General features: G+C 30.8%; 174 protein-coding genes, 2 tRNA genes and 36 pseudogenes (1 of these 212 only partly in view). 102 read left to right on the top strand and 110 right to left on the bottom strand.

Features of this window, described 5'->3' with window-relative positions:
- Both DK405_RS11640 and DK405_RS11645 read right to left on the bottom strand, forming a co-directional pair.
- Window positions 1-2,987: the 5' portion of a hypothetical protein gene (locus DK405_RS11640; RefSeq protein ID WP_045912453.1), read on the bottom strand. It extends 1,519 nt beyond the left edge of the window; the window shows 2,987 of its 4,506 coding nt (coding positions 1-2,987); it begins with the start codon at window positions 2,985-2,987; its stop codon lies beyond the left edge, outside the window.
- On the bottom strand, window positions 2,987-5,443 hold the full coding sequence (locus tag DK405_RS11645) for a VirB4 family type IV secretion/conjugal transfer ATPase (protein WP_045912452.1): 2,457 nt from the start codon (window positions 5,441-5,443) through the stop codon (window positions 2,987-2,989). The genes DK405_RS11640 and DK405_RS11645 overlap by 1 nt, the downstream gene beginning before the upstream one ends.
- A 274-nt stretch (window positions 5,444-5,717) precedes the next feature.
- Here DK405_RS11645 and gap point away from each other — a divergent pair, with 274 nt between their 5' ends.
- The 4 genes from gap to proS all read left to right on the top strand — a co-directional run bounded on the left by gap (window position 5,718) and on the right by proS (window position 9,657).
- Window positions 5,718-6,734 carry a type I glyceraldehyde-3-phosphate dehydrogenase gene (gene gap / locus DK405_RS11650; protein ID WP_045912451.1) on the top strand — a complete coding sequence of 339 codons (1,017 nt, stop codon included), beginning with the start codon at window positions 5,718-5,720 and terminating at the stop codon, window positions 6,732-6,734.
- 80 nt (window positions 6,735-6,814) lie between these two features.
- Window positions 6,815-8,035 (top strand): phosphoglycerate kinase, encoded by a 1,221-nt coding sequence (locus DK405_RS11655; RefSeq protein WP_045912450.1) that lies wholly within the window; start codon window positions 6,815-6,817, stop codon window positions 8,033-8,035.
- A gap of 13 nt (window positions 8,036-8,048) precedes the next feature.
- Window positions 8,049-8,342 carry a hypothetical protein gene (locus DK405_RS11660; protein WP_045912449.1) on the top strand — a complete coding sequence of 98 codons (294 nt, stop codon included), beginning with the start codon at window positions 8,049-8,051 and terminating at the stop codon, window positions 8,340-8,342.
- 13 nt (window positions 8,343-8,355) lie between these two features.
- Complete coding sequence (proS, locus tag DK405_RS11665; protein ID WP_045912448.1) at window positions 8,356-9,657, top strand: proline--tRNA ligase; 1,302 nt, start codon at window positions 8,356-8,358, stop codon at window positions 9,655-9,657.
- A 228-nt stretch (window positions 9,658-9,885) separates the two neighbouring features.
- Here proS and clpX read toward each other — a convergent pair whose 3' ends face one another.
- Entirely contained in the window at window positions 9,886-11,139 is a 1,254-nt protein-coding gene (gene clpX / locus DK405_RS11670; protein ID WP_045912447.1) for an ATP-dependent Clp protease ATP-binding subunit ClpX, read from the bottom strand.
- Between the two features lie 205 nt (window positions 11,140-11,344).
- On the opposite strand from clpX, the gene efp reads away from it, so the two are divergent.
- From efp to tsaB, 3 genes are read left to right on the top strand one after another with little or no spacing between them, the layout of a single operon-like run.
- Window positions 11,345-11,914: an elongation factor P gene (gene efp / locus DK405_RS11675; protein ID WP_011944714.1), complete on the top strand. Its 570-nt coding sequence runs from the start codon at window positions 11,345-11,347 to the stop codon at window positions 11,912-11,914.
- A complete protein-coding gene (locus DK405_RS11680) occupies window positions 11,911-12,696 on the top strand; it encodes an FIG domain-containing protein (RefSeq protein ID WP_045912446.1) in 786 nt (261 codons plus the stop codon). Before efp ends, DK405_RS11680 begins: the two co-directional genes overlap by 4 nt.
- Window positions 12,689-13,417, top strand: coding sequence for a tRNA (adenosine(37)-N6)-threonylcarbamoyltransferase complex dimerization subunit type 1 TsaB (tsaB, locus tag DK405_RS11685; protein ID WP_231967848.1), 729 nt, complete (start codon window positions 12,689-12,691; stop codon window positions 13,415-13,417). Before DK405_RS11680 ends, tsaB begins: the two co-directional genes overlap by 8 nt.
- A gap of 196 nt (window positions 13,418-13,613) precedes the next feature.
- Here the strand turns inward: tsaB and DK405_RS11690 are convergent.
- Both DK405_RS11690 and DK405_RS11695 read right to left on the bottom strand, forming a co-directional pair.
- Window positions 13,614-14,488: pseudogene (locus DK405_RS11690) on the bottom strand (IS982 family transposase).
- 529 nt (window positions 14,489-15,017) lie between these two features.
- Window positions 15,018-15,834 (bottom strand): annotated as a pseudogene (locus DK405_RS11695) (IS5 family transposase); the annotation flags it as partial.
- Window positions 15,835-16,138: 304 nt separating this feature from the next.
- On the opposite strand from DK405_RS11695, the gene prfA reads away from it, so the two are divergent.
- The 3 genes from prfA to era all read left to right on the top strand — a co-directional run bounded on the left by prfA (window position 16,139) and on the right by era (window position 19,362).
- Window positions 16,139-17,218, top strand: a complete 1,080-nt coding sequence (prfA, locus tag DK405_RS11700) for a peptide chain release factor 1 (RefSeq protein ID WP_045912405.1) — start codon at window positions 16,139-16,141, stop codon at window positions 17,216-17,218.
- A gap of 204 nt (window positions 17,219-17,422) precedes the next feature.
- Entirely contained in the window at window positions 17,423-18,445 is a 1,023-nt protein-coding gene (locus DK405_RS11705; protein WP_045912406.1) for an FKBP-type peptidyl-prolyl cis-trans isomerase, read from the top strand.
- On the top strand, window positions 18,442-19,362 hold the full coding sequence (gene era, locus DK405_RS11710; RefSeq protein WP_045912407.1) for a GTPase Era: 921 nt from the start codon (window positions 18,442-18,444) through the stop codon (window positions 19,360-19,362). The genes DK405_RS11705 and era overlap by 4 nt, the downstream gene beginning before the upstream one ends.
- A gap of 370 nt (window positions 19,363-19,732) precedes the next feature.
- Here the strand turns inward: era and bamE are convergent, their stop codons facing one another.
- Window positions 19,733-20,044: an outer membrane protein assembly factor BamE domain-containing protein gene (gene bamE / locus DK405_RS11715; RefSeq protein ID WP_230594925.1), complete on the bottom strand. Its 312-nt coding sequence runs from the start codon at window positions 20,042-20,044 to the stop codon at window positions 19,733-19,735.
- Window positions 20,045-20,194: 150 nt separating this feature from the next.
- Here bamE and rpmF point away from each other — a divergent pair, with 150 nt between their 5' ends.
- Window positions 20,195-20,401: a 50S ribosomal protein L32 gene (gene rpmF / locus DK405_RS11720; protein ID WP_045912408.1), complete on the top strand. Its 207-nt coding sequence runs from the start codon at window positions 20,195-20,197 to the stop codon at window positions 20,399-20,401.
- Between the two features lie 281 nt (window positions 20,402-20,682).
- On the opposite strand, the gene DK405_RS11725 is transcribed toward rpmF, so the two are convergent.
- Window positions 20,683-21,210, bottom strand: a complete 528-nt coding sequence (locus DK405_RS11725; RefSeq protein ID WP_012460741.1) for a cytochrome c oxidase assembly protein — start codon at window positions 21,208-21,210, stop codon at window positions 20,683-20,685.
- Between the two features lie 415 nt (window positions 21,211-21,625).
- On the opposite strand from DK405_RS11725, the gene DK405_RS11730 reads away from it, so the two are divergent.
- The 16 genes from DK405_RS11730 (at window position 21,626) to ykgO (ending at window position 40,177) form a co-directional block, all read left to right on the top strand.
- Window positions 21,626-22,444, top strand: a complete 819-nt coding sequence (locus tag DK405_RS11730; protein ID WP_231967852.1) for an ABC transporter substrate-binding protein — start codon at window positions 21,626-21,628, stop codon at window positions 22,442-22,444.
- Window positions 22,445-22,450: 6 nt separating this feature from the next.
- A complete protein-coding gene (locus DK405_RS11735; RefSeq protein ID WP_045912409.1) occupies window positions 22,451-23,302 on the top strand; it encodes a 4-hydroxy-tetrahydrodipicolinate reductase in 852 nt (283 codons plus the stop codon).
- A gap of 63 nt (window positions 23,303-23,365) precedes the next feature.
- Window positions 23,366-23,857, top strand: a complete 492-nt coding sequence (locus DK405_RS11740; protein WP_045912410.1) for a SixA phosphatase family protein — start codon at window positions 23,366-23,368, stop codon at window positions 23,855-23,857.
- Window positions 23,858-23,869: 12 nt separating this feature from the next.
- Window positions 23,870-27,337, top strand: a complete 3,468-nt coding sequence (locus DK405_RS11745; RefSeq protein ID WP_045912411.1) for a UvrD-helicase domain-containing protein — start codon at window positions 23,870-23,872, stop codon at window positions 27,335-27,337.
- Between the two features lie 177 nt (window positions 27,338-27,514).
- On the top strand, window positions 27,515-28,714 hold the full coding sequence (locus DK405_RS11750) for a dicarboxylate/amino acid:cation symporter (RefSeq protein WP_045912412.1): 1,200 nt from the start codon (window positions 27,515-27,517) through the stop codon (window positions 28,712-28,714).
- Window positions 28,715-28,766: 52 nt separating this feature from the next.
- Window positions 28,767-29,975, top strand: a complete 1,209-nt coding sequence (locus DK405_RS11755) for a CCA tRNA nucleotidyltransferase (protein WP_045912413.1) — start codon at window positions 28,767-28,769, stop codon at window positions 29,973-29,975.
- Window positions 29,972-30,868: a metal ABC transporter substrate-binding protein gene (locus DK405_RS11760; protein ID WP_045912414.1), complete on the top strand. Its 897-nt coding sequence runs from the start codon at window positions 29,972-29,974 to the stop codon at window positions 30,866-30,868. The genes DK405_RS11755 and DK405_RS11760 overlap by 4 nt, the downstream gene beginning before the upstream one ends.
- A gap of 108 nt (window positions 30,869-30,976) precedes the next feature.
- Window positions 30,977-31,053 (top strand) — tRNA-His (locus DK405_RS11765).
- A gap of 350 nt (window positions 31,054-31,403) precedes the next feature.
- Entirely contained in the window at window positions 31,404-31,712 is a 309-nt protein-coding gene (locus tag DK405_RS11770) for an HU family DNA-binding protein (protein ID WP_012460749.1), read from the top strand.
- A gap of 206 nt (window positions 31,713-31,918) precedes the next feature.
- The gene (locus DK405_RS11775) at window positions 31,919-32,770 is read left to right on the top strand and encodes a SurA N-terminal domain-containing protein (protein ID WP_231967854.1); all 852 of its coding nucleotides are present in this window, start codon (window positions 31,919-31,921) and stop codon (window positions 32,768-32,770) included.
- A 128-nt stretch (window positions 32,771-32,898) separates the two neighbouring features.
- Window positions 32,899-33,720 (top strand): 16S rRNA (adenine(1518)-N(6)/adenine(1519)-N(6))-dimethyltransferase RsmA, encoded by an 822-nt coding sequence (gene rsmA, locus DK405_RS11780; RefSeq protein WP_045912416.1) that lies wholly within the window; start codon window positions 32,899-32,901, stop codon window positions 33,718-33,720.
- 213 nt (window positions 33,721-33,933) lie between these two features.
- Window positions 33,934-35,130, top strand: coding sequence for a DNA recombination protein RmuC (locus DK405_RS11785; RefSeq protein ID WP_410522045.1), 1,197 nt, complete (start codon window positions 33,934-33,936; stop codon window positions 35,128-35,130).
- 109 nt (window positions 35,131-35,239) lie between these two features.
- Window positions 35,240-36,301 (top strand): M50 family metallopeptidase, encoded by a 1,062-nt coding sequence (locus DK405_RS11790; protein WP_045912417.1) that lies wholly within the window; start codon window positions 35,240-35,242, stop codon window positions 36,299-36,301.
- A 12-nt stretch (window positions 36,302-36,313) separates the two neighbouring features.
- Complete coding sequence (gene bamA, locus DK405_RS11795) at window positions 36,314-38,632, top strand: outer membrane protein assembly factor BamA (protein ID WP_045912418.1); 2,319 nt, start codon at window positions 36,314-36,316, stop codon at window positions 38,630-38,632.
- Between the two features lie 22 nt (window positions 38,633-38,654).
- Window positions 38,655-38,981 (top strand): thioredoxin, encoded by a 327-nt coding sequence (trxA, locus tag DK405_RS11800; protein ID WP_045912419.1) that lies wholly within the window; start codon window positions 38,655-38,657, stop codon window positions 38,979-38,981.
- Window positions 38,982-40,051: 1,070 nt separating this feature from the next.
- Entirely contained in the window at window positions 40,052-40,177 is a 126-nt protein-coding gene (ykgO, locus tag DK405_RS11815; RefSeq protein WP_011944475.1) for a type B 50S ribosomal protein L36, read from the top strand.
- A gap of 1,086 nt (window positions 40,178-41,263) precedes the next feature.
- On the opposite strand, the pseudogene DK405_RS11825 reads toward ykgO, so the two are convergent.
- The 4 pseudogenes from DK405_RS11825 to DK405_RS11840 all read right to left on the bottom strand — a co-directional run.
- Window positions 41,264-41,443: pseudogene (locus DK405_RS11825) on the bottom strand (IS5/IS1182 family transposase); the annotation flags it as partial.
- Window positions 41,444-41,554: 111 nt separating this feature from the next.
- Window positions 41,555-42,418: pseudogene (locus DK405_RS11830) on the bottom strand (IS982 family transposase).
- Window positions 42,419-42,535: 117 nt separating this feature from the next.
- Window positions 42,536-43,173: pseudogene (locus DK405_RS11835) on the bottom strand (IS5 family transposase); the annotation flags it as partial.
- A gap of 34 nt (window positions 43,174-43,207) precedes the next feature.
- Window positions 43,208-43,633: pseudogene (locus DK405_RS11840) on the bottom strand (transposase); the annotation flags it as partial.
- A 177-nt stretch (window positions 43,634-43,810) separates the two neighbouring features.
- On the opposite strand from DK405_RS11840, the gene DK405_RS11850 reads away from it, so the two are divergent.
- Window positions 43,811-45,526, top strand: a complete 1,716-nt coding sequence (locus DK405_RS11850; RefSeq protein ID WP_064612787.1) for a DnaA N-terminal domain-containing protein — start codon at window positions 43,811-43,813, stop codon at window positions 45,524-45,526.
- Window positions 45,527-45,534: 8 nt separating this feature from the next.
- On the top strand, window positions 45,535-46,866 hold the full coding sequence (locus DK405_RS11855; RefSeq protein WP_064612788.1) for a replicative DNA helicase: 1,332 nt from the start codon (window positions 45,535-45,537) through the stop codon (window positions 46,864-46,866).
- On the opposite strand, the gene DK405_RS11860 is transcribed toward DK405_RS11855, so the two are convergent.
- The 3 genes from DK405_RS11860 to DK405_RS11870 form a co-directional block, all read right to left on the bottom strand.
- Window positions 46,856-47,026: a hypothetical protein gene (locus DK405_RS11860; protein WP_231967548.1), complete on the bottom strand. Its 171-nt coding sequence runs from the start codon at window positions 47,024-47,026 to the stop codon at window positions 46,856-46,858. The two genes, DK405_RS11855 and DK405_RS11860, sit on opposite strands and share 11 nt — an antisense overlap.
- Window positions 47,004-47,456, bottom strand: coding sequence for a hypothetical protein (locus DK405_RS11865; RefSeq protein WP_231967546.1), 453 nt, complete (start codon window positions 47,454-47,456; stop codon window positions 47,004-47,006). The genes DK405_RS11860 and DK405_RS11865 overlap by 23 nt, the downstream gene beginning before the upstream one ends.
- A 453-nt stretch (window positions 47,457-47,909) precedes the next feature.
- Window positions 47,910-48,605 carry a DNA adenine methylase gene (locus DK405_RS11870; RefSeq protein WP_410522026.1) on the bottom strand — a complete coding sequence of 232 codons (696 nt, stop codon included), beginning with the start codon at window positions 48,603-48,605 and terminating at the stop codon, window positions 47,910-47,912.
- A 366-nt stretch (window positions 48,606-48,971) separates the two neighbouring features.
- On the opposite strand from DK405_RS11870, the gene DK405_RS11875 reads away from it, so the two are divergent.
- The 7 genes from DK405_RS11875 (at window position 48,972) to DK405_RS11905 (ending at window position 53,063) form a co-directional block, all read left to right on the top strand.
- Window positions 48,972-49,148: a hypothetical protein gene (locus DK405_RS11875; protein ID WP_231967622.1), complete on the top strand. Its 177-nt coding sequence runs from the start codon at window positions 48,972-48,974 to the stop codon at window positions 49,146-49,148.
- A 170-nt stretch (window positions 49,149-49,318) separates the two neighbouring features.
- Window positions 49,319-49,897 carry a sensor histidine kinase gene (locus DK405_RS11880; RefSeq protein WP_231967621.1) on the top strand — a complete coding sequence of 193 codons (579 nt, stop codon included), beginning with the start codon at window positions 49,319-49,321 and terminating at the stop codon, window positions 49,895-49,897.
- Between the two features lie 16 nt (window positions 49,898-49,913).
- A complete protein-coding gene (locus DK405_RS14775; RefSeq protein WP_064612919.1) occupies window positions 49,914-50,165 on the top strand; it encodes a hypothetical protein in 252 nt (83 codons plus the stop codon).
- On the top strand, window positions 50,166-50,849 hold the full coding sequence (locus tag DK405_RS11890; RefSeq protein ID WP_231967620.1) for a sensor histidine kinase: 684 nt from the start codon (window positions 50,166-50,168) through the stop codon (window positions 50,847-50,849).
- 18 nt (window positions 50,850-50,867) lie between these two features.
- Window positions 50,868-51,362, top strand: a complete 495-nt coding sequence (locus DK405_RS11895; RefSeq protein ID WP_064612918.1) for an ATP-binding protein — start codon at window positions 50,868-50,870, stop codon at window positions 51,360-51,362.
- Between the two features lie 41 nt (window positions 51,363-51,403).
- On the top strand, window positions 51,404-51,991 hold the full coding sequence (locus DK405_RS11900) for an HD domain-containing protein (protein ID WP_064612917.1): 588 nt from the start codon (window positions 51,404-51,406) through the stop codon (window positions 51,989-51,991).
- A gap of 121 nt (window positions 51,992-52,112) precedes the next feature.
- Window positions 52,113-53,063, top strand: coding sequence for an Rpn family recombination-promoting nuclease/putative transposase (locus DK405_RS11905; protein WP_109510726.1), 951 nt, complete (start codon window positions 52,113-52,115; stop codon window positions 53,061-53,063).
- Between the two features lie 568 nt (window positions 53,064-53,631).
- Here the strand turns inward: DK405_RS11905 and DK405_RS11910 are convergent.
- Both DK405_RS11910 and DK405_RS11915 read right to left on the bottom strand, forming a co-directional pair.
- Complete coding sequence (locus DK405_RS11910) at window positions 53,632-54,255, bottom strand: imm11 family protein (protein ID WP_045912997.1); 624 nt, start codon at window positions 54,253-54,255, stop codon at window positions 53,632-53,634.
- 26 nt (window positions 54,256-54,281) lie between these two features.
- Complete coding sequence (locus DK405_RS11915) at window positions 54,282-56,465, bottom strand: AHH domain-containing protein (protein ID WP_045912996.1); 2,184 nt, start codon at window positions 56,463-56,465, stop codon at window positions 54,282-54,284.
- A gap of 348 nt (window positions 56,466-56,813) precedes the next feature.
- On the opposite strand from DK405_RS11915, the pseudogene DK405_RS11920 reads away from it, so the two are divergent.
- Window positions 56,814-57,774 (top strand): annotated as a pseudogene (locus DK405_RS11920) (IS110-like element ISOt5 family transposase).
- A 15-nt stretch (window positions 57,775-57,789) separates the two neighbouring features.
- Here DK405_RS11920 and DK405_RS11925 read toward each other — a convergent pair.
- On the bottom strand, window positions 57,790-58,749 hold the full coding sequence (locus tag DK405_RS11925) for a hypothetical protein (protein WP_125330222.1): 960 nt from the start codon (window positions 58,747-58,749) through the stop codon (window positions 57,790-57,792).
- Window positions 58,750-59,046: 297 nt separating this feature from the next.
- On the opposite strand from DK405_RS11925, the gene DK405_RS11930 reads away from it, so the two are divergent.
- From DK405_RS11930 to DK405_RS11950, 5 genes are all read left to right on the top strand, one after another.
- Window positions 59,047-60,747, top strand: coding sequence for a DnaA N-terminal domain-containing protein (locus tag DK405_RS11930; protein ID WP_231967856.1), 1,701 nt, complete (start codon window positions 59,047-59,049; stop codon window positions 60,745-60,747).
- Between the two features lie 8 nt (window positions 60,748-60,755).
- Window positions 60,756-62,204 (top strand): replicative DNA helicase, encoded by a 1,449-nt coding sequence (locus tag DK405_RS11935; protein WP_109510728.1) that lies wholly within the window; start codon window positions 60,756-60,758, stop codon window positions 62,202-62,204.
- Between the two features lie 232 nt (window positions 62,205-62,436).
- Complete coding sequence (locus tag DK405_RS11940) at window positions 62,437-63,012, top strand: HD domain-containing protein (RefSeq protein ID WP_064612587.1); 576 nt, start codon at window positions 62,437-62,439, stop codon at window positions 63,010-63,012.
- Window positions 63,013-63,046: 34 nt separating this feature from the next.
- Window positions 63,047-63,691, top strand: a complete 645-nt coding sequence (locus DK405_RS11945) for an ankyrin repeat domain-containing protein (RefSeq protein WP_064612913.1) — start codon at window positions 63,047-63,049, stop codon at window positions 63,689-63,691.
- Between the two features lie 47 nt (window positions 63,692-63,738).
- Window positions 63,739-64,287 (top strand): hypothetical protein, encoded by a 549-nt coding sequence (locus tag DK405_RS11950; protein ID WP_064612912.1) that lies wholly within the window; start codon window positions 63,739-63,741, stop codon window positions 64,285-64,287.
- 3 nt (window positions 64,288-64,290) lie between these two features.
- On the opposite strand, the gene DK405_RS11955 is transcribed toward DK405_RS11950, so the two are convergent.
- Window positions 64,291-65,100, bottom strand: a complete 810-nt coding sequence (locus DK405_RS11955; protein WP_064612911.1) for a DNA adenine methylase — start codon at window positions 65,098-65,100, stop codon at window positions 64,291-64,293.
- Window positions 65,101-65,474: 374 nt separating this feature from the next.
- Between DK405_RS11955 and DK405_RS14780 the strand changes: the two genes are divergently transcribed.
- The 4 genes from DK405_RS14780 (at window position 65,475) to DK405_RS11975 (ending at window position 68,884) form a co-directional block, all read left to right on the top strand.
- Entirely contained in the window at window positions 65,475-66,251 is a 777-nt protein-coding gene (locus tag DK405_RS14780; protein ID WP_064612910.1) for an ATP-binding protein, read from the top strand.
- Window positions 66,226-67,083 carry a sensor histidine kinase gene (locus tag DK405_RS14785; RefSeq protein WP_064612909.1) on the top strand — a complete coding sequence of 286 codons (858 nt, stop codon included), beginning with the start codon at window positions 66,226-66,228 and terminating at the stop codon, window positions 67,081-67,083. Before DK405_RS14780 ends, DK405_RS14785 begins: the two co-directional genes overlap by 26 nt.
- Before the next feature lie 100 nt (window positions 67,084-67,183).
- Window positions 67,184-67,768 carry an HD domain-containing protein gene (locus DK405_RS11970; RefSeq protein WP_064612908.1) on the top strand — a complete coding sequence of 195 codons (585 nt, stop codon included), beginning with the start codon at window positions 67,184-67,186 and terminating at the stop codon, window positions 67,766-67,768.
- 105 nt (window positions 67,769-67,873) lie between these two features.
- Entirely contained in the window at window positions 67,874-68,884 is a 1,011-nt protein-coding gene (locus DK405_RS11975) for an Rpn family recombination-promoting nuclease/putative transposase (protein ID WP_064612907.1), read from the top strand.
- A 67-nt stretch (window positions 68,885-68,951) separates the two neighbouring features.
- On the opposite strand, the gene DK405_RS11980 is transcribed toward DK405_RS11975, so the two are convergent.
- From DK405_RS11980 to DK405_RS15250, 3 genes are all read right to left on the bottom strand, one after another.
- A complete protein-coding gene (locus DK405_RS11980) occupies window positions 68,952-69,407 on the bottom strand; it encodes a conjugal transfer protein TraD (RefSeq protein ID WP_064612906.1) in 456 nt (151 codons plus the stop codon).
- 209 nt (window positions 69,408-69,616) lie between these two features.
- A complete protein-coding gene (ltrA, locus tag DK405_RS11985; protein ID WP_109510571.1) occupies window positions 69,617-71,332 on the bottom strand; it encodes a group II intron reverse transcriptase/maturase in 1,716 nt (571 codons plus the stop codon).
- Window positions 71,333-71,567: 235 nt separating this feature from the next.
- A complete protein-coding gene (locus tag DK405_RS15250) occupies window positions 71,568-71,693 on the bottom strand; it encodes a hypothetical protein (protein ID WP_269459331.1) in 126 nt (41 codons plus the stop codon).
- A gap of 339 nt (window positions 71,694-72,032) precedes the next feature.
- Between DK405_RS15250 and DK405_RS16340 the strand changes: the two are divergent.
- From DK405_RS16340 to DK405_RS12005, 4 genes and pseudogenes are all read left to right on the top strand, one after another.
- Window positions 72,033-73,553: pseudogene (locus DK405_RS16340) on the top strand (AAA family ATPase); the annotation flags it as partial.
- 483 nt (window positions 73,554-74,036) lie between these two features.
- Window positions 74,037-74,834: a conjugal transfer protein TraA gene (locus tag DK405_RS16345; RefSeq protein WP_458692821.1), complete on the top strand. Its 798-nt coding sequence runs from the start codon at window positions 74,037-74,039 to the stop codon at window positions 74,832-74,834.
- Window positions 74,835-75,471: 637 nt separating this feature from the next.
- Window positions 75,472-78,141 carry a toprim domain-containing protein gene (locus tag DK405_RS14790; protein WP_231967882.1) on the top strand — a complete coding sequence of 890 codons (2,670 nt, stop codon included), beginning with the start codon at window positions 75,472-75,474 and terminating at the stop codon, window positions 78,139-78,141.
- 51 nt (window positions 78,142-78,192) lie between these two features.
- Window positions 78,193-79,236 carry an Rpn family recombination-promoting nuclease/putative transposase gene (locus DK405_RS12005; RefSeq protein WP_064612903.1) on the top strand — a complete coding sequence of 348 codons (1,044 nt, stop codon included), beginning with the start codon at window positions 78,193-78,195 and terminating at the stop codon, window positions 79,234-79,236.
- A 9-nt stretch (window positions 79,237-79,245) separates the two neighbouring features.
- Here DK405_RS12005 and DK405_RS12010 read toward each other — a convergent pair whose 3' ends face one another.
- The 26 genes and pseudogenes from DK405_RS12010 to DK405_RS15255 all read right to left on the bottom strand — a co-directional run bounded on the left by DK405_RS12010 (window position 79,246) and on the right by DK405_RS15255 (window position 105,531).
- A complete protein-coding gene (locus DK405_RS12010) occupies window positions 79,246-81,000 on the bottom strand; it encodes a type IV secretion system DNA-binding domain-containing protein (RefSeq protein WP_064612902.1) in 1,755 nt (584 codons plus the stop codon).
- Window positions 81,001-81,005: 5 nt separating this feature from the next.
- Window positions 81,006-82,145, bottom strand: coding sequence for a tetratricopeptide repeat protein (locus DK405_RS12015; RefSeq protein WP_064612901.1), 1,140 nt, complete (start codon window positions 82,143-82,145; stop codon window positions 81,006-81,008).
- Window positions 82,146-82,157: 12 nt separating this feature from the next.
- A complete protein-coding gene (locus DK405_RS12020) occupies window positions 82,158-84,791 on the bottom strand; it encodes a conjugal transfer protein TraG (RefSeq protein WP_064612900.1) in 2,634 nt (877 codons plus the stop codon).
- The gene (locus DK405_RS12025) at window positions 84,791-86,092 is read right to left on the bottom strand and encodes a conjugal transfer protein TraH (RefSeq protein ID WP_064612619.1); all 1,302 of its coding nucleotides are present in this window, start codon (window positions 86,090-86,092) and stop codon (window positions 84,791-84,793) included. Before DK405_RS12025 ends, DK405_RS12020 begins: the two co-directional genes overlap by 1 nt.
- The gene (locus DK405_RS12030) at window positions 86,089-86,787 is read right to left on the bottom strand and encodes a conjugal transfer protein TraF (RefSeq protein WP_064612899.1); all 699 of its coding nucleotides are present in this window, start codon (window positions 86,785-86,787) and stop codon (window positions 86,089-86,091) included. Before DK405_RS12030 ends, DK405_RS12025 begins: the two co-directional genes overlap by 4 nt.
- Window positions 86,784-88,478, bottom strand: a complete 1,695-nt coding sequence (traN, locus tag DK405_RS12035; RefSeq protein WP_064612624.1) for a conjugal transfer protein TraN — start codon at window positions 88,476-88,478, stop codon at window positions 86,784-86,786. Before traN ends, DK405_RS12030 begins: the two co-directional genes overlap by 4 nt.
- The gene (gene trbC, locus DK405_RS12040) at window positions 88,475-88,858 is read right to left on the bottom strand and encodes a type-F conjugative transfer system pilin assembly protein TrbC (RefSeq protein ID WP_045912829.1); all 384 of its coding nucleotides are present in this window, start codon (window positions 88,856-88,858) and stop codon (window positions 88,475-88,477) included. The genes traN and trbC overlap by 4 nt, the downstream gene beginning before the upstream one ends.
- Before the next feature lie 22 nt (window positions 88,859-88,880).
- On the bottom strand, window positions 88,881-89,858 hold the full coding sequence (traU, locus tag DK405_RS12045; RefSeq protein ID WP_174197603.1) for a conjugal transfer pilus assembly protein TraU: 978 nt from the start codon (window positions 89,856-89,858) through the stop codon (window positions 88,881-88,883).
- Window positions 89,859-90,032: a hypothetical protein gene (locus DK405_RS13225; RefSeq protein WP_174190469.1), complete on the bottom strand. Its 174-nt coding sequence runs from the start codon at window positions 90,030-90,032 to the stop codon at window positions 89,859-89,861.
- An 83-nt stretch (window positions 90,033-90,115) separates the two neighbouring features.
- Window positions 90,116-90,775 carry a type-F conjugative transfer system protein TraW gene (gene traW / locus DK405_RS12050; RefSeq protein ID WP_064612759.1) on the bottom strand — a complete coding sequence of 220 codons (660 nt, stop codon included), beginning with the start codon at window positions 90,773-90,775 and terminating at the stop codon, window positions 90,116-90,118.
- Window positions 90,772-93,261: a TraC family protein gene (locus DK405_RS12055; RefSeq protein WP_064612833.1), complete on the bottom strand. Its 2,490-nt coding sequence runs from the start codon at window positions 93,259-93,261 to the stop codon at window positions 90,772-90,774. The genes traW and DK405_RS12055 overlap by 4 nt, the downstream gene beginning before the upstream one ends.
- The gene (locus DK405_RS12060; RefSeq protein ID WP_045918856.1) at window positions 93,242-93,571 is read right to left on the bottom strand and encodes a hypothetical protein; all 330 of its coding nucleotides are present in this window, start codon (window positions 93,569-93,571) and stop codon (window positions 93,242-93,244) included. Before DK405_RS12060 ends, DK405_RS12055 begins: the two co-directional genes overlap by 20 nt.
- Entirely contained in the window at window positions 93,571-94,896 is a 1,326-nt protein-coding gene (locus DK405_RS12065; RefSeq protein ID WP_081420616.1) for a TraB/VirB10 family protein, read from the bottom strand. Before DK405_RS12065 ends, DK405_RS12060 begins: the two co-directional genes overlap by 1 nt.
- A gap of 38 nt (window positions 94,897-94,934) precedes the next feature.
- On the bottom strand, window positions 94,935-95,270 hold the full coding sequence (locus DK405_RS12070; RefSeq protein ID WP_081420583.1) for a hypothetical protein: 336 nt from the start codon (window positions 95,268-95,270) through the stop codon (window positions 94,935-94,937).
- A 133-nt stretch (window positions 95,271-95,403) separates the two neighbouring features.
- Window positions 95,404-95,626: pseudogene (locus tag DK405_RS12075) on the bottom strand (TraE/TraK family type IV conjugative transfer system protein); the annotation flags it as partial.
- Window positions 95,627-95,766: 140 nt separating this feature from the next.
- A complete protein-coding gene (locus tag DK405_RS12080; protein ID WP_064612632.1) occupies window positions 95,767-96,255 on the bottom strand; it encodes a hypothetical protein in 489 nt (162 codons plus the stop codon).
- The gene (locus tag DK405_RS12085; protein ID WP_064612831.1) at window positions 96,252-96,803 is read right to left on the bottom strand and encodes a TraE/TraK family type IV conjugative transfer system protein; all 552 of its coding nucleotides are present in this window, start codon (window positions 96,801-96,803) and stop codon (window positions 96,252-96,254) included. The genes DK405_RS12080 and DK405_RS12085 overlap by 4 nt, the downstream gene beginning before the upstream one ends.
- A complete protein-coding gene (locus tag DK405_RS12090) occupies window positions 96,803-97,138 on the bottom strand; it encodes a hypothetical protein (RefSeq protein ID WP_064612830.1) in 336 nt (111 codons plus the stop codon). The genes DK405_RS12085 and DK405_RS12090 overlap by 1 nt, the downstream gene beginning before the upstream one ends.
- Window positions 97,139-97,205: 67 nt before the next feature.
- Window positions 97,206-97,676, bottom strand: a complete 471-nt coding sequence (locus DK405_RS12095) for a peroxiredoxin (RefSeq protein ID WP_064612829.1) — start codon at window positions 97,674-97,676, stop codon at window positions 97,206-97,208.
- 2 nt (window positions 97,677-97,678) lie between these two features.
- Window positions 97,679-98,818: a tyrosine-type recombinase/integrase gene (locus DK405_RS12100; RefSeq protein WP_064612828.1), complete on the bottom strand. Its 1,140-nt coding sequence runs from the start codon at window positions 98,816-98,818 to the stop codon at window positions 97,679-97,681.
- 393 nt (window positions 98,819-99,211) lie between these two features.
- Window positions 99,212-100,927: a methyltransferase domain-containing protein gene (locus DK405_RS12105; RefSeq protein WP_064612827.1), complete on the bottom strand. Its 1,716-nt coding sequence runs from the start codon at window positions 100,925-100,927 to the stop codon at window positions 99,212-99,214.
- A gap of 49 nt (window positions 100,928-100,976) precedes the next feature.
- Window positions 100,977-102,371 carry a DEAD/DEAH box helicase gene (locus DK405_RS12110; RefSeq protein WP_045913028.1) on the bottom strand — a complete coding sequence of 465 codons (1,395 nt, stop codon included), beginning with the start codon at window positions 102,369-102,371 and terminating at the stop codon, window positions 100,977-100,979.
- A 418-nt stretch (window positions 102,372-102,789) separates the two neighbouring features.
- Window positions 102,790-103,245, bottom strand: a pseudogene (locus tag DK405_RS12115) (conjugal transfer protein TraD).
- 209 nt (window positions 103,246-103,454) lie between these two features.
- Window positions 103,455-103,832: an HNH endonuclease gene (locus DK405_RS13410; RefSeq protein ID WP_052691740.1), complete on the bottom strand. Its 378-nt coding sequence runs from the start codon at window positions 103,830-103,832 to the stop codon at window positions 103,455-103,457.
- A 102-nt stretch (window positions 103,833-103,934) separates the two neighbouring features.
- Window positions 103,935-105,170, bottom strand: a complete 1,236-nt coding sequence (ltrA, locus tag DK405_RS12120; protein ID WP_197709764.1) for a group II intron reverse transcriptase/maturase — start codon at window positions 105,168-105,170, stop codon at window positions 103,935-103,937.
- Between the two features lie 235 nt (window positions 105,171-105,405).
- Window positions 105,406-105,531 carry a hypothetical protein gene (locus DK405_RS15255; protein WP_269459331.1) on the bottom strand — a complete coding sequence of 42 codons (126 nt, stop codon included), beginning with the start codon at window positions 105,529-105,531 and terminating at the stop codon, window positions 105,406-105,408.
- Window positions 105,532-105,852: 321 nt separating this feature from the next.
- Here DK405_RS15255 and DK405_RS16350 point away from each other — a divergent pair.
- From DK405_RS16350 to DK405_RS12135, 5 genes and pseudogenes are all read left to right on the top strand, one after another.
- Window positions 105,853-107,391: pseudogene (locus tag DK405_RS16350) on the top strand (AAA family ATPase); the annotation flags it as partial.
- A 243-nt stretch (window positions 107,392-107,634) separates the two neighbouring features.
- Window positions 107,635-108,297, top strand: a pseudogene (locus DK405_RS16355) (conjugal transfer protein TraA); the annotation flags it as partial.
- 118 nt (window positions 108,298-108,415) lie between these two features.
- Window positions 108,416-109,927, top strand: coding sequence for a toprim domain-containing protein (locus tag DK405_RS15940; RefSeq protein WP_410522025.1), 1,512 nt, complete (start codon window positions 108,416-108,418; stop codon window positions 109,925-109,927).
- A 13-nt stretch (window positions 109,928-109,940) separates the two neighbouring features.
- Window positions 109,941-110,492 carry a hypothetical protein gene (locus tag DK405_RS15945; protein ID WP_410522038.1) on the top strand — a complete coding sequence of 184 codons (552 nt, stop codon included), beginning with the start codon at window positions 109,941-109,943 and terminating at the stop codon, window positions 110,490-110,492.
- 51 nt (window positions 110,493-110,543) lie between these two features.
- On the top strand, window positions 110,544-111,455 hold the full coding sequence (locus tag DK405_RS12135) for an Rpn family recombination-promoting nuclease/putative transposase (RefSeq protein ID WP_064612864.1): 912 nt from the start codon (window positions 110,544-110,546) through the stop codon (window positions 111,453-111,455).
- Window positions 111,456-111,464: 9 nt separating this feature from the next.
- On the opposite strand, the pseudogene DK405_RS12140 reads toward DK405_RS12135, so the two are convergent.
- The 5 genes and pseudogenes from DK405_RS12140 to DK405_RS12160 all read right to left on the bottom strand — a co-directional run.
- Window positions 111,465-113,217 (bottom strand): annotated as a pseudogene (locus DK405_RS12140) (type IV secretion system DNA-binding domain-containing protein).
- A 5-nt stretch (window positions 113,218-113,222) separates the two neighbouring features.
- Complete coding sequence (locus tag DK405_RS12145) at window positions 113,223-114,368, bottom strand: tetratricopeptide repeat protein (RefSeq protein WP_064612862.1); 1,146 nt, start codon at window positions 114,366-114,368, stop codon at window positions 113,223-113,225.
- A 15-nt stretch (window positions 114,369-114,383) separates the two neighbouring features.
- Window positions 114,384-116,369 (bottom strand): annotated as a pseudogene (locus DK405_RS12150) (conjugal transfer protein TraG N-terminal domain-containing protein); the annotation flags it as partial.
- A 72-nt stretch (window positions 116,370-116,441) separates the two neighbouring features.
- A pseudogene (locus DK405_RS12155) lies at window positions 116,442-117,402 on the bottom strand (IS110-like element ISOt5 family transposase).
- A gap of 206 nt (window positions 117,403-117,608) precedes the next feature.
- Window positions 117,609-117,983 (bottom strand): annotated as a pseudogene (locus DK405_RS12160) (transposase family protein); the annotation flags it as partial.
- 73 nt (window positions 117,984-118,056) lie between these two features.
- Here DK405_RS12160 and DK405_RS12165 point away from each other — a divergent pair.
- Window positions 118,057-119,046: pseudogene (locus tag DK405_RS12165) on the top strand (type IV secretion system DNA-binding domain-containing protein); the annotation flags it as partial.
- A gap of 9 nt (window positions 119,047-119,055) precedes the next feature.
- On the opposite strand, the gene DK405_RS12170 reads toward DK405_RS12165, so the two are convergent.
- From DK405_RS12170 to DK405_RS16365, 5 genes and pseudogenes are all read right to left on the bottom strand, one after another.
- Window positions 119,056-120,075, bottom strand: a complete 1,020-nt coding sequence (locus tag DK405_RS12170) for an Rpn family recombination-promoting nuclease/putative transposase (RefSeq protein ID WP_064612859.1) — start codon at window positions 120,073-120,075, stop codon at window positions 119,056-119,058.
- 51 nt (window positions 120,076-120,126) lie between these two features.
- Window positions 120,127-121,509 (bottom strand): toprim domain-containing protein, encoded by a 1,383-nt coding sequence (locus DK405_RS12175; RefSeq protein WP_458693007.1) that lies wholly within the window; start codon window positions 121,507-121,509, stop codon window positions 120,127-120,129.
- Complete coding sequence (locus tag DK405_RS12180) at window positions 121,506-122,276, bottom strand: hypothetical protein (RefSeq protein ID WP_064613365.1); 771 nt, start codon at window positions 122,274-122,276, stop codon at window positions 121,506-121,508. Before DK405_RS12180 ends, DK405_RS12175 begins: the two co-directional genes overlap by 4 nt.
- Window positions 122,277-122,542: 266 nt before the next feature.
- The gene (locus DK405_RS16360; protein ID WP_458693003.1) at window positions 122,543-123,379 is read right to left on the bottom strand and encodes a conjugal transfer protein TraA; all 837 of its coding nucleotides are present in this window, start codon (window positions 123,377-123,379) and stop codon (window positions 122,543-122,545) included.
- Window positions 123,380-123,862: 483 nt separating this feature from the next.
- Window positions 123,863-125,392: pseudogene (locus DK405_RS16365) on the bottom strand (AAA family ATPase); the annotation flags it as partial.
- A 296-nt stretch (window positions 125,393-125,688) separates the two neighbouring features.
- Here DK405_RS16365 and DK405_RS12190 point away from each other — a divergent pair.
- A pseudogene (locus tag DK405_RS12190) lies at window positions 125,689-126,149 on the top strand (conjugal transfer protein TraD).
- Between the two features lie 67 nt (window positions 126,150-126,216).
- Here the strand turns inward: DK405_RS12190 and DK405_RS12195 are convergent.
- The 5 genes from DK405_RS12195 to DK405_RS12215 form a co-directional block, all read right to left on the bottom strand.
- The gene (locus DK405_RS12195) at window positions 126,217-127,239 is read right to left on the bottom strand and encodes an Rpn family recombination-promoting nuclease/putative transposase (protein WP_064613335.1); all 1,023 of its coding nucleotides are present in this window, start codon (window positions 127,237-127,239) and stop codon (window positions 126,217-126,219) included.
- Between the two features lie 121 nt (window positions 127,240-127,360).
- Window positions 127,361-127,936 carry an HD domain-containing protein gene (locus DK405_RS12200; RefSeq protein WP_064613333.1) on the bottom strand — a complete coding sequence of 192 codons (576 nt, stop codon included), beginning with the start codon at window positions 127,934-127,936 and terminating at the stop codon, window positions 127,361-127,363.
- A gap of 100 nt (window positions 127,937-128,036) precedes the next feature.
- Window positions 128,037-128,894: a sensor histidine kinase gene (locus tag DK405_RS14795; protein ID WP_064613331.1), complete on the bottom strand. Its 858-nt coding sequence runs from the start codon at window positions 128,892-128,894 to the stop codon at window positions 128,037-128,039.
- On the bottom strand, window positions 128,869-129,645 hold the full coding sequence (locus tag DK405_RS14800; protein ID WP_045918870.1) for an ATP-binding protein: 777 nt from the start codon (window positions 129,643-129,645) through the stop codon (window positions 128,869-128,871). Before DK405_RS14800 ends, DK405_RS14795 begins: the two co-directional genes overlap by 26 nt.
- 352 nt (window positions 129,646-129,997) lie before the next feature.
- Window positions 129,998-130,282, bottom strand: a complete 285-nt coding sequence (locus tag DK405_RS12215; protein WP_231967891.1) for a hypothetical protein — start codon at window positions 130,280-130,282, stop codon at window positions 129,998-130,000.
- Between the two features lie 312 nt (window positions 130,283-130,594).
- On the opposite strand from DK405_RS12215, the gene DK405_RS12220 reads away from it, so the two are divergent.
- Together DK405_RS12220 and DK405_RS12225 are read left to right on the top strand one after the other, a co-directional pair.
- Window positions 130,595-132,580, top strand: coding sequence for an ankyrin repeat domain-containing protein (locus DK405_RS12220; protein WP_045912969.1), 1,986 nt, complete (start codon window positions 130,595-130,597; stop codon window positions 132,578-132,580).
- Window positions 132,581-133,192: 612 nt separating this feature from the next.
- Window positions 133,193-134,005, top strand: a pseudogene (locus tag DK405_RS12225) (DNA adenine methylase).
- A gap of 3 nt (window positions 134,006-134,008) precedes the next feature.
- Here the strand turns inward: DK405_RS12225 and DK405_RS12230 are convergent.
- From DK405_RS12230 to DK405_RS12250, 5 genes and pseudogenes are all read right to left on the bottom strand, one after another.
- Entirely contained in the window at window positions 134,009-134,512 is a 504-nt protein-coding gene (locus DK405_RS12230; protein WP_064613351.1) for a hypothetical protein, read from the bottom strand.
- Window positions 134,513-134,558: 46 nt separating this feature from the next.
- Window positions 134,559-135,204 (bottom strand): annotated as a pseudogene (locus tag DK405_RS12235) (ankyrin repeat domain-containing protein).
- A gap of 37 nt (window positions 135,205-135,241) precedes the next feature.
- On the bottom strand, window positions 135,242-135,817 hold the full coding sequence (locus tag DK405_RS12240; protein ID WP_064613326.1) for an HD domain-containing protein: 576 nt from the start codon (window positions 135,815-135,817) through the stop codon (window positions 135,242-135,244).
- Window positions 135,818-136,050: 233 nt separating this feature from the next.
- Window positions 136,051-137,487 carry a replicative DNA helicase gene (locus tag DK405_RS12245; RefSeq protein ID WP_064613323.1) on the bottom strand — a complete coding sequence of 479 codons (1,437 nt, stop codon included), beginning with the start codon at window positions 137,485-137,487 and terminating at the stop codon, window positions 136,051-136,053.
- An 8-nt stretch (window positions 137,488-137,495) separates the two neighbouring features.
- Complete coding sequence (locus DK405_RS12250) at window positions 137,496-139,211, bottom strand: DnaA N-terminal domain-containing protein (protein ID WP_064613320.1); 1,716 nt, start codon at window positions 139,209-139,211, stop codon at window positions 137,496-137,498.
- Window positions 139,212-139,449: 238 nt separating this feature from the next.
- Between DK405_RS12250 and DK405_RS12260 the strand changes: the two are divergent.
- Window positions 139,450-139,545, top strand: a pseudogene (locus DK405_RS12260) (IS5/IS1182 family transposase); the annotation flags it as partial.
- Between the two features lie 20 nt (window positions 139,546-139,565).
- Here the strand turns inward: DK405_RS12260 and DK405_RS12265 are convergent.
- The 5 genes and pseudogenes from DK405_RS12265 to DK405_RS15260 all read right to left on the bottom strand — a co-directional run bounded on the left by DK405_RS12265 (window position 139,566) and on the right by DK405_RS15260 (window position 140,906).
- The gene (locus DK405_RS12265; RefSeq protein ID WP_080946507.1) at window positions 139,566-139,748 is read right to left on the bottom strand and encodes a conjugal transfer protein TraB; all 183 of its coding nucleotides are present in this window, start codon (window positions 139,746-139,748) and stop codon (window positions 139,566-139,568) included.
- A gap of 56 nt (window positions 139,749-139,804) precedes the next feature.
- A pseudogene (locus tag DK405_RS12270) lies at window positions 139,805-140,095 on the bottom strand (TraE/TraK family type IV conjugative transfer system protein); the annotation flags it as partial.
- Window positions 140,095-140,352, bottom strand: a complete 258-nt coding sequence (locus tag DK405_RS12275; protein ID WP_410522046.1) for a hypothetical protein — start codon at window positions 140,350-140,352, stop codon at window positions 140,095-140,097. The gene DK405_RS12275 and the pseudogene DK405_RS12270, both read right to left, overlap by 1 nt.
- A gap of 213 nt (window positions 140,353-140,565) precedes the next feature.
- Window positions 140,566-140,799: a site-specific integrase gene (locus DK405_RS14805; protein ID WP_331828140.1), complete on the bottom strand. Its 234-nt coding sequence runs from the start codon at window positions 140,797-140,799 to the stop codon at window positions 140,566-140,568.
- Window positions 140,778-140,906, bottom strand: coding sequence for a hypothetical protein (locus DK405_RS15260; RefSeq protein WP_269459351.1), 129 nt, complete (start codon window positions 140,904-140,906; stop codon window positions 140,778-140,780). The genes DK405_RS14805 and DK405_RS15260 overlap by 22 nt, the downstream gene beginning before the upstream one ends.
- Window positions 140,907-141,054: 148 nt before the next feature.
- Between DK405_RS15260 and DK405_RS12285 the strand changes: the two are divergent.
- Window positions 141,055-141,877, top strand: a pseudogene (locus DK405_RS12285) (IS5 family transposase).
- Here DK405_RS12285 and DK405_RS12290 read toward each other — a convergent pair.
- The 3 genes and pseudogenes from DK405_RS12290 to DK405_RS12300 form a co-directional block, all read right to left on the bottom strand.
- Entirely contained in the window at window positions 141,837-142,277 is a 441-nt protein-coding gene (locus DK405_RS12290) for an Arm DNA-binding domain-containing protein (protein WP_064613311.1), read from the bottom strand. The pseudogene DK405_RS12285 and the gene DK405_RS12290 sit on opposite strands and share 41 nt — an antisense overlap.
- Window positions 142,278-142,673: 396 nt before the next feature.
- Window positions 142,674-143,136 (bottom strand): annotated as a pseudogene (locus DK405_RS12295) (transposase); the annotation flags it as partial.
- A 573-nt stretch (window positions 143,137-143,709) separates the two neighbouring features.
- Window positions 143,710-148,635, bottom strand: coding sequence for an NAD-glutamate dehydrogenase domain-containing protein (locus DK405_RS12300; RefSeq protein WP_045912212.1), 4,926 nt, complete (start codon window positions 148,633-148,635; stop codon window positions 143,710-143,712).
- Between the two features lie 81 nt (window positions 148,636-148,716).
- Here DK405_RS12300 and mnmE point away from each other — a divergent pair, with 81 nt between their 5' ends.
- From mnmE to DK405_RS15950, 7 genes are all read left to right on the top strand, one after another.
- Window positions 148,717-150,060 carry a tRNA uridine-5-carboxymethylaminomethyl(34) synthesis GTPase MnmE gene (gene mnmE, locus DK405_RS12305; protein WP_045912213.1) on the top strand — a complete coding sequence of 448 codons (1,344 nt, stop codon included), beginning with the start codon at window positions 148,717-148,719 and terminating at the stop codon, window positions 150,058-150,060.
- Between the two features lie 25 nt (window positions 150,061-150,085).
- Entirely contained in the window at window positions 150,086-151,024 is a 939-nt protein-coding gene (locus DK405_RS12310) for a tyrosine recombinase XerC (protein ID WP_045912214.1), read from the top strand.
- A gap of 34 nt (window positions 151,025-151,058) precedes the next feature.
- Complete coding sequence (gene dksA / locus DK405_RS12315) at window positions 151,059-151,490, top strand: RNA polymerase-binding protein DksA (protein ID WP_045912215.1); 432 nt, start codon at window positions 151,059-151,061, stop codon at window positions 151,488-151,490.
- 89 nt (window positions 151,491-151,579) lie between these two features.
- Complete coding sequence (ppa, locus tag DK405_RS12320; protein WP_012462271.1) at window positions 151,580-152,107, top strand: inorganic diphosphatase; 528 nt, start codon at window positions 151,580-151,582, stop codon at window positions 152,105-152,107.
- Between the two features lie 23 nt (window positions 152,108-152,130).
- Window positions 152,131-153,003 (top strand): DNA polymerase III subunit delta', encoded by an 873-nt coding sequence (locus DK405_RS12325; RefSeq protein WP_045912216.1) that lies wholly within the window; start codon window positions 152,131-152,133, stop codon window positions 153,001-153,003.
- On the top strand, window positions 152,987-153,928 hold the full coding sequence (locus DK405_RS12330; RefSeq protein WP_045912217.1) for an RluA family pseudouridine synthase: 942 nt from the start codon (window positions 152,987-152,989) through the stop codon (window positions 153,926-153,928). The genes DK405_RS12325 and DK405_RS12330 overlap by 17 nt, the downstream gene beginning before the upstream one ends.
- Before the next feature lie 795 nt (window positions 153,929-154,723).
- Window positions 154,724-155,017: a transposase gene (locus tag DK405_RS15950; RefSeq protein WP_050731371.1), complete on the top strand. Its 294-nt coding sequence runs from the start codon at window positions 154,724-154,726 to the stop codon at window positions 155,015-155,017.
- Between the two features lie 279 nt (window positions 155,018-155,296).
- Here DK405_RS15950 and DK405_RS12340 read toward each other — a convergent pair whose 3' ends face one another.
- Window positions 155,297-156,301 (bottom strand): hypothetical protein, encoded by a 1,005-nt coding sequence (locus tag DK405_RS12340; RefSeq protein WP_045912218.1) that lies wholly within the window; start codon window positions 156,299-156,301, stop codon window positions 155,297-155,299.
- Between the two features lie 188 nt (window positions 156,302-156,489).
- Complete coding sequence (locus DK405_RS12350) at window positions 156,490-157,869, bottom strand: hypothetical protein (RefSeq protein ID WP_045912220.1); 1,380 nt, start codon at window positions 157,867-157,869, stop codon at window positions 156,490-156,492.
- A gap of 605 nt (window positions 157,870-158,474) precedes the next feature.
- Between DK405_RS12350 and DK405_RS12930 the strand changes: the two genes are divergently transcribed.
- From DK405_RS12930 to DK405_RS12935, 5 genes are all read left to right on the top strand, one after another.
- The gene (locus DK405_RS12930; RefSeq protein ID WP_162563019.1) at window positions 158,475-158,633 is read left to right on the top strand and encodes a hypothetical protein; all 159 of its coding nucleotides are present in this window, start codon (window positions 158,475-158,477) and stop codon (window positions 158,631-158,633) included.
- A 4-nt stretch (window positions 158,634-158,637) separates the two neighbouring features.
- Window positions 158,638-158,826 carry an ankyrin repeat domain-containing protein gene (locus DK405_RS15955; RefSeq protein ID WP_045912221.1) on the top strand — a complete coding sequence of 63 codons (189 nt, stop codon included), beginning with the start codon at window positions 158,638-158,640 and terminating at the stop codon, window positions 158,824-158,826.
- A 455-nt stretch (window positions 158,827-159,281) separates the two neighbouring features.
- Window positions 159,282-159,509, top strand: coding sequence for a DUF4102 domain-containing protein (locus DK405_RS14810; protein ID WP_045912222.1), 228 nt, complete (start codon window positions 159,282-159,284; stop codon window positions 159,507-159,509).
- Between the two features lie 2 nt (window positions 159,510-159,511).
- A complete protein-coding gene (locus DK405_RS14815) occupies window positions 159,512-159,682 on the top strand; it encodes a hypothetical protein (protein WP_231967892.1) in 171 nt (56 codons plus the stop codon).
- A 439-nt stretch (window positions 159,683-160,121) separates the two neighbouring features.
- The gene (locus DK405_RS12935; RefSeq protein ID WP_162563020.1) at window positions 160,122-160,280 is read left to right on the top strand and encodes a hypothetical protein; all 159 of its coding nucleotides are present in this window, start codon (window positions 160,122-160,124) and stop codon (window positions 160,278-160,280) included.
- A gap of 14 nt (window positions 160,281-160,294) precedes the next feature.
- On the opposite strand, the pseudogene DK405_RS12370 reads toward DK405_RS12935, so the two are convergent.
- From DK405_RS12370 to DK405_RS12380, 4 genes and pseudogenes are all read right to left on the bottom strand, one after another.
- Window positions 160,295-160,540 (bottom strand): annotated as a pseudogene (locus DK405_RS12370) (transposase); the annotation flags it as partial.
- A gap of 5 nt (window positions 160,541-160,545) precedes the next feature.
- Window positions 160,546-161,082, bottom strand: a pseudogene (locus DK405_RS15960) (IS630 family transposase).
- A gap of 18 nt (window positions 161,083-161,100) precedes the next feature.
- On the bottom strand, window positions 161,101-161,412 hold the full coding sequence (locus DK405_RS14830) for an IS630 transposase-related protein (RefSeq protein ID WP_045913000.1): 312 nt from the start codon (window positions 161,410-161,412) through the stop codon (window positions 161,101-161,103).
- A 49-nt stretch (window positions 161,413-161,461) separates the two neighbouring features.
- Window positions 161,462-161,631: pseudogene (locus DK405_RS12380) on the bottom strand (transposase); the annotation flags it as partial.
- Window positions 161,632-161,806: 175 nt separating this feature from the next.
- Here DK405_RS12380 and DK405_RS14835 point away from each other — a divergent pair.
- From DK405_RS14835 to DK405_RS12405, 6 genes and pseudogenes are all read left to right on the top strand, one after another.
- Window positions 161,807-162,607, top strand: coding sequence for a hypothetical protein (locus DK405_RS14835; protein WP_231967680.1), 801 nt, complete (start codon window positions 161,807-161,809; stop codon window positions 162,605-162,607).
- Window positions 162,608-162,626: 19 nt separating this feature from the next.
- Window positions 162,627-163,367 (top strand): DnaA N-terminal domain-containing protein, encoded by a 741-nt coding sequence (locus tag DK405_RS14840; protein ID WP_231967698.1) that lies wholly within the window; start codon window positions 162,627-162,629, stop codon window positions 163,365-163,367.
- A gap of 8 nt (window positions 163,368-163,375) precedes the next feature.
- A pseudogene (locus DK405_RS12390) lies at window positions 163,376-164,824 on the top strand (replicative DNA helicase).
- Between the two features lie 234 nt (window positions 164,825-165,058).
- Window positions 165,059-165,631: an HD domain-containing protein gene (locus DK405_RS12395; protein ID WP_064612747.1), complete on the top strand. Its 573-nt coding sequence runs from the start codon at window positions 165,059-165,061 to the stop codon at window positions 165,629-165,631.
- A 34-nt stretch (window positions 165,632-165,665) separates the two neighbouring features.
- Complete coding sequence (locus DK405_RS12400) at window positions 165,666-166,310, top strand: ankyrin repeat domain-containing protein (protein ID WP_064613120.1); 645 nt, start codon at window positions 165,666-165,668, stop codon at window positions 166,308-166,310.
- A gap of 46 nt (window positions 166,311-166,356) precedes the next feature.
- Window positions 166,357-166,863 (top strand): hypothetical protein, encoded by a 507-nt coding sequence (locus DK405_RS12405; RefSeq protein WP_064613122.1) that lies wholly within the window; start codon window positions 166,357-166,359, stop codon window positions 166,861-166,863.
- 3 nt (window positions 166,864-166,866) lie between these two features.
- Here the strand turns inward: DK405_RS12405 and DK405_RS12410 are convergent, their stop codons facing one another.
- The gene (locus DK405_RS12410; protein WP_109510665.1) at window positions 166,867-167,676 is read right to left on the bottom strand and encodes a DNA adenine methylase; all 810 of its coding nucleotides are present in this window, start codon (window positions 167,674-167,676) and stop codon (window positions 166,867-166,869) included.
- Window positions 167,677-168,042: 366 nt separating this feature from the next.
- Between DK405_RS12410 and DK405_RS14845 the strand changes: the two genes are divergently transcribed.
- The 3 genes from DK405_RS14845 (at window position 168,043) to DK405_RS12425 (ending at window position 170,327) form a co-directional block, all read left to right on the top strand.
- A complete protein-coding gene (locus DK405_RS14845) occupies window positions 168,043-168,819 on the top strand; it encodes an ATP-binding protein (protein WP_064612910.1) in 777 nt (258 codons plus the stop codon).
- Window positions 168,794-169,651, top strand: a complete 858-nt coding sequence (locus tag DK405_RS14850; RefSeq protein ID WP_064613331.1) for a sensor histidine kinase — start codon at window positions 168,794-168,796, stop codon at window positions 169,649-169,651. Before DK405_RS14845 ends, DK405_RS14850 begins: the two co-directional genes overlap by 26 nt.
- A gap of 100 nt (window positions 169,652-169,751) precedes the next feature.
- A complete protein-coding gene (locus DK405_RS12425; RefSeq protein ID WP_109510698.1) occupies window positions 169,752-170,327 on the top strand; it encodes an HD domain-containing protein in 576 nt (191 codons plus the stop codon).
- Between the two features lie 5 nt (window positions 170,328-170,332).
- Here DK405_RS12425 and DK405_RS12430 read toward each other — a convergent pair whose 3' ends face one another.
- The 8 genes and pseudogenes from DK405_RS12430 to DK405_RS12460 all read right to left on the bottom strand — a co-directional run bounded on the left by DK405_RS12430 (window position 170,333) and on the right by DK405_RS12460 (window position 175,301).
- Window positions 170,333-170,860: a hypothetical protein gene (locus DK405_RS12430; RefSeq protein ID WP_064612929.1), complete on the bottom strand. Its 528-nt coding sequence runs from the start codon at window positions 170,858-170,860 to the stop codon at window positions 170,333-170,335.
- A gap of 151 nt (window positions 170,861-171,011) precedes the next feature.
- Window positions 171,012-171,254 carry a hypothetical protein gene (locus DK405_RS12435; protein WP_052691739.1) on the bottom strand — a complete coding sequence of 81 codons (243 nt, stop codon included), beginning with the start codon at window positions 171,252-171,254 and terminating at the stop codon, window positions 171,012-171,014.
- Between the two features lie 112 nt (window positions 171,255-171,366).
- Window positions 171,367-171,735, bottom strand: a complete 369-nt coding sequence (locus DK405_RS12440; RefSeq protein ID WP_045912927.1) for a hypothetical protein — start codon at window positions 171,733-171,735, stop codon at window positions 171,367-171,369.
- An 84-nt stretch (window positions 171,736-171,819) separates the two neighbouring features.
- Window positions 171,820-171,915: pseudogene (locus DK405_RS12445) on the bottom strand (IS5/IS1182 family transposase); the annotation flags it as partial.
- A gap of 379 nt (window positions 171,916-172,294) precedes the next feature.
- Entirely contained in the window at window positions 172,295-173,389 is a 1,095-nt protein-coding gene (locus DK405_RS13415; protein WP_064612928.1) for a hypothetical protein, read from the bottom strand.
- 203 nt (window positions 173,390-173,592) lie between these two features.
- Window positions 173,593-174,195 (bottom strand): DEAD/DEAH box helicase, encoded by a 603-nt coding sequence (locus DK405_RS12455; RefSeq protein ID WP_081420637.1) that lies wholly within the window; start codon window positions 174,193-174,195, stop codon window positions 173,593-173,595.
- A gap of 122 nt (window positions 174,196-174,317) precedes the next feature.
- Window positions 174,318-174,479, bottom strand: a complete 162-nt coding sequence (locus DK405_RS12940; RefSeq protein WP_162563012.1) for a hypothetical protein — start codon at window positions 174,477-174,479, stop codon at window positions 174,318-174,320.
- A gap of 418 nt (window positions 174,480-174,897) precedes the next feature.
- Window positions 174,898-175,301: pseudogene (locus DK405_RS12460) on the bottom strand (conjugal transfer protein TraD).
- Window positions 175,302-175,672: 371 nt separating this feature from the next.
- Here DK405_RS12460 and DK405_RS16370 point away from each other — a divergent pair.
- The 5 genes and pseudogenes from DK405_RS16370 to DK405_RS12480 form a co-directional block, all read left to right on the top strand.
- Window positions 175,673-177,181, top strand: a pseudogene (locus DK405_RS16370) (AAA family ATPase); the annotation flags it as partial.
- A gap of 483 nt (window positions 177,182-177,664) precedes the next feature.
- Window positions 177,665-178,501, top strand: coding sequence for a conjugal transfer protein TraA (locus DK405_RS16375; RefSeq protein WP_458693003.1), 837 nt, complete (start codon window positions 177,665-177,667; stop codon window positions 178,499-178,501).
- A 266-nt stretch (window positions 178,502-178,767) separates the two neighbouring features.
- Window positions 178,768-179,538, top strand: coding sequence for a hypothetical protein (locus DK405_RS12470; RefSeq protein WP_064613365.1), 771 nt, complete (start codon window positions 178,768-178,770; stop codon window positions 179,536-179,538).
- A 26-nt stretch (window positions 179,539-179,564) separates the two neighbouring features.
- Window positions 179,565-180,917 carry a toprim domain-containing protein gene (locus DK405_RS12475; protein ID WP_458692818.1) on the top strand — a complete coding sequence of 451 codons (1,353 nt, stop codon included), beginning with the start codon at window positions 179,565-179,567 and terminating at the stop codon, window positions 180,915-180,917.
- A gap of 51 nt (window positions 180,918-180,968) precedes the next feature.
- Window positions 180,969-181,952 carry an Rpn family recombination-promoting nuclease/putative transposase gene (locus DK405_RS12480; protein WP_109510731.1) on the top strand — a complete coding sequence of 328 codons (984 nt, stop codon included), beginning with the start codon at window positions 180,969-180,971 and terminating at the stop codon, window positions 181,950-181,952.
- A gap of 9 nt (window positions 181,953-181,961) precedes the next feature.
- On the opposite strand, the pseudogene DK405_RS12485 reads toward DK405_RS12480, so the two are convergent.
- The 15 genes and pseudogenes from DK405_RS12485 to dcd form a co-directional block, all read right to left on the bottom strand.
- A pseudogene (locus tag DK405_RS12485) lies at window positions 181,962-183,717 on the bottom strand (type IV secretion system DNA-binding domain-containing protein).
- A 5-nt stretch (window positions 183,718-183,722) separates the two neighbouring features.
- Window positions 183,723-183,857: a hypothetical protein gene (locus DK405_RS15265; RefSeq protein ID WP_269459330.1), complete on the bottom strand. Its 135-nt coding sequence runs from the start codon at window positions 183,855-183,857 to the stop codon at window positions 183,723-183,725.
- Window positions 183,853-185,740: pseudogene (locus DK405_RS12495) on the bottom strand (conjugal transfer protein TraG N-terminal domain-containing protein); the annotation flags it as partial. The gene DK405_RS15265 and the pseudogene DK405_RS12495, both read right to left, overlap by 5 nt.
- A complete protein-coding gene (locus tag DK405_RS15545) occupies window positions 185,740-186,195 on the bottom strand; it encodes a conjugal transfer protein TraH (protein ID WP_331828130.1) in 456 nt (151 codons plus the stop codon). The pseudogene DK405_RS12495 and the gene DK405_RS15545, both read right to left, overlap by 1 nt.
- Window positions 186,149-187,042 (bottom strand): conjugal transfer protein TraH, encoded by an 894-nt coding sequence (locus tag DK405_RS12500; protein ID WP_331828131.1) that lies wholly within the window; start codon window positions 187,040-187,042, stop codon window positions 186,149-186,151. The genes DK405_RS15545 and DK405_RS12500 overlap by 47 nt, the downstream gene beginning before the upstream one ends.
- Complete coding sequence (locus DK405_RS12505) at window positions 187,039-187,737, bottom strand: conjugal transfer protein TraF (RefSeq protein ID WP_064613179.1); 699 nt, start codon at window positions 187,735-187,737, stop codon at window positions 187,039-187,041. Before DK405_RS12505 ends, DK405_RS12500 begins: the two co-directional genes overlap by 4 nt.
- On the bottom strand, window positions 187,734-188,906 hold the full coding sequence (locus DK405_RS12510; RefSeq protein ID WP_081420666.1) for a conjugal transfer protein TraN: 1,173 nt from the start codon (window positions 188,904-188,906) through the stop codon (window positions 187,734-187,736). Before DK405_RS12510 ends, DK405_RS12505 begins: the two co-directional genes overlap by 4 nt.
- Before the next feature lie 38 nt (window positions 188,907-188,944).
- Window positions 188,945-189,275 (bottom strand): annotated as a pseudogene (locus tag DK405_RS12515) (hypothetical protein).
- 232 nt (window positions 189,276-189,507) lie between these two features.
- Complete coding sequence (locus tag DK405_RS12520; protein ID WP_064613177.1) at window positions 189,508-189,894, bottom strand: hypothetical protein; 387 nt, start codon at window positions 189,892-189,894, stop codon at window positions 189,508-189,510.
- A pseudogene (locus tag DK405_RS12525) lies at window positions 189,891-190,443 on the bottom strand (TraE/TraK family type IV conjugative transfer system protein). Before DK405_RS12525 ends, DK405_RS12520 begins: the two are co-directional and overlap by 4 nt.
- Window positions 190,443-190,778: a hypothetical protein gene (locus DK405_RS12530; protein ID WP_064612973.1), complete on the bottom strand. Its 336-nt coding sequence runs from the start codon at window positions 190,776-190,778 to the stop codon at window positions 190,443-190,445. The pseudogene DK405_RS12525 and the gene DK405_RS12530 overlap by 1 nt, the downstream one beginning before the upstream one ends.
- A 188-nt stretch (window positions 190,779-190,966) precedes the next feature.
- Window positions 190,967-191,224, bottom strand: a complete 258-nt coding sequence (locus DK405_RS15270; protein WP_269459329.1) for a tyrosine-type recombinase/integrase — start codon at window positions 191,222-191,224, stop codon at window positions 190,967-190,969.
- Between the two features lie 49 nt (window positions 191,225-191,273).
- A complete protein-coding gene (locus DK405_RS15275; protein ID WP_269459352.1) occupies window positions 191,274-191,930 on the bottom strand; it encodes a phage integrase central domain-containing protein in 657 nt (218 codons plus the stop codon).
- Window positions 191,931-192,915: 985 nt separating this feature from the next.
- Entirely contained in the window at window positions 192,916-193,398 is a 483-nt protein-coding gene (gene secB / locus DK405_RS12540; RefSeq protein ID WP_045912150.1) for a protein-export chaperone SecB, read from the bottom strand.
- A 41-nt stretch (window positions 193,399-193,439) separates the two neighbouring features.
- A complete protein-coding gene (gene dcd, locus DK405_RS12545) occupies window positions 193,440-194,006 on the bottom strand; it encodes a dCTP deaminase (RefSeq protein WP_045912151.1) in 567 nt (188 codons plus the stop codon).
- A gap of 601 nt (window positions 194,007-194,607) precedes the next feature.
- Here dcd and DK405_RS12550 point away from each other — a divergent pair.
- The gene (locus DK405_RS12550) at window positions 194,608-195,888 is read left to right on the top strand and encodes a porin (protein WP_045912152.1); all 1,281 of its coding nucleotides are present in this window, start codon (window positions 194,608-194,610) and stop codon (window positions 195,886-195,888) included.
- A gap of 178 nt (window positions 195,889-196,066) precedes the next feature.
- Here the strand turns inward: DK405_RS12550 and frr are convergent, their stop codons facing one another.
- Window positions 196,067-196,630 carry a ribosome recycling factor gene (frr, locus tag DK405_RS12555; RefSeq protein ID WP_011945174.1) on the bottom strand — a complete coding sequence of 188 codons (564 nt, stop codon included), beginning with the start codon at window positions 196,628-196,630 and terminating at the stop codon, window positions 196,067-196,069.
- Between the two features lie 279 nt (window positions 196,631-196,909).
- On the opposite strand from frr, the gene nuoG reads away from it, so the two are divergent.
- From nuoG to mrdA, 14 genes are all read left to right on the top strand, one after another.
- On the top strand, window positions 196,910-198,949 hold the full coding sequence (nuoG, locus tag DK405_RS12560) for an NADH-quinone oxidoreductase subunit NuoG (RefSeq protein WP_045912153.1): 2,040 nt from the start codon (window positions 196,910-196,912) through the stop codon (window positions 198,947-198,949).
- Between the two features lie 56 nt (window positions 198,950-199,005).
- The gene (gene nuoH / locus DK405_RS12565; RefSeq protein ID WP_012462049.1) at window positions 199,006-200,049 is read left to right on the top strand and encodes an NADH-quinone oxidoreductase subunit NuoH; all 1,044 of its coding nucleotides are present in this window, start codon (window positions 199,006-199,008) and stop codon (window positions 200,047-200,049) included.
- 57 nt (window positions 200,050-200,106) lie between these two features.
- Complete coding sequence (gene nuoI / locus DK405_RS12570; protein ID WP_041621568.1) at window positions 200,107-200,586, top strand: NADH-quinone oxidoreductase subunit NuoI; 480 nt, start codon at window positions 200,107-200,109, stop codon at window positions 200,584-200,586.
- 3 nt (window positions 200,587-200,589) lie between these two features.
- The gene (locus tag DK405_RS12575) at window positions 200,590-201,198 is read left to right on the top strand and encodes an NADH-quinone oxidoreductase subunit J (RefSeq protein WP_045912154.1); all 609 of its coding nucleotides are present in this window, start codon (window positions 200,590-200,592) and stop codon (window positions 201,196-201,198) included.
- Window positions 201,182-201,505 carry an NADH-quinone oxidoreductase subunit NuoK gene (gene nuoK / locus DK405_RS12580; protein ID WP_011945179.1) on the top strand — a complete coding sequence of 108 codons (324 nt, stop codon included), beginning with the start codon at window positions 201,182-201,184 and terminating at the stop codon, window positions 201,503-201,505. Before DK405_RS12575 ends, nuoK begins: the two co-directional genes overlap by 17 nt.
- Before the next feature lie 3 nt (window positions 201,506-201,508).
- A complete protein-coding gene (gene nuoL / locus DK405_RS12585; protein WP_045912155.1) occupies window positions 201,509-203,416 on the top strand; it encodes an NADH-quinone oxidoreductase subunit L in 1,908 nt (635 codons plus the stop codon).
- A complete protein-coding gene (locus DK405_RS12590) occupies window positions 203,417-204,916 on the top strand; it encodes an NADH-quinone oxidoreductase subunit M (RefSeq protein WP_045912156.1) in 1,500 nt (499 codons plus the stop codon). It begins immediately after the preceding gene.
- Between the two features lie 44 nt (window positions 204,917-204,960).
- Window positions 204,961-206,397 (top strand): NADH-quinone oxidoreductase subunit N, encoded by a 1,437-nt coding sequence (locus tag DK405_RS12595; protein ID WP_045912157.1) that lies wholly within the window; start codon window positions 204,961-204,963, stop codon window positions 206,395-206,397.
- 330 nt (window positions 206,398-206,727) lie between these two features.
- A complete protein-coding gene (tilS, locus tag DK405_RS12600) occupies window positions 206,728-208,053 on the top strand; it encodes a tRNA lysidine(34) synthetase TilS (protein ID WP_052691624.1) in 1,326 nt (441 codons plus the stop codon).
- Window positions 208,054-208,069: 16 nt separating this feature from the next.
- Window positions 208,070-209,953, top strand: a complete 1,884-nt coding sequence (gene ftsH / locus DK405_RS12605) for an ATP-dependent zinc metalloprotease FtsH (protein WP_045912159.1) — start codon at window positions 208,070-208,072, stop codon at window positions 209,951-209,953.
- Window positions 209,954-209,987: 34 nt separating this feature from the next.
- Window positions 209,988-210,524, top strand: coding sequence for a DNA-3-methyladenine glycosylase (locus DK405_RS12610; RefSeq protein ID WP_045912160.1), 537 nt, complete (start codon window positions 209,988-209,990; stop codon window positions 210,522-210,524).
- Window positions 210,525-210,539: 15 nt separating this feature from the next.
- Window positions 210,540-210,962 carry a tRNA (adenosine(37)-N6)-threonylcarbamoyltransferase complex ATPase subunit type 1 TsaE gene (gene tsaE / locus DK405_RS12615; RefSeq protein WP_012462041.1) on the top strand — a complete coding sequence of 141 codons (423 nt, stop codon included), beginning with the start codon at window positions 210,540-210,542 and terminating at the stop codon, window positions 210,960-210,962.
- 170 nt (window positions 210,963-211,132) lie between these two features.
- Window positions 211,133-212,266, top strand: a complete 1,134-nt coding sequence (gene rodA / locus DK405_RS12620) for a rod shape-determining protein RodA (protein ID WP_109510732.1) — start codon at window positions 211,133-211,135, stop codon at window positions 212,264-212,266.
- Window positions 212,267-212,746: 480 nt separating this feature from the next.
- Complete coding sequence (gene mrdA / locus DK405_RS12630) at window positions 212,747-214,498, top strand: penicillin-binding protein 2 (protein ID WP_045912162.1); 1,752 nt, start codon at window positions 212,747-212,749, stop codon at window positions 214,496-214,498.
- Between the two features lie 178 nt (window positions 214,499-214,676).
- Here mrdA and DK405_RS12635 read toward each other — a convergent pair whose 3' ends face one another.
- The 4 genes from DK405_RS12635 to DK405_RS12660 all read right to left on the bottom strand — a co-directional run bounded on the left by DK405_RS12635 (window position 214,677) and on the right by DK405_RS12660 (window position 220,256).
- A complete protein-coding gene (locus DK405_RS12635; protein WP_045912163.1) occupies window positions 214,677-216,170 on the bottom strand; it encodes a UbiD family decarboxylase in 1,494 nt (497 codons plus the stop codon).
- Window positions 216,171-217,415: 1,245 nt separating this feature from the next.
- Window positions 217,416-217,490: transfer RNA gene (locus DK405_RS12645), tRNA-Ala, on the bottom strand.
- A 577-nt stretch (window positions 217,491-218,067) separates the two neighbouring features.
- The gene (locus DK405_RS12655) at window positions 218,068-219,594 is read right to left on the bottom strand and encodes an ankyrin repeat domain-containing protein (RefSeq protein ID WP_045912165.1); all 1,527 of its coding nucleotides are present in this window, start codon (window positions 219,592-219,594) and stop codon (window positions 218,068-218,070) included.
- Window positions 219,595-220,028: 434 nt separating this feature from the next.
- Complete coding sequence (locus DK405_RS12660; RefSeq protein ID WP_231967898.1) at window positions 220,029-220,256, bottom strand: succinate dehydrogenase assembly factor 2; 228 nt, start codon at window positions 220,254-220,256, stop codon at window positions 220,029-220,031.
- Window positions 220,257-220,621: the final 365 nt, after the last annotated feature.

Below are 220,621 nucleotides of genomic sequence, written 5' to 3' on the forward strand. Positions count from 1 at the left end.
ACTTTATCAATTACACCGCTACAAATTAAATTATTAGTTGTTTTGAAAAGGCCGATTAATGCTGTTTCTGACTTTACAGCATCATTAGTTAGTTGAGTATTAGATCTATCCATTAATTCATCATTAGTACAGCTTCGCACATTAACTGTACATCTTGAATGATCTGTCTTACATTTTAAAACTTCCTGTACAGTATTAAATCTATAAATATATTTTCTAGGAGAATATGAAACACATTCTTTAGATTCCACTGTTTCGCTACTACAATTACCTATAGTCTGCATTATATCTTCCTCAGTTTTTATTGACCTATCAGATAATGACTTAGAATTGCCAAAGCCAGTTTTTGTTAATTGATAATGCTCATTAGTGCCTAGTTTAAAACAATTTGGGTAATTAGCACTTTCCTCATTACATAATGCAAATTCTCTAGGGTCTACTCTATCTTCAATTGATTGGCTAACTTCTTTACAAGTTTCTGGTCCAAAATTTTGTTGAGTATTATTATTTTTTTGAGCTTTTATACATTCTGGATTCTCTTTTACTTTAGCTAATACACACATCTTCTCATCCAAAGGACATTTAGGAATAGCATTGCTATTTTGGTTAACGCAAATAAGCTTACCTCCTACTACATACTCATTATTTATAAACTCTATTCCTTTAAGATAACGATACTTTGCATTATGTGATTGTACATCTTGAGCATCTTTAGGAGCTTCTGAATCATACTTGCCCCACTTAGTACCTACATCTGGTGATACAGAACCTTTATGATCAGTAACATAAGCATTGTAATCATATCCTGCTAAATTAATATTAAATTGATTATTATTTTCATCATCTTCAACATCATTAGTCCTATTTTGATGATGGCTATGCTTTGCTTCAATACAACCTTCAAGTGAATAGTTTGTTTCAGACTCTTTCACTTCAAGTTTAATACCAATGTCAGGCTTAAAATGATTATTTTTACTATTTCTACATTTGAAAGCAGTAGGCAAAGGCGGAGCAGCACGCTTTACACAACCAATTAATGGCTTTTTTGTGTTATTAATATTATATACACAGATATCATCTGAAGTTTGTTCATGAATAATTTGTGCATCATCGCATTTAATGTTGCTATCTGAACTCTGAAGCAACTCTTGACATATAGGCCGAGTAGTACGAGTTATTAATGCTATCAGATCTTTACCATTAAACTTAATGCTTTCTTTTACTACTCCATTCTTTCCTTCATTAACTTTATCTTGTTGAAACACTAACTTTATATCATAGAAATTACCAACGTCTACTCCATATACTTGTTGACATAATTGTGCCCCTTCACAGCAACTATCTGCTCCAGGACTGGCTGGAATTGGACATCTTGCACCTACACAATCTGGTAAACAATAATTAAATTTCTCAGATGGCTCTAATTGACTTATATCATCAACTACTTTTCCTTTGATATTAGTTGCATATAACACTCTGAATCCTCTTCCTTGGCAACCAGCTAGTTGCTTATCTGAATCTTCGCAACCATTATAATTAACACATGGCTCATCAGAATTACCATACTTACATAGTTTTAAAACATCATTATATTTTTTTCTGATTACTGAAGGGCCAAGCAGTTCAATATTTTGAATTTTAACGCACTGATTAGCTTTATAGCTTTTTTCTCCTTCTTCGCCATTCTGACAAAGAGGTAACTGATTACTATTACTAATTCTTACAGCATTACTAATAATATTATTATGAATATTAGAAACAGCACATTGACTACTAGCAACATTTATATTCTCCTTGTTTTCTAGATTAAGTTCTTCCTTACTACAAATAGGAATAATCTCAACTTTTCCAGAAGCTGTTTTTTGAAGCTCATTATAAAAAGGAGGTGGTAGCGGCCCAAGAGGCAATTCAACGCATCCTAGCACTTCAGGATTTACAACTCTATTTAGATCAAAAACATCCTTTAGTATATCTACAAATGCGCTACCTATAAATTGAATAACGTTACCAATAAATCGCACTACATCTTTTAAAAAACTTAAACCAATTTTGTCTACTACAATGCCAACTAATGCTACCAAAGCATCTGCTAAGCTAGTTCCAGCATTTACTAATTCAATTAATATTTTACCAACAGGAAAAATTTGACTTCCAGAATGTAAAGGTTGACTTACAGGATTGTAATCAAAAGGGTCTAATAATGATGATAATGATGTAAGTGAAGGATCAACATATAAGCATAATTTAGGAGCTATTATTCGAGCTTGACAATTATCATCTACACTATCATAAATTTTATCAAGCTCTTGTCTTCCTTGAAGATTCAAGTGATAACACCTAGTATAGCCAGGATCATCTTTAGCATTATATTGACATAAAGGATCATTTGTTATTGAATCAGAAGCGCAGATAGACTTTTCATTCTGATCAAATGATGTAGTATCTGGTATAGCTATTCTAGCACATATTCTTAATAGCGGAATACCTAAACTTGTTGCAAAAACAGCACAATCGCCGTGTGATAAGTTAGAATCATTATGCCAACAAGCAATAGCATTACAGCTTTGATGCCTTACTCTAATTTTAGGATTAAAATATGATGTTGCCATAGTTTTTTCACCACAATATCGTAAATATCCTGGAGCATAATACCAATCAGGAGTTTGGCTATTGTCCACTACTGTTGTCCAAAATTTTGAATCAAATATTGTTGCTGGTTCTTCAAATTTTAGTAAGCATCCTCTTCTACCTCCATACTTATTATATGGTGGGCAATTTTCTGTGCTTGTAAACTGTTTTTCCCTTTTTTGCCAGAATGATAAATGTTTTCTTCTTTTTATAATGCCTTGAAGAGCTTCATTATCTCCATTCCAAGCTTCAGTCCTACTTCCACGAAACCATGTGCAGATCGAAGCTGTAGCATTAGCAACGGTTATAAAATTAATTACAGCAACAATTATAACTAAAAAGATATGTTGTGGCTTCATTACTCACTGTTCTGAAACTGATCATAAACATCACTTAACCAAGCTGAAGGAGCATCATCGCCTATTTTTTGCATAATTTTATGAAAAAGATTCAAATCATCTTCTTCAGCTGATAGAAGCTTTCTAATTGCTGGAAACCCTTCCAAATTAAGTTCTACAATAACATAATTATTATCTTGTTTTACCATAAATAATCTAGAATTTGGTGAAATAGTATTAAATTTTTTAGCTTCTCTAGTACTTAGGTTACAGATTTCAGCAATAGGTAAATTTCTTATATTAGTTGGTAGTATAATTTTAGTATTATTAAACTTTAACCATTTCTTCCAGAAATCAGAATAATAAAATTGATCATTCTGATTTACTTGAACAACAGAAAGAATTATTCCATTATTTTCAGATAGTTGTTCAGTGATTTGTTTAATTAAGTTCATAAACACTTGCTCTACTATTAAATCAGGCATATTATCAACAACTAGTATTTTAGGCTCTGGAGAGGCTAGTAAGCTGAATTTTTTTATTAAAGAAAATATAATTCCAGACCTTAGACAGTGCAAAGTTTGTAATTTGTTATGATAAATTTCCGGCTTTTCTCCTACTTGAGGTGTATAAGATTGATTAAATTGATAATCAGTATAATCAGCTAAGTTTATAGCAGTTACATTATTATCTTGCAATTCTAAAGTAGAAGATTGATTAAAAATTTTACTGCATTTATCATCACTAATAAATAACTTAATACGCTTCTTTACACTAGCTCCAGCACTATAAGCCTTAAAATTAAAATCTTTGATAATTTTAATCAAAGAACGCGATTCAGGTGGCATATCCATAACTGCAATAGCTAACTCTGTAATGCATTCAATTTCACTATCAGTTAAATTATTAAAATAATTACCTGTTATTATCTTAAATAGTTCTAATAAGTCATCAGAGCTTTCTAAGTAGCTTAATGGATTAAATGGTAAATCACGCCCATTGTACCATGTTCCTTCTATTCCTTTTATAAAAACTTGAGCATTATTTCTATTAGTTAAATAAAGTATAGTCGGAGAATACTTTGATGCTTCAGACAATAAAAAATTAGCGATAGTAGCTCGACCAGATTGAGCTCCACCAATTATACAAGTATGCCCTTTTGCACTCTCATCATGAAAATTCATGAAATAAGGAGTACCGCATTCTGTTCGAAATATAGTGACAGATCTACCCCATCGACTATGCTGCATGCCAACCGGATAATGATGTAATGCCGCTAAAGCAGCTACATTATCAATAATATTATAAGAAACACGTCTAATGTAATTAAAATTACCTGGCAACTGAGACCAAAATGTTTGTGCTAGATTAATATCCTCTCGAACATGTATTATACCTTGTTTTACTAATCTTTGTGATATATAAGCTACTCTACTCTCAAGCAGATCAATGCTATCAGCCATAATCATTATGCTAATTTGTTGATGGCAAAACTGTGGTAATGTGTTATCAGAATTCACAATTGGCTCTATTCCTTTGAATAGAGCTAGTTCACTGTCACGACTTGCACTGATAATTTTACTTTGTTGAGAGTAACTATTAATAGCTTTTACTTGGTCAGCAAAATAAAAAATTTCTGTAGCAATAAATTCGACTGGAGCATGTAAGCACTTACTCACTAATTCATCTTTAATATCTTGATATTCCTTGATACCTAAAATAGATGCAAACTTTTTTTCTTGTTTATGTATAACCTCTATTTTGTCTCCTCCAAAAGAATATTTATGAGTGGCTAACTGTACAGCACAATCAACATCTTTTACTTCTATTAACCCAGTATTAAGTTGTATTATTTTTTTATAAAAATTTAAAAGGTCAGAATATACTTTATTATTATCAATTTTAATACTTAACTTGCATGGATTATAACGTTGCAGCTCAGTTATTATATTATTTATAGCCATGGATAAATTTTTTAATGCAGATGCTATGAACTTATCATAAAAACTATCCAATGTCTTAAACGATAAAGAGTTCAAAAAACTATCTAAGTTTCTAATATTTAAGTTACATCCATGATGCACAATTGAGATATATAATGTACTAACAAATTTATCTTGCCAGTAGTTTTTTTTGCTCCAAATGTTATGAATAAAATTTGGCAATGCTTGACTGTAAGGAGTAGAGTCATCAATATTATCACATCGTCTTACAACATGTATCCAAACTGCAAAGTTGCTATTATTAATATGATTTTTAATAGCATTACGTATTGCTGCTCTAATACCCAATAAATCCTTATTAGTATATTCAGAATTAATACCTTTTATTTGTAATATTTGAATCAATTCGCCATTTTTAGTTAATAAAGTTTCATCATTGTAGTGGCAAGTTATAGGAATAAAGTTCTGAGCATTGCTATCAAACTGTTTTGCATCTATTTTTCTACTATGTAAAAATTTATGTATAAACCCCATAAATTATAAGCTTATATTGTTATTAGCATACTATATTAATTTAATATGATATTTACTACATTTTCATTTCAAGAATTAAATAAAAAATGTAAATATTACAGCAATGTTACTACGTTACTACTATAAAACTATATTATTTATACCATTGTAACATATTATCTTTAGTAAATTAAAATCAATAAATATAACTTTAAGTAATTGTTTATCAGACACTAAATAATTATATTATAGTTTTTAGTGTAAAATTATTACTTATAAAAAGCAGAAGAAATTTATGAGAATTGCTGTTAACGGTCTTGGACGTATTGGAAGATTAGTAGTTAGGGCAATCACTTTGCTACAGGATAGTAGACTTGAATTAGTTGCTGCAAATAGCCTTGCAGAGTTAGATATCATTGCTCATCTTTTGAATTATGACTCAACTCATGGCAAATTAACAAACAGATTTCAATATAATAATAATTATCTATTTAATAGTACAAGCAAGATTAGCCTCTTTAGGCAAAGTAAACCAGAAACTATTCCATGGGAAAAAGAGAACATTGATATAGTTATAGAATGTTCTGGCAAATTTAATAGTAAAAGTGCTGCCATAGCTCATTTAACAGCTGGAGCAAAAAAAGTAATTATCTCTGCTCCATGTGAAAATGCTGACGCTACAGTTATAGTGGGAGTTAATGATCATTTACTCAATTCAAATCATAACATTATATCAGTTGGATCCTGCACTACTAATGCAGTTGCTCCTATAGTTAAAATTTTAAATGATAAATTTGGCATTCAATGTGGTCATATTACTACTGTTCATGCTTATACTAGCGATCAAAATATTTTGGATAATAGTCATAAAGATTTTAGACGAGCAAGATCATGTTTTACATCAATAATACCAACTAAGACAGGTGTTTCAACATCTTTGAAAGAGGTAATACCAGAATTAGCTAACTGTTTAGATGGCTCCTCAGTTAGAGTTCCAACATCTAATGTGTCATTAATTGATTTTACTTTTTTTAGTCATAAAACTCTTACTGTTCAATCTATCAATAATGAAATTAAAGAATCAGCTAAATTAGCTAATATGAAGGATATTCTTGATATAGCGCCAGCTCCACTAGTTTCAGTAGATTTTAATCATTCAAAATTTAGTGCTATATTTGATCCATATGAAACCAAGGTAGTAGGTAAAAATCTTGGTAGAATAGTAGCATGGTATGATAATGAGTGGGGGTTTGTGCATCGTATAATAGACATAGTTAAAACAGTTGAATTATGTTGCAGAGATAAGAAATGAAAGAAATAATATTACACTACTAGCACAGTAATTCAACTTCCTTGACTATATATGTAAACTGACACAAGTATGAAATATTTATGATACAGTTAAGACAACTTTCAGATGTTATAGTAAAAGATAAAGTAGTTTTACTAAGACTGGATCTTAATATACCTCAAGAAGGCGGTAAAATAACTGATAATACACGTATAGTTCGTACTATACCAACAATAAAATATCTAATTTTACATGGAGCAAAGGTAGTAATTATCTCACACCTTGGCAACCCAAAAGGTAGAATAGAATTAACATTATCGCTAAGATCAGTTGTGACTGAACTTGAAGCATTGTTAAATATTAAGGTGCAATTTTGTCCTGAATCAATTGGAGCAACTCCTAAAAACGCTATAATAAAGATGAAAGCCGGAGAAGTTTTATTGCTTGAAAATTTAAGATTTAATTCAGGAGAAGAGCTAAACGATGCTACTTTCATTAGCGAACTTAGTAGCTTAGGGGATATATATGTTAACGATGCCTTTTCTTGCTCTCATAGAAAACATGCATCTATTTGTGGTTTACCAGCTAAATTACCTTCAGCAGCTGGGTTTTTATTATTAAGCGAGCTAAAACATTTAACTTCAATTTTTAGTAACGCTAATAAGCCATTTACTGTAATTATAGGCGGAGCAAAAATGTCCACAAAATTAGATTTGTTGAATAGTTTGATTACTAAAGCAGATTATTTAATCGTTGCTGGTGCTATGGCTAATATTTTTCTAGCTATGAAGCGCTTTAATATTGGAGCATCATTATATAAACCAGAACTGGTAAATGTAGCTTCACTAATTTTAAAAAAAGCAACTTCGACAAATTGTAAAATAATACTTCCGTTCGATGCAGTAATACAAAATTTTAATAGTAACAACATAACTATAATAGAATTAAACTCCTCTTTAGTGATGCAATCTAATGCTAAAATTATGGATATTGGTCCTAAAACAATTGCTCAGATAATTAACATAATAAAAATATCTAAAACTATAGTATGGAATGGACCAGTTGGCGCATTTGAACAACCACCTTTTGATCATGGCTCAACCTACCTAAGTAAAGCAATAGCTGAAAAAACTAGAACTGGTAGCCTTTGTAGTGTTGCTGGTGGTGGAGATACCATATCAGCAATAAAAAAGTCTGGAGTTATTGACGATTTTAGCTATATCTCAACTGGAGGAGGCGCTTTTCTTGAATGGTTACAAGGTAAAACATTGCCAGGAGTTGAAGCTTTGATGCAAAAATTAGATACAGCTAAATACATATAATGTTATAGTAATTATGATCGTTATAGTCTATAATCTCGATGATGCTATAAAAGAACTAAATAGTATTCATGTTCCTGTTATTATCACTAATCCACCAGGTAGTATTAAGTACTTAGGAGCACTCACTATTGATTATTTGTTTAAAATATTAAAAAATAAATTTAATAATATCTCAAAAGTAATAATCAATGTTGAAGATGATATACCAGCATTGTTTACGCTATTAAAGTTAAATTACAGTAGATCAGAAATCTTTTATACAGGATCTTCTGAATCTGCTAAAAAACTATTGCAACTATATAATTAAGAAAATCAAGTTAATGCGCTTATCACAATATTTTTTACCACTACTTAAAGAAGATCCAGCTGGAGCTGAGATTATATCTCATAAACTAATGTTGCGTTCAGGTATGATTAAGCAAGCATGTGCAGGAATTTATAACTGGTTACCACTAGGAGTTAAAGTTTTACAGAACATTCAGGATATTGTTAGAAAAAATATGAATGCAGCTCAATGCATTGAGCTGCTAATGCCATGCATTCAACCTGCCGGCTTATGGAAAGAATCGTCTCGATATAATGCTTATGGAAAAGAAATGCTTAAAATCAAGGATAGACATGACAATGATCTCCTATTTGGACCTACTAATGAAGAACTAATAACAGATATTTTTAGAAGCTGTATTCAGTCATATAAAGATTTACCAAAGAATTTTTATCACATTCAGTGGAAATTTAGAGATGAAATTAGACCAAGATTTGGTGTAATGCGAAGCAGAGAATTTATAATGAAAGATGCTTACTCTTTCGATATAGATCAAACTTCTGCTATACAAAGTTATAATTTAATGTATCTCACTTACTTGAAAATTTTTAAGGATTTAGGTCTTAAAGTTATTCCAGTTCAGGCTGATAATGGAGCTATTGGTGGTAAATTAAGTCATGAGTTTCATATCATTACTGCTACAGGTGATAGCAAAATATATTATGATAGCACTAAATTTAACCCTTTTGACTACAACCAAGATTTATCTTTGAATAAATTAGAGCAATTATACATAGTTACAGAAGACAAGCATAAAACTGATCAAAATCAGATTTCAAATGATAAAATATCTACTATATCAGGAATAGAAGTTGGTCATATATTTTACTTTGGAACTAAATATAGTGAGTTAATGAAGGCTTGTATTCAAATGCAAAATGGAAAACTTACAGCTGTTGAAATGGGGTCATATGGCATTGGAATCTCTAGATTAATAGGTGCTATTATTGAAGCTAATCACGATGAGTACGGCATAATATGGCCACAAAATGTTGCACCATTTAAAGTTTCTGTTATTAACTTACTACCTAATAATGATAAGTGCAAACAAACATCAAATCAGCTATATCAAATCTTAACTCAGCAAAAAACAGATGCATTATTAGATGATACTTCAAGTTCTGCTGGCCATAAATTAGCTGCTCATGATTTAATAGGTATACCATATCAGATAATTATAGGCAAAAATTTTATTGAAACTGCAACTATAGAATTTAAATATCGTCATAATAACCAGCTTCAAAAATTAAGCATTGATGCTTTAATTAATCAATTAACTGAAATATCTAAGCATTAATATTATCTAACTAATTACTATAGTCATTTACAATGAAGTTTGCGTATAAAATATCTTGTTGGTAAATCTTATGATGCTATTGTCGCTTTTTTCTATGCTCAAACTTCATTGTAAATGACTATAATTCTTAATTCAGCTTTATTAAAAGCTATATCTTAAAAAAGCTTGCTTCTTACTTTGTAAAAATCATAAGAAAGAAATTGTCTTAACTAAATTGCACTGATTTGTTTAAGCTGTAACTTTTTTTTTCGCTGATTTTTTTTGCAGTTTAGGCTTTATAATAGGCTTTAGATTATTTTTGACAATATCAGCTGTGATTATTACTTGCATATTTTTAAGATTACTTAACTCAAACATTGTATCTAATAATACGCATTCTAAAATTGCACGTAACCCTCTAGCGCCAGTTTTTTTTGCTAACGCCTTTTGAGCAATTGCTACTAGCGCTTCTTCTTCAAAAATCAATTCTGCTCCATCAAGTTCAAAAAGTTTTTGATATTGCTTTACTAAAGCATTTTTAGGTTTTGTTAATATATCTACTAAAGACTCTTGATTTAGATCAGATAATGTAGCAATTACAGGTAATCTACCCAAAAATTCAGGAATTAATCCAAATTTAGTTAAATCATCAGCTTCAAGATTATTCAGAATTTGATTATAATCTTGATCATGTTTTGATTTCACTGTTGCTTCAAATCCTATAGTACTTTGTGAAGTCCTGGCTTCAATAATCTTTTCAATTCCAGTAAAAGCACCGCCGCATATGAATAACATATTAGTTGTATCTATTTGAATAAATTCTTGCTGAGGATGCTTTCTTCCTCCTTGAGGAGGCACTAATGCAATAGTTCCTTCCATAATTTTTAATAAAGCTTGCTGTACTCCTTCACCAGATACATCTCTTGTAATAGAAGGGTTTTCTGACTTACGAGCAATTTTATCTATTTCATCAATATATATGATTCCTTTTTGGGCTCTTTCAACATTAAAATCTGCTGCTTGTAATAGTCTTAGAATAATGTTCTCAACATCCTCACCTACATAACCCGCTTCAGTTAACGAAGTAGCATCAGCCATTGCAAATGGTACATTAATTATCTTTGCTAAAGTTTGTGCTATTAAAGTCTTACCGCAACCAGTAGGTCCAATAAGCAACACATTAGATTTTGCTACAAGATCAGCTAATTCTCGATGCTCAAACCTTATACACTGAATATAAACAGCTACAGCTAGAATTTTAGCAGCCTGCTGCTGCCCTACAACATGAGCATTAATTGCTTCATATATTTTTTTTGGTGGTAATTTTGAATAGTTAGATATAGCTAAATTAGATTTACGCTCTTCCTCAATTAGATGAATACATAGCTCAATGCATTCATCGCAAATAAAGCCTGAAAATCCAGCTATTAATTTTTTAACTTCATTTTGATTTTTACAACAAAATGAACAGGACAATGCTTTATTGTCAATTTTTTTAGCCATAACTTAATATTGTTATTTAGAAATTTATAGTGGTCTTATATTTTGATTTTTAATAAACTACCTTTTGATTACTATATATATATAAATCATAATTTTCAAGCCTATAAGAGATAATTACGATAATTCTATATGCTCTTGTGTTTTAGTAGTTTTAAGTTATACTATAGCTTTCATCATCTATTAACTTTTTTAAAATTCAGTTACTATGAAAATTTTGGCAAATGCTATTCGAGAGGGTAATATTCTAGAATATCAAAATAATTTATGGATAGTGAGTAAAAAACCAGACCATACTAAACCTGGAAAAGGTGGCGCATATATTCAGTTAGAGATGAAAAATCTAAAAACTGGCACTAAAATTTATGAGAGGTTTAGCTCATCTGATTATCTAGAGAAGGCAACTTTAGAGCAGAGAAATTACCAATATCTTTATCAAGAAAATAATCACTTAGTCCTGATGGATCTTGAAAGTTTTGAACAAATTCTAGTACAAAAAAGCATTATAGCTAGCAATAAGTTGCCATTCTTACTAGAAAATACAGTTGTCACTGTAGAAACTTATAAAGATGAGCCAATCAGGCTTGTTTTACCACATACTGTAGTAGTAGAGATACTAGAAACTAGTCCTAATATTAAGGGAGCAACTGTAACTGCTTCATATAAGCCTGCAATTTTATCAAATGGAGCTAAAATCATGGTTCCTCCTTATCTAAGCGCTGGAGAAAAAATCGTTGTTAAGCTAGAAGATATTTCATTTGTTGAGCGTGCTAAATGACATTACCTATTATTAATATACTTGAACAAATTATTAGAAAGGCAACAGTTTTTTTATTAAGAGATTTTAGCGAATTAGATGTAATACAAAACACTAAGTGTGACACAAGGTCATTTGTTATTCATTCTTGCATTCAAATTCAAAAACGCATAATTGAAGGAGTAAGTAAGTATTCGCAAAATGATATTGGAAAATTAATTTTTTACCACGAACAACAAATACAAAATTTACCAGATGGTAAGTACTTATTAGTAAATTTAATAGATAACTTAATTAATTTAGAAAAAGCATTACCATTTTTTTGTATTGAATTTTCTCTGCATGAAATAGTACATCAAAAAAGAAACATTCAATGTGGAATACAATATTTCCCAGCTATAGGAGAAATTTACTACATGGATAATAATGAAGTATGGGTTGATAAATTTAACCATCAGCAATCAAATCGTTTTAAGATACGAGTTCCAAGTTTAAAAACTAATAAATCTAAGTTATTGGCAATGGAATTTATGTTAGCTGATTCATGGCATAAGGCCATTCCAATGAAGATTAACGATACTATTATTAAAAGCGAACAAATTAGGTGTTTTGGTAGTTTGAGATATGCATGTACATTATTTTTAACAGGTAAACTTGATGTTATTATATATGATCACTTAGCAAAAAATTACGATTCAGATGATTTAATCAAATTAATTGTAACTAGAGCTGGAGGCATAATTAACAAGATTAGTTCTAATATTAATGTAATTTGTGCACCATCAATAAGAATAAGTGTATAATTATAATGAGTGTGATAAAATGAAAATTCTTGGCATTTGCACTTCCAATAATAGTTGTTCTGTAGCAATTAGCGATCATAACAATGTTTTAGCTGCTAATTACAATGTTGAACCTGCTATGCAAGCTCAATATCTTATTTCTATGATTAAAGAAACAATGATGCAAGCAAAAGTAACATTTGAAAACATTGATTACTTAGCTGTTACTCAAGGGCCAGGCAGCTTTACTGGAATAAGAGTAGGACTTGCTGCAGCATTAGGTATTATTACAGTATCCAAGATCGTTCCTATAGTTATCTCTGACTTTGAGGTATTAAAATTTCTTATTAAACAACAAATTAAAGGAGTAAATATAGCCTTCGCTATTATTAATGCATATAGAAATAAGGTATATCTACAAAAATTTGATTTTAATAGTAGCTCATCATTTCAAGCAGTATTAATTGATGCTACCGAAGCAGTAAACTTGATATTAAATACCAAATCTCTATCTGGTTGTGCAGGAAACGCAACTAAGATGATATATGAGTTATTAGTTACAACTGCTACAACTATTCCAAATAACATTTTCTTCTTACCACGATTTGCATATTATGATGCAAGACCAGTATGCAGATTAGCATATCAATTATTAGCATCAAAACAAAGTTATTCAACTGAACTTAGTCCATTATACATATGTAATAGAGATTTTAAGTATTGGAAACTAGCGTGTAGGTAAGCGTAAGAGGGATTTTTTTGGCAAAGAATAGTACGAGCAAATTAGTCCGCATACAGCTCAAGCAATATACCCTATAAATAGCCCTACGAAGATTATTAACTTTTTGTATAATTTCTTTCCAACTCTTGATATATCTTGCAAAAATTATCTATTAAATAGTAACGCCAATTTAGGATAAGGGATTATAAACGCCAGATTAGGATAAGGAGTTAGAAGAGAAAGAAGAGGAGATAAGGTTTGGGTTAAGTTTGGAGATAGAATAAGCAGCAGAGAAGAATTATATGAACAAAGAAATTAATAGGAGAGCAATGTTGAGTATGCTCTAAATGCATGTGTTTTTTTTAGTACATTAAAGACAGATTCAATTAATGAACGTTTATTTAATAAGAGCTTATCATCTATGTCTAATAAATATGTTTTCATATCTTTACGAAGATTAGTAAATAAACGTAGAGCATTGGACAACAGTTGATGAAATAACTTTTTAGATATGTAAGCTTTATCACCAAACAATTTACCAGATAAGCCTTTAGAAATAACTGAAGCCATAGATAGGTCGCTTTTATTGCCTTTAGTAATTTTAACTGACATTATTTCGCCTTTATTATTGATTATAAGATGAAGCTTAAAGCCTAAGAACCAGCCATAACTACTCTTGCCAATTTTAGAAAATCTGTTAAAAATTCTATTGCTGGAAGTACGTTTATTATGACAAATTGCTAACTTTGTAGAATCGATGTAATATATACCAGTCTCATCTCCTTTCAGATAATGCATTAATACTGCTAATGGTAGCAACATTCTAGGACACAGTTGTATTATTCTACTATAGCTTGGCAAACAGAAGTATCACTTATACTTATGACGCAAGTAATATAGATAATAATTTTTAAAATCCTTGCATGGATATAAATAAAAATATATCGTTATTGTTAATAACTCAGCTAAAGATAACTTTCTATCTCTGTTCCTTTGATTACTACTTTGTATTAATCTCTTTCTTTCCCACTCTTGATATATTTTGCAAAAATTATCTATTAAATAGTATACTGTTACAATACATTTTTTCATGTTGTGTTATTTTATTTTTATTTAAATTTTCTTTTTAACTCAACATTCTCTCTTTGTATACCTTTTATTCTCTACTTTTCATACTTTCTCTTATCCTAAACTGATGTTCTTATTCTATCTCCAAACTTAATCCCTATCTTATCTCCTCTTCTTTTTTTTCGCTCAACTTATCTTAATCTCGTGTTTATAGCCTATAGAACCAATTGATTGCCATAGAAAATGGCACTGGTTAGAAAAAGCAATCAATTAATCAGGGACGATCAAGATCATTAACCCATCTAATGTACTCTAGATGATCATAGCCATCTCTTAGCTTACTCGCAATCTTTGCTCTTTCTAGCATTTTATCTACTTCATTTAGGTAAATATTGCTTAAAAGAGGTAATAGTAGCTCACCTTGATATATGTCTCTTTTTCCACTTGATGTGATTATCAGTTTTAATACGCCAGATCAGGATAATGGGAAGCATGAAAAACATAATGCAAAAGGTTTACAAGAAAAAATAGACCTCTTTCGAAACTGGTTAGGTAGTTCAAAATTATAAATGGCAGAGATCAAATTAAATCTAAGACCGAATCTTTTACATCTATTTCGATATTTGTCAGCAATAATTTTGAACCGTTTTAGCATACCAATAATGTTTTCATTCACAACTCTTGCTCCTGCTAACCTATGATTATTCTTTTTATCATTTCTAGTTAAAGGATTTTTCTTGCTTTTTTTCTTTGGTAATTCAGAATTATTGTGAATTTTTTGTATACCTTGATATCCTGATCAGTAATCGCTTTAACCTTAGGATGGATAAGAATTTTGGATTTCTTAAATAATCTAAAGTCATGTTTTTTACCGTTAGAAAAATCTGTACATATTACTTGGCGTGTTTTCTTATCTACCACTATTTGAGTTTTTAGTGTATGCCTTTTCTTCTTTCCTGAATAATAGAATTTTTGTTTTTTTTAGGTCTTTCTATAGGACTCTCAGTATCATCAATCAAGACTACTTCATAATTCATATCACTCTTCATTAAAGCTTTACGGCCTGGAAGAGCAAAGTTTGCGTGTTTAACTAGGCTGTCTTCTACCCATTTTACAGCTTTATATGCTGAACTTTCACTAATTCCATAGTTCTGACCTATATGGAAATAAGTACGGTATTCTCTAAGGTATTCTAACACCATCAGCAACTGTTCCTCCAAATTGAGCTTATTTTTACGTCCACCTTTTGATTTCTTAAGACCATCAGCTTTCCTCAAAATATCCACCATCTTTGAAAATGTCCTCTTCCTTACTCCTGTTAATCAACGAAATTTTTCATCCTTTAACTCTTTAATCTGATCTAATTTCATTATTACTTCAAATTAGATTTTTATAACACCATTCTACATCATTCTCTAGTTTCGAAAGAAGTCTATTATATGAATATGCTGCTGCCATATTTTCTATCTCATTTTATTTTTTCTTTACAATACCTTCTTTCTCTCATGTTGTGACTTGCTTTCTATATCTTTCATTTAGCTGAAAAGATCTATTTTCATTTCTTGACTTTTGCATGAGTCATGATAATAATTCTTAATTAATAGGAAGTATTTGACTGATCTTAATTTTAGAAGTATGACTTTAATAATTTTGAGCAAATAAGTATCGAAAAGTATGAGTTTTACTGTTCACTTGAATAAAATTTTACAAAAATATCAAGATCTTGAAGCTGATTTAAATGGTGGTAAGCTAGACAATAAAGAGCTAGCTTTAATTTCTAAAGAATATTCTAATCTTAAGCCTATAATTGAAAAACTTAATCGCTATTTAAAAGCTCATGAAAATATAAAATACTTGCAACAAGTAATTGATACAGAACAGGATTTAGAATTAAAGTCAATAGCAGAAGTTGAATTATATGATACCTTAAATTATTTGCCAAAGTTAGAAGAAGAAGTTAAAATATCTCTCCTCCCTAAAGAGAGTGATGATCATAAAAATGCAATTATTGAAGTTAGAGCAGGCACTGGCGGAGATGAAGCGGCGTTATTTGCAGCATCTCTATTTCAGATGTACAATAAATATGCTGAACGTAAAAAGTGGAAGTTTGAACTTTTATCGATATCAGATACAGAAATTGGTGGATGTAAGGAAGCATCAGCTTTGATTAGTGGAAACGGTGTATTTGCTAATTTAAAATTTGAATCAGGAGTACATAGAGTCCAGAGAATACCTAAAACAGAATCAAATGGTAGAATACATACTTCTGCTGCAACTGTTGTAGTTCTTCCAGAAGCTGAAGAAGTTGATGTAAAAATTGATGCTAAAGATCTTAAAATAGATACATACCGCGCATCTGGGGCTGGAGGACAGCATGTTAATACAACTGATTCCGCAGTAAGAATTACTCATATTCCTACTGGTGTTGTAGTATCTCAACAAGATGAGAAATCACAACATAAAAATAAAGCTAAGGCAATGAAAATATTGTATGCTAGATTATATGACTTAGAAAAACAAAAAAGCCAGCAAGAGCAAGCAATGTCACGAAAAGTTCAAGTTGGAACTGGCGATCGTTCAGAACGTATTAGAACTTATAATTATCCTCAAGGTAGAGTAACTGATCATAGAATTAACCTTACTTTATATAAAATCGAAGAAATTATTCAAGAGGGTAAATTAGACGAAATCATTAATAATTTGATCTCGGAAAATGAGGCGAAAAAAATAGCTGATAGTAATATTCAATTTTGAGAATCCTTTTGTAGCATAGATAAAAGAATTAAATTTGAGTAATGCAATGGTTAGTTTATAGTATTACTGCATATTGTGGGAAAGATTTTATGCTATTATTTTAAAATTAAATTTCCAAATATATGTGTTTTACATAAAATTTACTTTTCTTAGATATCAAAACAGCATTTTAACTGAAAAAGTTCATTAAAAATAATATATATAATGCAAAAAATTATTAATCTTATTACAATTGGTGCTATTATCTATGTATTAGTTACTGGTAAGTTTATTGACTTTTTACAAACTACAAACAACAATAGTAATGACGTAGTTGATAGTTCTTCTGCTGCCACAGAAATAAACAGCAAAGAACCAGAGTTTAATGAGCTTGAAGGCAATTTTTTTGAAAAATCTCTTTCTAAGGTTTTAATCAATGTTTTGAAGACAGATACAGGAAAACAACTATTTAAAAATTTGGTTCATCCAGTTGAACAAAAGTCTAACTTAGCAGTTAGTAGCAATACTAAAATTAATAATATTGCGCTTATTAACTATATCTTTGATATCAAAGACATTACTAAGATACCAGAAGCTAAAGGGCCAGCTTATTGTGGGCAAACAGTAACTATTTCTTATCGTATTACTGATGAAAACGATGTTATTATTGAAGAAAAAGTGAAGACACTGAAGCTTGGCGATACAAGAAAAGCTGATAGTATTGATAATATAACAGTAGGTATGCGCGTTGGAGAAGTTAGAGAAGCGATAATTCCTCAGCAGTATATGAATCTTGATACAGTAACCAATCAATCTAATAGTAAAGCATATAAGATTCAAATTACATTACAAGATATTGCATCTTTAACTAGTATTAAACAAAACGAAATTAGAATTTGGGATGATGAAATAGTACCATATAAAGTACCATATTTATGCGGGCATTTTGCAACTTTTGATGCCAAAATCAGCAAGCTTGATGGAACAGTCATATATGATACTACTAGTGAAGATCAAAAAATAGAAATGCATTTAGGAGAAAATGATTATCCAATGATTTTTTCATATGCCCTTTTTGATAAAATTCCAGCTGGAAAGAGAACAGTGTTAACAAAAGGAAAATATTTTAGAAATAGTTTAGATAAAGAGCCAATTAAATTATCTTACGATCTACAATCAAAATTACTTACAGACGAGTTTTTTATTCTTGAGCTTTTTAACTTTCAGGAAGGAAGTAATATTCAATGATAGAGTCTAAAAATCGACTAGATAAACAACAAAAGACAATGGTTGTGAGCATATTGGGTATGCCAAACTCTGGTAAGTCAACCTTACTAAATAGATTAATAGGACAAAAAATCTCTATTGTGACTCCAAAAGTCCAAACTACTAGATCTGCTATTACAGGGATTGTAACTTACAACCTTACACAATTGATTTTTATTGATACTCCTGGAATATTCCAACCAAAAAAAACATTAGAAAAAGCAATGGTGCGCTGCGCATGGACAAGCGTTGTTGGGGCAGATATAGCATTGTTGATAATAGATATTACTAAAAAATTAAATGAACAAATTCAAATTATTTTAACTAGATTAATATCACAAAAAATTAAGTTTTGCATTATTTTAAACAAAATTGATATTTGCGTAAATAACTTGACTCAGTTAATGAATGATCTAAAACAATTATCTATTAATGCTAAAATTATAGCAATATCTGCATTAAATGGAAATGGAGTACAAGAATTGCTTCAATATATATCTACTATAGCTCCTATTAAGCCTTGGTTATATGATGAAGATGATATTACTACTGCTAGTATGAAGTTTTTAGCCCAAGAAATTACTAGAGAGCAACTATTTTTAGCGCTACATCAGGAATTACCATATAATATAACAGTTGAGCATGAAAGATGGGAACAACTAAATGATGGCAGTGTTAAAATTTATCAAGCAATTGTAGCTAATAAGGATAACTATAAGGCAATAATTCTTGGTAAAGCAGGCAGTAGAATCAAGAGTATTGGCCAAAAGGCTAGATTTGCTATGCAGAAAATTCTTAATCTTAAAGTATGCTTAATTTTATTTGTAAAAATAAGACCTACTTGGGACCAAGAATATAGCTTTTATGAAAAGATGGGATTAAAGTTAATAAAGTCATAATATAACATAAGTTTGATATAAGATATGTTAGAGAAGAATAAGAGTTATAGCTCTTTTGAGCTTATATTTATATAGTTTTAAACATATATTTTCATAATTCTTGATTAAAATATTTGCTAAAATTTTCTGTAAGAAATCATGATAGTTTTGTTTGTTTCTTTAGAAGACTTTAGCAAATACCTATAATATTTCTTATTTTTCTATTATTTAATTAAGGAAGCACCTTATCACTAGTTTTTTTACTAGCTTCATTACTGTTTTAATTACTTTATTTTCTAAATATAAATATAATGTAGCTGCATTGATTTTGAACTCTTTAATTTCTTGATTCATTGTCACACTTCTCTATGTATATTTTATTATAGCAAGATTAGTTATCAAAAACTAATATACGCATTAATTTGTCATTATCAGCATTAAAAGTTAGTATAACAATTCTTTGAGCCAGTAATTTATTAAACCAAAGATTATTTACTTTGGTGGTATAATGGATGTAATACCAGATATTTAAATTGTCTGCTGAGATAAAAGAAGGAGCGCCTATTAAATTAATAACATCAAGCTTAGACAAACTAACATCTTGGCGTAGTAATTTTTCTTGTAACTGTTCTATCTGCTCATCTCGAATGTACTTACCATGATAGTCAATAGTACTAGCACTTAATATTAATAATAGACTCAATAATAAAAATATTCTCTTAATAAAAACTCTGAAGTAAACCATATTATATCGCATTATTAATTAGCTGGATTTCATTGATAAAATATAATATATTAAGTTCTAATTTAATATATAAAAATTACAAATTATAAAATTTTATCGAGGACATATATGGCAGTACCTAAAAAAAGAACTTCTGCATCTAAGACAAGAATGCGCAGATCACACCATGCATTAGCTAAGGTAAATGTTATCACAGATGCAAAAACAGGAGAATATAGACTCTCGCACCATGTATGTATGACTCATGGAACTTATAATGGGAGGAAAGTTATTACGGATAATGTTAATACAAACGATAATAATAACAATCCTTAATATGATATTTAAGATGTTTGATTATAAGTTATAATCAAATGAAAGTTATAACAAGTTCATAAAAATCTAGTATGAAAAAAACATTAGGCAAAAAGTCTGCTAAGAAGATAAGTAGCTAGCTTTTTGAATAACTTAAATAACATGCTAGTATTATTAAAAAGCTTATATTTACCAATACAAAGATTATCTACCATACTTACCCTTCTCTTATTAAATCATAATTCTAATTAGTTTTGCCATTTTACAGACTGTCTATTGATTTTTAAGTTTCAAAAAAAAATCTATTGCTCTCTTATCTTAAAAAAAGTATATGATAGGGTAATAGTATTAACATCGTTCATATATGGATCATCTTCTATAGCTGGATCTATATAAAATGATACTGGCATTAAGATTTCTTCTTGTTTTTTTAATAATTGTTCCTCAAAACAAAAACAATAAATTTTGACAAAATATTTTCCTGCTTTATTTGGAGTCACATTATAAATTGCGGTTCCGACTATATCACGGTTTGTTAGATTACGTGAATAATAAAATACTAAATTATTTTCACCAGTAGTAACGGTAATACTTTTTTGTTTTGGAATAAATTGCCATTGTAAATTTTGTTCAATATTTGCGTCAAAGTTTATAGTTATTTGTTTCTTACCTTTTTTTTTAGAGCTTGCAATTTGCTGTCGTACGGTGCCTCCGAACCCTGTGACTTTACAAAATAAACTATAGATTGGTACTGAAGCAAAGCTTAAAATTAGCATACTAACTATCAGTGATATTAAAGTAAATATTATTTCATTATTTTTTGCTTTCACGGCTATTAATGAAGAAAAAATAATTTTTTCTTAAACATAGAAGATATAGTGAACTTACTATTAATGTTCATTGTCTCATTTGTAATATATAAAATTTTATGCTAACATGAACCTGCTTGTTAAACAATAATTACATAATTTTGAACAATTTATTACTTATTTATATGCTTTCTTCGATACACCTAGTTCTATACATCATAAATAGTATGCAATAATTTACGCATAGCAGCAATAAGGATAAGCATTGTGAATTTACCACATGCAATGTTGTTGAAGGTATACATATCTTAATTCAGAAAGGTAGTTACACATTATGAAGCGTAAAAGACAGCATCACAATATCAAGCTCGGGTTTTAAAGTAATTATTTTGATATTTTTGCGGAAGTTATGAATATTACATGTGCTTGTAATTTAATGGTGCGAGTATTATGTATGATGCTGATAAAGGTTCTAAAGTTAAGAGGAAATTTTTTTATGACTAAACGCTCATTTATGTGCATTGCTGTATTAATATTGATGTTGCTAAGCTATTTAGCCTATATAAAAATTCAATCGAAGAATCAGCATGTAAAAAGCAATGTATTATTGGTAGGAACAGCTGCTGATAATCCACCATATGAATTCTTTAAAGACGATGAAATTGTTGGTCTAGATATTGATATAGTTAAGCTAATTGGTCAAGATTTAGGAAAAGAAGTAGTAATTAAAAATTTTGATTTTCCTGGACTACTGCTTGCTTTATCTTTAAAGCAGCTAGATTTAGTTATAGCTGGTTTATCTAAGTCTGATCAAAGAAAAGAGTATGTAAATTTTAGCAATGTTTACCTAACATCAAAAGTTGCTGTGTTATTTAGAACTGATAGTAATTTTACTGATTGTCAAGATATTAAAGGTAAAATCATTGGTGCTCAGCTTGGTACAACTTGGCAGGAAATAGCTGAGAATATTAACAAAGATAGCGATAATTCAAAGTTACGGTTTCTTGATAATAATTTAATTTTAGTTGAAGAACTGAAGTCTAAAATTATTGATGCAGTTATTCTTGAAGATATACAAGCTGCTAAATTTGTTGCTGATAATCCTAAACTTAAAAAATTTATTATTGATGAAAGTATTTCTGAATTTGTTATTGCGTCTTCTAAAGGTAGTAACTTAATAGCTGAAGTTAATAAGTCGATATTAAAACTTCAAAATAATGGTATAATAACTAAGTTAAAACAAAAATGGTATTAATAGCTAATGATAGAAAATAGTGCTGTTATAAGAGTAGGTGTATGTGGTGCAAGTGGTAGAATGGGGCAAGAGGTTACTAAAATAATCAATAATCAGGCTCAATATCAATTGTCAGCAACTCATTCTAGTCAAGATGATGAGGGTAATTTATCGTTGTTATGTCAAAAATCTGATGTAGTTATTGATTTTTCAGCTATAGATGTACTACCGCAACTATTACATCATGCTAAGAAAAATACAGTGCCGTTGGTTATAGGAACCACTGGATTGTCAAAAGAGCATGAATATCTGATGAGAGAGACTAGTAATAGTGTGCCTATTTTTTATTCTCCAAATATGAGTTTGGCAGCTAATGTTATGAATATTATGATAGAAAAAATAGCTAGACTGCTGAATCCTGGCTACGATGTTGAAATTATTGAAATGCATCATAAAAGCAAGGTAGATATTCCTTCTGGAACTGCTATTATGCTTGGTAAAGCTGTTGCTAAAGGTAGAAATATCAAACTAAATCATGCTGCATACTTTGAGCAAAATGCTGAACTGCAACAGAATGAGAATGATAATGATTTTCAATTGACAGAGAATAGTGCGCATAACTTTACGATAGACAAGCAGAAGAAAAATTGTACTACAAAGAAAAATGATATTGGGTTTTCTTCTATAAGGGCTGGAGAAATGCCGTGCCGGCATGAAGTAATGTTTATTGGACAAGATGATATACTTTCAGTTCAGCATCAGTCTATGAATCGTTCTTTATTTGCTAAGGGAGCTCTGACAGCTGCAGAGTGGCTTTTAGGTAGAAATAAAATTGGTCTATATTCTTTTATAGATTTGTTAAATAGTAACTTAGAATGAAAATTATTCATATCTTAGAGTAAAGATGATTGAAGTGTTTTTTAAAATATAAATGGTGAATAAGTGAAACAGATATTGCTAATGAGACATGGTGATGCTAAGCATAATATTAATGATTTTGCTAGATCGCTTAGTGAATTAGGAAGGCAAGTAGTAACAAATGCATCTTATTTTCTAAATAAATTTAATATTGAAAAAGTATTATGTTCTCCCAGTGCTCGTACACTTGAAACATTAAATATTGTAAAAACAGTGAGTTCAATTAGCATTAATGATAATAATATTGATATAATAGACAAGATGTATCAAAGTAATGTAGAAAATATTATCGATATCATTCAACAGCAACCAGATGATATACAATCATTACTTATTATAGGCCATAATCCATACTTATATGAGTTTTATAGGTTAACAGTAGCACAACAGAAAAGAAATAACTTTAAGCTAGTTCCAGCTTGTGTGATAGTTATACAATATGCAGATGTTACTTCTTGGTCTAGCTCGTTGTTAGGATTAGGGATGGTATATGATATCTTTATGCCTAATTATTAATATCTTAGTATTGTGAACATTAATCAACTAATAGCTTCTGATCCGTATGTATCATGTTGGGTATCTGCCTCGGCAGGTACAGGGAAAACTAAAGTTTTAACTGATAGAGTATTAAGGTTATTATTATCAGGTGCTAAGCTGCAAAAAATATTATGCTTAACATTTACTAATGCAGCTGCTAATGAAATGCTAGATCGAGTGATTGCTCAGTTAAAGAGCTGGGCTTGTATGGATAATGCTATGCTAGTTGCTAGTATGCATAATATGTTAGGTATAAATCCAACAGATAGTCAAGTATTACGTGCCAGGTCTTTATGTAATGAATATTTGCAGGCAAAAGAAAATATCGCTATTCAAACTATTCATAGTTTTTGTCAAAATTTACTGCAAAAATTTTCAGTAGAAGCAGGTATTAATGCAAATTTTACTATTTTAGACGAGTTAAAAACAAAAGAAATAATTTATTTTATTCAGCAGAATTTAATTCATAGTAGCAGCGAGATACATGGATCTCTAGAATTTATTGCTAATTATAAGCATGAAAACAGTATCACTCAACTAATTGATAATATAATAGCTGATCAGCGAAAATTTTTGTCTTTATTAGAGCATTATTCAACTGCTGAAGATTATCAAACTTTTCTTTTGCAAAATTTTAGCATTACTGATAAGGAGTCAATTGTTAAGCAATTTTTTGTCAAATTTACTCAATGTCCTGTTTTTGATTATGAGTATCAAATTAGTAATAAAATAAGCAGTCAATTTGTAGCTAAATTTATTGAATATAAAAAATTAGATTATTCCTCTTTTATTCAGCGACTTGATGAAATAATGGCTTTGTTTTTAACAAATAATGGATTAAAAAGACGTAATTTAATTAGCCAGGATTTTAAAAATAAATATCCTGATTTAAGTGAATATTTTTCACTGTTACAAGAAGATATTTTGCAAGTGCATGATAGACTTAATACTTTAAAAATCATAGAGTCGACTTATCATTTATATAGAATTAGCACTGCAGTGCTTCATTTTTACCAACAGTATAAATTATCTCATAATTACCTTGATTATGATGATTTAATTCGTTACACGCATAAATTGTTAAGGAATACTTCAAGTAAAGATTGGATACTATACAAACTTGATCAGTCAATTGATCATATTCTAGTTGATGAAGCTCAGGATAATAGTTTAGAGCAGTGGAATATTGTTCTTACTTTGCTGAATGATTTACTTGCTGGAGGTAATAAGAATAATAACTCAACTTTTTTTGTTGTAGGAGATAAAAAACAAGCAATCTATAGCTTTCAGGGAGCTGATGTTGAGGTATTTAATACTCTTAGCAGAGAATTAAATAGTAGTTTTAATGTTGCTAAAAAACCATTTAAGTCTGTAAGTTTAGATGTATCTTATCGCTCTACTCAGGAGATATTAAATGTTGTTCATGCAGTATTTACAGATATTAGCTTACAAATGCCTGAGTTATTTAGCAGTGATGATTTAGTAAAATTGAAATGTAATAGGGCAGCAGATCATGGTTTGGTACAGTTATGGGATATAGTAGTTGAGAATAAGTCAAAAGATGGTAAAGAAGTTTTTTGGCCAATAGCAGATGCTTCAATAGCTAATGGTATTCAAGCTTCCATGCAGAGCTCCTATATTCTAGCTAAACAAATTGCACATTATGTTAATCTGCAAATCTCATCTAAAAGAGTTTTGCCTTCAACTAAGCAAGCAATACAATGCTCAGACTTTCTTATTTTAGTAAGACGTAGAAATGAGTTTGTTAAGCAGCTAGTTAGTGAGCTTAGAAAACTTAATTTAAAAGTATCTGGTATTGACAGAGTATCATTGCAAGACCATTTATCTATTATCGATTTAATTGCTCTTGCAAAGTTTGTGATTGCTTCAGATGATGATTTAAATTTAGCTTGTTTACTTAAATCTCCGTTTATTGATTGCACTGAAGAAGATATTTATTTTCTGTGTAGAAGCAAAAAACATAAAGATAGTATATGGCAATTTTTAACTACCATTGAAAAAGATAATTTATATTATCAAAGTGTTGTTAGTAAATTACATAAATTTATTGATTTGTATTGTTCTAGTACTCCTGATTACTTTTTTCATTTGGTAATAGAAGTATTGAATTATCGGCAAGTATTGATCAATGTTAATATTGATGATGGAAATGATATTATTGATGAATTTCTAAAAGTAGTAGAGTATTTTTTTAAGTCTTTTTCTAATAGTTTAAGAGAGTTTATTATTTGGTTTGATAGTAATAATATTGAGATAAAAAGAGATGTTGATACACAAGATTGTATAAACATTATGACAGTTCATGCTGCTAAGGGATTACAAGCCCCTATAGTAATTTTACCTGATACTACTACATTACCTATTAGTCCTTCTGGTATATTATGGAATAATGATGGTAATATGTTATGGCGAATACAATCTAAGCATTGCGATAATTATTTGAAGACTCAGGCAGAAATTGCAAAGCATACTGATTATCAAGAATATCTTAGGCTGCTTTATGTCGCTATGACAAGGGCAGAGGATGAATTGATTATTTGTGGCTATAATACTGCAGCTACTTTACCTCAAGGGTGCTGGTATAATATTATTCAAGAATCCATGTCTAAGATTCCTGGAATTAGTAGAAAAGAATGTAATTTAGACTTTACATGTATCAATAAAGTGGTATACAATAGGGTAGAGTTTTCTTCAGAATTATTAACACCGATAATAAATTCAGTTCAAGAAGAAGCTGCTTCTAAATACAGTAATCTATTAGAATGCAAGTCTCATATTCAAGATGTTGGTCAAGTTGAACATGATTATAAAAGTTTAGTAAAACAGATTTTTGATTTTAGATTTGATCTAAGTAGGATTCTAGAATTAAAGTTTTTAAGTGTTAATTTAATATCATTAAGTAGTTTTAGTCCATTAGAAGAGGAACATGGAATTAATTATGGAGTTGTTTGTCATAAAATTTTAGAAGAGGTAATAAAAAATAGAAGCATAAAACTTTTTTTAAATAATTCTTATGTAAAGTTATTAACTATTAAGCAAAAAAATAAAGTAGAGGAAATTTTTAATGCTCTAATTGCTAATCAAGAATTTAACTATTTATTAAATAGTTATGAATTAAAGAGCGAAGTAAACGTAGGAATTATGTGCTTGAGTAATAATTCTGATATCAGCAGTAATAATGATGCATTTTATATTGATGATACAAAAGTTTTTGTATTTAAAAGAATTGATCTCTTAGCAATTAAGAATAATCATGTTGTTATTGTTGATTACAAAACTGATTTTTTAGTACCAGAAACACAGCTTGAGGTTCAAAGCTCATATTTAAAGCAGTTAAAGTCTTATCATGATATAATAAAACTTATTTATCCTATGCATACTGTAAATACAAAAATTTTGTGGCTTGAAAATGTATGTTTTATGAATATAAAAATATAGCTTAAAAACCATATAGTTATTGTTAAAGCAGTTTTATTAGTTAGGCTTCAAATTACTATAATATAGCCTATAATTATGAATGCGACTTTGCTTAATGCTAGCGCAGGTAACTTTAACCTATAGTATTAGTTTAAGATTGCGTTAATCTTATATTTTTAACTAAAAATGTCTTGTTTTATGATGTTATGGCAAAAAGTAATATTAGGTCTTGTATTAGGAGTAATCACTGGAATCACATTTCCTGAATATGTTGATTATATTAAACCAATAGGTGATATATTTCTACGTTTAATAAAAATGATTATTGCTCCATTGATATTTTTTTCATTAGTATCTGGCATTGTTAGTGTAAATGATTCAGACTCTTTAGGTAGGCTTGGCATTAAAGCTACTATTGCTTTTACATTGACAACTTTATTTGCTGTATTGTTCGGCATTGGAATTGCTATTATTTTAAAGCCTGGTGTAGGTATAACTATTGATTTGCCTGTAAACCATACTAATTTAGAGAGAGCAAAATTTGATGTAGTTAACTTTTTAATAAATATTGTTCCTGATAATGCTTTAGGAGCTATTGTTTACAGCAACATACTACAAGTTGTCTTTTTAGCAATATTTACCGGCATAACTCTTAATAAGATGTCTAACTCATCTACATTACGTCAATTATTTAGTATTATTTCTAAAATGATTATGAAAATGATTTCGTTGATCATTTTATTGGCACCTTATGGAGCATTTGCACTAACTGCATGGGTTGTTGGTAATCATGGTATTGGTATATTATTTGGGTTGTCTAAACTGATGTTTGCAATAGTGTTAGCAATGATTATGCAATATTTAATTTTTGGTGTATTAATTATGGTGTTTTGTCGTATTTCTCCACTGCCGTTTTATAGAAAAAGTATAGAATACCAAATTCTAGCTTTATCTACTAGTAGTAGCAAGGCTAGTTTAGTGACAACTATGGATGTTTGTAAGAATAAATTGGGAGTGTCAAGTGCTACTACTAATTTTATTTTACCATTAGGAGCTTCTATTAATATGGATGGCTTTGCTATTAATCTAGCTTTAACTACAATTTTCTTTGCTCAACTTTTTGGCGTAACCTTACAGTTACATGATTATTTTGTCATAATATTAATGGTGACAATAGGTACTATTGGTGGAGCAGGTATACCAGGTGCTTCATTAATTATGTTGCCTATGGTTCTTTCTGCTGTTAATCTACCTATTGAAGGGGTGGCAATTTTGGTTGGAATTGATAGAATACTTGATATGCTTAGAACTGTAATTAATATTACAGGAGATGCAACTATTACACTGATTATTGATCAGTCAGAAGGAACTTTTGATGAAGAAACTTATTATTCTTAATAAAACATTAGCCTATTATATAGTGCTGATGTTTGTTGATATTTTGTAATACATGACAGAAATTCCTATCTGCATAATATTTCCATCACAAAATATTGAAAAGTTATTGCTTATGCTTGCCAGTTCTATAAAGTCTGCTCGCATTATAGGGGGGGCAATACGTAATATTATATTGGGTCATCCAGTTAATGATATTGACATTGCAACACCATTGCTTCCAGATCAAGTAATGGATTTACTCAAATTAAACAATATAAAGTGTTATGCCACTGGAATTAAGTTTGGTACAGTAACAGCTGTAATAAAGCAAGAAAAATTTGAAATTACAACTTTAAGACAAGATATGCAGTGCTATGGCAGGTATGCCAAGGTAGAATTTTCAAATGATTACTTTGAAGATGCAAAAAGGCGTGATTTTACTATTAATGCTCTTAGTTATTCATTTGAGCAGAGTTTATTATACGATTATTTTAATGGTTTGCAGGATTTAAAAGATAGAAGAGTGATATTTATTGGTGATTCTGATACTCGTATTCAAGAGGATGTTTTAAGAATTTTAAGGTTTTTTAGATTTTCATCATATTATGCCAGATCTATCGATCAAGAAGGATATCAATCGTGTGCTAAGTATGCTAAAAGCTTATCTATTCTGTCTAAGGAAAGGGTTGTTCAGGAGCTAAGTAAGATTATTATTTCTCCTAATGCATATGAAACTTTAGTAAAAATGGCTGAAATTAATATTACATATTATATAGGTCTTAGGTTAAAGTTAAATTTGTCAGTTTTTAAAAATGTAACAACAATTGCAAAAAAAAAATCCATTTTACTAAATGTTATAGTGCTTTATTCGGTATTGCTAAGCAGTAATGATGTACAGGATTTAAAAGAGATTCTTTCAAATTTACGGTTTAGTAAAGCAATGATTAGAAAGATAGTTAGGTTATGCCTTTTTTTATCTGAATGTCAAAGTAAAAATGCTATTTTTTTAATAAGAAAATATTGGTTAACCAGGGCAGATAATATTGATGATTATATTAATTTAGCTTTATTGTTAGGTTGTATTTCTGATGAAGAAGCAAATATGCTTAAGCAGCAAGTTTATGAATTAACACCTAAATTACCAGTTAGTGGTTCTGATCTTAAAGAACTTGGTTTTAAAAAGCAAGCTATTCAAGAAGTATTATTATATCTTAATCATGCTTGGATAAACAGTGATTTTACTCTTAATAAGCAAGAATTAATCGATTTATTAAAGTTATGATTTTTTTCAAACTTAAGTTATTTAGGTTAAGTGTAATAGCTTTTTTAATATTTAATTACTGTAGTATTAATATTATTTTTGCTCAAAAAAAGCTTCGAATTGTTACTTCTAATATTCCAATTGCAGCAATTGTAAAAGCTATAGTTAAAGATCTAGCAAAAGTAGAAAGTTTAGAATTTGGGCAAACAGGTTGTTCTCATGGTTATCAGTTAAGACCAGGTGATATTTATAAAGTTCAATCTGCAGATTTAATAATATATATAGACGATAGATTTGAGCATTATATGACTAAACTATCGTCGTTTTTTCAGTCGCAAGTAATCAGATTATCTGAAATTGAAGGGATAAGCTTAATTCATAACAGAGCAAGTACTAATTGGCATATTTGGTATGATATTAATAATGTTAAATTAATATCATTAGAGCTTTATAAGCTATTTGAAAAACAATTCGATTCTTATGCAAGGCAAATGCTGTTTGAAAATTATCAAAAACTTATTGTACAGTTAAATATAATTCAGGAGAAACAGATTGATCTGTTTAAAATTTTATCTACAGATATTATAGTGTTGGATAGTGCTATTGAGTATTTTTTTAACTGTAATAAAGCAAAAGTTGTAAAAGTACCTACTAATTGCCATGGAGCAGTTACTTTAAGTGCTATGCAACAAATTAAATCTTTATCTAAGGAAAGATCTTTATGTCTGATATTAGGACAGAGACATGAAATAACACATCTGAGTGTATTATTTAATAATAAAATTAAAGTTGTGAGATTAGAGAGTGAAATGTGTCCTACTAAGGAAGGTATTGATGATAAACTGATTTTATCTAAGTTATATGATATCATTGCTAAGTTACATGATTGTTTACCACATGGAAATGGAAGTTGAATGCTATAAAATGATGAAGGATTTACTTTAGGTATGAATATTACGTGATATATACTTGACTTTCAGTATTCAATGATAATAATATTACTTGAATGGAGGTTCTTTACGGCGAATATAGCTCAGTTGGTTAGAGCATCAGATTGTGGATCTGAGGGTCGCCGGTTCGAGGCCGGTTATTCGCCCCATGTTTTTATACTTAATTGCTGATAAAATAATAGCTGTAGGTGTTATTATTAACGCAATTTTTAATAAGTAGTTATTTTTTTAAAATAAATGTTATGAATTTAATATAATATAGTTAGTTTTTTGATATACTTAACACTAGTTATTGAATGTATTTATAATAAATATCTTAGTGTTAGAATGAGTAAATTTAGTGTGTAGCTGAGTACATTGTTGTAGAAAAATCATGTTAATGGTGAAATGCTTTAATTTATCATTAATAATGCAAACTATTTGTATAATTAGTTAGATGTTTAGTTATATTGGTACAATGTAACTTTTATTATTATTTTATTATTATTTAAGGAGATTTATGAGCACAAATAATCAAGAAAGAGAAGCGCTAAACAAAGCTGAATTTGTAAATTTTATACATAAAAATAATACAAATATGACTAAGGCTGATATAGAGCGAGCATTAAACTTAATATTGCGTGGCGTTGAAAAGGCTATTGAAAATGGTCATGATATAAATATTGTAGGCTTTGGAAGCTTTTGTGTAAGATTTAGAGCAGCAAGAGATGGACACAATCCTAAAACTGGGGCTAAAATTATTATTCCTGAAAGTTATCAGGTGGTTTTTAAGCCAGGTAAAACCTTAAAAGATGCATGCAATAATTAAATGCATTGCTGCTTGTTATTTGATGTTATAGCTTGTAAGTTATTGTATATAATTGCAGGTTATAGCAGGAATTGAAATGATAGTTAGGTAATAGTTTGCCTAGCTATTATTAAGATATACTTAACTGTTTTGAGCATTTATGTATTCTTCGTATTCTTTTTATAAGAACTAAATAAACAAATATGAATAAAATTCTAGCTTTTTTTTTGACTATAATAGTTGTATGTAATAGCTCTGGTGCTTTGGCTGCTACTAAGATAGTTGCTATTGTCGATGGCACTCCAATTACATCACACCAGTTAGATAAATTTAGGAAAGTAATTACATTTTTACATAGAAGCCAATCTCTTACTTCCATAAGTGAGAGTGAGTTAACAACTATAGCATTGGAAGCATTAATTGATAGAGTAATATTTCTAAATGAAGCGAAGAGGTATGGTATTGAGGCTTCTCAAGATGAGATTAATCAATTTATAGCTATGGAAGAAAAGGCAATTAATTTACCTGATCAGTATTTTAAATATGCTATAAAAGAATCTGAAGTTAGCTATGATACTTTTTTGATGTTTTATGAAGTGAGAGTAGTAATATCAAAAATTAATAGAATGCTAGCTAAGTCTACTAATCGTAATATAATTGATTTATTACTTTTGTCTACTAAGCCTACAGAGGTTAAATTCTTAGTAGCTAGTAATACTAATACTTCGAATAACTATCAAAAGATGTTGGTATTGCGATCAAAGATTAGTTGTAATGTTGATGCAAAAGAATATGCGAATTTAGCGGAAGTGAAATGCATAACTAAAGATTTAAATGATGTAAATACTCATGATCGAGTAATTTTAGAAAGTATGAAGGAAAATAGTAGTAGTAGAATTATTGAATCAGATAATAACATTCTTAAATTTTTTCATTTATGTAGCAGAGAAGTAAAAAATGTAACTGAGCAAGAACATAATGATTTAGTAAATAAAGTTTTTTCAAATCAGGTAAATATGGAATTAAATAAGTTCCGTAATAAGTTATTAGGACGAGCTTATATAAAGGTTTTTATTTAGTTTTGCTAAATTTATATTTTTTATATTAAGTTAATTACTTCGCTACAAACTGCTAAATATTCAAGGCTTTTTAGATTTTCTGTTAAACTTTGATATCTGATTGAATTTTAGTTTCTGTTGGTTAAATTATGATTGAATTGCCTACAGTATCACAGCATATGAAGCTTCATAAAATTACTGCCAATAAATCTTTGGGGCAGCATTTTCTTCTTGATTCTAATATATGTAATAAGATTGTTAGCGTTGCTCCTAACTCAATTACTGGAAAAGTTGTATTAGAAGTAGGACCTGGCCCTGGCGGGCTAACTAGAGCAATTTTAGCACATAACCCTAAGAAGCTAATTGTTATTGAAAAAGATGCTAGTTTTATTGAATTGCTGCATGAAATACCTACTATGCCTTCATCTAAACTTGAGGTTATTTGTGGTGATGCTTTGAATTTTGACTTATCTAATATTGAGTCAAATCGCATAATTATTATTTCAAATTTACCATATAACATTGGGACTCAACTGATTGTGCAGTGGTTACATCAAATATCATTTGTTGAATATATGATAATTATGCTTCAGGATGAAGTAGTAGAGCGTATAATATCTAATCATTGCAGCAAAACATATGGTCGAATTACAGTACTTGCACAAATTGTTTCTGATGTGCGAAAGTGTTTTAAGGTTTCTTCTAGGGCTTTTAATCCTCCACCAAAAGTAGATTCAAGTGTTATGCTAGTATCACCTAAAAAACATCAGTTAGATAGGAATACTATAGAGAATGTGCAAAAAATTACTAAATTAGCTTTTAGTACTAGGAGAAAAAAACTAAAAAATTGCTTAAGTCATTTGTTAAAGTCTATAAATATTACTGATGAGATACTTAATGCGCAATTGCATCAAAGGCCTGAGCAGTTAACTCCTGAGCAATATGTTCAGTTAAGTAGGATATTATTATAAGAGAGTATTATTAGTGTAAAGGCACTAAATATAACAACAACAGAATAGCTAACTAAGTAAGTGATTGGAATTGTGAGTTTTATTATTTATAGTGGAGTGGTTATTGCATTTATTATATTGGTAAGTGTAATTTGGATTTTAATTTATAAGAGTACTAGACTGAAATTAAAACTTATTTTCATTGAAGAAAATTATACTAAACTTTTAGAACAATTGAAGCAGCTGGAACATAATAGATTAAACTACGTACAAGAAATACAAGAATTAAAGACCAGAATTGAGTTTATTAAGTTAGATAATAGTAAAAAAGAAAAAATGAATGAAGAAGCTTTACAACTTGCTAAAGCTTCTTTGCTAGATTTAGGAAACGATTTATCTAAGCAATTAATTGCTTTACATAAGCAAGAAACAGAGCAGTCAAGAAAATTATCTGAAAATAATATTCATAATACTAACTTAAAATTTCAGCAAGAATTTCAAAAATTGTTAGAAATTATTGCAGTACTTAATAATAGAGTTGATGAGTCAACTAAGATTGTAGAAGTTATTAAGAGTTCACTATTATCTCCATCTGGAGTAGGGATGTTAGCTGAAATCACTTTGGAAAATATTTTAAAGGCATCAGGTTTAAGAGTTAAGTATGATTTTATTATGCAATGTAATTTAACTGATGAGAATAATATTCGGTTGCGTCCTGATGCATTAATTTTTTTACCTGGTGATAATTTGATGATTATTGATGCTAAGGCTTCTAAATTTCTAATAGATATGTGTAATAACAATAATAATGCTGCTATTCATACAGCTAAAGTTGAAAAATTAAGAAAGAGCATAAACCTTCATCTTAAAAATCTATCATCTAAAGAATATGCTCAGGCTATAGTTGATTCTTATCAATTTGAGGCGCGTAATTTTAATAATATTATTACGTTAATGTTTTTGCCTACTGAGACTGCGATAGAAAATTTATCAAATATCGATAGGGAATTTATTCATAAATCATGGGAGCTTAATATTTTTCCTGTTGGACCTTCTGGTTTGATGAATATGTTATCTTTTGCTAAATTTCAAATTAAAGAACAAATGCGATATGAAAATCAAAAATTAATATTAAATGAAGTAGAAAAAGTAATATTATCTATTAATCTATTGACAGAATATGCTCATAAACTGAGTAGTAATGTTCAAGGCATAGTAAGCAGCTATGATCAATTTGCAGCATCTTTTAATAGGAATTTTTTATCAAAAGCTAAAACAATTCAACAGCTTGGAATCGAGACTAAAAAAAGTAGGAATATTAGTAATAATAGGTTGATGTTGCCAAGATATCAATTAGTTTCATCTAAATCAGATATTGATATAGTCAGCGCTAAGATTAGTGATACAAAGGAGTTAGAAGACGATAAGTAAGATTAATTTAGAAATATATTGTAGTTGAATAATATGTTGTATTAACCTATACTATGTCATTGTTTAATTTCTGTTAAATTTACCATATAACTTGCATGTGTAAGAAATAATGTTTTTAGTAACAACAATATTATCGTTTGTCATTACTACAGGCTCGCTGGTTTTTGTGCATGAGCTTGGGCATTATCTTTGTGCTAGGGTATGTGGAGTTTATGTTCAAGAATTCTCAATAGGTTTTGGAAGAGAGATATTTGCATTTGTTGATAAGAATCTAACTAGGTGGAAGATATGCATATTTCCATTTGGAGGATTTGTTCGCATGGAACATCATTTACAAGATTCTACTAGTGATAGACGAAGTTATAATAATCAGCCGATTATCAATAGAATGCTGATAGTATTAGCTGGGCCAGCAGCGAATTTTATTTTTGCTATTGTAGCTCTTACGTTTTTAAATAGTTTTTACGGTAAATATATAGTTTCTTCTGTTGTGGATCATGTAATTTCAGAATCTGCAGCAGAAAAGGCTGGTATTATGAAGAGTGATATTATAACTGAGGTTGCTGGTGTTAAAGTTCATGATTTCTTAGATTTAGTACAGGTAGTATTTAACTATCCAGAAGTACCAATAGAATTGGTATTAGAAAGAGAGAATAAGTTAATGAAAATAAATGTAGTACCACATGCAAAATTATATAAATTGAATGATAGTGAGATTAGACTTGGAGATTTAGGAGTTAGAGGTAAATTGATACGTATTAAAAGTAGTTTTATTGATAGTATACTAGAGTCAGTTAATTATACTTTTGGAGTATCGAAATTAATATTGATAGCACTATGGCAAAAGTTAACTGGAAAAGATGCTATAGCAGAAATTGTAGGAGTAGTAGGTATAGCACATGAATCTAGTAAAGCAATGTGTCGAAGTATTGATAGCTTTTTGCTGTTTTTAGTGAATTTGTCGATAAGTTTAGGAGTGATGAATTTATTGCCTATTCTGCCGTTAGATGGTGGTAGATTTCTTTATCTTATATATGAGATGATTGTAGGTAAAGGATCCATAAATTTGATGGTTTATAATATTGCTATGAAAATAGGAGTTGCAATTATTATTTTTTTAATTGTAATTTCTATATCAAATGATATAAAGAATTTATTGTTAAAGTTTTAAGGTAAAAAAATTGTGAACAAATTTGTATGGTTTAGTTGGGCTGTAGTATTATTAGCTAATTTATCTTTTGGCAGCATAGCTGTAGCTGATAAGATTGAGTCTATAGAGGTAATAGGCAATCAAAGGATTGAAAAAGAAGCTATTATTAGTAAATTAGGAGTATCAACTGGTGATGAGTTAAATCCTGAAAAAGAAAATGATATTTTACTAACTCTGCATTATACAAAATTTTTTAAAGATGTAAGTTTAGATTTTATTGATGGTAAGCTTACAGTTAAGGTTCAGGAAGCTCCATTAGTAACAGAAGTGAAGCTAGTAAATGATTCAGGAGCTATAACTAAAAAAGTCTTGTTAACAATGATTACTATTAAAGCTGGTGACATGCTTATTGATTCAGATTTGCAAGAAAATATTACAAGGTTAACTGAAGAGTATAAATCAGCAGGGTTTTTTCTAGTGAAAGTTACATCTGAAATTGATAATGTTAATAATGGAGGAGTTGTCTTAACCTTTAAGATAACTGAAGGACCTAGAGTTTTTATAAAGAAAATCTTGTTTGTTGGCAATGATTATTATAGTGATAAAAAATTGAGTTCAGTTATTCTTTGTAAAGAAAAGAGCTGGAGTAACTTTGCTTCACCTTTAACATTGTATAATGTTATGTATATTGAAAATGATAAAGAATTGCTGCAGCAATTTTACCGGAATAGTGGATTTATGAATTGCAATATTTCATCTAGTGTTGAGCTTAGTCCTGCTAAAGATTCTGTGGTTATCACTTATATTATTGATGAGGATAAAAGATTTTACTTAGGAGAATTAAGTTTAGAAACCAGTATTTCGTCTATTAATAGTAAAGAACTTAGTAAATTTTTAAAAGTAGAGCCTAATACTTTATTTAACAGTGCAGACCTACATAGTATTAGTCAAAAGATTACAGATGTTTTACAAAAGCAAGGATTATATCAAGTTCGAGTTTATCCTAAGTTTAGATATCGAGCTGATAGCTCATCTGTTGTAGATGTAGTATTTGTTATCGATTTTGATAAAGAAATTTATATACGCAATATTAATATTTCAGGCAATACTATTACACAAGATCATGTTATTAGAAGAGAGATAGAACTAATTGAAGGGGATGCATTAAGTGAGCGTAAATTAGAAACTACTAAGAAAAATATTAGCAGGTTGAGTTTCATAGATGACGTTAGTATAAGCATGGTACCAGTTACTGATAGTGATTATTGTGATGTTTTAGTTAAGATTAAAGAAGGTAGAAACCTACGTAGTATTGGACTTAGCGGTGGATATAATAGTATAACTGGTTTAACTGGAAGCTTTAGCTTTAGCTGGGATAATATCATGGGAACAGGGCGGTTGATTAACGGAGAACTATCGGTTGCTAAAAAAAGTTCATCTCAAGCAATAAGCATAATAGATCCTAATTTTAATGGTAGCGGTTTTGTAGGTAAATTACATCTTTTTCACTTTGGAAAGGATCCAATTAATTCTGAAAGTACAACTAGGGCAAGTATAAAAAAATATAAAGGTGAATATTATTCTCATAATGTTTTTGGAGCAGGCTTTGAAGTAGATCGTAAGCTAACTGAGCATTTTATTGGTACATTAGGATATACTATTAAGTCTGATAAAGGAGAGACTATATCTGATGAAATTATTCAACAGATATATGGTGAGAAGCATGATTTTCTTTATTCAATAATTGATGGAGCTATTACGTATAATAGAACTGATAATTTTCGTAGACCTAAAAATGGATATCTTATGCGTTATGGAGTATCATTTTCTGGTTTAGGAGGAACAGTAAAATACCTCAAAAATACAGTAATGGCCAAATTTTTAAAGTCATTTCTTGATAATAAAGTAACTTTTATGTTTGTTACTAGATTTAATAATATTAGAGGAGCTTTAGGGGAAGAAGTTAAGGTTTATGACTTACTTAAAGTGAGTCAAGATCATCTTAGAGGATTTACTGGTATAGGTCCTAAGATACAAGCCATAGACCTGAGAATAGGTGGTACTAACAGCTACACAGCTAGTGCTGAGTTATTTGTTCCGATAGGCTTACCAGATGAGTTAAATGCCAGAGGGTCAATTTTTATGGATGTAGGTAGTGTATGGGGAGGTGATAATATAGGTATTATTAACCGTGTTACTGATAGTGAAAAATTTAATTTAAGGGCTTCTATTGGTATTGGACTAACTTTTGATATAATAGGACAGCCAATAAAGTTTTTCTATGCTGTGCCTATTAAGCGTGAGAATTACGATGAAGTTGAAAAATTGGGGTTTACGCTAGGATTTATATAGCTAATTAATATATGGAGTTATTATGACAAAAAATATTACAGAGATTAATGATGAAGAAAGTTTTAAGCAAGAAGTGCTTTTATCACCTAAGTTGGTGTTAGTAGATTTTTTTGCTGATTGGTGTGGTCCATGCCGTCAGCTTTCACCAATTTTAGAGCAAATATCTGAAGAATTATCTGATAAGGTAAAGATTGTTAAAGTTAACATAGAAAAAAATATTCAGGTAGCTACTGATTTTAAAATACAAAGTATTCCAACACTAATATTATTTAATAATGGAGAAGCGGTTTCTAGAGAAATAGGAGGTAAGAGCAAGCAAGATATTATAGATTGGATTAATAATTATTAAAGCTAATAATTGCAAATGAGTATACAAAGAGAAAATGTTGAGTTATAAAGAAAAATTTAAATAAAAATGAAATAACTCAATATGAAAAAATGTATTACAATATTGTACTGTTTGATACAATTTTTGCAAGATATAGCTTAAGTCTGAAAGGAAGTTAAACATTGTAAAATGGAAAAATACAGCATCAAAAAAAGTCGTTAAAATGGAGCTTCATCTATAAGTACGGCATGCATTATCTTCTATTAATTAAACACCCTGCTTTTGCTATTGTTTCTCCTTCTTCTATTAATTTTATTACTCTTTTTCTTAAATCATATGAACATTCTGCTACCATATTTCCTATCTTTTCTTATTTTTTCTTTATTGTACCTCTTTTTTTCTCATAATGTAATTTCATTTTTAATTTATGCCATGTGTAATAAAACTTTGTGTATAAATGTGGTAGGGCCTATATTTTCTTTCAAGTTGAAAGTATAGACTGACAAGAGTTAAACTCGAGGAAATTGAGATGAAATATATGAAGTAGGATGGATCATTGTAGTAAAGAAGTTGAGGAGAGTTTTTGGAGCTAAAAATCCTAAGTATAATCAATTTTTAGGGAAATATCATGAAAACATCAGATTTTCAAGTAAGTACAGGTATAAAACTAAATGGAATAGCGCTATTACCTGTTACAAACACAGTGTGAATGGTTATAGTCATCTACAGTGAGATTTGAGCATAGAAAGAAGCGATAAAAAATAGTTACTAGAAATCTTGTGGTTGTAAAGTTATTTTTCTGCTACCTTATTCTCTAGATTTAAATCCGATAGAAAAGTTTTGTGCTAATATGAAGATGTGGATTAGAAATCAAATTACTCCATTTGGTAAATTTTATGAACCTATTATCGCTTTTTTCTATGTTCAAACCTTATTGTAAATGACTATATAGCTAAAGTTAAAATGATTCAAACCTATAGTTCGCGCTATGTTGAACTAGCTCAAAAATATAAATCTTTATAACTACTGCATTGACTGATTCAATAAAAGAACATATATTGTATCCGATAGTTTGATGATATAGGAATAGTATGAAAGTAGTAAGTTCTCTAAAATCTTTAAAAAATAGGGATAAAAGTTGTCAGGTAGTAAAAAGACGTGGTAAAATTTTTGTTATTAATAAAAAAAATAAAAAATTCAAGGCAAGGCAAGGTTAATGTTAGTCAAATTGTTACAGATGTAAAATAAGATATAAGGCATGCAAAATATTTATTCTGTTCTTTCTTTGTTTATCACTAGTTTGTTTTGGATTGTTTTTTATACTAAAAAAAACTTTTAAGTTGGAATAAGTCTCTTTGTATTCTATAATTACTTTTCTTACTTTAAATATTTTTATATAGCGTAGTGCAACATGAGGTTACTCAAAGATAGAGTACAGAGATATAGTAAGGAGAGCATTTTACTGCTATTGATGTGCAAAATTTGCAACGATTTTGTACTAAGAGCGATATGAAGCATAACTAAAGTACTGATCTGGATAGGAAATAGTGGTAAGGTAAAGTTAAAAAATTTGTTAAACGAAAGTGAACCTTCGTATGGAAAATATTGTAAATGCAAAAGCAGATACTCAAGATAAAGGCTTTATAGTGATAAATCTGGAAAGCTTAGCTGTGTAAGATAAGAAGTGAGTTCTTGCATTCTTTAAAAGTCCCAGTTCTATGGTATACAGAATGTAACCAACTTAACGTATCTCTGATGAGTGAAACATAAGTAAGCCTATTATTTTTGTGATAGTAGCTAAGAGAGATCTTAGAAAGCTAATGGTACTGAGTTGAAAGACTACATGAATTAATAACGGTCGTATAAGCATTTATATGGTCTGATAACAAAAAAATGTTGCCATTTCTTCATCCACTGTATGGTAGTTTTCTATCATATTGCTTAAGCCTCCTTAAGCTCAATATTATTTAGAACTGATTTTACAAAAGAATGTGTAGGCAGACGTTGTAAAGCTTTCGTTTTGTTCAATCTGCTTTTATGTATTGCATTTACGATATGTATTTGATGACTTATAACAATTTTATTACATTTTTTCAGTTTATTATACTATGCAAATGTATTTTGTTGTTAGTAGATGTACTAGCTGTAAAATTTACAACCAACATTTGCTTTTTTTCTCCAAGTTTCATCAAATTTTCTCGTAATAAGAGACCATAACATAAGTCTGATCACTTTCATGTGAAGTGATGTTTCAACGCCTATATGGTTTATTACCAAATATATTAGACCTCTTTCGAAACTGGTTAAGGTAGTGCAAAATTATAAATGCCAGAGATCAAATTAAATCTAAGACCGAATCTTTTACGTCTATTTCGATATTTGTCAGCAATAATTTTGAACTGTTTTAGCATACCAATAACGTTTTCATTGACAACTCTTTCTCCTGCTAACCTACGATTATTCTTTTTATCATTTTTAGTTATAGTCATTTACAATGAGGTTTGAGCATAGAAAAAAGCAACAATAGCGTCATAAGATTTACCAACAGGATATTTTATATGCAAACTTCATTGTAAATGACTATAAACGCTAATTTAGGATAAGGGATTAGAAGAGAAAGAAGAAGAGATAAGATAGGAGATAGAATAACTAGCAAGAGAAGCAATTATATGAACAAAGAAGTTAATAGGAGAGCGATGTCGAGTATGCTCTAAAAGCATATGTTTTTTTAGTACATTAAAGACAGACTCAATTAAGGAATGTTTATTTAATAAAAGCTTATCATCTATGTCCAATAAATATGTTTTCATATCTTTATGAAGATTAGTAAATAAACGTAGACCATTGGTCAACAGTTGATGAAATAAGTCTTTAGATATGTAAGCTTTATCAGCAAACAATTTACCAGATAAGTCTTTAGAAATAACTGAAGCTACAGATAGATCGCTTTTATTGCCTTTAGTAATTTTAACTGACATTATTTCACCTTTATGATTAATTACAAGATGTAGCTTAAAGCCTAAGAACCAGTCATAACTACTCTTACCAATTTTAGAAAATCTGTTAAAAACTCTATTGCTGGAAATGCGTTTGTTATGACAAATTGCTAACTTGCTAGAATCGATGTAATATATACCAGTCTCTTCTCCTTTCAGATAATGCATTAATATGGCCAATGGTAGCAACATTCTAGGCCACAGTGGTATTATTCTACTATAGCTTGGTAAACAAAAGTATCCTTTATACTTATGACTCAAGTAATATAGATAATAATTTTTAAAATCCTTGCATTGAGATAAATAAAAATATATCACTATTGTTAATAACTCAGCTAAGGACAACTTTCCATCTCTGTTCCTTTAATTACTACTTGGTATTAATCTCTTTCTTTCCCAGTCTTGATATATCTTGCAAAAATTATCTATTAAATAGTATACTGTTATAATACATTTTTTCATGTTGGGTTATTTTATTTTTATTTAAATTTTCTTTTTAACTCAACATTCTCTCTTTGTATACCTTTTGTATTATGCCTTCCCTGCTTCCTCTTATCCTAAACTGGCGTTATAAAGGATTTTTCTTGTTTTTTTCTTTGGTAATGCAGAATTATTGTGAATTTTTTGTATGCCTTGATATCCTGTATCAGTAATCACTTTTACCTTAGGATGGATAAGAATTTTGGATTTCTTAAATAATCTAAAGTCATGTTTTTTACCGTTAGAAAAATCTGTACATATTACTTGGCGCGTTTTCTTATCTACCACTATTTGAGTTTTTAGTGTATGCCTTTTCTTCTTTCCTGAATAATAGAATTTTTGTTTTTTTTAGGTCTTTCTATAGGACTCTCAGTAGCATCAATCAAGACTACTTCATAATTCATATCACTCTTCATTAAAGCTTTACGGCCTGGAAGAGCAAAGTTTGGGTGTTTAACTAGGGTGTCTTCTACCCATTTTACAGCTTTATATGCTCAACTTTCACTAATCCCATAGTTCTGACCTATATGGAAATAAGTACAGTATTCTCTAAGGTATTCTAAGGCCATCAGCAACTGTTCCTCCAAATTAAGCTTATTTTTACGCCCACCTTTTGATTTCTTAAGACCGTTAGCTTTCCTCAAAATATTCACCATCTTTGAAAATGTTTCCTTACTTACTCCTGTTAATCGACTAAATTTTTCATCCTTTAACTCTTTAATCTGATCGAATTTCATTATTACTTCAAATCAGATATTTATAAACGCTAATTTAGGATAAGGGATTAGAAGAGAAAGAAGAAGAGATAAGATGGGGATTAAGTTTAGAGATAGAATAACTAGCAAGAGAAGCAATTATATGAATAAAGAAATTAAGAGGAGAACGGTGTCTAGTATGCTCTAAAAGCATATGTTTTTTTAGTACATTAAAGACAGACTCAATTAAAGAACGTTTATTTAATAACCGATTATCTTGTATGTCCAATAAATATGTTTTCATATCTTTACGAAGATTAGTAAATAAACGTAAACCATTGGTCAGCAGTTAATGAAATAATTCTTTAGATATGTAAGCTTTATCACTAAACAATTTACCAGATAAGCCTTTAGAAAAAAACGAAGATACAGATAGGTCGCTTTTATTGCTTTTAGTAATTTTAACTGACATTATTTCGCCTTTATTATTGATTATAAGATGTGCTATAGGAAAAATTGGTCTTCTAAGGCAGATAGTATAAGTATGAAGATTTATATAGGTTTGGCATAATGATTTTTGTCAACCTTTTGTCAACCTTTTGAACAAAAATTTGATGGTAATTTGTAAAAAAATTATTTTCAAAAACACCTACTATAGCTGTATTTTTGGAGATGAAAAATGCGACCTGTAGTATTCGACTTTTTAACCAATGGTTGTAATTTTGTTAAAAATAATAGTAACAATAATGACACAATATTTTATAACTTTATTGGAAATATCATTCCACCAGAATGGAGAAAGCTAACTGGAGATAATGGAAAAGCATTAAGTAAAACATCTAAACAGCTTTTATCATTGATGGTATATAGACTACAAATCTATTACAACAAAGATATAGATGAATTACAGGAAAGTTATTACTTTTTTGAAAAGGAGTTAAACCTTCGTTACCGCAGAGTTAGGCAATGCTTGGTTGAATTAAGAAATGCAGGTTTTATTAAAGTTGAAAATAGAACAATAATTAAAGGCAATCTCAAGTTACGTAATGTTCTTTGTGTAAAACTTCTAAAAAATTTTCAGCGTTTCACTGAAAAAGAAAAAAAAGAAGAAAAAATTGTCCTTCTGCAACAAAAAAATTTTCACATCAATTTGCAAGAATTTGCAGGTGAACCTGCAAAAAATTGCAGCTACATATATAGATATAATAATAATAAAAAAAATAATAATAGATCTAGATCTACTGAAGATAAGTTAATAGAGAATGATCAAAATAAAAATGAAGATCAACAGCAAAATTTGAAGTTTAAATATACGGAATCTGATGATTTTATAGAAATTGAGTTAGTAGGAAATGAAAAAAAAGATCAACAGCAACAACAGAATTTGAATTTCTATGAGCTTAGTGATTTTAGCAATAAAAAGCCATCAAACAAGGATTATGAGCAAAATAGTGAGTTAGCAACTCCAGCTATTACTAAGGATTCAGAGGTTGAAAAGAATAAATACTGCCACAAAAGAAAAAGACTAGCAGATTATTATCCACTAACACCAGAAGATGCAGTTATACTACAACGTATGTCTAGTAGAAGCTTCAACATATACTTCATAAATCAATTACTGTTGAAGTTATCAAATAAATATCCAAACCGTCATTTTGCAGATAAGATAGCAGTGCTAAGCTATACGGCAAAAGCCTTAGCAAATGAATTACTAACTACTGATCAGGCTAATAGTGGAAATTTTAGATTTAATGATGTAGGAAGATTTAAAGAACAGTATCTAGCAAATATTGAATCTGGTACAGATCGTAGTATGAAGGCTCAGTTGAAGCGTAAAATAGCTGGAGTCTTTGAAGCAGATATGGCTTATCAAATTTTAACATCTTGTGATTTTGGTGCAGCTGTTAAAAACAAATATTACATCAAGTTGATTAAGAATATTACACTGTCAGATCATATTAAATTCAAGATACTACAGGAGGTACGAGCTGTCCATGGCAACGATATTGAGCAGTTACAAGTTATACCATTTGATGAATCAAAACAAGTTACCAATAGCGCAACGGAGTATCAAAAAACAACAGTTTTACAGCAACAAATAAGTGATGAAGATTACCTTTCAGAACTTAGTAAAGAGCTAGGCCCCAACTCAACTTGGTACAAAGTACGAGAATCTTTAGTCACATGTTACGGTCAAGCTATCGATAAATCATGGTTTAGCAAATTAGAAGTTATAAATGAAGATAGTGTTAACAAAAAAATATTCATCAAAGCAAAAACAGAATTTGAAGATAGTTACATCAGAGAGAACTATCTGAAAGATCTTGAGTCCTCTTTTAAAGCTCAGGGATTTTCTTTCGAGTTAGTTAAGTTTAGTAATTTTAATAAAATTTAAAGAGTGATATGGAAAAAGATCTTGCAAAGATTGCTCCAAATAATATTCAAGCAGAGCAAATGATACTTGGAGCAATTCTGATTAACAATCGTGCGCTATATAACATTAACGAATTTTTACTGCCAGAACATTTTTATGAACCATTACATGGCAAAATATACAAGTCAATTAATCTCATTATTAGTAAAGGAATTAGCGCTACTGTAATTTCGCTCAAAAATATGCTAGGCAATGAACTCACATTTGATGAAATAGGTGGAGTAGATTATCTAGCTAAACTTACAACGTTAGCATTAAGTATAGTTAATGTTAATGAGTACGGCAAAATAGTATATGATCTTGCGCTGAGGTGTTATTTAATTGAAATTGGAGAAAAAATAGTAACAAATGCGTATTCTTCTACTTTAGCAGATTTAGCTATAACTCAGATCGAAACTGCTGAATCTCAATTATATGATCTAGGTTCAAGGGGAACTTTAAGTAAAGGATTTACAAAATTACAAACTTCAATTGAAGAATCATGGACATCAATTTCATCTGCTATTAAAAATAAAAACTCTATTAACGGTATTAGTAGTGGACTACTTGACCTTGATTCAAAGCTTGGAGGATTTAAAAATTCTGACCTAATAATATTAGCTGGCAGACCATCAATGGGTAAAACTGCTTTAGGAGTTAACTTAGCAATAAATGCTTGTAAATATTTTCTTACTAAAAAAAATACTAAAGATAATGTAGTGCCATCAGTTGGATTCTTTTCTTTAGAAATATCATCTCAGCAAATCTCTACTCGAATTCTTTCTATAGAATCAGAAATTAATAGCTCTGCATTATTTAACGGTAAAATAGGTGAACAAGATGTTGATAAGTTAAAGACTGTACAAGACGAAATACAAAAGTGGAATTTTTTTATAGATGATGCTCCAGCAATCTCGATATCTGCAATTAGATCTCGAGCTCGTAGACTTAAACGTACTCATAATTTAGCAATATTATTTATTGATTATTTACAGCTAATAAAAATTGATTCCAGAGGAAGTCAGTATAATCGAGTACAGGAGATTTCTGAAATTACTCAGAGCTTAAAAGCTCTTGCTAAAGAGCTCAATATTTCAATCATTGCGTTATCTCAATTGTCTAGAGCTGTAGAACAAAGGTCAGATAAAAAGCCTATTCTTTCAGATCTAAGAGAATCAGGCTCAATTGAACAAGATGCCGATATTGTAATGCTTATATATCGTGACGAATATTACTTGTCTAGATCAGAACCGAATCCAGATTCTAAGGACTACAAACTATGTGCCTCAAAATCAGAAGAACATATGTTATCTAATGCTTGATGTCATAAGATGAAGATTCATGTGTTAGTGGATCTGATGGAATATATTCGTATGCATCGTAAAATACATCATCTGGTTGTAATTCAGAATGATGTGCAATTTCGCTTGTTGATTGCTCTGGTGTACTCTCTTGTGCATCATAGAATATCTCCTCTAACATCTCTAATTGAGAAACAATTAGTAGCGTAATGTATCCAAGCCTGAATGAATGTATCTTGTGGCTGAATTCCTAACCGTCCTAATGCCCATATGGAATTAGCTAAATCTTGAGTATTAAATTTCTCAATACTTTTAGTAGCGTGATGTATCCAAGCCTGAATGAATGTATCTTGTGGCTGAATTCCTAACCAGCCTAATGCCAATAGTGAATTAGCTAAATTTTGAGAGTTAAATTCATCCATTAGATTTATAGCTTTATTTGCCCAGGCATCAATAAACTCATGACCTATAACATAGTTTAATTTTGCAAATTGATATAAAATTGTTGCTAAACCTCTAGCATCAAACTGCAATCTATTGTATCTTGTATCTTCAGTTTGCAGTAAAAACAAAGCTCTATTATAAATCTCTGTTATAATAGTTCCTGACAATACATCTCTATCTCTAAGGGTCTGGCATAATTGGATGCTGCCCATTGCTTGGATATTAAATTCTCTATTGCTCCTACGATGCATATTCTAAGCTCCTTATATAGGTTGACTGTGTAATACTAAATATATCTTTTGACTAAAGAGTATAATATACATTAATCGAATAATATATATCATGCCATTCTTTTAGAATCAATCTGTAGTTAAGTCCTTCTTCAAAATCAGAACTTAAGCAAAAAATTAAAAATCACTTTTAATTTCAGTTTAGAATAAAAAAAAAGATGAAATATATAATGTAAAAGGTCTAAATTGACATCTTTTGATAAAAAGGTCAACAATTTAGAATATTAAAATTTTTAAAGAATAATGAAAGCACTTAAGCCTACCTTTGTAGTATTATCATTACAGGTTTAATAGTTAGTAATGATTAGCTAATTAACGAGATTTCGTTGTTCATTGATAGAGTATGTGACTCAATATGAGTGATGAAGAAGTCTTTGTATATGTCTCTAATGAAGGTAGTGCTATTATTTGAAAGCATATAACACTTGGAAGACTATTATAGAACTGTTCTCCAGATTTATGGTAAGGAGGATCGAAATAAACAAAGTCATTTTGTTGAGGCTCTATAAATGAAAAATCTGTAGCATAAATTGATACACCATGTAAAAGGTTGCTGCATTGGTTTATTCTAGATGCAATGTGGAGTTTAATGTAGCATTCACCAGAAAATGTTTGAGCAGATTGTCCGTTTTTGTAGACTCTATAAATTCCTCTAAAAGAATATTTATTAAGATATATAAATTTTGCGGTAATTTCATTCGGATTATTACTATATTTGTTTTTAACTTTATAATAATAATCCTTTGAATGATGTTTGTGATATAAACTCAGTAATCTATTGACCTCATTAGGATTATTTTTAACAGCATTATAGCTAGTAATTAAATCAAGATTGATGTCAGACAAAAAACATTGTTTAAAAAGATGCCTAACTTGAAAAAATAAAGCACCTCCACCAAGGAATGGTTCATAGTAATTATAGTGTGGACCTTGAGGAAGATGTTCTATTAATTTATTAACAATTCTTCGTTTACTACCAATCCAATGAAGAAAAGGCTTAGACTTATTAGCAACAGCTACTGACACCTGAAGTTTAATTAATCTCTGTTAGTTGAATCTCTATTGAGATTATACCAGAAAACAGCTTGTAGTGCTAGTAATAATAACGCTTACAAGGCTTTTTATGTATCCTTTTTGAATAAGATTTATTATAACCATAAGCAAGGAATGTGATAATTTCGCATCAACATTAGATTATTATGCAAAAATTTAACCTAAAAATTAAAAGATTTTAATAGACTAATAAAAATTACAATACTGCTCTATACCTTATATTATCTAGGTTTCAAAACTTTGATGATAATAGGCTGAAGATTAAATGCAATAAAGAGTTGAGCTTTTACTATTAATCTTCAGAAACCATTTTTCAAACAAAAACAGTAGGGGAATTCTATGTCTCTTGGAAACGAAGGTCAACAGAAAAATAAAAGTATATTTAATAAAAATATACAGTCAAAACTGTTACTAAGACATCTAGCAGCTGGTGATAAAGAGCTTTTAAAACTTACACATCAACTTAAAGCACTAAACTTAAACATAATAGATGTATTCAAACAGCTCAAAAGTTAGCCAGAAGAAGTTAGAACACTTCAGTCCGGAATAACAGAAAATAAAAAATCAACATTAAGATATGGAAGCCATATGTGATATACCAGTCAGCTTAGCTAATTGTTAGCTAAGCTTGCTATTTTAAATTTCTAAAAAAACAAAGTTAATAAACTTCACCATAGGAGAATAATGTGGAAAATAACAATAATGATCTAAATGATAAAATTTGTGTATTTAGAAAAACCATAAAATCAACGAATGTAGAACTAGCAAAATTTAGCCTACGAAAAATGCTAAATGGTACTATTGCAGCAATCAGATTAATTGCTGAAGATGAAAATATAGAGCTAAGGGAAAAAATAGGAAATGACATATACGATATTATTACTGGAGATAGGTTTCGAATAAGAGCTGTACTCACTCAGTTAGTTGGTAGTGCTATTATGCATAGTACAAATAGCAAAGTTAGAGTTAGCATTGATTTTTTGCCTCCTAAAAATGAACAATCGAATTCAAAAGATAGAATATTGAAATTTGTAGTGCATAGCGTAGGAGCTGGCATTTCAAAAAACAAATTACAAGAGATGAACTCTGAATTAAAAAATCCACACTTAATTAAGCATCAAGCATTAGATTCAGGGTTAGAATTTATCAAACATCTTACATATGAAATGAAAGGAAGCATTAAGATAGACAGTAAAGAAGGGCATTATACAAAGTTTTTAGTCAGCATTCCGATACAAATTAGTAATTTAAATTCACAACATTAGTCAAATGGAGAATATTATGAAAAATAAAAAAAAGAATATCAATACAACAAAAGACATTTCTCAAGATGTTTGGACAATTCATCTGCCACCTATTTCAATTAAGTTAGTATCTACAGCTAAGGAAAGAAATATTTATCTTTGTACCGAAAATATGAATGCAGATAACTATATTAAAATGAAAATAAAGCTACAACAAGCGGAAGATTATCTAGAGGAAGCTGAGTCAATGAAGAAATATTGTATAGATTTGATTCAAAAAATTAAATAGATGTTTGATCTTGCTACTGCTAAAATCAGACATCTAGCAGATGATCTACTATGTGGGCAAAATGATTTCAAAGAAGAGGAATATAAAACTACTAGCTTAGCAAGAATAGTTAATTGTGTTGCTAACCTACAAGACTACTGTAACAGAATAGTTTACTCACTTAGAGGCCAAATTGAGCTTCAAAACGTACATTTAAAAAAATTTAGCATACAAAAACTATTGAAGGATACAATTAGTTCGCTGAAAGAAATTGCTGAAGATAGAGAAATATCGCTCAGTTACAATGTTCAGGACAATATAAATGATATTGTTATTGGAGATAGTTGTCTATTGCAAACTATACTTAGTCAATTAATAAGTGGAGCTATTAGAGTTAATAAAAGCTGTCAGGTTGATGTTATAGTTAGGTTATTTACTTCGCCGTATCGAAAGGTAAATGAAAAAGACAGAATATTAAGATTCATAGTACGTGATAACGGAAAAGGTATTTCACAAGAAAAACTACAAGAAATAAATGCAAAATTTACTGATTTGCATTCAATTAGAGATCCAGAAATATTAGACTCGAGTCTAGGATTTACAAATTACATTGTTAACAAACTAAGTGGAAAATTAGAGATAAAGAGCGAGGCAAATAAGTGCACAGCTATTACTTGCGATATGCCAGTACAACTTTTTAATTAAAACATATGGAAGCATTTTATGAGTCATACTATAAAATCTGGAGATTTTGGTATTCAAGCAAAAGTAAATAGTAGTATTAGAGCACTGAAGCCATTCACAGAAAATAAAGGAATAAATCTTAGATGCAACTTTAAAAATGATATAAAAGATTTAATCATTGTAAATAGTTTTCAAATACAGGCAGTACTAATACTATTAATTGGCAATGCTACTAATAGTCAATGCAGAGAAATTAGCGTTGAAGTTGATTTGCTGCCTTCTGCAAATCAAAAGACAAATTATAGAATATTACAATTAATTGTTTTTGATAACAGAATTGGAATTTCAGCTGAGAAAGTGAAAAAGATAAATAATGAGCTCAGAAACTTACATATCAAAAGCTATGCAGTACTAAAATCTGAATTACAACTCGTTAAACGTTTTATACATGATATAACTGGAAAAATTAAACTAGAAAGTAAGCAAGATCAGTATACAGCTTTCACGTGTAGTATACCTATAGAAGTTCGTTGAGAAACTGAAAATTAGAATTATTAATGGAGATGGAGGAAATAATGTTAGCATTTTTAAATTGTGAACATATCAATAAACTACTTGATAAGCTGGACTTGATTAATCATAGTTTTAATAAACGCATTGATCTTGATAAAGTAAAAAAAGCTATATTTTATGCAAAAAAATATCATAGCAATCAAAAGCGAGATACAGGAGAACCTTATTATATGCATCCATTAAAAGTTGCATATATGGTAGTAGAGTATAGTTCTGAAACAGATACGATTATTACAGCAATATTACACGATGTAATTGAGGATACAAAATTAACTAAAGAAAAGATAGCAATGGAATTTAATGATAACATTGCCGAGCAAGTTCTAGCTCTTACAAGAAACATAGGTGGTAAGAAAACCAGTTCCATGAAAATGATTCAAACATTAGTGAATCAAGATAAAGTAGAGCTATTACTAATCAAACTATTGGACCGATTGGATAATATTAAAACTATATTCATAAAGCCAGCCAAAAGAAGACAAGAAATCATACTAGAAACGCAGCAAGAATTTATACCTCTTGCTGAATACCTTAAATTACCAGAGATTGCTATAAAGCTAAATAAATACTGTGAGCGTTATGCTACCTAATAAACTAAAGTTTAATAGGTGGTTAATGTAGTGAATTGCAGAAATTAAAATTCAATAAGAGAATGTTCATGTAAGTTATTTTATTGTATAATTTAAAAAGAATAGAAAATATGAAAAATATATGCATTTATCAAGATTTCTAGATCCAAAGAATGATGTAGCATTTAAAAAGATATTTGGATCAGAAAAAAACAAGGACATACTAATACATTTTCTGAACGATATATTGTTGTTTGAAGGGAATAGAGAAATAACAGAAGTAGAGTTTTTAGGAACGATATTAGATGCAGACATAGCGTCCAAAAAAGAATCAATAGTAGATGTTTTGTGTAAAGATAAAAACGGTGCGCAATATATAATAGAAATGCAAGTAGATCCTACACAAGGATTTGAAAAAAGAGCACAGTATTATGCAGCAAAGGCATATGGCAGGCAACCAAATAGAGGGAAAGAAGGAAAATACTCAGACCTAAAGGAAGTTATATTTATAGCTATAGCAGATTATAAATTGTTTCCAAACAAAGAAGACTATATATCAAGGCATGTAATATTGGATAAAAAGACATATGAGCATGATCTAAAGGACTTTTCATTTACCTTTATAGAATTACCAAAATTTAAAAAAAATAGAGTGGAAGAGTTAAGTGATATAACAGAGAAGTGGTGCTATTTTTTTAAACATGCAAAAGAAACAACATTAGATGGATATAATAAAATAATAGGTGAAGATTTAATAATAAAAAGAGCGTATGAGGCATTAGATCAGTTTAATTGGAGTGAAGACGAACTAATAACCTATGAACAAGAGTTAAAGCGTATATGGGATAATAAAGCAGTAGAAGATTATAAACTCGAACGCGCTAAAGCTGAAGGTAAAGCTGAAGGCATAAAGCTCGGTGAAGCTAAAGGTAAAGCTGAAGGTAAAGCTGAAGGTAAAGCCGAAGGTAAAGCTGAAGCAAAAAAAGATTTGGCAATAAAATTATTGAAATCTGAATTATCAGTTGAGACAATTGCTGAATATACGGATTTATCAATACAAGAAGTATTAAATTTAAAAAATAGCGTAAAATAATAAGAAATATACAACATACAAAATTTTACCTTAAATCTTTCATCATGCTTAAGTTCTTCTAATTCTTTTTGAATATCATAATTCAAAGCATTAAATACAATAGTTGCCCCTTTATTACCAAGTATAAAGCCTTTCCTACAGTTCAGTAATGCATATACTCTATTACTTGATGTTTCGTGTATGTCGTAAGGATGGTAAAATATTGAAATATATAAGTTATCTCTCTTAACTGTATGGGCTTTTATATTTGAATAATTATCACATCCATTAATAATATCAGAATATATATTTTCATCATATCCAACTAAGATTACGGTCTTATTATTCTCTTTTAAGAGAAACTCTATAGTTGGCTTAATTATTTTAGTTTGATTAACCATGCCAGATGTAGCTTGGCCAGAATTATCATTATACATAACCACCCTTAAGAAAATTAGATTGTATACTGATCTATAAAATATATTAGCTATGTTATCAAGTACTAATGATCTATTCTAGCTAAAGAATTAAAAATTGAACCTACCAATAACAACTTTTCTGAATCATTCTTGATATTTAGTTTTTAATATTATATGAAGAAATTGAGTTTCCAACTACAATCTTCTATATCTGAGTAAAACTCTATCCCCCTGCTGTAAGCAAACTCTCTTGCTAATTCTGGTGCAAATATATATATTCCTACGCTACGTCTAACTCTAGCCAATAAATGTTTTCCCATACAGTTTTCTTTAAAGATTAAATTTTTTATATTCCAGCTTTCTTCGTGTTCAACTTCTACCATAGTTTTATCCTTATCAATTGCATCTATCAATGGTATTACATGTAATACGTAATAGTCATGATTTTCAAAATCAGGATTCTTTTTCTTTATATTTTTTATTGTAGCTGGAAATGCTTGAAAATCATCTGGGCACATTGCCTGTAACTTATCCAATACTCTTTTATGTACTAAAAACCTTGCACCTCCATCAATTTGACTTAGAAAGTCATATTTTATTAAACTTTCTTGCAAAGCATTTGTTCCATAAATAAAATTATATTCTTTTTCTTCCATTCGTTTTCCTGGTCTTCCACGATATAAGCTGTATTCTCCTATTCTAAAAGGATGATCATAAAGATAAAGAGATCTGTCCATGCCTATTAAAGGCTTAGTTTCATAAAACTTATTTGGTAATTTTTTGGTTTTTTTCATTATTTTATATTCTTATATTATTTTTCTTAGTTAAGTTTAATACTTCCATTATTTATACCGTCTCTTAATTCATCCATCAAGTCATATATTGCTTTTGTACCTTCTTCTTTATTCAGTTTTCCTAGCTCTACATTTTCCCACAATCTATCAAGTTTTCTTTTAATTGTATCAACGTAAGGTTTATAATGCCGTCCAAGATGAGTTGATCTCTGATCATTTGGCAGTGGTACCTTACATTCAGAAATAATCTGAATCTCTGTTTGAGTAAGAGATGGATTTAATTGCTTTAATATTTTTGCATAGTGTTCTCTTACTCTATTTGCTCTTTCAGTTGCTAATTTTAATCCATTTGGAGTATATAATGTCATTATATTATTGGGGCAATCTATATTTATTTTATAACGCTTAAGTACGTTTGCTTCTTTTAATTGTTTAGGAATTATATGATGTCTTTGTGTGCATCCAACTTCACCTATCCATATTCCTATTTTTCCATTTCCATATTTAGATATTTTTAACGTAGGCGTATCTTTTGGTAAGTTAGCTACAAAATAAGGTGTATTTGGTCCAAAAATTTTCTTTTGTTCTAATTTTTGTATTAATAGTTGTAAATCTTTATCTCCAAACTTCGTCTTCAAAAGTTCATAGTTTTTTTGACTTATGTTGTTTAGACTTATTAGTTCATTAGGAATATTTGCATTAGCTATTGTTTTACCAACGCCTTTTTCAACATTGAAGACGCCTTTTTCAACATTGAAGATGGCAGTAACCTTATCCTCAGTTTTAACTATAAGAGCTCCAGTAATATGATTATTTGTAGCTGCTGATTTTTGATCAACCAGCACTTTTATAGGTGATATATTTTCAACTTTTAATTTAGTACCTGTTTTTAATATGTTAGATGCTGCTACTGCTCCTTCTACTGCTCCTCCTACTGCTCCTTTTACTACTCCTACTACTCTACCTGCCACTTCTCCTACTGCACATCCTAAAGTAAAATCTACCAGAGCTTTTTGACCTTCATATAAGTCTTCAGTGAGATTTAGGTATAGTGTTTTTGATTTTTCGTAAACAGCAAGGACAGAGTTTATAAATACTGATCTTGCTGGCTCTGGAAGCTGCTCCAGCATTGCTTTGGTTAATGAGACTGCTTTATCTACAGTTAAGCTTACAGCTGTTTCAATAAATGCTCTTGTTTTTGGAAAGTATTGAGCTGTTATTTGGTCTAATTGCTTAGTGGTCCATATTAAACATCGTCCTGACACCTCCAAGAAAATTGCTCCAATATTCGAATTCAGCAGTAATTCTAATGGCGTTTGCTTAATTATATCTGCCAAACTTATTACGTCACTTTTTCCTATTTGATTTATTCTTGCTAGAATATCAAAATATCTTCTTGCTATATCTCCTGCTCCAATCTTGTCTAATGACCATGACATCCACAATTCTAATTTTGTAACAGGGATTTTATTTCCTTTCCAAGTTACTAAATGTTGTTGATCATTTGATGGTGTAGCAGAGTTGTCATTTGCTATAGCAGAGTTCTTATTTGTAGAAGGATCTGCTATTAAAATCTTTGCTATTAAATTCTCCTGAGTTTTAACCAATGTTGCTATCAACTCACCATCTGGTGAAGCAGAGTTATAATTCGCAAAACCCTCTTTTAAAACTTCTTCTACTGAAATACTTGCTACAATGCTGTTAATGAGATCTTTATGCTGTTTCTCCAATAAAGCAACGGTATCATTTGCATTTTTTATATCTTTGATAACAACTTGTGCGACAGAAGCTTTTCTAATTCTTTCTTCTTTTTGTTTATTCAGCTCTTGTTTTATTTTTGATAGGCTATCAAATACATAATTTGACAGTTTTTGTGATGCTGCATGTGTTACATGACCAAATACTTCTGCTCTTACTTTATATAATATTTTTTGGGTTATATATTCCTGACAATTCTCTATTAATTCTGATTTTACACCGCTATAATCTGCATTAATTGCCTGTTCAATCTGATATAGCGCTTGCATAATGTAGTTTGTTGTATAGTAATCATACTTGTACTTCCAATTATTTTTATTTAGTTTCTCAATAACTGTGTATGTATTAAAACTTGCCTGATTTAAATTACCACTCCATGTTCCGGCAGCTTCTAAAGAATATGCAATAGATTGTGCTTCTCCTGGTAGCCCTAGTAGTTGTTGCAGCTTCATTTGAAGAACATATACTAAGGTTGTATTTCGTGTACGATATAGTGCGTCTATTTTATTACTTAATGTCTTTGAAAGATTATTGATTACTTTATCTATTTCGAACCATGCATGTGCTGAATCTGCGAATTTAGCAGCAATTCCTTGTATGATAAAAATAAGTGAAATTGCAATAAAATAAAAGATTATAGCAATAGCACAAAAGAAAGCTAGTATACAGTAGCGTTCCTAAGGCTAATAGCCTGTTCTATAGATAAGTAACTAGCTTTTTTAATTAAAAACCGGACGGTATTCTTAGGCAAAAAGCCTGTATTTACAAGGTTGGTTTTGAGATATTTAACATAAAATTTGGTGATTATGAATAGTATAATTGTAGGAATTGACGTTTCTAAAGAGACATTTGATGCAGCTGTGTTAATTAATAATAAAGTTCAAACAAGAAAATTTAATAATAATTCTGAAGGGTTTAACAAATTAGTAACATGGTTAAAAAGCAGAGGAACTGGACATGTTTGTATGGAAGCAACAGGTATCTACTGGAAAAATTTAGCTAAATATCTGTACGATTATGGTTATAAAGTAAGCGTAGTAAATCCTGCCCGTATTAAAGGTTTTGCAATGAGTAAACTTAGTCGTACAAAAACAGATAAAGCAGACAGTGTATTAATAGCAGATTTTTGCAAAGCAATGAAACCGGAAGCATGGTATCCACAGCCTCTTTATATTCAAGAACTACAGCAGCTAGTTAATCGCCTGAATGTTTTAATTAAGCATAAAACACAAGAAACAAATAGATTAGAAGGAGCTTCTAAAGCAATTGCTAATAATATTCAAATGCATATTGAATTTCTTGAAACGCAAATTAAAGAAATTGAACAACTAATCAATGACCATATTAAAAATAACACAGATCTTCATAATAAGGCTTGAGTCAATACCAGGCATAGGAGCAAAAACACAGGCTGTAGTTCTTGCTTTTTTAGCAGATATTGAGAAATTTAGTTCTGCTAAACAAGTTGTAGCTTTTGTAGGTCTTAATCCTAAGCATCGTCAATCTGGCAGTTCCGTGCGGGGTGCTAGTAGAATCTCTAGAACTGGTAATTCAGATCTACGTAAGTCTTTTTATATGCCTGCTATGTCTGCCTTAAGACATAATTGTATTATCAAGCAATTTTCTCAACGTTTGTCTGATACTGGCAAACCCAAAATGCTTATCCTTATTGCCGCTATGCGTAAGTTATTACATATCATTTATGGTGTTTTAAAGCATAATTCTCCTTTTAATCCTAATGTTTTAATCAATCAGAAATAATAATTTTATAAAAACTTACATCTTTTTTATAAAATTATTATTTCTTTTCTTGATTCTTATCACGGTATCTATAGCAGTAACAATATGATGTTGAGATTGAGAAAGAACTGTATCTATTCCAGCATTTATCATTTCCCTAAGTATATTGCGATTATCTTGAATTAAACTTGATATACATTCTAATATTCTTTTGTAATTAAATGTGTTGTAGTTTATTCTATCTAGTACTAACAACTGCCTCAATTGTGATGAAGTAGTTGAATCATCTAAACACTCTTTAAGTCCATTTATCACTCTTTTTTGAAAATCATCTTTAAAATTGTCTTCGATAACCTTTTGAGCTCCTTTGTCTATTAAATAATTTACTCCTGTACTGATTAGTGATTTTGCTGTTATTCTTCCAACTTCAACACATGTTTTTTCTAACAACAGTCCTGTACTTGCTGTACCAATGGCTTCTCCAGTACTAATAACTGGTTTTAGCATCTTAGCAGCAGTTGCAGAAGTTGCAGCCATTCTGCTTAGGAGTATCTGTACTCCTTTAATAGTCATGAATACTGCTAGAGTAGTGGCCTTCTCACTAATATATTCTTCCATGCTGAACTTTATTTCTCCTGATGCTATCTGCATTGATTTATATAAATCTTTTGCTCCTTCCACAATTAGCTGAGCACCAAGATTAATATTACCAACATATAAGGAACATACCATTCCTATGCCTATTTGTACTAGTCCTGCAACAAATGTAAAAACTGTACCAAATACTCTATTTGCTTTCTCTTGTATATCTTCAACATCAAAAAACCAACATATACCTTCATCTATTAATTCTCCAACCTCTGTCTTTATATTCCTATCTTTTAAATTTTCGCTCTTACTAAATACCTCCTCTATTGGAGTCATTTTTCCTATCTCTATATCGCCTTTACAATCAAATATTTTATCTTTTGTCTGCTCAATATGACCTCTTATCACTTTAAGTATTTCAATCTTATTAATTATTTGTTGTAATAGCTCAGTTTGTTTCTCACCGAGGAGTAGTAGATACATGCATTCTAGATTAGGAATTAATACTTGATCTATTAGTTCTAGATCTAAGCTTGATAGTAACTTGCTTAGATATCAGAATCTATCAAGCTTAGAAGCAATTAAATTTTCTGTGTAAAATATCGTGTTCTGTGTATGTTCAGTATTTGAATTACGTTTCTAGAGTAAAATTTGCTCTAAAACTCCTGCTATATCTGATATTTTGGAGTAAATATTGTGCAGTGTATGAGACGAATTTTTTCAACTAATGTTTGCAAAAGTATTACTAATAATAGTGTTAATAATACAATAATTTTTTATAAATTTGTTGGAAATTTTCCACCAGAAGAATGGAAATGGTTAACAGATGCTGATGGAAAAGCTTTAGGAAAAACTGAAAAGCAGTTGCTAGCAGTAATAGTTCGTCAACTACAAGTATATGATAATAAAAATATAGAAGAAATACAGGAAAATTACAACTTTTTTACAGAATTATTAGGAGTTGGACAGCCTAGAGTTAGGCAGTGTTTATCTAAATTACAAAAAGCTGGTTTTATTAAATATGAAAATAGAACTATAACTAAAGGTAAATATAAGCTGAATCATATTCTATGCATAAAACTTGTTAGAAATTTTCAACAGGTCAGTAACTTTGAAAAAGAAAAAACTGTTACACAAACTGAAAAAATTTTTCCTCTATACCCGAAAAAAATTTCGGGTGAACACGAAAAAAATTTCGGGTCCATATATAGATATAATAATAAAAAAATAATAAATGATAGATCTAGATTTATTGAAGATAAGTTAGTAGAGAATGATCAAAATAAAAATGAAGATCAACAGCAAAATTTGAAGTTTAAATATACGGAATCTGATGATTTTATAGAAATTGAGTTAGTAGGAAATGAAAAAGAAGATCAACATCAACAACAGAATTTGAATTTCTATGAGCTTAGTGATTTTAGCAATAAAAAGCCATCAAACAAGGATTATGAGCAAAATAGTGAGTTAGCAACTCCAGCTATTACTAAAGATTCAGAGGTTGAAAAGAATGAATGCTATCCCAAAAGAAAAAGACTAGCAGATTATTATCCACTAACACCAGAAGATGCAGTTATACTACAACGTATGTCTAGTAGAAGCTTCAACATATACTTCATAAATCAATTACTGTTGAAGTTATCAAATAAATATCCAAACCGTCATTTTGCAAATAAGACAGCAGTGCTAAACTATATGGCAAAAGCGTTAGCAAATGAATTACTAACTACTGAGCAGGCTAATAGCGGAAATTTTGGATTTAATGATGTAGGAAGATTTAAAGAACAGTATCTAGCAAACATTGAATCTAGTACAGATCGTAGTATGAAGGCTCAGTTGAAGCGTAAAATAGCTGGAGTCTTTGAAGCAGATATGGCTTATCAAATTTTAACATCTTGTGATTTTAGGCAAGCAGTTAAAAACAAATATTACATCAACTTGATTAAGAATATTACACTATCAGATCATATTAAATTCAAGATACTACAGGAGGTACGAGCTGTCCATGGCAACGATATTGAGCAGTTACAAGTTATACCATTTGACGAATCAAAACAAGTTACCAATAGCATAACTGAGTATCAAAAAACAACAGTTTTACAGCAACAAATAAGTGATGAAGATCACCTTTCAGAACTTAGTAAAGAGCTAGGCTCCAACTCAGTTTGGTACAAAGTACGAGAATCTTTGATTAAAAGTTACGGTCAAGCTATCGATAAATCATGGTTTAGCAAATTAGAAGTTATAAATGAAGATAATGTTAATAAAAAAATATTCATTAAAGCAAAAACAGAATTTGAAGACAGTTACATCAGAGAGAACTATCTGAAAGATCTTGAGCCCGCTTTTAAAGCTCAAGGATTTTCTTTTGAGTTAGTTAAGTTTAGTAATTTTAATAAAATTTAAAGGGTGATATGGAAAAAGATCTTGCAAAGATTGCTCCAAGTAATATTCAGGCAGAGCAAATGATACTTGGGGCAATTCTGATTAACAATCGTGCGCTATATAACATTAACGAATTTTTACTGCCGGAACATTTTTATGAACCATTACATGGTAAAATATACAAGTCAATTAATCTCATTATTAGTAAAGGAATTAGCGCTACTGTAATTTCGCTCAAAAATATGCTAGGCAATGAACTCGCATTTGAGGAAATAGGTGGAGTGGATTATCTAGCTAAACTTACAACGTTAGCATTAAGTATAGTTAATGTTAATGAGTACGGCAAAATAGTATATGATCTTGCGCTGAGGCGTTATTTAATTGAAATTGGAGAAAAAATAGTAACAAATGCATATTCTTCTACTTTAGCAGATTTAGCTATAACTCAGATCGAAACTGCTGAATCTCAATTATATGATCTAGGTTCAAGAGGAACTTTAAGTAAAGGATTTACAAAATTACAAACTTCAATTGAAGAATCATGGACATCAATTTCATCTGCTATTAAAAATAAAAACTCTATTAACGGTATTAGTAGTGGACTACTTGACCTTGATTCAAAGCTTGGAGGATTTAAAAATTCTGACCTAATAATATTAGCTGGCAGGCCTTCAATGGGTAAAACTGCTTTAGGAGTTAACTTAGCAATAAATGCTTGTAAATATTTTTTATCATCATCTACTCAACAAAATAGCAAAGTTTCTAATATAACACCATCAGTTGGATTCTTTTCTTTAGAAATGTCATCTCAGCAAATCTCAACTCGAATTCTTTCTATAGAATCTGAAATTAATAGCTCTGCATTATTTAACGGTAAAATAGGTGAACAAGATGTTGATAAGTTGAAGACTGTACAAGATGAAATACAAAAGTGGAATTTTTTTATAGATGATGCTCCGGCAATCTCAATATCTGCAATTAGATCTCGAGCTCGTAGACTTAAACGTACACATAATTTAGCAATATTATTTATTGATTATTTACAGCTAATAAAAATTGATTCCAGAGGAAGTCAGTATAATCGAGTACAGGAGATTTCTGAAATTACTCAGAGCTTAAAAGCTCTTGCAAAAGAACTTAATATTCCAGTAATTGCATTATCTCAATTGTCTAGAGCTGTAGAACAAAGGACAGATAAAAAGCCTATTCTCTCAGATCTACGAGAATCAGGTTCAATTGAACAGGATGCAGATATTGTAATGCTCATATATCGGGACGAATATTATCTATCTAGATCAGAACCAGATCCAGGTACTCGAGAACACATAGAATGGAAAGCTAGACAAAATAAATGTTATAACACTGCTGAAATAATTGTTGCTAAACACCGTAATGGTCCGGTTGGTACAGTGAAGTTGCACTATAATAGTAGGTATTCTAAATTTGGCAATATTGTTAAAAACTATCAGCAAGCTTAATAAACACTAGATTATGCATAAATGAAAAAATGCTTGTCCAAAAAAAAATTACAGCAAAATTTTACTCATTAACACCAGAGATATGCAACTTAAGGTTAATTTTAGCATCGTGATAACTGAATCCAAAAAATTATAATTTAATTTGCTTCTTTTCCAGTTTTTATCTGGGATTGGAGTATACAAAAAGTTTAAATTATGGTATAATTTATTAATAACCATTTGGAGGTGGCCAATGATAGATTTTTATAGTGAGAGCTTAATAAATAAGCTGTTCAGAACCAACATAAGATTTAACACCAAAATTGATCTTGATAAAGTTGAAAGAGCAATAAAATATGCTAAAAAATATCATGGTCAGCAAAAGAGAGATACTGGAGAACTATACTACACACATCCATTAGAAGTAGCCTACATGGTATCAGACTACAGCTCTGAAACAGATACAATTATTACTGCAATACTACATGATACCATCGAAGACACAACACTAACTAAAGAAAGAATAAGGTACGAATTTGGCGCTAATATTGCAGAACAGGTTTCAGACCTTACCAGAGTTAGGGATAATAAGAAAATCAGTGCTATGGAAATGATACAAATATTACGTAACCAAAATAAAACAGAACTATTACTGATCAAGCTTTTTGATAGATTCCATAATATTACAACTATATTCATCAAACCTCCTCACAAAAGGCAAGAAATAATATTTGAAACTCAGCAAGAATTTATAGCTCTTGCTGAATACCTTAAACTACCAGAGATTGGAGAACGCTTAAGCGAATATTGTAAACTTCATGCTAGCTAATGAGTAAATAATTGAGAATGAAAGGATTAAATATATGATATTAAAATCTAAGACTAAGTATACCTTACATAGCGCTATTCAAGATGGCGACATTAAAAAAGTGAAGCAGCTTATTAATAAGGATAGTACACTTGTCAATTCAAAATATAAAAACGGTACTACTGCTTTATCTGTGGCTTTGAAATATAAGAATCTACCTATTGCCGAGATTTTACTAAGCAATGGAGCTAACGTAAACGCACAAGATAATGATGGGCACACTGCTTTACATCTTGTTGTTGACACAATTCAAGTATATTATGAATTTTTCGAAAAATATCCTACCTATTGCAATGATCATATAGCATTACTGCTAAAATATAATGCTGATGTAAATATCGAGAATAATCAAGGTAATACACCTTTATCTGATGCTGTTGAATGCAGATGTGTAGAACCTTTAGCAATTATGCTAAAACATAATTCTACTGGTATTAATAAAAAATATGATGAAGGAGAAACACTACTACATATTGCTGTTCGTAATAAAATCATAGATATTATACAGCTTTTGATTGATTATGGAGCAGATATTGATGCAAAAGATGATAACGGCATGACTACTATAGATTATGCTGCTAAAAGCGGTAATGCAGATATATTCAACTTTCTAACGGAACAATGGGTTCCATGGTATTAGGTTTCAACAGATAGCTAATATGTTAATGCTAATAAAGAGAAGTTAATATGAATGTTTTGAAATCAATTTTACAACCGTGTTATGCTGTTATATTAGCATTCGTTGTATTATCTTCACCATCAATATGTACAGCAAATAATAATGTAAACTTCAATGCTTTCAAAGTTAGTGTTGATACTTCACAATTCTATATAAAATTTTCAACTGGTATTGCTACTAACTACGACACATTAGAAGCTGGAATTGGTTATAGATTAGATCGGCACAGAATGGATGTAAGATTAGGATTTATGTGTCATCACAACTGTAGAGATAACTTTGTTCAAGGAAATTATTATTACAATATAATTGAAGGTAACAAAGCATCAATTTTTGTTACAGGTGGCCTAGAATCAGCTTTCAATAGTGATAGCGGTACTGGTATAGACTTGGGAGTTGGTACAACAATAAACTTATCAAGAGATACATATTTAGACGGAGTTGGTACAACAATAAATTTATCAAGAGATACATATTTAGACATTGAATGCAGCACAATTGCTAACTATAGACCACTTCCTATTCATATACGATTTGGATTGCGGGTTCACATTTAATAACTAGCAAGTTTTATAGTTAGTAATGATTAGCTCATTAACAGGATTGCGTTGTTCATTGATTGAGTATACGACTGTAACGGTATTGATATTAAAATCTTTGTATAAGTCTCTAATAAAGGCAGTATTATTATTTGAGATCATAACCTTAACACCTTTATTTGTTAATTCTTGGACAAAATCTCGTAATCTAATTTGATCTTTTTCATCAAATGGAAGTCTAGTATAGAACCGTTCTCCAGATTTATGATAAGGAGGATCAAAATAAACAAAGTCATTTTGTTGAGGCTCTATAAATGAAAAATCTGTAGCATAAATTGATACACCATGTAGAAGGCTGCTGCATTGGTTTATTCTAGATGCAATGTGGAGTTTAATGTAGCATTCACCAGAAAATGTTTGAGCAGATTGTCCATTTTTGTAGACTCTATAAATTCCCCTAAAAGAATATTTATTAAGATATATAAATTTTGCGGTAATCTCATTCGGATTATTACTATATTTGTTTTTAACTTTATAATAATAATCCTTCGAATGATGTTTGTGATATAAACTTAGTAATCTATTGACCTCATTCGGATTATTTTTAACAGCATTATAGCTAGTAATTAAATCAAGATTGATGTCAGACAAAAAACATTGTTTAAAAAGATGCCTAACTTGAAAAAATAAAGCACCGCCACCAAGGAATGGTTCATAGTAATTATAGTGTGGACCTTGAGGAAGATGTTCTATTAATTTATTAACAATTCTTCGTTTACTACCAATCCAATGAAGAAAAGGCTTAGACTTATTAGCAACAGCTACTGACACATGAAGTTTAATTAATTTCTGTTAGTTGAATCTCTATTGAGATTATACCAGAAAACAGCTTGTAATGCTAGTAATAATAACGCTTACAAGACTTTTTATGTATCCTTTTTGAATAAGATTTATTATTGATTATAACCATAAGTAAGGAATGTAATAATTTTACATCAACATTAGATTATTATGCAAAAATTTAACCTAAAAATTAAAAGATTTTAATAGACTAATAAAAATTATAATGCTACTCTATACCTTATATTATCTAGGTTTCAAAACTTTGATGATAATGATCTGAAGATTAAATAAAACAAAGGGTTGAACTTTTAACTTTAATCTTCAGAAAGCATTTTTTTTTAAAAAAATAGCAGGGGAATTCTATGCCTATTCAAGACGAAGGTCAAAATAAAATCAATAAATTAACCGAAAAATTATCTACAGAGGGAATTAATAGCACAACAATAAAACAGATAGACGCTGAATTGCAAAAACTATACTTTCAGCTAGAGGAATCTGAGCAAGTAAGCATAAATTGCATAGAGTGGATACAATATTTTAGGCTAATAGTAAATAACTACGACAGAAAAAAAGTAAATATAATAGCTTCTCTAAATGGAATGATTTTTTTATTTAGACAATACATAGCATCAACGAATGTAAGAATTGAAACATTTAACATAGAATTGCTAATAAATAATACCGTTATCAGAATGAGGGAACATTTTGAAAATGAGAATATAAAGCTAAATGTTCAAAATGACATAAAGACGGTTCTGATTGGAGATAGTTTTCGAATAAAAGCAGTAATAAGTCAGTTAATTGGTAGTGCTATTATAAATAGCAGCAAAAATAGCAAGATTACTATTAACCTCAATCAGTATTCAGAAATATTACAATTTACAGTACAAAACATAGGACTAAGCACTTCTAAAGAAAAATTAGAAAGAATAAATGCTGAACTAGAGAATTTGAATTTGGTAACGTATCAAGAACTAGGAGAAGGATTAGCATTTATAAAACATCTTACAGATCAGCTAAAAGGAAGACTAAGAGCAAAAGAGGAAAATAATTACATAACTTTTTCATTTGAAGTGCCAATAACTAGTTTGAATTATTCTTTAGGAGAATGCTATGAAAGAAAAGAAGAAAACAATTAACAAATGGATGGTACAAATTCCTCCAATACCAATTACGTTGATGAATGGAGAGAGTGAGAATATCGATGAATATATGGAAATAATAACAAAGCTAAGAAAAGCGAAGTATCAGGTCGAGGTAGCTGAATCATTGAAAGAATATTGTACAGATTTAATACAGGAGATTAAATATAGATTTAATATTGCAACGAGTGAAATTGCAAGGCTAGCAAGCGAGATCATGTTAAATGATTCGGAAAATAAAGATAAGCTGAAAACAATATTAAATCGATCAACAAATCTTCAAGAGTACTGTAATGATGTAGTTTACACGCTTAGAAGCGAAATTGAGAATGAAAATTTATGTTTAAAAAAATTTAGCATACAAAAGCTAGTAAAGAATGCCGTTAGGCGACTAGAAGACATTGCAAAAGAGAAAGATATAAAAATCAATTACAATTTTCAGTACAAAATGAAGGATATTGTGATTGGAAATAGTGATCATTTACAGGCTATATTAAGTCAATTAATAGGAAGCGTCATTAGATTTAATCACAGCTGCCAGGTTATAATTACAGTTCATTTGTTTACTGTAAAAAATTATATAAAAAGCGATAACATACTACAATTTAGAATACACGATACAGGAAGCGGTATTTCAAAAGAAAAATTAGGGAATATAAAAGCTAAATTAGCTGATTTTGAGTTGGTACGAGACTATCCGCTAATGCTTGAATCAGGATTATGGTTTGTAAATTACCTTGTCAATCAACTTAATGGAGAAATGGAAATAGAAAGCGAAAAAGACAAGTTTACAACCATTACTTGCAATATTCCAGTACAACTTTTTTAATCAAATTAATTCGCTTTTTTCCCAGTTTTTATCTGGGATTGAAGTATATAAAAAGTTTAATTTATTGTATAATTTATTAAAGATTATTTAGAGATGAAAAATGATAGACTTTTATAGCGAAAGCTTACTAAATAAGCTGTTTGAAACCAACGTAAGATTTGACACTAAAATTGATCTTGATAAAGTTGAAAAAGCAATATTTTATGCTAAAAAATATCATGGTCAGCAAAAGAGAGATACAGGAGAACTATACTACACACATCCATTAGAAGTAGCTTATATGGTTGCATACTACAGCTTTGAAACAGATACGATTATTACAGCAATACTACATGATACTATCGAAGACACAACACTAACCAAAGAAAAGATTGTTAAGGTATTCGGTAGAAAAATTGCGGAACAGGTTTCAGATCTCACCAGGATTAAGGATAATAAAAAAATTAGTTCTAGAGAGATGATTCAAACATTATATAACCGAAATAAAACAGAACTATTATTAATTAAGCTTTTCGACCGATTCCATAATATTCAGACCGTATCAATAAAACCTTATGAAAAAAGACAAGAAATCATACTAGAAACGCAGCAAGAATTTATACCTCTTGCTAAGTACCTTAATCTACCAGAAATTGCTATAGAGCTAAATAAATACTGTGAGCTTTATGTTAAAACTAAAGTTTAATAGGTGGTTAATGTAGTGAATTGCAGAAATTAAAATTCAATAAGAGAATGTTCATGTAAGTTATTTTGTTGTATAATTAAAAAAGGTAGAAAAAATGAAAAACATATGCATTTATCAAGATTTCTAGATCCAAAGAATGATGTAGCATTTAAAAAGATATTTGGATCAGAAAAAAACAAGGACATACTAATACATTTTCTGAACGATATATTGTTGTTTGAAGGAAATAGAAAAATAATAGAAGTAGAGTTTTTAGGAACGATATTAGATGCAGACATAGCGTCCAAAAAAGAATCAATAGTAGATGTTTTGTGTAAAGATAAAAACGGTGCGCAATATATAATAGAAATGCAAGTAGATCCTACACAAGGATTTGAAAAAAGAGCACAGTATTATGCAGCAAAAGCATATGGCAGGCAACCAAATAGAGGAAAAGAAGGAAAATACTCAGACCTAAAGGAAGTTATATTTATAGCAATAGCAGATTATAAATTGTTTCCAAATAAAGAAGACTATATATCAAGGCATGTAATATTGGATAAAAAGACATATGAGCATGATCTAAAGGACTTTTCATTTACCTTTATAGAATTACCAAAATTTAAAAAAGATAAAGTGGAAGAGTTGAATAATATAACAGAGAAGTGGTGCTATTTTTTTAAACATGCAAAAGAAACAACATTAGATGGATATAATAAAATAATAGGCGAAGATTTAATAATAAAAAGAGCGTATGAGGCATTAGATCAGTTTAATTGGAGTGAAGACGAACTAATAACCTATGAACAAGAGTTAAAGCGTATATGGGATAATAAAGCAGTCGAAGATTATAAACTCGAACGCGCTAAAGCTGAAGGCATAAAGCTCGGTGAGGCTAAAGGTAAAGCTGAAGGTAAAGCTGAAGGCATAAAGCTCGGTGAAGCTAAAGGTAAAGCTGAAGGTAAAGCTGAAGGTAAAGCTGAAGGCATAAAGCTCGGTGAAGCTAAAGGTAAAGCTAAAGCAAAAAAAGATTTGGCAATAAAATTATTGAAATCTGAATTATCAGTTGAGACAATTGCTGAATATACGGATTTATCAATACAAGAAGTATTAAATTTAAAAAATAGTGTAAAATAATAATGAATATACAACACAAAATCTTACCTTTGATGTGTTGTATGCTACTTCTATTAGATGCTTTATATCACACTACAAGTTCTATACTATACTGAACATTGAGAAGGCCATTCTTTAAGGCCTCAATGTCCTTAACATGACCGCACCATTCTTGACGAAAACTGTTCCATTTTAAGCCATGAAGGTGAATGTGGCGCTTAGTGTTTTCGTCTGGTTCAGAGGCAAATTTTAAAATCACGGCAGCTTTATTTTGCTGTTCTTTATCAAAAATATCTTTACCTATTGTAGTCCAATGATCCTGAACATTTGGATGTTGTGTTAAAGTTTCTTTTAGTGAAACAATTGCACCAAATAAAGTATTTGTTGGTAAGTGATCAAGATTAGCTTTAGCAAGTAATCCACCCATTTCGATAAGACGTCGAGTACGCATTTTACGTTCTTTAATTTTAAGGTTAACCTCATCCATGATTAGCCTAGCCTTTTTTTGCTGAAGAGTAATTTTTTGCTGCATAAGATTTGCCATGTTAGTAATTCAGAAAGATAAAAAAATCAGGCAAGAATATATCAAAATACAATTCCAGTAAAGAAAAAAAACCGCGCCTACCAAACCAACATCAAATAATTATAGTCAAAAAAACGTGAATTCAAGGTTAGAAGCTTCATTAAAGAATAAGCTTAAGCGGGTAGGTAAGCGCAGAAGCGCTTTTCCTCCCAAAGAACCGTACAAGCGAATTACTCCGCATACGGCTCAAGCAATTTACAAACAGCTGCAATAAGTTGTCCGCGATTACTGTGTACTTGTCGATGGCAGTTTTCATGCAATAAGCACAAATTGTTAATATGGTCAGTGCCACCACATCTTATAGGTGTTATATGATGTACATGAACACTTTCACCATTATCTATTAAATCAAAACAAACAAGACATTTACCCTTTTGTCTACGCCAAAGAATCTGCCTAGATTTAAACAAATACTTAGGGCTATCAGCCTGACGTTTATGCCAATATTCTCTAAGTTTTGAATTATCAGGAGAAGATTTACCTTTAACAAGAATATGTCGTTTAATCGTTGTCCATTGTAATTTCCATAGATATAGATCTTTATTCATAAAGACCCAATTATCATTTCTGCCTTTAATGCGACCCCAATACTTTTTCTTAAGCCATTCCCAGGATTTTTTAGGATGTTTTCTACATGCAAATCTTGCTTGTCGAATCCACATCCAACAGTCTAAATTGGAAAAAATTTTCTTGGACACAACTTTGTTGAAATAACTGCACCATCCAAATATTTTAGAATTTAGATTATCAATTATTCTATCAATATTCCATGAGAAACTTTTTTTCCATTCTATTGACATTCGTTTTTTAAACGACTTTATAGAGTCTTTAGACGGTTTAACTAGTAGAGCTACACCTCTTCTTGTACTATTGGTTTTATATTGTCGAATATTAAATCCAAGGAAATCAAAACCTTCATTAATATGAAGTATCCTGGTTTTTTCCTTTGACAATTCTAAGCCTCTAATACTTAACCAATCATTAATAATACTTTTGGCTCTGATACATGAGCTTTCTGACTTAGCGCAAACGACAAAATCATCAGCGTATCTCACTAAAGCATATTCGGATTTAGAATATAGGTGATCATACTTATTATAGATAATATTAAGTATATCACTCATTCCATGAAGAGTTATGTTTAAAAGTAATGGAGAAATTAATCCACCTTGTGGAGTACCAGCTGTTGTTTTGATAATTTGATAATCCTGCATTACACCAGATTTAAGCCATGCTTGAATCCAATTACGAGCAGGGAAATTTCCTATAATTTTCAAAAGAAAATTATGATCAATATTATCAAATGCTCCTTTAATATCAGCATCTAATATCCAATTTCTATTGGTTCCATGTCGAATAATACCAGATATTCTCTGTATTGCATCGTGAGCGCTACGTCCAGGTCTAAAGCCATAGCTGCAACCTTCAAACTTAGCTTCCCAATATGGTTCAAGTGCTGATTTTACAACAGCCTGTCTACACCTATCCAAAATAGTTGGCAAGCCTAAAGGTCTAGATTCGCCATTACTTTTTGGTATGTATACACGCTTAATCGGTTTTACAGATGATAGATTATTATCTGCTAACTTTTCCATCAACAGACTCCTTTCTTTATCTGTCTTAACAACTATTTTATCAATTCCAGGACTTTTTCGTCCTTTGTTGATTTGAGTAACACGTCTTATAGCAAGTAACCTATTTGCTCTTGATTTTAACATCAATCTTTGTAAGTTACGTACTAACTTCATATTACCATTTGCAGATGCCCTATAAATACGTCTACGAAGATTATTAACCTTTTGTATAATTTCTTTCCAGTCTATTGAATGCCAATAGATTTTCTTGAAATTATCTTTAGTCTCAATTGTTACATTTGCGTTTAGCATCCAACTTTTCCAATTAATTCATAATCTTGTTTACCTATTTAGGGTAAATCACCAGTCTTAAGTTAGCATCATTTCTGATTAGCATATAAATGCCTATACACTCAGTTATTAATTTCTGTAGTCTTTCGACTTAGTGTCATTTGCTTTCTAAGACCTCTCTTACCTACTATCAGTTGCCTAATAATAGGCTTACCATGTTTCACTCATCAGAGAGACGTTAAGTTGGTTATCTTCTTTATACCGAGGAGCTGGCATTTTTAAAGAAGGCTGCGTATTCCTTCTTACAGCTAAGCTTTTCAGCTTTATCCTTATAACAGAATTTATCTGGAGTATCTGCTTCTGCATTGACGATATTTTCCATACGAAGATTCACTTTCGTTTAACCAATTTTAACTTTACCTTGCCCCTATTTCCCATCCAGATTAGTACTTTAGTTAGGCTTTCTATCGCGCTTAGTACAAGACCGTTACCAATCTCGCACCGCAATAGCGGTAACTAAGGTTTAAATGCAACCTTGCTACATTTCTGTAGTCTCTGTTTGAGCGACCTCATGTCGCACTACGCAATATGCAATCGATAAAGATTGCTGCTAAAAAATGAGTACTCATTAACCGATTGAATGTTAAAAAAAAAGAAGTTTGTGCTAGCAAAATCAAAAAAACCATGCTAACTTAAAACTCAGGTAAGAATTGGTATTGAGATGGCTATACAGTTTACAAGGATTGAATTTTTAAGTAGAAGTAAAGGAGGTGATAGTTGTCGTAAGGCAGCGTATAATGCAAGAACTATTGTTAAAAATAAGCAGACAGGTATAAGGTATAACTTCTCTCGTAAGAAAGATAACGTATATCATACAGTGCTGATACCGGATTATGTAAAACAAGAATTCAAGAATATTCAAACATTAATGAATGAGGTAGAACGAACCGCAAAAGACCCAAACAGCCAGTTGTTGAAGGATATCGTAATAGCGTTGCCAGATGAGAAGGAGCTAAATTTAGAGCATAGAATAGAACTAACTCATCGAATAGTTGATGCAATGGAATGGGTGCAAAATGGTCTTGGAGTACAGATAGACATTCATAAGCCTCAAATAGGAGATAAAAACTGGCATGCACATATATTGCTCACTATGAGAAGATTTAGAAAAGATGGAACTGGTTTAGGAGATAGAGCAGTAGATTTAAACCCAAAAATCATAACAGTTAATGGCAAAAAGGTTGTTATTAAAGATCACAAGATGATTCATGAAATAGCAAAAGAAGAAACTAATGCATATTTCGCTGAATTAGGCTTACCATATAGAGTTGACGAGACAAGCGAAGTACCTGGAAAGCATATTGGACCTCGTAGAATTAGGAATTTAATTAATGAAGTATTAAATGAAAATGAGTTACGTAAAGAGGCTCATTTGAAGATTATTAATGATGCTGACGTAATAACAGATTCTATAACACATTACAAATCTATTTTTACTAAGCAGGATGTTGAAAAAGCAGTAAAAGATATACCAGATCTAACAGCAAGAGAACTGTTAGTTCAGAAAGTGCTTAGTTCAAATAGAATACTAGAATTATATCATGATGATGGTGAAAGTAGCAAATATTTTACGACAATTGAGGTTCGAAATGAGGAGACGAGAATAATCAGAATAGCTAATAAAATCAATAATCGAGTTTATTACAACGATATTTACAATCTTAAAAGTGATATCGAAGGTCTAGCAAATGTTAGTGAGGAACAGAAACAAGCGCTAAGGCATATTTTGCTTAGCACTAGTGGAGTTAGAGTCTTAAGAGGAAGAGCTGGTACAGGAAAATCTTATGTTTTAATAAAAGCTCATGAGCTCGCAACAAATCGTGGACAAAAAGTTATTGGTCTTGCTCCTACTCATAAGGCAGTATCAGAGCTGAGGAGCAAAGGTTATACAGAGGTCTATACAGTAAAAGGATTTTTATATAATCGAAAAAAAATTTTTATGCAAGACAGCTTAATAGTAGTAGATGAAGCTGGAATGGTAGGTACTAAAGCTTATGCAGAGCTGTTTAGAGTAGTTAGAAACAATAATTGTCAACTGATACTTGCTGGGGATGAAAAACAGTTAGCTTCAATAGAAAGAGGCGGAATGTTTGAGATGCTGAGTAATATTTTTGGTTCACATGTTTTAGTAAATATTCGAAGACAAAGTGAAAACTGGAGCAGAGAAGCAGCAATGGAGTTTGCTGAGAGTAATATTTTAAGCGGTATAACCTTACTGAGACAAAATAACTGCGTTAGGTTTGATAATACGTTGCAGGACTCAATGAGTAAGTTAATATACAACTGGAGTCTAAGCAAATTTAAACCACATGAAAAATTGGTAATTACAGTACGTAATAAAGATGTCGACATTCTTAATTCAAGTATTAGGTCTTTGTTAAAAGCAAATGGTACGCTAAAAGGCACAGAATATGAGCGTTCTATTGATGGAAGGAAAAAGTCATATATGGCAGGAGATAGAATCGTATTTCAAAAAAGCTATAAGGATTTACAAATACAAAATAGTGAATTTGCAACTTTAACTTCGGTTAGTAAAAATAAATTTATAGCTAAGACAGACACAGGAAAAGAAGTGAGTTTTGATCCTAGTGAAATACAATTTAAACATGGCTATGCAAGTACTGTTTATAAGGTCCAGGGAGCTTCTATAAAAGATGTATACGTTTTGCATAACGGAGTAAGTAATATAAGCAGCTCATACGTAGCTATGACAAGGCATATTAAGAGCTTAAAGTTATATTGCAATAATGAAGCTACTGGAAGCATTAACAGTTTAATAAATCAGCTCAGCAGACCAAATGAGAAATCAGCTAGCATAACTCTGAAAACTGCTCATGATTTTGAGAAAGAACGGACAAAGACAACTGTTTTTAGTAAAATTGAAAACTGGTTTAAGTCTATAATCAATGATATCAATGATAGATCTCATGTGAATAAAGAATATTATCATTTTACCGCCAAACCAGAGGAAGAAGCTAAAGTAGAAAAAGTCCAGCTCAAAGATATTTCTACTCCATTATTTATGCAGATCAAAGAACAAAGACAATATGATTATGATGTAACCATTCTGTCAGCAGAAGGAAAAACGATATCAAGTTTTCAGGAAGCTGGCATTGATAGCAGAATGGTATATAGCTCAAATGTAAATAATTTAAAGTATTATCAGCCATTTCAAGGAGAAAAGATTCTTATAGCTGCAAATAATGATAAACAAAATAAAGAATATGTAAGCACTATAAACGAGGCTGCAAAAGTACTGACAAGCAAAGGAGCAATTACTAGCATCGTAATTCATTCAGAAGGTGAAGATTTTAACGAAATGCTAAAAAATAAAGGAGCCATAGCTGTTAAGGAGCTTATGATACCTGAAATCATGAAGTTAATTAATACTCAGAACGTAAAAACAGAGTCTGAACAAATTGTAAAAGCAGATATAGCTCCAAAAATTGGACTTAGACGGTAGTGCTGAAGATAGAAATTACACACTAGTACATGTAAAAATAGGAAATAAACAAATAAAGCGCTAATTTAGCGTCAAATAGTTGAGAAATTTAGACTCTAAAGATTACTATTGAAAAATCTAATCTTACTATGTATTATTAAAATACTTAATAGATTTAAACTTAAGGTTTGAAGTAAATCAAATGTAATATACGCAATAATTGATGCAACGGTGATAATAGTAAGCGAAGTTTTGTTTCAACTGTTCTTGCGCTTTGCGATAGAAATGGTACCGAATCTTAACTTTCGTCCATTGCATCAATTATTGCGTATATCTTCTTAGTTTTACATTTTACAGTTCAACCAAAGAATACTTAATTCACAATTATAGCACCAGTATATCTTAATATACTAATCATTTCCACTTCTTTTATTAACTATTCAAGCTAAAATAATAGATATAAAACAGATTATAGCATAATCTATGTAATTTGCGTTATGCTAAGAGAATACTGAAAGCGTTTGAACTTTTGCAAGCTCTACATTTAACAGGAAAACTATTCCAATAATCACCTAGCAATAAAATTATAATTCAAACGGTAAAAATATCAAATATTTATACCACAAAACAATTTAGTGATGCGAAGGTGAGGTTTTATATGACTGACAAAATCAATGATTCAAATAATTTCAATAACATTCATAATTTAAAAACAGATATAGAAAATTCTAAAGCTAACAGCTGGAACCACAATGTGGCTGTAAAGTTGATAAATGGTGATATTGCTGATGGTATAGTGCTACTTAGTGATAATAATAGCTTGAGGGCTGATAATACTCTAAAAGAATCAATAAACCAATTAATCAATGATTGGAAGAATAGTAAATTTGAGCTGCAGGATCGTTTGATAATTGCTGACCATAAAGAAGCTGAAAATATTAATCAAAACATCAGAAACTACATGAAGGAAAATGGTGCTCTGAAAGGTCCAGAATACAGCATTTTAATTTCAGGAGCCGAATCAAAAAAATATGCTAACTACATGGCTGGAGACCGAATTGTATTTCAAACAAACGATAAGGATTTACAAATACAAAACAGTGAATTTGCAACTCTAGTATCAATTGATGAAAGTAAGTTTGTAGCTAAGACAGATACAGGAAACGAGGTAAGCTTTGATTTGAATAAAATAAGCTTTAAACATGGATATGCTACAACAGTTTGTAACCCACAAACAGCTGTCAAAAAAGATGTATATGTTCTTCATAATAATGGTGTAGGAATAGAAAGTTCTAACATAAGCATGATAGGGAATGCAGAGCAAGTACGGCTGTACTACAATGTGCAAGCTACAAAAAATGTTGCTAACCTAATAGAGCAGCTTAGCACAGCTAAGACAGACTCTATCAATTCAAAAGAGGAGAATAATGATGTTCAAGCAAATGAAGTAAGGCAATATCAATCTGCTCAAAACTATAGAAAAAACGATTATTATTCAAATAGCGAGGAAGACCTACAAAAATTGAAGGATGCAATAGCTTATAGAGCTGACACTATAGCTCGTGATATTCTTGGAGATCCAAATAAGCGCCTATCTACATACGGAAAATTACGTTGGGGAGACACTGGCAAAATACAAGTAACCACCGAGGGCAAGTACGCTGGACAATGGTATGACTTTAGTACAGGACAAAAGGGTGATTTATTATCCCTGGCTCAAAGAGAAAGAGGATACAGCTTTTTTGAGGCAAAGGAATATTTGAAAAGTATGGTTGGAATGTCTAATATTAGTCAACGGTATCAGAGACCGCCTAAGACTGACGATTCTCAACAATACACTCAAGAATCTGAAAGTGTTAAAATCGCAAAAGTTCAAAACTTGTATGAACGATCAAGCAGAATACATGGTTATGAGATAGATACGAGCCCAAGCGCAGAAGTTGAAATAGTAAAAAAGTATCTTGAAAATCGTGGTATTACTTTTGACAAAAGCACCGCAAGTTCAGACTTAAAAGCAAGTATACTGTTTGATACTCAAACGAGAGAAAATTATCCAGCATTTACAGCTTTTGCAAGAAATTCAAAAGGAGAAATTACCGGAGTACAGGCCGTATATCTAAATTTGGCAGGAGATAAGGCGAATATTTCAATTAACAGAAGATCTTTCGGTAAAATCAGAGGATCATTTATAATAATAGCAAAACGAAATGCGAATGACCCTAATATAACAATTATAGCAGAAGGCGCCGAAACAGCATTGAGCTTGCAGCAATCAGGCATTAAAGGTAATATCATTGCTAGTGCAGGAATTTCGAATTTGAGAAATTATTCACCATTTCCTGGTGAAAAAATCATCATTGCAGCAGATAATGATAGCAAAAATCCTATAACTAATAATACTGTAATTAAAGCTGCAAAAACGTTAGAAATGAATGGAGCGATAACTTGTATAGTCAAACCACCAGAAAATGGTGATTTTAATAATCTGCTGCAAACTTGTGGAGACCAGTCAATTAGAGACATTATAGAACCTGAAATTACTAAACTGACTAAGGCAGTTGAAACAACCAAACTTACTCAAACAGAAAATAATAGTATAGCAAAACAAAATGATATTACGAATGTTAAAGAATTGTATAATAAATCGTCATCTCTATACTACTTTAAACAAGAAGAGGAAGCTAAGGTGGAAGCAATAGTAGTTAATAAATATCTAGAAAACCATACAGGAATTTATAGTTCAAAAATCTTTAATAATCCTAATTTAAGGGCAAATATGGTTTTTGATGAAGAGACTCAAAAATCCTGGCCTGCACTCACTATTTTTGTTAAAAATGAAACAGGCGAAATTACTGGAGCTAAGATATTAACTCTGAATTCAAAAACCTGTAATAAAGCTGATATTCCAGAAAAATCTATTGGTACAATTAGTGGATCATTTGCTGAAATTGCTCAACAAAATTCAAAATACTCACCTGTAACAATCATTACAAAGGATATTGAAACAGCGTTAACCATTAGGCAAGCTGGAGTCGAAGGAAAAATCTTATGTGCAATTGAAGCCGAAAATTTGCAAAACTATAATCCTAGCACAAAAGAAAAGATCATTCTAGCAGTTAAAAATGACGTAAATACTGAAAAAGCAGAAAAAGTTCTGGAGGATAAGGGAGCAGTAGCCTGCACAGTCAAAAATGACTTCAATAATGTATTAAAAACTCAAGGATTATATGCTGTTAGAAATATTATCAGCCCTGAAATAAGAAAACTTAATGAAAAAATTGAATCAATACAAACTAACATACAACCAAGATTATGTCTGAAACACTAGGCAGAGTATGACACAGCATTTTTTATAAAAAAAACTATAGAGTGAAAAAATATGACAAAAAAATTAAAGCATGATTCATTGGCAAAGACAATCATGAGTGATCCAGTGGCTGCACAAGAATTTCTAGAGTATTATTTACCAATGAATTTCAAGAGTTTAATAGATTTATCACAAATAAAAGTAGAGCAAGAGAGTTATATAGAAGAATCGTTAAAGAAAAAATACAGTGATATCGTCTATAGAGTTGCCACCAAAAAACATGGCAATGCTTTTATTTATATATTAATTGAAGCTCAATCAACCGTCGATTATTGGACAGCTCTGCGGTTATGGAGATACACATTGTTATTGTGCGAAAGGCATAAGAAAGAAAAAACTAAATTACCATTAGTGTATAATTTAGTGATCTACAACGGCAAAGAAGTCTACAATGCACCTAGGAATTTGTGGGATTTATTTACAGATTCAATGATAGCTAAGCAATTAATGACTTCTGACTATCAATTAGTCGATTTGCAAAGTATGTCGAATGATGAAATTGTTAGGAAAAAGCATATCGGAATGCTCGAATATATGCTAAAGCACATTCATCAACGAGATATGTTAAAGCTTTGGGAAGAGTTTCTAATAAAGTTCAAACATGTTTTAATACTTGACAAAGAAAAAGGCTATATTTACCTACGATCATTTTTATGGTATACTGATACTAAATTACTAGAGAGTCAGCAACCAGAATTAGAGCAGGTTCTGGCTAAGTATTTATCTGAAGAAGAAAAAAGTAATATTATGAGAACTATTGCTGCAAAATATATTGATGAAGGTATAGAGATTGGTGAAACTAAAGGCATAGCTAAAGGCAGAGCTGAAGGCAGAGCTGAAGGCAGAGCTGAAGGCAGAGCTGAAGGTATAGAGATTGGTGAGACTAAAGGCAGAGCTAAAGGCAGAGCTGAAGGCAGAGCTGAAGGCAGAGCTGAAGCTGCACAAGAGCTTGCAATGAACTTATTAAAAGCTGGCTTTTCAGTTGAATTTATTTCTGAAAATACCGGATTGTCAAAAGAAGAAGTGATTAATTTAAAAAATAACATAGAGTATTAATTTTTCGAATTAATACTCTACTAACTTAAGTTTTTTGAGCAATTTATATCCCCAAACAAAAGCTGTATTTAAGTTTTGTAGCTGCATAGTTAGTTTTGTGATAGGAAAGTTACCAGCAAGCTTTACATAACAAGTTAGGTCTGGTAGGTTCATAATTTCAGATGGCATAACTAAAATCTTTTTACGCTCAACATTATTCATATTTACCCCATCTCGCATAGTATTTGATCCATATGACAAGTTCTCTTGAGTTTCAATAATTTCTTGCTCACCTAGTGTTAATGCTGACTTATAAGCTGTAACCTGATCGCTAACTCGAAAAATAAATTTACTATTAAACAAATCCAGCATAGAAGCACATTCAGCAGCCCCATATATTGCTTCTAATTGATGAATATTCTGCAATCCAGCAACAAAGCAGCCTCCATACTTTCTACTTTCAGCCAAAGCAACTGGTAAAGACGAAACTTTTTGTAGAGCTGGCAGTTCATCAAGTATAAACCACATGTTTTTGTTATCATGATTAGGATTTCTACACATCAAAGCCTTGATAGCTATGCTTATCCAAGCTGAAATAAGTGGGCATAAAGTAGCTCTTTGATTTGGGTTAGCTGTGATAAATAGCCAGCTAGTTTCATTTGAATTACTAAACCATTCTTTTATGCTAAAACTACCTCCAGGCTTTAAATATTGTAGCGAAGTAATATTCTTTCCAAGCGTAGACTGAATTCCTGCAGAAGTTTCGAGCGCGCTTTCGCTTATAATACCTGATACAGCTGTGTTTCTAAAAGCTTTTGCAAATTGTCTATTATCAGAGTAAATGATTGTATGAATTAGTTTTATGATATCTTTATCATCCTTATATAGCTTCAATGCTTCAGACAAGACTAATTCAGCATTTTTAGCAAAAAAGTCATCAAGTTTAGGAGTATAATTACTAAAACTACTCGCTATATCATGAAAATCAGCTGCTTCAAAACAATCATTCCAAGGCAACCATTGCTCACTATTTTTTTCCAAAGGATTAAGCAGTTTATCACATTTAGGGTCAAAAAATCTATCAGTAAAAGCTCCAGTTGTATCTACAATTATTGCTCGATCTTTGTGTAATCGAATTTGTGGTAGCAGTTCGTTAAGCATATTAGTTTTACCAGTACCTGTTGTTCCAGTAATCAGAATGTGTAGCCTTTCACTATTCTTTACTAATGGCAAGCCTCCAAAACGGATTTTCGAGGCCTTTTTAGCGCTTTTTAGCATTTTGGCTAAGCATTTGTATCCTACAAAATCAGCACCTCTAATTTTGGCCTTAATAATCGTTCTTTTACCTTGAGCTGTAAAGAAAACAATTGAGATTATCACACCAATAGCAAAAACAATTAAGCTTTCTAACAATGCTGAATTGATTAAGAATTCCCATAATTGCTGTATTTTAAATCCATGTTTGCTTGTATAAAACTCATGCAAAAAGTCTTGAGCATTGAGGTGCATCCATTTTTTAAACCTTAAACTATAAAACTTAATGCCTATTTGATCGATATCATAAAAATGTTCACCAATTGCTAGCTTAAGCTGTACATATCTTTCAATTGCAAAATAATACAAGCTGCTCAGAAATACTTTTTGATATAATCGACATATAATCCAGAATATCGATAATCCTAATCCAATTATAAAAACGTTGGTACTACCTTGCCCAAACATTCTTAACTTATGAGCAAATAACTGCGAGCCCCTGGTGAAATTTCCTTGATTCTGAAAATTCATCTATCTCAAGAGTATTTTTTCAAAATCTGTAGTTTTTGCTCATACTCTTTTACTCCAATAAAATTATCTAATTCTGTTAACTTTTTAAACATTGCTTCGTATTCTGCAATGATATTAGGATTATATTTAATAGCTAAGTTAAAATTCTCCTTAGCCTTTGAGTACTGTCCTAAACTTACTAATGATATTCCTTTTTCTAGATAGTTTTTAGCAAAATTAGGATTATATTTAGCAGCTATATCATAATTTTTAATCGCATCTTGATGTTTACCTAATTTTTCAAAAACCATTCCTTTGATATAATAGGAATCTGCACAATTTGGATCAATTTTAATAGCTAGGTTACAACTTTCCATTGCTTCTGCATATCTCTTTAATAGATTTAATACATATCCTTTATTATTATAAGCTTTTAAATCATTAGGATCGTATTTAATGGCTAAATCAAAATGTTCTATTGCATTCTGAAATTGTCCCAAAATTGCTAAAGTTAAACCTTTATTATGGTATGCTTCAGCATAATTTGGTCTATATCTAATAGCTGTATCATAGTTTTCAATAGCCTCTTGAAATTGTCCTAAATTCATTAATACTGTGCCTTTGTTATAATAAGCCTCAGAATTATCAGATTTATACTTAATAGCAATATCAAAATTTTTAATTGCTTCTTCATACTGGCCTAAGTCGTTCAAAGAAGCTCCTTTATTATTATAAGCAGTTACATAGTCAGGTTTATATTGAATAGCAAGATCACAAAGTGTTATAGCTTCTTCGTTTTTTCCTAATTTTCTATAAGATACAGCTTTATTATTATATGCTTCTGCAAAACCAGAATTGTATTTAATAGCAAAATTGAAATTTTCTACAGCTTCTAGCGGCTTTCCCGAATCATCTAAAGCTATTCCTTTACTATTATATGCTGATGCATAACTTGGATCATACTTAATAGCAATATCAAAATTTTCTATTGCATCTTGATATTTTTTTAATCTCAAGAAAGAACTTCCAATATTAGAATATTCTTCTGCTAGAATAGCTTTATCATGAATTAAATCTTGTTGTATGCTTTGCTCTGCTGCAACAGTTACTGTATTTAATAATACTAATGATAAAATAATAGCTAAATTTTTACACACGTTTTTCATATTAATTACTAATCATTTATTACCCTTTAAGTTTTTTACTGCTTCTACTACTTGTTTACCTGTCAAAATAACTGCTGAATTAGAGGTATTATCAAATTCATCCTGTATTTCTTGAGTCTTATTCTTAATACTATCAGAAATTCGATCAAGATTCTTTATTTTTTCGTTATCACTAGAAGTTTGCTTTATATTTTGAGAATACATTTCGTTGCTTTCATCATAGATAGCTTGTAATTGTTCAACATTTTTCTCAAAAGTATTTTGTACATCTTGTTTAGTAGAAACGTTGCTGTCATTAATATTATGACTCAAATCTTTAGGTACTTCATTGTTGATTTTAGCAACCTCAAAAGCAATTTTTTCTGCTTCAGCTGAGTGATCTTTAGCCCATCTTGCAGCTTGCTCCTTGCTGCTTATTTCAGGATTTTGATCAATAATAGCATTTAATACAAGTTCATTAATGTTACGATCAATAGTGATAGAGTTTTGAGATACATAATTCATGCTATAACTAAGTTGCTCCATTTCTTGTTTAGTTTTAGCTATTTCTTGCCCAACAGATTGTTGTTCAGAAAGATTAGCATTTAGATTCTCACTTAGTGACTGTACTTCGCTATTTGTACTACTAAGTCTTCTTTCTTCAACTGCACTTTTAATTTTTGATAATGCTTCATTATATGACTGCTGTTGATTAGCTGATATACCTTTATTTTGTTCATCTTTCTTGTTTCCTAAAACTCCACTATTAACTCCACCCCAACCGACACTAGCGCCTGCACTAGTACCACTACTTTTACTGTGGCTACTACCTGTATACTCAGTAGTAGCAATGCTACTAGAACCAATCTCCTGCAGAGCTTGGTATTCGCTCTCAGTTAGGCCTATAGACAGAGCTTCATCATGAGTTAACCTTCTGCCTATGTCTATGGCCATGGAGTTTCCTGTTGAAATAAGATTGGACTCTTTTTGTGTCAGTGAATTAAGCCTGCTCTGAGAACTCAAAAACTGGTTTTGATATCCAGTTTGTATCAGTGCAGAAGAGCGGAAGTTATTTCCCAATGAATCTACGTTTTCATTTATAATTTGTCGACCATCATCCGTTGTAGTGACTTTTATACTACCATCATTAATACTAGCACTCATATCTAATGAAGGAGCTAGGTTTTGTTGAAAAATAGTTCTATTGCCTATGCTGTAATTATCCATACTCAAGTTATTGTCGACTATATTACTTCCTAAGCTGCTAGCAACTTGTATAGGAGAGAACTGGCTGGCTAAGTTAGCTGTAGCATGAGCGCAAGCTTTTAGTACTCCCCAAGAAAGCATTGGTATTGATGACGCAAGCATTTGAAATGTAGCATAGCTATATAAAATCATCTCTGCAAAGCTTCCTTGCGATAGCATATTCAGCCCATAATCACTACCGAAAGCTCCAGATTTACTGGATAAGCTGATCATTCCTAGACAATGGATTATTGTAAAAAATACTGGCCAGCTGCTGACCCATATTATTAACAAAATCCATGTTTTTAATATGTTGTAGCCGCCAGGCAGTAAGCCCATTGGAAATACAATAAAGATCATTGAAACTACTACTGCAAAAAAAACAGATTGTAAAATAGGCATCATGTGAGCAGCCATTTCCCCAGCGACTAGATACGAAAATGATTTTTGAAAGAGCCCTCTGATTGCATGCATACTCACCAGATTAGGATAAATTCGTGATAATGAAAACTTCTCACGCCAGTCATCATATGACTCACGATTAGCATTAAGTAGCATAGCTTGCTTCATCCATTCATGAATGTCTTGTTGCTCTCTCTGTAAATATTTTAGTGTGTCGCCAGTCATGACTTTTAGTCTTTGACTTAACATGTGTGACTGATCAGATTGAACTCCAATCGCAGCTGCAAAGTTTGTTAAAAGCCCTTCATTTAATTCTTTATGAATTGCTGCCTTAATTAATGGAGTAGCTTGTCTGCATGTCTTGAAACTAATACCTAAATTACTAGGCTCACGATAATAAATACCGAAATTATTAGGTATATTCTGCTCGATAAATCCTATGATGTCATTAGTTTGTTGAGCAGCTGCTTTTTTACCTAAGATATTACCTATGATGTAAGGCTTCATAAAGCATTGTCTAAGAAATTCCTTCGTATTAGTTAAAGTTACTGGATCATGTATTTGCACATCTCGAATCTTAGCTACAGCCTTAGCTCCAAACATAATACCAGTTTTTCTGCTCGATAGTCCTTCATAAGCCGGTAAAAGATGATTTTCCAACATTTTGGACACAAAGTAACTCGTTTGCGATGAAAGAGAAGCAAACATTGCAATACCTATCGGAATATTATCAACTTTTACTGGTGCACTCATTGATACCTCATCCTTCAGCCAAACAGTAGCTTTGGGGGCAAATAACAGCGTAAAAATAAATATCGATGGAAAGAACCACTCCATAGCAAAGATGCCGATATTTCCTCTAAAAATAGCCCTAGTAGCAGCCCATATGCCGCCAATAGTCAAGGCTAAGTGGCCTACTGGAGTGAAGTATTCGCTATTTGAAGCAAAGACTCTGCCTATGCCGTTAAACACATGCCATAACAGATCTCCACCACCAAATGTGTATATTACGTAATCCATTAACTTTTCTCCTTCGCTATTAAATGCTGCTCTATTAATCTAGCCCTTTTATCTATTCGATTTGCATCTGTTTGTAGGCTAGTCCATTTCTCATTTGCAAACAGTTGAACTCGATTCAATTCCTTCAAATATCTTTCTAAATGTTCATTCGAAACTTGCTTAGCACCTAGTGAAGTAACGGCTCTACGTATTTCGGTGATTACTTCCTTCAAATGCTGAACTAATGTATAGCTAGCTATTAATTCTGATGAGCTATCTAAAATTGTGACTCCAGAAATAGATTCTAATATGATATAATCATAAATTGGAAATATATCTCCAATCGAAGATAAAAAGGCTATCTCAGAGTCAGTGAATTCAGAATTATTCTCAAAGTTAATTTTTAGATTCTTCAATTGTTGTTTAGCTTTACCTGCATAAGATTTCTCTGGCAATATTGTGATATTTCGTTGCAAGCTTGGATGCAAGCAACTGACATTATCACAACTGTAAATCGAGGCTGATTCTCCGCCTTTTAAATGACTAATCCAACTTTTTTCATCCTGAGCTAATGAGTCATAAAAGTGTACATTATTGTTTGTAACCACGATAGTGCCAGTCATAGACATGATTGAATCACGCATATCTGATGGTATTCCAACCTTTGCTGCTGCTTTAGTGAAGATGTTATAATCATCCAGCATTAGCTCTGGATCCTTGTTTTGTGCTTGTCGCAGAGATTGTTTTTGGGCTAAATCATTACGACATTTTTTACCAGCTGCAAAATAATCAAATCCACTTTGTGACTGTATATCACGGCAAACAGCTTCTCTCATAGCCCAGTTTCTTGGTAAAGCTGTAGCAAATAATGCTTTTGTTAATTCACAATCTCCTTTGGCAAATTGATTCATCTCCATTGCTAGATTACGTAAGTCCTTAAGAGCATTTTCGATCTGTGGAGCAAATGTTTTTAATCCTAATGAAAATGCATAAACTTTAGCTTGAGAACCAATATTCTTCATTAGTTGAACTAATTCTTCTCCAGAAATAACAGAGAAGCTACCAAGATAGGCATCAATACCGCTACAGCTCATGTTTAAAGATGGTGGAGTTATAGCAAATGGCTGAAATGATGTTTGGCTTGTTCGAGCAGACAATCCACCGGCTGCATAATATCCAGCCGCTTGATCTTGATATGATCCAGATCTAGTAACATTAACACTCATTCCTTGAAATACGTTTTCGATATTCCAAGCCAGTGATACTGGAGCTTGTAGCAATAATAGCATTGTAATGACATAAACTCTGATTCTAATGCTCATGCGGTCTCCAATTTATGATAATATCTATCGATTGCTAGAATATTGTCGATAATTTTATCTTCAGAGATTATGCTTCTAGCTACTGCATATATTTTTTTACCATCGCTAGCTACTAGATATAATACAGGCACAACATGCTTAGGATTTAATTTATTTAGTAACTCATTATTCTTACTGACAGCTAGCAACTGAAATGCATATTTATTAGCAAAGCTCTGAACAATAGGAATAAAGGCTTTACATAGCAAGCAATCTTGTTTAACTTGCAAAATTAATCCCCAGTTTTTAGCAATGTTTTTGAGTTTTAAGTCGTTTTTCTGCTCTGATTTTTCTTGATACAGCTTTCTATGTAAGCTATTAGATGGCTCATGAGCATTAATCAGTTGATAATCAAGTAGAGTAGCTAGTTGCCACATAGTAGCAAACTTATGAGCCTTCTCCATGATTTGCTTCTGCAATCTTTGTGCTGTAATTACATTTTCGAGCGTTGGATTATCAAGCGCTATACGCTGAGCTCGATTAAATTGCTCCTTTAATTCCTCGATTCTATGATCATGAGTCCAACTCATCAACTTAGAACTAGAGTTATTAAGCTCATGATCATGTTTATCATTATACCATAGAAATCCTGTTGGTGAAGCATCAACAGTGGATAAATGACTAATTAATATCATAAACATTAATAATCTGCTCATTTAGACTGACTTTGTTGCATACGATGAACTTTATCTTTGATGCCTGCAATAATGTCTTTGTTCATGCTGTTTTGAGCCTTAGTGAGTATATCACCAAATAGTTCGTCCATATTGATTTTAGTGAAATCAACTTTTTGTAATTCCTTAACAGTAAGGCCTCTACAATTTGGACATTCAGGTGTTCCAAAGTCTATTTTTAGCTGTTTTCTTGCTTCTTCCTGAAAAATTCTAGCAAGTTTTGACTGAAAGCAGCAATAAGTAGACTTTCTAGCTAAGCAAATACCTAATATCGGAATTCTTGAAGAACAGTAGGTACCGATATAGTAGCAATAACCTTTTTTTCTATATAGAGCTAATTCTTGTTCCTTAGATTTACATTGCGATAAGCCTATATCACGCCCCCAGCCAGTCATTGAAGAGCAGCAATTCAAAAAACTAAATACATCTTTTTTGCATTTTCGATGTTTACCTGAAAATACAGAAACGGGATTTGTTTTAATGTCTTTGCTCATCTGATTTAGCATCGCTATATGAGCTACTTTAGCTATATCCCTGTTTGGTATAATAGTTGGAGTATTGCAATTGCCTCCTAAACAAAAGATTGAGTTATTACGCAATGATGAGTGTAGCATTGTTTGCTTCTCAGTTGAACAGCTATAATCGTGCTGCCAGAGTAAACAAATATTTGCTACTGATTTTTGGCAAGTGCTGTTTTTTAATTCGCAATTTTGAATTTTAAGGTGTTTGCAACCATCTTTTGGATCGCTAGTACAAGAAAAAACAATCTTTTGTTTCCAATATGGACGATTGACTTTAAACTTGTCAAAAAATACTCTATCACCACCATCATAGTTGATTCTATTGACCTCATAGCATTCGTTACTTTCTGTTAATTGCTCAAGTTCAGGGTTTAAAACTTTCCAATATTCTGCTACTTTCCTTAGTTCTTGAGTCTTATCTCTGTAGTCATAGTGAAGTATACATATTTTTTCATTTACTTCTAATAACAAATTTCTACCAACATGGTGTATAGATGCACCAAGCCTATTAGCAATAGCCCATTTCATTTGTTTTACAATTGCTTCGGGATCATCTGCTAGGCAGTATACTTGCGCATCTAATTCATCATCATAGACATCGCTACGACTATTAATCCAATTACTATGATTCTCCTTTATTTCTTCTGTTGCAAATTCCATTTGCCGGCTTTGCCATGGAAGCCATACATTCTCTAATTTGCACTCAACGTTTAATTCTCGAATAAGTTCAATATTGAACTTACTGCCTTCAGTACAACTTTGAATGATTTCAGTATTAGTTGTACTTGTCTGAGTTACGAAGTTACTGCTATCAAGGGCACTTAAAGGATCAGATTCAATTCTCATTGAATTAGCTATCATATAATTTTGATCGTTGATATTATGTTGAGTTAAGGCATTGTTTTTACTGTTTTCAGCTTGAAATAACATTGCCCCACTTTCTGTACTAAGCTGATTACGGCCATGATAGGTTAAATCCTCATCATTATTAGGATAATTGACATTACTACCTTGATGAAATAATTCTTGTGTATTTGAAGAATTTCCAAGATTTACATTATAGTTGCTAGCTTCATTATAACTGCTTTGCATTGAAGCTAAACAACAATTGATGTTCAATATTATCAAAACTAGTACTATAAGTTGCTTCATGGAGTATTCTCATTCATAATTTCTAATGCTGTTGCTAAAGGAATATGGCCAGTTAATTTCTTGGTTAATCCTCTTTTTTCATCATCTATTACTATCACTGGTACAACATCAACCTTATATTTCTCAAACAAGCTAGGATCTATATCGAAGCTAATATCAAGCTCCATAGTTTTATTCTTTGTTTGTGTAAATGAGTTATTAATTAACCCACGCATAACTAATCGAGCTCCAGACTTTTGAGATTCAGCAAAATAGCTTTTTAAAGCCTCATCACTCATTGAAAATGAGACAAAAATAAAAGTTTTTTGCTTGTCCAAAAAAAAAGCATTAGCATTATTAACAAATAATAAAACCATCAACATCATTACTCGTATAACCATATTCTTCTCCAAGCTTTATAAATCAAAGCAAACAACAATCTCTTTTTCGCCAAATTAAGTAACCAAAATCTTCACCATTAACTGGAAATTCTCTGCCAGCTTGCCATATAGCTTCTGTTTGACCTATGCTCTTACAGGATTTAGTTTCTGGAATCGGATAAGTCATTTGTAGTCGATACTGACTTTTCTTTATGATAGGCATAGGATACTTGCCACATAGGCCTTTATAACCATAATATCCCCATAACATCAGCTGCCTATGCATCTTAGCCATAAATTTACTTACCATTAATACAGATGTTCCAACTCCACCATTATGAGCAGCAGCAGTTCCAGTAAAAGGGTAAAGCATTCCTTGACATCCAGCACACCAAAAAGCATAATCACTTGCTAATAAACCAGCGCTACAACTCATGCAATCAGCTATACATGCTTGATAAGCAGCTACATTTTGAAACAACAACGTTTCTGGATTTAAAATCGCAGATTTAGCATCATCACTCCATAATGGATCAAACTCTGTTAAATATGCTATATCGACTGCAGCCATTTCCAGACAAATAAAATCAAGCAAAATTTCCAGCCAGTAAATCACGGGATAGACATACCAATGAATGTGGTAAAAAGCACTTCCTTCAGCCTCATCTTTCATGCCTTTTTGAGTAGCAGTTCCAAATGACAAACCTCCAAGACTTACCATACACATTGGTGACTTTGTAACGTCTACAAGGCGTACTGGCTCCCAAAATCCTACCGGAATACCAGGTATAGGCACTGGAATCCCTGGCTTAGGACAAAGACATATAAGTCTACCAGAAGCATTAGTATCAGGCATTGAACTACTTACTACCTTAAATCCAGCTATAGTAATTGGAAACAAGCACTTCCAACACACATCTGTTATAGGATTTACAAATCTTCCAACACATCCAGCAGCTGCATAACAGTTATTAGCTGTTATAGACATTACTATCGCAAACAAAATTACCAGTTCCTTCACTCACTTTGCTTGCATTGATGAAATTTTACGAAGAAGTTTTGGATATCTATTTCCTGGAATTAAATATAAAGTTTCACCACCTGGATTTACTATCTCTTGTATTTCACCTCGTAGCGTATTATTAACTATTTTAACTAGATCTTGTTCTAATTGCTGCAATTTCCAACTTTTCATATAAAACCTTCTTTTAAGTTGAATTTAGTAGTATATTGAGTTATACTATTTACAGCGTACCTCCATCGTACGTTACATGCTTTTCATAGGGTACTTACTTCGCTAATTTTAAGCACAGTGTTTTCTTGCTCTATTATGGCTGGCACAGCTTGTATTTTAAACTTCATACTCAAAAAACCCAATTGATCGAAGAATACGTGCCGGCCTAATAGATTGCTAAGTTCAATAGGATTTCCATTAACTAACACTATCTTTCCTGGTCTTGATTTTGCCCAAGCAACCTGATCTTCATCATCTCCATCAATTAATATTAGTGGCTCACCCCAATATATCATCTCTAAAGGATTTATTTTAGTTCCTCCCTTTACTATTATTATACCATTTTTTGTCTTAATGTCATCCTTTTGAACATAGGTAGAATCATATATTCGCGTTTTATTTTCAGTAGCTTTACTCAAATTTTTAACTGGTACTGGTCTCATGATTTTTTGCTTCACTTTTTCCTGAAATTCCAGCTGCATTTGGTTCAACAATCCACTTTTTGATGCAGCATTAAGTTTAGCCATAATCACTTCTAGTAATGATTCCTCAATGATTGGAAAAACATGCCCTCTAGTACCATAATCCTTAATCTCAATACCTATATCAGCATTTAATAAATTGGCCCTTATATCGCTTACTTGATAAGCAACAGCAAATAAAGCAAAGAATGTGCCTATACAAATTACTACTCCTTGCTTCATGGAATTATTTTCCGCTCTCTTATCACATAATTAATTGCCTCACTGACATTCATCCCTTTAGCCATATGATCTTCTATAGCTTGATAATCTCTAGCATTCGTCGAAGTTAACAGTAGAGTAAATGGATCAATCATTAATCTGCCTATAACACCAGAAACATTAGGGCTGTAAATAGCTATTTCACTATAATACGGAGGATTTGAATGTACAGATTGCAGTAAATTCAGCTTCCAATCTTCATCAACAAAGCCTGCAAGCTTAGGGTTAGCTCGCATTGCCTTAAAGGATTCAGAATTTTGCTTCAAAATTATCTTATGTGATGAATTCTCAAATGCTTTTTCAGATGCTGAACCCTCTTGACGAAAGTAATCCGTGAGTTGTTGAGTAGCTAAAGCAATCGATCCATTATATTTTCGAGCTATTCGACCTGCTTCTTCAATAAACTCTCCTGAACGCTTTCCAGCTAATAGCTTCCAGGCTTCATCGATCATAATTAAAAATGGTCTACTTCTATCTCCTTTAACCATTGTTTGATTAATATGAACAATCATAATCTGTACAATCACAGCTAACAGCTCTGGTACAGAGCGTAGATGATCAGTTTCAATTACCACAATATCAGAGTTTAGAGATAATTGCGCCTTACCACTAAAAAATCTTCCATGTTGACCATCTTTAGTAAAAGGAAAGAGCATATTTCCAAGCTCTTTAGCATATGATTCTTCTCTATTTGATAACCAGTCTGCAATATCGGTAATTTCAGCTTTAGCTCCATTTTTTTGCCAGACTGATATCAAAGCTCTCTGTAGCATTGGTTGTTGCAAATCACTTGTTCCATACTGCGGTGCAGCCATAGTAGCTAAAATAGATGGAAAGTTAGATAAAAAATCCGATCTAGCTTCTATAGACTTTGCGCTGTCATCCTCTGGCACCTCTGAAAATGGATTAATTGATACAGGATTTTTCATGTCGAATTCTATGTATCTACCACCTAGAATCAAGCATGTACGCTTAAATGATCTTCCATAATCAAGAACAAAAACTTTACCACCAACGCCTAGAACAGATAGCATTAATTCTTGCATAAAAACAGATTTTCCAGAGCCTGGAACTCCAGCTATACAAAGGTTAAAGTTCTCATTTGGAGCTACTCCATGCTTATTTAATGCAGGTAATAAAGCTCCGCCAAAAGGAGACCAGTACATTATTTGACCTCGTCTACCAGCTAGCAACATACCTGGAGAACTTAAATCACCTTTCCATTCACCGATTATTGGTAATAATACTTTACTCTCTACAGAAACAGTTTTTATGCCTCTACCTAAGCTAGAAAGCGCTACTCCAACTCCTGATGTTTTTTGACCCAATATACCTTTTGGGCCTTGCTCGACTAACTGCATTGGTAAGGCTGCTAATAACACGGCTACATGATCATATTTGCATGGAACAAAATACCATCCACTGCGTCTTAACATCGAACAAAAAGCCGATGCAGATTGCTTAGCTTTCTTTGTTTTATCAAACATGATAACATTGAAGTGAATATTAACAACTCTATCACCACTCTGTAGAGCAGCCACTACACCGGCTAAATCAGCAGCTTCTTGCTGTATATCAGGAAAAAATTTGCCCATTCCTGCATTAATATTTCTTTCTAGAGCCTCTCTTTTTGTTATGGCCGCAGTCCTTTCCATTGCTTGATTTGGCAAAATTTGCAGACCAAAATGAATCAGGAAATTTGATTTTATATATTCATCACGACGCATTTCATTGCCTAAAAACAGATCCATAGCAGATAATTTCCATTCTGCAGGTCTTTTGCGAGCTTCTAGACTGATAAATATTTGATCATCATTTACATTTACGCAATCATCATTCTCAAATAACGAAAAATCTCCACTTAGAATTTGTTCAGACAATATTTCATACTGGTTAATATTCGAATGTTCTTCTTCAGGCCAGCCAAATATTACTCTCAGGAACTTTAATAATTGCTGTGCATTCACATTTTCAGTGCTTAATCCAATTGACCTAAACGTATCTTTTAAAGCATCTCGTCTGCGAATCATATCATCGATATTTGCATTTAAATTAGGTATAGTAACTGAAATCAACAATACTACATCCTTTATAGAACCTACTTTTTGAGCTTGGTCACGCAAAAACTCTGTTCTTTTATTAGCTAACTCAATAAATATCTCTCCTTTACGATATGACTGCCAGTTGCTTAAAAAATTCTCTATATTATTACTACCAATCATCAATACTTGCAGGCTACTTTCAGCAGGTAAATTTTCATCGCTTTTCAGAAATTCAGCAATTTCATTTTGAGCTGAAACACTAGCTCCAACCAATGGCCATGCAAGCAATACAAAACCTATTGAACCACGATTAAAGAATAGCTGAGTCTCATCATCATATGATTCATAGACAAAATGTTTAGAAAATCTTTCTCGATCAAAATCCTTATGTATGCTTGCGTTCACCTTGACTCTGTTTTGATTTAAATAAATTAATAAGATATTTTTTTGGTTTTTTCGGCGACTTGTTAACAACATCTACACCTTGAACTGCTTTAGCTTGCCTGTAGCATAGAATACAACGTCTTTTTGATTTAGTTTTTGATGTTTCAACTTTCTCAAGATTATCAATATCAAAAGCGCCTTGAGCAACCATATTCTTTATTTCATATAAAGACTTACATTTTAGCCCTTTAGGAATTTTACAATCAAAAGTACTTCTGTAAAAGAAGCTGGTTAAGCTCATACAGCCCAATAGCAATAATAAAAACTTCATTATAAATGCTCCTCTAACTTTTGTGATTGATCGAATTTATTATGCAAATTAACTTTTTCATTGTTAGTTGATTGTGAATAAGTTAAATTATGTGGCTTCTTCTTGGGCTCACATAAGTCAAAACCTTTTTTAAATACAACATCTATGACTCTACCTGACGCAATAAGAACGACCGGGCTCATAGAATCAGCTCGTTTTATAGCAAAATCAGCTAGCTTATCAAAAGCATTGCTAGCTCCAGCGTAAGCTCCAGACTGAAGCGCATCTCCAATCTGAAACTCTTGTTGTTGGCCTCCAGCTACTAGGTTTAAAGTTGGTAGCATATCAGGTTTAATAGCCTTAGATTGCAGAAACTTAGCTATACTGCTAAATACTCCATTTAATGCAGCCATGCTTGCTATGTTAGACGATTTATCCACCACGATTCCTTTAATTCCAGAACGTCCGTCTTCGCCTATCAACCAGCCTTCCACCTTTTTTTCGATAATATCTCCTTGGTTATTGACTACTGAAAGAGTTTCGATGCGACATTTAGCTCTCTCTGAGGACATCTCTCCGTTACAGGATCCAATTAAAATTGCATTTTTGATTTGATCAGTTTTATATTTATTATAAAGAATTGCTGTATCAAGCAACTGCAGAACAATTGGTTCTGGTGATGAAGAGCTGTTTGTTCCAGTACCTACAACGACTCCAGTAAGTAGCACAGCTCTAGCAGAACTACCGCTAGTAACATAGTTCTCAGCATTTTTTTTTGGCTCAAATCTAGCTCTCCTAAGATTTACATAAGGCTTTACTACTACAGGAGCTTGCTCTGTTTTGTTATCATGTGGTGAATTTAAAATATGATGATTAAGATCAGAACTAAATTCATCACTATCATTATTATATAGACTCTGCTTAGGCTGATTCTCCAATATCTCAAGTTTTTGGTTAAAATTATTAATTTGGGCTGTAATTTCTAAATATCTGCTGTCTATTACACTGTCAAATCTATCTTTTAATGTTTTGACTTCATTAAGTATTTCTTCTGTCCATTTTGCTCTTAAATCTACAGCTTGTTCTATTCCAGAAATCGCTTCTCTTGACTCACGATTTTCAATAAAAATTATAGATTCTTTCGTTTTACCACTTTCAGATAAAAAATATGAAACAACCATTATTGTGATGCTTATAAAAGTTAAGGCAATTACTGGCTTTCTACGAATGATATTTGTTAATTCTGATAATTTGCTATTAGACCTAACAGATTCAGCCTTTGGTTTATCATTTAGCTCTAAATCTTCTTCTTTTGTATTATTATTGTCTGAATTGTCCTGTTCCACTATTCCTCCGCTTTTTGAATGTTAATGTTTCTACCTTATCAATTAATTTTCATACCACCGGCAATCCAATCTAGGTAAAAGCCTAAAATAACACCAATTGCTACCATGACTCCTGCAAGCTTTATATTCCCTCTTGCTACAGCCCAAATCGATGATAGAATAGTTGCACTTGATATACCTATTGTTTTTAGTTTTCCACTAAAAAGTCCGTCTATTTTATTAAGCTGTCCTTCAAGAGTATCAGCTAATGCTGGCTCAAAAGAAAAAACACAAGCAGTAATTATAATAATTAACAGCCCTACAACTACATTATTCCACTGTATTCCAAATGTAGGGTTTAGCATATTTAGTCGAGATTTTTGATATATGAACATTGTTATTGCTTATTAGTAAATTTTGCATTATTCTCCTAGTGCTAGTGAATTCCACGTTGAATAAAATTTTACTTTGAAGTGAGTTTTAGCCGCCCTTCTAGAACTTTAAGTCTTTGAAGTAAAAACTAGCATTTTAAGCCAGTTTTATTTTTTTCTTATTAACACCACTCAATAACAAAAGGTAATTATGACTTCGCTTGTAAGTCAGAAAGTAAGTCTTATCGATAGCTATATGTTTACTATTGCTAAACCAATAACGAAGCGTTGCACTAATTAATACTCCATCATTTATCACTTCAACCTTCTTTAGAAAAAAAGACTGAAGACACATTTGAGTCTTTAATAAATTGCATATGAACATTGTTATTGCTTATTAGTAAATTTTGCATTATCCTCCTAATGCTAGTTAATTCCATACCAGTGAAATTTTACTTTGAAGCGGTTTTAATTAATAATCTTTGTAGAACTTTAAGTCTTTGAAGTAAAAACTAGCACTTTAAGCCAGTTTTATTTTTTTCTTAGTATTTCTACTTTGTTTTTTAGAAGGTTTCGCTGTTAATTCTTTTGTATTAAGGTCATTACTGAACAAATTGTTATTGTTTTGTTTTGAATTATCCTTTTCCTCTATTTTTGTAGCAGCATTAACAAGCATTATAGGGCTTGGAGTTTTTGGAGTAAAAGTTAACATTAAATCCTGAATTGTTTTGTATTCTCCTATTACTGTTAAATAAACCTTGTTTCCTTCTTCTCGTGGAACAATAAACAAAAATCCAGACTCATGAACTACAACTTCAGCTGCATTTTGAGGATACATAAAAATATCATTAATTTTTTCATCTTTAAGATTAATTCTTGTTGGCCCACTATCAGAAATCTCAAGCTTTAGTAAATTGTCAGCTTCTAACTCATATTCTACTGCATATATATTATTAACGTTTACCAAAGCAATAAACCCTATGATAAATCTCAAAATTCTAATATTCATTTTTTTATTCCATTCTCTTTAACACCAGTCAACAATAAAAGGTAATTAGGAGTTTGCTTGTAAGTCAAAAGGTAAGTCTTATCGACAGCTATATCTTTACTATCGCTAAACCAATAACGAAGCGTTCCACTAATTAATACTCCATCCTTTATCACTTCAATCTTTTTTGGAAAAAAGACTGAAGATACATTTGAGCCTTTAACAAATTGCAAATGATCATGAAAAAATTTATTTAAAGATTCAGTATTACTAGATGCCACTTTCATGTCTGCTATTTGTCTTTCTACCTCATTTGGAGAAGTAGTAAATAAGAGTTTCGTCACATAAATTGCCCATTCCTTTAAATAGGTTTCATGGTAATTTTTTGATGAAACCATCATTTTACGATCAGGCTCCATTGCTGGAATTAATAACCACTTTTCTTCTTTGGTAATTACAGCCATTATCGCAATTATATTAGCTGCAGCTAGCAATATAGTTACTGAAAGTAAGCATTTATTATATTTAACCAGCTCTTGTATAGCATTTTGCTTAAAGAGATGATTCATTATTTGCCAACTTTTTTGCCCAGCAATCTTAAATATCCTAATGGAGCTGGCAATAAACCTTTAGCTACTAAAAAACTTTTTAGCAAAAAATTCTCAGATACCTTCTTAAATTTCTTAAAGCAATAACATAGAGCAATTCCTCCAACCATAAATGCTAGGCCTAATTTAGCATGCCTACTGTTTAGTAGTACAATTCCTGGAGCTACTCCAGCTAATACTACTCCCCATTCATCAATGCTCAAACCCATATACTTCAACGGCCTCGATAATGCCCAACATAATTTTTGATTTTGCATAATAACCTTCAGCCGCAATTGTAGCATGAGAAATCTCATTCTACTACTGTGATTTTCAAAAATTCACAAAAAATATTCCTTTAATCTGAATTAATCATGCATTTTCTTAAATAGTGTTTTTTACCATATTAAGTACTTCATCACTATGTTGTGCTATGTTAACCTTTGGCCATATAGCAGCAATTTTCCCTTTCTGATTGATTAAAAATGTAGTACGGCTAATTGCCAAAAAAGTATTTTTAAACATCGATTTTTCTTTTAAGACTCCATAATCTTCAAATATCTTTCCAGTTTCATCATATCCTAACTCAAATTTTAAACAGAGCTTATTTTTAAATTTTTGATGTGAAGCAATATTATCTTTGGATACACTAAGAATTATCGTGTTTAATTTATTGAATTCAGAAATAGCTTCATTAAATTTCTGTGCTTCAATTGTACACCCAGGAGTATTATCTTTTGGATAAAAGTATAGTACTAAATTTTTACCTTCATAATGACCTAGATTTATAATTGAATTACTGGTAGTAATCATATTAAAGTCTGGTGCATCATCATTAATTGTTAAATTTTTCATGTTTAGTCTCGTAAATTGGTGCACTTAGCAATTTCGTTAGCAAATTTTTGTATTGCATCTCGTACAACATCTGTATTAAGTTGTGTATAAATTTTTGTTGATTGAGGGTCATTATGATTTAACAATTTGGTAATTATAGCCATTGATATTCCAAATTTTGCCATCCAACTACCAACAGTTCTTCTAAGATCGTGTATCCTTAAATTTTTTAATCCAGCTCTTTTACAAACTCTTTTCCATGCTACATTTATGCTCGTTAAATGTCCGCTATTTCTTCTTTGTCCAGGAAATACCCACTCACTTTCTGATGAATATGGATACTGTTTTAATTTTTCTATTAGTAAATTTATTAATGGCACTGTTTGCGATTCTCCATTCTTAGTCTCTGGTATATACCACACTCCTTCTTCCAGTCTTATATTTTCCCAACGCATTGATAATACATTATTTCTACGAGCTGCAGTATATAAACTTATATAGACAAAATATTTTAAGTATGGATTCTTATCTTCTTCAACTGCTGCTAAGAATCTTGGCATCTCTTCTAGAGTTATATATCTATCTCTTGCTTGCATTTTATGAATTTTTATTCCATTAGCTGGATTTTTTTCTATTAATTCTAATTCTACTGCTATGTTCAATATTGCTTTTATTAACTTAAGCGTTTTGTTTGCTGAATATTTACCACCTTTATTTGCATTATTAAATATCTTATAAATATCTTCTTTTCGAATATTAGAAACATGAATATAGTGCAAGTTTTTTAAATACTTATTCATAATGCCTTTGTATAAAATTTTGCTACTATCTTTGAGTTTTCGATGATTAATATATAGATTATATACCTCCTTCAATGTTGATGCATTCTTTGTTTTTAAAGGATCTATTCCTTTAGCAATTTGTCCCTTTAAAATCAGCGTTTTTTTTCTAGCATAATTAACAGATATATTTGGAAAATTCCCTAACTTAATTTTTCTATATACTCCTTTAATTGTTATCCCTAAATAAAATGTTTTAGTTCCGCCATACAATACTTCTAGAAATAAACCTTTGTCTTTAGTATCTCTGTATACATCTCTTTTTTCTTTTGGGGGCTTTATTTTACTTATAGCTATTTGTGTAAAATATAATATCACTACCATAATAAATCACCTTTATTCAACTATTAATATTTAAGATTAGAAAAACAATCTGTTGTATGCTTTTTTTGAAAAAGCAAGTTTTTTCGTAATAATTCAATAAAAAAAATTAAATAATTTTTTAAATCTTTGCTTCAACTATAGATTATGGCAGCATTGCAATTTTAAGTTTTAGTTGAAAAATCGCGAATTAATACTCATTTAGGGTGTATTTGTGCTGTATATGTTCTGATTTTTTTTTAAATATGTATACTTGCATTGACAAAAAATATAAATTCAACTACTGTTAAACTAACGATATATTAAACATTAATAGTAGGTTTCATATACTTTACAGGTAATAGGACATTATTTTTTGCTGCTATCTATTAATTCACTTTTTGTAAAAAGTGTTAATCATAGAACTATTTGTTCTTGTGCCAATGATAAGTAACTTATTGCTTCTTCTTTATAGTTACCTCCATCATAATTTTTAATTTGATTTAAATTTTGAATTTTATTCAACTCAGCAATAGCCAATGCAAGTTGATGTACTATCGCTTCTGGTGTTAAGCAAGTGCTTAGCTTAGCTGTTTGTGCTTGTACCAATGATAAGCCACTGCTTGCTTCTGCTATATAGCTATCATTTTTATGATATGTATGATTTTTAATTAATAAATATGCTTTGTTATAACATGCTGATAATGAATATTGTGGTTCTACATTACATACTTCATCAAGCAACTTGAGTGATTTGCTATATTCATTGTCTTTATACCCACTTATTATTGCGTCTCTAACCAAGTAGTTAGGGTTTTGCATGAACTTACTATTGTCTTTTGCAACTTGTTCAAAAAATTCTCCAAAAAAATTAAGTGCTACCTCTTTCTTAGCTTTATTACAATTCTCAGCTTCTCTTGCTTTAAATCTCATAATACTATCTAGTAGTATCATTACATCTTGTCTCTGAAAGATGTTTTGATTTTCTTGCGCATATATGCTTTCTTCTTCCAGAGCTTGATTTAAATATTTTTCAATATCTTCAGTAGTATCAGACCCATTAAATAGAAATTTATACTTATCTGAATGCATTTCACTAGAAGCTTCTAATCCTATGTAAATTGTGCCTTTTGCACCTTTTACTCTATAAATCTCAGGCTCTTCTTTATCGCTTCTTAACAAAACTATGTTTATAGTCTTAATAAGTGATAAAATCTTTAATGCTGCTTGATCTGTAAATTCTTGAGTAAGCTTATCGAAAAACTCATTACTTTTAATCTCATCTCTTGAAATAGAGTTTTGTACATAATTTCTGTCTAAAAAATAACCTATTGTTAATAATTGCAGATGTTCATCAGTAATAGTTCTGCCTAATGCTGTATTGACAGTTCTATATAAACTGTTTAATGATGATACATTTTCTTTAGACACTATAAATCCAAACTTTGAAGCTATATCTTGTAATCCTTTTTGTGCTTTATGATTCTTATATACTAAATTTCCTAGTTTGGTTAACTCTATTCCCCAAATGTCTTCTAATTGCGAAACTTGCCACCGATTTTGTATTGCATTACGCACATTGCACTCAATCTTTAAATACTCCTCAAATAATAAATCTCGTAATTTTATTTTTTCTACCACATATAATTTGGTCTCTTGTGTTTTGATATACTCCTTACAGTTTCTCAATACTTTAAATTCATTTATGCTATTATATGAATATGATTTTAGCTCGAATTTATGAGCAACATTCGGTTCAGATATTATTAGTTGTGCTGTACCTTTTGCTCCCTGTCTTGCAGTTCTACCAAATGCTTGTTCTTCTACTCTCAAATTTTCAGGCAAAAAAGCAACTATTACATCTCCTGAATTCACTTCATCTTTGACTGCTAAATACTCATAATTATCATTTCGAGAATATAATCTTACTTTATCTGAATCATAGCCAACAACTGAAATGAAGCGTTCACGAATCTCTATCGCATCTTTGATTGTTGCACAAATAATAAGTACAGCTCTTCCTTTTTCAACTTCATCAAGTATGCTACTTGTTATTCTACCATGCCATGTTGTTTCATTGTTTTGTATATCTCCATCAATTTCTTCAAATTGTTTTGGTTTATAAGTTGGCATAAACCCAATATTTACTCCATATACAGAACGTACTAGTTCTTGAGCAGAATCAGACCCAATGGTACCTGTTCATACCATATAACTTTTGCCCATAATGTTTGAAATATCCTAAATTAGAAATAAAACTTGTGACTAAATTTTCTGATGTTAGTTTTAACCCATGTTTTATCTGTAGAAACTGATGTAAATAATCAGTCCAATGGCAATTTGATCTTATTATTCCTGTACTTACATAATCAACTGGAATAATATCTAAATTATCATTATCTCTCTTAGCAATTATATAATCTTCATTCTCTTTGAAAAACTGTGCTTGAAATGCTGAAGATGCAATAACTTCCGACTGATATAGAATAAAATCTTTTAAGAAATTAGGTACTTGCAGTTCACCTCCAGTAACCATCTCTTGAATCAGATCCTTTAAAATTCCAATAACAAAAGCATAGTGATCACTGATATAATATTCACTACTATCTTTTCCTAAAATTAGTTCTCCATCTTTATATTCGAACTCTCCATTTATATATATTGTTTTATCGCCTTGCTGTATTATTTTTTTATTTAAATTAGATAATTCACTTGCTACTCCGCATAATATAGGTGCTATATGCTCCATTCCAGGCACAGATCGAGCCAATCTAGCTGTTTGATCAAGTTCGTCAATTAGCATGCTATCCACTTCGTCTACAATTACTACTCCAAATTCTCTATCACCTCGTGTACCATATTTCTTATGTTCATGCCTTAACCAATCGAACTGAAATTCATGTATTGGACCATAGACTATGTCTTTTGAGTAGCATATCTTTTCTTGTCCATCAAATGGATCTTCAACATTCGAACCACAACTTAGACCTAGTATATTAAAAAAGCCTTCTTTTTCATTTGCATCTCTTTGTGCTAAAACTGAAGAAGTAGTAACTATATCAACTTTATTTCCTTGTAATGCCTTGATAGCTGCTAGCATTGCACAAGTTGTAGATTTTCCTTCTCCAGTACCTATTTGTAATAATGTTCCTGTATCTTGTAATGACTCAAATATTAAAACTGATAAAATTTGTGTAATCCTTGGTATATTATTGCAATGATGTATGTTTGCTCTTTTTACTATCGCAATAGCTTCTTCCAAAAAGTTTTGAGATAATAACTTAGATTCTCTTATTTCTTTTGACCAGTTTTTTATATCATTCTCACTCCAAGAGTTAATCTTTTTTCCTTGAGGACACACTTTTGAATCATGGTTATAAGCTTCTTCTCCCCTTTTAAACTTATCTTTTAAAATTCCTCTAGTTGCTAAATCATGAATTTTACCAGAATTACTATTTAATATTTCTTGTATTATCTCATCTAAACTTAAATCTTTATCTAACTCTTGAGGATTAATATTCTTCAGCGAACTGAATTCATCATCACTTAATGGTAACATTCCATCATCAGTATTCATATCATACCTTTAGTTAGAGTGCTAAATTACTGATGGTATTATTTAGTTATAGTAACGTTACAGTCAAAAGAAGTAAAATTGCTACTAAATACTAATTGAAAGGCTTGGCATGCTTCATTAGTATTGATTCTGCTTTAGATTTGTTACTATATAACTAACAATACTCATTAATAATCACCTAATTTGATTGCTATTAGTTAACCGTAACACTATTTATAAAATATTGTCAACTACTCTATTATTTCGTTTTTGGTTGTATATTAACAAGTAGTAGGTACTAGAGCTATTTCCTATAAAAGGTATAGTTAAGCAAAGGCACTGTGTTTTTTATACACATTTCCATTGTAATCAAACATAACGTACAGATTCTCAAATTACGCTTTCCTGATAACTTCCTATCATTAAATATTTTTAAAATCTAAGATACAAGCTCTAGTTTGTACTGAACATTGAGAAGGCCATTCTTTAAGGCCTCAATGTCCTTAACATGGCCGCACCATTCTTGACGAAAACTGTTTCATTTTAAGCCATGAAGGCGAATGTGGCGCTTAGTGTTTTCGTCTGGTTCAGAGGCAAATTTTAAAATCACAGCCGCTTTATTTTGCTGCTCTTTATCAAAAATATCTTTACCTATTGTAGTCCAATGATCCTGAACATTTGGATGTTGTGTTAAAGTTTCTTTTAGTGAAACAATTGCACCAAATAAAGTATTTGTTGGTAAGTGATCAAGCTTAGCTTTAGCAACTAATCCACCCATTTCGATAAGACGTCGAGTACGCATTTTACGTTCTTTAATTTTAAGGTTAACCTCATCCATGATTAGCCTAGCCTTTTTTTGTTGAAGAGTAATTTTTTTCTGCATAAGATTTGCCATGTTAGTAATTCAGAAAGATAAAAAAATCAGGCAAGAATATATCAAAATAAAATTCCAGTAAAGAAAAAAAACCGCGCCTACCAAACCAACATCAAATAATTATAGTCAAAAAAACGTGAATTCAAGGTTAGAAGCTTCATTAAAGAATAAGCTTAAGCGGGTAGGTAAGCGCAGAAGCGCTTTTCCTCCCAAAGAACCGTACAAGCGAATTACTCCGCATACGGCTCAAGCAATTTACAAACAGCTGCAATAAGTTGTCCGCGATTACTGTGTACTTGTCGATGGCAGTTTTCATGCAATAAGCACAAATTGTTAATATGGTCAGTGCCACCACATCTTATAGGTGTTATATGATGTACATGAACACTTTCACCATTATCTATTAAATCAAAACAAACAAGACATTTACCCTTTTGTCTACGCCAAAGAATCTGCCTAGATTTAAACAAATACTTAGGGCTATCAGCCTGACGTTTATGCCAATATTCTCTAAGTTTTGAATTATCAGGAGAAGATTTACCTTTAACAAGAATATGTCGTTTAATCGTTGTCCATTGTAATTTCCATAGATATAGATCTTTATTCATAAAGACCCAATTATCATTTCTGCCTTTAATGCGACCCCAATACTTTTTCTTAAGCCATTCCCAGGATTTTTTAGGATGTTTTCTACATACGAATCTTGCTTGCTAAATCCACATCCAACAGTCTAAATTGGAAAAAATTTTCTTGGACACAACTTTGTTGAAATAACTGCACCATCCAAATATTTTAGAATTTAGATTATCAATTATTCTATCAATATTCCATGAGAAACTTTTTTTCCATTCTATTGACATTCGTTTTTTAAACGACTTTATAGAGTCTTTAGACGGTTTAACTAGTAGAGCTACACCTCTTCTTGTACTATTGGTTTTATATTGTCGAATATTAAATCCAAGGAAATCAAAACCTTCATTAATATGAAGTATCCTGGTTTTTTCCTTTGACAATTCTAAGCCTCTAATACTTAACCAATCATTAATAATACTTTTGGCTCTGATACATGAGCTTTCTGACTTAGCGCAAACGACAAAATCATCAGCGTATCTCACTAAAGCATATTCGGATTTAGAATATAGGTGATCATACTTATTATAGATAATATTAAGTATATCACTCATTCCATGAAGAGTTATGTTTAAAAGTAATGGAGAAATTAATCCACCTTGTGGAGTACCAGCTGTTGTTTTGATAATTTGATAATCCTGCATTACACCAGATTTAAGCCATGCTTGAATCCAATTACGAGCAGGGAAATTTCCTATAATTTTCAAAAGAAAATTATGATCAATATTATCAAATGCTCCTTTAATATCAGCATCTAATATCCAATTTCTATTGGTTCCATGTCGAATAATACCAGATATTCTCTGTATTGCATCGTGAGCGCTACGTCCAGGTCTAAAGCCATAGCTGCAACCTTCAAACTTAGCTTCCCAATATGGTTCAAGTGCTGATTTTACAACAGCCTGTCTACACCTATCCACAATAGTTGGCAAGCCTAAAGGTCTAGATTCGCCATTACTTTTTGGTATGTATACACGCTTAATCGGTTTTACAGATGATAGATTATTATCTGCTAACTTTTCCATCAACAGACTCCTTTCTTTATCTGTCTTAACAACTATTTTATCAATTCCAGGACTTTTTCGTCCTTTGTTGATTTGAGTAACACGTCTTATAGCAAGTAACCTATTTGCTCTTGATTTTAACATCAATCTTTGTAAGTTACGTACTAACTTCATATTACCATTTGCAGATGCCCTATAAATACGTCTACGAAGATTATTAACCTTTTGTATAATTTCTTTCCAGTCTATTGAATGCCAATAGATTTTCTTGAAATTATCTTTAGTCTCAATTGTTACATTTGCGTTTAGCATCCAACTTTTCCAATTAATTCATAATCTTGTTTACCTATTTAGGGTAAATCACCAGTCTTAAGTTAGCATCATTTCTGATTAGCATATAAATGCCTATACACTCAGTTATTAATTTCTGTAGTCTTTCGACTTAGTGTCATTTGCTTTCTAAGACCTCTCTTACCTACTATCAGTTGCCTAATAATAGGCTTACCATGTTTCACTCATCAGAGAGACGTTAAGTTGGTTATCTTCTTTATACCGAGGAGCTGGCATTTTTAAAGAAGGCTGCGTATTCCTTCTTACAGCTAAGCTTTTCAGCTTTATCCTTATAACAGAATTTATCTGGAGTATCTGCTTCTGCATTGACGATATTTTCCATACGAAGATTCACTTTCGTTTAACCAATTTTAACTTTACCTTGCCCCTATTTCCCATCCAGATTAGTACTTTAGTTAGGCTTTCTATCGCGCTTAGTACAAGACCGTTACCAATCTCGCACCGCAATAGCGGTAACTAAGGTTTAAATGCAACCTTGCTACATTTCTGTAGTCTCTGTTTGAGCGACCTCATGTCGCACTACGCAATATGCAATCGATAAAGATTGCTGCTAAAAAATGAGTACTCATTAACCGATTGAATGTTAAAAAAAAAGAAGTTTGTGCTAGCAAAATCAAAAAAACCATGCTAACTTAAAACTCAGGTGAGAATTGGTATTGAGATAGCTATACAGTTTACAAGGGTTGAATTTTTAAGTAGAAGTACAGGAGGTGATAGTTGTCGTAAGGCAGCGTATAATGCAAGAACTATTGTTAAAAATAAGCAAACAGGTATAAGGTATAACTTCTCTCGTAAGAAAGATAACGTATATCATACAGTGCTGATACCGGATTATGTAAAACAAGAATTCAAGAATATTCAAACATTAATGAATGAGGTAGAACGAACCGCAAAAGACCCAAACAGCCAGTTGTTGAAGGATATCGTAATAGCGTTGCCAGATGAGAAGGAGCTAAATTTAGAGCATAGAATAGAACTAACTCATCGAATAGTTGATGCAATGGAATGGGTGCAAAATGGTCTTGGAGTACAGATAGACATTCATAAGCCTCAAATAGGAGATAAAAACTGGCATGCACATATATTGCTCACTATGAGAAGATTTAGAAAAGATGGAACTGGTTTAGGAGATAGAGCAGTAGATTTAAACCCAAAAATCATAACAGTTAATGGCAAAAAGGTTGTTATTAAAGATTCCAAGATGATTCATGAAATAGCAAAAGAAGAAACTAATGCATATTTCGCTGAATTAGGCTTGCCATATAGAGTTGACGAGACAAGCAAAGTACCTGGAAAGCATATTGGACCTCGTAGAATTAGGAATTTTATTAATGAAGTATTAAATGAAAATGAGTTACGTAAAGAGGCTCATTTGAAGATTATTAATGATGCTGACGTAATAACAGATTCTATAACACATTACAAATCTATTTTTACTAAGCAGGATGTTGAAAAAGCAGTAAAAGATATACCAGATCCAACAGCAAGAGAACAGTTAGTTCAGCAAGTGCTTAGTTCAAATAGAATACTAGAGTTATACCATGATGATGGTGAAAGTAGCAAATATTTTACGACAATTGAGGTTCGAAATGAGGAGACGAGAATAATCAGAATAGCTAATAAAATCAATGATCAGGTTTATTACAACAACATTTACAATCTTAAAAGTGATATCGAAGGTCTAGCAAATGTTAGTGAGGAACAGAAACAAGCGCTAAGGCATATTTTGCTTAGCACTAGTGGAGTTAGAGTCTTGAGAGGAAGAGCTGGTACAGGAAAATCTTATGTTTTAGCAAAAGCGCATAAGCTCGCAACAAATCGTGGACAAAAAGTTATTGGTATTGCTCCTACTCATAAGGCAGTATCAGAGCTGAGGAGCAAAGGTTATACAGAGGTCTATACAGTAAAAGGATTTTTATATAATCGAAAAAAAATTTTTATGCAAGACAGCTTAATAGTAGTAGATGAAGCTGGAATGGTAGGTACTAAAGCTTATGCAGAGCTGTTTAGAGTAGTTAGAAACAATAATTGTCAACTGATACTTGCTGGGGATGAAAAACAGTTAGCTTCAATAGAAAGAGGCGGAATGTTTGAGATGCTGAGTAATATTTTTGGTTCACATGTTTTAGTAAATATTCGAAGACAAAGTGAAAACTGGAGCAGAGAAGCAGCAATGGAGTTTGCTGAGAGTAATATTTTAAGCGGTATAACCTTACTGAGGCAAAATAACTGCGTTAGGTTTGATAATACGTTGCAGGACTCAATGAGTAAGTTAATATACAACTGGAGTCTAAGCAAATTTAAACCACATGAAAAATTGGTAATTACAGTACGTAATAAAGATGTCGACATTCTTAATTCAAGTATTAGGTCTTTGTTAAAAGCAAATGGTACGCTAAAAGGCACAGAATATAGGCGTTCAATATTGGAGAAAGAACGGACAAAGACAACTGTTTTTAGTAAAGTTTTTAGTAAAGTTGAAAACTGGTTTAAGTCTATAATCAATGATATCAATGATAGATCTCATGTGAATGAAGAATATTATCATTTTACCGTTAAACCAGAGCAAGAAGCTAAAGTAGAAAAAGTCCAGCAAGAGAATAGCATAAAGCAATATCCATTCAAAGATATTTCTACTCCATTGTTTATGCAAATCAAAGAACAAAGACAGTATGATTATGATGTAACCATTCTGTCAGCAGAAGGAAAAACGATATCAAGTTTTCAGGAAGCTGGCATTGATAGCAGAATGGTATATAGCTCAAATGTAAATAATTTAAAGTATTATCAGCCATTTCAAGGAGAAAAGATTCTTATAGCTGCAAATAATGATAAACAAAATAAAGAATATGTAAGCACTATAAACGAGGCTGTAAAAGTACTGACAAGCAAAGGAGCAATTACTAGCATCGTAATTCATTCAGAAGGTGAAGATTTTAACGACATGCTAAAAAATAAAGGAGCCGTAGCTGTTAAGGAGCTTATGATACCTGAAATCATGAAGTTAATTAATACTCAGAACGTAAAAACAGAGTCTGAACAAGTGGTGAAAACTAACATAGCTCCAAAAATTGGAGTTAGACGGTAGTGCTGAAGATTTGAAATTGAATGTAAGCTATTCATTCACAGGGCGAATTACAAAATGAGCTATACATAACAGCTCACAGTGATGTTTGTAATTTGCATTATGCACTGCTAAGATAATAATGACTATATATGTTCTTCATAATAATGGTGTAGGAATAGAAAGTTCTAACATAAGCATGATAGGGAATGCAGAGCAAGTACGGCTGTACTACAATGTGCAAGCTACAAAAAATGTTGCTAACCTAATAGAGCAGCTTAGCACAGCTAAGACAGACTCTATCAATTCAAAAGAGGAGAATAATGATGTTCAAGCAAATGAAGTAAGGCAATATCAATCTGCTCAAAACTATAGAAAAAACGATTATTATTCAAATAGCGAGGAAGACCTACAAAAATTGAGGGATGCAATAGCTTATAGAGCTGACACTATAGCTCGTGATATTCTTGGAGATCCAAATCAGCGCCTATCTAGACACGGACGATTACGTTGGGGAGACACTGGCAAAATACAAGTAACCACCGAGGACAAGTACGCTGGAAAATGGTATGACTTTAGTACAGGACAAAAGGGTGATTTATTATCCCTGGCTCAAAGAGAAAGAGGATACAGCTTTTTTGAGGCAAAGGAATATTTGAAAAGTATGGTTGGAATGTCTAATATTAGTCAACGGTATCAGAGACCGCCTAAGACTGACGATTCTCAACAATACACTCAACAATCTGAAAGTGTTAAAATCGCAAAAGTTCAAAACTTGTATGAACTATCAAGTAAGATACATGGTTATGATATAGATAAGAACCCACATGCAGAAGTAGTAAAAAAGTATCTTGAAAATCGTGGTATTACTTTTGACAAAAGCACTGCAAGTTCAGACTTAAAAGCAAGTATACTGTTTGATACTCAAACGAGAGAAAATTATCCAGCATTTACAGCATTTGCAAGAAATTCAAAAGGAGAAATTACCGGAGTACAGGCCGTATATCTAAATTCGGCAGGAGATAAGGCGAATATTTCAATTAACAGAAGATCTTTCGGTAAAATCAGAGGATCGTTCATAACAATCGCAAAGCGAAATGCGAATGACCCTAATATAACAATTATAGCAGAAGGCGCTGAAACAGCATTGAGCTTGCAGCAATCAGGCATTAAAGGTAATATCATTGCTAGTGCAGGAATTTCGAATTTGAGAAATTATTCACCATTTCCTGGTGAAAAAATCATCATTGCAGCAGATAATGATAGCAAAAATCCTATAACTAATAATACTGTAATTAAAGCTGCAAAAACGTTAGAAATGAAGGGAGCGATAACTTGTATAGTCAAACCACCAGAAAATGGTGATTTTAATAATCTGTTGCAAAGTTGTGGAGAGCAGTCAATTAGAGACATTATAGAACCTGAAATTACTAAACTGACTAAGGCAGTTGAAACAACCAAACTTACTCAAACAGAAAATAATAGTATAGCAAAACAAAATGATATTACGAATGTTAAAGAATTGTATAATAAATCGTCATCTCTATACTACTTTAAACAAGAAGAGGAAGCTAAGGTGGAAGCAATAGTAGTTAATAAATATTCAGAAAACCATACAGGAATTTATAGTTCAAAAATCTTTAATAATTCATAATTTAAGGGCAAATATGGTTTTTGATGAAGAGACTCAAAAATCCTGGCCTGCACTCACTATTTTTGTTAAAAATGACAAAGATGAAATTACTGGAGCTAAGATATTAGCTCTGAATTCAAAAACATGTAATAAAGCTGATGTAGCTGAAAAATCTGTTGGTACAATTAGTGGGTCATTTGCTGAAATTGCTCAACAGAATTCAAAATACTCACCTGTAACAATCATTACAAAGGATATTGAAACAGCGTTAACCATTCAACAAGCTGGAGTTGAAGGAAAAATCTTATGTGCAATTGAAGCCGAAAATTTGCAAAACTATAATCCTAGCCCAAAAGAAAAGATCATTCTAGCAGTTAAAAATGACGTAAATACTGAAAAAGCTGAAAAAGTTCTGGAGGATAAGGGAGCAGTAGTCTGCACAGTCAAAAATGACTTCAATAATGTATTAAAAACTCAAGGATTATATGCTGTTAGAAATATTATCAGCCCTGAAATAAGAAAACTTAATGAAAAAATTGAATCAATACAAACTAATATACAACCAGGATTATGTCTGAAACACTAGGCAGAGTATGACACAGCATTTTTTATTTAAAAAACTATAGAGTAAAAAAATATGACAAAAAAATTAAAGCATGATTCATTGGCAAAGACAATCATGAGTGATCCAGTGGCTGCACAAGAATTTCTAGAGTATTATTTACCAATGAATTTCAAGAGTTTAATAGATTTATCACAAATAAAAGTAGAGCAAGAGAGTTATATAGAAGAATCGTTAAAGAAAAAATACAGCGATATCGTCTATAGAGTTGCCACCAAAAAACATGGCAATGCTTTTATTTATATATTAATTGAAGCTCAATCAACCGTCGATTATTGGACAGCTCTGCGGTTATGGAGATACACATTGTTATTGTGCGAAAGGCATAAGAAAGAAAAAGCTAAATTACCATTAGTGTATAATTTAGTGATCTACAACGGCAAAAAAGTCTACAACGCACCTAGGAATTTGTGGAATTTATTTACAGATTCAATGATAGCTAAGCAATTAATGACTTCTGACTATCAATTAGTCGATTTGCAAAGTATGTCGAATGATGAAATTGTTAGGAAAAAGCATATCGGAATGCTCGAATATATGCTAAAGCACATTCATCAACGAGATATGTTAAAGCTTTGGGAAGAGTTTCTAATAAAGTTCAAACATGTTTTAATACTTGACAAAGAAAAAGGCTATATTTACCTACGATCATTTTTATGGTATACTGATACTAAATTACTAGAGAGTCAGCAACCAGAATTAGAGCAGGTTCTGGCTAAGTATTTATCTGAAGAAGAAAAAGGTAATATTATGAGAACTATTGCTGCAAAATATATTGATGAAGGCAGAGCTGAAGGCAGAGCTGAAGCTGCACAAGAGCTTGCAATGAACTTATTAAAAGCTGGCTTTTCAGTTGAATTTATTTCTGAAAATACTGGATTGTCAAAAGAAGAAGTGATTAATTTAAAAAATAACATAGAGTATTAATTTTTCGAATTAATACTCTACTAACTTAAGTTTTTTGAGCAATTTATATTCACAAACAAAAGCTGTATTTAAGTTTTGTAGCTGCATAGTTAGTTTTGTGATGGGAAAGTTACCGGCAAGCTTTACATAACATGTAAGGTCTGGTAGGTTCATAATTTCAGATGGCATAACTAAAATCTTTTTACGCTCAACATTATTCATATTTACTCCATCTCGCATAGTATTTGATCCATATGACAAGTTTTCTTGAGTTTCAATAATTTCTTGCTCACCTAGTGTTAATGCTGATTTATAAGCCGTAGCCTGATCACTAACTCGAAAAATAAATTTACTATTAAACAAATCCAGCATAGAAGCACATTCAGCAGCTCCATATATTGCTTCTAATTGATGAATGTTCTGCAATCCAGCAACAAAGCAGCCTCCATACTTTCTACTTTCAGCTAAAGCAACTGGTAAAGACGAAACTTTTTGTAGAGCTGGCAATTCATCGAGTATAAACCACATGTTTTTGTTATCATGATTAGGATTTCTACACATCAAAGCCTTGATAGCTATGCTTATCCATGCTGAAATAAGTGGGCATAAAGTAGCTCTTTGATTTGGGTTAGCTGTGATAAATAGCCAGCTAGTTTCATCAGAATTACTAAACCATTCTTTTATGCTAAAACTACCTCCAGGCTTTAAATATTGTAGCGAAGTAATATTCTTTCCAAGCGTAGATTGAATTCCTGCAGAAGTCTCGAGCGCGCTTTCGCTTATAATACCTGATACGGCAGTGCTTCTAAAAGCTTTTGCAAATTGTCTATTATCAGAGTAAATGATTGTATGAATTAGTTTTATGATATCTTTATCATCCTTATATAGCTTCAATGCTTCAGACAAGACTAATTCAGCATTTTTAGCAAAAAAGTCATCAAGTTTAGGAGTATAATTACTAAAACTACTCGCTATATCATGAAAATCAGCTGCTTCAAAACAATCATTCCAAGGCAACCATTGCTCACTATTTTTTTCCAAAGGATTAAGCAGTTTATCACATTTAGGGTCAAAAAATCTATCAGTAAAAGCTCCAGTTGTATCTACAATTATTGCTCGATCTTTGTGTAATCGAATTTGTGGTAGCAGTTCGTTAAGCATATTAGTTTTACCAGTACCTGTTGTTCCAGTAATCAGAATGTGTAGCCTTTCACTATTCTTTACTAATGGCAAGCCTCCAAAACGGATTTTAGAGGCCTTTTTAGCTCTTTTTAGCATTTTGGCTAAGCATTTGTATCCTACAAAATCAGCACCTCTAATTTTGGCCTTAATAATCGTTTTTTTACCTTGAGCTGTAAAGAAAACAATTGAGATTATCACACCAATAGTAAAAACAATTAATCCTTCTAACAATGCTGAATTGATTAAGAATTCCCATAATTGCTGTATTTTAAATCCATGTTTGCCTGTATAAAACTCATGCAAAAAGTCTTGAGCATTGAGGTGCATCCATTTTTTAAACCTTAAACTATAAAACTTAATGCCTATTTGATCGATATCATAAAAATGCTCACCAATTGCTAACTTAAGCTGTACATATCTTTCAATTGCAAAATAATACAAGCTGCTCAGAAAAACTTTTTGATATAATCGACATATAATCCAGAATATCGATAATCCTAACCCAATTATAAAAACGTTGGTACTACCTTGCCCAAACATTCTTAACTTATGAGCAAATAACTGCGATCCTTGTGAAATTTCCTTGATTCTGAAAATTCATCTATCTCAAGAGTATTTTTTCAATATCTGTAGTTTTTGCTCATACTCTTTTACTCCAGTAAAATTCTTCAATTCTGTTAACTTTTTAATTGTTAGTTCATATTCTTCTATAAGATTAGGCATATATTTAATAGCTAAGTTAAAATTCTCCTTAGCCTTTGAGTATTGTCCTAAACTTACTAATGAAATTCCTTTTTCAAGATAATTTTCAGCAAAATTAGGTTTATGTTTAATAGCTATATCAAGATTTTCTACTGCTTCTTGATGTTTTCCTAATTTCTCAAGAATCATTCCTTTACGGTAGTAAGCCTCTGCACAATTCGGATTGTATTTAATTGCTAGATTGCAGCTTTTTATTGCTTCTGGATATCTTTTTAACATACTTAGCACATAACCTTTGTTATGGTATGCTGTTGCATCATTAGAATCATACTTAATAGCTAAGTTAAAATTTTCTATCGATTCTGAAAATTGACCCAAAAATATCTGTACTAGCCCTTTATTATTATATGCTTCTGAGTAATCTGGCTTATATTTAATGGCAAGATTATAGTTTTCAATAGCATCATGAAGTTGCATTAAATGCATTAATACTGTACCTTTGTTATAATAAGCTTCTGGATAACTAGGATTATGCTTAATAGCAATATCAAAGTTTTCCATTGCTTCTTCATACTGTCCTAAGTTGTTCAAATAAGCCCCTTTATTGTTATAAGCTTTTGCAAAATTAGGTTTATATTTAATTGCTAGATCATAAAATATTATAGCTTCTTTATCTTTTCCTAATTTTTCATACGATGCTCCTTTGTTATTGTAAGCTTCTGCAAAATCAGGTTTGTGCTTAATAGCTAAATTATAATTTTCTACGGCTTCTAATAGCTTTCCCAGATCATCTAAAGCTATTCCTTTACTATTATATGCTGACGCATAACTTGGGTCATACTTAATAGCTATATTAAAATTTTCTATTGCTTCATGATATTTTTTTAGCCTTAAAAAAGAACTTCCAATATTCGAATATTCTTTAGCTAAAACATTTTCGTTTTTAATGCTATTTTGTTGAATTAGCTTGTTTTCTTCTGCTGCAATAGCTGTACTTAAAAGTATTAGCGGTAAAATTAGTGTTATAGCTAATTTATATATATTTTTCATAAATTCAATATACCTTTAACTTTTATCTTTTTTCGTTATTCCAAGATTTTCCAAAGCTTGCTTACCAGCCATTAAAAATGTTGAATCAGTAGTATCAGAAAATTTTTTCTGTATTTTTTGAGTCTCATTTTTAATATTATCAGGAATTTGATTAAGAGTCTTTACTTTTTCGTTATCACTAAAAGTTTGTTCTATATTCTGTACATGCATTACATTGCTGTTATTATAAATGTTACTAGCCTTAGCTTGTAATTGTTCAATATTTTTCTCAAAAGTATTTTGTAGATCTTGTGTAGTCGAAAAGTTAGCATCATTAATATGATTATTCAAATCTTTAGGTACTTCATTGTTGATTTGAGCAACTTCAAAAGCAATTTTTTCTGCTTCAGGCGAGTGATCTTTAGCCCATCTAGCTGCTTGCTCCTTGCTTCTTATTTCAGGATTTTGAGCAATAATTTCATTTAATACAAGTTCATTGATGTTACGATCAATAGTGATAGAGTTTTGAGATACATAATTCATGCTATAACTAAGTTGCTCCATTTCTTGTTTAGTTTTAGCTATTTCTTGTCCAATAGATTGTTGCTCAGAAAGATTAGCATTTAGATTCTCACTTAATGACCGCACATCACTATTTGTAGTACTGAATCTTCCTTCTTTAACTGCACTTTGAATTTTGGATACTGCTTCATTATATGATTGTTGCTGATTCACTGAGTTACCTTGGTTTTCTTCTTTAGCTTTTCCTCCTAAAACTTTACCTCCAACATAAAATATGCTACCACCGGCTTCTACATTAGTACCACTGGTGTTCCTGACATTACTACCTGTATGCTGACTAAAGGATTCGCTATCAGAACTAACAATTTGCAGAGCTTGGTATTCGCTCTCAGTTAGGCCTATAGACAGAGCTTCATCATGAGTTAACCTTCTGCCTATGTCTATGGCCATGGAGTTTCCTGTTGAAATAAGATTGGCCTCTTTTTGTGTCAGTGAATTAAGCATGCTCTGAGAACTCGAAAACTGGTTTTGATATCCAGTTTGTAGCAGTGCAGAAGAGCGGAAGTTTGTTTCCAATGAATGTACAGTTTGAATTACAAATTGCTCGCCATTATTTCCAATAATAATTTTGTGGCTACCATAATTGATAATACTATCAGTCATATCTAATGAAGGAGCTAGGTTTTGTTGAGAAATAGTCCTATTGCCTATGCTGTAATTATCCATACTCAAGTTATTGTCGACTATATTACTTCCTAAGCTGCTAGCAACTTGTATAGGAGAGAACTGGCTAGCTAAGTTAGCTGTAGCATGAGCGCAAGCTTTTATCACTGCCCAAGAAAGCATTGGTATTGATGATGCAAGCATTTGAAACGTTGCATAGCTATATAAAATCATTTCTGCAAAGCTTCCTTGCGATAGCATATTCAGCCCATAATCACTACCGAAAGCTCCAGATTTACTGGATAAGCTGATCATTCCTAGACAATGGATTATTGTAAAAAATACTGGCCAGCTGCTGACCCATATTATTAACAAAATCCATGTTTTTAGTATGTTGTAGCCGCCAGGCAGTAAGCCCATTGGAAATACAATAAAGATCATTGAAACTACTAATGCAAAAAAAACAGATTGTAAAATAGGCATCATGTGAGCAGCCATTTCCCCAGCGACTAGATACGAAAATGATTGTTGAAAGAGCCCTCTGATTGCATGCATACTCACCAGATTAGGATAAATTCGTGATAATGAAAACTTCTCACGCCAGTCATCATATGACTCACGATTAGCATTAAGAAGCATAGCTTGCTTCATCCATCCATGAATGTCTTGTTGTTCTCTTTGTAGATATTTTAGTGTATCTCCAGTCATGACTTTTAGTCTTTGACTTAACATGTGTGATTGATCAGATTGAACTTCAATCGCAGCTGCAAACTTGGTTAAAAGTCCTTCATTTAATTCTTTATGAATTGCTGCTTTAATCAATGGAGTAGCTTGTCTATAGATACCGTGATAAGAATCAAGAAAAGAAATAATAATTTTATAAAAAAGATGTAAGTTTTTATAAAATTATTATTTCTGATTGATTAAAACATTAGGATTAAAAGGAGAATTATGCTTTAAAACACCATAAATGATATGTAATAACTTACGCATAGCGGCAATAAGGATAAGCATTTTGGGTTTGCCAGTATCAGACAAACGTTGAGAAAATTGCTTGATAATACAATTATGTCTTAAGGCAGACATAGCAGGCATATAAAAAGACTTACGTAGATCTGAATTACCAGTTCTAGAGATTATACTAGCCCCCCGCACGGAACTGCCAGATTGACGATGCTTAGGATTAAGACCTACAAAAGCTACAACTTGTTTAGCAGAACTAAATTTCTCAATATCTGCTAAAAAAGCAAGAACTACAGCCTGTGTTTTTGCTCCTATGCCTGGTATTGACTCAAGCCTTATTATGAAGATCTGTGTTATTTTTAATATGGTCATTGATTAGTTGTTCAATTTCTTTAATTTGCGTTTCAAGAAATTCAATATGCATTTGAATATTATTAGCAATTGCTTTAGAAGCTCCTTCTAATCTATTTGTTTCTTGTGTTTTATGCTTAATTAAAACATTCAGGCGATTAACTAGCTGCTGTAGTTCTTGAATATAAAGAGGCTGTGGATACCATGCTTCCGGTTTCATTGCTTTGCAAAAATCTGCTATTAATACACTGTCTGCTTTATCTGTTTTTGTACGACTAAGTTTACTCATTGCAAAACCTTTAATACGGGCAGGATTTACTACGCTTACTTTATAACCATAATCGTACAGATATTTAGCTAAATTTTTCCAGTAGATACCTGTTGCTTCCATACAAACATGTCCAGTTCCTCTGCTTTTTAACCATGTTACTAATTTGTTAAACCCTTCAGAATTATTATTAAATTTTCTTGTTTGAACTTTATTATTAATTAACACAGCTGCATCAAATGTCTCTTTAGAAACGTCAATTCCTACAATTATACTATTCATAATCACCAAATTTTATGTTAAATATCTCAAAACCAACCTTGTAAATACAGGCTTTTTGCCTAAGAATACCGTCCGGTTTTTAATTAAAAAAGCTAGTTACTTATCTATAGAACAGGCTATTAGCCTTAGGAACGCTACTGTATACTAGCTTTCTTTTGTGCTATTGCTATAATCTTTTATTTTATTGCAATTTCACTTATTTTTATCATACAAGGACTCTCAGTAGCATCAATCAAGACTACTTCATAATTCATATCACTCTTCATTAAAGCTTTACGGCCTGGAAGAGCAAAGTTTGCGTGTTTAACTAGGGTGTCTTCTACCCATTTTACAGCTTTATATGCTGAACTTTCACTAATTCCATAGTTCTGACCTATATGGAAATAAGTACGGTATTCTCTAAGGTATTCTAACACCATCAGCAACTGTTCCTCCAAATTGAGCTTATTTTTACGTCCACCTTTTGATTTCTTAAGACCATCAGCTTTCCTCAAAATATCCACCATCTTTGAAAATGTCCTCTTCCTTACTCCTGTTAATCGACGAAATTTTTCATCCTTTAACTCTTTAATCTGATCTAATTTCATTATTACTTCAAATTAGATTTTTATAACACCATTCTACATCATTCTCTAGTTTCAAAAGAAGTCTAGTGAACAATGGTTGCCTTGGAATGATTGTTTTGAAGCAGCTGATTTTCATGATATAGCTAGTAGTTTTAGTAATTATACTCCTAAACTTGATGACTTTTTTGCTAAAAATGCTGAATTAGTCTTGTCTGAAGCGTTGAAGCTATATAAGGATGATAAAGATATCATAAAACTAATTCATACAATCATTTACTCTGATAATAGACAATTTGCAAAAGCTTTTAGAAACACTGCTGTATCAGGTATTATAAGTGAAAGCGCGCTCGAAACTTCTGCAGGAATTCAGTCTACGCTTGGAAAGAATATTACTTCGCTACAATATTTAAAGCCTGGAGGTAGTTTTAGCATAAAAGAATGGTTTAGTAATTCAAATGAAACTAGCTGGCTATTTATCACAGCTAACCCAAATCAAAGAGCTACTTTATGCCCACTTATTTCAGCCTGGATAAGCATAGCTATCAAGGCTTTGATGTGTAGAAATCCTAATCATGATAACAAAAACATGTGGTTTATACTTGATGAACTTCCAGCTCTACAAAAAGTTTCGTCTTTACCAGTTGCTTTAGCTGAAAGTAGAAAGTATGGAGGCTGCTTTGTTGCTGGATTGCAGAACATTCATCAATTAGAAGCAATATATGGGGCTGCTGAATGTGATTCTATGCTGGATTTGTTTAATAGTAAATTTATTTTTCGAGTTAGCGATCAGGTTACAGCCTATAAATCAGCATTAACACTAGGTGAGCAAGAGATAATTGAAACTCAAGAGAACTTGTCATATGGATCAAATACTATGCGAGATGGGGTAAATATGAATAATGTTGAGCGTAAAAAGATTTTAGTTATGCCATCTGAAATTATGAACCTACCAGACCTTACATGTTATGTAAAGCTTGCCGGTAACTTTCCTATCACAAAACTAACTATGCAGCTACAAAACTTAAATACAGCTTTTGTTTGTGAATATAAATTGCTCAAAAAACTTAAGTTAGTAGAGTATTAATTCGAAAAATTAATACTCTATGTTATTTTTTAAATTAATCACTTCTTCTTTTGACAATCCGGTATTTTCAGAAATAAATTCAACTGAAAAGCCAGCTTTTAATAAGTTCCTTGCAAGCTCTTGTTTAGCCTTTACTTCACCAATCTCTATGCCTTCAGCTCTGCCTTCAGCTCTGCCTTCAGCTCTGCCTTCAGCTCTGCCTTCAGCTCTGCCTTTAGCTATGCCTTTAGCTATGCCTTTAGTTTCACCAATCTCTATACCTTCATCAATATATTTTGCAGCAATAGTTCTCATAATATTACTTTTTTCTTCTTCAGATAAATACTTAGCCAGAACCTGCTCTAATTCTGGTTGCTGACTCTCTAGTAATTTAGTATCAGTATACCATAAAAATGATCTTAGGTAAACATAACCTTTTTCTTTATCAAGTATTAAAACATGTTTGAACTTTATTAGAAAGTCTTCCCAAAGCTTTAACATATCTCGTTGATGAATGTGCTTTAGCATATATTCGAGCATTCCGATATGCTTTTTCCTAACAATTTCATCATTCGACATACTTTGCAAATCAACTAATTGATAGTCGGAGGTCATTAATTGCTTAGCTATCATTGAATCGGTAAATAAATCCCACAAATTCCTAGGTGCGTTGTAGACCTCTTTGCCGTTGTAGATCACTAAATTATACACTAATGGTAATTTAGTTTTTTCTTTCTTATGCCTTTCGCACAATAACAATGTGTATCTCCATAACCGCAGAGCTGTCCAATAATCGACGGTTGATTGAGCTTCGATTAATATATAAATAAAAGCATTGCCATGTTTTTTGGTGGCAACTCTATAGACAATATCGCTGTATTTTTTCTTTAACGATTCTTCTATATAACTCTCTTGCTCTACTTTTATTTGTGATAAATCTATTAAACTCTTGAAATCGCTTGGTAAATAATACTCTAGAAATTCTTGTGCAGCAACTGGATCGCTCATGATTGTCTTTGCCAATGAATCATGCTTTAATTGTTTTGTCATATTTTTTCACTCTATAGTTTTTTAAATAAAAAATGCTGTGTCATACTCTGCCTAGTGTTTCGGACATAATCCTGATTGTATATTAGTTTGTATTGATTCAATTTTTTCATTAAGTTTTCTTATTTCAGGGCTGATAATATTTCTAACAGCATATAATCCTTGAGTTTTTAATACATTATTGAAGTCATTTTTGACTGTGCAGACTACTGCTTCCTTATCCTCCAGAACTTTTTCTGCTTTTTCAGTATTTACGTCATTTTTAACTGCTAGAATGATCTTTTCTTTTGGGCCAGGATTATAGTTTTGCAAATTTTCGGCTTCAATTGCACATAAGATTTTTCCTTCAACTCCAGCTTGTTGAATGGTTAACGCTGTTTCAATATCCTTTGTAATGATTGTTACAGGTGAGTATTTTGAATTCTGTTGAGCAATTTCAGCAAATGAGCCACTAATTGTACCAACAGATTTTTCAGCTACATCAGCTTTATTACATGTTTTTGAATTCAGAACTAATATCTTAGCTCCAGTAATTTCGCCTGTTTCATTTTTAACAAAAATAGTGAGTGCAGGCCAGGATTTTTGAGTCTCTTCATCAAAAACCATATTTGCCCTTAAATTAGAATTGTTAAAGATTTTTGCACTATAAATTCCTGTATGGTTTTCTAAAAATTTGTTTGCTACTATTGCTTCCAGTTTAGCTTCCTCTTCTTGTTTAAAGTAGTATAGAGATGAAGATTTATTATACAATTCTTTAACATTCGTAATATCATTTTGTTTTGCTATACTATTATTTTCTGTTTGAGTAAGTTTGGTTGTTTCAACTGCCTTAGTCAGTTTAGTAATTTCAGGTTCTATAATGTCTCTAATTGACTGCTCTCCACAACTTTGCAACAGATTATTAAAGTCACCATTTTCTGGTGGTTTGACTATACAAGTTATCGCTCCCTTCATTTCTAACATTTTTGCGGATTTAATTACAGTATCATTAGTTATAGAATTTTTGCTATCATTATCTGCTGCAATGATGATTTTTTCACCAGGAAATGGTGAATAATTTCTCAAATTCGCAATTCCTGCACTAGCAATGATATTACCTTTAATGCCTGATTGCTGCAAGCTCAATGCTGTTTCAGCGCCTTCTGCTATAATTGTTATATTAGGGTCATTCGCATTTCGCTTTGCGATTGTTATGAACGATCCGCTGATTTTACCAAAAGATCTTCTGTTAATTGAAATATTCGCCTTATCTCCTGCCAAATTTAGATATACGGCCTGTACTCCGGTAATTTCTCCTTTTGCATTTCTTGCAAATGCTGTCAATGCTGGATAATTTTTTCTCGTTTGAGTATCAAATAGTATACTTGCTTTTAAGTCTGAACTTGCAGTGCTTTTGTCAAAAGTAATACCACGATTTTCAAGATACTTTTTTACTATTTCAACTTCTGCGCATTGATAGAGTCTGTCTTAGCTGTGCTAAGCTGCTCTATTAGGTTAGCAACATTTTTTGTAGCTTGCACATTGTAGTACAGCCGTACTTGCTCTGCATTCCCTATCATGCTTATGTTAGAACTTTCTATGCCTACACCATCATTATGAAGAACATATATATCTTTTTTGACAGCTGTTTGTGGGTTACAAACTGTTGTAGCATATCCATGTTTAAAGCTTATTTTATTCAAATCAAAGCTTACCTCGTTTCCTGTATCTGTCTTAGCTACAAACTTATTTTCATCAATTGATACTAGAGTTGCAAATTCACTGTTTTGTATTTGTAAATCCTTATCGTTTGTTTGAAATACAATTCGGTCTCCAGCCATGTAGTTAGCATATTTTTTTGATTCAGCTCCTGAAATTAAAATGCTGTATTCTGTACCTTTCAGAGCACCATTTTCCTTCATGTAGTTTCTGATGTGTTGATTAATATTTTCAGCTTCTTTATGGTCAGCAATTATCAAACGATCCTGCAGCTCAAATTTACTATTCTTCCAATCATTGATTAATTGGTTTATTGATTCTTTCAGAGTGTTATCAGCTCTCAAGCTATTATTATCACTAAGTAGCACTATACCATCAGCAATATCACCATTTATCAACTTTATAGCTACGTTGTGGTTCAAGCTGTTAGCCTTAGGATTTTCTATATCTGTTTTTGAATTATGAATGTTATTGAAATTATTTGAATCATTGATTTTGTCAGTCATATAAAACCTCACCTTCGCATCACTAAATTGTTTTGCGGTATAAATATTTGCTATTTTTACCGTTTGAATTATAATTTTATTGCTAGGTGATTATTGGAATAGTTTTCCTGTTAAATGTAGAGCTTGCAAAAGTTCAAACGCTTTCAGTATTCTCTTAGCGGGGCATAATGCGAATTACAAACATCACTGTGAGCTGTTTATGTATAGCTCATTTTGTAATTTGCTCTGTGAATGAATAGCTTACATTCAATTTCAAATCTTCAGCACTACCGTCTAATTCTAATTTTTGGAGCTATATCAGCTTTTACAATTTGTTCAGGCTCTGTTTTTACGTTCTGAGTATTAATTAACTTCATGATTTCAGGTATCATAAGCTCCTTAACAGCTGTGGCTCCTTTATTTTTTAGCATTTCGTTAAAATCTTCACCTTCTGAAGGAACTACGATGCTAGTGATTGCTCCTTTGCTTTTTAATGCTTTTGCAGCCTCGTTTATAGTACTTGCATACTCTTTATTCTGTTTATAATTATTTGCAGCTATAAGAATCTTTTCTCCTTGAAATGGTTGATAGTACTTCAAATTATTTACATTTGAGCTATATACCATTCTGCTATCAATGCCAGCCTTCTGAAAACTTGATATCGTTTTTCCTTCTGCTGACAGAATGGTTACATCATAATCATATTGTCTTTGTTCTTTGATTTGCATAAACAATGGAGTAGAAATATCTTTGGTGGTGCATTGCTTTATGCTATTCTCTTGCTGGACTTTTTCTACTTTAGCTTCTTGCTCTGGTTTAGCGGTAAAATGATAATATTCTTTATTCACATGAGATCTATCATTGATATCATTGATTATAGACTTAAACCAGTTTTCAACTTTACTAAAAACTTTACTAAAAACAGTTGTCTTTGTCCGTTCTTTCTCCAAATCATGAGCAGTTTTCAGAGTTATGCTAGCTGATTTCTCATTTGGTCTGCTGAGCTGATTTATTAAGCTGTTAATGGTTTTAGTTGCTTCCTTATTGCAATATAACTTTAAGTTCTCTATATGCCTTGTCATAGCTACGTATGAGCTGCTTATATTACTTACTCCATTATGCAAAACGTATACATCTTTTATAGAAGCTCCCTGGACCTTATAAACAGTACTTGCATAGCCATGTTTAAATTGTATTTCACTAGGATCAAAACTCACTTCTTTTCCTGTGTCTGTCTTAGCTATAAATTTATTTTTACTAACCGAAGTTAAAGTTGCAAATTCACTATTTTGTATTTGTAAATCCTTATAGCTTTTTTGAAATACTATTCTATCTCCTGCCATATATGACTTTTTCCTTCCATCAATAGAACGCTCATATTCTGTGCCTTTTAGCGTACCATTTGCTTTTAACAAAGACCTAATACTTGAATTAAGAATGTCGACATCTTTATTACGTACTGTAATTACCAATTTTTCATGTAGCTTAAATTTGCTTAGACTCCAGTTGTATATTAACTTACTCATTGAGTCCTGCAACGTATTATCAAACCTAACGCAGTTATTTTGCCTCAGTAAGGTTATACCGCTTAAAATATTACTCTCAGCAAACTCCATTGCTGCTTCTCTGCTCCAGTTTTTACTTTGTCTTCGAATATTTACTAAAACATGTGAACCAAAAATATTACTCAGAATCTCAAACATTCCACCTCTTTCTATTGAAGCTAACTGCTTTTCATCTCCAGCAAGTATCAGTTGACAATTATTGTTTCTAACTACTCTAAACAGCTCTGCATAAGCTTTAGTACCTACCATTCCAGCTTCATCTACTACTATTAAGCTGTCTTGCATAAAAATTTTTTTTCGATTATATAAAAATCCTTTTACTGTATAGACCTATGTATAACCTTTGCTCTTCAGCTCTGATACTGCCTTATGAGTGGGAGCAAGGCCAATAACTTTTTGTCTACGATTTGTTGCAAGCTCATACGTTTTTGCTAAAACATAAGATTTTCCTATACCAGCTCTTCCTCTCAAGACTCTAACTCCACTAGTGCTAAGCAAAATATGCCTTAGAGCTTGTTTCTGTTCTTCACTAACATTTGCTAGACCTTCGATATCACTTTTAAGATTGTAAATATCGTTGTAATAAACCTGATTATTGATTTTATTAGCTATTCTGATTATTCTCGTCTCCTCATTTCGAACCTCAATTGTCGTAAAATATTTGCTACTTTCACCATCATCATGGTATAACTCTAGTATTCTATTTGAACTAAGCACTTGCTGAACTAACTGTTCTCTTGCTGTTAGATCTGGTATATCTTTTACTGCTTTTTCAACATCCTGCTTAGTAAAAATAGATTTGTAATGTGTTATAGAATCTGTTATTACGTCAGCATCATTAATAATCTTCAAATGAGCCTCTTTACGTAACTCATTTTCATTTAATACTTCATTAATTAAATTCCTAATTTCAATATATTTAATATTCCCAATATGCTTTCCCGGCACTTCGCTTATCTCGTCAACTCTATATGGTAAGCCTAATTTAGCGAAATATGCATTAATTATTTCTTTTACTCTTTCATGAATCATCTCGGGATCTTTAATAACAACCTTTTTGCCATTAACTGTTATGATTTTTGGGTTTAAATCTACTGCTATATCTCCTAAACCAGTTCCATCTTCTCTAAATCTTCTCATAGTAAGCAATATATGTACATGCCAGTTTTTATCTCCTGTTTGAGGCTTATGAATGTCTATCTGTACTCCAATACCTTTTTGCACCCATTCCATTTCATCAACTATTTGATGAGTTAGTTCTATTCTATGCTCTAAATTTAGCTCCTTCTCGTCTGGCAATGCTATTACTATATCCTTCAACAACTTACTATTTTCTCTTGTTTCTGTTCGTTCTACCTCATTCATTAATGTTTGAATATTCTTGAAGTCTTGATTTACATAATCCGGTATCAGCACTGTATGATATACGTTATCTTTCTTACGAGAGAAGTTATACTTTATACCTGTCTTCTCGTTTTCAACAATAGTTCTTGCATTATACGCTGCCTTACGACAACTATCACCTCCTTCACTTCTACGTAAAAATTCAATCCTTGCAAACTGTATCGCCATCTCAATACCAATTCTCACCTGAGTTTTAAGTTAGCATGGTTTTTTTGATTTTGCTAGCATAAACTTCTTTTTTTTAACATTCAATCGGTTAATGAGTACTCATTTTTTAGCAGCAATCTTTATAGATTGCATATTGCGTAGTAAGCTTATTTTTCAATGAAGCTTCTAACCTTGAATTCACGTTTTTTTGACTATAATTATTTGATGTTGGTTTGGTAGGCGCGGTTTTTTTTCTTTACTGGGATTTTATTTTGATATATTCTTGCCTGATTTTTTTATCTTTCTGAATTACTAACATGGCAAATCTTATGCAGCAAAAAATTACTCTTCAGCAAAAAAAGGCTAAGCTAATCATGGATGAGATTAACCTTAAAATCAAAGAACGTAAAATGCGTACTCGACGTCTTATCGAAATGGGTGGATTAGTTGCTCTAAAGCTAAGCTTGATCACTTATCAGCAAATACGTTATTTGGTGCAATTGTTTCACTAAAAGAAACTTTAACACAACATCCAAATGTTCAGGAGCATTGGACTACAATAGGTAAAGATATTTTTGATAAAGAACAGCAAAATAAAGCTGCCGTGATTTTAAAATTTACCTCCTCCGAACCAGACGAAAACACTAAGCGCCACATTCGCCTTCATGGCTTAAAATGGAACAGTTTTCGTCAAGAATGGTGCGGTCATGTTAAGGACATTGAGGCCTTAAAGAATGGCCTTCTCAATGTTCAGTATAGTATAGAACTTGTAGTGTGATATAAAGCATCTAATAGAAGTAGCATACAACACATCAAAAGTAAGATTTTGTGTTGTATATTCATTATTATTTTACACTATTTTTTAAATTTAATACTTCTTGTATTGATAAATCCGTATATTCAGCAATTGTCTCAACTGATAATTCAGACTTCAATAATTTTATTGCAAAATCTTTTTTTGCTTTAGCTTCACCTAGCTTTATTCCTTCAGCTTTACCTTGAGCTTTACCTTTAGCTTCACCTAGCTTTATTCCTTCAGCTTTACCTTCGGCTTTACCTTCGGCTTTACCTTCAGCTTTACCTTTAGCTTCACCGAGCTTTATGCCTTCAGCTTTACCTTCAGCTTTAGCGCGTTCGAGTTTATAATCTTCTACTGCTTTATTATCCCATATACGCTTTAACTCTTGTTCATAGGTTATTAGTTCGTCTTCACTCCAATTAAACTGATCTAATGCCTCATACGCTCTTTTTATTATTAAATCTTCACCTATTATTTTATTATATCCATCTAATGTTGTTTCTTTTGCATGTTTAAAAAAATAGCACCACTTCTCTGTTATATCACTTAACTCTTCCACTCTATTTTTTTTAAATTTTGGTAATTCTATAAAGGTAAATGAAAAGTCCTTTAGATCATGCTCATATGTCTTTTTATCCAATATTACATGCCTTGATATATAGTCTTCTTTGTTTGGAAACAATTTATAATCTGCTATAGCTATAAATATAACTTCCTTTAGGTCTGAGTATTTTCCTTCTTTCCCTCTATTTGGTTGCCTGCCATATGCCTTTGCTGCATAATACTGTGCTCTTTTTTCAAATCCTTGTGTAGGATCTACTTGCATTTCTATTATATATTGCGCACCGTTTTTATCTTTACACAAAACATCTACTATTGATTCTTTTTTGGACGCTATGTCTGCATCTAATATCGTTCCTAAAAACTCTACTTCTGTTATTTCTCTATTCCCTTCAAACAATAATATATCGTTCAGAAAATGTATTAGTATGTCCTTGTTTTTTTCTGATCCAAATATCTTTTTAAATGCTACATCATTCTTTGGGTCTAGAAATCTTGATAAATGCATATATTTTTCATATTTTCTATTCTTTTTAAATTATACAATAAAATAACCTACATGAACATTCTCTTATTGAATTTTAATTTCTGCAATTCACTACATTAACCACCTATTAAACTTTAGTTTATTAGGTGGCATAAAGCTTACAGTATTTATTTAGCTCTATAGCAATTTCTGGTAATTTAAGATATTCAGCAAGAGGTATAAATTCTTGCTGCGTTTCTAGTATGATTTCTTGTCTTTTTTCATAAGGTTTTATTGATACAGTCTGAATATTATGGAATCGGTCAAAAAGCTTAATTAATAATAGTTCTGTTTTATTTCGGTTATATAATGTTTGAATCATTTCTCTAGAACTGATTTTTTTATTATCCTTAATCCTGGTGAGGTCTGAAACCTGTTCTGCAATATTATGACCAAATTCTTGACCTATTTTTTCTTTAGTTAGTGTTGTGTCTTCGATGGTATCATGTAGTATTGCTGTAATAATCGTATCTGTTTCAAAGCTGTAGTCTGATACCATATAAGCTACTTCTAATGGATGCATATAATAAGGTTTTCCAGTATCTCTCTTTTGCTGACCATGATATTTTTGGGCATAAAATATTGCTTTTTCAACTTTATCAAGATCAATTTTAGTATTAAATCTTGCGTTGGTTTCAAACAGCTTATTTAGTAAGCTTTCGCTATAAAAGTCTATCATTTTTCATCTCTAAATAATCTTTAATAAATTATACAATAAATTAAACTTTTTATATACTTCAATCCCAGATAAAAACTGGGAAAGAAGCGAATTAATTTGATTAAAAAAGTTGTACTGGAATATTGCAAGTAATGGTTGTAAACTTGTCTTTTTCGCTTTCTATTTCCATTTCTCCATTAAGTTGATTAATAAGGTAATTTACAAACCATAATCCTGATTCAAGCATTAGCGGATAGTCTCTTACCAACTCAAAATCAGCTAATTTAGCTTTTATATTCCCTAATTTTTCTTTTGAAATACCGCTTCCTGTATCATGTATTCTAAATTGTAGTATGTTATCGCTTTTTATATAATTTTTTATAGTAAACAAATGAACGGTAATTATAACCTGGCAGCTGTGATTAAATCTAATGACGCTCCCTATTAATTGACTTAATATAGCTTGTAAGTGATCACTATTTCCAATCACAATATCCTTCATTTTGTACTGAAAATTGTAATTGATTTTTATATCTTTCTCTTTTGCAATGTCTTCTAGTCTCCTGACGGCATTTTTTACTAGCTTTTGTATGCTAAATTTTTTTAAACATAAATTTTCATTCTCAATTTCGCTTCTAAGCGTGTAAACTACGTCGTTACAGTATTCTTGGAGATTTGCTGATCGATTTAATATTGTTTTCAGCTTATCTTTATTTTCCGAATCATTTAACATGATCTCGCTTGCTAGCCTTACAATTTCACTCGTTGCAATATTAAATCTATATTTAATCTCCTGTATTAAATCTGTACAATATTCTTTCAATGATTCAGCTACCTCGACCTGATACTTCGCTTTTCTTAGCTTTGTTATTATTTCCATATATTCATCGATATTCTCACTCTCTCCATTCATCAACGTAATTGCTATTGGAGGAATTTGTACCATCCATTTGTTAATTGTTTTCTTCTTTTCTTTCATAGCATTCTCCTAAAGAATAATTCAAACTAGTTATTGGCACTTCAAATGAAAAAGTTATGTAATTATTTTCCTCTTTTGCTCTTAGTCTTCCTTTTAGCTGATCTGTAAGATGTTTTATAAATGCTAATCCTTCTCCTAGTTCTTGATACGTTACCAAATTCAAATTCTCTAGTTCAGCATTTATTCTTTCTAATTTTTCTTTAGAAGTGCTTAGTCCTATGTTTTGTACTGTAAATTGTAATATTTCTGAATACTGATTGAGGTTAATAGTAATCTTGCTATTTTTGCTGCTATTTATAATAGCACTACCAATTAACTGACTTATTACTGCTTTTATTCGAAAACTATCTCCAATCAGAACCGTCTTTATGTCATTTTGAACATTTAGCTTTATATTCTCATTTTCAAAATGTTCCCTCATTCTGATAACAGTATTATTTATTAGCAATTCTATGTTAAATGTTTCAATCCTTACATTCGTTGATGCTATGTATTGTCTAAATAAAAAAATCATTCCATTTAGAGAAGCTATTATATTTACTTTTTTTCTGTCGTAGTTATTTACTATTAGCCTAAAATATTGTATCCACTCTATGCAATTTATGCTTACTTGCTCAGATTCCTCTAGCTGGCAGTATAGTTTTTGCATTTCACTATCTATCTGTTTTATTGTTGTGCTATTAATTCCCTCTGTGGATAATTTTTCGGTTAATTTATTGATTTTATTTTGACCTTCGTCTTCAATAGGCATAGAATCCTCCTGCTATTTAAATTATTAAATTGCTTCCTAGAGATTAAAAAGAAAATTTCTAGTTTATCGTCTTTAATCTCTAGCTAAATATCATCTAAATCTTGAATCTCAGATAATATCAGGTATACAGTATCATTTAGATTTTTATCAGTACATGACTTTTTGTCATAATTATGAAAAATTTTTCATCTTTTTTAAAGTAGATGCGAAATTGTCGCATTGTTATTTACATCTAAAAAAACAAAATATCCTTCAAAATTAGATATACAATTGATCCTGAGTTATAAAAAAAGATTTTGATAATTTAGTATATTAACTGAAAAAGTTCTGAACTTATCTTATTGCTCTTAATTTAAACATCAGGTTCGAGCACGTCTTTAAAACGACCAATAATATCCAAAATATAAAAATCAAGCGCTGTATTAACTAAGTCAAAATCTTTTTTCTCTATAGAATTAAGATCTTCTTTTATTTCAAGCTGCCCTTGAGCCAATAGTAGTTGTTTGATAATTGCTTTTCTTTGTTCAGAATTAATGCAATGATAATACTTAAGTGTGCGGTATAGTAGTTTTTGTTCAAGATAAATTATATTCTTAAAATGTTCTGGTGTAATAAATTCCTGAAAGGGTTTGATCACTTAAAAAATCAACAAAAACTGCTACAATTTCTATAGAAAGATTTTTTGCCTAATAGAGAACTTTAGTAAGCTTTTTGAATAAAAGAGTATAAAAATACATATTTAACTCTAAACATAAGTATTAAAAGAGCTATAACACTTATTCTTTATAAGTTTTGCTATTTTTTATATCTAATAAGCAAAAAATCTTGGCTATAGAAATCTTAGCAGTTCTAAAAAAATATTTTGACATGAATATTTTTTCAGTTAGTATGTAAACAATGTATTACATTATTATTAATTTTCATTAAAACTCTTAAAAAGTGATAAAACATGAACAATATACCAGATAAAATAAAGACACAAGCATTTCAATATGCAAGCAAAGGTAATATAGATGCGCTACTTCAGTTAATAATTACCTATCCTGATCTAATGACAGCAAGATCAGATAGGACCGGTAATACATTACTTATTAGCGCATGTGATAATGTGCAAAAAGAAATGATGGAATTCTTAATAGCTAATGGATCTGATCTTGATGCTAAAGACCATAACAATGATGATTATCTAAGTGCGCTACATTTTGCTCTTCTGAAACTTGGAGATAAGGATGTAGCTAGGACTATAGCAACATTGCATAATTTTAAGCCTAAATATACATGTAAAAGCACTGCATTAATCGCAGCAGTAACAAACAAAGCACTAACGTATGCACAGTATATCATTGATACATCTAAACAAAATAAAAATGCAATCGTAAAAAATATTGTACAAGCTATTATAAGTATACCTGGGCCAACTAGTATGGAAAAAAATAATATAATATCCATGGTAGAAAAATATTCTGATATTACAAATAAAAAATTGGCTTTTGAATTAACAAAAATTGTTTTTCAGGAAAAGTTATGTGAAGTATCAGAAGGAGATGATACAGATTTTCATTGTCCAGATTTACTAAAAGAAAATCCTTTTGGAAATTTTGGATATAAAATTTTCAATACAATTGATGTAATGTTTATAAAATTATTATATAAAAGATGGGGAATTGACTTAAGCTCATATGAGAGATTTACTAATAATTTGGATTCTATAAAAGATGAATTACTAACAAAAAGTGAAAATGAGCCATGTTCTGCAGTAATACTTGAATCTAATAAGCAAGAAATATTACGTATAGTTAAAACTAGCGGCATAGTACATAATAATGCATCAAAATTATATTTTGATAATGAAAATTTAGATGATTCAATGAATTTAATGCTAGAGCGAATATGCTATTTAATGAATATAGGCAATGCTAATAATGATGCTAATAAAGAAGAATTCAAAACTATACTTGGATTTATTAATGAGCATAAACCTGTAAGGTATAACCTATCTGATAATTTTATAAAAGTAATAACAGCTGAATGCGCTAGTAATATACGGTTACAAGAAGTGCTTAAAAATAATAGCGAAATAATAAAATTAGTTGAAGATTATATACCTTGTGTTACAACTAACCTTAATGGATTAGAGAATGAATTTAAAAAAGACTTATCCATTTTAGCTAATGAAGTTATAACAATATTAGATAATAATTCTTCTTTACAGAAAGAATTATGTACTAAAGGCACTCTAGTAGATACTGCATATTTTTTACAGACAACAGTATTACCTGTAGATATTTTTTTAAATTGTATCAGTGATGAAGCTAAAGAGCAAAAAAAACTTACTGATTATGAAAAAGAGTTAATAAAATCTCATTTAAACTTTTTCCATTACGAAAATACATATCAATTTCCTAAGTTTGATGAACTAAATGATGATAATATCAAAGATACAATTCAGTACTATAAAAATAATTTAAAAGCCTTATTACCTATTTCAATGTTATTGGAAATTGCGCATGATAAAAATAAATTAGCTGAATTAGATAATACTTTGAATAGTAATTATGAAAAAACAAGTGTACATGTTAAAAAGTGTGTAAATACAATGTCAAAATTCAGGGAATATTATAATAGTATAAAGTATTTAGACTTATCTACAGATATACCGAAGCAACATTTTGAAGAAAAAATATTACCAGAATTAAATAATCAGATACAATGTGAGCTTACTGATATTAGGCTAGAAAGATTAAATAATATTACTGCTTTATCACATAAAGTAAACAAATTTTTAAATATATCTCAGATGACTTCAGTGTTTGAAAGATATAATAATGGTTATATACAACTGAATGAAGATGCTAACTCTGAGAATCAATTACTACTCGAATTATTGGATGGAAACATTGATAATCATACGAGCGACTTTCATCATATGTGCTAGAATATAATATGTATCTTTCAAAACTAGAAAATTCAAGTTTAACAGTTTAAAAATATAGCAAGAAGAACAATAAAGTTAAACTTATGTTTAACTTTATTTCCATTTTTTCTTGGCTTAAGTAAAAGTAGCTTTTGCTGTTAAGAACATATATTAGACATTTTATAACATAGAAAACTGAGCTATGGAGATATCGTATTTTTTAGATTTTTTTTGTTTATTGTTATTCTTATAACTAATAATCATAGCATTACTTTTGCTATTTGAAGTAGTAATTAAAGTATAGCTAGAGATTCATTTGTACCTTTACTAGCAGATTCTGAAGTTTTAATGAAATAACCTCTAGCTAAATATTATCTAAATCTTGAATCTCAGATAATATCAGGTATACAATATCATTTAGATTTTTATCAGTACATGATTTTTTGTCATAATTATGAAAAATTTTTCATCTTTTTTAAAGTGAATGCGAAATTATCACATTGTATCTCTAGCTACAAAAATATCATTCAAAAAAGATTTATAAAGAAAGTTCTGTAGCAGTTATTATTACTGGCTTTAAGGCTTATTTTCTGCTATAATTCATAGTAGAGATTTAATTAATCAAAAATTCTTGTGTCAATAGCAATTTCTAATGAACCAAAGCCTTTTCTCCATTGAGTTGGAGGCAAAAGGAGAATTGTTAATAGATTAATAGAGCATCTTCCTTCAGGGCCATACTATAATTACTATGAACCATTCCTTGGAGGTGGGGCTTTATTTTTTCAAGTTAGGCATCTGTTTAAACAATGTTTTTTGTCTGATATTAATCTCGACTTAATTACTAGTTATCACGCTGTAAAAAAGAATCCAAATGAGGTCAATAGATTACTAAATCTATATCACAAAAACCGTTCTGAAAATCACTACTATAAAATAAGAGACAATTATTATAGTAATGATCCTAATGATATCACTGCAAAATTTATATATCTTAATAAATATTCCTTTAGGGGAATTTATAGGCTAAACAGAGATGGTACATCTGCTCAAACATTTTCTGATAAGCGATATCTTAAGCTTCATATTTGCTCTAGAATAAATAAATGTAGTAACCTTCTTGCTGGTGTATCAATTTGCGCTATGGATTTTTCATTTATAGAGCCTCAACAAAATGACTTTGTTTATTTCGATTCTCCTTACCATAAATCTGGAGAAAGGTTCTACACTAGACTTCCATTTGATGAAAAAGATCAAATTAGATTACGTGATTTTGTCCAAGAATTAACAAATAAAGGTGTTAAGATTATGATCTCAAATAATAATACTGCCTTTATTAGAGACTTATATAAAGACTTCTTCATCACTCATATTGGAGTTACATACTCAATCAATGAACAACGCAATTCTGTTAATGAGCTAATTATTACTAACTATAAAACTTATTAGTTATTAAATGTGAAATCGCAATCCAAAACGCGTATGAATATGACTTGATCTATAGTTACCCATTGTGCAACATTCAATATCTAAATATATATCTCTTAATAAGTTTATTGTTGTACCAACTCCCAATTCTGGATTAATATCAAGACAACACCTAACAGATAGTAGTAGTCCCTCTGTAATAAAAATTGATGCTTTATTACCTTCAATTATATTGTAATAATAATTTGCTTGAATAAAATCACATATAAAGTGATTAGAACATATCAATCCTAATCTTACATCCATTCTATGCCGAGCTTGTCTATAACCAATTCCAGCTTCTAATGTGTCGTAGTTAGTAGCAATACCAGTTGAAAATTTTATATAGAATTGTGAAGTATCAATACTATCTTTGAAAGCATTGAAGTTTACATTATTATTCGCTGTACATATCGATGGTGAAGATAATACAACGAATGCTAATATAACAGCATAACACCGTTGTAAAAGTAATTTCAAAACATTCATATTAACTTCTCTTTTTAATATTAACATATTAGCTATCTGTTGAAACCTAATACCATGGGACTGATTGTTCCATTAGAAAGTTGAATACATCTGCATTACCGCTTTTAGCAGCATAATCTATAGTAGTCATGCCGTTATCATCTTTTGCATCAATATCTGCTCCATAATCAATCAAAAGCTGTATAATATCTATGATTTTATTACGAACAGCAATATGTAGTAGTGTTTCTCCTTCATCATATTTTTTATTAATACCAGTAGAATTATGTTTTAGCATAATTGCTAAAGGTGCTACACATTTGCATTCAACAGCATCAGATAAAGGTGTATTACCTTGATTATTCTCGATATTTACATCAGCATTATATTTTAGCAGTAATGCTATATGATCATTGCAATAGGTAGGATATTTTTCGAAAAATTCATAATATACTTGAATTGTTTCAACAACAAGATGTAAAGCAGTGTGCCCATCATTATCTTGTGCGTTTACGTTAGCTCCATTGCTTAGTAAAATCTCGGCAATAGGTAGATTCTTATATTTCAAAGCCACAGATAAAGCTGTAGTACCATCTTTATATTTTGAATTGACAAGTGTACTATCATTATTAATAAGCTGCTGTACTTATTTTAATATCACCATCTTGAATAGCGCTACGTAAGGAATATTTAGCCTTAGATTTGAATATCATATATTTAATCGCTTCATTCTCAATTATTTGCTACATTTTAACTAGCATGAAGTTTACAATATTCACTTAAGCGTTCTCCAATCTCTGGTAGTTCAAGGTATTCAGCAAGAGCTATAAATTCTTGCTGAGTTTCAAATATTATTTCTTGCCTTTTGTGAGGAGGTTTGATGAATATAGTTGTAATATTATGGAATCTATCAAAAAGCTTGATCAGTAATAGTTCTGTTTTATTTTGGCTGCGTAATATTTGTATCATTTCCATAGCACTGATTTTCTTATTATTCCTAACCCTTGTGAGATCTGAAACTTGTTCTGCAATATTACTACCAAATTCGTAACTTATTCTTTCTTTAGTTAGTTTTGTGTCTTCAAGTGTATCATGTAGTATTGCAGTAATAATTGTATTTGTTTCAAAGCTGTAGTCTGATACCATGTACGCTACTTCTAATGGATGTGTGTAGTAGAGTTCTCCAGTATCTCTCTTTTGCTGGCCATGATATTCTTTAGCGTAAAGTATTGCTCTTTCAACTTTATCAAGATCAATTTTGGTGTTAAATCTTATGTTGGTTTCAAACAGCTTATTTATTAAGCTCTCACTATAAAAATCTATCATTGGCCACCTCCAAATGGTTATTAATAAATTATACCATAATTTAAACTTTTTGTATACTCCAATCCCAGATAAAAACTGGAAAAGAAGCAAATTAAATTATAATTTTTTTGAATTCAGTTATCACGATGCTAAAATTAACCTTAAGTTGCATATCTCTGGTGTTAATGAGTAAAATTTTGCTGTAATTTTTTTTTGGACAAGCATTTTTTCATTTATGCATAATCTAGTGTTTATTAAGCTTGCTGATAGTTTTTAACAATATTGCCAAATTTAGAATACCTACTATTATAGTGCAACTTCACTGTACCAACCGGACCATTACGGTGTTTAGCAACAATTATTTCAGCAGTGTTATAACATTTATTTTGTCTAGCTTTCCATTCTATGTGTTCTCGAGTACCTGGATTCGGTTCTGATCTAGATAGATAATATTCGTCCCGATATATGAGCATTACAATATCTGCATCCTGTTCAATTGAACCTGATTCTCGTAGATCTGAGAGAATAGGCTTTTTATCTGACCTTTGTTCTACAGCTCTAGACAATTGAGATAATGCAATTACTGGAATATTAAGTTCTTTTGCAAGAGCTTTTAAGCTCTGAGTAATTTCAGAAATCTCCTGTACTCGATTATACTGACTTCCTCTGTTATCAATTTTTATTAGCTGTAAATAATCAATAAATAATATTGCTAAATTATGTGTACGTTTAAGTCTACGAGCTCGAGATCTAATTGCAGATATCGAGATTGCTGGAGCATCATCTATAAAAAAATTCCACTTTTGTATTTCGTCTTGTACAGTCTTTAACTTATCAACATCTTGTTCACCTATTTTTCCGTTAAATAATGCAGAGCTATTAATTTCTGATTCTATAGAAAGAATTCGAGTTGAGATTTGCTGAGATGACATTTCTAAAGAAAAGAATCCAACTGATGGCACTACATTATCTTTAGTATTTTTTTGAGTAAGAAAATATTTACAAGCATTTATTGCTAGGTTAACTCCTAAAGCAGTTTTACCCATTGAAGGTCTGCCAGCTAATATTATTAGGTCAGAATTTTTAAATCCTCCAAGCTTTGAATCAAGGTCAAGTAGTCCACTACTAATACCGTTAATAGAGTTTTTATTTTTAATAGCAGATGAAATTGATGTCCATGATTCTTCAATTGAAGTTTGTAATTTTGTAAATCCTTTACTTAAAGTTCCTCTTGAACCTAGATCATATAATTGAGATTCAGCAGTTTCGATCTGAGTTATAGCTAAATCTGCTAAAGTAGAAGAATATGCATTTGTTACTATTTTTTCTCCAATTTCAATTAAATAACGCCTCAGCGCAAGATCATATACTATTTTGCCGTACTCATTAACATTAACTATACTTAATGCTAACGTTGTAAGTTTAGCTAGATAATCCACTCCACCTATTTCCTCAAATGCGAGTTCATTGCCTAGCATATTTTTGAGCGAAATTACAGTAGCGCTAATTCCTTTACTAATAATGAGATTAATTGACTTGTATATTTTACCATGTAATGGTTCATAAAAATGTTCCGGCAGTAAAAATTCGTTAATGTTATATAGCGCACGATTGTTAATCAGAATTGCACCAAGTATCATTTGCTCTGCCTGAATATTACTTGGAGCAATCTTTGCAAGATCTTTTTCCATATCACCCTTTAAATTTTATTAAAATTACTAAACTTAACTAACTCAAAAGAAAATCCTTGAGCTTTAAAAGCGGGCTCAAGATCTTTCAGATAGTTCTCTCTGATGTAACTATCTTCAAATTCTGTTTTTGCTTTGATGAATATTTTTTTGTTAACACTATCTTCATTTATAACTTCCAATTTGCTAAACCATTCTTTATCGATAGCTTGACCGTAACATGTGACTAAAGATTCTCGTACTTTGTACCAAGTCGAGTTGGAGCCTAGCTCTTTACTAAGTTCTGAAAGGTAATTCTCATCACTTATTTGTTGCTGTAAAACTGTTGTTTTTTGATACTCCGTTGTGCTATTGGTAACTTGTTTTGATTCATCAAATGGTATAACTTGTAACTGCTCAATATCGTTGCTATACACAGCTCGTACCTCCTGTAGTATCTTGAATTTAATATGATCTGATAGTGTAATATTCTTAAGCAACCTGATGTAATATTTGTTTTTAACCGCTTCCCCAAAATCACAAGATGTTAAAATTTGATAAGCCATATCTGCTTCAAAGACTCCAGCTATTTTACGCTTCAACTGAGCCTTCATACTACGATCTGTACCAGATTCAATATTTGCTAGATACTGTTCTTTAAATCTTCCTACATCATTAAATCTAAAATTTCCACTATTAGCCTGATCAGTAGTTAGTAATTCATTTGCTAACGCTTTTGCCATATAGTTTAGCACTGCTGTCTTATTTTCAAAATGACGGAGTAAATATTTATTTGATAACTTCAACAGTAATTGATTTATGAAGTATATGTTGAAGCTTCTACTAGACATACGTTGCAGTATAACTGCATCTTCTTGCGTTAGTGGATAATAATCTGCTAGTCTTTTTCTTTTGGGATAGCATTCATTCTTTTCAACCTCTGAATCCTTAGTAATAGCTGAAGTTGCTAACTCACTATTTTGCTCATAATTCTTGTTTGATGGCTTTTTATTACTAAAATCACTAAGCTCATGGAAATTCAAATTCTGTTGTTGCTGTTGATCTTCTTTTTCATTTCCTACTAACTCAATTTCTATAAAATCATCAGATTCCGTATATTTAAACTTTAAATTTTGCTGTTGATCTTCATTTTTATTTTGATCATTCTCTATTAACTTATCTTCAGTAGATCTAGATCTATTATTATTTTTTTTATTATTATTATATCTATATATGTAGCTGCAATTTTTTGCAGGTTCACCTGCAAATTCTTGCAAATTGATGTGAAAATTTTTTTGTTGCAGAAGGACAATTTTTTCTTCTTTTTTTTCTTTTTCAGTGAAACGCTGAAAATTTTTTAGAAGTTTTACACAAAGAACATTACGTAACTTGAGATTGCCTTTAATTATTGTTCTATTTTCAACTTTAATAAAACCTGCATTTCTTAATTCAACCAAGCATTGCCTAACTCTGCGGTAACGAAGGTTTAACTCCTTTTCAAAAAAGTAATAACTTTCCTGTAATTCATCTATATCTTTGTTGTAATAGATTTGTAGTCTATATACCATCAATGATAAAAGCTGTTTAGATGTTTTGCTTAAAGCTTTAGCATTATCTCCAATCAGATCTTTCCATTCTGCTGGAACAAAATTTCCAATAAAACGATAAAAGACAGTTGCATTATTGCTACTGTTATTATTAGCAATTTTGCAATTATTGCTTGCAAAATTACGCAAATTTTGCGCCATTTCTAACCTCCAAAAATGTCAGATATAGCAGGTGGTTCAGGCAATTTTCGCTATCGAAAACCACGTTTTTATACCGCGTAAATATAGCGATTTAGTAGCTATACTCAAAATTTAACACTCTGAAAGGCTTATAACAGCACAGTAGTCTTAAACATTTAAATGTACCTGGTTAGGCTCATACAGCCCAATAGTAATAATAAAAACTTCATTAGACCTCTTTCGAAACTGGTTAAGGTAGTTCAAAATTATTGCTGATAAATATCGAAATAGATGTGAAAGATTCGGTCTTAGATTTAATTTGATCTCTGACATTTATAATTTTGAACTACCTTAACCAGTTTCGAAAGAAGTCTATTATAAATGCTCCTCTAACTTTTGTGATTGATCGAATTTATTATGCAAATTAACTTTTTCATTGCCAGTTGATGGTGAATAAGTTGAATTATGTGGCTTATTCTTGTGCTCACGTAAGTCAAAACCTTTTTTAAATACAACATCTATGACTCTACCTGACGCAATAAGAACGACTGGGCTCATAGAATCAGCTAGTTTTATAGCAAAATCAGCTAGCTTATCAAAAGCATTGCTAGCTCCAGCTTCATGTCAGCTATTTGCCTTTCCACCTCATTTGGAGAAGTAGTAAATAAGAGTTTCGTCACATAAATTGCTCATTCCTTTAAATAGGTTTCATGGTAATTTTTTGATGAAACCGTCATTTTACGATCAGGCTCCATTGCTGGAATTAATAACCACTTTTCTTCTTTGGTAATTGTAGCCATTATCGCAATTATATTAGCTGCAGCTAGCAATATAGTTACTGAAAGTAAGCATTTATTATATTTAACCAGCTCTTGTATAGCATTTTGCTTAAAGAGATGATTCATTATTTGCCAACTTTTTTGCCCAACAGTCTTGAATATCCTAATGGAGCTGGCAATAAACCTTTAGCTACTAAAAAACTTTTTAGCAAAAAATTCTCTGATACCTTCTTAAATTTCTTAAAGCAATAACATAGAGCAATTCCTCCAAGCATAAATGCTAGGCCTAATTTAGCATGCCTGCTGTTTACTAGTACAATTCCTGGAGCTACACCAGCCAGTACAACTTCCCATTTGTCAATGCTTAAACCCATATACTTCAATAGTCTCGATAATGCTCAACATAATTTTTGATTTTGCATAATCACCTTCAGCCGCAATTGTAGCATGAGATTTCTCATTCTGCTATTATAATGTTTAAATTAGCTAAATATCTTCAAACACAGATTTTACCCGCAATAATTAGTTTACATACATGCATGTGCGACATGAAGTCGCACTATTCTTACCACAACGTTTATATCAGTCAGATAGTATTATAAATATTTATAACTTTGCATATATCCACTAATCATTTGTGTAACCTTAGACATATACTCTCTTAGTAACTCCATACAAGCTATAGTATAAGGTATTGTTGAGTTTGGATTCATATGATTCAATGCTATACTAATTGTCCTCTGACTTGCGCCTGCATCCCCCATACAACTTCCAAGAATCCTTCTTAGATCGTGTATTCTGAAATTTTTTATGCCATCCTTTTTACAAATCCTATTCCATGCTTCACATGGCTTTCTAAGTGTCCGCTTTTGCTACTATCGCTTTGTAGCACCCATTTACTTTTAGATGTTAATTTCCTTGCTTGCAATATTTCCATTGCCTCATCTGTTAATGGTATATTTTGTGCCTTTCCGTTCTTAGTTTTTGGTATATACCATATTTTTCTTACAAAATCTATATTAGACTTCTTTCGAAACTAGAGAATGATGTAGAATGGTGTTATAAAAATCTAATTTGAAGTAATAATGAAATTAGATCAGATTAAAGAGTTAAAGGATGAAAAATTTCGTCGATTAACAGGAGTAAGGAAGAGGACATTTTCAAAGATGGTGGATATTTTGAGGAAAGCTGATGGTTTTAAGAAGTCAAAAGGTGGACGTAAAAATAAGCTCAATTTGGAGGAACAGTTGCTGATGGCCTTAGAATACCTTAGAGAATACTGTACTTATTTCCATATAGGTCAGAACTATGGGATTAGTGAAAGTTGAGCATATAAAGCTGTAAAATGGGTAGAAGACACCCTAGTTAAACACCCAAACTTTGCTCTTCCAGGCCGTAAAGCTTTAATGAAGAGTGATATGAATTATGAAGTAGTCTTGATTGATGCTACTGAGAGTCCTATAGAAAGACCTAAAAAAACAAAAATTCTATTATTCAGGAAAGAAGAAAAGGCATACACTAAAAACTCAAATAGTGGTAGATAAGAAAACGCGCCAAGTAATATGTACAGATTTTTCTAACGGTAAAAAACATGACTTTAGATTATTTAAGAAATCCAAAATTCTTATCCATCCTAAGGTAAAAGTGATTACTGATACAGGATATCAAGGCATACAAAAAATTCACAATAATTCTGAATTACCAAAGAAAAAAAGCAAGAAAAATCCTTTAACTAAAAATGATAAAAAGAATAATCATAGGTTAGCAGGAGCAAGAGTTGTGAATGAAAACGTTATTGGTATGCTAAAACGCTTCAAAATTATTGCTGACAAATATCGAAATAGACGTAAAAGATTCTCTCTTAGATTTAATTTGATCTCTGGCATTTATAATTTTGAACTACCTTAACCAGTTTCGAAAGAGGTCTATTATACTTATAACACAGCTCTTTGAATGTAATATCGTTAGCTTTTCTTTCTCTTTCTTTTATACGTTTCTCATTTTCTTCCATCTGTTGTTGACGTGTTACTTCTCTTGGATCTATTCCTTTCGCCATTAATCTCTTTAATTCTCTTACTATTTTTCTAGCTTCTTTAATAGATAAATTTGGAAATACACCTATCGTCATTTTTATCCCCTCTTTTCTAAATTTTTTTTCAAGAGACCATGTTTTTCTTCCTGTCGGTGATATTCTTAGTTTAAGTACTGGTTCAATTTTATCCTTGATGGTTGATGTTCTTTCAGTCGGAATTTTTATTTTTCTTATTAACTTATCTGTTAACTTTAATGTTAATGTTATTGATTCCATAATTATACCATAGATTAATTGTATATTAATTCATATTACAATTACCTAAATAAGGTATCTATATTATTCTCTTTATTTGAATCAAATTTTTATACTAATTTATTCATAATATACCTGACTTCCAAACTACTTTATCAACCTTGGATTGGTATGCATTTTTCAGCCATCATCTTAACATTTAGATTAAAAACTGCCCCCAATTTCCTGAATTTTTTTGTTATATTGACAAATATTGCAAATATATTTATAGTTAAAGTTGAAGATTAATTATAAATATTAATAAAAAGTTAACATAAGTTAATAGTAGGTTCTATAAAGTGTAGAAGTTAACAAAAATTAACTTTTCTTCTTCCTTATACTTGATCTGTCTTTGCACCTTTACCTATAGTACATCTTATTGATTATAAGATGAAGCTCAAAGCCTAAGAACAAGCCATAACTACTTTTACTAATTTTAGAAATTTTGTTAAAAACTCTATTGCTAGGGGTACGTTTATTATGACAAATTGCTAACTTTGTAGAATCGATGTAAATATACCAGTTTATTCTTCTTTCAAATGATGCATTAATACAGCTAATGTAGCAATATTCTAGGCCACAGTTGTATTATCCTACTATAGCTTGGTAAACAAAAGTATCTTTTATACTTATGACTCAAGTAATATAGATAATAATTTTTACAATCCTTGTATGAAGACAAATAAAAATATATCACTACTGTTAATAACTCAGCTAAGAACAACTTTCCATCTCTGTTCCTTTGATTACTACTTGATATTAATTTCTTTCTCTCCCACTCTTGATATACCTTGTAAAAATTGTCTATTAAATAGTATACTGTTATAATACATTTTTTTATGTTGGGTTATTCCTTGTTTATTTAAATTTTTTGTATAACTCAACATTCTCTCTTTGTATACCTTTTATTCTCTACATTTCATATTTCCACTTATCCTAATCTGGCGTTTATAAGTTCTTCTATCTCTAAATTTAATTCTAATCTCATCTCCTCTTATTTCTCTTCACTCAACTTATCCTAATCTAGCGTTATTAACTCTTTGGTTTTTTGGATTTATACAATTCTGCATTATCCATTACTACAAACTGAGCATGCTTTAACTCCTTAATTAATACTGCTTGCTGTGTACCCAAGCTTATATACACGCACCATTGTTGCTTTTTTCTATACTCAAACCTCATTGTAAATGACTATTATATGTCATTTTGACATCCAAAATGTTAGACATAGCAAGTGATTTAGATAAATTTTGCTGTTTAGCCAATACTTTTACGATTGGCAAATATAGGATTAATAACTATGCCCAAAGTTTTCAACTCTGCAAAGCTTATAATAACTTAGTTATCTTAAACTCTTTGAATGTATACATTTAATACGTTTAGTTACGACTATCTGCCATTATGACAACAGATTCTAACTAACTTTATTTAAAAATGTTTCACATTTTTTATTAGCTAAAACAATCATGTGCAAGTCTACTGTTGTTTTATGCATCGCTATTTCATTTATAAGATCAAGATAAGCTACAGCATTAGCCTTGTTTTTTTGCCACCAGCGATCAAATGTTAACTGTTGTTTTGTTGTAATTATACAAGACAGTAACCTACGTTGTTTGTTATATAAATCCTCTTTAAGAGAACGTATAGCTAGTCTATTCCAATAATGATCGCTAATTAACTGATCACAACATTTTCTTAACCAATATAAGCTTAAAACTTCTCCTACAGCAAAGTAGGTTTTAGCAACTTTATTATAATCCGAGTTGCTATTTACAGAGACTAAAATAATATCTAAAACAGAGATTAGATAATCAATATTAGATAAATGAGTAGCGAGCTTAGGAGGAATATTATGAGAAATATAATAATCAAATTTATCCTTAGCTTTTGCTGTAATACTAGATGATAATGAAGAAATTTTCTTAGCTAATGCTACAGTAGGCTTTTTATAGATATTGATAGTTTTAGTAATATCTAATTCAGCAGTATTTTGTATAAACCAACTTATACCCCTTCTAATTAGTTTATTTATTTCGCTAAAAATTATAACTTGTACTTCATTATTAATATGAGTACCAAGATCATCAATATTTTGCCATAACTCATCTATAGAGAAAATTTCATTAGTAATTACATATGCTTTAACTATATTATCAAGAGTAGCTTTTGTATCATTCTGTATCATATTAAGAATTGGACCGCTAATCTGATTAATGACCTTGTTACTTAATACAGTTAAAATAATCTCTTTTCGTAGTGGATGTGCGGAGATTTCATCATAAAATCTTTTTTGCATTAACTCAGGAAAATAGTTAAGTAAATACTTACTTAAAAATGGTTCACTAGCCAAATCAGTTTTGATTAATTCTGCATATGTATGCATTTTACTGTAGGATAATAGAATTGCTAGCTCTGGTCTTGTCATTTTTTCTTTTGAAAGTGATCTTTGAGCAATTTCATTATCTGATGGTAAAAATTCGACAGTACGATCTAGTAATCCAGCTTGCTCAAGAGTTTTAATCGTATTTGTAAACATTTCCATAGTAAATAGTTTAGACTTTTCAGTAATAGTAATTGCTTGATTCTGTTTATGATTATCAACTAAAACTAATTTTTCAACCATTGGAGACATTTGCTCTAAGATTTTATTTCTTTCTTTTAAAGTAAGCTTATTTTTAGCCATGGCGTTATTTAACGCTATCTTAATATTAACTTCATGATCAGAACATTCTACTCCAGCTGAATTATCAATGAAGTCAGTATTAATTCTTCCGCCTTGCCTTGCATACTCAATACGGCCACGTTGCGATATTCCTAAATTTCCTCCTTCAGCTATTACTTTCGCTGATATATCTTTTGCATTACAGCGTAATGCATCATTTGATTTATCTCCAATATCGAACATACTTTCATCTGATGCTTTAATGTAAGTTCCTATTCCTCCATTCCAGATCAAATCAACTTTTGCTTTAAGTAATGCTTTAATTAACTCTTCTGGTTTAACTTCATTCTTGGTAAGGTTAAATAGCTGCTGAGCTTCTGAAGATAATTTAATGATTTTAGCAGAGCGTGAAAATACTCCACCACCTTTAGATAATACTTTTGGATCATAATCAGACCATTTCGAATGAGGAAGCTGAAATAATCTTAACCGTTCTTGATAACTTTGCTTAGGATCTGGATTTGGATCAACAAAAATATGCATGTGATTAAAAGCTCCTACTAGTTTTATTGTATCTGATCTAAGCATTCCATTACCAAAAACATCTCCAGACATATCTCCAATACCAACAACAGTAATCGTATCCTTTTGTACATCTACACCTAAATGTTTAAAATGGTGTTGTACTGATATCCATGCTCCTTTAGCTGTAATGCCCATTTTTTTATGATCATAGCCATCAGAACCTCCTGATGCAAAAGCATCTCTTAACCAAAAATCATATTCTTGAGAAATTTTATTAGCATGATCAGAAAAAGAAGCAGTCCCTTTATCTGCTGCTACTACTAAATATGGATCATCATAGTCTTCATTTTGAATTACAGTGTTTTCTGGAGATAATATTTTCTCTGTTACTGTGTTATCTGTAATATCTAATAATCCTCTAAGAAAATTTCTGTAGCATTCTACAGCTAATTTCTGATAAGAGGATGCGTTGGCAGTACTTTCTGGCGAAACTTTTACAAAAAAACCACCTTTAGATCCAACAGGAACAATGATAGTATTTTTTGTCATCTGAGCTTTCATCAATCCAAGAACTTCAGTTCTATAATCTTCTCCACGATCTGACCATCTAATACCTCCTCTTGCTACTTTTCCTCCTCGTAAATGAATACCTTCAAATTCATTAGAGAACACAAAAATCTCAGCGTAAGGTACTGGTAAAGGTAGATCTGGTATTAATTGTGACTTGATTTTGAAAGAAAGATAATTTTTATGGTTACCATTTTTAGTAAGATGATAATAATTAGTTCTAGAAATAGCTTTAACTAAAGCTAACATTGTTCTGAGTACCTTATCTTCTGCACTGCTTCCAATTAGATTTAAATGCTTCAGCAATTCCTGCTCAATGTTATTGATATCATGCTTAGTAACTGCATGAGGATTAAACCTATAATCAAATAATTTTAAAAGCGTATTAGTAAATTGGTAATGTTTTATAAGTAATGATTTAACATAGTCTTTACTATAAGCAAATTTGATTTGTTGAAGATAGTGTACTAATGCTTGCAAAAGCCTAACTTGGTAAACACCAATGTTAATTAATGTAGTTAGTTTATACAGAACATCATATTCTAATACTTCGGTAGTGATTTTTTCTAATATAGCTTCAACATTCTTTTTCATTACCTCTAAATTCAGAGTAGTTAATTCAATTTTAGGAGATAAATTGAAATTATATATCCATGTATCAGACTGATTGTTATTCATTGAATACAGAGCATTCAAATCCTGCTGAACGTTTAAACTATTACCTATTGCTATTGGCTCTTGTTTATTGGAATCTAATGCTAATTGTGAAATTAGCGGTCTTCCATTCTCGGCTGAAATTTTAAAAGTTTGCTCATCTAAGATGTTAAAATTTAAATTTTCAATTAAAGGAAAAATTTGAGATAGTGGAAGTTTGCTACCAGGATTATATATTTTTAAGCTATAAATATGTTGTGAATGTACTATAAAGTTGAAGACTTTTTTCCCACTTTTTTGAGCTTGAATAACATATTTTAAATCATTTACTGCTTCAGTTGAATTAAAATTTTGAATATAGTTTTTAGGAAATATGCATGCATTATCTTTAAATAGTTTTAATCCTTCAAATAATCCGTAAGATTTAATTAAAGATGCCTTAAATGAATCTATCCACTGCGCTGATAGATTTTCAAGATCACTTTCAAGCTCTTTAACATTCAAGTTAGCAAGTGTATTATTATCTACTGACATGCTAATATAGATACTACAGAAATTTGGTGGAACTGTATTTAATTCACTACTTAAAATTTTAGTATTAAATGCTTTTATTAAGCGACCAGTAATATTTGCATGCACGTTAGGAGTTAGCCTTGCACTTGGTAAAAAAACTATAATATCAATAATATTATTAAGACAATTTGGAAAAAGGCAAAGCCTTAACGCATTATTATGCATTGCTGATAATACTTTTAAGCATGCACAATAAAGATTTTCTGAGCTAGCCTCAAATAGCATTTCTCTAGGTAAAGATTCAAATATTGCATTAAATCTTTTGGCATTATAGCTACTGCTACTAAACTTTGAAAAACTAAGTATATCTTTTAACTTATCCAGCAATATAGGAATATTTTGTACAGATTGCTGTCTAGTTGAAGCACTATAAAGACCTAAGAAGATCATAGCTGAGTTTAAATTTCCGCTCTGGTCTTTTTGCTTTATAAGAACATAATTAATAAAGCTGCTTTTATGAACCGTAGATGGCTTATTAATTTTGCCAATTAGTATTCGCTTTTTATCGTTATGCTGATTACAAGCAAGAGAAACAATATTTTCTACATCTTGTTCATGAAAAAATGCTTTATGGCCAGCAATAAGCTTACTTTTTTTATTTGCTATATTGTAATTAATACAACTTAGAAAAGTAAAATTATCAGCTTTTAGCCAATGAAGAAAATCTATAATTGATTTTTCTTCCTGGTCAGAAGAGCGAGATAGCGATATAATAATTTTTTCTATTTCCTGCAAGATCGGTTGCCAGTCTGCAGAAGTTTTATTAATTTGCTCTAAAATTGTAGTAAGCTGATTTTTTATGTTATCAAGAAAATTTTTATCAAAAGTACCGTGTATTTTACATACTATTAAAGATTCAATATTACTATTTGTAATATTAGTAGACTTTCTAGCGTGTAAAGCAGGATGAACATCAACTAATTTACCATCTTTGCTTCTTTGAGCAATAACTATAGGATGAATAAAGAAAAATGGCTCTAAACCTATTCTCTCTAACAAAGATTTAATTGAATCAATAATAAAAGCTGCATCTATATTGATAATTTTAAATTCAATAAAAGGAGGAAATTCGCTTGATTGAGTGAATTGAGAAATTGTAACTAGATAATTTTTATTTATAGGTTTTTTCAGAAAAAACTCATATGCACTTAATGCAGTATCTTTAAAAAAGTTAGCATTATAATTTTCTATATAGTCAATTGGAATATATGAATAGAAACTTTTAATAAATTTAACTAATAACTTATCGTTAGAATATTTAGCTTCGCTTTTGATTGCGTTAACAACTTCTGTTTGTAATTCTATACTATCACAGCTAAAGGTTGGAGAATCCGTTAAATCTAAATCTTGATTATTCATATGTATAAAATATAATTTTTAAAATAGCAGATAGTTTATGTTATATTATAGCTTTCATCAAGAATAAAGTAATATCTAAAAATGACTAATAAAACTATATTTGCACAGTCATCTGCTAAAGGCAAAGCAGGCGTTACTGTTTTTAGGATTTCTGGTAGTTTGTCATTATTGATTGTTGAAAGATTATGTGGTAAATTTAATATAATACCAAGAAAAGTTTACTATCGTACTATTCGCTGTTATACTACTTCGCAAATCATTGACAAGGCATTAATAGTATATTTTCAAGGTGAACACAGTTTTACAGGGGAAGATGTAGTAGAAATACATACGCATGGTAGTGTTGCTGTCGCAAAAATGTTAACTAGATCTATACTGGAATGCGATGGTGTTAGATTGGCGGAACCTGGCGAATTTGCAAAGCGCGCTTTTTTAAATGGTAAAATGGATCTAACTATGGCAGAAGGATTAGTGGATTTGATTGAATCAGAAACGCTAATGCAGCATAAGCAAGCAATCAGGCAAATGGGAGGTGAGCTTGAGAAATTATATAGCCACTGGCGTGGAATGTTAATAAAGATACTAAGTTTTGTTGAAGGATATATTGATTTTCCAGATGAAGAAATACCGCAGTCAGTATTAAGAGAAGCAAAATCAATTATTAATAATCTAACTCAAGAAATTTCTAATCATTTAAGAGATGCTCGTAAAGGTGAGGTTCTTAGACATGGCATAGTATTAGCAATTACTGGTGAAACTAACACTGGAAAATCTAGCTTATTAAATTATTTAACTATGAGGGAAGCAGCTATTGTTTCAGATATTCCAGGAACTACTAGAGATGTTATTGAAGCTCATCTTGATATTGGAGGATATCCAATAATAGTGCGTGATACTGCTGGTATTAGAGAAAGTGATGATCCAATAGAACAAGAAGGTATTAAGAGGTCATTGCTAGCATTTAAAAATTCTGATATCAGAATTTTAATGATTGATGCTACAAATATGAACAGCGTTAATCAAACTATTGCTCATTTGTTGAATGATGTTTATACAATCTTAGTAATTAATAAGATTGACCTAGTAAATTATAAGTATGACAGTAGCAGGTTACCATGCGATAAGCCAATAGTTGCAATCTCATTGCTAAAACATGTTGGATTAGATGAATTAATGGCAGAAATAGTAAGCTATGCAGAAAAAATAGCAGATCCAGGAAATGTTCCTGCAATTACTAGAGAAAGATATCGTAATAGTTTAAATCAGGCATTAGAATTATTACAGTTAGTAAATTTAGAAAATGATTTGGTGCTTGCTGCTGAAGATTTAAGAATGGCAATTAGATATCTAGAGCATATTACTGGAAAGATTAAAATAGATGATATTTTAGCAGAAATTTTTGCTAGCTTCTGTATAGGTAAATAAGTTTAATTATATTAATATTTGTATTATGCAACTTAATTCTCAACTTGAAAAAATTATAACTGAGTGGCTTAACCATCTTAAAAACTATAAAAATTATTCAATTAATACATGTAGTTCTTACAATAATGACTTACAGCAGTTTCTTAATTTTATAGTTGATTATTGTAATTTAAGTGAGTTAAAGATTAGTCATCTTTGTTCAGTTGATATAAGATTAATGAGAAGTTGGTTAAGCCAGAGATATAACCTTCAATATAATTCTAGTTCAAATAGTAGAGCATTATCTAGCGTTAGAAATTTTTACAAGTATTTATTTAAGCAACATAATTTAGTTAATAAGATTATTAGTGCAGTTAGAAGCCCTAAATTAGCTAAACGGTTACCTAAAGCTCTTGATATTGAGGATACAGTAGCTTGTACTACTGAAATTAATAATATAGCAAATGATAAATGGATAGGGGCAAGAGATAAAGCTTTGCTGTTTTTATTATATGGTCAAGGATTACGTATTTCTGAAGCCTTATCTGTAACTAAAGCTAGTTTAAAATCAGAATCATTGATAATTAAAGGTAAAGGCAATAAAATAAGGCTAATCCCATGGCTTGATATTACTAAGCAACTAGTATCAGATTACGTAAATCTTGTACCATATTCACTAACAGATAACTCTCCATTATTTGTTGGAAAAAGAGGGAAAAAACTGCAGCCAGCAGTTTTTGGTCGACATTTAATTAAATTACGGCGTCAATTAAACTTACCAGAATCATTAACAGCTCATACTTTTCGGCATTGTTTTGCTAGTCACTTGCTTAATAACGGTGCTGATTTACGCTCTATACAGGAATTATTAGGTCATCAAAGTTTATCATCAACACAAATATATACAAAAATTAATTCTGATTTTTTAACTTCAGTGTATAATAAATCACACCCATTAGTTAGAGAACAAAATAATAAAACTTAATTAAGTGGTTAATTAAAAAATAATATAGTGCATTATGAGTAAAATAATATTACCTAAAGGATATAAACCTTCTGAAGAAGAAGAGTATATGAGTCCAAACCAGCTTGAATACTTTAAGCAAAAGCTTGAGAAATGGAAAGAAGAATTAATTCAAGAATCTTTAGATACTATTGATCATTTAAAAGATGGTCATCTTAAAGAGCCTGATTTAAACTATCAAGCTTCTAGAGAAGCAGATACTGCTATTGAACTTAAAACAAGAAGTAGGTACAAAAAGTTAATTGATAAAATTGAAACTGCATTAAAGAAAATTGAATTAAAACAATATGGTTATTGTGAAGAAAGCGGAGAAAAAATAGGATTAAAAAGACTTGAAGCTCGCCCAATAGCAACATTATGTATTGAATCACAGGAACGCCATGAAAAATATGAAAAACAGCATAATGATGATTATGATGCAGACTAACTTAAAAAGTTTATTTAATTTAATAATATAATGGAATCATACCAACTAGCTATAGATGAAAAAAATAATTAATAAATTGGAGATTTGCAGTGTTTATTGAAAAAATTAAAATTGGAAATGACGTACCTAATGATGTTAATGCTATAATTGAAATACCAATGAATCAGCAGTACATAAAATATGAAATCGATAAAAACTCTGGAGCAATAATGGTAGATAGATTTTTACAAGTAGCAATGTCATATCCTTGCAATTATGGATTTATACCGCATACTTTAGCAGGAGATAATGACCCATTAGATGTGCTAGTTATTTCAAAGTATCCATTACTTTCTGGGTCAATAATTAATGTTAGACCAGTTGGAGGATTAACTATGATAGACGAATCTGGCCAGGATGAAAAAATTTTAGCAGTACCCCATAGCAAGGTTGATAGTAGCTATGATGGTATTCATGACATTACTGATTTAGATACTGATCTTAAGCAGTGTATTCTTCATTTTTTTGAACACTACAAAGACTTAGATAAAAATAAATGGGTCAAAGTAGAAGATTTTTTTAATCAGTCAACAGCAAAAGCTATTATTAATCAGTCAATTAAAACTAACTTAAGCTAAATGCGATTTGATTTTGTGTATTTATGCTAAATACTCTCATAAAAAGTTGGCAAAATAACATTTTTGCCAATGCCTGGATAATTAATACTGATAACTCTGATAAAGCTTTGAGTATTTTACTGAAATTTTGCAATAAAATACTCAATCACCATGATGATGCTGTTTTTCATCAAGATATGATTTTAGTTAAACGTAGGTCTATGAATGGTAATAGCAATGATAAATTTATTACTGTTGATCAAATACGTGATATGCTATTTTTTCTGAATAAAACACCGATAAAATCAGCTATAAAAATTGCAATTATATACGAATCAGAATATATGAATATTAATTCTGCTAATTGTTGTCTTAAAATACTTGAAGATCCACCTATTAATCGCTACATTTTCTTAATTACTACTAAATTTGCAAGCATACTTTCTACAATTAAATCTCGTTGCCATTTACTTACTCAAAAATTTGATCATTGTAATAATACTGCATTAGCAGCATATTCTGAAGTTGAATACCAAAATCTAATTAATATGCTTAATACCAAAACTACAAAAATTCAATTAGAATTTATTCAAAAAATAAAATCTATACAACTCAATTCACAAGAATGGTATAAATTTGGTCAAGCTTGCATGATATTAATCGTAAAATCTATCAGATATAAAGTTGGCTTTAAGGAAGCTAAAGATCATAGCAATAATGATTGCGCCATTGCTGAAATGAGAGTTATTGAAAAAATCAGCAATACTAATTCAACTGAGGAGCTAGTTCAAAAATATGACAAGGTAAGTAATATTCTATACAACACTAATAATGTTGACTTAGATGTTGGTAATGCTACGTTATTAATATTATCACTAATGCAAAACCAATTGAATTTTCATGAAAATAATAATTAATGACTCCTTAGTTACAACGAGGCTTGATAAATTCTTAAAAAGAAAATATTCGCACCTTACACAAGGTGTAATAGAGCGTGGAATAAGAAAGGGGCATATAAAAGTTAATGACGCAAAATCTAAAGCAAAGTTACAAGTTAAAGATAATGATGTACTTACTATAGCTGATTATTTAACAACTTGTAGCAATCAAAAACATATAAAGCTTAAAAAGAAAGTAAAAGATAATGTTGGAGTAAAAACGCTAGCTCATAAAATTGTCAACGATTATAAAATAGCTGAGACTTCAGATTATATCATAATAAATAAACCTGCATTATTACCAACTCAAGGTGGTAGCAAAATTTCACTTTCACTTGATGATGCGATAAAATATCTCAATAAATCTTTTTATTATGATTTTAAATTAGTACATAGGCTAGACAGAGAGACTAGCGGGTTACTTATTATTGCCAAAAATCATAAAACTGCAATTAAACTTTCTCAAGCATTTTTGCATCATTCAATTAAAAAAGAGTATACTGCTATTTTACAAGGAGTTCCTAGTCAATTATCAGGTGAAATAATAACTAATATTACCAAAACTGGTGATAGAATGGTAGAAACTCAAAATGGTGGTAAAGTTAGTATTACTAAATATCAAGTTAAAGCAGTCTCAATGAATTCACAATTATCATTAGTATCATTTATTCCAGTTACAGGTCGTACTCATCAACTAAGAGTACATGCTGCTAAAATTTGTCATCCAATTATTGGAGATAAAAAATATAATATTAGCAATACTTATTATAACTATTCATTGAAACTGCATGCTGCTAAAATCTGTATTCCAAAGCACCTGTTTGGTGATCAAAGAATATACTATGCTCCTTTACCGTATCAGTTTCAGCAGGTAATATCAACATTTTTTGATCATAACCAGTAAGGACTGATAAGATGTACTCGTCACATTTGTATACCAATAGTTAGAACTATATTGCACACAATTAAGCCAATGGATTCAAGATATAGCTTAATTCTGAAAGGTAGTTACACATTGTAAAGTATAACAGACAGCATCAAAAAAATCATTAAATAAGTAAGATACTACATATTTCTTTTTTTGCTTTTAAGTCAAAAATGCTGAATTAGATTCAAATCTGGAAAATAAGTTGGTGGATATAATTAGGAGATTAGAGGTAAGGTAAAGAAAGTGAAAGATAGTTTAAACTTGAGAAAAAGAAACAGAAATTTCATTATGTTTAAAACATAATGAAGAAATTAAGCAAGAACATTAGCTTTAAAATATATATAGTCATTTACAATGAAGTTTGAGCATAGAAAAAGCGGTAATAGCGTCATAAGATTTACCAACATGATATTTTATACGCAAACTTCATTGTAATTGACTATAAACGAATTATTCCTCATACAGATCAATCAATTTATAAACAGCTGCAATAAGTTGATGTGCTTGCTATGTGCTTATCGGTAGTAGAGTTTTCATGCAATAAACATAAATTGTGAATATGGTTAGTACCATCACATCTTATATAGCTAAACCTCTATAAAGCAGTTATGTTATATACTGATTTGACTATATTTTATTACAATCATTGTCAGGGAAAGAAACATGAAAATATTATATTGATTCGACAAAGCTTCCTGTATCCAATAATCAGAGGATTTATAGGTATAAAGCATTTTAAAATAAAACATGAATTGGCAAGAGTTCTACAGGATGGTTTTTAAATGTAAGCTGCATATATTTATTAATCATCATGGAGATATTGTGAGTTTTTTCACTCTAACTTCAGACAATGTTAATGATAGAATAGTAGTAGAATATTTAGTATGCAAACTTAAAGGATGGCTATTTGCTGATCATGGATTTATTAGCAAAAAACTTGTTGTATCACTTACTAACCAAGGTTTAAAGCTAATCACAAAAATTAGATCCAACATGAAAGAAAAAGTAATTCATCCTATAAAATTTTCACTTCTTAACAAAAGGTATATTATAGAAACTATATAATGGTCAATTAAAACATCTTTTTCATATTGATCATACTTGCCAGAGATTCTGGTATGTATTTTTACACTAATGTTCTCTCTGGATTGCTTGCTTATGTTTTTAAACTTAATAAAATTTTTGTTTCTTTTTCAAATTTAAATTATCTTTCTCTTTCTTTGCATTACCTACGATATCTCAATTATATCGAACTCTGGATTTTATATGTAATAATATACTCATAGCATAATACAATCAGAACTATTTAAGATTAAAAATTATGTATTTGGTTGCAGTTCTAATCTATTCTTCAACATCATCATTAAAAATACTACCTCCAGTATAATCAACGTTAGCACTCATTTGCTCAAAAATATGTCCTGAAGTTGCCTCTTCTTCTTCAAGAAACATAAAATCAGTATTAGCTTCAGCATAGTTTCGAGCATAATTAACATCTTTTCCACTTGCTACAGTTTCAGCAAAAATTTCAGCATAGTTTTGAGCATAACATTTGGGTTTACCACTGATGATACAATCTGCATAAGCTTCAGCGTAGTTTTGAGCATAACAGTCTCCTTTATGATGATTTTTAATAGACGAACTAAAACCTTCAACATAGATTTTAGCAAAGTTTTTTGCAGAATGTTCTGATGCGCCATTGGCAATATACCTAGTAACAATAGCAGCATAGATATTTGCATGATTACATGTTAGTCCAGATTGTAGACCTTCCTCATAAGCGTTATAATAATCAGAATCTAGTAATATATTACTACTTTCTTGCTCCAAAGGTGGAATAATATTATCAATATATTCTTCTTGTGTCATGTTAATATCAGAACTCATAACTGTTGCAGCGCTAGAAGAAGATTCGAGATCTTTCATTATAAAATCCATAGCTAACTGAAAATTTTCTTCTAAATCTAATGAAGATACAGCAGCAGATTCTTGCATCTCAATATCAGTAGCACCTAACGCTGCAGTCGAAGTACTTGGAAATGCTTGTATATTATCATCTTGTTGTTCAAACTGCCAATCAGTATAATGAGTATCTTCTTCTGTTTGTTGTACGGTTTCATCTAATGATAATGATGATGACAAAAATTTTTTGAAGATGAAAGGAGCATTAATTCCACTTCGTGCAAATTTTGAAATATTTTTAAAAAATTGTTTCTTACCTGAAGCATCTAGTTGTTCGTCTGATAATATCCCTAATACTTTTTGAGTGACTTCTTTGGCCTTAGCTCCAGATCCACTTAAAATAGTACAAAAATTAGAAAATTCGATGTCATATTTCTGTAGTAACATAAATGCTGTACTATTTAACAACCTTAATAACTCTTTTAAAGCTTTCGCACCATTAGATCCTGCTCCATTTAAGATATTACTAAGATTAGAAAAAGGAATTCCCTTGCGCTCTAATTCTTGTATTATAGAATCATCTAATGTCTGTAATAGCTGTCCTAAAGCTTGTGGGCCAGCAGCTCCAGCTCTTCCTAAGACACTACTAATATTAGAAAAAAAATTCCCCTGATCTCTAATTTTAGCAGTATAGGGTTGTCTAACATTTGTAATATCTGTTCTAAAGCTTGTGGGCCAGCAGCTCCAGCTCCACTTAAGATATTACTAATATTAGCAAAATGAATTCCCTGGTTCTTTAATTCTTGTATTTTAGACTGATCTAATATCTGTAATAGCTTTTCTAAAGCTTGTGGAGCAGCAGCTCTAGCTTTGCTTAAGATACTACTAATATTAGCAAAATGAATTCCCTGGTTCTTTAATTCTTGTATTTTAGAGTAATCTAATATCTGTAATAGCTTTTCTAAAGCTTGTGGGCCAGCAGCTCCAGTTCCACTTAAGATATTACTAATATTAGCAAAATGAATTCCCTGGTTCTTTAATTCTTGTATTTTAGAGTGATCTAATATCTGTAATATCTGTTCTAAAGCTTGTGGAGCAGCAGCTCCAGCTTTGCTTAAGATACTACTAATATTAGAAAAAGAAATTCCCTGGTTCTTTAATTCTTGTATTTTAGAGTGATCTAATATCTGTAATAGCTTTTCTAGGGCTTGTATACAAGTAGACCCAGCTCCGTTTAAGATACTACTAATATTAGAAAAAGAAATTCCCTGGTTCTTTAATTCTTGTATTTTAGAGTGATCTAATATCTGTAATAGCTTTTCTAGGGCTTGTATACAAGTAGACCCAGCTCCGTTTAAGATACTACTAAAACTAGAAAAATTAATATCTAGCTTCTTGTATAGGTTACTTATTTTGGAACTTTCTAATATCTGTAATAATTCTGATAAAACTGCACCAATATTAGATTTAACCTCACGTAAGATGTTAGCAATATTAGTAAATGAACACTTATAGTATTCTAATACTTTTGTTAACTGAGGTGATAATGTATAAGCACCATTTGCTTGTAGTACAAGTATTGTATTTAATACTTCTTCCATAGCAGTTGGAATGTTATTAGAATGTACACCTCTTACAATACTGACAATGCTAGAAAAAGCGATTCCATATTCCTTTAGTAATAGTATTCTAAAATCTGTTAATTTAGGTAATAGAGCTACTAATGTTTTAGCTCTTGTATTGCGGCAAGGTAAGAGACTAGAAATACTAGCTGCTTGAATATTACCATGTTGTATCAGCATTTTAACATGGCCTATGCTTGTATAGCAATCACCTGTCTTAGCAAATAGCAAATCCAAATCTTTCTTACAATAACTATAAGTTTTAAGAATATTTCCAATATATTTCTTAACTGCTGGAACTTCTTCCAGAATGTTTTTTACCTCAGCATTTTGATTAAGATATTCTTCTAAATTATACTTATTGGCTGGTGTTTTATGTTTTTTAGGTCTCAAGTTGTTAATCTTTTGTAAGTTTATTTAAAACTTTCTAAAATAAGGACAAATCATTAAAAACTGTAGTTATAAATATTAAAATTAGATTAACAGCAAATTGTTTTATTCTTTTCGATTAATTCTAATTGTTATATTGTATACTTAATGAAAAATTTTATGCTAATATATAGGATACAAGCAATATCGTCAACTTTAAGTAGAGCTAAATATTATATCTCTAGTAAAAATTTTCCATTTGATATTACAGATCTTTGAAAACAATAACTTTCGATAGGCTATAAGCAATGATATAAAGTTATCAGGAAAGCATAATACAAGAAATCCATGTGCTACGTTGGATGTAGCAGGTAATGGAAACTGGAATAACTAAACTATAGAGCATCTTCACTCAACCATACCTTACCTTTTGAAAGAAAAACGCTCTTGCGTTTACCTGCACGATTATCGAACCAGGGTATATACAGTCTATTTTTTCTATCAAGTTTTGATTAAAAATATTAAATTTTAGTTGCAAGATTTTAAGAAAACAGTATTTATGTAAAAGTTAGTTTGAATTTTTTACATAAAAATTCACATACTGTTGTAACTGGAAGCAAGAGAATATAATGGATAAAACTTCAAGACAGCAAGCACAAGAGTACAAAAAGCTATATGCTACTGGTGTTAAGAAGAAAGATTTAGATAAAATACAAACAGTTTCTACTGAGCTTGCAACTTACTTGCTATTTTATGCAATTATTAAAGACGATTTCCACCTAGTTTAAATTTTTGGTTAAAAGTGGAGCAAAAATAGATATAGTAGATGCATTTGGTAATTTACCTATACATTATTTTAGTAATAACTTACGTATACTCAAGTATATAATTAAAAAGGCTAAGAACTCTATAAACGAGCAAAATAGCCTAGGGCAAACTATTCTGCATATTGCACTAAGGAAAATAACTATAAAGCAGTAAAATATTTATTGCAATCTGGAAAAATATTAATGATAATTATATTACTAAAGTAAATAAGGAAATAAAAAAAGTTAATTTTTCTTAACCTATAAGCTATATACAAAGTGCCATTAAGTTTACATTTATCTATTAGTTGAGTTGTAAGTTTAACTGTATTTGTGTTTATATTATTTGTCAATATTTCATTAATAACTGAAAAACAGAGCTGAAAATAAGAAGCATTTAAATTTAAAAGTTGAGCGTTGATTTTTAATTCAGAGATGAAGCATGTAATTAACTAAAAATTGCGTGACTAAGAATTGAAGAATAATTTTATAATAAATTAAATGTTACTCAATTATTACAAAATCATTTGAATGTTAAAAAAAATCATACTACAAATTGGAAATTTAACGAATTATTGACTATTTATAAGTTATCATTTTTAGTTATTCATATAATGAGGGTGATTATACATGTCTATTATATTGTTATTTACTAAAGCAGTACTAAATAAAATGGTAATTCCAAAGGAAGGAAGATATATACTGAAAGATCTAAAGAAAAGAGGATTAATTTTAATTGTATCATATGGAGGAAGTATGACATTTTATCTAGAAAAAAAGATAAAAAATGTATCAGTAAGGATCAAAACAGGAGGTTTTCCAGATTTATCGATTGCATATGCTAGAAAAAAGCGCTAGAATTGAAAGGTGAGATTGCTAAAGGAATAAACCCAGTGGAAGAAAGACGTAAGGAAAGTAGAGAACTAAAACAAAAAATAGATAAACAAATCACATTTGAAAAAGCTTATGAAAGATATATTAATGAGCATAGTAAGATCAATAATAAAAAAAGCGGCATGGGACAGCATTAAGAATAAGAAAGTATACGAAATCTTTTTCGCAAAAAAATATTGCTAATATTCTATGAGAAGATATTCGGGAAGTTTTTAATTACATAACAGAAAAGAAGTATTATAGATCAGCAAACAATTTTCTAAAGCTGCTAACCTATATTTAATAAGTTTATAAAGTGGGGATTAATAGACAAAAATCCAGTTATCGGAATAGAAAGGCATAAAGTACAATTAAGAGACAAATATAATCAAGCAAGAAATTGAGAGATTTATAGCAGTACTAGCAGAGGAAAAAAAATTAATAAGAGACTTTATATTGATAACGTTATTAACAGCAATTCGTAAAAACAATGTGTTTAAAATGTGTTGGAAGGATATAAGATTTATTGAGCAAATATGGTATATATCTGATGCTAAAAATAGGAAACCATAAAATGTAGTACTTACAGATTTTGTAATGTTAATACTGAATGCAAGGAAGCAAAAATCGAATAGTGAGTGGGTATTTCCAAATAACAGCAATAATAGCGAACATTTCGTGATCTACATAGGCAATGTGATAGAATCCGCAAAAAAAGCTGGGATACCAGATGTAACAATACATGATCTTAATTAACAACGTCAATTAATTTAGGATAAGGAGTCAGGAGAAGAAGAAGAGATAAGATGGGGATTAAGTTTAGAGATAGAATAACTAGCAAGAGAATCAATTATATGAACAAAAAAATTAAGAGGAGAAGGGTGTCTAGTATGCTCTAAAAGCATATGTTTTTTTAGTACATTAAAGACAGACTCAATTAAAGAACGTTTATTTAATAACCGATTATCTTGTATGTCCAATAAATATGTTTTCATATCTTTACGAAGATTAGTATAGTCATTTACAATGAAGTTTGAGCATAGAAAAAAGAGATAATAGAATCATAAGATTTAGCAAATTGAGTAATTTGATGTCTAATCCACCGCTTCATATTAGCCGAAAACTTTTCTATCGGATTTAAATCTGGAGAATAAGGTGGAAGAAAAATAACTTTACAACCAACAGATTCTATTAACTCTTTAGTTTTTTTAGACTTATGAAACGCAGCATTATCTATTACTACAAACTGAGCAGGCTTTAACTCATTAATTAATACCTGCTGCACTCAAGCTTCAAATAATCTTGTATTACATGCACCATTAAATATCATAGGTGCGATTGATTTATTATTAACATAACCAGCTATAATATTTGTGCGATCGTAATATTTACCACTCTTTTTGCTGCTTACATGAGTTCCTTTTTTGCTCCACCATCTATCATTGCATATAGACATTTCAATTTCAATGCCACTTTCATCTATGTATGCCAAGTTTTCCTTAGGTATAGAACCTATTACTTGTTGATATTTTTCTCTTATTTCTGGTTTTGCTTCCATGTAGGTAAACGTTTTTTTTTAACTATAGCCGAATTTTTTCATGTAATAACTCGCTACTCTTATTAAAATTCCAAAATGTTTTCCTGTTTGTGCCAGAGTTAGATTTTGATTTAGCGAAATGTATTTTTCAAATTCTATCTTATATATTTTTTCTTTTTTACCAAGACGATCTCTTTCTTTATAATGACCTTCTGATTTATATCTTTTATACCAATTTCTTACTGTGTTTGCTGCTATATCAAATTTTACTGAGGCATCATTACAACTTTTTCCTTGATTAACACATTTTATTACTTCCTGCCGAAAGTCTTGGCTATATGATTTTGGCATTTTCTTTTCAGAATACTATACTCAAACTTCCTTCATTGTAAATGACTATAAATAAATGTAGACCATTGGTCAGCAGTTGATGAAATAACTCTTTAGATATGTAAGCTTTATCACCAAACAATTTACCAGATAAGCCTTTAGAAAACTGAAGCTACAGATAAGGTCGCTTTTATTGCCTTTAGTAATTTTAACTGACATTATTTCGCCTTTATTATTGATTTAAAGATGTTCTATAGGAAAAATTAGTCTTCTAAGGCAGATAGTATCAGTATGAAGATTTATATAGGTTTGGCATAATGATTTTTGTCAACCTTTTGAACAAAAATTTGATGGTAATTTGTAAAAAAATTATTTTCTAAAACACCTACTATAGCTGTATTTTTGGAGATGAAAAATGCGACCTGTAGTATTCGATTTTTTAACTAATAGTTGTAATATTATTAAAAAAAATAGTAACAATAATGACACAATATTTTATAACTTTATTGGAAATATCATTCCACCAGAATGGAGAAAGCTAACTGGAGATAATGGAAAAGCATTAAGTAAAACATCTAAACAGCTTTTATCATTCATAGTATTTAGACTACATATCTATTACAACAAAGATATAGATGAATTACAGGAAAGTTATCAGCTTTATGAAGATAAGCTGAATGTTGGTCAAAGAAGAGTTAGGCAATGCTTAGTAGAATTAAGAGATGCAGGTTTTATTGAAATTGAAAATAGGACAATCATTAAAGACAATGTGAAGTTACGTAATGTCCCTTGCATAAAAATTCTGAAAAATTTTCAGCACTATAGTGAAAAAGGGAAAGAAGAAAATATAGCCTTACCAGAAAAAAAATTTCGTCCCAACATGAAAGAAATTTCAGGTCAACCTGAAACTTTTTTCAGGGACATATATAGATATATAAAAAAATCTAAAATATCTAGATCTACTGAAGGTGAGTTAGTAGAGAATAAAAAAAATGAAAATGAAGAACAAAATTTTCAAAATGTTGATGATTTTGAAAATGATATACGAACTTCAACTAAAAATTGTAATCAAGACATTAAATCACTAATAACAAAGATTCTCAAGTCTTCGAATGGTAAAAAAGAATGGTTCAAAAAGTACAGGCTAAAAGAGTTTTACCCACTAACACCAGAAGATGCAGTTGCACTGCAACACAAGTCTGATAAAGGTTTTTAACATATACTTTATCAACAAATTGCTATTAAAGCTAGCAGGTCGATATTCGAATTATCATTTTGGCTGTAAAGCATCAGTTCTAAACTATATAGCAAAAGTGTTAGCGAATGAATTACGAACTACTGATCAGGCAAATAGAGACAACTGTGGATTTGATAACGAATTTAATAAGGAAAAATATCTTACTCAAATTGAAACAAGCGCAAATCTTAGTAAGGAAAGTCAGTTGAAGCATAAAATTGCTGGTTCTTTTGAAGCAGCTATGGCTTATCAAATTTTGACTTCTTGTAGTTTTGGGCCAGCGGTTCGAACTAGGTTTTTTGTTAAGTTGCTTAAAAATATCACACTAACAGAATGTGATGAATCAAAGATATTACAAGCTGTACAAGATGTATATGGATACGAAATTCAAGAATTGCAAGTTACACCATTTGAGCAACCTACAACTGTTTCACAGAAACAAATCAATGAAGAAGAGTATCTCTTGAATCTCAGTAAACAACTGGGCTCTAACTCGACTTGGTACAAAGTACGAGAATCTTTAGTTACATGTTATGGTCAAGCTATCGATAAAGAATGGTTTAGTTCATTAAAAGTTGTAAATGAAGATAGTGTTAATAAAAAAATATTCATCAAAGCAAAAACAGAATTTGAAGATAGTTACATCAGAGAGAACTATCTGAAAGATCTTGAGTCCTCTTTTAAAGATCAGGGATTTTCTTTTGAGTTAGTTAAGTTTAGTAATTTTAATAAAATTTAAAGGGTGATATGGAAAAAGATCTTGCAAAGATTGCTCCAAGTAATATTCAGGCAGAGCAAATGATACTTGTGGCAATTCTGATTAACAATCGTGCGCTATATAACATTAACGAATTTTTACTGCCGGAACATTTTTATGAACCATTACATGGCAAAATATACAAGTCAATTAATCTCATTATTAGTAAAGGAATTAGTGCTACTGTAATTTCGCTCAAAAATATGCTAGGCAATGAACTCGCATTTGAGAAAATAGGTGGAGTGGATTATCTAGCTAAACTTACAACTTTAGCATTAAGTATAGTTAATGTTAATGAGTACGGCAAAATAGTATATGATCTTGCGCTGAGGTGTTATTTAATTGAAATTGGAGAAAAAATAGTAACAAATGCGTATTCTTCTACTTTAGCAGATTTAGCTATAAGTCAGATCGAAACTGCTGAATCTCAATTATATGATCTAGGTTCAAGATGAACTTTAAGTAAAGGATTTACAAAATTACAAACTTCAATTGAAGAATCATGGACATCAATTTCATCTGCTATTAAAAATAAAAACTCTATTAACGGTATTAGTAGTGGACTACTTGACCTTGATTCAAAGCTTGGAGGATTTAAAAATTCTGACCTAATAATATTAGCTGGCAGGCCATCAATGGGTAAAACTGCTTTAGGAGTTAACTTAGCAATAAATGCTTGTAAATATTTTTTATCATCATCTACTCAACAAAATAGCAAAGTTTCTAATATAACACCATCAGTTGGATTCTTTTCTTTAGAAATGTCATCTCAGCAAATCTCAACTCGAATTCTTTCTATAGAATCAGAAATTAATAGCTCTGCATTATTTAACGGTAAAATAGGTGAACAAGATGTTGATAAGTTAAAGACTGTACAAGACGAAATACAAAAGTGGAATTTTTTTATAGATGATGCTCCAGCAATCTCGATATCTGCAATTAGATCTCGAGCTCGTAGACTTAAACGTACTCATAATTTAGCAATATTATTTATTGATTATTTACAGCTAATAAAAATTGATAACAGAGGAAGTCAGTATAATCGAGTGCAGGAGATTTCTGAAATTACACAGAGCTTAAAAGCTCTTGCTAAAGAGCTCAATATTTCAATCATTGCGTTATCTCAATTGTCTAGAGCTGTAGAACAAAGGTCAGATAAAAAGCCTATTCTCTCAGATCTGAGAGAATCAGGCTCAATTGAACAGGACGTCGATATTGTAATGCTTATATATCGGGACGAATATTACTTGTCTAGATCAGAACCGAATCCAGGTACTCCAGAATACACAGAATGGGTTACAAAACAAAATAAATGTTATAACACTGCTGAAATAATTGTTGCTAAACACCGTAATGGTCAGGTTGGTACAGTGAAGTTGTACTATAATAGTAGGTATTCTAAATTTGGCAATATTGTTAAAAACTCTCATCAAAGTTAATAAACGCTAGATTGTGCATAAGATGAAAAAATGCTTGTCCAAAAAAAAATTACAGCAAAATTTTACTCATTAACACCAGAGATATGCAACTTAAGGTTAGTTTTAGCATCGTGATAACTGAATTCAAAAAATTTATAATTTAATTTGCTTCTTTTTCAGTTTTTATCTGGGATTGGAGTATACAAAAAGTTTAAATTATGGTATAATTTATTAATAACCATTTGGAGGTGGCCAATGATAGATTTTTATAGTGAGAGCTTAATAAATAAGCTGTTTGAAACCAACATAAGATTTAACACCAAAATTGATCTTGATAGAGTTGAAAAAGCAATACTTTACGCTAAAAAATATCATTGCCAGCAAAAGAGAGATACAGAACTCTACTACACACATCCATTGAAAGTAGCTCACATGGTATCAGACCACAGCTTTGAAACAGATACAATTATTACTGCAATACTACATGATACACTTGAAGACACAAAAGTAACTAAAGAAAGAATAAGGTACGAATTTGGTGCTAATATTGCAGAACATGTTTCAGATCTCACAAGGGTTAGGAATAATAAGAAAATCAGTGCTATGGAAATGATACAAATATTACGCAGCCAAAATAAAACAGAACTATTACTGATCAAGCTTTTTGATAGATTCCATAATATTACAACTATATTCATCAAACCTCCTCACAAAAGGCAAGAAATAATATTTGAAACTCAGCAAGAATTTATAGCTCTTGCTGAATACCTTAAACTACCAGAGATTGGAGAACGCTTAAGCGAATATTGTAAACTTCATGCTAGCTAATGAGTAAATAATTGAGAATGAAAGGATTAAATATATGATATTAAAATCTAAGACTAAGTATACCTTACATAGCGCTATTCAAGATGGTGATATTAAAAAAGTGAAGCAGCTTATTAATAAGGATATTACACTTGTCAATTCAAAATATAAAGATGGCACTACTGCTTTATCTGTTGCTTTGAAATATAAGAATCTACCTATTGCTAAGATTTTGTTGAACAATGAAGCTAACGTAAACGCACAAGATAATGATGGGCACACTGCTTTACATCTTGTTGTTGAAACAATTCAAGTATATTATGAATTTTTCGAAAAATATCCTACCTATTGCAATGATCATATAGCATTACTGCTAAAATATAATGCTGATGTAAATATCGAGAATAATCAAGGTAATACACCTTTATCTGATGCTGTTGAATGCAAATGTGTAGAACCTTTAGCAATTATGCTAAAACATAATTCTACTGGTATTAATAAAAAATATGATGAAGGAGAAACGCTACTACATATTGCTGTTCGTAATAAAATCATAGATATTATACAGCTTTTGATTGATTATGGAGCAGATATTGATGCAAAAGATGATAACGGCATGACTACTATAGATTATGCTGCTAAAAGCGGTAATGCAGATGTATTCAACTTTCTAATGGAACAATCAGTCCCATGGTATTAGGTTTCAACAGATAGCTAATATGTTAATATTAAAAAGAGAAGTTAATATGAATGTTTTGAAATTACTTTTACAACCGGGTTATGCTGTTATATTAGCATTCGTTGTATTATCTTCACCATCGATATGTACAGCGAATAATAATGTAAACTTCAATGCCTCTAAAGGTGGTATTGATACTTCACAACAATTCTATATAAAATTTTCAACTGGTATTGCTACTAGCTACGATACATTAGAAGCTGGAATTGGTTATAGATTAGATCGGCACAGAATGGATGTAAGATTAGGATTTATGTGTCATCACAACTGTAGAGATAACTTTATTCAAGGAAATTATTATTACAATATAATTGAAGGTAACAAAGCATCAATTTTTGTTACAGGTGGCCTAGTATCAGCTTTCAATAGTGATAGCGGTACTGGTATAGACTTGGGAGTTGGTACAACAATAAACTTATTAAGAGATATATATTTAGACATTGAATGTAGCACAATTGCTAACTATAGACCACTTCCTATTCATATACGATTTGGATTGCGGGTTCACATTTAATAACTAGCAAGTTTTATAGTTAGTAATGATTAGCTCATTAACAGGATTGCGTTGTTCATTGATTGAGTATACAACTGTAACGGTATTGATATTAAAATCTTTGTATAAGTCTCTAATAAAGGCAGTATTATTATTTGAGATCATAATCTTAACACCTTTATTTGTTAATTCTTTGACAAAATCCCGTAATCTAATTTGATCTTTTTCATCAAATGGAAGTCTAGTATAGAACCGTTCTCCAGATTTATGGTAAGGAGGATCGAAATAAACAAAGTCATTTTGTTGAGGCTCTATAAATGAAAAATCTGTAGCATAAATTGATACACCATGTAAAAGGTTGCTGCATTGGTTTATTCTAGATGCAATGTGGAGTTTAATGTAGCATTCACCAGAAAATGTTTGAGCAGATTGTCCATTTTTGTAGACTCTATAAATTCCCCTAAAAGAGTATTTATTAAGATATATAAATTTTGCGGTAATTTCATTCGGATTATTACTATATTTGTTTTTAACTTTATAATAATAATCCTTCGAATGATGTTTGTGATATAAACTCAGTAATCTATTGACCTCATTAGGATTATTTTTAACAGCATTATAGCTAGTAATTAAATCAAGATTGATGTCAGACAAAAAACATTGTTTAAAAAGATGCCTAACTTGAAAAAATAAAGCACCTCCACCAAGAAATGGTTCATAGTAATTATAGTGTGGACCTTGAGGAAGATGTTCTATTAATTTATTAACAATTCTTCGTTTACTACCAATCCAATGAAGGAAAGGCTTAGACTTATTAGCAACAGCTACTGACACATGAAGTTTAATTAATTTATGTTAGTTGAATCTCTATTGAGATTATACCAGAAAACAGCTTGTAGTGCTAGTAATAATAACGCTTACAAGGCTCTTTATGCATCCTTTTTGAATAAGATTTATTATAACCATAAGCAAGGAATGTGATAATTTCGCATCAACATTAGATTATTATGCAAAAATTTAGCCTGTAAATTAAAAGATTTTAATAGACTGGTAAAAAATATAATGCTACTCTATACCTTATATTATCTAGGTTTCAAAACTTTGATGATAATGATCTGAAGATTAAATAAAACAAAGGGTTGAACTTTTGGAATTAATCTTCAGAAACCATTTTTTAAACAAAAACAGTAGGGGAATTCTATGCCTATTCAAGACGAAGGTCAAAATAAAATCAATAAATTAACCGAAAAATTATCTACAGAGGGAATTAATAGCACAACAATAAAACAGATAGACGCTGAATTGCAAAAACTATACTTTCAGCTAGAGGAATCTGAGCAAGTAAGCATAAATTGCATAGAGTGGATACAATATTTTAGGCTAATAGTAAATAACTACGACAGAAAAAAAGTAAATATAATAGCTTCTCTAAATGGAATGATTTTTTTATTTAGACAATACATAGCATCAACGAATGTAAGAATTGAAACATTTAACATAGAATTGCTAATAAATAATACCGTTATCAGAATGAGGGAACATTTTGAAAATGAGAATATAAAGCTAAATGTTCAAAATGACATAAAGACGGTTCTGATTGGAGATAGTTTTCGAATAAAAGCAGTAATAAGTCAGTTAATTGGTAGTGCTATTATAAATAGCAGCAAAAATAGCAAGATTACTATTAACCTCAATCAGTATTCAGAAATATTACAATTTACAGTACAAAACATAGGACTAAGCACTTCTAAAGAAAAATTAGAAAGAATAAATGCTGAACTAGAGAATTTGAATTTGGTAACGTATCAAGAACTAGGAGAAGGATTAGCATTTATAAAACATCTTACAGATCAGCTAAAAGGAAGACTAAGAGCAAAAGAGGAAAATAATTACATAACTTTTTCATTTGAAGTGCCAATAACTAGTTTGAATTATTCTTTAGGAGAATGCTATGAAAGAAAAGAAGAAAACAATTAACAAATGGATGGTACAAATTCCTCCAATAGCAATTACGTTGATGAATGGAGAGAGTGAGAATATCGATGAATATATGGAAATAATAACAAAGCTAAGAAAAGCGAAGTATCAGGTCGAGGTAGCTGAATCATTGAAAGAATATTGTACAGATTTAATACAGGAGATTAAATATAGATTTAATATTGCAACGAGTGAAATTGTAAGGCTAGCAAGCGAGATCATGTTAAATGATTCGGAAAATAAAGATAAGCTGAAAACAATATTAAATCGATCAGCAAATCTCCAAGAATACTGTAACGACGTAGTTTACACGCTTAGAAGCGAAATTGAGAATGAAAATTTATGTTTAAAAAAATTTAGCATACAAAAGCTAGTAAAAAATGCCGTCAGGAGACTAGAAGACATTGCAAAAGAGAAAGATATAAAAATCAATTACAATTTTCAGTACAAAATGAAGGATATTGTGATTGGAAATAGTGATCACTTACAAGCTATATTAAGTCAATTAATAGGAAGCGTCATTAGATTTAATCACAGCTGCCAGGTTATAATTACAGTTCATTTGTTTACTATAAAAAATTATATAAAAAGCGATAACATACTACAATTTAGAATACATGATACAGGAAGCGGTATTTCAAAAGAAAAATTAGGGAATATAAAAGCTAAATTAGCTGATTTTGAGTTGGTACGAGACTATCCGCTAATGCTTGAATCAGGATTATGGTTTGTAAATTACCTTATTAATCAACTTAATGGAGAAATGGAAATAGAAAGCGAAAAAGACAAGTTTACAACCATTACTTGCAATATTCCAGTACAACTTTTTTAATCAAATTAATTCGCTTCTTTCACACTTTTTATCTGAGACTGAAGTATATAAAAAGTTTAATTTATTGTATAATTTATTAAAGATTATTTAGAGATGAAAAATGATAGACTTTTATAGCGAAAGCTTACTAAATAAGCTGTTTGAAACCAACGTAAGATTTGACACTAAAATTGATCTTGATAAAGTTGAAAAAGCAATATTTTATGCCCAAAAATATCATGGTCAGCAAAAGAGAGATACAGGAGAACTATACTACACACATCCATTAGAAGTAGCTTATATGGTATCAGACTACAGCTTTGAAACAGATACGATTATTACAGCAATACTACATGATACTATCGAAGACACAACACTAACCAAAGAAAAGATTGTTAAGGTATTCGGTAGAAAAATTGCGGAACAGGTTTCAGATCTCACCAGGATTAAGGATAATAAAAAAATTAGTTCTAGAGAGATGATTCAAACATTATATAACCGAAATAAAACAGAACTATTATTAATTAAGCTTTTCGACCGATTCCATAATATTCAGACTGTATCAATAAAACCTTATGAAAAAAGACAAGAAATCATACTAGAAACTCAGCAAGAATTTATACCTCTTGCTGAATATCTTAAATTACAAGAAATTGCTATAGAGCTAAATAAATACTGTAAGCTGTATGCTACCTAGCTTTTCTACAAAATCACACAAGCTGAGATAGAGTTTACTGCTTCAAAAACCATTCCAGCACATGATATATCTAAATCTTCATCGTTTGGTTTATGATTTATAAACTCTATAAAGCCATCTGTATCTAAAATACTAATGTTATTATCAGTAAATCTTTCATCATGCTTAAGTTCTTCTAATTCTTTTTGAATATCATAATTCAAAGCATTAAATACAATAGTTGCCCCTTTATTACCAAGTATAAAGCCTTTCCTACAGTTCAGTAATGCATATACTCTATTGCTTGGTGTTTCTTGTATGTCGTAAGGATGGTAAAATATTGAAATATATAAGTTATCTCTCTTAACTGTATGGGCTTTTATATTTGAATAATTATCACATCCATTAATAATATCAGAATATATATTTTCATCATATCCAACTAAGATTACGGTCTTATTATTCTCTTTTAAGAGAAAATCTATAGTTGGCTTAATTATTTTAGTTTGATTAACCATGCCAGATGTAGCTTGGCCAGAATTATCATTATACATAACCACCCCCTTAAGAAAATTAGATTGTATACTGTCTATAAAATATATTAGCTATGTTATCAAGTGCTAATGATCTATTCTAGCTAAAGAATTAAAAATTGAACCTCCAAAACAACTTTTCTGAATTATTCTTGATATCTAGTTTTTAATATTATATGAAGAAATTAAGTCTCCAACTATGATGTTCTATATCTGAGTAAAACTCTATACCTCTACTATTAGCAAACTCTCTTGCTAACTCTGGCGCAAATATATATATTCCTACTTTATACTTAACTCTTGCTAATAAATATTTTCCCATACAGTTTTCTTTAAAGATTAAATTTTTTATATTCCAGCTTTCTTCGTGTTCAACTTCTATCATAGTTTTATCCTTATCAATTGCATCTATCAATGGTATTACATGTAATACGTAATAGTCATGATTTTACCAAATACTTCTGCTCTTACTTTATATAATATTTTTTGGGTTATATATTCCTGACAATTCTCTATTAATTCTGATTTTACACCGCTATAAATAGTTCTACATCTTTACAAGCTTGATATGTATTGAAACTTGCTTGGGTTAATAAATTACCACTTAATATTCCAGTAGATTTTAAAATACTTGCAATAGATTGTGCTTCTCCTTGTAGTCCAATTTGTTGTAGCAATTGTTGCAGCTTCATTTGAAAAACATATACTAAGTTTGTATTTTGTGTACGATATAGTGAGTCTATTTTATTACTTAATGTCTTTGAAAGATTATTGATTACTTTATCTATTTCGAACCATGCATGTGCTGAATCTGCGAATTTAGTAGCAATTCCTATAGCAGTAACAATATGATGTTGAGATTGAGAAAGGACTGTATCTATTCCAGCATTTAGCATCTCCCTAAGTATATTACGATTATCTTGAATTAAAGTAGAAATAATTAGAGCAAAAACTGTTAAATAGACATCTTTCGAAACTGGTTAAGGTAGTTCAAAATTATAAATGCCAGAGATCAAATTAAATCTAAGACCGAATCTTTTACGTCTATTTCGATATTTGTAAGCAATAATTTTGAACTACTTTAACCAGTTTCGAAAGATGTCTAATATATATTTCTAAGTTAAGATTGTATCTAATGTATGAAAAGATATAGCTAAGCATTGTCCTTTTTTAAGACCTTTTCGATTATACATTTCATACTTTCTATTATCATAAACTAGCATTTATATATCTCTTGCTAAGACTTTCTGCTTAATAGCAAGAAAAAATGTTCAACATTATACATAAAGGTTAAAGACGCTGTAATACTTCTCTTACTAGAGTTTGATATATTTTCTTATATCAAACTCTCTGGTTAATAGCTACTTAAATTTTTCTACAGTTGCTTTTAGGATTTGTAAACCTATTGTTTTCACTTTCAACAAAGAAATAACTTTGATGTTGCCTTAAAGCTTTCTACATTCTACTTTCTGTAGTACAAGCAATGTCTCCTATAGATTCTACATTAGAACTTGTATTTAAGTGATCTACATCTGTGTCTATAGATAAGTTTGTAATTAACTCATCTACTTTATCATCTTGACTATTACTTAACTCATTTTTAATGGAAGTACTTTGTGATTCACTATTCTCCGGCATCCAACTATGATCATATGTAATGATAACATTTCCTCCATTAGTCTGAAATCCAAATGTTTTTTCGCGGAATAGCAGTTTTAGTTTATCATATGCATCGTTATCATTACAGACCTTCTTAAGTTCTGTTATATAATTATCATTTAATTCAGTAGAACATATTATATTAGATATAATATAATATATATAATGTGGAGCTCTCATAAATACTGAAGAATGTTTTTGTATAAATCTGTTCTTAACTTCATCATAAATTTCTAGAAGTTTAATTCTACCTGGCTCACTAACAGCTATTATAGCATTTTCAAAGTCTGTTATTCCTTCATAATCATAACTTTTGCCATCATTCTCAGCAAATAAGATTCCTTGCTCAGCCTTAACCTCTCCGATTTTTTTATTTTCCTTAGGCAGAATGTCAAAATCAAAATAAATTAGTGGAGATTCTAGCGCTACAAGTGTGAATATACGCATAGCATCTATTTCAATACTAAATGGAAATCTTTCTTCTGGTGCAAGAGAGTATAACTTACTGTAATATTCAGATATGGTATCAGATATGGGGCATTTATAGCATCTATACTTTTCCAAAAAAGATTTAGATTGAATAAGATTAAATTTATTAAAATCTAATTTATTAAAATCTATTAATTCTATGTTACTATGTGGATTAAACTCTTTATTAGATATTTTATCTTCTAATTCTTTATATTGTTCAGTAGTAAATCCTGATCCATTTATTACCAATTTTATTAAGCGTTGATCTTCTGTTTTTGCCCATGTACTTAATCTACTTAAATAATGCTCTGGAATTGAAGATCCATAATTCCTTGAAAGCCATATAAATAATAAAGATGTATCATCTCTAAATGTATATTCACTTCCACGTTCAATCTCTTGTCCATTGTAGCATGACATTGTTCTTTCCTATAATATTAAATTATTTTAAAAATTATTATATAAATATTAAATATATTAAGAATTAGTATATATATATTAACTATATGTGTGTCAAGCAGTTTTTATAGTAAATGTATAATTTATTTGTATATAATTGATGTCATATAGCTTAAATTAATCCAAGTTTGATAATTTATAAGTAATATCTAGTGCAGATGCCATTAGTTTGCACAAAATGCATTTGCTACTCCGCATAATATAGGTGCTATATGCTCCATTCCAGGCATAGATCGCGCTAATCTCGCTGTTTGATCAAGTTCGTCAATTAGCATGCTATCCACTTCGTCTACAATTACTACTCCAAATTCTCTATCACCTCGTGTACCATATTTCTTATGTTCATGCCTTAACCAATCGAACTGAAATTCATGTATTGGACCATAGACTATGTCTTTTGAGTAGCATATCTTTTCTTGTCCATCAAATGGATCTTCAACATTCGAACCACAACTTAGACCTAGTATATTAAAAAAGCCCTCTTTTTCATTTGCATCTCTTTGTGCTAAAACTGAAGAAGTAGTAACTATATCAACTTTATTTCCTTGTAATGCCTTGATAGCTGCTAGCATTGCACAAGTTGTAGATTTTCCTTCTCCAGTACCTATTTGTAATAATGTTCCTGTATCTTGTAATGACTCAAATATTAAAACTGATAAAATTTGTGTAATCCTTGGTATATTATTGCAATGATGTATGTTTGCTCTCTTTACTATCGCAATAGCTTCTTCCAAAAAGTTTTGAGATAATAACTGAGATTCTCTTATTTCTTTTGACCAGTTTTTTTTATATTATTCTCACTCCAAGAGTTAATCTCTTTTCCTTGAGGACACACTTTTGAATCATGGTTATAAGCTTCTTCTACCCTTTTAAACTTATCTTTTAAAATTCATCTAGTTGCTAAATCATGAATTTTACCAGAATTACTATTTAATATTTCTTGTATTATCTCATCTAAACTTAAATCTTTATCTAACTCTTGAGGATTAATATTCTCCAGCGAACTGAATTCATCATCACTTAATGGTAACATTCCATCATCAGTATTCATATCATACCTTTAGTTAGAGTGCTAAATTACTGATGGTATTATTTAGTTATAGTAACGTTACAGTCAAAAGAAATAAAATTGCTACTAAATACTAATTGAAAGGCTTGGCATGCTTCATTAGTATTGATTCTGCTTTAGATTTATTACTATATAACTAACAATACTCATTAATAATCACCTAATTTGATTGCTATTAGTTAACCGTAACACTATTTATAAAATATTGTCAACTACTCTATTATTTCGTTTTTGGTTGTATATTAACAAGTAGTAGGTACTAGAGCTATTTCCTATAAAAGGTATAGTTAAGCAAAGGCACTGTGTTTTTTATACACATTTCCATTGTAATCAAACATAACGTACAGATTCTCAAATTACGCTTTCCTGATAACTTCCTATCATTAAATATTTTTAAAATCTAAGATACAAGCTCTAGTTTGTACTGAACATTGAGAAGGCCATTCTTTAAGGCCTCAATGTCCTTAACATGACCGCACCATTCTTGACGAAAACTGTTCCATTTTAAGCCATGAAGGCGAATGTGGCGCTTAGTGTTTTCGTCTGGTTCGGAGGAGGTAAATTTTAAAATCACGGCAGCTTTATTTTGCTGTTCTTTATCAAAAATATCTTTACCTATTGTAGTCCAATGCTCCTGAACATTTGGATGTTGTGTTAAAGTTTCTTTTAGTGAAACAATTGCACCAAATAACGTATTTGCTGATAAGTGATCAAGCTTAGCTTTAGAGCAACTAATCCACCCATTTCGATAAGACGTCGAGTACGCATTTTACGTTCTTTAATTTTGAGGTTAACCTCATCCATGATTAGCTTAGCCTTTTTTTGTTGAAGAGTAATTTTTTGCTGCATAAGATTTGCTGTGTTAGTAATTCAAAAAGATAAAAAAATCAGGCAAGAATATATCAAAATAAAATCTCAGTAAAGAAAAAAACCGTACCTACCAAACCAACATCAAATAATTATAGTCAAAAAAACTTGAATTCAGGTTAGAAGCTTCATTAAAGAATAAGCTTACGCAATACGTAAACTTGAAAGTTTACTGCTAAAAAATGAGTACTCATTAACCGATTGAATGTTAAAAAAAAAGAAGTTTATGCTAGCAAAATCAAAAAAACCATGCTAACTTAAAACTCAGGTGAGAATTGGTATTGAGATGGCTATACAGTTTGCAAGGATTGAATTTTTTACGTAGAAGTGAAGGAGGTGATAGTTGTCGTAAGGCAGCATATAATGCAAGAACTATTGTTAAAAATAAGCAGACAGGTATAAGGTATAACTTCTCTCGTAAGAAAGATAACGTATATCATACAGTTCTGATACCGGATTATGTAAATCAAAAATTCAAGAATATTCAAACATTAATGAATGAGGTAGAACGAACCGCAAAAAACAGAAACAGCCAGTTGTTGAAGGATATAGTAATAGCATTGCCAGACGAGAAGGAGCTAAATTTAGAGCATAGAATAGAACTAACTCATCGAATAGTTGATGCAATGGAATGGGTGCAAAATGGTCTTGGAGTACAGATAGACATTCATAAGCCTCAAATAGGAGATAAAAACTGGCATGCACATATATTGCTCACTATGAGAAGATTTAGAAAAGATGGAACTGGTTTAGGAGATAGAGCAGTAGATTTAAACCCAAAAATCATAACAGTTAATGGCAAAAAGGTTGTTATTAAAGATTCCAAGATGATTCATGAAATAGCAAAAGAAGAAACTAATGCATATTTCGCTGAATTAGGCTTACCATATAGAGTTGACGAGATAAGCGAAGTGCCGGGAAAGCATATTGGGAATATTAAATATATTGAAATTAGGAATTTAATTAATGAAGTATTAAATGAAAATGAGTTACGTAAAGAGGCTCATTTGAAGATTATTAATGATGCTGACGTAATAACAGATTCTATAACACATTACAAATCTATTTTTACTAAGCAGGATGTTGAAAAAGCAGTAAAAGATATACCAGATCTAACAGCAAGAGAACAGTTAGTTCAGCAAGTGCTTAGTTCAAATAGAATACTAGAGTTATACCATGATGATGGTGAAAGTAGCAAATATTTTACGACAATTGAGGTTCGAAATGAGGAGACGAGAATAATCAGAATAGCTAATAAAATCAATAATCAGGTTTATTACAACGATATTTACAATCTTAAAAGTGATATCGAAGGTCTAGCAAATGTTAGTGAAGAACAGAAACAAGCTCTAAGGCATATTTTGCTTAGCACTAGTGGAGTTAGAGTCTTGAGAGGAAGAGCTGGTATAGGAAAATCTTATGTTTTAGCAAAAACGTATGAGCTTGCAACAAATCGTAGACAAAAAGTTATTGGCCTTGCTCCCACTCATAAGGCAGTATCAGAGCTGAAGAGCAAAGGTTATACATAGGTCTATACAGTAAAAGGATTTTTATATAATCGAAAAAAAATTTTTATGCAAGACAGCTTAATAGTAGTAGATGAAGCTGGAATGGTAGGTACTAAAGCTTATGCAGAGCTGTTTAGAGTAGTTAGAAACAATAATTGTCAACTGATACTTGCTGGAGATGAAAAGCAGTTAGCTTCAATAGAAAGAGGTGGAATGTTTGAGATTCTGAGTAATATTTTTGGTTCACATGTTTTAGTAAATATTCGAAGACAAAGTAAAAACTGGAGCAGAGAAGCAGCAATGGAGTTTGCTGAGAGTAATATTTTAAGCGGTATAACCTTACTGAGGCAAAATAACTGCGTTAGGTTTGATAATACGTTGCAGGACTCAATGAGTAAGTTAATATACAACTGGAGTCTAAGCAAATTTAAGCTACATGAAAAATTGGTAATTACAGTACGTAATAAAGATGTCGACATTCTTAATTCAAGTATTAGGTCTTTGTTAAAAGCAAATGGTACGCTAAAAGGCACAGAATATGAGCGTTCTATTGATGGAAGGAAAAAGTCATATATGGCAGGAGATAGAATAGTATTTCAAAAAAGCTATAAGGATTTACAAATACAAAATAGTGAATTTGCAACTTTAACTTCGGTTAGTAAAAATAAATTTATAGCTAAGACAGACACAGGAAAAGAAGTGAGTTTTGATCCTAGTGAAATACAATTTAAACATGGCTATGCAAGTACTGTTTATAAGGTCCAGGGAGCTTCTATAAAAGATGTATACGTTTTGCATAATGGAGTAAGTAATATAAGCAGCTCATACGTAGCTATGACAAGGCATATAGAGAACTTAAAGTTATATTGCAATAAGGAAGCAACTAAAACCATTAACAGCTTAATAAATCAGCTCAGCAGACCAAATGAGAAATCAGCTAGCATAACTCTGAAAACTGCTCATGATTTGGAGAAAGAACGGACAAAGACAACTGTTTTTAGTAAAGTTTTTAGTAAAGTTGAAAACTGGTTTAAGTCTATAATCAATGATATCAATGATAGATCTCATGTGAATAAAGAATATTATCATTTTACCGCTAAACCAGAGCAAGAAGCTAAAGTAGAAAAAGTCCAGCAAGAGAATAGCATAAAGCAATGCACCACCAAAGATATTTCTACTCCATTGTTTATGCAAATCAAAGAACAAAGACAATATGATTATGATGTAACCATTCTGTCAGCAGAAGGAAAAACGATATCAAGTTTTCAGAAGGCTGGCATTGATAGCAGAATGGTATATAGCTCAAATGTAAATAATTTGAAGTACTATCAACCATTTCAAGGAGAAAAGATTCTTATAGCTGCAAATAATTATAAACAGAATAAAGAGTATGCAAGTACTATAAACGAGGCTGCAAAAGCATTAAAAAGCAAAGGAGCAATCACTAGCATCGTAGTTCCTTCAGAAGGTGAAGATTTTAACGAAATGCTAAAAAATAAAGGAGCCACAGCTGTTAAGGAGCTTATGATACCTGAAATCATGAAGTTAATTAATACTCAGAACGTAAAAACAGAGCCTGAACAAATTGTAAAAGCTGATATAGCTCCAAAAATTAGAATTAGACGGTAGTGCTGAAGATTTGAAATTGAATGTAAGCTATTCATTCACAGAGCAAATTACAAAATGAGCTATACATAAACAGCTCACAGTGATGTTTGTAATTCGCATTATGCCCCGCTAAGAGAATACTGAAAGCGTTTGAACTTTTGCAAGCTCTACATTTAACAGGAAAACTATTCCAATAATCACCTAGCAATAAAATTATAATTCAAACGGTAAAAATAGCAAATATTTATACCGCAAAACAATTTAGTGATGCGAAGGTGAGGTTTTATATGACTGACAAAATCAATGATTCAAATAATTTCAATAACATTCATAATTCAAAAACAGATATAGAAAATCCTAAGGCTAACAGCTTGAACCACAACGTAGCTATAAAGTTGATAAATGGTGATATTGCTGATGGTATAGTGCTACTTAGTGATAATAATAGCTTGAGAGCTGATAACACTCTGAAAGAATCAATAAACCAATTAATCAATGATTGGAAGAATAGTAAATTTGAGCTGCAGGATCGTTTGATAATTGCTGACCATAAAGAAGCTGAAAATATTAATCAACACATCAGAAACTACATGAAGGAAAATGGTGCTCTGAAAGGTACAGAATACAGCATTTTAATTTCAGGAGCTGAATCAAAAAAATATGCTAACTACATGGCTGGAGACCGAATTGTATTTCAAACAAACGATAAGGATTTACAAATACAAAACAGTGAATTTGCAACTCTAGTATCAATTGATGAAAATAAGTTTGTAGCTAAGACAGATACAGGAAACGAGGTAAGCTTTGATTTGAATAAAATAAGCTTTAAACATGGATATGCTACAACAGTTTGTAACCCACAAACAGCTGTCAAAAAAGATATATATGTTCTTCATAATGATGGTGTAGGCATAGAAAGTTCTAACATAAGCATGATAGGGAATGCAGAGCAAGTACGGCTGTACTACAATGTGCAAGCTACAAAAAATGTTGCTAACCTAATAGAGCAGCTTAGCACAGCTAAGACAGACTCTATCAATGCGCAGAAGTTGAAATAGTAAAAAAGTATCTTGAAAATCGTGGTATTACTTTTGACAAAAGCACTGCAAGTTCAGACTTAAAAGCAAGTATACTATTTGATACTCAAACGAGAAAAAATTATCCAGCATTGACAGCATTTGCAAGAAATGCAAAAGGAGAAATTACCGGAGTACAGGCCGTATATCTAAATTTGGCAGGAGATAAGGCGAATATTTCAATTAACAGAAGATCTTTTGGTAAAATCAGCGGATCGTTCATAACAATCGCAAAGCGAAATGCGAATGACCCTAATATAACAATTATAGCAGAAGGCGCTGAAACAGCATTGAGCTTGCAGCAATCAGGCATTAAAGGTAATATCATTGCTAGTGCAGGAATTGCGAATTTGAGAAATTATTCACCATTTCCTGGTGAAAAAATCATCATTGCAGCAGATAATGATAGCAAAAATTCTATAACTAATGATACTGTAATTAAATCCGCAAAAATGTTAGAAATGAAGGGAGCGATAACTTGTATAGTCAAACCACCAGAAAATGGTGACTTTAATAATCTGTTGCAAAGTTGTGGAGAGCAGTCAATTAGAGACATTATAGAACCTGAAATTACTAAACTGACTAAGGCAGTTGAAACAACCAAACTTACTCAAACAGAAAATAATAGTATAGCAAAACAAAATGATATTACGAATGTTAAAGAATTGTATAATAAATCTTCATCTCTATACTACTTTAAACAAGAAGAGGAAGCTAAACTGGAAGCAATAGTAGCAAACAAATTTTTAGAAAACCATACAGGAATTTATAGTGCAAAAATCTTTAACAATTCTAATTTAAGGGCAAATATGGTTTTTGATGAAGAGACTCAAAAATCCTGGCCTGCACTCACTATTTTTGTTAAAAATGAAACAGGCGAAATTACTGGAGCTAAGATATTAGTTCTGAATTCAAAAACATGTAATAAAGCTGATGTAGCTGAAAAATCTGTTGGTACAATTAGTGGCTCATTTGCTGAAATTGCTCAACAGAATTCAAAATACTCACCTGTAACAATCATTACAAAGGATATTGAAACAGCGTTAACCATTCAACAAGCTGGAGTTGAAGGAAAAATCTTATGTGCAATTGAAGCCGAAAATTTGCAAAACTATAATCCTGGCCCAAAAGAAAAGATCATTCTAGCAGTTAAAAATGACGTAAATACTGAAAAAGCAGAAAAAGTTCTGGAGGATAAGGAAGCAGTAGTCTGCACAGTCAAAAATGACTTCAATAATGTATTAAAAACTCAAGGATTATATGCTGTTAGAAATATTATCAGCCCTGAAATAAGAAAACTTAATGAAAAAATTGAATCAATACAAACTAATATACAATCAGGATTATGTCCGAAACACTAGGCAGAGTATGACACAGCATTTTTTATTTAAAAAACTATAGAGTGAAAAAATATGACAAAACAATTAAAGCATGATTCATTGGCAAAGACAATCATGAGCGATCCAGTTGCTGCACAAGAATTTCTAGAGTATTATTTACCAAGCGATTTCAAGAGTTTAATAGATTTATCACAAATAAAAGTAGAGCAAGAGAGTTATATAGAAGAATCGTTAAAGAAAAAATACAGCGATATTGTCTATAGAGTTGCCACCAAAAAACATGGCAATGCTTTTATTTATATATTAATCGAAGCTCAATCAACCGTCGATTATTGGACAGCTCTGCGGTTATGGAGATACACATTGTTATTGTGCGAAAGGCATAAGAAAGAAAAAACTAAATTACCATTAGTGTATAATTTAGTGATCTACAACGGCAAAGAGGTCTACAACGCACCTAGGAATTTGTGGGATTTATTTACCGATTCAATGATAGCTAAGCAATTAATGACCTCCGACTATCAATTAGTTGATTTGCAAAGTATGTCGAATGATGAAATTGTTAGGAAAAAGCATATCGGAATGCTCGAATATATGCTAAAGCACATTCATCAACGAGATATGTTAAAGCTTTGGGAAGACTTTCTAATAAAGTTCAAACATGTTTTAATACTTGATAAAGAAAAATGTTATGTTTACCTAAGATCATTTTTATGGTATACTGATACTAAATTACTAGAGAGTCAGCAACCAGAATTAGAGCAGGTTCTGGCTAAGTATTTATCTGAAGAAGAAAAAAGTAATATTATGAGAACTATTGCTGCAAAATATATTGATGAAGGTATAGAGATTGGTGAAACTAAAGGCAGAGCTGAAGGCAGAGCTGAAGGCAGAGCTGAAGGCAGAGCTGAAGGCATAGAGATTGGTGAAGTAAAGGCTAAACAATGGCTTGCAAGAAACTTATTAAAAGCTGGCTTTTCAGTTGAATTTATTTCTGAAAATACTGGATTGTCAAAAGAAGAAGTGATTAATTTAAAAAATAACATAGAGTATTAATTTTTCGAATTAATACTCTACTAACTTAAGTTTTTTGAGCAATTTATATTCACAAACAAAAGCTGTATTTAAGTTTTGTAGCTGCATAGTTAGTTTTGTGATAGGAAAGTTACCGGCAAGCTTTACATAACATGTAAGGTCTGGTAGGTTCATAATTTCAGATGGCATAACTAAAATCTTTTTACGCTCAACATTATTCATATTTACCCCATCTCGCATAGTATTTGATCCATATGACAAGTTCTCTTGAGTTTCAATAATTTCTTGCTCACCTAGTGTTAATGCTGATTTATAAGCTGTAACCTGATCGCTAACTCGAAAAATAAATTTACTATTAAACAAATCCAGCATAGAAGCACATTCAGCAGCCCCATATATTGCTTCTAATTGATGAATATTCTGCAATCCAGCAACAAAGCAGCCTCCATACTTTCTACTTTCAGCTAAAGCAACTGGTAAAGACGAAACTTTTTGTAGAGCTGGAAGTTCATCAAGTATAAACCACATGTTTTTGTTATCATGATTAGGATTTCTACACATCAAAGCCTTGATAGCTATGCTTATCCAGGCTGAAATAAGTGGGCATAAAGTAGCTCTTTGATTTGGGTTAGCTGTGATAAATAGCCAGCTAGTTTCATTTGAATTACTAAACCATTCTTTTATGCTAAAACTACCTCCAGGCTTTAAATATTGTAGCGAAGTAATATTCTTTCCAAGCGTAGACTGAATTCCTGCAGAAGTTTCGAGCGCGCTTTCACTTATAATACCTGATACAGCAGTGTTTCTAAAAGCTTTTGCAAATTGTCTATTATCAGAGTAAATGATTGTATGAATTAGTTTTATGATATCTTTATCATCCTTATATAGCTTCAACGCTTCAGACAAGACTAATTCAGCATTTTTAGCAAAAAAGTCATCAAGTTTAGGAGTATAATTACTAAAACTACTAGCTATATCATGAAAATCAGCTGCTTCAAAACAATCATTCCAAGGCAACCATTGTTCACTATTTTTTTCTAAAGGATTAAGCAGTTTATCACATTTAGGATCAAAAAATCTATCAGTAAAAGCTCCAGTTGTGTCTACAATGATTGCTCGATCTTTGTGTAATCGAATTTGTGGCAGCAGTTCATTAAGCATATTAGTTTTACCAGTACCTGTTGTTCCAGTAATAAGAATATGTAGTCTTTCACTATTCTTTACTAATGGCAAGCCTCCAAAACGGATTTTCGAGGCCTTTTTAGCGCTTTTTAGCATTTTAGATAGGGCATTTGCACTCTACAAAATCAGCACCTCTAATTTTGGCCTTAATAATCGTGTTTTTGCCTTGAGCAGTAAAGAAAACAATTGAGATTATCACACCAATAGTAAAAACAATTAATCCTTCTAACAATGCTGAATTGATTAAGAATTCCCATAATTGCTGTATTTTAAATCCATGTTTGCCTGTATAAAACTCATGCAAAAAGTCTTGAGCATTGAGGTGCATCCATTTTTTAAACCTTAAACTATAAAACTTAATGCCTATTTGATCGATATCATAAAAATGCTCACCAATTGCTAGCTTAAGCTGCACATATCTTTCAATTGCAAAATAATACAAGCTGCTCAGAAAAACTTTTTGATATAATCGACATATAATCCAGAATATCGATAATCCTAATCCAATTATAAAAACGTTGGTACTACCTTGCCCAAACATTCTTAACTTATGGGCAAATAACTGCGAGCCCCTGGTGAAATTTCCTTGATTTTGAAAATTCATCTATCTCAAGAGTATTTTTTCAATATCTGTAGTTTTTGCTCATACTCTTTTACTCCAGTAAAATTCTTCAATTCTGTTAACCTTTTTAACATTGTTTCATGTTCTGCAATGATATTTAGTATTAAATCACCACACCCCACCTCCAGCACTAGTACTAGTACTACTACTTTTACTGTGGCTAGTACCTGTATACTCAGTAGTAGCAATGCTACTAGAACCAACCTTCTGCAGAGCTTGGTATTCACTCTCAGTTAGACCTATATACAGAGCTTCATCATGAGTTATCCTGTCGGCTATTTCCATGGTAATGGAGTTTCCTGTTGAAATAAGATTGGACTCTTTTTTTTGTCAGTGAATCAAGATTGCTCTGTGAACGGATAAACTGGTTTTGATATCCAGATTGTAGCAGTGCAGAAGAGCGGTAGTTATCTAATAATAAATCTACGTTTTTATTTATAATTTGTCGACCATCATCCGTTGTAGTGACTTTTATACTACCATCATTGATAATAGCAGCCATATGTAATGAAGGAGCTAGGTTTTGTTGAGAAATAGTTCTATTGCCTATGCTGTAATTATCCATACTCAAGTTATTGTCGACTATATTACTTCCTAAGCTGCTAGCAACTTGTATAGGAGAGAACTGGCTGGCTAAGTTAGCTGTAGCATGAGCGCAAGCTTTTATCACTGACCAAGAAAGCATTGGTATTGATGATGCAAGCATTTGAAACGTCGCATAGCTATATAAAATCATCTCTGCAAAGCTTCCTTGCGATAGCATATTCAGACCATAATCACTACCGAAAGCTCCAGATTTACTGGATAAGCTGATCATTCCTAGACAATGGATTATTGTAAAAAATACTGGCCAGCTGCTGACCCATATTATTAATAGAATCCATGTTTTGAGTATGTTGTAACCACCAGGCAGTAAGCCCATTGGAAATACAATAAAGATCATTGAAACTACTAATGCAAAAAAAACAGATTGTAAAATAGGCATCATGTGAGCAGCCATTTCCCCAGCGACTAGATACGAAAATGATTGTTGAAAGAGCCCTCTGATTGCATGCATACTCACCAGATTAGGATAAATTCGTGATAATGAAAACTTCTCACGCCAGTCATCATATGACTCACGATTAGCATTAAGTAGCATAGCTTGCTTCATCCATTCATGAATGTCTTGTTGCTCTCTCTGTAAATATTTTAGTGTGTCGCCAGTCATGACTTTTAGTCTTTGACTTAACATGCTTGACTGATCAGATTGAACTCCAATCGCTGCTGCGAACTTTGTTAGAAGCCCTTCATTTAATTCTTTATGAATTGCTGCTTTAATCAATGGAGTAGCTTGTCTGCATGTCTTGAAACTAATACCTAAATTACTAGGCTCACGATAATAAATACCGAAATTATTAGGTATATTCTGCTCGATAAATCCTATAATGTCATTAGTTTGTTGAGCAGCTGCTTTTTTGCCTAGAATATTACCTATGATGTAAGGCTTCATAAAGCATTGTCTAAGAAATTCCTTAGTATTAGTTAAAGTTACTGGATCATGTATTTGCACATCTCGAATCTTAGCTACAGCCTTTGCTCCAAACATAATACCAGTTTTTCTGCTTGATAGTCCTTCATAAGCCGGTAAAAGATGATTTTCCAACATTTTGGACACAAAGTAACTCGTTTGCGATGAAAGAGAAGCAAACATTGCAATACCTATCGGAATATTATCAACTTTTACTGGTGCACTCATTGATACCTCATCCTTCAGCCAAACAGTAGCTTTGGGGGCAAATAACAGCGTAAAAATAAATATCGATGGAAAGAACCACTCCATAGCAAAGATGCCGATATTTCCTCTAAAAATAGCCCTAGTAGCAGCCCATATGCCACCAATAGTCAAGGCTAAGTGTCCTACTGGAGTGAAGTATTCGCTATTTGAAGCAAAGACTCTGCCTATGCCGTTAAACACATGCCATAACAGATCTCCACCACCAAATGTGTATATTACGTAATCCATTAACTTTTCTCCTTCGCTATTAAATGCTGCTCTATTAATCTAGCCCTTTTATCTATTCGACTTGCATCTGTTTGTAGGCTAGTCCATTTTTCATTTGCAAAAAGTTGAACTCGATTTAATTCCTTCAAATATCTTTCTAAATGTTCATTCGAAACTTGCTTAGCACCTAGTGAAGTAACGGCTCTACGTATTTCGGTGATTACTTCCTTCAAATGCTGAACTAATGTATAGCTAGCTATTAATTCTGATGAGATCTCTAAAATTGTGACTCCAGAAATAGCTTCTAATATGATATAATCATAAATTGGGAATATATCTCCAATCGAAGATAAAAAGGCTATTTCATGGTCACTAAATTCAGTATTCTTACCAAATTTAATTTTTAGATTAGTCAATTGTTGTTTAGCTTTACCTGCATAAGATTTCTCTGGTGATATTGTGATATTTCGTCGCAAGCGTTGAATGCAAGCAACTGACATTATCACAACTGTAAATCGAGGCTGATTCTCCGCCTTTTAAATGACTAATCCAACTTTTTTCATCCTGAGCTAATGAGTCATAAAAGTGTACATTATTGTTTGTAACCACGATAGTGCCAGTCATAGACATGATTGAATCACGCATATTTGATGGTATTCCAACCTTCGCTGCTGCTTTAGTGAAGATGTTATAATCATCAAGCATTAACTCTGAATCCTTATTTTGTGCTTGTCGCAGAGCTTGTTTTTGGGCTAAATCATTACGACATTTTTTACCAGCAGCAAAATAATCAAACCCGCTGTGTGACTGTATATCACGGCAAACAGCTTCTCTCATAGCCCAGTTCTTTGGTAAAGCTGTAGCAAATAATGCTTTTGTTAATTCGCAATCTCCCTTAGCAAATTGATTCATCTCCATTGCTAGATTACGTAAGTCCTTGAGAGCGTTCTCAATCTGTGGAGCAAATGTTTTTAATCCTAATGAAAATGCATAAACTTTAGCTTGAGAACCAATATTCTTCATTAGTTGAACTAATTCTTCTCCAGAAATAACAGAGAAACTACCAAGATAGGCGTCAATACCGCTACAGCTCATGTTTAAAGATGGTGGAGTTATAGCAAATGGCTGAAAGGATGTTTGGCTTGTTCTGGCAGATAATCCGCCAGCCGCATAATATCCAGCCGCTTGATTCTGATATGATCCAGATCTAGTAACATTAACACTCATTCCTTGAAATACGTTTTCGATATTCCAAGCCAGTGATACTGGAGCTTGTAGCGAAAATAATGCTGCAATAACATAAACTCTAATTCTGATGCTCATCTAGTCTCCAACTTATGATAATATCTATCGATTGCTAGAATATTGTCGATAATTTTATTCTCAGAGATTATGCCTCTAGCTACTGCATATATTTTTTTACCATCGCTAGCTACTAGGTATAACACAGGTACAATATGCTTAGGATTTAGTTTATTAAGCAACTCATTATTCTTACTGACAGCTAGCAACTGAAATGCATATTTATTAGCAAAGCTCTGAACAATAGGCATAAAGGCCTTACAGAGCAAGCAATCTTGTTTAACTTGCAGAATCAAGTCCCAGTTTTTAGCAATGTTTTTGAGTTTTGAGTCGTTTTTCTGCTCTGATTTTTCTTGATATAGCTTTCTATGTAAGCTATTAGATGGCTCATGATCATTAATCAGTTGATAATCAAGTAGAGTAGCTAGTTGCCACATAGTAGCAAACTTATGCGCCTTCTCCATGATTTGCTTCTGCAATCTTTGGGCTGTAATTACATTTTCGAGCGTTGGATTATCAAGCGCTATACGCTGAGCTCGATTAAATTGCTCCTTTAATTCCTCGATTCTATGATCATGGGCCAAATTTATCAACTTAGAAGTAGAGTCATCAGGCTCATGACCATGTTTATCATTATACCATAGAAATCCTGTTGGTGAAGCATCAACAGTGGATAAATGACTAATTAATATCATAACCATTAGTAATCTGCTCATTTAGACTGACTTTGTTGCATACGATGAACTTTATCTTTGATTCCTGCAATAATGTCTTTGTTCATGCTGTTTTGAGCCTTAGTGAGTATATCACCAAATAGTTCATCCATATTGATTTTAGTGAAATCAACTTTTTGTAATTCCTTAACAGTAAGGCCTCTACACTTTGGACATTCAGGTGTACCAAAGTTCATTTTTAGCTGTTTTCTTGCTTCTTCCTGAAAAATTCTTGCCAGTTTCGACTGAAAGCAGCAATAAGTAGACTTTCTGGCTAAGCAAATACCTAATATCGGAATTCTTGAAGAACAGTAGGTACCGATATAGTAGCAGTAACCTTTTTTTCTATATAGAGCTAATTCTTGTTCCTTAGATTTGCATTGCGATAAGCCTATATCACGCCCCCAGCCAGTCATTGAAGAGCAGCAATTCAAAAAACTAAATATGTCTTTTTTGCATTTTCGATGTTTTCCTGAAAATACAGAAACGGGATTTGTTTTAATGTCTTTGCTCATCTGATTTAGCATTGCTAGATGAGCTACTTTAGCTATATCCCTGTTTGGTATAATAGTCGGAGTGTTGCAATTGCCTCCTAAACAAAAGATTGAGTTATTACGCAATGATGAGTGTAGCATTGTTTGCTTCTCAGTTGAACAGCTATAATCGTGCTGCCATAGTAAACAAATATTTGCTACTGATTTTTTGCAAGTGCTGTTTTTTAATTCGCAATTTTGAATTTTAAGGTGTTTGCAACCATCTTTTGGATCGCTAGTACAAGAAAAAACAATCTTTTGTTTCCAATATGGACGATTGACTTTAAACTTGTCAAAAAATACTCTATCACCACCATCATATTTGACTTCATTAAGTATTTCTTCTGTCCATTTTGCTCTCAAATCTACAGCTTGTTCTATTCCAGAAATCGCTTCTCTTGACTCACGATTTTCAATAAAAATTATAGATTCTTTCGTTTTGCCACTTTCAGATAAAAAATACGAAACAACCATTATTGTGATGCTTATAAAAGTTAAGGCAATTACTGGCTTTCTACGAATGATATTTGTTAATTCTGATAACTTGCTATTAGACCTAACAGATTCAGCCTTTGGTTTATCATTTAGCTCTAAATCTTCTTCTTTTGTATTATTATTGTCTGAATTGTCCTGTTCCACTATTCCTCCGCTTTTTGAATGTTAATGTTTCTACCTTATCAATTAATTTTCATACCACTGGCAATTCACTAGGTAAAAGCCTAAAATAACACCAATTGCTACCATTACTCCTGCAAGCTTTATATTCCCTCGTGCTACAGCCCAAATCGATGATAAAATAGTTGCGCTTGATATACCTATTGTTTTTAGTTTTCCACTAAAAAGTCCGTCTATTTTATTAAGCTGCCCTTCAAGAGTATCAGCTAATCCTGGCTCAAAAGAAAAAACACAAGCAGTAATTATAATTAACAGTCCTACAACTACATTATTCCACTGTATTCCAAATGTAGGTTTTAGCATATTTAGTCGAGATTTTTGATATATGAACATTGTTATTGCTTATTAGTAAATTTTGCATTATTCTCCTAGTGCTAGTGAATTCCATGATCAATGAAATTTTACTTTGAAGTGGTTTTAATAAGCTTGATTCAGAGCGGGCAAGTCTTTGAAGTAAAAACTAGCACTTTAAGCCAGTTTTATTTTTTTCTTAGTATTTCTACTTTGTTTTTTAGAAAGTTTTGCTGTTAATTCTTTTGTATTAAGGTCATTACTGAACAAATTGTTATTGTTTTGAATTATCCTTTTCCTCTATTTTTGTAGCAGCATTAACAAGCATTACAGGGTTTGGAGTTTTTGGAGTAAAAGTTGACATTAAATCTTGAATTGTTTTATATTTTCCTATTACCATTAAATAAACTTTGTTTTCTTCTGCTCGTGGAGCAATAAACAAACATCCAGACTCATGAACTATACCTTCAACTGTGTTTTGAGGGTACATAAGAATATCATTAATTTTTTCATCTTTAAGATTAATTCTTGTTGGCCCACTATCAGAAATCTCAAGCTTAAGCAGCTCATCATCTTCTAACTCATATTCTACCGCATATATATTATTAACGTTGACTAAAGCAATAAGCCCTATCATAAATCTCAAAACTCTAATACTCATTTTTTTATTCCATTCTCTTTAACACCAGTCAATAACAAAAGGTAATTAGGAGTTCGCTTGTAAGTCAAAAGGTAAGTCTTATCGACAGCTATATGTTTACTATCGCTAAACCAATAACGAAGCGTTCCACTAATTAATACTCCATTCATTTATCACTTCAACCTTCTTTAGAAAAAAAGAGTGAAGACACATTTGAGCCTTTAACAAATTGCAAATGATTCTGAAAAAAATTTTTAAAGATTCAGTATTACTGAATACCACTTTCATGTCTGCTATTTGTCTTTCTACCTCATTTGGAGAAGTAGTAAATAAGAGTTTCATCACATAAATTGCCAATTCCTTTAAATAGGTTTCATGGTAATTTTTTGATGAAAACGTCATTTTACGATCAGGCTCCATTGCTGGAATTAATAACCACTTTTCTTCTTTGGTAATTACAGCCATTATCGCAATTATATTAGCTGCAGCTAGCAATATAGTTACTGAAAGTAAGCATTTATTATATTTAACAAGCTCTTGTATAGCATTTTGCTTAAAGAGATGATTCATTATTTGCCAACTTTTTTGCCCAGAAGTCTTGAATATCCTAATGGAGCTGGCAATAAACCTTTAGCTACTAAAAAACTTTTTAGCAAAAAATTCTCCGATACCTTCTTAAATTTCTTAAAGCAATAACATAGAGCAATTCCTCCAACCATAAATGCTAGGCCTAATTTAGCATACCTACTGTTTAGTAGTACAATTCCTGGAGCTACTCCAGCTAGCACTACTCCCCATTCATCAATGCTCAAACCCATATACTTCAATGGCCTCGATAATGCCCAACATAATTTTTGATTTTGCATAATAACCTTCAGCTGCAATTTTAGCATGAGATTTCTCATTCTGCTACTATAATGTTTAAATTAACTAAATATCTTCAAACGCAGATTTTACCTGTGATAATTAGTTTTCATATATGCATTTCTTCTCATGCTAAGTTTCATGTTATTTCAGTATTTATTTCAAATATCAATTCTTGAACAGTCGCTTATCATTTGTGTTACCTTAGACATATATTGCCTTACTGGCTCTAAACAACTTTGGTATAAATACTCGTTGATTTTATGTCACTATGATTCAATGCTGCACTAATTATATACTGACCTGCGCCTTCATCTGCCATACAACTTGCAAATGTCCTTCTTAGATCGTGTATCCTTAAATTTTTTATGCCTGCCTTTTTACAAATCTTATACCATCCTCTATAAGGATATTCCAAGTGCCCGCTTTTGCTTTTATCAGTTGATAGCACCCATTTACTTTTAGATGTTAATTTCCTTGCTTGCAATATTTCTATTATCTCATCTGTTAATGATATATTTTGCGCCTTTCCGTTCTTAGTTTTTTGGTATATGCCATATTTTTCTTTTAAAATCTATATTGTCCCATTCCATCTCCAACACATTACTTTTTCTAGCTCCAGTATATAACGCTAGTAATGCAAAATCTCTTATCAATGGAGTTGCTTCTCTACATAATACGTGTAAAAATTTACTCATTTCATCGTAACTTAGACGTCTTTCTCTTGCTTGCATTTTATGTTTATCTATTTTTAGTGTAGGATTTCTGTCTATTAATTCCAATTTTATTGCCTTATTAAATATACTGCTTAAGGTTATTAGAAATTGATTTGCTGTCGCATATTTTCCATCTTTGCTGATATCATTGAATATTTGTTCAATATCATTACTTTTAATATCACTTATCTTTTTTAAAAATAACGGTTTCGCATAATTATGTATTCTTGCAGTATCTTTCTGCCAGTATATAGTATATATTTTGGCATACTCTTCAATATACTTATAACACAGCTCTTTTATCCCTTCTTTTCTAAATTTTTTTTCAAAAGACCATGTTTTTCTTCCTGTAAGTGATATTCTTAGTTGAAGTCCTGGTTCAATTTTATCCTTGATGGTTGATGTTCTTTCAGTAGGAATTTTTATTTTTCTTATTAACTTATCTGTTAACTTTAATGTTAATGTTATTGATTCCATAATTATACCATAGATTAATTGCATATTAATTCATATTACAATTACCTAAACAAGTTATCTATATTATTCTCTTTATTTGAATAAAATTTTTATACTAATTTATTTATAACATACCTGACTTCCAAACTGCTTTATCAACCTTAGGTTGGTATATATTTTTCATCCATCATCTTAACCTTTAGATTGAAAATTGCCCCCAATTTCCTGATTTTTTTTTCTACCTATTTTCTACCTTTCGCATTAATTTTTTTGTTATATTGACAAATATTCCAAATATATTTATAGTTAAAGTTGAAGATTAATTATAAATACTAATAAAAGTTAACATAAGTTAATAGTAGGTTATATAAAGTGTAGAAGTTAATAAAAATTAACATTTTTTCTTCTTTGTATTTGATATGTCTTTGCAGCTTTATTATTAGGCAATGTTATTACAAATAATATTACCACTATTAGCTATAATTATTGGATACTATAGGTCACATTTTTCATCTCCTGAAATATAGCTATAGTAGGTGGTTTAGAAAAAAAATTTTATCCAAAAGATTGAAAATAATTATAAAATAACTCTTATGTAAAACCTATATACATTTTTATACTGATACTATCTGCTGTATAAAACCAATTTTGCCTATAGACAAGGTTTAAGTATAAACTTGTTCAACAGAAAATTGGACTTAAAGAGTTGAGCCTTATGATACCAAAGTACCACGTACAGTTCTTATGTGAAGGGGATAATGGAAATATTTTTTTTTGTAAGACATTTAATGTGAAAAAAGCTATTAAACTAGAAGATTTTTTATTTAATTAACTAGAGAGCTTATATAATAGATATGTTATGCTATTATAGAGTAAGTATTATAATCATAGTTAGATAAAATTCAAAGCTCTGCTATTATAGCAGTTAAAAAACTTAAAAAACAATGAAAACTATGCAAAAATAAATATTTTGGATGCTATAAAATAAGCATAAAATGTCTGTAAATTATTGCTTATTACTTACATCAAACTCTGGTTTGATTAATTCCTGCTGATTGTTAGTAGTTTGTGTGTTTGATATAATCTCAGCAAAGTCTATATAATCAATCATTAAAGGTAAAAATCCGCCTTTCTGAGTTGATTCAGAAATAATTTGTCGTACATAAGGGAAAATTATTTCTGGGCAGCGTACTGATAATATAAACTTTTTATCTTCCTCTGCTATATTAGTTATCTGAAATATTCCAGCATATACAACTTCGATATGAAATATTTTTTTATCATTACATGTAGCACTAACGTTAGTACTTAATTCTACTTCAAAATGATTGTCTTCTGATAATTTAGTAATATTTATATCTAACTTAGTGTCAATTTTAGGTTTTTCAGTTATTTTAAATAATGAGTTTATTGGATCAGGATTTTCAAATGATAAGTCCTTAACATATTGTGCTTTTACAGCTATTTTAGGTTCTGATGTTGCTACCATATTAGTTATCTTTTTTAATAGATTAATTAACTTAATTTAACTTATACTGTTGGAAGCGTTACTCCAATTTGCTTTGTATATCGCCCATATCTGTCAAGATATGAAATATTACAAGGTTGATCTCCTTTTAAAAATAAAAATTGGCATGCTCCTTCACCGGCATAAATTTTAGCTGGCAGTGGAGTAGTATTGGAGAATTCTAATGTGATATGACCTTCACATTCTGGTTCAAGAGGAGTAACATTGATAATAATGCCACAGCGTGCATATGTTGACTTTCCTATGCAAATTGCTATTACATCTCTTGGCATTTTAAAATACTCTATAGTTGTACCTAAAGCAAAGCTATTTGGAGGGATGATGCATATATCGCTTATCTTTGTAATTAGGCAATCTTGATCGAATTTTTTAGGATCAATAATTGATGGTTTTGTGTTAGTGAAAATTTTAAACTCGTTGCTAACACGAGCGTCATAACCGTACGATGATAGTCCATACGAAAGAATTTGCTGGTTATTGTGTGCTCTAACTTGCTTTTCAACAAATGGAGAGATCATATTTTCTGATTCAGCCATTTTTTTGATCCAGTTGTCTGACATTATAGACATAAATTAAAATTAACCTTGTTTAAATGTTTAAACTCAATAAACTTAAATTACATTTGAGGGAACAGTATACTTAAATTAAAAATTATACACAAGACATAAGTTTGCTTAGTAGTGTTAAGTGATAAATTTAATCACTATTCTTGTCTTGTGCTTAGATGATTAGACAAGGTTGTAAACTTTAGATGATATTGGTATTATAAAAAAACTGCCGCAAATGTATTGAAAGATCACTTTAATAAATCAAAAAAATAAATTTAGGATCAAAATTGCAATAACATAGGATACCTTGAGATTTATCAATTTTAAGCAGTTTAATTGCACCATATCCTTTTTGCTATATTTATAACAATTTTGCTGAAGTTTATGTATTATTTACATGTTTTCTGAGTATTATGAATGTTATTAAAATTATTATTATTGATAGTTTTTTGTTAAATATGTATAATAATTGGTATTCAATGTGTGAAGGTTAAGTTGATGGAGCATGTAAATAATTATAGATATATTAAGTTATGCTTCTTTCTAAGGTGGCATACAAGCATTTTTATGTTAGTGCTTGATAATATTGCTTATATTACTTTGAAATTTTTAAGGGGTAGTTATGAGAAAGTTTATTAAAGTAAATAGTATAAAATTAGTTAATGTATTGTACTTGAGTAGTGTGTTTTTTGTTAGCCATGCTTTTGCAGAGATTACTCACAAGTTTAGTGGGGCATTTAGTTTTGAAGCTGGAGTTCCTTATTACCATTTTAAGCCGCGTAGTGATAATGTTTCTGCTTATAGAAAAAATGTAGGATTATATTCAGAAGGGAATGTAAGTCTTAGTGTACAAGATGAGTTAGAGAATATAAGTTACGGTGGTAAAGTAGTATTGCATACTACTACAAAAGCTAAAGGAGCTGCATCTTTAAATGGGTCCAGGCTTTTTATAAAATCTAAAATTGGGTTAATGGAGTTTGGATCTCAGCATAGCATAGCTAAAGTGATGCAAATTAGCCCTAAGACCTGTGGAGCGATGGGAACATGGTCTAGATATGTAAAATTTCCAGAAAATTATGTATTTGCAGCTAGCAGTAGTTTACCTGTAGAATCGTTCTCAACTAATGCTGTTGGGTATTCAGGAACTGAGTCTGTAAGGAAGATATCATATTATACTCCTGAATATTATGGATTAACATTGGGCGTTTCATATATTCCTGATACTAGTAATAGTACTGGCAATGTTGGAGATGATACTACTACTAAAGCTATAGTTATAAAGTTACCAGGGTGTACCAATAGATATGTTCAATATAGATTGGTAGCAACTGATGCTTGGGTAGGTGGAATAAATTATAAACATAACTTTCAAAGCGGTTCTAGTATTAAGCTAGGTGCAGTTATAGAATATGGTAATGCTATTCCAATGAAGGTATACAATAATCCAGAATGTAAGAGTGAACATAAAATTGATGATGTTATTAATGTTAAAGATATACTAGCTTATAGTCTTGGAGTTAGCTTAAGCAAAGAGAATATTCATTGTGGAGTATCTTATAGTACATGGGGAGATAGTTTTTTCAGTGATGAGATTGTAACAAAACCTAAGAGTGATTCTTGGAGTATAGGCATTGCTTATGTAGAAGTTCCGATAGGTGTTAGTCTTGAATGGTCTTATGACACTTATGGAGATCGTAATAGTAGGCATGTTATAACTTTTGGTAGCGATTATCAATTAGCTGAAGGATTGTCAGCATACTTTGATCTTAGTTATTTTATAGCTAAGGGGAGCAAGGTATTATTAGATAATGATCCTAAAAAGACGCAGATAGCAAGTTATGATGATCAAGTCAAACCTTTTAGTGGAATATGCGGTATTCTTGGTATTAAAATTAAATTTTAATGAAGGTAAGCATCACCTTCATTAAAATTTAATACTTTGATAAAATACATATAGCAAAACTTTACTTTACTATATAAAGATTGAGCTATCTAAAATATTAGCGTTATACTAAGTGATGTAAGCTAGCAAGTGAGAGCTTTTTTAATTTTTTTTTTTAAATACAATAATTTTGAAATATTTATAAATTAATAATATCTTGTTCTTTAAGTTTAATTATTTTATCAATTTTATCACAATATTTATCTGTTAATTCCTGTATTTCTTTGCTGTATATGTGTGCTTCATCTTTTGAGCATTCGGTGTTTTGTTCCATTTGCTTAATGAGCTCTATGCCATCACGTCTAATATTTCGAACAATGATTTTGCTTTTTTCTTGATATTTATGCGCTATTTTAACTAATTCTTTTCTACGTTCTTCACTTGGAATAGGAAGCTGTAATCTGATTATTTGATTGTCATCTGAAATAATAGAAACTCCTAAATTTGCTTCCATAATTGCTTTTTTAACAGCTTTAACAAGACTTTTGTCCCATACTTGAACAAGGATAGTTTTTGTATCTGATACTGAAATTGTTGCAACTTGTAATATTGGAACTCTGCTATTATATGCTTCAACTTGTACTGGATCTAAAAAATATGCAGATGCTTGTCCAACTCTTAATCCTTTAAGATCTGCATCAAGTACTTGTAGTGCGCCGTTCATTTTTTTTGTTAATGAATTAATTAGTTCTTCATGATTCATAACGCTAATATTTATTATTAAATATCTATAAAAATAATCATATAACTCTATATTATGCAAGCAGGATAATTAATTTAAAAGTTTATTATCTTGCTAATAATTGAGTTAGAATAGTTAGAAGATGGTAATTGATATTTGTTTAGAATGCATTATGATCATTTACAGAATTAATTCAACTCAAGCGCGAATTAATTCGCGAATTCCAAGAAATTAGTTTACTGCTGAAAGCTTAAGTTCTATAATCGATAAGTGGTTATTTTATAACATATATTTATTTTAATGGTTAACCTGATAATTAATAATAAAAAAGTTAAAATTAAAGACGAAATAACAATTATTCAAGCTTGTGAGTTATTGAATATCGAAGTGCCAAGATTTTGCTATCACGAACGGTTGGCTATAGCTGGCAACTGTAGAATGTGCTTAGTTGAAATTGAAAATTCTCCTAAGCTAGTAGCTTCATGCGCAATGTCTATATCAGATGGTATGGTAATTCATACAAATTCTCCAAGAGTTGAAAAAGCTCGAAAAAGTGTTATGGAATTTTTATTAATTAATCATCCACTAGATTGTCCAGTTTGTGACCAAGGCGGAGAATGTGATTTGCAGGATCAAGCATTTAAATATGGTAGTAAAGTTAGCCGCTTTAATGAAAACAAGCGCATAGTTAAAGATAAATATATGGGGCCATTAATTGCAACTCATATGACGCGTTGTATTCACTGTACTAGATGTATTAGATTTGCTCAAGATATAGCAGGGATACCAGAAATAGGAGCAATTGGCAGAGGAGAAAATATGGAAGTGCAGACTTACTTAGAGAGAAGTATGAAATCTGAATTGTCTGGTAATGTAATTGATCTTTGCCCAGTTGGAGCATTGAATTCTAAGCCTTATGCTTATACAGCAAGAGCATGGGAATTAACATGCACTGAATCAGTTGATGTATTTGATGCTATGGGATCAAATATTAAGATAAATTCTCGTGGTTTAGAGGTAATGCGAATTTTGCCATCTTATTGTGATGAAATCAATGAAGAATGGATATCTGATAAAAGTAGATTTTCTTATGATGGATTAAAATATCAGCGTCTTGATAGACCATATATAAAAAGAAATGGCAGATTGCAAGAAGCAAGCTGGAATGAGGCTTTAGAATATATAGCTGATAAGATGAGAGAAACTCCTGGAGATAAAATGGCGGCTATTGCTGGTACTATGGCAGATTGTGAATCAATGTTTGCTCTAAAATTATTGATGCAAAATTTTAGCTGTGGTAATTTTGACACTAATCAATTTAATTATAAATGGGATATTAGCTCTCGAGGAAATTATTTATTTAATACCTCAATTGCTGGAGTTGATTTTTCGGATTTATGTTTGCTAGTTGGAGTTGATATGAATTTTTCTGCTCCAGTTCTTGGAGCAAGGTTAACAAGATTACAACGTTCGAGGAAATTAAAAATATTGAATATTGGCCCAGAAAATTATGAGCATAGGTTTAATGTAATTGACCTAGGAAATAACCCTAGTTTATTGGTTGATATTTTAAGTGGTAACCACCAAATTATAAATGAGATTAATAACGCTAAAAAACCGATGATGATTATTGGTGACTTGGCTTATGCCCGTGATGATGGTTTTAAAGTGCTTGAATTGTGTCAAAATATTGCTTACAAGTATAATTTCATTCAACAAAATTGGAATGGGTATAATATTTTACATAATCATGCTTCGACTGTTGGAGCTATTGATTTGGGGTTTATTGCAGATAGTAATAGTAAAAATGTAGCTGAAATTTTAAATAGCTGCGAACAAGGAGAAATATCATTAGTTTATTTGTTAGGTGCTGATGAGCTTGATACAAGTAAGCTAAGTAATGCTTTTGTTATTTATCAAGGGCATCATGGTGATGTAGGGGCTAACTGTGCTGATATAGTATTGCCTGGAGCAGCATATACTGAAAAAAATGCTATTTATGTTAATTTTGAGGGTAGGGCGCAATATGCTAGACAAGCAGTTTCTAAGGTAGGTTCAGCTAAAGACGATTGGTTAATTATCAAAAATATATCTGATAAAGTAAAATCTAAATTTTACTTTAAAGACCTAGATGATTTAAGAAGTCAAGCTGCTAAAGTTGCTAAATCATTAAGAAATATTGGTAATATACAAAAAAGCAGAGTAAAAAAGATTAAAAGTGATATTATATTGAATACTGAAGAAGTATTTGCTTTAAAGAAACGTAATTTTTATATTACTGATGTAATTACTAGAGTATCACCAGTTATGGCAGAATGTACAAAAGTACAAAAGGGATAATATTAGAGTTAAAGTTAAATCTTGTACATTAAATAAAAAATAATAATTATGACTATATGACTATCTGTACAGATATAATTGCAAATGGCTACGATTTAAAAACACTAATTTATAATAGTGGAGTTGTTTCAATAAAAGTTATAGCGTTAATTATTTGCTTGTTACTTGCAACAGCATATTTAACATTTGCTGAGAGAAAAGTTATTGCTTATATGCAGTTACGGGTTGGGCCTAGTTTGGCTGGCCCATTTGGATTGTTACAGCCGATAGCTGATGCTGTAAAATTAGTTTTTAAAGAGCCTATTATACCAGCAAAAGCTGATAGGAAATTGTTTATTATAGCTCCAATTATTACTTTTGTATTATCTTTATTAGGTTGGTCTGTAATTCCAATTGACCATGATATCGTTCTTTCTAGAATTCATATAGGAGGAATATTATTTATATTAGCAGTAACTTCATTAGGAGTTTATGGAATTATAATTGCTGGTTGGGCAAGTAATTCTAAGTATGCTTTTTTAGGTGCTGTAAGGTCTGCAGCTCAAATGATTTCATATGAATTAGCAATGGCACTAAGTATAGTTGCAGTACTTATTGTGACTGGAGAAATGGATTTGATTCAAATTGTTGAAGCGCAAAAAACTAGGCCTATATGGTTAACAATAATGATGCTACCATTAGCAGTTATTTATTTTATATCAATATTAGCTAAAACTAATAGGCTGCCATTTGATCTTCCAGAGGCTGAATCTGAGCTAGTTGCAGGATATAATGTTGAGTATTCTTCTATGGCTTTTGCTATGTTTTTTCTTGGAGAATATGCTAACATGATCTTGGGTAGTAGCTTAATGACCATCATGTTTTTAGGAGGATACTTGCCTCCATTTAATTTAGAGATATTAACTTTCATTCCAGGTTATATATGGTTTATATTAAAAGTATCTATGGTATTATTCTGTTTTTTATGGATACGAGCAACATTGCCACGATATAGATATGATCAATTAATGTATTTGGGATTGAAAGTATTTTTGCCGATTGTATTAGCTTGGATAATAGTAGTATCAGCTATTTTAGTATATAGTAATAACTTACCATAGCACTAGAAACTGCGCTAGACAAATAATTGGATTTAATGTAGAGAATCGAAAATGAAGATAACTAATTTTACTAAATCTTTTCTTTTGTATGAAATTATTGTTGGAATGTTTTTAACTTTGAAATATTTTTTTAAATCTAAAGTTACGATTCGTTATCCTAATGAAGTTAGCAAATTGAGCCCAAGATTTAAAGGAGAGCATGCTTTAAGACGCTATCCAGATGGTGAAGAGAGATGTATAGCATGTAAATTATGCGAAGCTATTTGTCCAGCTCAAGCTATTACTATTGAAGCAAAAGAGCAGCCGAATGGTAGTAGGCGCACTACTAAATATGATATTGATATGACTAAGTGTATATATTGCGGACTGTGTCAAGAAGCATGCCCAGTAGATGCTATTGTTGAAGGGCCGAATTTGGAATTTGCTACAGAAACTCATCAGGAATTATTGTATAACAAGGAGAAACTGTTAAGAAATGGTGATATGTGGGAACATGTAATAGCTAAAAATTTAAAAGTGGATAGTATTTACAGGTAGTTAATGTTATTTTTTTATTTATTTTCTGTTTTAGCATTACTTGGGAGTATTGGCGTTATAACAAGCAAAAATCCAGTGTATGCAGTATTGTGGTTAATATTTGTGTTCTGTAATACATCTGGATTACTAATATTACTTGGAGCAGAATTTTTAGCTTTCTTATTAGTAATAGTTTATGCCGGGGCTGTTGCAATTTTATTTCTTTTTGTAGTAATGATGTTGAATATAAAGTCTGACAATCTAGTTTTAGTGAAAACGCGTACTATTTTAAATATTCCAATTTATGTAATTATTGCTTTCATTTTTATCATTGATTTAAGCATAATTATTGTTATGTGTTTTAGCAATTACTGTCCCATACATTATGAGGAAAATAACTTAGATATTAAAGCTATTGGTAGAGTACTATATACTGAATATGCGCTACCGTTTCAGTTATCTGGAATAATATTGTTGATCGCAATGATTGGTTGCGTTGTATTAACAGTACGTAAAAGATCTGGAGTTAAAAGGCAAGATCATTACTCTCAAATTAATCGCAATAGAAATAGCAGCATTCAAGTTGTTAAAGTTGAAGTTAACAAGGGGATAGAGGATGTCGATTCTAATTAAAGAAATAGGTCTAATACATTATTTGATATTTACAACGATACTATTTGGAATTGGATTGATTGGAGTTATGCGGAATTGGTGTAGTGTAATTTTGACCCTCATGTCAATAGAGTTAATGCTATTAGCAGTTAATGTTAATTTCATAGTGTTTGCAAGTTATTATAATAATATTATAGGGCAAATTTTTAGTATAATGATATTTTCGGTAGCAGCAGCTGAATCTGCTATTGGATTAGCAATAATTGTGGTACATTTTCGTAATTGTTCTTCAATTTCAGTTAAGGATTTAAACAAATTGAAGGGATAAGATATGTTATTTTTAATTACATTATTACCGTGTTTACCTTTAATTTCAGGTGTAATTAGTAGATTAAATAATAGTTTTGCAACAAAAATAATATCTTATATAACTGTTATGTTAATTGCTAGTACTAGCTTTGCTGCAATTTTAGTTTTTTGGAATATTAGTAAGCATAATAGTGTTGAACATATAATATTATTTGAGTGGATTGAGCTGTTAAATTTTAAATCACATTGGGCTATTTACATTGATAAATTAACAGCACTAATGTTAGTCATAGTATCCTTAATTTCTACGATAGTTCATATTTATTCTATAGGTTATTTACATGACGATAAAGAATTACCTAAATTCATGTCATATTTATCTTTTTTTACTTTTTTCATGTTGATGTTAGTCTCATCAGATAATTTTTTACAGCTATTTTTTGGATGGGAAGGAGTAGGGGTAAGTTCTTACTTATTAATAGGATTTTGGTATAAAAAACATGCCGCAACAATTGCAGCATATAAAGCATTTATTGTTAATAGATTTGCTGACTGTGCGTTTCTTTTAGCAATTATTGCTATTATTTATAATTGTAACTCTGTAGAATTTAAGCCGGTATTTAGTCATGCTGAACAATTATCAAAAACAATAGTCTCAATTTTTGATATTAAAATCAGTGTTTTAGACTTAATTTGTTGTTTGCTATTTATTGGATGTATGGGCAAATCTGCTCAAATTGGTTTGCATATATGGTTACCAGATGCTATGGAAGGGCCTACTCCTGCATCAGCACTAATTCATGCTGCTACTATGGTAACAGCTGGCATATTCTTATTGGCTAGATGTTCATTTATGTTTGAATATTCTACAGCAATATTAAATCTTATTGCTATTACTGGTGGGTTTACTTGTATATTAACTTCAATAATTGCAGTTTGTCAAAATGATATAAAAAAAATCATTGCATATTCTACCTGTAGTCAATTAGGTTATATGGTAATGGCATGTGGATCATCTAGTTATAATGGAGCAATGTTTCATTTACTAACGCATGCTTTTTTTAAAGCAATGTTATTTTTAGCTGCAGGCAATGTTATACATATGACTCATCAGCAAGATTTAAATAAAATGCCGCAGCAATTGTGGAGAGTTATGTCTTATACTTATGGGTTATTTTGGTTAGGAACATTAGCAATTGTTGGAATATTTCCTTTTTCAGGATTCTATTCAAAGGATATGATACTAGAATCTGTTTATCTTACAGACAATAAATTTGTTTATTATCTGGGGATTATTGCAGTATTTTTCACAGCGATGTATTCAATTAAATTAATTATAGGAATTTTTCATCGACCTTCTTTTTCATCAACTAAACATTCGATTAAGGAAGTTTCGATAATTATGAATCTGCCGTTATTAATCTTAGCAATTGGTAGTGCTATTTCTGGATGGTATTGTTATAATATCTTAACTATTGGAAAAGTTGAATATTTTGCTAATTCATTAGTTAATAATGGAATTTTAGAAAATTCACATATTAATTGCTTGATGATAAAAATACTTCCAATTTTAGCAGGAGTATTTGGCTTAATAATTGGTGGGTTAATTTATTATTGTAAAAGTAACGTAAATATTAGCATAATCAATAGTATTAGTTCTCCAGCTAGGAACAAGTTTTATTTTGATGAAATATATAATACTTTACTAGTGAAACCCTTTAATATTGTTTCGTACTACTTAAGTATATTTGATATTAAATGCATAAATAAATTCTTAGATGATAGCGTGATATTTTTAGTGCAAAATGGGTTTTCAGGTATAAAAAAAATGCAATCAGGGTATGTATCTTACTATATACTAATAGCACTAGTTAGCATGACTGCATTTTTTACTTTAATTGTTATTAATTACTTTATAACTAGTAACTAAATGCCAATAATAGCAACTCAAAATATTCCTATATTATCAGTTTGTATTTCTTTGCCATTAAGTGCATTGATAATTTTATTGCTTATGAGATTAAGCAATTATTTTAATAAATTAGTGTATGTTAAATTCATTGCACTATTAAGTTCAGTATTAACATTACTTTGTACCATATATTTATTAGTACAATTTGATAATACTGCACATACGTATCAGTTTGTTGAATTATATTCAATATTTAAATTGATTGGGCTTAATTATCATGTAGGTGTTGATGGTATATCTATCTTCTTTATTGCTTTAACTGCTTTACTTACACTATTATCTATTGTTATTAGTATTTTTACTGTTAAGAAAAAACTGGAAGATAATTTATTATGTTTTTTATTAATAGAATCATTAGTTATCGGAGCTTTTAGCTCGATGAATTTATTGCTATTTTTCATGTTTTTTGAAGCATCATTGTTTCCAATATTTTTACTAATAGGAATTTGGGGAAGCAGCAATAGAATCTATGCTGCATTAAAGTTTTTTTTGTATAGTTTTGTTGGATCAGTATTTTTCTTGGTAGCTATTATATATATACACACATACACTGGTACACTTGAGATTGCAGAGTTATATGATCTTATGCCTAGGTTTGATATATCAGTACAAATGCTATTATGGTTAAGTATATTTGTTGCTTTTGCTATTAAAATACCTATGTTGCCTTTGCATAGTTGGTTGCCTGATGCTCACGTTGAAGCCCAAACTGGAGGTTCTGTAATGCTAGCTGGAATATTACTTAAATTGGGTGGATTTGGATTATTAAGAATATGTTTGCCTATGTTGCCAGCTGCATCACAAAAATTTAGTAGTATAGCCATGATATTCAGTGTAGCTGCTATTATTTATTTTTCTATTATAGCTTTTCAACAAATAGATATAAAAAAAGCAATTGCTTATTCTTCAATTGCTCATATGGGGTATGTTACTGTTGGTATTTTTAGCTTGAATACTTATGGAATTCAGGGAGCAATTTTTCAAATGTTAAGTCATGGATTGATATCACCAGCTTTATTTATGATTATTGGTATTTTATATGATCGAACTCATACTAGAGAAATAAGGTTTTATGGTGGTTTAGCTATTAAAATGACTAAATTAGCTAGTATTTTTATGGCAGCAGTACTTGGGTCAATAGGTGTGCCAGGTACAAGTGGATTTATTGGTGAATTTTTAGTGTTATTAGGGGCTATTACCGCATCTCCATTAATTGGAAGTTTTGCAATTCTAGGAGTGTTACTTGGGGCTGTATATATGCTTTCGCTTTATCGGCGTATTATGTTAGGAGAAATTACTAATCAAAGAGTTTATCAGTTGAATGATATTTCATTAAGTGAAAAGGTAGCTGTGCTACCTTTAATAGTAGCTATGTTTATAATAGGTGTATATCCTAAATTTGTATTAAACATTTTATTGATACCAGCTAAGAACTTAAGCAATTTATTTATTATATAAATTGTAATTGCTGTGTACATTTAATTTTATTTGAAAGAGTTATTATGGAAATGTTATATGGTATTATGCCAGAAATTTCGCTTCTTTTATCAGCTTTGATTTTTCAGCTAATTGGAGCATATAGTAACAATACGCTAACTCATGTCATAGCTAAAATGGCAATTGGTTTTGCCGCTATATTAATAGCTATTTTAGTATTTCATCCTAGCTGGTTTAATGGTATTTACTGGAATAATACATTTATTGTTAACCAATCTAAAATATACTTAAAAATTATTATTTTAATTTTTTATATATTTCTTACTTTAATTTATTCTGGATATATCAAGGTTGCAAACTTAAAAGGCCATAGTGAATATATAGTACTAATGCAGCTTGGAGCTTTAGGAGGATTAATATTGGTTTCAGCTAATGATTTTATGGTTATGTACCTTGGTATTGAGATGCAAGGAATAATAGGATATATTTTAACGACTTTTAATTATAATAATTCTAGATCATCTGAAGCTGGTTTAAAATATTTTATATTAGGGACAGTTTTCTCAGCTATTATGTTGTTTGGTATATCTTTAGTATATGGTACTACTCAAAGCATAAGGTATGATATTGCTTTGCATGCATTGCAAAATCCAAGCTCTGATATGGTCGCGCTAGTTGCTATACTAATGATACTTGTTGGAGTCTTATTTAAATTGTCTATTGCGCCGTTTCATATGTGGACACCTGATATTTATGATGGAGCACCTTTAGTAGTAGTTGCGTTATTTTCTAGCTTGCCTAAAATTAGTGTATTAGCATTGCTTGGAAATTTATTATCTGAATTAAAGTTTGCTAGTGATGCATTCTTTTATATAAAAATGATAATAATGGTACTTGCCTGCCTATCATTAATTGTTGGTGCATTTGGCGCATTATTACAACAATCAATTCAAAGGTTTATTGCCTATAGTGCAATATTAAATTTAGGATATGCTGTACTTGCTTTAGTTGCTAACAGCTCTAATGTTATTAGAGCTGAAATATCATATTTTTATATTATTATTTATGCTGCTAGTATGTTAGGATTTATTGCGATAATAATAAACAATTTTACTAATCGTGCTAATTATTTAAAAATTAGTCATCTTAGTGGATTATCTAATGTAAAAAAATTATCGTCAATATTAATAGCAATACAGATGTTCTCATTAGTAGGAATTCCACCTTTTGCAGGGTTTATTAGTAAGTATATTATCTTTACTAGTATTTTAAAATCTAGTATGTATGAATTAATAATTATGGTAATAGCAGCAGTTGTGATTGGATCATATTGTTATCTTAATATTGTTAAAGTAATGTACTTTTTACCTGCTACAGTCAGGTTTCAGAATTCAAGTATAAATTTTGAGCTAACCTTAGTAAGTATATCTTCAACAGTAATTGTTATATCATTAATGATTATATGTATGTTTTTTGGTGAAGGTTTAAGCGTTATTGTATAATGCTTAGTCAAAATGAGATATGGATTATTCAAGTTTGAAACTATTGATAATATGCAAACAGAATGGTTTAAAGCTATTAAACCCTATGGCTTAGTAAAGCTTTAGGTTTAAATAAACCAAAGCAGTAAGTTATAGCAATAAGCATAAACATGGAATGTTCTGTGGAGATGATAATGTAATTGCATACTACTCACTTGAAGAAGTACTATTTTATAATTAGCTATTAATTTTTAATTTTATGAATGAGTTAATTTTAGTAAGTTAACTTTAAGTGGAATTTGATGATTAAAATCGTTAATTGAATTAAAAATTATAAAAACGACGTAATCAATGAATATTGAGGTAGATTTTTGTCATAATATGGAGTATTTTGGATCTTTTGAGGAAAATCCAAAGCTCGCTATAGCTGTCTCTGGAGGAAGTGACTCACTGGCTTTAATGTTACTAGTGAAACACTGGAACGAGAAGGTTAAAGGAGAAATAACTGTTTTAACAATAGATCATCACTTGCGTTCTGAATCAACTAGCGAAGCAGATTATGTTAGTAGTATATGTCAGAATATAAAACTTCAGCATGTTACTCTACACTGGATACATAAAGGAATTACAGGTAATATTCAAGCTCAAGCTCGTAAAGCAAGATATCAGTTGTTAACTAACTATTGTCAAGAGCATGACATTTTACATTTGATTACAGGACATCATGCAGATGATATAGTTGAAAATTTTTTCATCAGATTACTTCGTGGAGCAGGATTAGCTGGATTGAGTTCTCATAATCTTTTCTTTGCTAATAATGTTAGAATTATTCGTCCACTATTTAATATTACTAAACAGGATTTAAAAAAATATTTAGAACAGCAGAATATTAAATGGATAAGTGATCCATCTAATAGTTCAAATAAGTATCTTCGTACTCAAGTTCGTGATTTATTAAAATCTATGCTTATTTCTTTTCAGCATAATTTTACAGTAGAATTACTAAAAAAAAGAATAATGCTTAGCCAAATGCATTTAACACAAGCTTTAGAAAGCGTAAATAATGAAATAATTCACTATGTAGTCCATGCAGTTAAAATTTATTCAGCTGGTTTTGCTGTGATCGATAGAAAGCTTTTTAAGAAAGCTTCACCTGAGGCTCGATATGCTATATTATCATACTTACTGATGATTGTTGGTGCTAATACTAAACCTCAAAGATTTTCTTCTTTACAACATATTATTTTGCATGATATACAAGAGTATAATACTTATAAAACTTTACATGGCTGCATTGTTGAATATTCTATAGAATATATTATAATATATAGAGAGTTTGGGCGTTGCTATCCTAGATCACAGGTTGTAAGTAATTCAGTAGTTTGGGACTATAGATTTAAAGTAGTTGATAATAGAAAAAATAATCATATGAATTTAACTATTGATTATTTAAAAAAAAGCGACTATCACTTAATTAAATCATATGTTGAAAGTAATCAGAGAAATGCTTACTTTAACTACAGTAGGAAAATATTATTTACTTTTCCTGTGATTAAACATCTTGAAAAAGTCGTAGCGATTCCACATATAAAATACTATAGTGATAAAACAATTCAAGAAAGTGTAAGTTTTGTTTTTGAACCGAAGTTAATATCACGTTGGTTTCATTATTGTTAAAAAATTTAGGGTTAATATGAATAATCAAAACAGGAATGTATTATTTTGGGCAACAGTATTTATTGTACTTGTTGTAGCATTTAATTTGCTGCAAGGAGAGAGTTTTATTACTAGTCAACAGCAACTACATTTATCTGATTTTTTAGCTAGAGTGGATGCTAAGCAGGTTAGTAGAGTAAAAATTCAAGGCCATAGTTTAGAAGGGGAACTTACTGATGGTAGTAGTTTTTCAACTTATTTTGGCAATTATGATAATTTAGTTAATCGTCTAAATGATAATGGAGTACATATTGAGGTACTACCTACAAGTACTAGAATGGGAGCATTTATAAGTACTATTATTTCCTGGTTTCCAATGTTGTTGTTTATTGGAGTATGGATATTTGTTATGAGACAAATGCAAAGTGGATCTAGTAAGGCGCTATATTTTGGCAGATCTAAGGCTAAATTAATGGCTGAGAATAGTGTAAGAGTTTCCTTTAAAGATGTTGCTGGTATAGAAGAAGCTAAAGACGAGTTAATGGAGATTGTAGACTTTCTTAGAGATCCAGGAAAGTTTCAAAAATTGGGTGGAAAAATTCCTAAAGGGTGCCTACTAATCGGTCCTCCTGGTACTGGTAAAACTTTATTAGCAAAAGCAATTGCTGGAGAAGCTAATGTTCCATTTTTTCACATTTCAGGTTCAAATTTTGTTGAGATGTTTGTAGGGGTAGGGGCTAGTCGAGTTCGAGATATGTTTGAACAAGCTAAAAAAAATGCTCCTTGTATTGTTTTCATTGATGAAATTGATGCAGTTGGTAGACATAGAGGTATAGGATTAGGTGGTGGAAATGATGAACGCGAACAAACACTTAATCAGATATTAGTTGAAATGGATGGGTTTGAATCTAACGAAGGTGTGATAGTAGTTGCTGCTACTAACCGTGCAGATGTTTTAGATCAAGCTTTATTACGTCCTGGACGATTTGATAGAAAGATTGTTTTAATTAACCCTGATGTAAAAGGTAGAGAAAAAATTCTAAATGTTCATTTACAAAAAGTAAAGCATGCTGCAGATATTAATATTAAAGCTATTGCTTGTGGAACATTTGGATTATCTGGTGCTGCATTAGCCAATATAGTTAATGAATCTGCATTAATTGCTGCTAAAAATAATAAAAAAGAAATTAGCAATGAAGATTTAGAGCAGGCAAAAGATAAAATTATGATGGGAAGTGAACGCCGCTCTATGGCTCTTACTGATGAGCAGAAACGTTGTACTGCTTATCATGAAGCAGGTCACGCTATTGTTGCGTTATATGTTAAGGCTTCAGATCCAATTCATAAAGTAACAATTGTGCCTAGAGGATCTTCTCTAGGTATGGTAATGAGGTTGCCAGAACATGATAGATTAAATTATACTAAAGAACAACTAGAGTCTAATATTGCAGTAGCTTTAGGAGGGCGTATAGCTGAAGAAGTGATTTTTGGAAAAGATAAAGTAACTACTGGGGCTGCTGAGGATATTAAGCAGTGTACTAAAATTGCCAGGTTTATGGTACTTGAAGCTGGTTTAAGCGATAAAGTTGGGTTACAAGAGTATACTTCATACTATGAGTCATCATCATATCCAAATCAAAGAGGTAAGTTGGCTTTCATGTCAGAAAAGAATGCTCAAATGATTGAGGATGAGGTAACAAGGCTAATCAATGCAGGATATACATTAGCTCGAGAAATAATAACATCACATTCAGATAAATTAGAACTTATTGCTAATAGTTTACTGGATAAAGAAACTTTAAACGGTGAAGATGTTAAATTATTAGTATTTAGTGAACAAAAGACTAAGGTAAAAAAGAAAAATACTCAATCAAAAATAAAGATTGCTTCTGAAAAAAATGATGAAGCTGCAGCAGGATAAATAAATTTTGTTTTCTTGAAATAGAAAAGACCAAATGGTTTTAGGTAGAGAATTTTTTTTGCAGGATACAAATATAGTTAGTACCAATTTAATTGGTAAGCTGTTATGTTATAAGAATTTCTGTGGTATTATTACTGAAACAGAAAGCTATATTGGACAAGATGATCCTGCTTGTCATGCTGCTAAAGGCATGACAAAAAGAACTAAAATTATGTTTGGACAGGCTGGATTTAGTTATGTATATTTTATATATGGTATGTACTATTGTCTAAATATTGTTACTGAAGCTTTAAATTTTCCAGCTGCCACTTTAATTAGAGGAATAAAATTAATTCATCCTCCATATACCCATCTTAATGGGCCAGGTAAAGTTTGCAAATTTTTAGGTATTAATTTAACTCATAATGCTATCGATATTACTTTATCAAAAGAATTATACATTAAGGACATAGGCTGCACATTAAATTATATATCTACACCTAGAATAGGTATTTCTAAGGGATTAAATAAAATGTGGCGATATGTTATTACTGATAAAGAATTTCCTTCAAATATTTTCCTACCTTCTTAGAAGTGATATATCAAGATGGTTGAAATAAAATTAGGAAATCGAAGTGCCACTAAAGCTTTTGCTCAGCACTTAGCTGTAAATTTGAAGCCAGGATCAATAGTTACTTTCAGTGGAGATTTAGGAGCTGGAAAGACTTTTATATGCAGAGAAATTATTCGTACAATATGTGGAATGAATACTATAGTATCAAGTCCAACTTTTAATGTACTACAAAGATATCAGGCTGATACCTTTGCAATTTATCATTTTGATTTATATCGTCTAAGAGATAGTAGTGAGATTTATGAGCTTGGCATTGAAGATGCATGGCAACAAAATATTTGCTTGATTGAATGGCCAGAACTGATAGAAGCTATAATACCTAGGCCTTACATTAGTATAAGGATAACAATGAATGCTAATTTAGAAAGGATTATTTCAGTTGTAAATTTACTGTAATGATAGTGCTTTTTTACAAGTTGTATCTTTATAAGATGTGTTGATTGACTTAAAAAAATAAAAATTTACAGATCTAAAATAAAATCTAGCATTGAAACTAAGAATAGTAATGAGAAAAATTTATTATTAAGGTATGCTTAAACTAATAATCCATAAGTGAAATATTCAAAATGCAGATATACCAGAATAGATCATTAGTTAAGGATAAACTTAAAATGTTGCCATTTACATTAATATTGACAATATGCATAGTTTGTTTTTTTGGATTGATAACATTATACTCTGCAACTGGTTGTAAGTTTTTTTTGCGCGCTCATAAGCAAATTCTATATTATATTACGTTTTTACCAATTGGAATACTGTTAGCCTTAGTAGATGTAAGATATATATATAAATACTCGTATATTTTATATTTTATTGTGTGTGTTGTATTAGTTATGGTTGAGATTGCAGGATATAAGGTAATGGGGGCAAGGAGATGGATAGGTATTTCTGCTCTCAGAATTCAACCTTCTGAAGTTGCAAAAATTTCTGTCATTCTAATGCTAGCTAGATATTTTCATGACATTAGTGCTTATAAACTAAAAAAGATACAGTATAGTATAGTTCCACTATTATTAATAGCGATACCAATAACGTTAGTAATTAAACAACCAGATTTAGGCACTGGAATAATTATACTGCTTATTACAGCATCAATGTTTTTTGCAGCAGGAATAACACTATGGATATTTATTATTACATTTATAGCTGGAATAATTCTCTTGCCTATTATTTGGAACCTTTTACATAATTACCAAAAGAAACGCATTAAAGTTTTTCTTAATCCAGAACTTGATCCACTAGGTTCTGGATACAATATTATTCAGTCTAAAGTTGCGATAGGTTCTGGTGGGTTAAGCGGTAAAGGTTTTGCACAAGGAACTCAAAGTCATTTAAATTTTCTGCCAGAACCTCAAACTGATTTTATTTTTGCTTGCCTAGGAGAAGAATTTGGGTTTATTGGTGGATTTCTGCTATTAACTTTATATTTTATAATAATTTGCTATTCTTTAGTAGTTGCAATTAATGTAAGAAATACTTTTAGCAAATTAGTTGCAATTGGCATTGCTTCTATGCTTTTCTGGCATGTTTTTATTAATATTGCTATGGTAACAGGGTTACTACCTGTTGTTGGAATTCCCTTGCCGTTAATATCTTATGGAGGAACGATAATTGCTTCTACGCTTCTTGGGATTGGACTAGTTATGAATAGTTATGTCAATAAAGACGTTGATATAGTTAAATCGCATTATGTATCATAAAAATTATGCTTTATCAGTCGGTAATTTTTTATTTTATAATTCTACTTTCTGGTGTACTTAATTTTATTTTATTTAATTTAAGAATCGATAGTTCTGCTTTTCCAGATATTGAAATTGTGGTTGTTTTTTGTGCTGCATTTTATTATGGAGCATCACTGTTTTCAATTTTTACATATGGTTTAATAATAGACTTTTGGCATGGTACTCATTTTGGCATCACATCTCTAGTTCTTATAATTACTTTTTTAGTATTTACTGCTATACAAAAGAATTTTAAATTATTGGATTATTGTAATAGTTATATCGTTTGCTTAATGTATCTAATGTTATTTACTAGTTTAAAATTATTTCTAATCGCTATTTATGATCATATAAACATTAATTATCAGATTCTAATTTTCAAAATTCTAACTAGCAGCTTGTGTTATTTTCCTTTAAGCAAAATTTTCCAATATATTTTTCGTAATTTAACACTCAGTGATGTTGAATAACAAAGTACATCAAAACAGATTGATTAATCGCAGAGCTTTTCTATTATTGATAGGGAAATTAGGTCTATTATGTATGTTAGCTGGTAGACTTTTTCACTTACAAATTTTTCAATCTAGTAAATATAAAATTTTATCAGATAAAAATAGGGTTAATATTGTATTATTAATAGCTAGGAGAGGAAAAATTTTAGATTGTAATGGTAATGTTTTAGCATTTAATAAGCGTGCTTATCAAATTAAGGCAAATAAGAAGACTCTAGCTCAAAATCAATATGTTGCTCTTGATTTACTATATGATATTTTAAATTTTAGTACCGAAAAGCGTGAACAAATTAACCAAAAAATACTTACTAGTAAAAATCTTTATGAAGTTCTTATTATGGATAATATTTCATGGGATGAGCTAGCTGCAATAGAAGAAAATTCATTAAATTTACCAGGTATATATATTGATTGTATGGAATATAGAACCTATACTTATCCATTATCAACATCACATATTTTAGGTTATACAGCATGGCCTAATGATGCTGAAAGGGCAAATTTAAATATAGAACACACTAGAATCCAAATTGGAAAAAGAGGTCTTGAAAAACATTTTGAGGAAGATCTTAGGGGAACTTGTGGCTTTGAAAAGATTGAAGTAGATGCTAGAGGCCTAAAGGTTAGAGAGCTTGATACTATACCTAGTATTCCTGGTAAGGATATAGCATTAAGCATTGATGTTAATTTGCAAAATAAACTTTATGAGATGTTTGATGATAGAGTAGGGGCTGCAATATTAACTGATGTAAATACTGGAAAGATTAAAGCTCTAGTTTCAGTTCCAGGTTATAATATTAATGCTTTTCCTAGAAGAATTAGTACAAAGGACTGGAAAGCGCTTCTAGATAATCCTAATCTACCATTGGTTAGTCGTGCTTCACAATCGTTATATCCTCCTGGTTCAATATTTCAATTAGTAACTGTACTTGCAGCTTTAGAATCAGGAGTTAATTCTAAGTTAACTGTGTATTGTAATGGTAAAAGCTTTATGAACGATACTAATTTTAGCTGTTGGAATCATCGTGGGCATGGTAATGTTGACATGCTTAGTGCAATTAAATATTCGTGTAATAGTTATATTTATCATCTTGCTAGTTTGATTGGCTATAATGCTATTTTCGCAATGGCTAGAAAGTTAGGATTTTGGAGAAGGGCTGTAGTAAATCTTCCGAATGAACTAGTTGGAAATTTACCTACGCCAGAATGGAAAAAACGAAAAACAAAACAACGATGGATATTAGGTGATACACTGAATGTGGCTATTGGGCAAGGATATATTACTACTACTCCTTTGCAATTAGCAAGAATGATTACTAGCATTGCTAATGGCAAGCAATTATTGCAGTTAAGTTTGACTTTAGATGAAGATGGTTATCATAAAAATTTGAATATTAATGCAGGTCATATTGACTTTATTCGTCAAGCTTTAAAGGCTGTTATTAATAATGAAAGTAGTGGTACTGCTTATTCTTTGCATAGTGATAAAACTAAGCTAATAATTTCAGGTAAAACAGGTAGTGCTCAAGTAGGATCATCTTTGCAAAGTCAAGCTGCTCATGGGTTATTTGTTGGATTCTCTACTACTAATAAGCCTGAATATGCTGTTGCAGTGATTTTAGAACATGGTGGACAAATCGGAATTAAATCTGCAGCTACAATTGCTAAAAGTATTTTGATCGAAGCATCAACTTTATAAACACCAGATTAGGATAATGAGAAGTATTAAGTATATAATCGCAAAGGGTTTGCAAGGTCTAATATTTCGTTATAACTTTTAATACATTAGACCAGTTTCGAAAGAGGTCTATTAAATACCACTTAATGTATAACTGTTTTATAGTAGTTTAGGCTATGTATATCCTCACATTGCACGTTTACATAATATTTTTATTAAATCCATAAAGATGCCATTTTTGAGTTACTGTATCAACTAAATCCTGAGGCATGTCTATTTTTTTACCCCATTTCCTTGTAGTTTCAGGATACATTTTGTTGGTAGCATCAATACCCATTTTACTGCCTAGTCCTGATTCTGGAGAAGCAAAATCTAAGTAATCAATTGGAGTATTATTAATTATTGTAGTATCTCTTTGAGGATCTGTTCTAGTTGATATTGCCCACATTACTTCTTTCCAATTGCGTATGTTAATATCATTATCTACTACAATAACATATTTAGTATAGATAAATTGCCTTAAAAAAGACCAAACTCCCATCATTATTCGCTGAGCTTGGCCTGGATAATCTTTTTTGATGCTGACAATTGCAATTCGGTATGAACACCCTTCAGGAGGAAGCCAAAAATCCAAAATTTCAGGGAATTGTTTTTGAATTAACGGTATCACAATTTCATTTAATGCTTCGCCAATAACAGATGGTTCATCTGGAGGTTTGCCAGTATAAGTAGTTAAATATACAGGATTAGGTCTCATAGTAATAGCCTTAACAGTAAAAACTGGAAATTTTTCTACTTCATTGTAATAGCCAGTATGATCTCCAAAAGGCCCTTCATTCTGATAATCATCAAAGCTAACCTCTCCCTCTAAGATTATTTCAGCTTCAGCTGGCACTTTGAGGTCAATAGTTAAACAATTAACCAGATTAATATTACTTCCTCTCAATAAGCTAGCGAAATTATACTCTGAAACGTTTTCTGGTAATGGCATAACAGCAGCTAAAATTGTTGCTGGATCAGCTCCAATAACAGCAGCTGCAGGAAAAGACTGATGTTTTGCGGTTTGAGACCATCTTAAATATTGCTGAGCTCCACCCCTAAGTTTTAACCATCGCATTAATAATTTATCTTTTCCTATCAATTGCAATCGATATACTCCTAAATTAAATTGATCAACTTGATCAGATGTAGGACCTTTAGTAACAACTAAAGGCCAAGTAATTAGAGGGCTAACATCATCAGGCCAACATTTTTGAATTGGCAAGGAATATAGGTTCACTTCTTTCATTACTATTGATTGGCATGCTCCTGTTGATACAATTCTAGGAGGCATACTTATCACTTTTCTTGCAATTGGCAATAATTTTAAAATCTCCTTAAAAGAAGACGGAGGATTTGGCTGCCTTAAAAAGGCTAGTAGATTTCCAATTTCCTTCAAATAGGAAATATCTCCACCTAACCCTAATGCAATTCTTTCCATTGTACCAAACAGATTAGATACTACTGGATACTGATATTTATTTCCATGATCATCTAACACGTTGCTAAAAAAAAGAGCTGGCCCATTATTGTTAAATACTCTACGACTAATTTCTGTAATCTCAAGATTAGCAAATACAGGTTCTGAAATATGGTGTAATAAATTTTTTGTTTGTAGTAATTCTAAGAACTGCTGGAAATTTTTATATGCCATAACATTCACTATTGAATTGAAAACGCTACTAATTATTAACTACTTTAGTAAGATATAATGTAACAATTTACAAATTAAAGACACTTCTATTACATTTTATACTTTCGTAAAAACATCAAAAAATCACTAATCATAATACAATCAAGATTTGTCAGTTTTTATTTAGGCAGTTTAATTGCAACATATCTTTTTCTTCATATATGCATTTTTATAAAAGTCCTAACATGATTAAAACTAGAAATATTTTTATAATCGAAAGTAAGAATAATTATTTTATCATTTTAATATATAAGTGTATAATGATTTAAAAATATATCTGCATCGTTATCAATGACCTACATATCTGAAATATATCTACTATTAGCAAGTAATATTTTTGCTTCTAATTTTATTTTTAGCATTGAATCAGAATATGTTTTTAGTGCCATGAGACATTTTGGCAACTATCAATTACATTTAGTAGTAATATCTATTATAGCTTCATTGTTTTGTGTTGGTAGCATAAATTATTTTTTAGGCGAACTATGCTATAAAATATATCTTTACTATCAAAATCCTAATCTAATTGCAAGATATAATAAATTATTTACAAGATTTAATAAGCATTGGAAACTAATATTATTATTAACTCTTGCTCCAATAATAGGAAACGCAATAATTTTTGTAGCTGGTTTTCTACATAACTCTTATGCTAAAAATATTAGCGCATTTATAACAATAAAAACACTCTATTATTTGTTACCAATATTTTAGTTATCTAACCTAGGATCAATATAAGTGATAGATAAAATAATGATAAAAAAATAATCTTAGATTAGCAGGAGAAAGAGTTGTGAGTGAAAACGTTATTGGTATGCTAAAACGGTTCAAAATTATTGCTGATAAATATCGAGATAGACGTAAAAGATGTAGATCAGATTCATTATCCTAATCTGATGTTTGTATAGCTAGAGCTACATATCATGAAAAATCAGTTTTTATTATGTAAGAGATGATATTATTAGTCCTTGGGATTGTGACAGCAAAGCTTTTTGTTCTTAGTTACGGAAGATCATTTAAGCGTACATGCTTGATTTTAGGCAGAAATCACTAGTTGCATAGAATTCTAAAAAACAGTGAAACATTAAACTTTACTATCTTATACCTGTACAGTAGTATGTGAGTTTTTTTTTGTAGCCTAAGAATATTAGAAATAAGAAAAATTTTAATAAAACTGCCGCACTATTTAAAAATATTATGGTAACATGGTGGAGATGAAGGGAATTGAACCCCCGACTTTCTGCGTGCAAAACAGACGCTCTACCACTGAGCTACATCCCCACTGAATTAACTATATAGAAAATACTCTATAGTAAAAAGCTTACTTTAATACCTAATACTAACTCAGTATTTTATCTTAAACGTTATTGTATCTGTTTATAAGCTATTAGTCAATTTTTTTTGAAGAATGTACTACTCCTTTTCTAAATATAAACTCAAAGCTGCTAAGCAGTATTACAAAAATACATGAATAGGTATTACACCTCTTTTTACTTATAGCTATACCATTATAAACTGGTACGACTTTGGAGCTTTATCAAAAGTATATAATATAACTGTTTTATAATAGCTTAGCTATATTTAACATTTGCTGCCCTAATATTTTTAGAAAATATACCTTCGTAACACCAGATTAAGATAACCATGTATCTCTCTTTTGATTATTAGTTGGTATTAATCTCTTTCTTTCCTATTCTTGATATATCTTGCAAAAATTATCTATTAAATAGTATACTACCATAATACATTTTTTCATGCTAGGTTATTTTTATTTAAATTTGCTTTGTAATTCAAAATTTTCTCTTTGTATACCTTTCATCTCTTTTCTTATCCTAAACTGACGTTATTAACCTATTCATTAGACGGAACTCTCGTTACCTACACCTATAGGCTGAGTATTTAAATCTACTTCATTATTAAATTGAAGACTTGATACATTAGAACTATTTAAATCATCTGCTAAAAGTTGCAATGCTTCTAATTCACGCAACCCTAAATAACTAAAAATTTTATATCTTATTTCATTAGGCAGATATTGAAAACCTGCCATCTTATCTGCATTCTCTATTATGCTTGGCATTAATCGAGCATATTTGATATTATCTTGAACACGTTTAGCAATTGTAGGAATTGTTTGTGCACAATACCTGTAACAATTTTCAACTACATCATAATTAGCACATTTCATTTGCATATAACTTATATTATTTGATAAATAATATAAGTTATATAGATTGTAATTGTTGACATAGGTATTTTTTATTGTCCACATATCTGTAGCTCTTTTCGCCAACGCTTCATTCCTATCTATAAATTCTTGATTTACTCCAAATTTTTCTGATTGTTCTATACAAGATTGTTCAGTACAGTTATCTTTATTACAATGTTTTGATGTAACAATATGAGAAATAAATAATTCAGCTATTTTTAGCCCTAGATTATTATTTTTACAAACCATAAGAGAAGTTTCTTCAAAATCATTTTGTGCATTTATATCAAAATTACAATCCAAGAAAAATCTAACAACATCTGTATGCCCATTTTTAGCAGCAAAATGCATAACTGTGTTACCATGGTTATCTCGTAAATTAATGTTAGCATTATATTGCTTCACTAATAGTTTAACACCATCTGCATTTCCATTGCCAGATAAAATATGTAATGCTGTTTCTCCTGTAAAATTTTGTAAATCAATGGTTGCATTATGCTCTGCTAAAATTTGCAATACACTAGCAAGAGTATCTTTTTTGAAATGACGACAACAAGAATGTATGGCAGTATTGCCTTGATTATCTGGTAAGTCTATATCAATATCTGCACAATGCTCTAACATATACTGCAAAGTTGCTACGCTTCCATGTTCAGCAGCACAATGTATAGCATGCATACCAGAATTATTTACAAGATTATGCATACCTATAAGAAGCTTTACAGCCTCTACATGATCTAAGACCACAGCATAATGTAAAGCTGTACTGCCGTTTTGATCTTGTGTATCGGCAATGACATTACGTGTTGCTAAAAGAAGCTTTATAATTTCTACATGTCCATGTGTAGCTGCATAATGTAATGGTGTTATATGAGTAATTGGTGTTTTTACGTTAATATCCAAATTATTTTGTGTTAACAGAGTTCTTACGATTTCTACATGGCCACGTGCAGCTGCATAATGTAAAGCTGCCATACCATTAGTATCTAGTTCATTGATGTTTTCATTATCTTCTACTAGAAGACGTTCAACAGCTGCAACGTTGCCATCTTTCGCAAGCTGATGTAAATCATTATTATTATCTAAATAATTTTCTTCTCTAATTAACCAAAAGTTTATACTATTGCGTATAAACCTATAACAATGTAATAATATATAACGTAATAACTGATCCATAAGATAACCATCTATATTTAACTATAAGTATATATAAAATTTATAAAAAAACTACTAGATAAAACTAAATTGTGTAAAAATTAGTGAAAGGAGATATAGTAAAGAAAAAATAAAAAGAGATAGACAGTACAGTGGTAGTATATCCATATAATTCAAGAAAATAAGTAATGAAATTAACAAAAGAGATACTGCCATTATTTTATTAATATCATCGTTTACTTAATTCTATTATCTCTATAATATAGATGTTCTTTTTTATATTTTCGGCATTTTGCAGAAGTGATGCCAAACTAGCAATTTTAGATTTATAAAGATGTAAGTTTTGAAAGAAATTGCTGCTAAATTCAGTTCAATTGATTAAATTAGCAGTAATTAGCAGTGGTTTGATAAGAGTGATCAGCAAAATATCCAGGAATTTTATCATACAAGGGTTACTATAACTGTTCTATACTTTTTAACATGCTAATTAATTTTTTATTTAAATGTTTGGGGGAGGGTTTTTTATTTGTTGTCCATTCATAAACGTCTTTGTCATCGCAATCCAAAATTAATGCAAAGTCTAGTAGTTCTTTATCGCTAAGAAATTCAAGATGCTTACTTAAAAATTTGCTTAACAAAAGATCGCTTTCTTTACATCCGCGATACGTTGCTCGATATATCAATCTCTTTATAATTCTCTGCTTCTCATCTTTATTCATATAGACATTCTAAAAAACAATTTTATCTTAAAAGTCACATTTAAAACTTTATTTTACTAGAACATTATAATTAATAAAATAGCCAGTATTAACAATAAATATCCAACTTCAGGAATATATAGTTCAAAAATTATACTATTGAATTTTTTGTGTTATTATACGATATTTACCATGTTGATAATATAAAAAATACTTTATAAAGTAATTAAATTAATAGAAATACAATATAATATTGTTTACAGCGTATATGCTTTAATTATATGCAACATTTAGTTGATAATTTATTTTAATCTTAATACCAACCATTGTAACTGATCTTAATAAATGTA

The sequence above is a fragment of the Orientia tsutsugamushi genome, from assembly GCF_900327275.1.
Taxonomy (GTDB): domain Bacteria; phylum Pseudomonadota; class Alphaproteobacteria; order Rickettsiales; family Rickettsiaceae; genus Orientia; species Orientia tsutsugamushi.

What these genes read in the sequence shown, in the direction of transcription:
- DK405_RS11760 (WP_045912414.1), top strand. Translation starts at nt 29,972, where the DNA reads ATGATTTTTTTCAAACTTAAGTTATTTAGGTTAAGTGTAATAGCTTTT.
- DK405_RS15250 (WP_269459331.1), bottom strand. Translation starts at nt 71,693, where the DNA reads ATGGAAAATATCGTCAATGCAGAAGCAGATACTCCAGATAAATTCTGT.
- DK405_RS15940 (WP_410522025.1), top strand. Translation starts at nt 108,416, where the DNA reads ATGACTATATATGTTCTTCATAATAATGGTGTAGGAATAGAAAGTTCT.
- DK405_RS11890 (WP_231967620.1), top strand. Translation starts at nt 50,166, where the DNA reads ATGTTTGATCTTGCTACTGCTAAAATCAGACATCTAGCAGATGATCTA.
- trxA (WP_045912419.1), top strand. Translation starts at nt 38,655, where the DNA reads ATGACAAAAAATATTACAGAGATTAATGATGAAGAAAGTTTTAAGCAA.
- DK405_RS12405 (WP_064613122.1), top strand. Translation starts at nt 166,357, where the DNA reads ATGAATGTTTTGAAATTACTTTTACAACCGGGTTATGCTGTTATATTA.
- DK405_RS11935 (WP_109510728.1), top strand. Translation starts at nt 60,756, where the DNA reads ATGGAAAAAGATCTTGCAAAGATTGCTCCAAGTAATATTCAGGCAGAG.
- DK405_RS12505 (WP_064613179.1), bottom strand. Translation starts at nt 187,737, where the DNA reads ATGAGCAGATTACTAATGGTTATGATATTAATTAGTCATTTATCCACT.
- DK405_RS14795 (WP_064613331.1), bottom strand. Translation starts at nt 128,894, where the DNA reads ATGAAAGAAAAGAAGAAAACAATTAACAAATGGATGGTACAAATTCCT.
- DK405_RS11730 (WP_231967852.1), top strand. Translation starts at nt 21,626, where the DNA reads ATGGTGCGAGTATTATGTATGATGCTGATAAAGGTTCTAAAGTTAAGA.
- rpmF (WP_045912408.1), top strand. Translation starts at nt 20,195, where the DNA reads ATGGCAGTACCTAAAAAAAGAACTTCTGCATCTAAGACAAGAATGCGC.
- DK405_RS11975 (WP_064612907.1), top strand. Translation starts at nt 67,874, where the DNA reads ATGCATTTATCAAGATTTCTAGATCCAAAGAATGATGTAGCATTTAAA.
- DK405_RS12470 (WP_064613365.1), top strand. Translation starts at nt 178,768, where the DNA reads ATGACTGACAAAATCAATGATTCAAATAATTTCAATAACATTCATAAT.
- DK405_RS12145 (WP_064612862.1), bottom strand. Translation starts at nt 114,368, where the DNA reads ATGAAAAATATATATAAATTAGCTATAACACTAATTTTACCGCTAATA.
- DK405_RS12300 (WP_045912212.1), bottom strand. Translation starts at nt 148,635, where the DNA reads ATGAATAATCAAGATTTAGATTTAACGGATTCTCCAACCTTTAGCTGT.
- DK405_RS12635 (WP_045912163.1), bottom strand. Translation starts at nt 216,170, where the DNA reads ATGGCATATAAAAATTTCCAGCAGTTCTTAGAATTACTACAAACAAAA.
- DK405_RS12325 (WP_045912216.1), top strand. Translation starts at nt 152,131, where the DNA reads ATGCTAAATACTCTCATAAAAAGTTGGCAAAATAACATTTTTGCCAAT.
- DK405_RS12070 (WP_081420583.1), bottom strand. Translation starts at nt 95,270, where the DNA reads ATGTTCATATATCAAAAATCTCGACTAAATATGCTAAACCCTACATTT.
- mrdA (WP_045912162.1), top strand. Translation starts at nt 212,747, where the DNA reads ATGTTGAATAACAAAGTACATCAAAACAGATTGATTAATCGCAGAGCT.
- DK405_RS12575 (WP_045912154.1), top strand. Translation starts at nt 200,590, where the DNA reads ATGTTATTTTTTTATTTATTTTCTGTTTTAGCATTACTTGGGAGTATT.
- DK405_RS11655 (WP_045912450.1), top strand. Translation starts at nt 6,815, where the DNA reads ATGATACAGTTAAGACAACTTTCAGATGTTATAGTAAAAGATAAAGTA.
- DK405_RS11930 (WP_231967856.1), top strand. Translation starts at nt 59,047, where the DNA reads ATGAGACGAATTTTTTCAACTAATGTTTGCAAAAGTATTACTAATAAT.
- DK405_RS12010 (WP_064612902.1), bottom strand. Translation starts at nt 81,000, where the DNA reads ATGAATTTTCAGAATCAAGGAAATTTCACCAGGGGCTCGCAGTTATTT.
- DK405_RS11905 (WP_109510726.1), top strand. Translation starts at nt 52,113, where the DNA reads ATGCATTTATCAAGATTTCTAGATCCAAAGAATGATGTAGCATTTAAA.
- clpX (WP_045912447.1), bottom strand. Translation starts at nt 11,139, where the DNA reads ATGGCTAAAAAAATTGACAATAAAGCATTGTCCTGTTCATTTTGTTGT.
- DK405_RS14830 (WP_045913000.1), bottom strand. Translation starts at nt 161,412, where the DNA reads ATGCCAAAATCATATAGCCAAGACTTTCGGCAGGAAGTAATAAAATGT.
- DK405_RS11910 (WP_045912997.1), bottom strand. Translation starts at nt 54,255, where the DNA reads ATGAAAAAAACCAAAAAATTACCAAATAAGTTTTATGAAACTAAGCCT.
- DK405_RS12330 (WP_045912217.1), top strand. Translation starts at nt 152,987, where the DNA reads ATGAAAATAATAATTAATGACTCCTTAGTTACAACGAGGCTTGATAAA.
- ltrA (WP_109510571.1), bottom strand. Translation starts at nt 71,332, where the DNA reads ATGCTAAACGCAAATGTAACAATTGAGACTAAAGATAATTTCAAGAAA.
- DK405_RS12440 (WP_045912927.1), bottom strand. Translation starts at nt 171,735, where the DNA reads ATGCTAAATGCTGGAATAGATACAGTCCTTTCTCAATCTCAACATCAT.
- DK405_RS15255 (WP_269459331.1), bottom strand. Translation starts at nt 105,531, where the DNA reads ATGGAAAATATCGTCAATGCAGAAGCAGATACTCCAGATAAATTCTGT.
- DK405_RS11895 (WP_064612918.1), top strand. Translation starts at nt 50,868, where the DNA reads ATGAGTCATACTATAAAATCTGGAGATTTTGGTATTCAAGCAAAAGTA.
- DK405_RS11945 (WP_064612913.1), top strand. Translation starts at nt 63,047, where the DNA reads ATGATATTAAAATCTAAGACTAAGTATACCTTACATAGCGCTATTCAA.
- DK405_RS12520 (WP_064613177.1), bottom strand. Translation starts at nt 189,894, where the DNA reads ATGAGTATTAGAGTTTTGAGATTTATGATAGGGCTTATTGCTTTAGTC.
- secB (WP_045912150.1), bottom strand. Translation starts at nt 193,398, where the DNA reads ATGGTAGCAACATCAGAACCTAAAATAGCTGTAAAAGCACAATATGTT.
- DK405_RS11970 (WP_064612908.1), top strand. Translation starts at nt 67,184, where the DNA reads ATGATAGACTTTTATAGCGAAAGCTTACTAAATAAGCTGTTTGAAACC.
- trbC (WP_045912829.1), bottom strand. Translation starts at nt 88,858, where the DNA reads ATGGTTATACGAGTAATGATGTTGATGGTTTTATTATTTGTTAATAAT.
- DK405_RS12940 (WP_162563012.1), bottom strand. Translation starts at nt 174,479, where the DNA reads ATGAATACTGATGATGGAATGTTACCATTAAGTGATGATGAATTCAGT.
- DK405_RS12245 (WP_064613323.1), bottom strand. Translation starts at nt 137,487, where the DNA reads ATGGAAAAAGATCTTGCAAAGATTGCTCCAAGTAATATTCAGGCAGAG.
- DK405_RS12550 (WP_045912152.1), top strand. Translation starts at nt 194,608, where the DNA reads ATGAGAAAGTTTATTAAAGTAAATAGTATAAAATTAGTTAATGTATTG.
- DK405_RS11755 (WP_045912413.1), top strand. Translation starts at nt 28,767, where the DNA reads ATGACAGAAATTCCTATCTGCATAATATTTCCATCACAAAATATTGAA.
- DK405_RS12110 (WP_045913028.1), bottom strand. Translation starts at nt 102,371, where the DNA reads ATGAATACTGATGATGGAATGTTACCATTAAGTGATGATGAATTCAGT.
- DK405_RS12610 (WP_045912160.1), top strand. Translation starts at nt 209,988, where the DNA reads ATGGTTTTAGGTAGAGAATTTTTTTTGCAGGATACAAATATAGTTAGT.
- ltrA (WP_197709764.1), bottom strand. Translation starts at nt 105,170, where the DNA reads ATGCTAAACGCAAATGTAACAATTGAGACTAAAGATAATTTCAAGAAA.
- DK405_RS12220 (WP_045912969.1), top strand. Translation starts at nt 130,595, where the DNA reads ATGAACAATATACCAGATAAAATAAAGACACAAGCATTTCAATATGCA.
- DK405_RS12090 (WP_064612830.1), bottom strand. Translation starts at nt 97,138, where the DNA reads ATGAGATTTCTCATGCTACAATTGCGGCTGAAGGTTATTATGCAAAAT.
- DK405_RS11980 (WP_064612906.1), bottom strand. Translation starts at nt 69,407, where the DNA reads ATGGCAAATCTTATGCAGCAAAAAATTACTCTTCAGCAAAAAAAGGCT.
- DK405_RS13225 (WP_174190469.1), bottom strand. Translation starts at nt 90,032, where the DNA reads ATGAAAAGTTGGAAATTGCAGCAATTAGAACAAGATCTAGTTAAAATA.
- DK405_RS12290 (WP_064613311.1), bottom strand. Translation starts at nt 142,277, where the DNA reads ATGGAATCAATAACATTAACATTAAAGTTAACAGATAAGTTAATAAGA.
- DK405_RS14850 (WP_064613331.1), top strand. Translation starts at nt 168,794, where the DNA reads ATGAAAGAAAAGAAGAAAACAATTAACAAATGGATGGTACAAATTCCT.
- DK405_RS12170 (WP_064612859.1), bottom strand. Translation starts at nt 120,075, where the DNA reads ATGACAAAACAATTAAAGCATGATTCATTGGCAAAGACAATCATGAGC.
- DK405_RS12590 (WP_045912156.1), top strand. Translation starts at nt 203,417, where the DNA reads ATGCCAATAATAGCAACTCAAAATATTCCTATATTATCAGTTTGTATT.
- DK405_RS11645 (WP_045912452.1), bottom strand. Translation starts at nt 5,443, where the DNA reads ATGGGGTTTATACATAAATTTTTACATAGTAGAAAAATAGATGCAAAA.
- DK405_RS15275 (WP_269459352.1), bottom strand. Translation starts at nt 191,930, where the DNA reads ATGGAATCAATAACATTAACATTAAAGTTAACAGATAAGTTAATAAGA.
- DK405_RS12500 (WP_331828131.1), bottom strand. Translation starts at nt 187,042, where the DNA reads ATGAGCATCAGAATTAGAGTTTATGTTATTGCAGCATTATTTTCGCTA.
- DK405_RS11660 (WP_045912449.1), top strand. Translation starts at nt 8,049, where the DNA reads ATGATCGTTATAGTCTATAATCTCGATGATGCTATAAAAGAACTAAAT.
- DK405_RS12135 (WP_064612864.1), top strand. Translation starts at nt 110,544, where the DNA reads ATGACAAAAAAATTAAAGCATGATTCATTGGCAAAGACAATCATGAGT.
- DK405_RS12250 (WP_064613320.1), bottom strand. Translation starts at nt 139,211, where the DNA reads ATGGCGCAAAATTTGCGTAATTTTGCAAGCAATAATTGCAAAATTGCT.
- DK405_RS13415 (WP_064612928.1), bottom strand. Translation starts at nt 173,389, where the DNA reads ATGTCATGCTACAATGGACAAGAGATTGAACGTGGAAGTGAATATACA.
- DK405_RS12095 (WP_064612829.1), bottom strand. Translation starts at nt 97,676, where the DNA reads ATGAAAAATTTAACAATTAATGATGATGCACCAGACTTTAATATGATT.
- DK405_RS15260 (WP_269459351.1), bottom strand. Translation starts at nt 140,906, where the DNA reads ATGGAAATATTGCAAGCAAGGAAATTAACATCTAAAAGTAAATGGGTG.
- traN (WP_064612624.1), bottom strand. Translation starts at nt 88,478, where the DNA reads ATGAAGCAACTTATAGTACTAGTTTTGATAATATTGAACATCAATTGT.
- nuoK (WP_011945179.1), top strand. Translation starts at nt 201,182, where the DNA reads ATGTCGATTCTAATTAAAGAAATAGGTCTAATACATTATTTGATATTT.
- proS (WP_045912448.1), top strand. Translation starts at nt 8,356, where the DNA reads ATGCGCTTATCACAATATTTTTTACCACTACTTAAAGAAGATCCAGCT.
- DK405_RS14835 (WP_231967680.1), top strand. Translation starts at nt 161,807, where the DNA reads ATGCGACCTGTAGTATTCGATTTTTTAACTAATAGTTGTAATATTATT.
- dksA (WP_045912215.1), top strand. Translation starts at nt 151,059, where the DNA reads ATGAGTAAAATAATATTACCTAAAGGATATAAACCTTCTGAAGAAGAA.
- DK405_RS11770 (WP_012460749.1), top strand. Translation starts at nt 31,404, where the DNA reads ATGAGCACAAATAATCAAGAAAGAGAAGCGCTAAACAAAGCTGAATTT.
- DK405_RS14810 (WP_045912222.1), top strand. Translation starts at nt 159,282, where the DNA reads ATGTCTATTATATTGTTATTTACTAAAGCAGTACTAAATAAAATGGTA.
- nuoL (WP_045912155.1), top strand. Translation starts at nt 201,509, where the DNA reads ATGTTATTTTTAATTACATTATTACCGTGTTTACCTTTAATTTCAGGT.
- DK405_RS12425 (WP_109510698.1), top strand. Translation starts at nt 169,752, where the DNA reads ATGATAGACTTTTATAGCGAAAGCTTACTAAATAAGCTGTTTGAAACC.
- DK405_RS12655 (WP_045912165.1), bottom strand. Translation starts at nt 219,594, where the DNA reads ATGGATCAGTTATTACGTTATATATTATTACATTGTTATAGGTTTATA.
- rodA (WP_109510732.1), top strand. Translation starts at nt 211,133, where the DNA reads ATGCAGATATACCAGAATAGATCATTAGTTAAGGATAAACTTAAAATG.
- DK405_RS11860 (WP_231967548.1), bottom strand. Translation starts at nt 47,026, where the DNA reads ATGTTAGAGGAGATATTCTATGATGCACAAGAGAGTACACCAGAGCAA.
- DK405_RS11735 (WP_045912409.1), top strand. Translation starts at nt 22,451, where the DNA reads ATGATAGAAAATAGTGCTGTTATAAGAGTAGGTGTATGTGGTGCAAGT.
- DK405_RS12105 (WP_064612827.1), bottom strand. Translation starts at nt 100,927, where the DNA reads ATGCCAACTTATAAACCAAAACAATTTGAAGAAATTGATGGAGATATA.
- tsaE (WP_012462041.1), top strand. Translation starts at nt 210,540, where the DNA reads ATGGTTGAAATAAAATTAGGAAATCGAAGTGCCACTAAAGCTTTTGCT.
- DK405_RS11855 (WP_064612788.1), top strand. Translation starts at nt 45,535, where the DNA reads ATGGAAAAAGATCTTGCAAAGATTGCTCCAAATAATATTCAAGCAGAG.
- frr (WP_011945174.1), bottom strand. Translation starts at nt 196,630, where the DNA reads ATGAATCATGAAGAACTAATTAATTCATTAACAAAAAAAATGAACGGC.
- nuoH (WP_012462049.1), top strand. Translation starts at nt 199,006, where the DNA reads ATGACTATCTGTACAGATATAATTGCAAATGGCTACGATTTAAAAACA.
- DK405_RS11680 (WP_045912446.1), top strand. Translation starts at nt 11,911, where the DNA reads ATGACATTACCTATTATTAATATACTTGAACAAATTATTAGAAAGGCA.
- DK405_RS11950 (WP_064612912.1), top strand. Translation starts at nt 63,739, where the DNA reads ATGAATGTTTTGAAATCAATTTTACAACCGTGTTATGCTGTTATATTA.
- dcd (WP_045912151.1), bottom strand. Translation starts at nt 194,006, where the DNA reads ATGTCTATAATGTCAGACAACTGGATCAAAAAAATGGCTGAATCAGAA.
- DK405_RS11790 (WP_045912417.1), top strand. Translation starts at nt 35,240, where the DNA reads ATGTTTTTAGTAACAACAATATTATCGTTTGTCATTACTACAGGCTCG.
- traW (WP_064612759.1), bottom strand. Translation starts at nt 90,775, where the DNA reads ATGAAGCAAGGAGTAGTAATTTGTATAGGCACATTCTTTGCTTTATTT.
- DK405_RS12015 (WP_064612901.1), bottom strand. Translation starts at nt 82,145, where the DNA reads ATGAAAAACGTGTGTAAAAATTTAGCTATTATTTTATCATTAGTATTA.
- DK405_RS12080 (WP_064612632.1), bottom strand. Translation starts at nt 96,255, where the DNA reads ATGAATATTAGAATTTTGAGATTTATCATAGGGTTTATTGCTTTGGTA.
- efp (WP_011944714.1), top strand. Translation starts at nt 11,345, where the DNA reads ATGAAAATTTTGGCAAATGCTATTCGAGAGGGTAATATTCTAGAATAT.
- DK405_RS12340 (WP_045912218.1), bottom strand. Translation starts at nt 156,301, where the DNA reads ATGTTACTACAGAAATATGACATCGAATTTTCTAATTTTTGTACTATT.
- DK405_RS12400 (WP_064613120.1), top strand. Translation starts at nt 165,666, where the DNA reads ATGATATTAAAATCTAAGACTAAGTATACCTTACATAGCGCTATTCAA.
- DK405_RS12230 (WP_064613351.1), bottom strand. Translation starts at nt 134,512, where the DNA reads ATGAATGTTTTGAAATTACTTTTACAACGGTGTTATGCTGTTATATTA.
- DK405_RS12060 (WP_045918856.1), bottom strand. Translation starts at nt 93,571, where the DNA reads ATGAAGTTTTTATTATTGCTATTGGGCTGTATGAGCTTAACCAGCTTC.
- DK405_RS12025 (WP_064612619.1), bottom strand. Translation starts at nt 86,092, where the DNA reads ATGAGCATTAGAATCAGAGTTTATGTCATTACAATGCTATTATTGCTA.
- DK405_RS12100 (WP_064612828.1), bottom strand. Translation starts at nt 98,818, where the DNA reads ATGGTAGTGATATTATATTTTACACAAATAGCTATAAGTAAAATAAAG.
- DK405_RS12030 (WP_064612899.1), bottom strand. Translation starts at nt 86,787, where the DNA reads ATGAGCAGATTATTAATGTTTATGATATTAATTAGTCATTTATCCACT.
- DK405_RS12085 (WP_064612831.1), bottom strand. Translation starts at nt 96,803, where the DNA reads ATGAATCATCTCTTTAAGCAAAATGCTATACAAGAGCTGGTTAAATAT.
- DK405_RS11750 (WP_045912412.1), top strand. Translation starts at nt 27,515, where the DNA reads ATGATGTTATGGCAAAAAGTAATATTAGGTCTTGTATTAGGAGTAATC.
- DK405_RS12395 (WP_064612747.1), top strand. Translation starts at nt 165,059, where the DNA reads ATGATAGATTTTTATAGTGAGAGCTTAATAAATAAGCTGTTTGAAACC.
- tilS (WP_052691624.1), top strand. Translation starts at nt 206,728, where the DNA reads ATGAATATTGAGGTAGATTTTTGTCATAATATGGAGTATTTTGGATCT.
- DK405_RS12200 (WP_064613333.1), bottom strand. Translation starts at nt 127,936, where the DNA reads ATGATAGACTTTTATAGCGAAAGCTTACTAAATAAGCTGTTTGAAACC.
- DK405_RS15950 (WP_050731371.1), top strand. Translation starts at nt 154,724, where the DNA reads ATGGTTTTTAAATGTAAGCTGCATATATTTATTAATCATCATGGAGAT.
- DK405_RS12930 (WP_162563019.1), top strand. Translation starts at nt 158,475, where the DNA reads ATGGATAAAACTTCAAGACAGCAAGCACAAGAGTACAAAAAGCTATAT.
- DK405_RS14780 (WP_064612910.1), top strand. Translation starts at nt 65,475, where the DNA reads ATGCCTATTCAAGACGAAGGTCAAAATAAAATCAATAAATTAACCGAA.
- DK405_RS14790 (WP_231967882.1), top strand. Translation starts at nt 75,472, where the DNA reads ATGACTGACAAAATCAATGATTCAAATAATTTCAATAACATTCATAAT.
- DK405_RS15945 (WP_410522038.1), top strand. Translation starts at nt 109,941, where the DNA reads ATGGTTTTTGATGAAGAGACTCAAAAATCCTGGCCTGCACTCACTATT.
- DK405_RS13410 (WP_052691740.1), bottom strand. Translation starts at nt 103,832, where the DNA reads ATGAATAAAGATCTATATCTATGGAAATTACAATGGACAACGATTAAA.
- DK405_RS11940 (WP_064612587.1), top strand. Translation starts at nt 62,437, where the DNA reads ATGATAGATTTTTATAGTGAGAGCTTAATAAATAAGCTGTTCAGAACC.
- DK405_RS11850 (WP_064612787.1), top strand. Translation starts at nt 43,811, where the DNA reads ATGCGACCTGTAGTATTCGACTTTTTAACCAATGGTTGTAATTTTGTT.
- DK405_RS12005 (WP_064612903.1), top strand. Translation starts at nt 78,193, where the DNA reads ATGACAAAAAAATTAAAGCATGATTCATTGGCAAAGACAATCATGAGT.
- DK405_RS12595 (WP_045912157.1), top strand. Translation starts at nt 204,961, where the DNA reads ATGGAAATGTTATATGGTATTATGCCAGAAATTTCGCTTCTTTTATCA.
- DK405_RS12480 (WP_109510731.1), top strand. Translation starts at nt 180,969, where the DNA reads ATGACAAAACAATTAAAGCATGATTCATTGGCAAAGACAATCATGAGC.
- ftsH (WP_045912159.1), top strand. Translation starts at nt 208,070, where the DNA reads ATGAATAATCAAAACAGGAATGTATTATTTTGGGCAACAGTATTTATT.
- DK405_RS12310 (WP_045912214.1), top strand. Translation starts at nt 150,086, where the DNA reads ATGCAACTTAATTCTCAACTTGAAAAAATTATAACTGAGTGGCTTAAC.
- DK405_RS11705 (WP_045912406.1), top strand. Translation starts at nt 17,423, where the DNA reads ATGCAAAAAATTATTAATCTTATTACAATTGGTGCTATTATCTATGTA.
- DK405_RS14845 (WP_064612910.1), top strand. Translation starts at nt 168,043, where the DNA reads ATGCCTATTCAAGACGAAGGTCAAAATAAAATCAATAAATTAACCGAA.
- DK405_RS12530 (WP_064612973.1), bottom strand. Translation starts at nt 190,778, where the DNA reads ATGAGAAATCTCATGCTAAAATTGCAGCTGAAGGTTATTATGCAAAAT.
- DK405_RS12935 (WP_162563020.1), top strand. Translation starts at nt 160,122, where the DNA reads ATGTTAATACTGAATGCAAGGAAGCAAAAATCGAATAGTGAGTGGGTA.
- DK405_RS14775 (WP_064612919.1), top strand. Translation starts at nt 49,914, where the DNA reads ATGAAAAATAAAAAAAAGAATATCAATACAACAAAAGACATTTCTCAA.
- DK405_RS14800 (WP_045918870.1), bottom strand. Translation starts at nt 129,645, where the DNA reads ATGCCTATTGAAGACGAAGGTCAAAATAAAATCAATAAATTAACCGAA.
- mnmE (WP_045912213.1), top strand. Translation starts at nt 148,717, where the DNA reads ATGACTAATAAAACTATATTTGCACAGTCATCTGCTAAAGGCAAAGCA.
- ykgO (WP_011944475.1), top strand. Translation starts at nt 40,052, where the DNA reads ATGAAAGTAGTAAGTTCTCTAAAATCTTTAAAAAATAGGGATAAAAGT.
- DK405_RS12430 (WP_064612929.1), bottom strand. Translation starts at nt 170,860, where the DNA reads ATGTATAATGATAATTCTGGCCAAGCTACATCTGGCATGGTTAATCAA.
- era (WP_045912407.1), top strand. Translation starts at nt 18,442, where the DNA reads ATGATAGAGTCTAAAAATCGACTAGATAAACAACAAAAGACAATGGTT.
- DK405_RS11900 (WP_064612917.1), top strand. Translation starts at nt 51,404, where the DNA reads ATGTTAGCATTTTTAAATTGTGAACATATCAATAAACTACTTGATAAG.
- DK405_RS11915 (WP_045912996.1), bottom strand. Translation starts at nt 56,465, where the DNA reads ATGAAGCTGCAACAACTACTAGGGCTACCAGGAGAAGCACAATCTATT.
- DK405_RS12020 (WP_064612900.1), bottom strand. Translation starts at nt 84,791, where the DNA reads ATGGATTACGTAATATACACATTTGGTGGTGGAGATCTGTTATGGCAT.
- prfA (WP_045912405.1), top strand. Translation starts at nt 16,139, where the DNA reads ATGAGTTTTACTGTTCACTTGAATAAAATTTTACAAAAATATCAAGAT.
- nuoG (WP_045912153.1), top strand. Translation starts at nt 196,910, where the DNA reads ATGGTTAACCTGATAATTAATAATAAAAAAGTTAAAATTAAAGACGAA.
- rsmA (WP_045912416.1), top strand. Translation starts at nt 32,899, where the DNA reads ATGATTGAATTGCCTACAGTATCACAGCATATGAAGCTTCATAAAATT.
- DK405_RS12195 (WP_064613335.1), bottom strand. Translation starts at nt 127,239, where the DNA reads ATGCATTTATCAAGATTTCTAGACCCAAAGAATGATGTAGCATTTAAA.
- DK405_RS12180 (WP_064613365.1), bottom strand. Translation starts at nt 122,276, where the DNA reads ATGACTGACAAAATCAATGATTCAAATAATTTCAATAACATTCATAAT.
- DK405_RS12265 (WP_080946507.1), bottom strand. Translation starts at nt 139,748, where the DNA reads ATGAGCCCAGTCGTTCTTATTGCGTCAGGTAGAGTCATAGATGTTGTA.
- DK405_RS14785 (WP_064612909.1), top strand. Translation starts at nt 66,226, where the DNA reads ATGAAAGAAAAGAAGAAAACAATTAACAAATGGATGGTACAAATTCCT.
- DK405_RS11875 (WP_231967622.1), top strand. Translation starts at nt 48,972, where the DNA reads ATGTCTCTTGGAAACGAAGGTCAACAGAAAAATAAAAGTATATTTAAT.
- DK405_RS12240 (WP_064613326.1), bottom strand. Translation starts at nt 135,817, where the DNA reads ATGATAGATTTTTATAGTGAGAGCTTAATAAATAAGCTGTTTGAAACC.
- gap (WP_045912451.1), top strand. Translation starts at nt 5,718, where the DNA reads ATGAGAATTGCTGTTAACGGTCTTGGACGTATTGGAAGATTAGTAGTT.